The 219865-nt window shown below is 69.8% G+C and carries 237 protein-coding genes, 6 tRNA genes, 1 pseudogene and 1 riboswitch (1 of these 245 running past the window's edge); of the genes and pseudogenes, 133 read left to right on the top strand and 111 right to left on the bottom strand.

Annotated features, from left to right (window positions below; genetic code table 11):
• Positions 1–19 precede the first annotated feature (19 nt).
• The 3 genes from ACFRFH_RS11240 to ACFRFH_RS11250 all read left to right on the top strand — a co-directional run bounded on the left by ACFRFH_RS11240 (position 20) and on the right by ACFRFH_RS11250 (position 1491).
• Positions 20–385 carry an ArsR/SmtB family transcription factor gene (locus tag ACFRFH_RS11240; protein ID WP_382463089.1) on the top strand — a complete coding sequence of 122 codons (366 nt, stop codon included), beginning with the start codon at positions 20–22 and terminating at the stop codon, positions 383–385.
• Complete coding sequence (locus ACFRFH_RS11245) at positions 382–828, top strand: SRPBCC domain-containing protein (protein ID WP_382463090.1); 447 nt, start codon at positions 382–384, stop codon at positions 826–828. Before ACFRFH_RS11240 ends, ACFRFH_RS11245 begins: the two co-directional genes overlap by 4 nt.
• A gap of 99 nt (positions 829–927) precedes the next feature.
• A complete protein-coding gene (locus ACFRFH_RS11250) occupies positions 928–1491 on the top strand; it encodes a dihydrofolate reductase family protein (protein ID WP_382463091.1) in 564 nt (187 codons plus the stop codon).
• 45 nt (positions 1492–1536) lie between these two features.
• On the opposite strand, the gene ACFRFH_RS11255 is transcribed toward ACFRFH_RS11250, so the two are convergent.
• A complete protein-coding gene (locus ACFRFH_RS11255) occupies positions 1537–1815 on the bottom strand; it encodes a hypothetical protein (RefSeq protein ID WP_382463092.1) in 279 nt (92 codons plus the stop codon).
• Positions 1816–2032: 217 nt separating this feature from the next.
• On the opposite strand from ACFRFH_RS11255, the gene ACFRFH_RS11260 reads away from it, so the two are divergent.
• Positions 2033–2779, top strand: a complete 747-nt coding sequence (locus tag ACFRFH_RS11260) for a HEAT repeat domain-containing protein (protein ID WP_382463093.1) — start codon at positions 2033–2035, stop codon at positions 2777–2779.
• 38 nt (positions 2780–2817) lie between these two features.
• On the opposite strand, the gene ACFRFH_RS11265 is transcribed toward ACFRFH_RS11260, so the two are convergent.
• Positions 2818–3228: a VOC family protein gene (locus ACFRFH_RS11265; RefSeq protein WP_382463094.1), complete on the bottom strand. Its 411-nt coding sequence runs from the start codon at positions 3226–3228 to the stop codon at positions 2818–2820.
• A gap of 115 nt (positions 3229–3343) precedes the next feature.
• Positions 3344–4285 carry an alpha/beta fold hydrolase gene (locus tag ACFRFH_RS11270; RefSeq protein ID WP_382463095.1) on the bottom strand — a complete coding sequence of 314 codons (942 nt, stop codon included), beginning with the start codon at positions 4283–4285 and terminating at the stop codon, positions 3344–3346.
• Positions 4286–4446: 161 nt separating this feature from the next.
• On the opposite strand from ACFRFH_RS11270, the gene ACFRFH_RS11275 reads away from it, so the two are divergent.
• Positions 4447–5733: an MFS transporter gene (locus ACFRFH_RS11275; RefSeq protein ID WP_382463096.1), complete on the top strand. Its 1287-nt coding sequence runs from the start codon at positions 4447–4449 to the stop codon at positions 5731–5733.
• Between the two features lie 42 nt (positions 5734–5775).
• Here ACFRFH_RS11275 and ACFRFH_RS11280 read toward each other — a convergent pair whose 3' ends face one another.
• Together ACFRFH_RS11280 and ACFRFH_RS11285 are read right to left on the bottom strand one after the other, a co-directional pair.
• Entirely contained in the window at positions 5776–6363 is a 588-nt protein-coding gene (locus tag ACFRFH_RS11280; protein WP_382463097.1) for a TetR/AcrR family transcriptional regulator, read from the bottom strand.
• Between the two features lie 62 nt (positions 6364–6425).
• Positions 6426–8429 carry an MDR family MFS transporter gene (locus ACFRFH_RS11285; protein WP_382463399.1) on the bottom strand — a complete coding sequence of 668 codons (2004 nt, stop codon included), beginning with the start codon at positions 8427–8429 and terminating at the stop codon, positions 6426–6428.
• Between the two features lie 228 nt (positions 8430–8657).
• Here ACFRFH_RS11285 and ACFRFH_RS11290 point away from each other — a divergent pair, with 228 nt between their 5' ends.
• The gene (locus tag ACFRFH_RS11290; protein ID WP_382463098.1) at positions 8658–9389 is read left to right on the top strand and encodes a flavodoxin family protein; all 732 of its coding nucleotides are present in this window, start codon (positions 8658–8660) and stop codon (positions 9387–9389) included.
• Between the two features lie 10 nt (positions 9390–9399).
• Here the strand turns inward: ACFRFH_RS11290 and ACFRFH_RS11295 are convergent, their stop codons facing one another.
• Complete coding sequence (locus tag ACFRFH_RS11295) at positions 9400–10635, bottom strand: S8 family serine peptidase (RefSeq protein WP_382463099.1); 1236 nt, start codon at positions 10633–10635, stop codon at positions 9400–9402.
• A 61-nt stretch (positions 10636–10696) separates the two neighbouring features.
• Positions 10697–11206: a hypothetical protein gene (locus ACFRFH_RS11300; RefSeq protein ID WP_382463100.1), complete on the bottom strand. Its 510-nt coding sequence runs from the start codon at positions 11204–11206 to the stop codon at positions 10697–10699.
• 225 nt (positions 11207–11431) lie between these two features.
• On the opposite strand from ACFRFH_RS11300, the gene ACFRFH_RS11305 reads away from it, so the two are divergent.
• Positions 11432–12061, top strand: a complete 630-nt coding sequence (locus ACFRFH_RS11305; RefSeq protein ID WP_382463101.1) for a septum formation family protein — start codon at positions 11432–11434, stop codon at positions 12059–12061.
• Between the two features lie 4 nt (positions 12062–12065).
• Here ACFRFH_RS11305 and ACFRFH_RS11310 read toward each other — a convergent pair whose 3' ends face one another.
• Positions 12066–14447 carry an ATP-binding cassette domain-containing protein gene (locus tag ACFRFH_RS11310; RefSeq protein ID WP_382463102.1) on the bottom strand — a complete coding sequence of 794 codons (2382 nt, stop codon included), beginning with the start codon at positions 14445–14447 and terminating at the stop codon, positions 12066–12068.
• Between the two features lie 175 nt (positions 14448–14622).
• On the opposite strand from ACFRFH_RS11310, the gene ACFRFH_RS11315 reads away from it, so the two are divergent.
• Entirely contained in the window at positions 14623–15261 is a 639-nt protein-coding gene (locus ACFRFH_RS11315; RefSeq protein ID WP_382463103.1) for an HdeD family acid-resistance protein, read from the top strand.
• Here ACFRFH_RS11315 and ACFRFH_RS11320 read toward each other — a convergent pair.
• Positions 15258–17252, bottom strand: coding sequence for a S9 family peptidase (locus ACFRFH_RS11320; protein WP_382463104.1), 1995 nt, complete (start codon positions 17250–17252; stop codon positions 15258–15260). The two genes, ACFRFH_RS11315 and ACFRFH_RS11320, sit on opposite strands and share 4 nt — an antisense overlap.
• The gene (locus ACFRFH_RS11325; protein WP_382463105.1) at positions 17249–18037 is read right to left on the bottom strand and encodes an SDR family oxidoreductase; all 789 of its coding nucleotides are present in this window, start codon (positions 18035–18037) and stop codon (positions 17249–17251) included. Before ACFRFH_RS11325 ends, ACFRFH_RS11320 begins: the two co-directional genes overlap by 4 nt.
• A gap of 123 nt (positions 18038–18160) precedes the next feature.
• Here ACFRFH_RS11325 and ACFRFH_RS11330 point away from each other — a divergent pair, with 123 nt between their 5' ends.
• The 4 genes from ACFRFH_RS11330 to ACFRFH_RS11345 all read left to right on the top strand — a co-directional run bounded on the left by ACFRFH_RS11330 (position 18161) and on the right by ACFRFH_RS11345 (position 20897).
• Entirely contained in the window at positions 18161–18661 is a 501-nt protein-coding gene (locus ACFRFH_RS11330) for an NfeD family protein (RefSeq protein WP_382463106.1), read from the top strand.
• Positions 18658–19662 carry an SPFH domain-containing protein gene (locus tag ACFRFH_RS11335; protein ID WP_382463107.1) on the top strand — a complete coding sequence of 335 codons (1005 nt, stop codon included), beginning with the start codon at positions 18658–18660 and terminating at the stop codon, positions 19660–19662. The genes ACFRFH_RS11330 and ACFRFH_RS11335 overlap by 4 nt, the downstream gene beginning before the upstream one ends.
• The gene (locus ACFRFH_RS11340; RefSeq protein WP_382463108.1) at positions 19659–20408 is read left to right on the top strand and encodes a glycerophosphodiester phosphodiesterase family protein; all 750 of its coding nucleotides are present in this window, start codon (positions 19659–19661) and stop codon (positions 20406–20408) included. Before ACFRFH_RS11335 ends, ACFRFH_RS11340 begins: the two co-directional genes overlap by 4 nt.
• A gap of 117 nt (positions 20409–20525) precedes the next feature.
• The gene (locus tag ACFRFH_RS11345; protein WP_382457413.1) at positions 20526–20897 is read left to right on the top strand and encodes an RNA polymerase-binding protein RbpA; all 372 of its coding nucleotides are present in this window, start codon (positions 20526–20528) and stop codon (positions 20895–20897) included.
• A gap of 24 nt (positions 20898–20921) precedes the next feature.
• On the opposite strand, the gene lnt is transcribed toward ACFRFH_RS11345, so the two are convergent.
• The 10 genes from lnt to ACFRFH_RS11395 all read right to left on the bottom strand — a co-directional run bounded on the left by lnt (position 20922) and on the right by ACFRFH_RS11395 (position 31308).
• Entirely contained in the window at positions 20922–22523 is a 1602-nt protein-coding gene (gene lnt, locus ACFRFH_RS11350; protein WP_382463109.1) for an apolipoprotein N-acyltransferase, read from the bottom strand.
• A gap of 76 nt (positions 22524–22599) precedes the next feature.
• Positions 22600–25035 carry a DEAD/DEAH box helicase gene (locus ACFRFH_RS11355; protein ID WP_382463110.1) on the bottom strand — a complete coding sequence of 812 codons (2436 nt, stop codon included), beginning with the start codon at positions 25033–25035 and terminating at the stop codon, positions 22600–22602.
• Between the two features lie 9 nt (positions 25036–25044).
• Positions 25045–25797 carry a twin-arginine translocase subunit TatC gene (tatC, locus tag ACFRFH_RS11360; protein WP_382463400.1) on the bottom strand — a complete coding sequence of 251 codons (753 nt, stop codon included), beginning with the start codon at positions 25795–25797 and terminating at the stop codon, positions 25045–25047.
• Positions 25798–25840: 43 nt separating this feature from the next.
• On the bottom strand, positions 25841–26098 hold the full coding sequence (gene tatA / locus ACFRFH_RS11365) for a Sec-independent protein translocase subunit TatA (protein ID WP_382463111.1): 258 nt from the start codon (positions 26096–26098) through the stop codon (positions 25841–25843).
• Between the two features lie 3 nt (positions 26099–26101).
• The gene (locus tag ACFRFH_RS11370) at positions 26102–26452 is read right to left on the bottom strand and encodes a hypothetical protein (protein WP_382463112.1); all 351 of its coding nucleotides are present in this window, start codon (positions 26450–26452) and stop codon (positions 26102–26104) included.
• A gap of 9 nt (positions 26453–26461) precedes the next feature.
• Entirely contained in the window at positions 26462–27436 is a 975-nt protein-coding gene (locus ACFRFH_RS11375; protein ID WP_382463113.1) for a helix-turn-helix transcriptional regulator, read from the bottom strand.
• Complete coding sequence (locus ACFRFH_RS11380) at positions 27429–28478, bottom strand: helix-turn-helix transcriptional regulator (RefSeq protein WP_382463114.1); 1050 nt, start codon at positions 28476–28478, stop codon at positions 27429–27431. The genes ACFRFH_RS11375 and ACFRFH_RS11380 overlap by 8 nt, the downstream gene beginning before the upstream one ends.
• A gap of 20 nt (positions 28479–28498) precedes the next feature.
• Entirely contained in the window at positions 28499–29449 is a 951-nt protein-coding gene (locus ACFRFH_RS11385) for a peptidylprolyl isomerase (protein WP_382463115.1), read from the bottom strand.
• 84 nt (positions 29450–29533) lie between these two features.
• Positions 29534–30568, bottom strand: a complete 1035-nt coding sequence (locus ACFRFH_RS11390; RefSeq protein ID WP_382463116.1) for a tRNA (adenine-N1)-methyltransferase — start codon at positions 30566–30568, stop codon at positions 29534–29536.
• Positions 30565–31308 carry an HAD family hydrolase gene (locus ACFRFH_RS11395; RefSeq protein ID WP_382463117.1) on the bottom strand — a complete coding sequence of 248 codons (744 nt, stop codon included), beginning with the start codon at positions 31306–31308 and terminating at the stop codon, positions 30565–30567. Before ACFRFH_RS11395 ends, ACFRFH_RS11390 begins: the two co-directional genes overlap by 4 nt.
• Positions 31309–31398: 90 nt before the next feature.
• On the opposite strand from ACFRFH_RS11395, the gene ACFRFH_RS11400 reads away from it, so the two are divergent.
• Positions 31399–32349 (top strand): proteasome assembly chaperone family protein, encoded by a 951-nt coding sequence (locus tag ACFRFH_RS11400; RefSeq protein WP_382463118.1) that lies wholly within the window; start codon positions 31399–31401, stop codon positions 32347–32349.
• 54 nt (positions 32350–32403) lie between these two features.
• Here the strand turns inward: ACFRFH_RS11400 and ACFRFH_RS11405 are convergent, their stop codons facing one another.
• Positions 32404–33267: an undecaprenyl-diphosphate phosphatase gene (locus ACFRFH_RS11405; RefSeq protein WP_382463119.1), complete on the bottom strand. Its 864-nt coding sequence runs from the start codon at positions 33265–33267 to the stop codon at positions 32404–32406.
• 10 nt (positions 33268–33277) lie between these two features.
• The gene (locus tag ACFRFH_RS11410; RefSeq protein WP_382463120.1) at positions 33278–34594 is read right to left on the bottom strand and encodes a M20/M25/M40 family metallo-hydrolase; all 1317 of its coding nucleotides are present in this window, start codon (positions 34592–34594) and stop codon (positions 33278–33280) included.
• Positions 34595–34719: 125 nt separating this feature from the next.
• On the opposite strand from ACFRFH_RS11410, the gene ACFRFH_RS11415 reads away from it, so the two are divergent.
• The 4 genes from ACFRFH_RS11415 to ACFRFH_RS11430 all read left to right on the top strand — a co-directional run bounded on the left by ACFRFH_RS11415 (position 34720) and on the right by ACFRFH_RS11430 (position 37969).
• Positions 34720–34807 (top strand) — tRNA-Leu (locus ACFRFH_RS11415).
• A gap of 76 nt (positions 34808–34883) precedes the next feature.
• Positions 34884–35852 (top strand): cation diffusion facilitator family transporter, encoded by a 969-nt coding sequence (locus ACFRFH_RS11420; RefSeq protein WP_382463121.1) that lies wholly within the window; start codon positions 34884–34886, stop codon positions 35850–35852.
• A gap of 39 nt (positions 35853–35891) precedes the next feature.
• Entirely contained in the window at positions 35892–36872 is a 981-nt protein-coding gene (locus tag ACFRFH_RS11425) for a helix-turn-helix transcriptional regulator (protein ID WP_382463122.1), read from the top strand.
• Positions 36869–37969, top strand: coding sequence for a VIT1/CCC1 transporter family protein (locus tag ACFRFH_RS11430; RefSeq protein WP_382463123.1), 1101 nt, complete (start codon positions 36869–36871; stop codon positions 37967–37969). The genes ACFRFH_RS11425 and ACFRFH_RS11430 overlap by 4 nt, the downstream gene beginning before the upstream one ends.
• A 64-nt stretch (positions 37970–38033) precedes the next feature.
• Here ACFRFH_RS11430 and ACFRFH_RS11435 read toward each other — a convergent pair whose 3' ends face one another.
• The 3 genes from ACFRFH_RS11435 to ACFRFH_RS11445 are packed head-to-tail and all read right to left on the bottom strand — an operon-like array spanning position 38034 to position 39575.
• Positions 38034–38516, bottom strand: a complete 483-nt coding sequence (locus ACFRFH_RS11435; RefSeq protein WP_382463124.1) for a DUF1707 domain-containing protein — start codon at positions 38514–38516, stop codon at positions 38034–38036.
• 24 nt (positions 38517–38540) lie between these two features.
• Positions 38541–38906 carry a winged helix-turn-helix transcriptional regulator gene (locus tag ACFRFH_RS11440; RefSeq protein WP_382463125.1) on the bottom strand — a complete coding sequence of 122 codons (366 nt, stop codon included), beginning with the start codon at positions 38904–38906 and terminating at the stop codon, positions 38541–38543.
• A gap of 12 nt (positions 38907–38918) precedes the next feature.
• Entirely contained in the window at positions 38919–39575 is a 657-nt protein-coding gene (locus tag ACFRFH_RS11445; RefSeq protein ID WP_382463126.1) for an FMN-dependent NADH-azoreductase, read from the bottom strand.
• A 156-nt stretch (positions 39576–39731) separates the two neighbouring features.
• Here ACFRFH_RS11445 and ACFRFH_RS11450 point away from each other — a divergent pair, with 156 nt between their 5' ends.
• The 5 genes from ACFRFH_RS11450 to ACFRFH_RS11470 all read left to right on the top strand — a co-directional run bounded on the left by ACFRFH_RS11450 (position 39732) and on the right by ACFRFH_RS11470 (position 46815).
• Complete coding sequence (locus ACFRFH_RS11450; protein ID WP_382463127.1) at positions 39732–40022, top strand: DUF6504 family protein; 291 nt, start codon at positions 39732–39734, stop codon at positions 40020–40022.
• An 82-nt stretch (positions 40023–40104) separates the two neighbouring features.
• On the top strand, positions 40105–40950 hold the full coding sequence (locus ACFRFH_RS11455) for a DUF3097 domain-containing protein (RefSeq protein ID WP_382463401.1): 846 nt from the start codon (positions 40105–40107) through the stop codon (positions 40948–40950).
• A gap of 76 nt (positions 40951–41026) precedes the next feature.
• Positions 41027–41722, top strand: a complete 696-nt coding sequence (locus tag ACFRFH_RS11460) for a hypothetical protein (RefSeq protein ID WP_382463128.1) — start codon at positions 41027–41029, stop codon at positions 41720–41722.
• A 2-nt stretch (positions 41723–41724) separates the two neighbouring features.
• Positions 41725–43317, top strand: a complete 1593-nt coding sequence (locus ACFRFH_RS11465; protein WP_382463129.1) for a DNA polymerase Y family protein — start codon at positions 41725–41727, stop codon at positions 43315–43317.
• A 105-nt stretch (positions 43318–43422) separates the two neighbouring features.
• Positions 43423–46815 carry an error-prone DNA polymerase gene (locus tag ACFRFH_RS11470; protein ID WP_382463130.1) on the top strand — a complete coding sequence of 1131 codons (3393 nt, stop codon included), beginning with the start codon at positions 43423–43425 and terminating at the stop codon, positions 46813–46815.
• Positions 46816–46884: 69 nt separating this feature from the next.
• Here the strand turns inward: ACFRFH_RS11470 and ACFRFH_RS11475 are convergent, their stop codons facing one another.
• Both ACFRFH_RS11475 and ACFRFH_RS11480 read right to left on the bottom strand, forming a co-directional pair.
• Positions 46885–47436: a YceI family protein gene (locus tag ACFRFH_RS11475; protein WP_370053132.1), complete on the bottom strand. Its 552-nt coding sequence runs from the start codon at positions 47434–47436 to the stop codon at positions 46885–46887.
• 104 nt (positions 47437–47540) lie between these two features.
• Positions 47541–48710: a glycoside hydrolase family 3 N-terminal domain-containing protein gene (locus ACFRFH_RS11480; RefSeq protein WP_382463131.1), complete on the bottom strand. Its 1170-nt coding sequence runs from the start codon at positions 48708–48710 to the stop codon at positions 47541–47543.
• A 44-nt stretch (positions 48711–48754) separates the two neighbouring features.
• On the opposite strand from ACFRFH_RS11480, the gene ACFRFH_RS11485 reads away from it, so the two are divergent.
• The gene (locus ACFRFH_RS11485) at positions 48755–49591 is read left to right on the top strand and encodes a UbiA family prenyltransferase (RefSeq protein WP_382463132.1); all 837 of its coding nucleotides are present in this window, start codon (positions 48755–48757) and stop codon (positions 49589–49591) included.
• On the opposite strand, the gene ACFRFH_RS11490 is transcribed toward ACFRFH_RS11485, so the two are convergent.
• Positions 49578–51002, bottom strand: a complete 1425-nt coding sequence (locus ACFRFH_RS11490) for an MFS transporter (RefSeq protein WP_382463133.1) — start codon at positions 51000–51002, stop codon at positions 49578–49580. The genes ACFRFH_RS11485 and ACFRFH_RS11490 overlap by 14 nt on opposite strands.
• Before the next feature lie 64 nt (positions 51003–51066).
• On the opposite strand from ACFRFH_RS11490, the gene ACFRFH_RS11495 reads away from it, so the two are divergent.
• Positions 51067–51693 (top strand): hypothetical protein, encoded by a 627-nt coding sequence (locus ACFRFH_RS11495; protein WP_382463134.1) that lies wholly within the window; start codon positions 51067–51069, stop codon positions 51691–51693.
• Positions 51690–51896 (top strand): DUF6186 family protein, encoded by a 207-nt coding sequence (locus ACFRFH_RS11500; protein ID WP_382463135.1) that lies wholly within the window; start codon positions 51690–51692, stop codon positions 51894–51896. The genes ACFRFH_RS11495 and ACFRFH_RS11500 overlap by 4 nt, the downstream gene beginning before the upstream one ends.
• A gap of 16 nt (positions 51897–51912) precedes the next feature.
• Here ACFRFH_RS11500 and ACFRFH_RS11505 read toward each other — a convergent pair whose 3' ends face one another.
• Entirely contained in the window at positions 51913–53229 is a 1317-nt protein-coding gene (locus ACFRFH_RS11505; RefSeq protein ID WP_382463136.1) for an LCP family protein, read from the bottom strand.
• A gap of 160 nt (positions 53230–53389) precedes the next feature.
• Here ACFRFH_RS11505 and ACFRFH_RS11510 point away from each other — a divergent pair, with 160 nt between their 5' ends.
• From ACFRFH_RS11510 to ACFRFH_RS11545, 8 genes are all read left to right on the top strand, one after another.
• Positions 53390–54658, top strand: coding sequence for a hypothetical protein (locus tag ACFRFH_RS11510; protein WP_382463137.1), 1269 nt, complete (start codon positions 53390–53392; stop codon positions 54656–54658).
• 274 nt (positions 54659–54932) lie between these two features.
• Positions 54933–55562 carry a hypothetical protein gene (locus ACFRFH_RS11515; protein ID WP_382463138.1) on the top strand — a complete coding sequence of 210 codons (630 nt, stop codon included), beginning with the start codon at positions 54933–54935 and terminating at the stop codon, positions 55560–55562.
• A gap of 4 nt (positions 55563–55566) precedes the next feature.
• Positions 55567–56154, top strand: coding sequence for a hypothetical protein (locus tag ACFRFH_RS11520; RefSeq protein WP_382463139.1), 588 nt, complete (start codon positions 55567–55569; stop codon positions 56152–56154).
• Positions 56151–56780: a hypothetical protein gene (locus ACFRFH_RS11525; protein ID WP_382463140.1), complete on the top strand. Its 630-nt coding sequence runs from the start codon at positions 56151–56153 to the stop codon at positions 56778–56780. Before ACFRFH_RS11520 ends, ACFRFH_RS11525 begins: the two co-directional genes overlap by 4 nt.
• Entirely contained in the window at positions 56777–57355 is a 579-nt protein-coding gene (locus ACFRFH_RS11530; protein WP_382463141.1) for a hypothetical protein, read from the top strand. Before ACFRFH_RS11525 ends, ACFRFH_RS11530 begins: the two co-directional genes overlap by 4 nt.
• Positions 57356–57384: 29 nt before the next feature.
• Positions 57385–58845: a hypothetical protein gene (locus tag ACFRFH_RS11535; RefSeq protein WP_382463142.1), complete on the top strand. Its 1461-nt coding sequence runs from the start codon at positions 57385–57387 to the stop codon at positions 58843–58845.
• Positions 58842–59528 carry a hypothetical protein gene (locus ACFRFH_RS11540; RefSeq protein ID WP_382463143.1) on the top strand — a complete coding sequence of 229 codons (687 nt, stop codon included), beginning with the start codon at positions 58842–58844 and terminating at the stop codon, positions 59526–59528. The genes ACFRFH_RS11535 and ACFRFH_RS11540 overlap by 4 nt, the downstream gene beginning before the upstream one ends.
• Positions 59509–60078 carry a signal peptidase I gene (locus tag ACFRFH_RS11545; RefSeq protein WP_382463144.1) on the top strand — a complete coding sequence of 190 codons (570 nt, stop codon included), beginning with the start codon at positions 59509–59511 and terminating at the stop codon, positions 60076–60078. Before ACFRFH_RS11540 ends, ACFRFH_RS11545 begins: the two co-directional genes overlap by 20 nt.
• 46 nt (positions 60079–60124) lie before the next feature.
• Here the strand turns inward: ACFRFH_RS11545 and ACFRFH_RS11550 are convergent, their stop codons facing one another.
• The 13 genes from ACFRFH_RS11550 to rplU all read right to left on the bottom strand — a co-directional run bounded on the left by ACFRFH_RS11550 (position 60125) and on the right by rplU (position 69929).
• Positions 60125–61006: a LamG domain-containing protein gene (locus tag ACFRFH_RS11550; protein ID WP_382463145.1), complete on the bottom strand. Its 882-nt coding sequence runs from the start codon at positions 61004–61006 to the stop codon at positions 60125–60127.
• Positions 61003–61935, bottom strand: coding sequence for a signal peptidase I (locus ACFRFH_RS11555; protein ID WP_382463146.1), 933 nt, complete (start codon positions 61933–61935; stop codon positions 61003–61005). The genes ACFRFH_RS11550 and ACFRFH_RS11555 overlap by 4 nt, the downstream gene beginning before the upstream one ends.
• Positions 61936–62012: 77 nt before the next feature.
• Positions 62013–62657, bottom strand: a complete 645-nt coding sequence (locus tag ACFRFH_RS11560) for a hypothetical protein (protein ID WP_382463147.1) — start codon at positions 62655–62657, stop codon at positions 62013–62015.
• 143 nt (positions 62658–62800) lie between these two features.
• Positions 62801–62873, bottom strand: a tRNA-Ala gene (locus ACFRFH_RS11565).
• Positions 62874–62983: 110 nt separating this feature from the next.
• The gene (gene rsfS / locus ACFRFH_RS11570) at positions 62984–63358 is read right to left on the bottom strand and encodes a ribosome silencing factor (protein ID WP_382463148.1); all 375 of its coding nucleotides are present in this window, start codon (positions 63356–63358) and stop codon (positions 62984–62986) included.
• 49 nt (positions 63359–63407) lie between these two features.
• The gene (locus ACFRFH_RS11575) at positions 63408–64478 is read right to left on the bottom strand and encodes a hypothetical protein (protein WP_382463149.1); all 1071 of its coding nucleotides are present in this window, start codon (positions 64476–64478) and stop codon (positions 63408–63410) included.
• 143 nt (positions 64479–64621) lie between these two features.
• A complete protein-coding gene (nadD, locus tag ACFRFH_RS11580) occupies positions 64622–65224 on the bottom strand; it encodes a nicotinate-nucleotide adenylyltransferase (protein WP_382463150.1) in 603 nt (200 codons plus the stop codon).
• Positions 65225–65244: 20 nt separating this feature from the next.
• Positions 65245–65484 (bottom strand): hypothetical protein, encoded by a 240-nt coding sequence (locus ACFRFH_RS11585; protein WP_382463151.1) that lies wholly within the window; start codon positions 65482–65484, stop codon positions 65245–65247.
• 71 nt (positions 65485–65555) lie between these two features.
• Complete coding sequence (locus ACFRFH_RS11590; protein WP_382463152.1) at positions 65556–66824, bottom strand: glutamate-5-semialdehyde dehydrogenase; 1269 nt, start codon at positions 66822–66824, stop codon at positions 65556–65558.
• Positions 66825–66833: 9 nt separating this feature from the next.
• Positions 66834–67682, bottom strand: a complete 849-nt coding sequence (proB, locus tag ACFRFH_RS11595) for a glutamate 5-kinase (protein ID WP_382463153.1) — start codon at positions 67680–67682, stop codon at positions 66834–66836.
• Entirely contained in the window at positions 67682–69250 is a 1569-nt protein-coding gene (obgE, locus tag ACFRFH_RS11600; RefSeq protein ID WP_382463154.1) for a GTPase ObgE, read from the bottom strand. The genes proB and obgE overlap by 1 nt, the downstream gene beginning before the upstream one ends.
• A gap of 81 nt (positions 69251–69331) precedes the next feature.
• Entirely contained in the window at positions 69332–69589 is a 258-nt protein-coding gene (rpmA, locus tag ACFRFH_RS11605) for a 50S ribosomal protein L27 (RefSeq protein ID WP_369963520.1), read from the bottom strand.
• 31 nt (positions 69590–69620) lie between these two features.
• Entirely contained in the window at positions 69621–69929 is a 309-nt protein-coding gene (rplU, locus tag ACFRFH_RS11610; RefSeq protein ID WP_382463155.1) for a 50S ribosomal protein L21, read from the bottom strand.
• 257 nt (positions 69930–70186) lie between these two features.
• Here rplU and ACFRFH_RS11615 point away from each other — a divergent pair, with 257 nt between their 5' ends.
• A complete protein-coding gene (locus ACFRFH_RS11615; RefSeq protein WP_382463156.1) occupies positions 70187–70462 on the top strand; it encodes a DUF4031 domain-containing protein in 276 nt (91 codons plus the stop codon).
• A 46-nt stretch (positions 70463–70508) separates the two neighbouring features.
• Here ACFRFH_RS11615 and ACFRFH_RS11620 read toward each other — a convergent pair whose 3' ends face one another.
• On the bottom strand, positions 70509–72950 hold the full coding sequence (locus ACFRFH_RS11620; RefSeq protein WP_382463157.1) for an Rne/Rng family ribonuclease: 2442 nt from the start codon (positions 72948–72950) through the stop codon (positions 70509–70511).
• 405 nt (positions 72951–73355) lie between these two features.
• Here ACFRFH_RS11620 and ACFRFH_RS11625 point away from each other — a divergent pair, with 405 nt between their 5' ends.
• Entirely contained in the window at positions 73356–74000 is a 645-nt protein-coding gene (locus ACFRFH_RS11625; RefSeq protein ID WP_382463158.1) for a vitamin K epoxide reductase family protein, read from the top strand.
• A 66-nt stretch (positions 74001–74066) separates the two neighbouring features.
• On the opposite strand, the gene ndk is transcribed toward ACFRFH_RS11625, so the two are convergent.
• The 5 genes from ndk to ACFRFH_RS11650 form a co-directional block, all read right to left on the bottom strand.
• A complete protein-coding gene (gene ndk / locus ACFRFH_RS11630; protein WP_370053072.1) occupies positions 74067–74489 on the bottom strand; it encodes a nucleoside-diphosphate kinase in 423 nt (140 codons plus the stop codon).
• Positions 74486–74872, bottom strand: coding sequence for a DUF4233 domain-containing protein (locus ACFRFH_RS11635; protein ID WP_382463159.1), 387 nt, complete (start codon positions 74870–74872; stop codon positions 74486–74488). The genes ndk and ACFRFH_RS11635 overlap by 4 nt, the downstream gene beginning before the upstream one ends.
• Positions 74869–76236, bottom strand: a complete 1368-nt coding sequence (locus tag ACFRFH_RS11640) for a bifunctional folylpolyglutamate synthase/dihydrofolate synthase (protein ID WP_382463160.1) — start codon at positions 76234–76236, stop codon at positions 74869–74871. The genes ACFRFH_RS11635 and ACFRFH_RS11640 overlap by 4 nt, the downstream gene beginning before the upstream one ends.
• On the bottom strand, positions 76233–79634 hold the full coding sequence (gene ileS / locus ACFRFH_RS11645) for an isoleucine--tRNA ligase (protein ID WP_382463161.1): 3402 nt from the start codon (positions 79632–79634) through the stop codon (positions 76233–76235). The genes ACFRFH_RS11640 and ileS overlap by 4 nt, the downstream gene beginning before the upstream one ends.
• 218 nt (positions 79635–79852) lie before the next feature.
• Positions 79853–80503, bottom strand: coding sequence for a TetR/AcrR family transcriptional regulator (locus ACFRFH_RS11650; protein WP_382463162.1), 651 nt, complete (start codon positions 80501–80503; stop codon positions 79853–79855).
• A 46-nt stretch (positions 80504–80549) separates the two neighbouring features.
• On the opposite strand from ACFRFH_RS11650, the gene ACFRFH_RS11655 reads away from it, so the two are divergent.
• The 5 genes from ACFRFH_RS11655 to ACFRFH_RS11675 all read left to right on the top strand — a co-directional run bounded on the left by ACFRFH_RS11655 (position 80550) and on the right by ACFRFH_RS11675 (position 85935).
• On the top strand, positions 80550–81920 hold the full coding sequence (locus ACFRFH_RS11655; protein ID WP_382463163.1) for an MFS transporter: 1371 nt from the start codon (positions 80550–80552) through the stop codon (positions 81918–81920).
• 140 nt (positions 81921–82060) lie between these two features.
• Entirely contained in the window at positions 82061–84685 is a 2625-nt protein-coding gene (gene valS / locus ACFRFH_RS11660; RefSeq protein WP_382463164.1) for a valine--tRNA ligase, read from the top strand.
• Entirely contained in the window at positions 84682–85128 is a 447-nt protein-coding gene (locus ACFRFH_RS11665; RefSeq protein WP_382463165.1) for a GNAT family N-acetyltransferase, read from the top strand. The genes valS and ACFRFH_RS11665 overlap by 4 nt, the downstream gene beginning before the upstream one ends.
• 70 nt (positions 85129–85198) lie before the next feature.
• On the top strand, positions 85199–85669 hold the full coding sequence (locus ACFRFH_RS11670; protein ID WP_382463166.1) for a GNAT family N-acetyltransferase: 471 nt from the start codon (positions 85199–85201) through the stop codon (positions 85667–85669).
• The gene (locus ACFRFH_RS11675) at positions 85669–85935 is read left to right on the top strand and encodes a hypothetical protein (protein ID WP_345839219.1); all 267 of its coding nucleotides are present in this window, start codon (positions 85669–85671) and stop codon (positions 85933–85935) included. Before ACFRFH_RS11670 ends, ACFRFH_RS11675 begins: the two co-directional genes overlap by 1 nt.
• Positions 85936–85964: 29 nt before the next feature.
• Here ACFRFH_RS11675 and ACFRFH_RS11680 read toward each other — a convergent pair whose 3' ends face one another.
• The 4 genes from ACFRFH_RS11680 to ACFRFH_RS11695 form a co-directional block, all read right to left on the bottom strand.
• Positions 85965–86150 carry a hypothetical protein gene (locus ACFRFH_RS11680; RefSeq protein WP_382463167.1) on the bottom strand — a complete coding sequence of 62 codons (186 nt, stop codon included), beginning with the start codon at positions 86148–86150 and terminating at the stop codon, positions 85965–85967.
• Positions 86147–87430, bottom strand: coding sequence for an MFS transporter (locus ACFRFH_RS11685; RefSeq protein ID WP_382463168.1), 1284 nt, complete (start codon positions 87428–87430; stop codon positions 86147–86149). The genes ACFRFH_RS11680 and ACFRFH_RS11685 overlap by 4 nt, the downstream gene beginning before the upstream one ends.
• Positions 87427–88083 (bottom strand): ArsR/SmtB family transcription factor, encoded by a 657-nt coding sequence (locus ACFRFH_RS11690; protein ID WP_382463169.1) that lies wholly within the window; start codon positions 88081–88083, stop codon positions 87427–87429. Before ACFRFH_RS11690 ends, ACFRFH_RS11685 begins: the two co-directional genes overlap by 4 nt.
• A gap of 112 nt (positions 88084–88195) precedes the next feature.
• Positions 88196–89002 (bottom strand): methyltransferase domain-containing protein, encoded by an 807-nt coding sequence (locus ACFRFH_RS11695; RefSeq protein ID WP_382463170.1) that lies wholly within the window; start codon positions 89000–89002, stop codon positions 88196–88198.
• A gap of 76 nt (positions 89003–89078) precedes the next feature.
• Here ACFRFH_RS11695 and ACFRFH_RS11700 point away from each other — a divergent pair, with 76 nt between their 5' ends.
• Positions 89079–91136: a M3 family metallopeptidase gene (locus tag ACFRFH_RS11700; RefSeq protein ID WP_382463171.1), complete on the top strand. Its 2058-nt coding sequence runs from the start codon at positions 89079–89081 to the stop codon at positions 91134–91136.
• 129 nt (positions 91137–91265) lie between these two features.
• Positions 91266–92573 carry an ion channel protein gene (locus ACFRFH_RS11705; RefSeq protein ID WP_382463172.1) on the top strand — a complete coding sequence of 436 codons (1308 nt, stop codon included), beginning with the start codon at positions 91266–91268 and terminating at the stop codon, positions 92571–92573.
• On the opposite strand, the gene clpX is transcribed toward ACFRFH_RS11705, so the two are convergent.
• The 6 genes from clpX to ACFRFH_RS11735 form a co-directional block, all read right to left on the bottom strand.
• Complete coding sequence (gene clpX / locus ACFRFH_RS11710; protein WP_345839226.1) at positions 92530–93804, bottom strand: ATP-dependent Clp protease ATP-binding subunit ClpX; 1275 nt, start codon at positions 93802–93804, stop codon at positions 92530–92532. The two genes, ACFRFH_RS11705 and clpX, sit on opposite strands and share 44 nt — an antisense overlap.
• 183 nt (positions 93805–93987) lie before the next feature.
• On the bottom strand, positions 93988–94647 hold the full coding sequence (locus ACFRFH_RS11715; RefSeq protein ID WP_370053042.1) for an ATP-dependent Clp protease proteolytic subunit: 660 nt from the start codon (positions 94645–94647) through the stop codon (positions 93988–93990).
• A gap of 29 nt (positions 94648–94676) precedes the next feature.
• Positions 94677–95270, bottom strand: coding sequence for an ATP-dependent Clp protease proteolytic subunit (locus tag ACFRFH_RS11720; RefSeq protein WP_382463173.1), 594 nt, complete (start codon positions 95268–95270; stop codon positions 94677–94679).
• A 113-nt stretch (positions 95271–95383) separates the two neighbouring features.
• Positions 95384–95869, bottom strand: coding sequence for a tetratricopeptide repeat protein (locus ACFRFH_RS11725; RefSeq protein ID WP_382463174.1), 486 nt, complete (start codon positions 95867–95869; stop codon positions 95384–95386).
• Between the two features lie 136 nt (positions 95870–96005).
• Positions 96006–97394, bottom strand: a complete 1389-nt coding sequence (tig, locus tag ACFRFH_RS11730) for a trigger factor (RefSeq protein ID WP_382463175.1) — start codon at positions 97392–97394, stop codon at positions 96006–96008.
• A gap of 60 nt (positions 97395–97454) precedes the next feature.
• Positions 97455–97529: transfer RNA gene (locus ACFRFH_RS11735), tRNA-Pro, on the bottom strand.
• 100 nt (positions 97530–97629) lie between these two features.
• Between ACFRFH_RS11735 and ACFRFH_RS11740 the strand changes: the two genes are divergently transcribed.
• Positions 97630–97700 (top strand) — tRNA-Gly (locus tag ACFRFH_RS11740).
• A gap of 81 nt (positions 97701–97781) precedes the next feature.
• Here ACFRFH_RS11740 and ACFRFH_RS11745 read toward each other — a convergent pair.
• The 6 genes from ACFRFH_RS11745 to ACFRFH_RS11770 form a co-directional block, all read right to left on the bottom strand.
• The gene (locus ACFRFH_RS11745) at positions 97782–98438 is read right to left on the bottom strand and encodes a response regulator (RefSeq protein ID WP_382463176.1); all 657 of its coding nucleotides are present in this window, start codon (positions 98436–98438) and stop codon (positions 97782–97784) included.
• Between the two features lie 85 nt (positions 98439–98523).
• A complete protein-coding gene (locus tag ACFRFH_RS11750) occupies positions 98524–99948 on the bottom strand; it encodes a sensor histidine kinase (RefSeq protein WP_382463177.1) in 1425 nt (474 codons plus the stop codon).
• 150 nt (positions 99949–100098) lie between these two features.
• Positions 100099–101544, bottom strand: coding sequence for an amidohydrolase (locus ACFRFH_RS11755; RefSeq protein ID WP_382463178.1), 1446 nt, complete (start codon positions 101542–101544; stop codon positions 100099–100101).
• Entirely contained in the window at positions 101541–102179 is a 639-nt protein-coding gene (locus ACFRFH_RS11760) for an FMN-binding negative transcriptional regulator (RefSeq protein ID WP_382463179.1), read from the bottom strand. Before ACFRFH_RS11760 ends, ACFRFH_RS11755 begins: the two co-directional genes overlap by 4 nt.
• A gap of 10 nt (positions 102180–102189) precedes the next feature.
• The gene (locus ACFRFH_RS11765) at positions 102190–103164 is read right to left on the bottom strand and encodes an Fpg/Nei family DNA glycosylase (RefSeq protein WP_382463180.1); all 975 of its coding nucleotides are present in this window, start codon (positions 103162–103164) and stop codon (positions 102190–102192) included.
• On the bottom strand, positions 103164–103652 hold the full coding sequence (locus ACFRFH_RS11770) for a ribose-5-phosphate isomerase (protein ID WP_382463181.1): 489 nt from the start codon (positions 103650–103652) through the stop codon (positions 103164–103166). Before ACFRFH_RS11770 ends, ACFRFH_RS11765 begins: the two co-directional genes overlap by 1 nt.
• A gap of 104 nt (positions 103653–103756) precedes the next feature.
• On the opposite strand from ACFRFH_RS11770, the gene pepN reads away from it, so the two are divergent.
• The gene (gene pepN, locus ACFRFH_RS11775; protein ID WP_382463182.1) at positions 103757–106303 is read left to right on the top strand and encodes an aminopeptidase N; all 2547 of its coding nucleotides are present in this window, start codon (positions 103757–103759) and stop codon (positions 106301–106303) included.
• A 60-nt stretch (positions 106304–106363) separates the two neighbouring features.
• Here the strand turns inward: pepN and ACFRFH_RS11780 are convergent, their stop codons facing one another.
• Complete coding sequence (locus ACFRFH_RS11780; RefSeq protein WP_382463183.1) at positions 106364–106789, bottom strand: hypothetical protein; 426 nt, start codon at positions 106787–106789, stop codon at positions 106364–106366.
• Positions 106774–107802, bottom strand: a complete 1029-nt coding sequence (locus tag ACFRFH_RS11785; RefSeq protein ID WP_382463184.1) for a hypothetical protein — start codon at positions 107800–107802, stop codon at positions 106774–106776. Before ACFRFH_RS11785 ends, ACFRFH_RS11780 begins: the two co-directional genes overlap by 16 nt.
• Positions 107803–107992: 190 nt before the next feature.
• On the opposite strand from ACFRFH_RS11785, the gene ACFRFH_RS11790 reads away from it, so the two are divergent.
• From ACFRFH_RS11790 to ACFRFH_RS11820, 7 genes are read left to right on the top strand one after another with little or no spacing between them, the layout of a single operon-like run.
• Entirely contained in the window at positions 107993–108904 is a 912-nt protein-coding gene (locus ACFRFH_RS11790) for an ATP-binding cassette domain-containing protein (RefSeq protein ID WP_382463185.1), read from the top strand.
• Positions 108901–109749: an ABC transporter permease subunit gene (locus ACFRFH_RS11795; protein ID WP_382463186.1), complete on the top strand. Its 849-nt coding sequence runs from the start codon at positions 108901–108903 to the stop codon at positions 109747–109749. The genes ACFRFH_RS11790 and ACFRFH_RS11795 overlap by 4 nt, the downstream gene beginning before the upstream one ends.
• A gap of 8 nt (positions 109750–109757) precedes the next feature.
• Positions 109758–111098, top strand: a complete 1341-nt coding sequence (locus ACFRFH_RS11800; RefSeq protein WP_382463187.1) for a sensor histidine kinase — start codon at positions 109758–109760, stop codon at positions 111096–111098.
• The gene (locus tag ACFRFH_RS11805; RefSeq protein WP_382463188.1) at positions 111095–111775 is read left to right on the top strand and encodes a response regulator; all 681 of its coding nucleotides are present in this window, start codon (positions 111095–111097) and stop codon (positions 111773–111775) included. The genes ACFRFH_RS11800 and ACFRFH_RS11805 overlap by 4 nt, the downstream gene beginning before the upstream one ends.
• Positions 111776–111830: 55 nt before the next feature.
• On the top strand, positions 111831–113087 hold the full coding sequence (locus ACFRFH_RS11810; protein WP_382463189.1) for a mechanosensitive ion channel domain-containing protein: 1257 nt from the start codon (positions 111831–111833) through the stop codon (positions 113085–113087).
• Position 113088: 1 nt separating this feature from the next.
• Positions 113089–113496, top strand: coding sequence for a globin (locus ACFRFH_RS11815; RefSeq protein ID WP_382463190.1), 408 nt, complete (start codon positions 113089–113091; stop codon positions 113494–113496).
• A gap of 46 nt (positions 113497–113542) precedes the next feature.
• Positions 113543–115192 (top strand): FAD-binding dehydrogenase, encoded by a 1650-nt coding sequence (locus ACFRFH_RS11820; protein WP_382463191.1) that lies wholly within the window; start codon positions 113543–113545, stop codon positions 115190–115192.
• 92 nt (positions 115193–115284) lie between these two features.
• Here the strand turns inward: ACFRFH_RS11820 and ACFRFH_RS11825 are convergent, their stop codons facing one another.
• Entirely contained in the window at positions 115285–116043 is a 759-nt protein-coding gene (locus ACFRFH_RS11825; RefSeq protein ID WP_382463192.1) for a hypothetical protein, read from the bottom strand.
• A 39-nt stretch (positions 116044–116082) separates the two neighbouring features.
• Here ACFRFH_RS11825 and ACFRFH_RS11830 point away from each other — a divergent pair, with 39 nt between their 5' ends.
• Complete coding sequence (locus ACFRFH_RS11830) at positions 116083–116967, top strand: acyl-CoA thioesterase (protein WP_382463193.1); 885 nt, start codon at positions 116083–116085, stop codon at positions 116965–116967.
• 22 nt (positions 116968–116989) lie between these two features.
• On the opposite strand, the gene ACFRFH_RS11835 is transcribed toward ACFRFH_RS11830, so the two are convergent.
• Both ACFRFH_RS11835 and ACFRFH_RS11840 read right to left on the bottom strand, forming a co-directional pair.
• Positions 116990–117679, bottom strand: coding sequence for an anti-sigma factor family protein (locus ACFRFH_RS11835; RefSeq protein ID WP_382463194.1), 690 nt, complete (start codon positions 117677–117679; stop codon positions 116990–116992).
• On the bottom strand, positions 117676–118191 hold the full coding sequence (locus tag ACFRFH_RS11840) for a sigma-70 family RNA polymerase sigma factor (protein ID WP_370053003.1): 516 nt from the start codon (positions 118189–118191) through the stop codon (positions 117676–117678). The genes ACFRFH_RS11835 and ACFRFH_RS11840 overlap by 4 nt, the downstream gene beginning before the upstream one ends.
• Before the next feature lie 124 nt (positions 118192–118315).
• On the opposite strand from ACFRFH_RS11840, the gene ACFRFH_RS11845 reads away from it, so the two are divergent.
• A complete protein-coding gene (locus ACFRFH_RS11845; protein WP_382463195.1) occupies positions 118316–118753 on the top strand; it encodes a Rieske (2Fe-2S) protein in 438 nt (145 codons plus the stop codon).
• A gap of 114 nt (positions 118754–118867) precedes the next feature.
• Here the strand turns inward: ACFRFH_RS11845 and ACFRFH_RS11850 are convergent, their stop codons facing one another.
• The 5 genes from ACFRFH_RS11850 to msrA all read right to left on the bottom strand — a co-directional run bounded on the left by ACFRFH_RS11850 (position 118868) and on the right by msrA (position 122731).
• Positions 118868–119335, bottom strand: coding sequence for an acyl-CoA thioesterase (locus tag ACFRFH_RS11850; RefSeq protein WP_382463196.1), 468 nt, complete (start codon positions 119333–119335; stop codon positions 118868–118870).
• A 7-nt stretch (positions 119336–119342) separates the two neighbouring features.
• On the bottom strand, positions 119343–121025 hold the full coding sequence (gene ettA, locus ACFRFH_RS11855; protein WP_382463197.1) for an energy-dependent translational throttle protein EttA: 1683 nt from the start codon (positions 121023–121025) through the stop codon (positions 119343–119345).
• Between the two features lie 64 nt (positions 121026–121089).
• Positions 121090–121596, bottom strand: a complete 507-nt coding sequence (locus ACFRFH_RS11860) for a DUF6993 domain-containing protein (RefSeq protein ID WP_382463198.1) — start codon at positions 121594–121596, stop codon at positions 121090–121092.
• A gap of 76 nt (positions 121597–121672) precedes the next feature.
• Positions 121673–122065, bottom strand: a complete 393-nt coding sequence (locus ACFRFH_RS11865; RefSeq protein WP_382463199.1) for a single-stranded DNA-binding protein — start codon at positions 122063–122065, stop codon at positions 121673–121675.
• A 138-nt stretch (positions 122066–122203) separates the two neighbouring features.
• Positions 122204–122731: a peptide-methionine (S)-S-oxide reductase MsrA gene (gene msrA, locus ACFRFH_RS11870; protein ID WP_382463200.1), complete on the bottom strand. Its 528-nt coding sequence runs from the start codon at positions 122729–122731 to the stop codon at positions 122204–122206.
• Positions 122732–122862: 131 nt separating this feature from the next.
• Between msrA and ACFRFH_RS11875 the strand changes: the two genes are divergently transcribed.
• Positions 122863–123672: a hypothetical protein gene (locus ACFRFH_RS11875; protein WP_382463201.1), complete on the top strand. Its 810-nt coding sequence runs from the start codon at positions 122863–122865 to the stop codon at positions 123670–123672.
• Between the two features lie 220 nt (positions 123673–123892).
• Here the strand turns inward: ACFRFH_RS11875 and nadE are convergent, their stop codons facing one another.
• Positions 123893–124735 carry an ammonia-dependent NAD(+) synthetase gene (nadE, locus tag ACFRFH_RS11880; RefSeq protein WP_382463202.1) on the bottom strand — a complete coding sequence of 281 codons (843 nt, stop codon included), beginning with the start codon at positions 124733–124735 and terminating at the stop codon, positions 123893–123895.
• Positions 124736–124811: 76 nt separating this feature from the next.
• Here nadE and ACFRFH_RS11885 point away from each other — a divergent pair, with 76 nt between their 5' ends.
• The gene (locus tag ACFRFH_RS11885; RefSeq protein ID WP_382463203.1) at positions 124812–126029 is read left to right on the top strand and encodes a cation:proton antiporter; all 1218 of its coding nucleotides are present in this window, start codon (positions 124812–124814) and stop codon (positions 126027–126029) included.
• 7 nt (positions 126030–126036) lie between these two features.
• Here the strand turns inward: ACFRFH_RS11885 and ACFRFH_RS11890 are convergent, their stop codons facing one another.
• A complete protein-coding gene (locus ACFRFH_RS11890) occupies positions 126037–126891 on the bottom strand; it encodes a LysR substrate-binding domain-containing protein (protein ID WP_382463204.1) in 855 nt (284 codons plus the stop codon).
• Positions 126892–127086: 195 nt separating this feature from the next.
• Here ACFRFH_RS11890 and ACFRFH_RS11895 point away from each other — a divergent pair, with 195 nt between their 5' ends.
• Entirely contained in the window at positions 127087–128391 is a 1305-nt protein-coding gene (locus ACFRFH_RS11895; protein WP_382463402.1) for an MFS transporter, read from the top strand.
• An 81-nt stretch (positions 128392–128472) separates the two neighbouring features.
• Here ACFRFH_RS11895 and ACFRFH_RS11900 read toward each other — a convergent pair whose 3' ends face one another.
• Positions 128473–128754, bottom strand: a complete 282-nt coding sequence (locus tag ACFRFH_RS11900) for a helix-turn-helix domain-containing protein (protein ID WP_382463205.1) — start codon at positions 128752–128754, stop codon at positions 128473–128475.
• A gap of 142 nt (positions 128755–128896) precedes the next feature.
• On the opposite strand from ACFRFH_RS11900, the gene ACFRFH_RS11905 reads away from it, so the two are divergent.
• The 60 genes and pseudogenes from ACFRFH_RS11905 to ACFRFH_RS12200 all read left to right on the top strand — a co-directional run bounded on the left by ACFRFH_RS11905 (position 128897) and on the right by ACFRFH_RS12200 (position 164782).
• Positions 128897–129091, top strand: coding sequence for a helix-turn-helix domain-containing protein (locus tag ACFRFH_RS11905; protein ID WP_382463206.1), 195 nt, complete (start codon positions 128897–128899; stop codon positions 129089–129091).
• Between the two features lie 63 nt (positions 129092–129154).
• The gene (locus ACFRFH_RS11910) at positions 129155–129361 is read left to right on the top strand and encodes a hypothetical protein (protein ID WP_382463207.1); all 207 of its coding nucleotides are present in this window, start codon (positions 129155–129157) and stop codon (positions 129359–129361) included.
• A 109-nt stretch (positions 129362–129470) separates the two neighbouring features.
• Positions 129471–129752: a hypothetical protein gene (locus tag ACFRFH_RS11915; protein ID WP_382463208.1), complete on the top strand. Its 282-nt coding sequence runs from the start codon at positions 129471–129473 to the stop codon at positions 129750–129752.
• 2 nt (positions 129753–129754) lie between these two features.
• On the top strand, positions 129755–129889 hold the full coding sequence (locus ACFRFH_RS11920; RefSeq protein ID WP_382463209.1) for a hypothetical protein: 135 nt from the start codon (positions 129755–129757) through the stop codon (positions 129887–129889).
• Entirely contained in the window at positions 129889–130167 is a 279-nt protein-coding gene (locus ACFRFH_RS11925; RefSeq protein WP_382463210.1) for a hypothetical protein, read from the top strand. The genes ACFRFH_RS11920 and ACFRFH_RS11925 overlap by 1 nt, the downstream gene beginning before the upstream one ends.
• The gene (locus ACFRFH_RS11930; RefSeq protein ID WP_382463211.1) at positions 130154–130432 is read left to right on the top strand and encodes a hypothetical protein; all 279 of its coding nucleotides are present in this window, start codon (positions 130154–130156) and stop codon (positions 130430–130432) included. The genes ACFRFH_RS11925 and ACFRFH_RS11930 overlap by 14 nt, the downstream gene beginning before the upstream one ends.
• Positions 130432–130854 carry a RusA family crossover junction endodeoxyribonuclease gene (locus ACFRFH_RS11935; protein ID WP_382463212.1) on the top strand — a complete coding sequence of 141 codons (423 nt, stop codon included), beginning with the start codon at positions 130432–130434 and terminating at the stop codon, positions 130852–130854. The genes ACFRFH_RS11930 and ACFRFH_RS11935 overlap by 1 nt, the downstream gene beginning before the upstream one ends.
• A complete protein-coding gene (locus tag ACFRFH_RS11940; protein WP_382463213.1) occupies positions 130854–131060 on the top strand; it encodes a hypothetical protein in 207 nt (68 codons plus the stop codon). The genes ACFRFH_RS11935 and ACFRFH_RS11940 overlap by 1 nt, the downstream gene beginning before the upstream one ends.
• A 56-nt stretch (positions 131061–131116) precedes the next feature.
• Positions 131117–131320 carry a hypothetical protein gene (locus ACFRFH_RS11945; RefSeq protein WP_382463214.1) on the top strand — a complete coding sequence of 68 codons (204 nt, stop codon included), beginning with the start codon at positions 131117–131119 and terminating at the stop codon, positions 131318–131320.
• Complete coding sequence (locus tag ACFRFH_RS11950; protein ID WP_382463215.1) at positions 131317–131688, top strand: hypothetical protein; 372 nt, start codon at positions 131317–131319, stop codon at positions 131686–131688. The genes ACFRFH_RS11945 and ACFRFH_RS11950 overlap by 4 nt, the downstream gene beginning before the upstream one ends.
• 17 nt (positions 131689–131705) lie before the next feature.
• Positions 131706–131927 (top strand): hypothetical protein, encoded by a 222-nt coding sequence (locus ACFRFH_RS11955; protein ID WP_382463216.1) that lies wholly within the window; start codon positions 131706–131708, stop codon positions 131925–131927.
• Positions 131924–132940, top strand: a complete 1017-nt coding sequence (locus tag ACFRFH_RS11960; protein WP_382463217.1) for a YqaJ viral recombinase family protein — start codon at positions 131924–131926, stop codon at positions 132938–132940. The genes ACFRFH_RS11955 and ACFRFH_RS11960 overlap by 4 nt, the downstream gene beginning before the upstream one ends.
• Before the next feature lie 103 nt (positions 132941–133043).
• On the top strand, positions 133044–133808 hold the full coding sequence (locus ACFRFH_RS11965) for a hypothetical protein (protein WP_382463218.1): 765 nt from the start codon (positions 133044–133046) through the stop codon (positions 133806–133808).
• The gene (locus ACFRFH_RS11970) at positions 133805–134239 is read left to right on the top strand and encodes a hypothetical protein (RefSeq protein ID WP_382463219.1); all 435 of its coding nucleotides are present in this window, start codon (positions 133805–133807) and stop codon (positions 134237–134239) included. Before ACFRFH_RS11965 ends, ACFRFH_RS11970 begins: the two co-directional genes overlap by 4 nt.
• The gene (locus ACFRFH_RS11975; RefSeq protein WP_382463220.1) at positions 134239–135051 is read left to right on the top strand and encodes an ERF family protein; all 813 of its coding nucleotides are present in this window, start codon (positions 134239–134241) and stop codon (positions 135049–135051) included. Before ACFRFH_RS11970 ends, ACFRFH_RS11975 begins: the two co-directional genes overlap by 1 nt.
• Positions 135052–135110: 59 nt before the next feature.
• Positions 135111–135344: a hypothetical protein gene (locus ACFRFH_RS11980; RefSeq protein WP_382463221.1), complete on the top strand. Its 234-nt coding sequence runs from the start codon at positions 135111–135113 to the stop codon at positions 135342–135344.
• Positions 135344–135820 carry a hypothetical protein gene (locus ACFRFH_RS11985; protein WP_382463222.1) on the top strand — a complete coding sequence of 159 codons (477 nt, stop codon included), beginning with the start codon at positions 135344–135346 and terminating at the stop codon, positions 135818–135820. Before ACFRFH_RS11980 ends, ACFRFH_RS11985 begins: the two co-directional genes overlap by 1 nt.
• An 8-nt stretch (positions 135821–135828) precedes the next feature.
• Positions 135829–136083: pseudogene (locus ACFRFH_RS11990) on the top strand (WhiB family transcriptional regulator); the annotation flags it as partial.
• 167 nt (positions 136084–136250) lie between these two features.
• Positions 136251–136943, top strand: coding sequence for a hypothetical protein (locus tag ACFRFH_RS11995; RefSeq protein ID WP_382463223.1), 693 nt, complete (start codon positions 136251–136253; stop codon positions 136941–136943).
• 394 nt (positions 136944–137337) lie between these two features.
• Positions 137338–137595 carry a hypothetical protein gene (locus ACFRFH_RS12000; RefSeq protein WP_382463224.1) on the top strand — a complete coding sequence of 86 codons (258 nt, stop codon included), beginning with the start codon at positions 137338–137340 and terminating at the stop codon, positions 137593–137595.
• Positions 137592–138365 (top strand): hypothetical protein, encoded by a 774-nt coding sequence (locus tag ACFRFH_RS12005; protein WP_382463225.1) that lies wholly within the window; start codon positions 137592–137594, stop codon positions 138363–138365. The genes ACFRFH_RS12000 and ACFRFH_RS12005 overlap by 4 nt, the downstream gene beginning before the upstream one ends.
• On the top strand, positions 138362–138874 hold the full coding sequence (locus ACFRFH_RS12010; RefSeq protein WP_382463226.1) for a DNA N-6-adenine-methyltransferase: 513 nt from the start codon (positions 138362–138364) through the stop codon (positions 138872–138874). The genes ACFRFH_RS12005 and ACFRFH_RS12010 overlap by 4 nt, the downstream gene beginning before the upstream one ends.
• Positions 138871–139002 (top strand): hypothetical protein, encoded by a 132-nt coding sequence (locus ACFRFH_RS12015; RefSeq protein ID WP_382463227.1) that lies wholly within the window; start codon positions 138871–138873, stop codon positions 139000–139002. Before ACFRFH_RS12010 ends, ACFRFH_RS12015 begins: the two co-directional genes overlap by 4 nt.
• Positions 138999–140324 carry a replicative DNA helicase gene (locus ACFRFH_RS12020; protein ID WP_382463228.1) on the top strand — a complete coding sequence of 442 codons (1326 nt, stop codon included), beginning with the start codon at positions 138999–139001 and terminating at the stop codon, positions 140322–140324. The genes ACFRFH_RS12015 and ACFRFH_RS12020 overlap by 4 nt, the downstream gene beginning before the upstream one ends.
• A gap of 35 nt (positions 140325–140359) precedes the next feature.
• Positions 140360–140548 (top strand): hypothetical protein, encoded by a 189-nt coding sequence (locus ACFRFH_RS12025; protein WP_382463229.1) that lies wholly within the window; start codon positions 140360–140362, stop codon positions 140546–140548.
• Complete coding sequence (locus tag ACFRFH_RS12030; RefSeq protein ID WP_382463230.1) at positions 140548–140760, top strand: hypothetical protein; 213 nt, start codon at positions 140548–140550, stop codon at positions 140758–140760. The genes ACFRFH_RS12025 and ACFRFH_RS12030 overlap by 1 nt, the downstream gene beginning before the upstream one ends.
• 4 nt (positions 140761–140764) lie before the next feature.
• A complete protein-coding gene (locus ACFRFH_RS12035; protein ID WP_382463231.1) occupies positions 140765–141403 on the top strand; it encodes a hypothetical protein in 639 nt (212 codons plus the stop codon).
• Positions 141400–141612, top strand: a complete 213-nt coding sequence (locus tag ACFRFH_RS12040) for a hypothetical protein (RefSeq protein WP_382463232.1) — start codon at positions 141400–141402, stop codon at positions 141610–141612. The genes ACFRFH_RS12035 and ACFRFH_RS12040 overlap by 4 nt, the downstream gene beginning before the upstream one ends.
• Positions 141609–141770, top strand: a complete 162-nt coding sequence (locus ACFRFH_RS12045) for a hypothetical protein (protein ID WP_382463233.1) — start codon at positions 141609–141611, stop codon at positions 141768–141770. Before ACFRFH_RS12040 ends, ACFRFH_RS12045 begins: the two co-directional genes overlap by 4 nt.
• Before the next feature lie 16 nt (positions 141771–141786).
• On the top strand, positions 141787–142005 hold the full coding sequence (locus ACFRFH_RS12050) for a hypothetical protein (RefSeq protein WP_382463234.1): 219 nt from the start codon (positions 141787–141789) through the stop codon (positions 142003–142005).
• A 267-nt stretch (positions 142006–142272) separates the two neighbouring features.
• On the top strand, positions 142273–142560 hold the full coding sequence (locus ACFRFH_RS12055; protein WP_382463235.1) for a hypothetical protein: 288 nt from the start codon (positions 142273–142275) through the stop codon (positions 142558–142560).
• A complete protein-coding gene (locus ACFRFH_RS12060) occupies positions 142557–143165 on the top strand; it encodes a hypothetical protein (RefSeq protein WP_382463236.1) in 609 nt (202 codons plus the stop codon). The genes ACFRFH_RS12055 and ACFRFH_RS12060 overlap by 4 nt, the downstream gene beginning before the upstream one ends.
• Complete coding sequence (locus tag ACFRFH_RS12065) at positions 143162–143416, top strand: hypothetical protein (RefSeq protein ID WP_382463237.1); 255 nt, start codon at positions 143162–143164, stop codon at positions 143414–143416. Before ACFRFH_RS12060 ends, ACFRFH_RS12065 begins: the two co-directional genes overlap by 4 nt.
• A complete protein-coding gene (locus tag ACFRFH_RS12070) occupies positions 143413–143601 on the top strand; it encodes a hypothetical protein (RefSeq protein WP_382463238.1) in 189 nt (62 codons plus the stop codon). The genes ACFRFH_RS12065 and ACFRFH_RS12070 overlap by 4 nt, the downstream gene beginning before the upstream one ends.
• A 65-nt stretch (positions 143602–143666) precedes the next feature.
• The gene (locus ACFRFH_RS12075) at positions 143667–143993 is read left to right on the top strand and encodes a hypothetical protein (protein WP_382463239.1); all 327 of its coding nucleotides are present in this window, start codon (positions 143667–143669) and stop codon (positions 143991–143993) included.
• Between the two features lie 739 nt (positions 143994–144732).
• Positions 144733–145098 (top strand): hypothetical protein, encoded by a 366-nt coding sequence (locus ACFRFH_RS12080; protein WP_382463240.1) that lies wholly within the window; start codon positions 144733–144735, stop codon positions 145096–145098.
• An 85-nt stretch (positions 145099–145183) separates the two neighbouring features.
• Positions 145184–146581: a hypothetical protein gene (locus ACFRFH_RS12085; protein WP_382463241.1), complete on the top strand. Its 1398-nt coding sequence runs from the start codon at positions 145184–145186 to the stop codon at positions 146579–146581.
• 8 nt (positions 146582–146589) lie between these two features.
• Positions 146590–146739: a hypothetical protein gene (locus ACFRFH_RS12090; protein WP_382463242.1), complete on the top strand. Its 150-nt coding sequence runs from the start codon at positions 146590–146592 to the stop codon at positions 146737–146739.
• Positions 146736–147941 (top strand): phage portal protein, encoded by a 1206-nt coding sequence (locus ACFRFH_RS12095; protein ID WP_382463243.1) that lies wholly within the window; start codon positions 146736–146738, stop codon positions 147939–147941. The genes ACFRFH_RS12090 and ACFRFH_RS12095 overlap by 4 nt, the downstream gene beginning before the upstream one ends.
• A complete protein-coding gene (locus ACFRFH_RS12100; protein ID WP_382463244.1) occupies positions 147938–148723 on the top strand; it encodes an HK97 family phage prohead protease in 786 nt (261 codons plus the stop codon). Before ACFRFH_RS12095 ends, ACFRFH_RS12100 begins: the two co-directional genes overlap by 4 nt.
• A gap of 131 nt (positions 148724–148854) precedes the next feature.
• A complete protein-coding gene (locus ACFRFH_RS12105) occupies positions 148855–150297 on the top strand; it encodes a phage major capsid protein (RefSeq protein WP_382463245.1) in 1443 nt (480 codons plus the stop codon).
• A gap of 62 nt (positions 150298–150359) precedes the next feature.
• Positions 150360–150560 carry a hypothetical protein gene (locus ACFRFH_RS12110; protein WP_382463246.1) on the top strand — a complete coding sequence of 67 codons (201 nt, stop codon included), beginning with the start codon at positions 150360–150362 and terminating at the stop codon, positions 150558–150560.
• 2 nt (positions 150561–150562) lie between these two features.
• Entirely contained in the window at positions 150563–151135 is a 573-nt protein-coding gene (locus ACFRFH_RS12115; RefSeq protein WP_382463247.1) for a hypothetical protein, read from the top strand.
• Complete coding sequence (locus tag ACFRFH_RS12120; RefSeq protein ID WP_382463248.1) at positions 151132–151590, top strand: hypothetical protein; 459 nt, start codon at positions 151132–151134, stop codon at positions 151588–151590. The genes ACFRFH_RS12115 and ACFRFH_RS12120 overlap by 4 nt, the downstream gene beginning before the upstream one ends.
• Before the next feature lie 10 nt (positions 151591–151600).
• On the top strand, positions 151601–151783 hold the full coding sequence (locus ACFRFH_RS12125; RefSeq protein ID WP_382463249.1) for a hypothetical protein: 183 nt from the start codon (positions 151601–151603) through the stop codon (positions 151781–151783).
• Complete coding sequence (locus ACFRFH_RS12130; RefSeq protein WP_382463250.1) at positions 151780–152802, top strand: phage tail tube protein; 1023 nt, start codon at positions 151780–151782, stop codon at positions 152800–152802. The genes ACFRFH_RS12125 and ACFRFH_RS12130 overlap by 4 nt, the downstream gene beginning before the upstream one ends.
• Positions 152803–153351 (top strand): hypothetical protein, encoded by a 549-nt coding sequence (locus ACFRFH_RS12135; protein WP_382463251.1) that lies wholly within the window; start codon positions 152803–152805, stop codon positions 153349–153351. It begins immediately after the preceding gene.
• Positions 153351–153710 (top strand): hypothetical protein, encoded by a 360-nt coding sequence (locus tag ACFRFH_RS12140; protein WP_382463252.1) that lies wholly within the window; start codon positions 153351–153353, stop codon positions 153708–153710. Before ACFRFH_RS12135 ends, ACFRFH_RS12140 begins: the two co-directional genes overlap by 1 nt.
• A gap of 152 nt (positions 153711–153862) precedes the next feature.
• Complete coding sequence (locus tag ACFRFH_RS12145) at positions 153863–155605, top strand: hypothetical protein (protein ID WP_382463253.1); 1743 nt, start codon at positions 153863–153865, stop codon at positions 155603–155605.
• The gene (locus ACFRFH_RS12150; RefSeq protein ID WP_382463254.1) at positions 155602–156447 is read left to right on the top strand and encodes a hypothetical protein; all 846 of its coding nucleotides are present in this window, start codon (positions 155602–155604) and stop codon (positions 156445–156447) included. Before ACFRFH_RS12145 ends, ACFRFH_RS12150 begins: the two co-directional genes overlap by 4 nt.
• 9 nt (positions 156448–156456) lie before the next feature.
• Positions 156457–157602 (top strand): hypothetical protein, encoded by a 1146-nt coding sequence (locus tag ACFRFH_RS12155; protein WP_382463255.1) that lies wholly within the window; start codon positions 156457–156459, stop codon positions 157600–157602.
• Positions 157603–157613: 11 nt separating this feature from the next.
• Positions 157614–158420, top strand: a complete 807-nt coding sequence (locus ACFRFH_RS12160; protein ID WP_382463256.1) for a hypothetical protein — start codon at positions 157614–157616, stop codon at positions 158418–158420.
• The gene (locus tag ACFRFH_RS12165; RefSeq protein WP_382463257.1) at positions 158417–159448 is read left to right on the top strand and encodes a hypothetical protein; all 1032 of its coding nucleotides are present in this window, start codon (positions 158417–158419) and stop codon (positions 159446–159448) included. The genes ACFRFH_RS12160 and ACFRFH_RS12165 overlap by 4 nt, the downstream gene beginning before the upstream one ends.
• Positions 159448–160371 (top strand): glycoside hydrolase family 25 protein, encoded by a 924-nt coding sequence (locus tag ACFRFH_RS12170; protein WP_382463258.1) that lies wholly within the window; start codon positions 159448–159450, stop codon positions 160369–160371. Before ACFRFH_RS12165 ends, ACFRFH_RS12170 begins: the two co-directional genes overlap by 1 nt.
• The gene (locus ACFRFH_RS12175; protein ID WP_382463259.1) at positions 160372–160788 is read left to right on the top strand and encodes a hypothetical protein; all 417 of its coding nucleotides are present in this window, start codon (positions 160372–160374) and stop codon (positions 160786–160788) included.
• Positions 160781–161056: a hypothetical protein gene (locus ACFRFH_RS12180; protein ID WP_382463260.1), complete on the top strand. Its 276-nt coding sequence runs from the start codon at positions 160781–160783 to the stop codon at positions 161054–161056. Before ACFRFH_RS12175 ends, ACFRFH_RS12180 begins: the two co-directional genes overlap by 8 nt.
• Positions 161057–161120: 64 nt before the next feature.
• A complete protein-coding gene (locus ACFRFH_RS12185) occupies positions 161121–161945 on the top strand; it encodes a hypothetical protein (RefSeq protein ID WP_382463261.1) in 825 nt (274 codons plus the stop codon).
• Positions 161942–163138, top strand: a complete 1197-nt coding sequence (locus ACFRFH_RS12190) for a right-handed parallel beta-helix repeat-containing protein (protein WP_382463262.1) — start codon at positions 161942–161944, stop codon at positions 163136–163138. Before ACFRFH_RS12185 ends, ACFRFH_RS12190 begins: the two co-directional genes overlap by 4 nt.
• 61 nt (positions 163139–163199) lie before the next feature.
• Complete coding sequence (locus ACFRFH_RS12195) at positions 163200–164255, top strand: hypothetical protein (RefSeq protein ID WP_382463263.1); 1056 nt, start codon at positions 163200–163202, stop codon at positions 164253–164255.
• Positions 164255–164782: a hypothetical protein gene (locus ACFRFH_RS12200; RefSeq protein WP_382463264.1), complete on the top strand. Its 528-nt coding sequence runs from the start codon at positions 164255–164257 to the stop codon at positions 164780–164782. The genes ACFRFH_RS12195 and ACFRFH_RS12200 overlap by 1 nt, the downstream gene beginning before the upstream one ends.
• On the opposite strand, the gene ACFRFH_RS12205 is transcribed toward ACFRFH_RS12200, so the two are convergent.
• The 5 genes from ACFRFH_RS12205 to ACFRFH_RS12225 form a co-directional block, all read right to left on the bottom strand.
• On the bottom strand, positions 164730–165953 hold the full coding sequence (locus ACFRFH_RS12205) for an acyltransferase family protein (RefSeq protein WP_382463265.1): 1224 nt from the start codon (positions 165951–165953) through the stop codon (positions 164730–164732). The two genes, ACFRFH_RS12200 and ACFRFH_RS12205, sit on opposite strands and share 53 nt — an antisense overlap.
• Entirely contained in the window at positions 165950–166219 is a 270-nt protein-coding gene (locus ACFRFH_RS12210) for a hypothetical protein (protein ID WP_382463266.1), read from the bottom strand. Before ACFRFH_RS12210 ends, ACFRFH_RS12205 begins: the two co-directional genes overlap by 4 nt.
• Before the next feature lie 20 nt (positions 166220–166239).
• Positions 166240–166315: transfer RNA gene (locus ACFRFH_RS12215), tRNA-Arg, on the bottom strand.
• A gap of 14 nt (positions 166316–166329) precedes the next feature.
• Complete coding sequence (locus tag ACFRFH_RS12220) at positions 166330–167220, bottom strand: tyrosine-type recombinase/integrase (RefSeq protein WP_382463267.1); 891 nt, start codon at positions 167218–167220, stop codon at positions 166330–166332.
• A gap of 282 nt (positions 167221–167502) precedes the next feature.
• Entirely contained in the window at positions 167503–167805 is a 303-nt protein-coding gene (locus ACFRFH_RS12225) for a thioredoxin (RefSeq protein WP_382463268.1), read from the bottom strand.
• Between the two features lie 96 nt (positions 167806–167901).
• Between ACFRFH_RS12225 and ACFRFH_RS12230 the strand changes: the two genes are divergently transcribed.
• From ACFRFH_RS12230 to ACFRFH_RS12240, 3 genes are all read left to right on the top strand, one after another.
• Complete coding sequence (locus tag ACFRFH_RS12230; protein WP_382463269.1) at positions 167902–168750, top strand: SGNH/GDSL hydrolase family protein; 849 nt, start codon at positions 167902–167904, stop codon at positions 168748–168750.
• Positions 168751–168760: 10 nt separating this feature from the next.
• Positions 168761–169384, top strand: a complete 624-nt coding sequence (gene orn, locus ACFRFH_RS12235; RefSeq protein ID WP_382463270.1) for an oligoribonuclease — start codon at positions 168761–168763, stop codon at positions 169382–169384.
• A gap of 63 nt (positions 169385–169447) precedes the next feature.
• Positions 169448–169523 (top strand) — tRNA-His (locus ACFRFH_RS12240).
• 41 nt (positions 169524–169564) lie between these two features.
• Here ACFRFH_RS12240 and ACFRFH_RS12245 read toward each other — a convergent pair.
• On the bottom strand, positions 169565–170140 hold the full coding sequence (locus ACFRFH_RS12245) for an ArsR/SmtB family transcription factor (RefSeq protein ID WP_382463271.1): 576 nt from the start codon (positions 170138–170140) through the stop codon (positions 169565–169567).
• Positions 170141–170216: 76 nt separating this feature from the next.
• Between ACFRFH_RS12245 and ACFRFH_RS12250 the strand changes: the two genes are divergently transcribed.
• The 5 genes from ACFRFH_RS12250 to ACFRFH_RS12270 all read left to right on the top strand — a co-directional run bounded on the left by ACFRFH_RS12250 (position 170217) and on the right by ACFRFH_RS12270 (position 176555).
• On the top strand, positions 170217–171491 hold the full coding sequence (locus ACFRFH_RS12250; protein ID WP_382463272.1) for an MFS transporter: 1275 nt from the start codon (positions 170217–170219) through the stop codon (positions 171489–171491).
• Positions 171492–171882: 391 nt separating this feature from the next.
• On the top strand, positions 171883–172674 hold the full coding sequence (locus ACFRFH_RS12255; RefSeq protein WP_382463273.1) for a hypothetical protein: 792 nt from the start codon (positions 171883–171885) through the stop codon (positions 172672–172674).
• A gap of 59 nt (positions 172675–172733) precedes the next feature.
• Positions 172734–173813, top strand: a complete 1080-nt coding sequence (locus ACFRFH_RS12260) for a hypothetical protein (protein WP_382463274.1) — start codon at positions 172734–172736, stop codon at positions 173811–173813.
• Positions 173814–173815: 2 nt separating this feature from the next.
• Complete coding sequence (locus tag ACFRFH_RS12265) at positions 173816–174169, top strand: metallopeptidase family protein (RefSeq protein ID WP_382463275.1); 354 nt, start codon at positions 173816–173818, stop codon at positions 174167–174169.
• 166 nt (positions 174170–174335) lie between these two features.
• Complete coding sequence (locus tag ACFRFH_RS12270; protein WP_382463276.1) at positions 174336–176555, top strand: hypothetical protein; 2220 nt, start codon at positions 174336–174338, stop codon at positions 176553–176555.
• Between the two features lie 81 nt (positions 176556–176636).
• On the opposite strand, the gene ACFRFH_RS12275 is transcribed toward ACFRFH_RS12270, so the two are convergent.
• From ACFRFH_RS12275 to ACFRFH_RS12305, 7 genes are all read right to left on the bottom strand, one after another.
• Entirely contained in the window at positions 176637–176903 is a 267-nt protein-coding gene (locus tag ACFRFH_RS12275) for a hypothetical protein (RefSeq protein WP_382463277.1), read from the bottom strand.
• Entirely contained in the window at positions 176900–177559 is a 660-nt protein-coding gene (locus ACFRFH_RS12280) for an ATP-binding protein (protein WP_382463278.1), read from the bottom strand. Before ACFRFH_RS12280 ends, ACFRFH_RS12275 begins: the two co-directional genes overlap by 4 nt.
• Entirely contained in the window at positions 177543–178322 is a 780-nt protein-coding gene (locus tag ACFRFH_RS12285; RefSeq protein ID WP_382463279.1) for an energy-coupling factor transporter transmembrane component T family protein, read from the bottom strand. Before ACFRFH_RS12285 ends, ACFRFH_RS12280 begins: the two co-directional genes overlap by 17 nt.
• Positions 178319–179854: an ABC transporter ATP-binding protein gene (locus ACFRFH_RS12290; protein WP_382463280.1), complete on the bottom strand. Its 1536-nt coding sequence runs from the start codon at positions 179852–179854 to the stop codon at positions 178319–178321. Before ACFRFH_RS12290 ends, ACFRFH_RS12285 begins: the two co-directional genes overlap by 4 nt.
• Before the next feature lie 20 nt (positions 179855–179874).
• Entirely contained in the window at positions 179875–180495 is a 621-nt protein-coding gene (locus tag ACFRFH_RS12295; protein WP_382463281.1) for an ECF transporter S component, read from the bottom strand.
• A 32-nt stretch (positions 180496–180527) separates the two neighbouring features.
• A riboswitch (TPP riboswitch) is annotated at positions 180528–180639 on the bottom strand.
• A 36-nt stretch (positions 180640–180675) separates the two neighbouring features.
• A complete protein-coding gene (locus ACFRFH_RS12300) occupies positions 180676–181005 on the bottom strand; it encodes a GerW family sporulation protein (protein WP_370052963.1) in 330 nt (109 codons plus the stop codon).
• Positions 181006–181075: 70 nt separating this feature from the next.
• Positions 181076–182350 (bottom strand): DNA polymerase IV, encoded by a 1275-nt coding sequence (locus tag ACFRFH_RS12305; RefSeq protein WP_382463282.1) that lies wholly within the window; start codon positions 182348–182350, stop codon positions 181076–181078.
• 58 nt (positions 182351–182408) lie between these two features.
• Between ACFRFH_RS12305 and ACFRFH_RS12310 the strand changes: the two genes are divergently transcribed.
• Entirely contained in the window at positions 182409–183413 is a 1005-nt protein-coding gene (locus ACFRFH_RS12310) for an aldo/keto reductase family protein (protein ID WP_382463283.1), read from the top strand.
• Positions 183414–183431: 18 nt separating this feature from the next.
• Here the strand turns inward: ACFRFH_RS12310 and ACFRFH_RS12315 are convergent, their stop codons facing one another.
• From ACFRFH_RS12315 to ACFRFH_RS12335, 5 genes are all read right to left on the bottom strand, one after another.
• Entirely contained in the window at positions 183432–184058 is a 627-nt protein-coding gene (locus ACFRFH_RS12315) for a hypothetical protein (protein ID WP_382463284.1), read from the bottom strand.
• A gap of 53 nt (positions 184059–184111) precedes the next feature.
• The gene (locus ACFRFH_RS12320) at positions 184112–184648 is read right to left on the bottom strand and encodes a DUF1697 domain-containing protein (protein WP_382463285.1); all 537 of its coding nucleotides are present in this window, start codon (positions 184646–184648) and stop codon (positions 184112–184114) included.
• A 3-nt stretch (positions 184649–184651) separates the two neighbouring features.
• Positions 184652–184894 (bottom strand): hypothetical protein, encoded by a 243-nt coding sequence (locus ACFRFH_RS12325; RefSeq protein WP_382463286.1) that lies wholly within the window; start codon positions 184892–184894, stop codon positions 184652–184654.
• A gap of 86 nt (positions 184895–184980) precedes the next feature.
• Positions 184981–185742, bottom strand: a complete 762-nt coding sequence (locus ACFRFH_RS12330; RefSeq protein ID WP_382463287.1) for a YidC/Oxa1 family membrane protein insertase — start codon at positions 185740–185742, stop codon at positions 184981–184983.
• A gap of 69 nt (positions 185743–185811) precedes the next feature.
• Positions 185812–186135, bottom strand: coding sequence for a DUF6412 domain-containing protein (locus tag ACFRFH_RS12335; protein WP_382463288.1), 324 nt, complete (start codon positions 186133–186135; stop codon positions 185812–185814).
• Positions 186136–186221: 86 nt separating this feature from the next.
• Between ACFRFH_RS12335 and ACFRFH_RS12340 the strand changes: the two genes are divergently transcribed.
• A complete protein-coding gene (locus ACFRFH_RS12340; protein ID WP_382463289.1) occupies positions 186222–186887 on the top strand; it encodes an SDR family oxidoreductase in 666 nt (221 codons plus the stop codon).
• Positions 186888–186897: 10 nt separating this feature from the next.
• The gene (locus ACFRFH_RS12345; protein ID WP_382463290.1) at positions 186898–188601 is read left to right on the top strand and encodes a long-chain-fatty-acid--CoA ligase; all 1704 of its coding nucleotides are present in this window, start codon (positions 186898–186900) and stop codon (positions 188599–188601) included.
• Between the two features lie 4 nt (positions 188602–188605).
• On the opposite strand, the gene ACFRFH_RS12350 is transcribed toward ACFRFH_RS12345, so the two are convergent.
• From ACFRFH_RS12350 to ACFRFH_RS12370, 5 genes are all read right to left on the bottom strand, one after another.
• Positions 188606–189040, bottom strand: coding sequence for a PaaI family thioesterase (locus ACFRFH_RS12350; RefSeq protein WP_382463403.1), 435 nt, complete (start codon positions 189038–189040; stop codon positions 188606–188608).
• A 53-nt stretch (positions 189041–189093) separates the two neighbouring features.
• Positions 189094–190851, bottom strand: a complete 1758-nt coding sequence (locus ACFRFH_RS12355; protein ID WP_382463291.1) for an APC family permease — start codon at positions 190849–190851, stop codon at positions 189094–189096.
• A 122-nt stretch (positions 190852–190973) separates the two neighbouring features.
• Complete coding sequence (locus ACFRFH_RS12360; RefSeq protein ID WP_382463292.1) at positions 190974–191894, bottom strand: oxygenase MpaB family protein; 921 nt, start codon at positions 191892–191894, stop codon at positions 190974–190976.
• Positions 191891–192451: a YbaK/EbsC family protein gene (locus tag ACFRFH_RS12365; protein ID WP_382463293.1), complete on the bottom strand. Its 561-nt coding sequence runs from the start codon at positions 192449–192451 to the stop codon at positions 191891–191893. The genes ACFRFH_RS12360 and ACFRFH_RS12365 overlap by 4 nt, the downstream gene beginning before the upstream one ends.
• A 44-nt stretch (positions 192452–192495) precedes the next feature.
• Positions 192496–192792 carry a hypothetical protein gene (locus ACFRFH_RS12370; RefSeq protein WP_382463294.1) on the bottom strand — a complete coding sequence of 99 codons (297 nt, stop codon included), beginning with the start codon at positions 192790–192792 and terminating at the stop codon, positions 192496–192498.
• Between ACFRFH_RS12370 and ACFRFH_RS12375 the strand changes: the two genes are divergently transcribed.
• Entirely contained in the window at positions 192779–193336 is a 558-nt protein-coding gene (locus tag ACFRFH_RS12375) for a hypothetical protein (protein WP_382463295.1), read from the top strand. The two genes, ACFRFH_RS12370 and ACFRFH_RS12375, sit on opposite strands and share 14 nt — an antisense overlap.
• A gap of 98 nt (positions 193337–193434) precedes the next feature.
• Here the strand turns inward: ACFRFH_RS12375 and gatB are convergent, their stop codons facing one another.
• From gatB to ACFRFH_RS12410, 7 genes are all read right to left on the bottom strand, one after another.
• Entirely contained in the window at positions 193435–194934 is a 1500-nt protein-coding gene (gene gatB / locus ACFRFH_RS12380; RefSeq protein WP_382463296.1) for an Asp-tRNA(Asn)/Glu-tRNA(Gln) amidotransferase subunit GatB, read from the bottom strand.
• The gene (gatA, locus tag ACFRFH_RS12385) at positions 194934–196481 is read right to left on the bottom strand and encodes an Asp-tRNA(Asn)/Glu-tRNA(Gln) amidotransferase subunit GatA (protein WP_382463297.1); all 1548 of its coding nucleotides are present in this window, start codon (positions 196479–196481) and stop codon (positions 194934–194936) included. The genes gatB and gatA overlap by 1 nt, the downstream gene beginning before the upstream one ends.
• Before the next feature lie 2 nt (positions 196482–196483).
• On the bottom strand, positions 196484–196780 hold the full coding sequence (gene gatC, locus ACFRFH_RS12390; protein ID WP_382463298.1) for an Asp-tRNA(Asn)/Glu-tRNA(Gln) amidotransferase subunit GatC: 297 nt from the start codon (positions 196778–196780) through the stop codon (positions 196484–196486).
• Between the two features lie 103 nt (positions 196781–196883).
• Positions 196884–198128, bottom strand: a complete 1245-nt coding sequence (locus ACFRFH_RS12395) for an alpha/beta hydrolase (RefSeq protein WP_382463299.1) — start codon at positions 198126–198128, stop codon at positions 196884–196886.
• A gap of 223 nt (positions 198129–198351) precedes the next feature.
• The gene (gene ligA / locus ACFRFH_RS12400; RefSeq protein ID WP_382463300.1) at positions 198352–200598 is read right to left on the bottom strand and encodes an NAD-dependent DNA ligase LigA; all 2247 of its coding nucleotides are present in this window, start codon (positions 200596–200598) and stop codon (positions 198352–198354) included.
• 302 nt (positions 200599–200900) lie between these two features.
• Entirely contained in the window at positions 200901–201995 is a 1095-nt protein-coding gene (mnmA, locus tag ACFRFH_RS12405) for a tRNA 2-thiouridine(34) synthase MnmA (RefSeq protein WP_382463301.1), read from the bottom strand.
• A 9-nt stretch (positions 201996–202004) separates the two neighbouring features.
• Positions 202005–203228, bottom strand: a complete 1224-nt coding sequence (locus ACFRFH_RS12410) for a cysteine desulfurase family protein (RefSeq protein ID WP_382463302.1) — start codon at positions 203226–203228, stop codon at positions 202005–202007.
• A 47-nt stretch (positions 203229–203275) separates the two neighbouring features.
• Between ACFRFH_RS12410 and glgX the strand changes: the two genes are divergently transcribed.
• Both glgX and ybaK read left to right on the top strand, forming a co-directional pair.
• Positions 203276–205408: a glycogen debranching protein GlgX gene (gene glgX, locus ACFRFH_RS12415; protein ID WP_382463303.1), complete on the top strand. Its 2133-nt coding sequence runs from the start codon at positions 203276–203278 to the stop codon at positions 205406–205408.
• The gene (gene ybaK / locus ACFRFH_RS12420; protein WP_382463304.1) at positions 205408–205902 is read left to right on the top strand and encodes a Cys-tRNA(Pro) deacylase; all 495 of its coding nucleotides are present in this window, start codon (positions 205408–205410) and stop codon (positions 205900–205902) included. The genes glgX and ybaK overlap by 1 nt, the downstream gene beginning before the upstream one ends.
• Positions 205903–205956: 54 nt before the next feature.
• On the opposite strand, the gene glgP is transcribed toward ybaK, so the two are convergent.
• Positions 205957–208524, bottom strand: coding sequence for an alpha-glucan family phosphorylase (glgP, locus tag ACFRFH_RS12425; protein ID WP_382463404.1), 2568 nt, complete (start codon positions 208522–208524; stop codon positions 205957–205959).
• An 82-nt stretch (positions 208525–208606) separates the two neighbouring features.
• Between glgP and ACFRFH_RS12430 the strand changes: the two genes are divergently transcribed.
• Both ACFRFH_RS12430 and glgB read left to right on the top strand, forming a co-directional pair.
• Complete coding sequence (locus tag ACFRFH_RS12430) at positions 208607–210703, top strand: alpha-1,4-glucan--maltose-1-phosphate maltosyltransferase (protein ID WP_382463305.1); 2097 nt, start codon at positions 208607–208609, stop codon at positions 210701–210703.
• On the top strand, positions 210700–212910 hold the full coding sequence (gene glgB / locus ACFRFH_RS12435; RefSeq protein WP_382463306.1) for a 1,4-alpha-glucan branching protein GlgB: 2211 nt from the start codon (positions 210700–210702) through the stop codon (positions 212908–212910). The genes ACFRFH_RS12430 and glgB overlap by 4 nt, the downstream gene beginning before the upstream one ends.
• 18 nt (positions 212911–212928) lie before the next feature.
• On the opposite strand, the gene ACFRFH_RS12440 is transcribed toward glgB, so the two are convergent.
• The 3 genes from ACFRFH_RS12440 to ACFRFH_RS12450 form a co-directional block, all read right to left on the bottom strand.
• The gene (locus ACFRFH_RS12440; RefSeq protein ID WP_382463307.1) at positions 212929–213714 is read right to left on the bottom strand and encodes an SDR family oxidoreductase; all 786 of its coding nucleotides are present in this window, start codon (positions 213712–213714) and stop codon (positions 212929–212931) included.
• 66 nt (positions 213715–213780) lie between these two features.
• Complete coding sequence (locus tag ACFRFH_RS12445; protein WP_382463308.1) at positions 213781–214746, bottom strand: tetratricopeptide repeat protein; 966 nt, start codon at positions 214744–214746, stop codon at positions 213781–213783.
• 39 nt (positions 214747–214785) lie between these two features.
• Complete coding sequence (locus tag ACFRFH_RS12450) at positions 214786–216675, bottom strand: hypothetical protein (protein WP_382463309.1); 1890 nt, start codon at positions 216673–216675, stop codon at positions 214786–214788.
• Positions 216676–216858: 183 nt separating this feature from the next.
• Between ACFRFH_RS12450 and ACFRFH_RS12455 the strand changes: the two genes are divergently transcribed.
• On the top strand, positions 216859–219865 hold the 5' portion of the coding sequence (locus tag ACFRFH_RS12455; RefSeq protein WP_382463310.1) for a hypothetical protein. 287 nt of this gene lie beyond the right edge of the window; 3007 of the gene's 3294 nt are visible here — the first part of the coding sequence; it begins with the start codon at positions 216859–216861; its stop codon lies off the right edge, out of view.

Consider the following 219865-nt stretch of genomic DNA (forward strand, 5'->3'; position numbering starts at 1 on the left):
CGTCGATGGGGAGGTGGCCATGACCACGGCGATCGATGATCCGCTGAGCCGGACGTTCGCGGCCCTGGCGGACCCGACGCGGCGGGCGATCCTCGCGCGGCTCGCGGAGGGCTCGGCGAACGTCGGCGACCTCGCGGCGCCGTTCGAGATGAGCTTCGCCGCGGTCTCCAAGCACCTCCGGGTGCTGGAGGGCGCCGGCCTCGTCACCCGCGGCCGTGAGGCCCAGTACCGTCCAGCCATGCTGGACGCCCGCCCGCTGCTCGCCGCCTCGGCGTGGATCGAGGACTACCAGCGCTTCTGGGAGGCCGGCTTCGACGCGCTCGACGACCTCCTCGCCGCCACGCACGCCGCCGAACAGGCCGACGAGCAGAAGGACGCCGAGTGACCGGGATCACCGAGGACGGGATCGAGATCGACCGGGAGTTCGCGGCGCCGCCGGCCGCCGTGTTCGCCGCCTGGACGACGCCCGAGTCGTTCGCCCGCTGGTTCGGCGGCCGCGAGGTGCAGGTCCCGCTCGACGGGCTCGACTACCGCGCGGAGGTGGGCAGAGCCTGGTCGGCGATGATGGTTCTGCCGGACGGCGCCACCATCGACTGGGCGGGGGAGTTCGTGGAGGTCGACCCGCCGTCGCGCCTGGTGATGACGCTCACCGACCGTCCCGCTGCCGCCGAGCGCGCCGTCCTGACGGTCGAGCTGACGCCGTCCGCTGTGGGGACGCGCCTGCGCATGACCCAGCAGACGCCCGGATTCTCGGACGAGCAACGGCAGGGGACGATCGCCGGCTGGATGACGTTCCTCGACGTCCTCGGGGAGCTCGCGGAAGGCTGATCGACTCACTTTCTCGGTATTGAACTATCCGGTTCAGAACTGCTAGGTTGAATACAGCAGCCATCCTGCTGTCCACCTGTACCGAGAGGACTGATACTCATGCGCGACCTCATCATCTCCGCTTTCGTCTCCGCCGACGGCGTCGCCGAGGCTCCGGGAGGTGACGCGAGCTATCGCAACGCCGGCTGGACCTTCAACGGCGTCGAGTTCGACCCCGCCGCCTACGAGCTGAAGGGCCGCGAGCAGGGGGAGGCGACCGCCGTCCTGCTCGGCCGGAAGAGCTACGAGCTCTTCGCCCCGGTCTGGCCGTCGATGGAGGAGTTCGCCGGCTACAACGCGATGCCGCGCTACGTCGTCTCCACGACACTCGAGCGCGACGACGACCGCTGGCCCGCCACCATCCTGCGTACGCTCGACGACGTGTCCGCGCTGAAGGCGAGCGAGGGCGGCCCCATCATCGTCCACGGCAGCACGGCGCTCGGACACGCCCTGGCCGACGCGGGACTCGTCGACCGTTATCACCTGCTCGTCTTCCCGGTCCTCCTGGGCGAGGGCGAGCGGTTGTTCAGCGGCTCGGAGCACGGCATCGAGAAGCTGACCGTGGTGGAGGGGGAGACGTACGGGAACGGGGTGCAGAAGGTCGTGTACGAGGTGGTGCGGTAGCGGGGGAGGGGAACCCCGCGATGCGGAGTTCCCGTTGGCTTCACGTCACCTCTGATGGACGGACTGCTGGTAGCACGCGACGTCGTACTGCGACCGGGCGGAGTAGTGCTGCCCTCCGACGCCGCCGTTGGCGCTGTTGATGCCGGGCTCGTTGAACGGGGAGCCCGGGCTGTTCGCGGCATGCCCGGGAGTGAAGGGCTCCACGGACTGGCACGACTGGCTGGGCGGCCCGGGAGGGCCCGGAGGGTTGTTCGCGAGGGCCGGTGCGGCGGCCGTCAGGGTGAACAGGACGGCCAGCCCAACGGCCGCGGCGATTCTCTTCATTTCAGGCTCCTTCGTCTCGACGGAACCGCTGAGGTCCGGAGCGGTCCGTATACGACAAGGGTGTGCTTGCGGGGGCCGTTGGAGAGTGTCGGATTCGCCGGAAGGATCGTCGGCGGTAGCTTGGTCATCGACTTCCGCCATGAACAACACTTCCTCAGAGCCCCACCAAATTCGTCGACAGGAGCCCACAGATGACGACGGATCGTGAGCTGATGGGATGGTGACCTTCGATGAGGTCTTCGCTCTGGCCGTTGAGATAGGGGAGTCGTCGGACTTTCTGCCCCAGGCGGGGGATGATCTGGAGGCGATCTACGCACGTCTCGTGAACAAGCGGGAGTGGATCCAGGCCTACCAGTCCGCGGCGGCGCCGCTCTTCAGTGCGTTGAGCGCGGAGGGAATCCGAATCCGTCGCATGGCCGATATTCGGTTCCTGGATATCCCAGAAGCGATCCCGGTACTGATCCGCTGGCTCCCGCGCGTCACGCAGGAGGATCTCAAGAGAGACATCATCAGCACCCTTGGGGATCGACGCTATTTTCCGCAGTCGAAGCAAGCGTTGATCGACGAGTTCTACCGGATCGACCCCAAGGACGACCCCGGAGACAACTCAGTGCGGTTTCTCATTTCGAACGTGCTGGCGCGAAATGCCAAGGCCGCCGATATCGAGTTGATGATGACTCTGGCCGAAGACCCCCGTAACGGCAGTGCACGGACGTCCCCGATTCAGGCGTTGGGACGATACAAGGCAAAACGTGCTCTGACGGTGCCGTTACTGATGGTTTTGCTGGATGACGACAGAGACTACGTCTGGGCGTACGCCGCGGTCGCTTTGGGGCTTCTGCGCGTTTCGGAGGCAAGGGACAAGATCGCCGAGCGTCTCAAGGCGGAGGATCATCCGGATTGGATCATCGATCTGAAGAAGGCGCTGAAGCGTATCGATGAGGCGGCCTCAAAGGAAGTCTGATGGATATGCCGTGGGAGCGCCCGATGTATTCGTACGGCTCAGCCCCGGTACTCGGAGAGTTCGATCAGGTGCCCGTCCGGATCGCGGAAGAAGCAGCGGACCTCCGGGCCGTTCTCGATCGGCGGGGTCAGGAAGGTGGCGCCGCGCGCGCGGAGCAGCTCGTAGGCCGCAGGGCAGTCCGCCACGCGGAACGTCATCGCATGGCTGACCCGGTCCGGGTCATCCGGCGAGGAGAACGTCACGTCCGGCTTGTCGGGCGTCGGGCCACCGCCGGTCACCAGCAACAGCCAGGTGCCGGCCAGCCGTGCGACGACGCTCGTGCCGCCGTACTCACGGACGATCTCAGCGCCGACGACGTCGCGGTAGAAATCACGGGAGACGTCGGCGTCGTTGACGACCAGGATGTGCGTGAGTTCGGCGTCACCGGGGAAGTCGTCTGTGGCTGCCATGTTGGAAGAGTACACGGGCGAAAGATCTTCGAGCTGACATAATGTGCATTATCAGCGATAAACCGATGGGTCATTACGGGAGCTGTTGTGCCGGACGAAACGGCCCACCCGACAATCAGTCACCTGCGGTGAGGAATCCGCGTAGCTTGATCGACCATTGCTCGAACGCGTTCAGGTGTGCGTCATGCGATGCTCCCGTGAGGTCGACGCGGGTGACGTTCCTGCCGCGAGCGACAAACTCGGCTTTCTGTTCCTCGCTGAACATGCCACCGTCGGCGTAGACCACCAGCGTGGGCTGGGTGATGCTCTCCCACTCGCTCCAACGCGGCACGGCCACCTCGGCGATGGCTCGTACCATCACGTCGGCGTCGAACCGTGGGTAGAAGCCTTCCTTGCGCTCCTCCAGATCAGCCATCCACGCCTGCGCCAGCGGACCGTCACCGAGCGCCTCGCCCGCCTCGTCCCGACTGGCGAACGGGACCTTCCAAGCCCGAAAGTAGTCACCGAGCGCGGCGTGGTCTTCCGGGGAGCCGCTGCCCGCGTCGCCTTCGAGCAGCACGAGGCGGCGGACCAGCTTCGGGTGAGCGGCCGCGACCAGCATCGCTGTGTGGGCACCCATCGATTGGCCGACGAGGTCCACCTGCAGCGACCCTTCCACCTCGATCACGCGTACGACGTCGCTCACGAACGCCGCTCGCGATGTGTCGGCTGGGATGCGCGTGCTGAAGCCGTGGCCGCGCTGGTCGATCAGGATGACTTTTCGCGAGGCGAGCGCGCGGGCGGTCGCGACGAACTCGCGGCTGCTGCCGGCCAGCCCGTGCAGGACCACGATTGCAGGTTCAGCCCCATCGAAGACCGAATACGAGATCGTCGTCGCGTCGTCGATCTCTACCGTACGCCGCGCCTCAGTCACCCGGCCACGCTTCCTCGACGGAATGCCGGCACGCGAAAGCCGCTCCCCCGCCTTCGATGCTCCGCGAGCCAGCGGTGGACGCCGAACAACCCCCGCACTCGCGCGATGGCTTGGGGATGCGGCCGTGGCGATGAAGTTGAGCACGTAACATACTAATGAATCAACGCTATCACATCGATGTGATCTGACAGATAGACAAGAAGCGAATGGGCCGAAGCTCTCTGCCCGGAAGCGCCAGGGTGCAGTTCACCCAGGCTCGTGGCCGAGGCTGAGGCGCGCATCCGGCGCTTCGCTAGGCTGGCCGTGTGGACGACGACGCCGACACTCCAGCCCGTGTCGTCTCTCCCCCGCCCGAAATCCTCCGCCGCCCGGCGTTCGCCCTGTTCTGGAGCGCCAGCACCGTCCGTGCGTTCGGAAGCGCGATCTCCGGGGTCGCCTTCAACGTTCTCGTCGTCTCCGTGCTGCACGCGTCGGCCGTGCAGATCAGCATTCTCAGCGCGCTCAGCGTCGTCCCGTACCTGTTCCTCGGGCTGATCGTCGGCGCCCTGATGGATCGCTGGCGTCGTCAACGCACGCTCGTCCTCACGAGCATCGGGCGCGCGCTTGCATTGGCGACCATCCCCGTCCTGATCCTCACCGGCACGCTCAGCTTCTGGTCGGTCGCCATCGTCACGGTCGTGCTGGGCGTCCTCGTCCTGTTCGCGGATTCGGCCGCCCAGCCGCTGCTCCCCCGGCTCGTCCCCCGAGATTCCCTCATCCTCGCGAACGCCCGGCTCGGGCAGAGCGAGACGGTGGCGGGCACAGCAGGCCCGGCGCTCGGCGGGGCGCTGCTGACGCTGCTCGGGGCACCGCTGCTCTTCGCGTTCGACGCGATCCTCACCGCGGTCTCGGCCGTCCTGCAGGCGCGCATCCGCGTCGACGAACCGCGGCCGGGTCCGCGTGAGCCCGGCCGTCACATCGGCCACGACATCGCCGACGGGATGCGGTACACCTACCGTCACCGGACGCTGCGGCCGCTGGCCCTGTCGATCCACACCTGGTTCCTCGGCAACAGCATCGTGACCACGGTGTTCGCGGTCTTCGTCCTCCGCGAACTCCGGCTCGAGCCCTGGGAGTACGGGCTCGCCTTAGCGTTCGGCGGTGTCGGCGGATTCCTGGGCGCGCTCATCGCGCCACGGGTCGGCGCCCGGCTCGGCGCCGGCCGCGCGATCTTCGTCGCCAGAGCCCTGGTGGTCGTGCCGTGGCTCTCCCTCGCCGTCGTGCCGGTCGACTCCGCCGGCGCCGGCATCGTGCTCGTCGCCGCGGCGCAGTTCGTCTACTGCCTGTCGATGGGCGTCGAGGACCCGAACGACACTGGATACCGACAGTCCGTCGCACCCGACGCCATTCAGGGGCGGATGAACTCGACCATCCGGACGGTCAACCGGGTCGTCTTCTTCGTCGGCGCGCTCCTCGCCGGACTCCTGGCGACGCTGCTCGGTTACCGCCTGACCATCGGTATCGGCGCCGCGGTCTTCGTCGTCGCAGCGCTGATCGTCGTCGGCTCTCCGCTGTTCACGGCGAAGCTCGGAGACCACCCCAGAGGGACGTGAGCGCGAAGCGCGTCGCCCACTCCCCCGCGGCCATCACGTCGGCTACGCCTCGTCGCAGCGGAGGGCGAGGATCAGCCGCACCGTCGCCTTCAGCTGAGCGGTGATCGGCTCATCGGAGGCATTGTCGTCGTGCAGAACCTTGCTGAGCGCGGCCATCACGAGGATGACGGCGAGCTCCGCCTCGGACCTGTCGCGTGCGCGGCGAGCGGCGAGGTCGACGTACATCTCGCGCACCTCGACCATGATCCGGGTCGCGGTCGTCAGCAGCTCGGGGCGCCGGTGCAGGAGCTGCTTCATGCGGACCAGGCTGGGGCCGTGCTCCGAACCGCTGCCGATGACGTCGCACAGGGCCATGACGAGGCTGCCGGAGTGCGACAGGAACGCCTGCTCCACGTCCGGGTGGATGGTGGGGCCCTGGAATTCGAGGGCCGCTGCCGCCTTGGACGGGTAATAGTTGAAGAAGGTGCGGCCGGAGACGTCTGCCTGGTGGCAGATCTGCTCGACCGTCGTCGCGTCCAGCCCCTGCGAGTCGATGAGGCGGAAGGCCGCTTCGTGGATGGCGGTGCGGGTCTGGAGCTTCTTGCGCTCCCGGAGGCCGACGGCCTCGGGGTGGATGTCGATTGCGGTCATGATCTGATGCTTCCGACCGAGCGGAGTGGGCGGCGTCACGAGTGCACCGCCCACTCCCCCGATCAGGTCTGCGGCACCGCCCGGATGCTCCCGGTCAGGGTCGCGCCGCCCTCGTCGACCTGCTGCTGCAGCGCGGACGTCTTCCGCAGCGGCGGAACCTTGAAGAACAGGCTGAGGACGAAGGCGAGCAGGATCACTCCGAGGCCGATCGAGTAGACCAGGACCACGGAATCGTTGAACCCGACCATGAACGCCTTACTCAGGCGCGGGTCGGCGCCATTGAGGAACGAGGTGTCGCTCGTCGAGTTGTTGGCATTGGTGTCGGCCTTCTTCATCCTGTCGGCGAGCGTCGGGGTGAGCTTGTCGACGTAGTGGCCGCGCTGGCTCGCGTTCGCCCAGTTCACCTCGACCGTCCCGTTGACGACCGTGGCGTGGGCCGCCTTCGCGACCGCTGCGAGTGCTTTGGCCTCCGCCTGAGGCGTCGCCGCGGCGACCTGCTGGGCGATGATCGGCGCCGCAGCCTCCGCGGGCAGGTGCCCGGCAGCGACCTGTGCGTCGACAGCGGCGGTGACCTTCTGGGTCACGGTGGCGTCGGCGCCGGCCTTCGCCTTCGCCACGGCTGCGTCGAGCTGGTCCTGGACTCCCTTCTCGAGCGGGGTGACGAGCGGCGTCCAGAGCTGCTTCATGATCGCCTTGTTGTGGGGCGCGGTCGCGACCTCCGGCGTCAGTGCGGCGTCCAGCGCGGAGCTCAGGGTCTTCTGGTCGGCCGTCGCCGTGATGATGTTGCCCGGCAGGGCGGCGAAGAGCACCGAGAGCAGCACGGCGACACCCAGGGTTCCACCGATCTGGCGGAAGAAGGTGGACGCACCCGTGGCGACGCCCATCTGGTTCGGCGCGACCGCGTTCTGGCTCGCCAGGGTGAGCGTCTGCATCATCTGACCGAGGCCGAGACCGATGAGGAACATCGCGATCATCAGGAACCAGAGCGGCTTGTCGATGGTGAGGAAGGTCAGCACGAAGAAGCCGCCCGCCGTGAACAGCGTTCCGGTGACGGGGAAGATCCGGTACTTGCCTGTGCGGGCGATGATCTGACCCGACGCGATGGACGCGATCATCAGGCCTGCCATCATCGGCAGCGTGGCGAAGCCGGAGGCTGTCGGGCTCAGCCCGAAGACGATCTGCAGGTACAGCGGGAGGGTCAGCATGGCGCCGAACATCCCGAAGCCGACGAGCACACCGAGGACGGTCGCCATCGAGAACACCCGCGAACGGAACAGGCGCAGCGGGATGATCGCGTCGTCCTTCATGGCACGCTCGATCAGGATGAACGAGATCAGGCCGACCGCGGCGATCACGTAGGCGCTGATGGAGGCGACGGAGGTCCAGCCCCAGTCACGCCCCTGCTCTGCGACCAGCAGCACCGGCACGAGCGTCACGATGACCGCCGTCGCGCCCCACCAGTCGATGCGCGGCTTGGCGGCCTTGTGGAACTTCGGCAGGTGCAGGAAGGCGAGCACCATGAGGAGCGCGACGATTCCGATCGGGACGTTGATGAGGAACACCCAGCGCCATCCGGTGACGAAGAGGATCTGGTTCGCTCCGGCGAACAGGCCGCCGATGAGCGGGCCGATGACCGAGGAGATGCCGAAGACGGCCAGGAAGTAGCCCTGGTACTTGGCGCGCTCACGCGGAGCGAGGATGTCGCCCATGATCGCCAGCGGGAGGGACATCAGCGCACCGGCGCCGATCCCCTGGAACGCGCGGAAGGCGGCCAGCATCATCATCGACGTCGAGAACGCCGAGAGCAGCGAGCCGAGCAGGAACACGACGATTCCGAAGATGTAGAGCGGGCGGCGGCCGAAGATGTCGGACAGCTTGCCGTAGATCGGGACAGCGATCGTGGAGGTGATCAGGTACGCCGTGGTGACCCACGCCTGGTCGTTGAGTCCGTGGAGGTCGTCACCGATGGTGCGGATCGCCGTTCCGACGATCGTCTGGTCGAGCGACGACAGGAACATGCCGGCCATGAGGCCGTAGATGACGAGAAGAATCTGCCGGTGCGACATGATCGGCTTCGATTCGTGCGGCGCGGGAGCCGCGGATTGCACCCTCACGGGCGCAGTGGTTGTAGACAAGACGGGTTCCTTTTGGCGAATTGTTTTTTGCAGGCAGTGCAACAATACACGAATGCACATCTGCGTTTGCTGCAAATGCTCACAAATCGTGAAGAAAGCTCCTCCACGGCGTGATCGGACCGCTGGACAGCTCGGCGGACGCTCTCTACCGTGAGACCCATGAGCTCACGGGACACCGACTACAGCGATCTGAAAGCGCTCTTCATCAACACGACCCTCACCCGCTCCCCCGGCCGCAGCCACACCCAGTCGCTGATCGACGTGAGCGCGTCGATCATGGCCGACCAGGGGGTGCAGGTCGATCAGTTCCGCGCCGTCGACCACCCGATCGCCACCGGCGTCTACCCCGACATGCGCGAGTACGGCTGGGAGGTGGACGCCTGGCCCGACCTGTTCCCGCGGGTGCTCGCCGCCGACATCCTCGTGATCGCCGGCCCGATCTGGCTCGGCGACAACAGCAGTGAGACCAAGAAGATCATCGAGCGGCTCTACGCGCACTCGGGAGAGCTCAACGAGAAGGGCCAGTGGCTCTACTACGGCCGGACGGGCGGCTGCCTCATCACCGGCAACGAGGACGGCATCAAGCACTGCGCGTCCAACGTGCTCTACAGCCTCCAGCACATCGGCTACTCGATCCCTCCGCAGGCGGACGCCGGCTGGATCGGCGAGGCCGGGCCCGGCCCCAGCTACGGGGACGACGCGGGCGACGGCCGGCGCGTGGGGTTCGACAACGACTTCACGAACCGGAACACGACCTTCCTCACCTGGAACCTGCTCCACCTGGCCCGGCTGCTGAAGGACGCCGGCGGCTTCCCGGACTACGGCAACCAGCGCAAGGAGTGGGACGCGGGGACGCGATTCGACTTCCCGAACCCCGAATACCGGTCCTGAGGTTCGCCCATCACGGGGTGGCGTTGAGCGCCGCCCGGATGTCGATGTCGCGGGCGGATGCAGGCGAGCCGGACCCGGTGACCGGCGTTCCGGTCTTCGCGAGCAGTTCGACCAGTTGGTCGACCGTCGGGCCGTAGGAGAACTTCTCGCGGAGCACGGCGAAGGCGCCCGCCACCTGCGGCGCGGCGAACGACGTCCCCATCGCGTAGAACGTGCCCGCGCTCTTATACGGGAGCAGCACGCCGTCGCGCTTCAGGTAGTCGCCTTCACCGACCGGAGCGTAGAGGCGCGTACTCGCGGCATGGTTCGAATAGCTGGCCCGCACATGCGGCTCGAGCGTCTTGGTGGCGCCGACCGTTATCACGTTCTTCCCGCAGTTCCAGGCGCCCAGCGAGTCGAGACCGTCGTTGCCGGCCGACATGATGACCGGTATCCCCTTGGCCTTGAGCCGCCCCGCCGCATCGTCGATGGCGCGCCCGATGGTGGAGCAGGTGCCCCCTGCCCCGATCGGGTTTCCCGCGACCGACATGGTCACGGCGGCGATCTTTCCGCGATAGGTGGACTGGGTCGTCGCCACGCTGTCGATCCAGTTGAGCGCATTCACGATGGACTCCCCCGACCAGCCGTGCGCGTCGTTCACGCCCGTGGTCGTGCCGCCGCCGATCTTCACCTCGACCACCTTCGCGCCGGTCGCCGCGCCCGCCGTGGAGACCTGGGTGTAGGAGCCGTCCGCGTTGAGCTCCCACCGCACGCCCGGCTGACCCACGACAGCCCCGGCTGTCGCCGTTCCGTGAACGTCGTGGCAGGGGTTGCCCTCCGCATTCACGCACCGCGACGACGGCGCCGCCTTGCCGTCAAGGCTGCTGTAGAACGACGGGCCCGCGTAGAGGAACGAATCGTCGATCACGTTCGTCACCTCGCAGAGGTTCGGCCACGCCGTCTTGTCGGCGGCGAGCCCGAAACAGAGCTCCACCGCCACCTTCGAGTACCCTCTCGCGTCCTTCATGAGCGAGTTGCCCCCGGTGAACGCCCCATCGAGGTCGAACACGAGCTGGCCCGACCCGTCGAACCGGGCGCCCGACGCATCCGTGTACGCCCCGGACGCGTCGGCGCCCAGGTTCATGGCGATGTTCGACCGTGTCCACTGGTCGTTCTCGGGGGCGGCGACGGCGGCGACGCCGCTGCTCAGCACGATCGGGGCGACGACCGCCGCTCCGATGACCCCTCGGGTGATTGATTTCCGCATCGATGTTTCCTCACTGGCGCGCGCGATTGTCGGATCGCAGCCAGCATATCGCACATCAATGTCACAAGGGAGGCAGCGTGAACGCGAATCGGTCCTCGGCGGAGTAGCGGTACTCGTCGTCGCAGCGGTAGCCGCGCAGCCACGGCACGCCGTCGACCACGCGCAGGTAGAAGCCCTTCGGGAATTCGACGTCGGCACTCAGCGGCGCAGCGGCCACCTTGATCGACCCGGTCGGCGAGCGCCCGGCCGACAGCACCGAATCGGGCGCGTTCGGCTGCGACCGCATCGCCAGCCGGAGGTACGGGCCGGTGTCGGGCGGGCACAGCGACAGTCCCTGCTGCTGCGCCGCCGCGTACACCTCCGGGAGGGTGCCGCCGTCGCCGAGGCCCAGCTCGCCCACGCTGCGCTCGACGATGGTCAGCTCCACCGGCTCCCGCACGTCGAAGGCCTCGTGATCGAGCAGCGTCTCGGCGTGCGCGTTCAGAAGGACACCGTGCGACTGCAGGGCGGCGCGCAGCTCCGTGCGGGTGGCTCCGCCGACGCTCAGCTGGATCGGTTCGGGATTTTCCACCGGTCCAGGCTATCCGCCCGCGTCACGACCGCGCCGCGTGCGGGTCTCCAACGTATGACGACCCTCGACACCCGCTCACCCGACACCGCGAGCAGCTGCCCGCGGTGTCAGGGGCGCACCGCCTACCCGTCCATCGTCACCGTCGACCGGAGCCCGCGGTTCACGCTGGTGTGCGCGTTCTGCGGCACTGCCCGCGATCTCAACGGCCGAACATAGGATGAGGCGGTGAGAGACCGCCGATCGCCTGGGGACCCCGACGGCCTGTCGCGCCGCGGCTGGATCGTGCTCGTGGCCGCGACCGCCGGCGCCGCGGTCGTCCTGCTGTCCGTGGCCGCCTTCGCCAACGGCCTCCCCGCCGGCCATGCCCGGGCCGACCTGACGGCAGCGACCCCGTCCGGTCCCCCGCATCCGCTGGATCCCGCTCCCACGCCGCTCGGGCTGCCTCCGCGCCCCACCCATACGCCGCCGGTCGCGACCGTTCCCGAGCAACCGGTCGGCAGCATCGCCACCGGATCGTGCCTCCAGGTCTTCCCGTCGCCGTGGGCGAACACGTACCCCGTGATCGACTGCGCGTCGCCGCACATCGCCCAGGTGATCTCGCAGGGCGCGCTCCCCCAGGCCGCCGGCGCACCGTTCCCGGGCGTGCAGGCGCTCAACACCCAGGTCGGCGACCTCTGCACCGCCCCCGGCATCCTGGACTGGAACTGGGTCGCGGTCTGGAACGAGGACGTCCAGGTGGAGCTGCGCTACCCGAACAGCGCGACCCAGTGGGAGACCGGCGACCGCGCCTACAAGTGCTTCGTCGACACCTTCTCGCGCCACGAGCTCACCGGGACCGCCGTGGCGGCGCACTAGGACGTCAGGCCCTGACGTACTCCGCCAGGTGCTGTCCGGTCAGCGTCGAGCGCGTGGCGATCAGGTCCGCCGGCGTCCCCTCGAACACGACGCGGCCGCCGTCGTGGCCGGCACCGGGGCCGAGGTCCACGATCCAGTCCGCGTGCGCCATCACGGCCTGGTGGTGCTCGATGACGATCACCGACTTGCCGGAGTCGACCAGCCGGTCCAGGAGGCCGAGGAGCTGCTCGACGTCGGCCAGGTGCAGGCCGGTGGTCGGCTCGTCCAGCACGTAGACGCCGCCCTTCTCAGCCATGTGGGTGGCGAGCTTGAGACGCTGGCGCTCGCCGCCGGACAGCGTGGTCAGCGGCTGGCCGATGGTCAGGTAGCCGAGGCCGACGTCCGCCAGCCGTTGCAGGATGGCGTGGGCGGCCGGGATGCGCGCCTCGCCGCTCGCGAAGAAGGTCTCGGCGTCCTCCACCGACAACGCGAGCACCTCGCTGATGTCCAGGCCGCCGAACCGGTACTCCAGCACCGAGGCGTCGAAGCGCTTGCCTTCGCAGACCTCGCACACGGTCGAGACCCCGGCCATCACGCCGAGGTCGGTGTAGATGACGCCGGCGCCGTTGCAGTTCGGGCACGCGCCTTCGGAGTTCGCGCTGAACAGCGCCGGCTTGACGCCGTTGGCCTTCGCGAACGCCTTGCGGATCGGCTCCAGCAAGCCGGTGTACGTGGCCGGGTTGCTGCGCCGCGAGCCGCGGATGCCGGCCTGGTCGACGGAGACGACGCCTTCGCGCGGCGACACCGAGCCGTGGATGAGCGAGCTCTTGCCGGAGCCGGCCACGCCGGTGACCACGACCAGCACGCCGAGCGGGATGTCGACGTCCACGTCTTGCAGGTTGTGCGACGTCGCGCCGCGCACCTCCAGCAGCCCGGACGGCGTGCGCACCGACTCCTTGACCCGCGCGCGGTCGTCCAGGTGCCTCCCGGTGAGCGTGCCGCTCCCGCGCAGGCCCTCGATGGTCCCCTCGTAGACGATCTCTCCCCCGGCCGTGCCCGCGCGCGGCCCGAGGTCGACGACATGGTCGGCGATGACGATCATCTCCGGCTTGTGCTCGACCACCAGCACCGTGTTGCCCTTGTCGCGCAGCTGCACGAGCAGTTCGTTCATCCGGCGCATGTCGTGCGGGTGGAGGCCGACCGACGGCTCGTCGAAGACGTAGGTGATGTCGGTGAGCGACGACCCCAGGTGGCGGATCATCTTGGTGCGCTGCGCCTCCCCGCCCGACAGTGTGCCGGACGGCCGGTCGAGCGACAGGTAGCCGAGGCCGATGTCCACGAACGAGTCGAGCGTGCCCTGCAGGCTCGCCAGCAGCGGCGCCACCGACGGCTCCTCCAGCCCCCGCACCCACTCCGCCAGGTCGCTGAGCTGCATCGCACACACGTCGGCGATGCTGACGCCGCGGACCAGCGACGACCGCGCGCCCGCGTTGAGCCGCGTCCCCGCGCACTCCGGGCAGGGCGCGAAGGTGACTGCGCGCTCGACGAACGCCCGGATATGCGGCTGCATGGCCTCGATGTCCTTCGACAGCATCGACTTCTGGACGCGCGGCACGAGGCCCTCGTAGGTGAGGTTGATCCCGTTGATCTTGACCTTCACCGGCTCCTTGTAGAGGAAGTCGTGCAGCTCGGTCTCCGAGTAGTCCCGGATCGGCTTGGCCGCGTCGAAGAAGCCGGACTCGCTGAACATCCGCACCGACCAGCCGTCCGCGGTGTAGCCGGGCACGGTGATCGCGCCGCCCGACAGCGACTTCGACTCGTCGTAGAGCTGGGTGCGGTCGATCTCGGAGGCGGTGCCCATCCCCTCGCAGCGCGGACACATGCCGCCGGTCTGCTCGAAGCTGCGCTTCACCGTCCCCTTGCCCTCGATGGAGATGGCGCCGGAGCCGCGCACGGTCGGGATGTTGAACGAGAAGGCCTGCGGAGAGCCGATGTGCGGCTGCCCGAGCCGGCTGAACAGGATGCGCAGCATGGCGTTGGCGTCGGTGACCGTGCCGACGGTGGAGCGCGCGTTGGCGCCCATCCGCTCCTGATCGACGAGGATCGCCGTGGTGAGCCCTTCCAGCACATCCACGTCCGGCCGCGCGAGCGACGGCATGAAGCCCTGCACGAACGCGCTGTAGGTCTCGTTGATGAGGCGCTGCGACTCGGCGGCGATGGTCCCGAACACCAGCGAGCTCTTGCCGGAGCCGGACACCCCGGTGAACACGGTCAGCCGGCGCTTCGGGAGCTCGACGCTGACGTCCTTGAGGTTGTTCTCACGCGCGCCGCGGACCCGGATGACGTCGTGGCTGTCCGCCCGCTCCTGTCCGCCCTCGGCCGTGGTCGCGCTGGTCGCCGTGGTCATCGCTGATCTCCGTCCGTTCGGTGTCAATCCGATCTAACCAGGTGACCGCGGCCCGCTCCCCTCCCCCGCGACCGCAGCGTCGCGAGAATGGGTCTGATATGCACAGGAGATTTTCAGTATTCTGCGCGTAAGCGGCCATCCGACAACGTGGCCGAACGACTGAAAGGTGCGTGCGATGTCCTCCACCGATCCTCTCGACTCCGCCGTCCGCGACCTCTCGCTGGACGCCTCGGAGATGACCCGTTCGGCCATCAACGCGATCCGGGCCGTGATGGGCGTCAGCGGCGCCGTCGCGGTCATCCTCGGCGTCGTGCTGCTGTTCTGGCCCGCCAAGACCATCGCCGTGCTGGCGGTGTTCCTCGGCATCTACTTCCTCATCGCCGGCATCATGCGCCTCGGCGTCGGGATCTTCGCCCGGGGCATCGGCGGCGGCATCCGCACGCTCAACATCATCCTCGGCGTGCTGCTGGTGTTCGTCGGCATCGTGACCCTGAAGAACGTGTCGACCGCCGCGACCGTGCTGGTGATCTTCGCCCTCGCCTTCATCGGCGTCGGCTGGATCATCGAGGGCATCATGGCGTTGGTGGAGGCCGGGCGCGCCCGCTCCGCCGGATGGGCGATCGCCTACGGCATCCTCAGCATCGTCGCGGGACTCGTGGTGCTGTTCCTGCCCGCGTCGTCGGCTGTCTTCCTGATCCTGTTCGCCGCGATCGCACTGATCGTGCTCGGCATCATCGGGATCGTTCGGGCGTTCACGTTCGGCCGCGAGGTGCTGAAGACGTCCGCAGCTCCCGCTGCGCCCGCCGCCGCCTAGCGTCGCGCCTTCACCGGCAGGTGCCGGTCCCACCAGTCCAGGATGATCTCGAACCGCTCGCGACGGTGCCGCGGGCGGCCGCTGCGGCTCAGCTCGTGGTCCTCGCCGGGGAAGATCACGAGCTCGGCCTCGACGCCGCCGCGCTTCAGCGCCGCGTAGTACCGCTCGGCCTGGCCGAGCGGGCAGCGCAGGTCGCTGGACGAGTGCAGCACCAGGGTGGGCGTCCGTACTCGGTCGACCACGGCCTGCGGGCTCTGCGCCGCGATCCCGACCGGATCGGTGCCGGTGTACTCGTCGCTGAAGAAGCTGCCGATGTCGCTGGTGCCGATGAACGCGGCGGGGTCGAGGTAGCCGCGCTCCACGATCGCGCCCGCGAACCGGTGGTCGTGCGCGATCGTCCACGCGGTCAGGTAGCCGCCGTAGGAGCCGCCCATCACGCCGACGCGCTCGGCGTCGAGGCCGGGGGTCTCCGCGATCGCGCCGTCCAGGAAGTCCAGGACGTCCGCCAGGTCGACGGTGCCCATCCGTTGCCGGATGACGCGGCCGTGGTCCTGGCCGTAGCCGGCCGAGCCGCGCGGGTTGCACATCACTACGGCGTAGCCAGCTGACGCGTAGACCTGCGCCTCGTCGAAGAGCGCCGCGGTGTAGGCCGCGAACGGGCCGCCGTGGATGTTCAGGAGCACAGGATGGGGTCCTGCGCCCTCCGGCGCCACGACCCAGCCGTGGATCGGATAGCCGTCGCGGCCCGTCACCGTGAGCTCGCGCGGGGCGATCACGCCCGCCGAGCGCAGGGCGCGGGAGAAGTCGGTGAGCCGCCGGAGGCCGTCGTCGTCGATCACGGCGACGTCGCCCGCGGTTCCGGCGTCGGAGACGCTCGCCACGATCGTCCCGCCCGCCGCGCCGGCGCCGCTCACCACGGTGAGGTCGTCGGTGAGCCTGCGTGCAGTGCCGTCGGCCTCCACCTCGGTCAGGACGAGCGCGCCCCGGCGGCGGTCGCACACCAGCACGCTGTCGTCGCGGAAGGCGACGATGTCCGACTCGGTGAGGTCGACCGTCTCCGGATCGGTCAGCAGGCGCGGAGCCGCCCCCGGGTGGTCGATCACGTACAGCGCGGTGTTCTTGGCCACGAAGTCCCGGCCGCCCTGGCCCACGTCCTGCGCGCTGAAGTAGAGCGCGCCGTTGAGGCCGTAGGCGACGGCGACGACCGAGAAGCTGCCGTGCTCCCCCGTGGCGTCGGAGGGCTCCCTGCCGCCGTCGACGGGCACCAGGAAGACGTTCGAGCGGAGGTCGTCGTCGCGGGTGTCGTGCCGGGACGAGACGAACGCGAGGGTCGCTCCGTCCGGCGAGAACGCGATCGTCGAGTCGTCCCAGTCCCCGCCGGTCAGCGCGCGCGGTGTCGCCACCGCCGGCGCCGGACGGGTCGAGCCGTCGGCCTCCGCGATCGGGGCCACCGGAGGCTCGGCCCAGACGTCGGGGACCGACACGAGGTAGACGTGCGAGCGCCGGTCGGTGATGTAGCCGAGTCCATTGGCCTGATATTTCAGCGTGTCGATCCGGCGGGCCCGCTCCCCGTTGGGCTCGATGCCCTCCACCGTGCCGTAGCGCCCCTGCTCCGGATCGCGGCTCACGAACGCGAGCGAGCGGCCGTCCGGAGCCCAGGCGAACTCGCTCACGCCGAGCTTGCGGTCGGTGGCGACCACCGGCTCGCCGCCTGCCGCGTCGACCACCATGAGCTGCGACGGCGACTTCGGGCCGCCGCGCAGGAACGCGATCAGACGCCCGTCCGGCGAGAACTGCGGAGCGCTGTCCCGGAAGCCGCGCGTGAGTCGTCGCGGCGCCGCATGCCCGGACAGCGGGATGTTCCAGAGCTGCCCGATCGTCGCGTCCGCGGCGAGCGAGGGATGCGTGACCGAGACGACCGCGCGGCCGCCTGCCGGGTGGACGGTGGGACGCGAGACTCCGGTCAGGAGCTCGAGGTCGGCGGGCCTCATTCGCTGATCGGCTCGAAGCTGGAGACGTCGCCGACGAGACGGGTGTGGTCGGCCGGCACCGGGTCGACCACGGCCGACGCGACCTCCGCAGCGAACTCGCCGACGTTGTAGAGGCGGCCGGCGGCCTCCTTGCGGGCGTCGATCGCGCCCGGGTTCAGCCGGTTGAGCAGCGTCGCGGTGATGGTGCCCTCGATCATGTCGCCGGAGACCACGACGAACTCGACGCCCTTCGCGTCGAGCTCCGGGAGCAGCGCCCGCAGCGCGTCCTCGCCCGCCCGCTTGCTCAGTGCGACGGCCTCGTACTCGGGCATGGTCGGCGTCGAGCGGATGAAGTGCGCCTGGTGGCTGGTGACGAACACGACGCGCGAGCCGGCGGCCATCAGCGGCAGCGCCGAGGTCAGGACGTTGACCTGCGCGTCGCGGTTGAGCTGCATGGCGTAGTCCTCGGCCATCCCGGATTCCATGCCGCCGGAGGCGTTGAGGACGAGGATGTCGAGGCCACCCCATTCGGCGTCGATCGCCCGGAACAGCGCGCCGACCGAGGTCGGGTCGGTGAGGTCGGCGCCGACCGTGATCGCGGTGCCGCCCTGCTCGCGGATCGCGTCGGCCAGCTTGACCGCGCGCGCCTCCTTGTTGCGGTAGTTGATCGCGACCGCGGCGCCGGCGTCGGCCAGATACTGCACGGTGTCGGCGCCGATGCCGCGCGACGAACCGGTGACGAGGGCGCGTTTGCCGGTGAGGCTGCCCTGATCGAGCGGGCTGGCGGACGCGGAAGCGTTGGACACGGGTACTCCTAGAGCGTTGGACGACACGGCTTTCTGAGACTACCAAGTGCGTTCCGTCCGGTGGGCCGCGGGAATGCTAGCGTTCTAGCAAGTACATAGTGATGTGTAGGGAGGGGGCCGCTCATGGACATCACGTCCTTCGCCTGGATCGCCTGGCTCGTGCTCATCCTCGTGTTCGTGATCATCGAGATGCTGACGCTCGACTTCGTCTTCCTCATGATCGCGATCGGCAGCTTCGGAGGGCTGATCGCCGGGTTCTTCGGTGCGCCGTGGTGGCTGCAGCTCATCATCGCTGCCGTGATCTCGGTGGTCCTGGTGTTCTTCATCCGGACGCCGTTGCTGCACAGGCTGAAGCGCGGCGGCGACCCCACCAAGAGCAACGTGGACGCGCTGATCGGCATGAACGGCGTCGTCGTCTCGACCGTCTCGCGCACCGCGGGCCTGGTCAAGCTGTCCGTCGGGGAGACCTGGACCGCGCGGCTCTCGCCCGCCCAGTCCGGCCCCGCCGAACTGGTGCCCGGCGAGCATGTCATCGTCCTGAGCATCGAGGGCGCGACGGCCGTCGTCGCCCCGTCACCGGTGTCGGCGGGAGCCGGCGACCTCACCGAGAGGAGCCTGACGTGACCGAAGTCACCCAGCTCGTCGTGACCATCGTCGTCTCGATCATCATCCTGGTGATCGCGATCTTCGTGCTGGTCACGCTGTTCCGCGCCATCCGGATCATTCCGCAGGCGCGGGCCGGGGTGGTGGAGCGGCTGGGCCGGTACCACAAGACGCTCACCCCCGGCCTCAATGTCGTCGTCCCCTTCATCGACAAGGTGCGCCCGCTCATCGACCTCCGCGAGCAGGTCGTCTCCTTCCCGCCGCAGCCGGTCATCACCGAGGACAACCTGGTCGTCTCGATCGACACGGTCGTCTACTTCCAGGTCACCGACGCCCGCGCTGCGACGTACGAGATCGCCAACTACCTCGGCGCCGTCGAGCAGCTCACCACGACCACCCTGCGTAACGTGGTCGGCGGCCTGAACCTCGAGGCCGCCCTGACCAGCCGCGACAACATCAACGGCCAGCTCCGCCTGGTGCTCGACGAGGCCACAGGCAAGTGGGGCATCCGAGTATCCCGCGTCGAGCTGAAGGCGATCGACCCGCCCGTGTCCATCCAGGACTCGATGGAGAAGCAGATGCGCGCCGAGCGCGACCGTCGTGCGCTGATCCTGACGGCCGAGGGCACGAAGCAATCCGAGATCCTCAACGCGGAAGGCATGCGGCAGGCCTCGATCCTCAAGGCGGAGGGCGACGCGAAGGCGGCCGTGCTGCGCGCAGAGGGCGAGGCGAAGGCGATCACCACCGTCTTCAGCGCCATTCACGCGGGCAACCCGGACAACCTGCTGCTCGCCTACCAGTACCTGCAGACGCTGCCGAAGCTGGCCGAGGGCTCCGCGAACAAGCTCTGGATCATCCCGAGCGAGCTCACGGAGGCGCTGAAGGGCATCGGCCAGGCGCTCGGGCCGAAGGGCGCGCCCGCGGCCGGGCTCGACATGGTCCCGGCCGGCACGCAGGCCGCGCCGTCCGCGGAGGCGGCTGCCGCTACAGCCCCGACTCCCCCGTCCGCTCCCCCGGCGTGACGTTCCTCGACGGGCCGCGGCCGCGAATCATCGCGCACCGCGGCCTGGCGTCGGAGGCGCCGGAGAACACCCTGCTCGCGTTCCTGAAGGCGCTGAGCGCCGGTGCGACGCACCTGGAGACCGACGTGCACGCGTCGGCGGACGGGGAGGCGGTGATCAGCCACGACCCCGACCTGTCCCGGGTGGCCGGCCGGGACGTGCGTGTCGAGCAGCTCACTCTGGCCGAGCTGCGGCGCATCCCGCTCGGCCACGGCCAGTCGTTCTCCCCGCTGGCCGAGGCGCTGGACGCCTTCCCGGAGGCGCGCTTCAACATCGACATCAAGGACGAGCGCGCCGCGGCCCCGGCCGCCGCCGCGATCGTGAAGACGCGCGCGGCCGACCGGGTCCTCCTCACGAGCTTCTCGGCGGCGCGTCGGAGGGCCGCCACCTCCGCGCTCCCCGACGTCGCGGTGTCGCCCTCCGTCTCGGAGTTCGTGCCGGCGCTGATCGGCTCGAAACTCGGGGTGCGCCCCCTCACCCGGCGTGCGCTGCGCGGGTTCGCCGCCGTGCAGATCCCGGAGCGCCGCGGCCCGGTGCGCCTGGTCACCGCCCGCACGGTGCGCGCCATCCAGGCCGTGGGAGCCGAGGTGCATGTCTGGACGGTCGACGATGTCGCCGACATGACGCGGCTGCTCGACCTGGGAGTCGACGGAATCGTCACCAACCGCTGCGACCTCATGAAAGCCCTGGTCAGCGCTCGGAAGTGAGCCGCAGACCCTTTAGTGACGCTGTGAGCCCACTGAGAGAAGGGCGCACCCGGAAAGAGAATCCCCAGCTTGCTGGTTTATAAATGGTGACGATTCGCGCGAAGAGGAGACCACACGATGGCTGATCGCAGTTTGCGCGGAATGAGGCTTGGCGCCCAGAGCTTACAGAGCGAAGAAGGCGTCGTCTACTCTCCGCGTTCCCGTTACACCTACCTGTGCCCCGACTGCGGCCTGGAGACCGATATGGTCTTCTCCGCCGAGGCCGAACCTCCCAAGGGATGGGAGTGCAAGCACTGCGGCCACGAGGCCCGCTTGCTGGTCGACGACAAGCCCGTCGAGATCGACCACTCGGACGTCAAGACGCCGCGCAGCCACTGGGACATGCTCCTGGAGCGCCGCACCCGGGCCGAGCTCGAAGAGCTCCTCGAGGAGCGGCTCCAGTACCTGCGCGCACGCCGCGGGACGGCCGAGCACAAGTACTCCGCCTGACCGTCGCACCACGTCAAGCCGCTCTCACCGTTCTGGTGGGAGCGGCTTTCTCGTGAGCGGCGCCGGCAGTCTGCGGCACAGTGCGGCCGCCAGCAGGCCGAAGAGCCCGAGACCCGCGACGAGGAACTCGATGCCGCGGCTGAGCAGCGTGGACGGCGTCGTCGTGGTGCCGAGCGGCACGTCCGCGACCATGTGGCCGGGCCGGAACGGCGGGATCATGGTGATCGTCCTCCCGTCCGGCGCGATGATCTGGCTGCTGCCGACGGTCGAGATGTTCACCAGGGCCCGCCCGGACTCGATCGCGCGCAGCCGGGCGATCGCCAGCTGCTGCTCGTTCTCGTCGGTCTTGCCGAAGTCCGCGTTGTTGGTCTGCGCCAGGATGACCTGGGCGTCGTCGCTCATCATGTCGGTGAGGAGCTGGTCGTCCACGATGTCGAAGCAGATCGAAATGCCGGCGCGCACTCCCCCGACGTCGAAGACGTTGTCGCGCGTTCCCGGCGTGTAGTCGCGGCCGATCAGGTCGATGAGCGACGGCGCGAACGGCCGCCAGAACGACCGGTCGGGCACGTACTCGCCGAACGGCACGGGGTGCTTCTTGTCGTAGTAGTCGACGGCGCCCTTGCCGGCCTCCCACTGCAGCGACGTGTTGAAGTACTTGCCGTCGCGGTAGGTGATCGTCCCGACGATGAAGGGCGCGCCGAACTTGCGGCTCAGCGCGTCGAGGACGGAGGCCGAGCCCGGGTCGCGCGTCGGGTCGGGCTGGGCGGCGCCCTCCGGCCAGACCACCATGTCGAGCTTCTTGGCGCCGGTCGACTGGGATGCCGGGATCTTCAGCGTCTCGGTGATCTGGGTGTCCAGCACCGCGCCCTCCGGGGCGTTGTCGAAGTAGCCGGCGGGTCCATTGCCCTGCACGGCGGCGATCCGGGTGGTGCCGTGCGTCGTCGCCGGCCACGACGGCACGGCCAGCACCACGGCGATCGCGCCGAGCGCCACGGCGCCGCGCAACAGCGCGCGGACATCGACGGCGAAGAACAGCTCGAGGAGGAGCGCCACCAGCCACACCATCACGAAGCTCAGCCCCGAGATGCCGAGCCAGGCGACCAGCGGGGCGTACGGGCTGAGCGACTGCGACTCCGCCACCCGGCCCCAGGAGAATCCGCCGTACGGCCAGTTGCCGGTCACGTACTCCCGCAGCACCCAGAGCCCGGCGACGATCACGGGCACCATCCCCAGCCGGCCGGCGATGCCGGGCCACGCCTTCGGCACCCAGCGGTAGGCCAGCGTGAGGAGGACGCCGCCCGCGCCCCAGAACAGCGCCTCCAGCGTCGAGAGCGCGACCCACGGCACGGGGCCGAGATAGAGCGACGTCCAGGAGACGTGCACCAGATAGAACGCCTCGCCGGCGAGCCAGCCGACCAGGAACGCATTTCCGGACGTCCGCCCGCGCTGCGCGAGCAGCACCATCCCGATGCCGACGAAGGTCAGCGGCCACAGGTTCTGACCGGGGAAGCCGGCGGCGAGGACGGGCCCCGCTCCGATCGCGACGAGGATCGCGAGCCAGAGCGGCAGCGGCGCCGGCGGCAGCGCAGCGCGCCGCGATCGGCGGGCGCGCGGCGTTCGGGTCACGAAGGGAGAGCTTAAAGCATCGCGCTCTGCGTCCCGCACAGCCACAGGACCCGGGTTCTCAGGCAACGCGTCTCCCTCAGGCAACGGCGGAGTACGCGACGATCCCGCGGCGGATCGACTCCAGCGCCTGCCGAGCCGTGCGGCCGACGTTGCCCTGCGCGACCAGCGAGAGCTGGTCGAGGAGGTCGATCGTCTGCTTCGCCCAGCGGACGAAGTCGCCGGCGGCCATGTCGGCCTCGCGCAGCACGACGTCCAGCGCCGCCCCGCGCGCCCACTGGTGCATCGCCAGCGCCAGCGCCGTGGAGACGGGCTCGCTGCCCGGGAGGCGGTTGTCGCGCTCCAGGTCGTCCAGCCGGGCCCAGAGGTCGGTCGTGCGCTCCAGGGCCGGGCGGAAGGCGCCGCGCGGGAGGTTGCGGTCGTGGGCGAGCCCGTCGTCGCGGCGCGGCTCAAAGACGAGTGCGCACGCCATCGCGGCCAGGCCCGCGGCGTCGAGCTCCTTCCAGTAGCCGCGGCGCAGGCACTCGGCGACGAGCAGGTCCCGCTCGCCGTAGATGCGCTTGAGGGTGCGGCCGTGCACGGTCAGTTCCGTCTCGCCGTCCTCCGTCGTCAAGTAGCCGAGCTCCAGGAGCACGTCGGAGACCCGGTCGAAGACCTTCGCGACGGCACCGGTGCGGGACTGGATCTGGGCGCTCAGCCGGTCGGTGTCGCGCTTGAGCTTCCACCAGCGCTCCGACCAGCGGCCGTGCTGCTCGCGATCGGGGCAGCGGTGACAGGGGTGCTCCCGCATCCGCTTCCGCAGCGCGGCGAGCTGACGCTGGCGCCGCTCGCGGTCGGCCTTAGAGGCGTTCTCGATGCGCTGGCCCTTCTTCTCCAGGTCGCTGAGCTCGCGGCGGATGCGCGAGTACTCGCGGAAGTCGCCGAGGTGGCACTCCATCGCCTTCTCGTACCCGGCGAGGGACTCCTCCTGTTGACGCACCTTGCGGGCGAGGTCGACCACCGCGCGGTCGGCCTGGAACTGCGCGAACGACGACTCCAGGATCTCGCGCGTGCGCACCCGCCCGAACTGGTCGATGAGATTGACGGCCATGTTGTAGGTGGGCCGGAAGCTCGAGTTGAGCGGATAGCTGCGCCGGGAGGCCAGCGACGCGACCGACTGCGGGTCGAGGCCGTCCTCCCACTGGATGACGGAGTGTCCCTCGACGTCGATGCCGCGGCGCCCCGCACGGCCGGTGAGCTGGGTGTACTCCCCCGGCGTGATCGGCACGCGCGCCTCGCCGTTGAACTTCTCCAGCTTCTCCAGCACCACGGTGCGGGCGGGCATGTTGATGCCCAGCGCGAGCGTCTCCGTCGCGAAGACCACCTTGACGAGCTTGCGGCGGAAGAGCTCCTCCACCACCTCTTTGAAGGCGGGCAGCATGCCGGCGTGGTGGGCCGCGACGCCGCGCTCCAGGCCCTCCAGCCATTCCCAGTAGCCGAGCACCGCCAGGTCCTCGTCCAGCAGGGTGCGGCAGCGCTCCTCGACGATGGCGCGGATCTCGTCGCGCTCGCGCTGCTCGGTGAGCCGCACGCCCTCGCGCAGGGTCTGGCGGACGGCGGCGTCGCAGCCGTTGCGGCTGAAGATGAAGAAGATCGCGGGCAGGAGGTTGTGCTCGTTCAGCATCCGGACGAAGTCGGCCCGGTTCATCCGGAACGTGTCCGGGCGGCCGCCGCGCGAGTGGTACCGCCCGACATCGCGCATCTGCCGGCTGGAGAGCGTCCGGCCGCCGTAGCGCGCCATCTGCACGAGCTCGGGGTTCACCCGGTTGGTCGAGGCGAGCCCGGACGAGTCGAACAGGTCGATCAGCTTGGAGCGCATCAGGATGTGCTGCTCCAGCGGCACCGGGCGCTCCTCGGAGACCACGACGTCGGTGTCGCCGCGCACCGCCTGCAGCCAGTCGCCGAACTCCTCGGCGTTGGAGACCGTGGCGCTGAGCGAGACCATCCGCACCGCCTGCGGCAGGTGGATGATGACCTCCTCCCAGACGGCCCCGCGGAACCGGTCGGCCAGATAATGCACCTCGTCCATCACCACGTAGGCCAGATCGCTGAGGAGGTCGGAGTCCGCGTACAGCATGTTGCGGAGCACCTCGGTGGTCATCACCACGATGCGGGCGTGCGAGTTGATGTTGGTGTCGCCGGTCAGCAGGCCGACGGACTCCGGGCCGTAGGCCTCGACGAACTCCTGGAACTTCTGGTTGCTCAGCGCCTTCATCGGCGTGGTGTAGAACACCTTCGCGTTGGCCTCGCGCATGGCGAGGAACACGGCGAACTCGGCGACGATGGTCTTGCCCGCACCGGTCGGCGCGGCCACGAGCACGCTGCTGCCGTTCTCCAGGCTCGCGCACGCCTCGCGCTGGAACGGGTCGAGGTCGAAGCGCAACCCGGCCCGGAACGTCTCCAGCACGGGCTGTTGCGCCCGTTGCCGCGAGGCGGCGAAGCGTTCGGCCGGGGAGAGCTGCTGCTGGTCGGTCACGCGACCAGCCTATGCCGCGAGCTCGGCCTCCAGCCGCATCGCCGCCTTGGCCGCGCGGCGGTCGTGCAGCCAGGCGACCCCGTAGGCGCCGAAGTAGAGCAGCACCATCGGAACCGCCAGCAGGAACATCGAGAGCACGTCGGCCGCGGGCGTCGCGATGGCGGTGAAGAGCGCGATCATGATGATCGCCCAGCGCCAGGACCCGATGATCGACTTAGCGCTCAGCACGCCGACGAAGTTGAGCAGCACCAGGAACACCGGCAGCACGAAGGCGACGCCGACCGCGAGGACGAGCTTGGTCACGAAGTCGATGTAGGTCTTGGCGTCGATGATCGCCGCGTCCTGCTCGGGCGCGAAGCTGGTCAGGAGGCTGACCATGTGCGGCACGAGCAGCCAGCCGGCCACGCCTCCCGCGATGAACAGCGGCACCGCGGTGAAGAAGAAGCCGAACGCGTACTTGAGCTCTTTGCGCGTCAGTGCGGGCACGAAGAACGCCCAGATCTGCCACAGCCAGACCGGGCTGGAGATGATGATGCCGATGGTGACCGCCATCTGCATCTTCAGGTCGAAGGCTCCGGTGATGCTGCCGTAGTTCAGGAGCGCCTCGCGGCCCTGCTGCTTCGCGATCTCCGTGATCGGAGCGCGCAGCGCGTCCATCACGGGACCGGCGAGGATCCAGCCCGCTACCGCGCCGACCAGGAGGCCGAGCGCAGCGCGGAACAGACGTTTACGAAGCTCGACGAAATGCTCGGCCAGCGACATCCGGCCTTCGCGGTTCTTGCCTCGCTTGGTGGAGGCCACGCAGCTACTGCTTCGGCTTGGACTCGGTCGAGTCGTTGGTGGTCGGCGCAGCGGGCGCAGAGGTGGTGGGAGCGGCGGTCGACGCGTCGGTGTTCGCGCTGTCGTCCTTGCCGTCCTTCTTCATCTCGTCGACCTCGCCCTTGAAGATGCGCATGGACTGACCGATGCTCTTCGCGAGGGCGGGAAGCTTGGGCGCACCGAAGAGAAGGAGGATGACCGCGAGAATGATGAGCAAGTGCCATCCGGTGAGGCCGCCGAGCATGATTTACGTCCTTCTGTTCAGGTACGAGTAGCGGAACGGGTCCGCTCTCACGAGTATTTTACCGCGCATGACTCGACGATCTCTGCGAGCTTGCCGTGCGACCTGACGATCGGCCACCGCCTGCTCGCGTTCGGCGCGGAGCACGTCCGCATCGGCGAAGACCGCGCTGTGAAACTCAGCGTACCGCATGTCAGCCGAGCGTTGGCTGAGGATGTCCGCCTTCTCGATCAGCGCGCTCGCCTCGCGCCCTGCGGCCATCGCCTTGCGGAACAGCCACCAGCCGAAGAACGCGAGCATGCCGAGCAGGCCGAGCACCAGCACGACCCAGATCACGACCCACGACCACCACGGCATGCTCGGAGCCTAACGGTAGCGGTCGGCGCCCGCACGCGCCCAGTCCGCGACGAGCCGGCGGGCCTCGGGAGGGTCGAGCACCGTGAGCACCCCGGCGAGGCCGGCCACCAGGCGCTTGAGGCCGTGGAAGTGGGCGACGCGAACGCTCGTGCGAATCACGCCGTCGCGCTCCTCGCGCGGCGCGCCCTCCGGGATGTAGTCCTCGATGAGCGGGATCGCGGACGCGGACACCTCGACGGTGACGAGCTGGTCCTCCGGCGTGCCCTCGAACAGCGTCTCCGGCAGCTTGAGGTCGCCCGGCCGGTAGGTGATCGGCTCCTGGGTCGTCATCAGGCCGTCGATGCGGTCGAGGCGGAAGGTGCGGATCGCCGTGCGCAGGTGGTCCCAGCCGCGCAGGTACCAGTCCTGGTCGGCGGACTCGACGCGCAGCGGGTCGACGCGGCGGCGCTCCCGCTCCCCGCGCGAGTTGAGGTAGTCGAACTCGAGCTGCGTGCCGGCGATGACGGCCTCGCGGATGGTCGCGAGCGCCTCGTCCGACTCGGAGCGCGCGACGGCGACCTGGCTCGGAGCGGCGGACGCGCCGCGGGCCAGCTTGGCCATCAGCGAGCCGATCACGTCGCGGTCGGCGTTCTCGGGCAGCGCGGTGAGGTACTGGAGGCCGGCGATCAGCGCGGCGGCCTCCCGCGCGGAGAACCGCGGCGAGTCGTCGATCGCGACCTGGTGGGTGAGGACGATGCGGTCGTTCTCCTCGAAGTCGTCCCAGGAGATGTCGAACAGGTCGCCCGGCTGGTACGCGTTCGTCTCGCCGGGGATGCCGGAGACGGCGATGAGGCGCACGGCGTCGCGCATGCTCTCCTCGTCCACGCCGAAATGCTCCGCCGCCTCGGCGACGGTGACCCGGTCGCGGTCCATCAGGTACGGGACCAGCGCGAGCAGGAACGCCAGCTTGTCCTGCGCCTGCATCGGGCGCCTGCGCTCAGCCACGGGCCGCCCCCTCCCCCGCGTCTGCGGCGCTCTCGTGCGCCTCGGCGACCGTCACCAGCCGCTCGACCACCTTGTCGCGCAGCTCCTCCGGGGCCAGCACCAGCACCTCGGGACCGAAGGCCGCGAGCTGGTCGGCGAGGATGTTGATGTCGGAGAAGTTCACCGTGAGCCGGAAGGCCGCGCCCTCGTGCCGGGCCGGGACGGCGTCGCCGTAGCGCTTGCGCAGCCGGGTCGCGGCGTCGGTGCCCGCGGTCACCTCGATCTCGGCGACGTTCGCCGCCCAGATCCGCTCCAGGTCCTCCAGCGCCCGCTCGGCGAAGTCGTCGCCCTCCGGCGTGAACGTGCGGTTCGTGACCTTGACCGGCCCGACCATGCGCGAGAGCAGGAAGGTGCGCGAGCCGCCGGCCTCCTGGTCGATGCCCTGCAGGTGCCAGCGGCCCTGGTGCTGCACGAGCGCGAGCGGAGCGATCGTGCGCACGCGCGACGCGCTCTCACCGGGCTTGAGGTACGGGAACTGGACGATCGCGTTGCGCTCCAGCGCCTGGCTCAGCGGCTCGAAGGCGCTCTCGCGCGCCCGCAGCCGCGGGGCGTAGCCGACGACCGGCTCGTCGGCCTCCACGCCGAGCGAGCGCAGCTTCATCAGGGCGCGGCGCGACTCCCCCGACAGCGAGCCCTCGCGCCACACCGTGGCGGCGAGCCCGAGCAGGGTGATCTCCATCGGGGAGAACACCACGTCGGCCGGGAGGTCGTATGCGCCTTTGGGGATGCGGTAGCGCAGTAGCTGGTTGTTGCCGGCGGCCTCCGGCGACTCGACCGTCTCCAGAGGGACGCCGAGCTCGCGGATGTCGTCCTTGTCGCGCTCGAACTGGCGCTCCAGGCTGCTGTTGTCGCCGTGCACCTCGTAGCGCTGGCGGTAGCCCTGGACGGTCGAGAGGATCTCGTTCTTCGTCAGGCCGTTCTCGGTCGCGAGCAGCGCCAGCACGAGGCTGAAAAGACGCTCCTCGACCGGGACGCGCGCGGGCGAAGACGAGGATCGGGGCACCCGACCATCCTAGTCGGGACTCAGCGGACTCCGAGGATGTCGACGACCCAGGCCTGTGCGTCGAAGTTGTTGTCCTTCGGCGTCTCGATCACGAGCTGCGAGCCGACCTTCTGGCCCACGAGCTTTCCGAGCATCGACTGCGGCAGCGCAGACACGTTGTCGTTGTTCTGGATCTGCAGCTGACCGGTCGACATGTTGACCAGGCCGGGACCGCCGTTGCTCCAGCTCTTGGTGGTGACCGACTTCGAGTCCCAGCCGACCGCCGTGTACTGCAGCGTGACGATGCTGTCCTTCTTGACCGTGGCGCCGTCCCCGGCCTTCAGGACCTCGCTGCGCACCGTGGTGGGGGCGCCGCCGGACGACGGGATGGTGACTCCGGGCTGCCCGGTCGGCGCAAGCACGACCGTCGGGAATCCCGACACGGACGGTCGCACGGCGCCGTTGGCAGCGGAGAGCGAGGTGTTGATCACATCGAAGACGAAGATCTGCGTCGTACCCGAGCCGGACGCGTCCGATCCGTTGTCCTTGGGCGACACCGCCACCGAGACACGCGATCCGACGGTCGTGCACTGCAGTCCACGGGCGATCGCACCGGTGACGCCGCTTCCCGAGGTGTTCATCGGGAGCACGACCGAACTGCTCCCGTAGCCGGTCCCGGCGACCTGGCCGCTCTGGCCGTCGAGCTGGGTGTAGCCGAGCTCCACCAGCTGACCGGTGTGGACCATCGTGCCGGACCCCTGGGTGAGCACCGTGCGCTCGGACGTGGCCGCGTCGACCGGTGTCGGAACGGTGACCTTCGGCTTCTGGCCGATCTTCCCGCTCGCCGTCACCAGATCCGACGCCTGCCCGCTCTTGAGTGCGGAGCCGCAGTCGGTGTTGGGGTCGGACGAGCATCCGGTCAGCGCCGCGGCGGCGATGCCGAGGGCGAGGAGGGCGACGGACGATCTTCCGAGTGCGGTAGCTCTGCGCACGGGTCCTCTTTCGATGCGAGCATTCTCGATGCGAGCGGTGGGGGGTTGTCGTCTCAGGCGGCGCGCCTGACGACCTCAACCATGCTAGTCGACGTGCGGGTCGCGCTCGTCACCTGGCGCGTCGGCGGCCGGGGCGTCCACGCCGTCGCGCGCGAGCGTCGCGCTGGCCTCGGCCTCCCGCATCCGCTTGCGCAGGCTCTTCGGGCTGGACTGCCGCTCGCCCAGGGCTCCCGGCGTCCAGGCCTCGACGTCGGCGTCGTCGTAGTCGCTCTTCGACGGGCGGCGCTTGAGCTCGGGGAGGACGGTGTCCGGCGCCAGGCGGCGTGCGGTGATCAGGAAGCCGGTGTGCGCGATCATCCGGTGGTCCGGCCGCACGGCGAGGCCCTCGACGTGCCAGCCGCGGACCATCGTCTCGCTCGACTGCGGGTGCGTGTAGTGGCCGGTGGCCCTGATCGCCTCGGCGACCCGGGAGAGCTGCGTGACGGTCGCGACGTAGCAGAGCACCACGCCGCCGGGCTTGAGCGCGGCGGTGACGGCGTCCAGGGTCTCCCACGGTGCGAGCATGTCGAGCACGACGCGGTCGACGCTCGCGGGCTCGACGGCGGCGGTCAGCTCCTCCTGGAGGTCGCCGACGGTGACGGTCCAGTTCTCGGGGTCGCTGCCGAGGAACGTCGCCGCGTTGGCGCGCGCGACGTCGGCGAACTCGTCGCGGCGCTCGAACGAGAGCAGGCGGCCCTGCGGGCCGATCGCGCGCAGCAGCCAGAGCGACAGGGCGCCGGAACCGACGCCGGCCTCCACGACCGTCGCGCCCGGGAAGATGTCGGCCAGCGCGAGGATCTGCGCGGCGTCCTTCGGGTAGATGATCGCCGCACCGCGGGGCATCGACATGACGAAGTCGGTGAGCAGCGGGCGCAGCGCCAGGTGCTCGACCCCGGCGTTGTTGACGACCACCGAGCCGTCGGGCAGCCCGATGATGGTGTCGTGCGCGAGCACGCCGCGGTGGCTGTGGAACTGCTTGCCGGGCTCCAGCGTGATCGTGTTCATGCGGCCCTTCGGGCCGGTCAGCTGGACGCGGTCGCCCACCCGGAACGGGCCGGAATTCCGTCGCTCTTCGGTCATCGTGCGTCCTCCTGAGTAGAAGCGTTCGGCTGATCAAAAGCGTCCGGCTGGTCGATTGCGGCTGCGCGCCGCCCTGCGGCCACGGCCGCGATGTCCTCGGCCGTGCGGCCCTCCAGCGTGTCCCACAGCGTGTGCTCGTCCGACTCCGGCAGCGGCACGATGTGCGGAACGCCGATCGTCGCGGCGCCGGAGGCCACGGCGGAGGACAGCCCGACCAGGGAGTCCTCGATCGCGACCGCGTCGCCCGGCTCGACGCCCAGCAGCTCGGCGGCACGCAGGTACGGCGCCGGGTGCGGCTTGGGGTCGGTGACCTCGTCGCCGCTGACGATGATGTCGAAGGCGTCGAACGGGATGGCCGCGACGATCTGCTCCGCCATGCTGCGCACCGACATGGTGACCAGCGCGGTGCGCACACCCTGCTCGCGCAGCGACCGGAGCAGCTCCCGCGCGCCGGGGCGCCACGGGACGCCTTGCTCGGCGAGCCGGCTGCGCACCCGCTCGGTCAGCCAGTGCACGATCTCGTCCGGCTCCAGCTCCACACCGCGCGAACGCAGGATCTCGGCCGAGTTCCACAGCCCGAGGCCCACCAGCAGCAACCCGTCGTCGTGCGTCCAGGTGCCACCGAACGAGCCGACGAGCTCCTGCTCGGAGGCCATCCAGTACGGCTCGGTGTCGACGAGTGTGCCGTCCATGTCCCAGAAGACAGCGGCCGGCAGCGGGTGGGTGGTCAGATCGGTCACGACCGGCAAGTCTATCGCGACGGGGTCGGGGCCTATCCTGGTGAGAACGGCGGCCGACCGGCACGCCGACGAGAGGACGAGTAAGCCACCGTGACTGACGCGAAGAACATCCTCGGCGGGCGCATCCTCGTGGTGGCCTTCGAAGGATGGAACGACGCAGGCGAAGCGGCCAGCGGCGCCGTGAAGACGCTCAAGGAGCAGCTCGACGTCGTCCCGATCGCCGAGGTGGACCCGGAGCTCTACTTCGACTTCCAGTTCAACCGTCCTGTGGTCACCGACGACGACGGGCGTCGGCGCCTCGTCTGGCCGTCCGCGGTCGTGATGGGCCCTGCCCGGCCCGGCCGGGTCGGCGACGCGCTCGCCGGCGACGCCGAGCTCGATGTGACCGGCGACAACTCCGGCAACATCTTCCTGCTGCTCGGCACCGAGCCGTCGCGGAGCTGGAAGAGCTTCACCGCCGAGATCATGGATGCGGCGCTCGCCGAGGACATCGGCGTGATCGTCTTCCTCGGCGCGATGCTCGCAGACGTGCCGCACACCCGCCCGATCTCGGTCTTCGCCACCAGCGAGTCGGCCGCCGTGCGCGCCGAGCTGGGGATCGAGCGGTCCACCTACGAGGGGCCGGTCGGCATCCTCAGTGCGCTTTCCGAGGGCGCGGAGGACGTCGGCATCCCGACCATCTCGATCTGGGCGTCGGTGCCGCACTACGTGCACAACGCGCCCAGTCCGAAGGCCGTGCTGGCGCTCATCGACAAGCTCGAGGAGCTGGTGGACGTGACCATCCCGCGCGGGTCGCTGGTCGAGGAGGCCGCCGCCTGGGAGGCCGGGATCGACGCGCTCGCCTCCGACGACGAGGAGATGGCCGCCTACATCCAGCAGCTCGAGCAGGCGCGCGACACCGTCGACTCCCCCGAGGCAAGCGGCGAGGCCATCGCGCAGGAGTTCGAGCGCTACCTCCGCCGCCGCGGCGACGGCAGGGATGGACGAGACGGCCGCGACGGCCGCGACGGCAAGGCCGGCGACGACCCGCGCCGGGGCTGATTCCCGCGCGAATTCACCCGGCCGTCCGGGCTTCCCGGGCGTGTCGGAACGCCGTCAGTCGGCCAGCGCGCCCGTCCCGAGCAGGACCATCAGCAGCCCGCCGAGCGCGATCCGGTAGATCACGAACGGCAGGAAGCTGCGCCGTGAGATGTAGCCCATGAAGAAGGCGATCACGACGAGCCCGACGGCGAACGCGACGACCGTCGCGGCCGCCGTCTCCACGGGACCGAAGACCTCCGCGGTGCAGGTGCCCGCGGCCTCCAGCGCCGCGGTGCACGGCTCCTTGAACGCCTTGTAGAGCTGGTACAGGCCGCTGCCGAAGACCGCGGGGATGGCCAGCAGGAACGAGTACCGCGCGGCCGCACGGCGCTGGTAGCCCATGAACAGCCCGGCCGTGATCGTGCCGCCCGAGCGCGAGACGCCGGGGATGAGGGCGAGCGCCTGGGCGAAACCGAAGATGATGCCGTTGCCCCAGGTGAGCTCGCGCAGACGGCGGGTCTTCGCGCCCACCCAGTCCGCGATCCCGAGCAGGATGCCGAACACGATGAGCGTCGTGGCCACGATCCAGAGCGACCGGAAGGTGGTCTCGATCGCGTCCTGGAAGAGCAGTCCGAGCACGACGATCGGGACGCTGCCGAGGATGACCAGCCAGCCCATCCTGGCGTCCGGGTCGTTGCGCGGGATTCGGCCGAGGAGGGCCTGGAACCAGTGGGTGACGATGCGGGCGATGTCGCGCCAGAAGTACAGCAGCACGGCGGCCTCGGTGCCGAGCTGGATGATCGCGGTGAAGCGGGCGCCGGGGTCTGCGCCGGTCCCCAGCAGCGTCCCGACGATGCGGATGTGGGCGCTGGAGGAGATCGGCAGGAACTCGGTGAGTCCCTGGACGACCCCCAGGATCAGGGCGTTGAGGAATTCCACGAAGGCTCTTTCAGTAGCTGCGCAGGAGGTCGCGCAGGACGGACCTGCCGAACACTAGTGCGTCCAGCGGGACCCGCTCGTCGACCCCGTGGAACATCCCGGGGAAGTCGAGGTCGCTGGGCAGCCGCAGCGGCGCGAAGCCGTAGCCGGTGATCCCGAGCAGGCTGAGCGCCTTGTTGTCCGTGCCGCCGGAGAGCAGGTACGGCAGCACAGGGGCCCCGGGATCGTGCCGCTCCAGGGTGCCGGTGATGGCGTCGACCAGCTCGCCGCCGAACTCCGCCTCCAGGCCGATGTCGCGGTGCATGACCTGGATCTCCACGTCGTCGCCGATCAGCTCGCGCACCTCGGCGAGCACGCGGTCCTCGTCGCCGGGCAGCGTGCGGATGTCGATGAGCGCCTCCGCCGTGTCGGGGATGACGTTGTGCTTGTAGCCGGCGTCCAGCAGCGTCGGGTTGCTGGTGGCGCGCAGGGTCGCGAGGATGAAGCCCGCTGCGGTGCCGGTGCGCAGCACCACCTCGTCGGGGCCGACCTGCTCCGGGTCGACGTCGAGCAGGCGGCCGAGCTCGGCGATCAGCCGGGACGTGGTGTCGGTGAGCTGGATCGGCCACTCGCGCTTGCCGATGGCGAGGACGGCCTCGGCGAGCCGGGTGATCGCGTTCTCGCTGATCAGCCGGGAGCCGTGCGCGGCGCGGCCGCGGGCGATCAGCTTGATCCAGACCAGGGACTTCTCCCCCGTCTGCAGCAGGTAGGCGCGCTTGCCGCCGAGGTCGACCGAGTAGCCGCCGACCTCGCTGATGGCCTCCGTCGCGCCGGCGAAGAGCTGCGGCTGGGTGTCCACGAGGAAGTGCGAGCCGCGTCGGCCGCCGTCCTCCTCGTCGGCGAAGAACGCGAGCACCAGGTCGCGCTCCGGCTGCTCCCCCGCTGCAAGGATGTCGCCGACCGCGGTCAGGATCATCGCGTCCATGTTCTTCATGTCGACCGCGCCGCGGCCCCAGAGCAGGCCGTCCTTGACGACGCCGCCGAACGGGTCCACCGACCAGTTGCGCGGGTCGGCGGGGACGACGTCGAGGTGGCCGTGCACCACGAGGGCGGGCTTGGCGGAGTTCCGCCCCTGCACCCGGGCGACCACGCTGGTGCGGCCGGGGTCGGACTCGAAGAGCTGCGGGGTCAGGCCCATCGCGCTCAGCCGCGCCTCCACGTACTCGGCCGCCTCGGTCTCGCCGTTGGACCGGCCCTCGCCGTAGTTGGTGGTGTCGAAGCGGATCAGGTCGCGCGCGATGATCGCGGTCTCGTCCAGCCCGGTCGCGGTGTCGGTGGAGTCGGTCATCCCCCCACGCTACCGGGCGGCCCCGCCCGCCACGCCCGGGGTGCGCGACGATGTCAGAGCGGAAGTCGGTTTCGTGCTAATGTCTTTCTTCGGCAGCCGGAAGCTTCGGCGGCCGGAAAACACCCGTCCGGGTGGCGGAAATGGCAGACGCGCTAGCTTGAGGTGCTAGTGCCCGTATAGGGCGTGGGGGTTCAAGTCCCCCCTCGGACACCACATCACGAAGGCCCCGATCGAGAGATCGGGGCCTTCGTCGTTCCCCGGCCTGCCGCAGGGGCCTAGGGTGGCGTGCATGGCGTCCGGGAAGCAGTCGAAGCAGAGCCTGCTCACGGTCCTCGTCGCTCTCGGCGCGAACATCGTCGTCGCGCTCGCGAAGACCGTCGCCGCCGTGATCACCGGGTCCGCCTCGATGGTCGCGGAGGCGGCGCACTCCTGGGCGGACTCCGGGAACGAGGTCTTCCTCCTGCAGGCCGAGCGCCGCGCGGCGCGGCCCAGCGACGAGCTCCACCCCAGCGGCTACGGGCGGGAGGCGTACGTCTGGTCGCTCTTCGCCGCCGTCGGGCTGTTCACCGCGGGGGCCGTCGTGTCCATCCTGCACGGGCTGTCGCAGCTCGGCACTGGGGAGCCCGACTCGAACTACCTCATCAACTACATCGTGCTCGCCATCGCCTTCGTCTTCGAGAGCGTCTCGTTCCTCCAGTCCTTCCGGCAGGCCAGGTCGAAGGCGGCCGAACGCGACACCGGGACCTTGGAGCACGTCCTCAGCACCTCGAACCCGACGCTGCGCGCGGTCTTCGCGGAGGATGCCGCCGCACTGATCGGGCTGGTGATCGCCTTCTTCGGGGTGCTGCTGCACGAACTCACCGGGAACGCGGTGTACGACGCGGCCGGCTCGATCCTGGTCGGCATCCTCCTGGCGGTCGTCGCTTTCGTGCTGATCGACCGCAACCGCCGCTTCCTGCTCGGCGAGCCCGCCCCGGACCGGGTGCAGCAGGCGGCCCTGGCCACGCTGCTCCAGCATCCCGAGGTCGACAGGGTCACCTACCTGCACCTGGAGTACGTGGGGCCGGAGCGGGTGTTCCTGGTCGCGGCCGTCGACCTGGTGGGCGACGACAAGGAGTCCGATGTCGCCGACGACCTGTATGCGGTCGCGGAGGCGCTGGAGCGCAACGAGCACGTCGCGGAGGCCGTGCTGACGCTGTCCCGGCGCGGGGCCCCGTCGCTCGTGCCGCGCGAGGCCGACACAGACGAGCTCCGATAGCGGACACATTCCGACCGGTTCTCGCGGCACACTGGGTGCATGGCCAGCACCGGTTCGCGCACCCTCCAGCTCCTGTCGCTCCTGCAGACCCACAGGTACTGGCCGGGCCACGAGCTCGCCGACCGGCTGGAGGTGTCGCCGCGCACGCTCCGGCGCGACGTGGAGCGGCTGCGCGACCTCGGCTATCCGGTCGACGCCACGCGCGGGGTCGCCGGCGGCTATCAGCTCGCCGCCGGCGCGTCGCTGCCGCCGCTGGTGGTGGACGACGAGGAGGCGGTGGCGCTCGCGGTCGGCCTGCGCACCGCCGCGCAGAGCGGCGTCGCCGGGGTCGCGGACGCGTCGGTCCGCGCGCTCGCCAAGGTGGTGCAGGTGATGCCGCCGCGCCTGCGCCGCCGGGTGGACGCCCTCCGCGTCGCCACGCTCGCCTCCGAGCTGCGGCCCGGCCCGGTGGTCGACGCCGAGCTGCTGACCGTCGTCGCGCAGGCCTGCCGTGACGAGGAGCGGCTGGTCTTCTCCTACGTGCGGCGAGACGGGGATGCGTCGGAGCGCACAGTCGAGCCGCACCGGCTGGTCTCGGTCGGGCGGCGCTGGTACCTCGTCGCCTACGACCTCGGCCGGTTCGACTGGCGCAGCTTCCGGCTCGACCGGATGACGCAGCCGCGGCCGACCGGTGCGCGCTTCCGGCCGCGCACCCTGCCGGCCACCGACGCCGCCGAGTACGTGCGGGAGTCGCTCGCCGGGGCGGTTGAGTCCCTCGTCGTGGACGCCGTGGTCGCCGCTCCGCTCGCCGACGTGGAGAAGGCCATCGGGCGCTGGGCGGAGGCCGAACCGGAGGCACCTGCGGCTGACGGCACGGCGCGCACCCGTGTGCGGATCACCGCGGACTCCCCCGAGTGGGCGCTGTTCGGCCTCGCCGCGGTCGCCGCGCCGTTCACGATCGACGGGCCTCCCGAAGTCCGCGAGCTGGCCGCCGTCTGGGGCGACCGGTTCGCGGCCGCCGGTAGACTCGTCACCCGATGAGCACCCCCGAGCCCTCCCCCGTCCCGCGCACCCCGACGCACGCCGACATCAAGCGCTGGCGCCAGTACCTGGCCGACGAGCGCGCGGAGGCCGCCGTCTACCGCGACCTCGCCGGCCGCAGGGAGGGCGAGGAGCGGGAGATCCTGCTCGCCCTCGCGGATGCCGAGCGCCGCCACGAGCAGCATTGGCTCGACCTCCTCGGCGACCAGGTCGGCCGCCCGCTGCGCGGCGAGATCCGCACGAGGATGCTCGGCCTGCTTGCGCGCCGTTTCGGCTCCGTGTTCGTGCTCGCCCTCGCACAGCGGGCGGAGGCGCGCTCGCCGTACGCGGACGACGCCGACGCCACGCCCCAGATGGCGGCGGACGAGCAGGTGCACGAGGAGGTCGTGCGCGCGCTCGCCGCCCGAGGCAGGCAGCGGCTCTCCGGGACGTTCCGCGCGGCCGTGTTCGGCGCCAACGACGGCCTGGTCAGCAACCTTGCGCTCGTCCTCGGCGTGGCCGCGAGCGGCGTCCCGAGCCATGTCGTGCTGCTGACCGGTGTCTCCGGCCTCCTCGCCGGCGCGCTGTCGATGGGCGCAGGTGAGTATGTGTCCGTGCGGTCGCAGCGCGAGCTCCTCGAGGCCTCCAGCCCGAACCCGGCGACCAGCTCGGCGCTGTCCCACCTCGACGTCGACGCGAACGAACTGACGCTCGTCTACCGCGCACGCGGAATGGACCAGGCGGAGGCGCAGGAGCACGCCCACGACGTGCTGACGACGCTCGGCGCCTACACGTCGCCCGTCGCGGTGCCCGGCGCCGTGGAGGAGCACCACGAGGCCATCGGCAACGGCTGGAGCGCCGCCATCTCGAGCTTCTGCTTCTTCGCCTCCGGCGCGCTCATCCCGATCCTGCCGTTCATCTTCGGGCTGACCGGCACGGCCGCGATCGTGGTCGCCGCCGTGCTCGTCGGGCTCGTGCTGCTCGGAACGGGCGCGATCGTCGGGCTGTTGTCGGGAGCGTCGCCGCTGAAGCGCGCGCTGCGGCAGCTCGCGATCGGGTACGGCGCGGCGGGCGCGACGTACCTCCTGGGGCTGCTGTTCGGCGCCACTGTCGGCTGAGGCCCCGCACATTCGTGCCGAATGTGGTGAATGGCGGCGTCAGAGTCGACATTCGTGACGAATGTCAGCGCCTCCGGCCGTCGACGCCGTACACGAGCGCGCCGGCGAGCGGGATGAGCAGGAACCACAGCCAGCTGTACGCGTAGCCCCAGGCCATCCCGGTCAGGAAGAACAGGATGACCGCGACGAACGGCATGATCGAGACGACGAGCAGCCCCCAGCGGGTGACCGGCCGGCCCTGCTCGCCGGGCGCCGGCGGGTAGCCCCACGGGCTCGGACCCGGTTGCGACGCCTGCCACGCGGCGTCGGCCGGGGCGGTCGGTGCGTCGCCGACGCCATCCAGGTGCAGCACACCGGGGAGGTCGGAGAACAACGGCTGGAGGTCGCCGCGCGTGACCGCCGACCGCGCGGCGGCGACACGCGACTGCAGCTCGGCCTCGCTCAGCCTCCCCTGCGTGGCGTGCGACTGCAGCGCGGCGACGGCGCGCTCCCGTTCGTCGTGGCTGAGGCGCAACGACGCGTTCGACGGCTCCCCGAAGTCTGTCATGCGGTCAGTATGCCAGGCGGACGCTCACTGTGGACGCCTACTGGTCTCCTCATGCAACCGCCTGCTTTCGGCGACGTCGTCCATATTCGCGTCCGCCCACGCTTTCATCGCCTCCACGATCGGAAGGAGCGAGGCACCGCGCTCGGTCAAGCCGTAGTCGCTTCGAGGGGGAACGCTGGGAGTCACGGTCCGCCGCACGAGCCCATCCCTCTCGAGAGCCCTCAGCGTGGCGGTCAGCATCTTCTGGCTGGCCCCGATCCGTCGACGCAGCTCGCTGTGCCGCAGATCTGTGCCGGACAACGCGAGCAGAACCAGCGTCACCCATTTGCTACTGATCGCGACCAGGAGTTGCCGTGCCGAGCAGTCGGCGCGCAGCGGAGAGTCATCCACGGCTTCTCCCGTTCATGCGTTCAGCGGCGCCAAGTGAGCACCGAAATCCGGGACCAACGCGTGAAGTCTTCGTTCGGCGGCGCGACGAGTCTCCTCGGGGTCCTGGTTGAGCACGGTTGGCGCGAACCGCACATGGTCGGCATCCGTGACACCGACGAACCGGAGCCAATCCTCGAAGAACGGCACCGAGAAGTCGGAGCCGAACGCCGCCGGGACTCCCGGGGCGAAGACTCCCGATGTGTGGATCGCCACGGCCTTCTTGCCGGCCAGGAGGCCCGAATACCCGATCTCGGGGTCGAATCCGAAGCTCCAGCCCGGCTGCGTGACGATGTCGATCCACTGTTTGAGAACGTACGGGACGCCGGCATTCCACATCGGAATGTTGAAGACATATCCGTCCGCGTTCGCGAACTGTTCGAACACCGCTCGCGCGTCGGCCCACGCCGCTCTCTGCTCCTCCGTCTGTTCGCTGCCCGTGAAGGTCGCCATCTTCGCGTGAGCGGCGGCCGTTCCGAACTCCGGAAGCGCGCCCCGCTCGAAGAGATTGAGGGTGGTGACCTCGACGGCCGGCGCGTGCTCGGCAAGTGCACGCAGGAACGTTTCGGCCAATGCCAGCGACCGACTCTGGGCGTCGCGCGGGCTGGCGTTGACATGGAGTATTGACGGCATATTCTTCCTTTTCGTATTTCAGTGATCTCCATGTTTGCAGCACCTCGATGAAAAGGGAACAAGGCACCTTTTTGTGCCCACGGAGCGGCGCGTGTGTCCCAGGACAGGTTTACACTTGTATTCGAACATACGTTCGATCGAGAGGAACCCGCGCTCATGACCGACATCGACGAGGCGGTGGCCGTGTGGACCACCGAGGACGGCATCCCGACCCGCCTGGTCTGGCGCGCCACCCGGTACCGGGTGAGCGACACCCCCACGGTGTGGGCCGAGATCTGCGCGTGGTGGCGCCCCTTCGGCGAACACCGGTACGGCGTCGGAGCGCTGCCGCGGGAGATCGGCGGCTGGCGCTTCCAGGCGACCAGCGACGGCGGGGTGGCGCATGTGTTCGACGTGCGGCACGACGCGGACGACCGGAGCTGGCGGCTGGTGCGCATCTTCGACTGAGGCGGGCGAGCCGCGCATCCCACCCGCACCCGGGGAGCCTCCCCCACCCCGCCCTGCCGATCCCTTACCCTCTCTCAACGTGATGGACGACGACCGCTACGGCTCCGATGTGCTGGCCTCCGACTGGAAGAACGCCGGCCGCACGGCGCTGCCGACCGTGGAGGCCGTGCGCGACCTCGTGGTCGAGGAGGCCGGCACCGGGTTCTGTGGTGCGATCGTGCGGCTGGAGGCGCAGACCGTCGAGCTGGAGGACTACTTCGGGGCGAAACGCGTCTTCCCGATCATTTCCTCCTTCCTGATCGACGGGGAGCCCGTGAAGCTCGTCGCACCGAGCCGCGCCCCGGCCGGTCGCGGGCGCACAGCCTCCGGGTCCTTCGCGGTCGGCGAGCAGAAGGCGCGCGTCGCCCGCGCCAGCCGCATCTTCGTGGAGGGCCGCCACGACGCCGAGCTGGTGGAGCGCGTCTGGGGCGACGACCTCCGGGTGGAGGGCGTCGTCGTGGAGTACCTGGAGGGCGTGGACGACCTGGACGCGATCGTGCGCGAGTTCGCGCCGGACCGCGGCCGCCGCGTCGGGGTGCTGGTCGACCACCTGGTCCCCGGGTCCAAGGAGAGCCGGATCGCCGAGAAGGTCGCCCGCGGCCCGTTCGGCGCGCATGTGCTCGTGGTCGGCCACCCCTACATCGACATCTGGCAGGCCGTGAAACCCGCGCGGGTCGGGCTGGAGGCCTGGCCGGCCATCCCGCGCTCCATCGAATGGAAGCACGGCATCTGCGCGGCGCTCGGGCTGCCGCACGAGACGCAGGCGGACATCGCCCGGGCGTGGAAGCTCATCCTCGGCCGGGTGCGGACGTTCGCCGACCTGGAGCCGGAGCTGCTCGGACGGGTGGAGCGGCTGATCGACTTCGTGACGGAGCCGGTCTCCCGCTAGACGGCGAATCCCGCCGCGCACTTCAGCGCACCAGAATACATTTGCGGTATTCGAACATGTGTTCGAAAATAGAGGTATGTCCCTTGCTGTGGCACCCGCCTTCCCCGACCCGGTCGCCGACCGGGCGCAGGTGCACGAGCTGCAGTCGCGCATCCGGCAGATGCAGGCGACGAAGCTCGACGCGCGGACGCTGGAGACGCACCCCGCGCTCGCCGCGCTGCTGCCCGGCGGGGCGCTCAAGGCCGGCGCCGCCTACACGGTTCACGGCTCCACCACGCTCCTGATGGCGATGCTCGCCGGGCCGAGCGCCGCGGGCGCCTGGTGCGGGGTGGTCGGGATGCCCGACTTCGGGGCGGAGGCCGCCGGGCGGTTCGGCATCGACCTGGAGCGGCTCGTGCTGGTGCCGCATCCCGGGCCGCAGTGGCTGACCGTGACCGCCGCGATGGCCGACGTGCTCGGTGTGATCGCCGTCGCTCCCCCGGAGCGGCCGAAGAGCGGCGACGTCGCCCGGCTGACCGCGCGGCTGCGGCAGCGGGAGGCCACCCTCGTCGTCGCCGGGGACTGGCCGCAGGCGGAGGCGGCGCTCTCCGTCGTCCGCAGCGGCTGGGACGGCCTGGGCGCGGGCGCCGGCTACCTCTCCGCCCGGCGGGTGACCGTGGAGGCCGCACCGCGCGGCGGGGCGGGACCACGGCGCAGGGCCGAGTTGTGGCTGCCCGCGGTGGACGAGACGTTCCGGGCCTCCGCGCCCACGCGCCTGGAGGCGGTGAGCTAGGCATGTCACCCACGATGCGGCAGGTCACCCGCGCGATCGTGCTCTGGTGCCCCGACTGGCCGGTCATCGCCGCCCGGCAGCGGCTCGAGCTGCCCGCGGACGTACCGCTGGCGCTGGTCGAGAAGGGGATGGTGTTCGCCTGCTCCTCCCACGCCCGCGCCGACGGCGTCACCCGCGGGCTGCGGGTCAGGGAGGCGCAGTCGCGCTGCCCGCAGCTGGAGATCGTCCTCTACGACCCGGTGCTGGACGCGCGCGCCTTCGAGCCGGTGCTGACCGCCATCGAGGAGATCACGCCGGGCGTCCAGGCGGTGCGGCCGGGCACCTGCGTGCTGCGGGCGCGCGGCCCCGCGCGCTACTACGGCGGCGAGGAGGCCGCGGCCGCGGAGCTGCTGCGCTGCCTGGAGGGACTGGAGGACGAGCTCGGTCTCCAGCTCGGCGATGTGCGGATCGGGATCGCCGACGGGCCGTTCGCCGCCGAGCAGGCCGCCCGCTCGACGGGGGTCGCGCAGACCGCGCCCCGCGTCCGCATCATCCCTCCCGGCGGCTCCCCCGCCTTCCTCGCCCCGCTGCCGGTCGCCCAGCTCGGCCTCACCGAGCTCACCCCGCTGCTGCGCCGGCTGGGCCTGCGCACCCTCGGCGACCTGGCGCGGCTGGACCGGCTGGACGTCCGGGAGCGGTTCGGTGAGCGCGGCGAGCACGCCCACGACCTCGCCAGCGGGATGGACGGCGCCGCCGTGGTGCCGCGCACCCCGCCGAAGGTCCTGGACAGGGCGATCGAGTTCGAGCCTCCCCTCGACCGGGTCGACCAGGTGACGTTCGCGTTCCGCGGCACGGCCGAGCAGTTCGTGGCCGGGCTCACCAAGGCGGGGCTGGTCTGCACGTCGCTGCGCATCGAGGTCACCGACGAGCGCGGCCGGGTGAGCGAGCGGAGCTGGCAGCACCCCCGGCTGTTCTCGGCCTCCGACGTGGTCGACCGGGTGCGCTGGCAGCTGCAGGGCTCCGGTTCCATCGACTCCGGGCTCGCCTCGCCGATCGCCAAGGTCGCCGTCGCGCCGGAGGCCGTGGACGACATCGGCCACCACGAGGACGGCCTGTGGGGCGGCGGCGCGGACGAGCGCATCCACCACGGCCTCACCCGCGTGCAGGGCATGCTCGGCCACGACGCCGTCGTCACCGCGACGATCGGCGGCGGCCGGGCGCTGTCCGACCGGCAGGTGCTGGTGCCGTGGGGCGACCGGCCGGTGGGCGTCGCCCGCTCCGACCGGCCGTGGCCGGGGTCGCTGCCGGCACCGGCGCCCTCCACGGTGTTCGAGGTGCCGCGGCCGGTGGCGGTGCTGAACGCGTCGGGCGAGACGGTGGAGGTCACCGACCGCGGCGACGTCACCGCACCGATCGTCAGCTTCTCCCCCACCGGGGCCGCCAGGGACGCCCGGCCGGTGGACTCCTGGGCCGGCCCGTGGCCGGTGCGCGAGCGCTGGTGGGACGCGACCCTGGCGCGCGCCATGCACCGCTTCCAGCTCGTCGACGCCGACGGGACGGCCTGGCTGCTCTCCCTCACCGGCACGGCCTGGTTCGCCGAGGCCCGCTATGACTAGCGCGCGCCTCCCCCTCCGCCCACATCCAGGGGACGCAACACGCCGCCATCCGCGGCGGGTGACGGCGTGTTGCGTCCCCTCGATGCGCGAGAGGGGGCGCCGCTGATGGGGTGGAACAACCCGCCGATCCCGTGGGCCGAGTTCGAGCGGCGGCTGAGCGGGCGGCGCACGAGCGAGCAGGAGCAGCCGGAGCGGCCCTCCTCCCGCAAGCGGCAGAAGTACGTCGCGCAGCCGATGTCCGACGAGCCCGACGCCGGGCACGTCCCCTACGCTGAGCTGCACGCGCACAGCACGTTCAGCTTCCTCGACGGCGCCAGCGCGCCCGAGGAGCTGCTGGAGGAGGCCACCCGGCTCCGCCTGCACGGCCTCGCCCTCACCGACCACGACGGCCTGTACGGCGTCGTCCGCCTCGCCGAGGCCGCCGAGGCCTACGACCGCGTCAAGACCGTGTTCGGCGCCGAGCTGTCGCTCTCGCTCAGCCGTCCGCAGAACGGCGAGGCCGACCCGGAGGGCAGCCACCTCGTCCTGCTCGCCCGGCAGCAGTCCGGCTACCACCGGCTGGCCGCCGCGATCACCGCGGGCCAGCTCGCCGGCGAGGAGAAGGGCCGGCCGGTGTACGACCTCCCGGGCCTCGCCGAGCAGTCCGGCGGCGAGTGGATGGTGCTCACCGGCTGCCGCAAGGGCGACGTGCGCCTCGCGCTGGCCGAGCACGGCGAACGCGCCGCCGAGCGGGAGGTCGCCCGCCTCGCCGAGCTGTTCGGCCACGACAACGTCCTGGTGGAGCTGATCGACCAGGGCGCGCCCCGCGACACCACCGACAACGACCTGCTCGCCCGGATCGCCGGCCGGCTCGGCCTCCCGGTCGTCGCCACCAACAACGTCCACTACGCCACGCCCGCCCAGTACCCGCTCGCGACGGCGGTCTCTGCGGTGCGCGCCCGGCGCAGCCTGGACGAGATGGACGGCTGGCTGCCGGCCTCCGCCGCCGCCCACCTGCGCAGCGGCCGGGAGATGGCCGCCAGGTTCGCCCGCTACCCCGGCGCCGTCGAGCGCACGGCGGACATCGCCGACGACCTGGCGTTCCGGCTGCGCAGCGCCCGGCCGCGGCTGCCGAAGCAGGAGGTCCCGGAGGGCCACACCCCGATGAGCTGGCTGCGCGAGCTCACCTGGCGCGGCGCCGCAGAGCGCTACCCGGACCTCGACCGCGACCCGGCCAAGCGGGAGCGGATCGAGCGCGAGCTCGACGTGATCGAGGCGAAGGACTTCCCCGGCTACTTCCTCATCGTCCACGACATCGTCCGGTTCGCCCGCGAGCGCGGAATCCTCTGCCAGGGCCGCGGCTCGGCGGCGAACTCGGCGGTCGTCTACCTGCTCGGGATCACCGCGGTCGACTCGATCAAGTACGACCTGCCGTTCGAGCGCTTCCTCTCCTCCATGCGCGAGGAGGAGCCGGACATCGACGTCGACTTCGACTCCGACCGGCGCGAGGAGGTCATCCAGTACGTCTACGCCAAGTACGGCAGGCGCAACGCCGCCCAGGTCGCCAACGTCATCACCTACCGGCCCAAGAACGCCGTGCGCGACATGGCGAAGGCGCTCGGCCACTCCACCGGGCAGCAGGACGCCTGGAGCAAGCAGATCGACTCGTGGAGCAAGGTGACCACGACCGATGAGCACGACATCCCGGAGGCCGTGGTCGACCTGGCCCAGCAGGTGCTGAAGTTCCCTCGGCATCTCGGCATCCACTCCGGCGGCATGGTGCTCACCGACCGGCCCGTCGGCGAGGTCTGCCCGATCGAGCACGCCCGCATGGAGAACCGCACCGTGCTGCAGTGGGACAAGGACGACTGCGCGTGGATGGGCCTGGTCAAGTTCGACCTGCTCGGGCTCGGGATGCTCTCCGCGCTCGACTACTCGATGCGCACCATCGAGGCATCGCTCGGCGAGGCGTGGACGCTGGACAGCATCCCGAAGGAGGAGGCGGGGGTCTACGACATGCTGTGCCGCGCCGACTCGATCGGGGTGTTCCAGGTGGAGAGCCGCGCGCAGATCGGCACGCTGCCGCGCCTGCAGCCGCGCAGCTTCTACGACCTCGTGATCGAGATCGCGCTGATCCGGCCCGGCCCCATCCAGGGCGGCGCCGTGCACCCGTACATCCGCCGCAAGCTCGGCAAGGAGGAGGTCACCTACCTGCACCCCGCCCTCGAACCGGTGCTGAAGCGGACGCTGGGCGTGCCGCTGTTCCAGGAGCAGCTCATGCAGATGGCGGTCGCGATCGGCGACTGCACCGCGGAGGACGCCGACCTGCTGCGGCGGGCGATGGGCTCCAAGCGCGGCATCGAGAAGATCGGCGCGCTGCGGGCGAAGCTCTACGAGGGGATGGCGCACAACGGCATCGTCGGAGACGACGCCGACGCGATCTACGAGAAGATCGAGGCGTTCGCCAACTTCGGCTTCGCCGAGAGCCACGCGATCAGCTTCGCCCTGCTGGTGTACGTCAGCTCGTGGATGAAGCTGCACTACCCCGGCGCGTTCCTCGCGGCGCTGCTGCGCGCGCAGCCGATGGGGTTCTACTCGCCGCGCACGCTCACGGCCGACGCCCGGCGGCACGGCGTGGTGGTGCGCCGGCCGGACATCCAGCTCTCCGGGGTGTTCCCGCTGCTGGAGGCGATCGACCCCACGCGGCAGGGACCGACCGGCGCCGACCCGTGCCTGGAGCACGACCAGCCGCCGGTCGGCGCCTTCGACCGCGCCGTGCCGCTCGACTTCGCCGTGCACCGCCGCGACGCCGGGCACGCGGTGCGGCTGGGCCTGGCCGGGGTGACCTCCATCGGCGAGACCCTCGCGGGGCGGATCGTGGCCGAGCGCGAGGCCTCAGGACCGTACCGCGACCTGAGCGACCTCTCCCGCCGGGTCGGGCTGACGGTGACGCAGCTGGAGGCGCTCGCCGCGGCCGGCGCGTTCGAGGGGTTCGGGCTGTCCCCGCGGCAGGCGATCTGGGAGGCCGGCAACGCCGCCCAGGAGCGCCCGGAGTTCCTGGCGGGCACCGCGATCACGGTCCAGCCGCCGCTGCTGCCGATGCTCTCCCCCGCCGAGCAGCTCGCGAGCGACCTGTGGGCCACCGGGATCTCCACCGACGACCACCCGATCCGCTTCCTGCGCCCCGGGCTGGCGGCGCGCGGCGTGCGGGCGGCGGACACCCTGGCCGTCGCCGAGTCGGGGCGCCGCATCGAGGTGGGCGGCGTGGTCACCCACCGGCAGCGGCCGGCGACGGCGGCGGGCGTGACCTTCCTCAACCTGGAGGATGAGACCGGCCTGGTGAACGTGATCTGCCCGGTCGGGGTGTGGAACCGCTACCGCCGGGTGGCCAGGCAGGCGCCCGCGATGATCGTGCGCGGCATCCTGGAGCGCAGCGAGGAGGGCGTGGTCAACGTGATCGCCGACCGCCTGGAACCCCTGGACACCCCCACCCGCACCACCTCCCGCGACTTCCGTTAACGCCGAAGGGCACGTCGTTGTCACTTCCACGGGGAAAAAGTGACAACAACGTGCCCTTCGGAGAGGGGGTCAGGCCTGGGCGAGCACAGCCTGGAGCTCGAGGGTGATGGTGACGTCGTCACCGAGCAGCATGCCGCCGGTCTCGAGAGCGGCGTTGTAGGTGAGGCCGAAGTCCTCACGGTTGACCTTGGTCTTCGCGGTCGCGCCGGCCTTGTAGTTGCCGTACGGGTCCTGGCCGAAGCCGCCGAAGTCGAACTCGAAGGTGACCGGCTTGGTCACGCCCTTGATCGTGAGGTCGCCGTCGACCAGGAACTCGCCGTCCTCGTGGCGCACGCCGGTGGAGACGAAGTCGATGGTCGGGAACTCCTCGGCGAGGAAGAAGTCGCCGGTGCGCAGGTGCGCGTCGCGGTCGGAGTTCTTGGTGTTGATGGAGGCCACCGACGCCTTCGCGGAGACGGTCGACTCCAGCGGGTTCTCGGCGGTGACGAAGGTGGCGTCGAAGTTCTCGAAGACGCCCTTGACCTTGCTGATCATGAGGTGACGGATGCTGAAGCCCACCTCGCTGTGCACGGGGTCGATGGTCCAGGTGCCGGCCTTGTATCCGGGGATGTCGATGCTCATTCGGTTTCTCCTTGCTCGATGCTTGCGCTGTCGGACGCTGTCAAAGTCCATGCAACCGCATGCACAGTACCCCTATTCCGGAATTCCGAAAAAAAGTTGACACGTCATCTTTGCGGCGCGAGCGACCGCCGCAGCACGAGCAGCGCGCGGGCATCCCTGTCCACCGTCGCGAGCGGGATGCGCCCCTCGTGCACAGCGGCGACGACCGCGTCGATCAGGGCGTCCGGGTCCTCCGCCCCCTGGATCATCAGCACCATCGTGTTGCCCGCCGCGAGGGCGGCGACCGCATTCGCGCCCGCGTCCTGGTACTGCGACAGGCCGGTGTCCTGCAGCATCCGGAGGTCGTCGGTGATGCTCACGCCGTGGAAACCCAGCTCGTCGGTCAGGATGCGGTGCCAGGCGGGCGACAGGGAGGCCGGCGCCGTGTCCACCCCGCTGTAGGTGAGGTGGCCGAACATCACCACCTCCGCGCCCGCCGCGATGCCCGCGCGGAACGTGGGCGCGTCCTGCGCCGCCCAGCGGGCATGGTCGACGGCGGCGGTCGGGACGGTGTGGTGCGAGTCGGCGTCCGTCTCGCCGTGGCCGGGGAAGTGCTTGAGCGTGCTGAGCACGGTCCCGCGCTCCCCCGCCACCGACGCCGCCACCCGCGCAGCGGCGGAGGCCGGATCGGTCCCGAGGATGCGGTCGGCGATGAACGAGTGCGGATCGGCCGTGACGTCGGCGATGGTCCCGAAGTTGAGGTTCACGCCGGCCTGCTTCAGGAGTGCGGCGCGCTGCGCGAACGCCTGCTGGGTCGCCGCCGGCGGGAGCGCGCGCAGCGCCTTCGCGCCGGGCTGGCCGTCCCACGGCAGCCGGGTGACGTCGCCGCCCTCCTCGTCGATGCCGACCAGCGGGGGCAGTCCGGGGTCCGAGGTGCGAGTCGCCGCGGTCTCGGCCGCCAGCGCCTGAGGTGTGGCGGGAATGTTGTCCGGCATCAGGATGACGCCGCCGAGTCCGTAGCGGTCCACGAACTCGCGCAGCGCGGCCGGGTCGGTGCCCGGCGCGTGCAGCATGAACAGGCTCGCCGCCTTCTGGCGGAGGGTCAGGTTCCGCAGGCGCTCGTCGGCGTAGCCCTGGACCGGGTCGGGCGCCGACGACGGACGGGCGGACGGGCTGGGCGTGATCTCCCGAGGGTGCGCCGAACCGCTGGCCGCGCACCCGCTCAGTGTCGTCACGAGCAGCGTCGTCGCGAGCACCAGGAGGGCGGCGGCCGTCGTCCCTCGGGCGCGGCGCATCACCCGATGGTAACCCGCTGCCCTGGACGGCCTACGATGACGGGATGGCGTCCAAGCCGATCTCGCTGCTGCTCGCCAGCCACCCCGGGCCCACCGCGGTGGTGACGGTGGTCGCGGCCGGCCTCGGTATCGGCCTCGGCTACCCGCCCGGCCGGCTCGCCGTCCTGGTGCTCGCCATCCTGCTCGGCCAGCTCTCGATCGGCTGGTCCAACGACTGGCTCGACGCCGCCAGGGACAGGGAGGTCGCGCGGACGGACAAGCCGGCAGCCCGCGGCGACGTCCCGCTCGCCCTGGTGCGCGCGTCCGCGTTCATCGCGCTCGTCCTCTCCCTGGCCGTCACCGCGTTCCTCGGCGTCGGAGCGCTGATCGCGCACGCGGTCGCGATCGCGGGCGGCTGGGCGTACAACCTCGGGCTCAAGTCGACCGCCGCCTCCTTCGTCCCGTTCGCAGTGAGCTTCGGCCTCCTGCCAGCGATCGCGACGCTCGGTCAGGAGCACCCGGCGTGGCCCGCGCCGTGGGTCCTCGCGGCCGGCGCGCTGCTCGGCGTCGCGGCGCACGTCACCAACGTGCTGCCCGACCTCGCCGACGACGCCCGCACCGGCATCCGCGGCCTGCCGCACCGACTCGGCGCGCGGGCCAGCGGTCTGCTCGCGTTCGGCTGCCTCGCCGTCGCGACCGTGCTGATCACGTTCGGGCCGGGACTGCCGGTGCGCCCGCTGCTCCTGGTCGGCCTCGTGATCGGGTTGGCGGCGGTGGTCGCGGGCGTCGTGCTGCTGCTGCGGAGCAGCCCGACCCGGCTGCTCATGCAGCTCATCATGACCTGCGCGGTGGTCGACGTGGCGATGCTGGCCCTGGCCGGCCAGTCGATCACTTCGGGCTAGATCCCTTCGGAACAGCGGGAGGCTTCTCCACCGCGGTCGCGATCGGCGCGGCCGCCGGCTCGTGGTTGCGGATGCCGATGGCCGACACCACGCCGCCGACGATGAGCAGGCCAGCCGTCGCGAGCATCGCCCGATGCATCCCGTCCACGTCCAGCTTTCCGCCGATCACGAAGCCGGCCATCGCGACCGCCAGGAGGCCGGCGATGCGGGCGACGGCGTTGTTGACCGCGGAGCCGATGCCCGCCTGGCCCGGGTGGATGGAGCCGAGGATCGCACTGGTCAGCGGCGCGACCGTCATCGCCAGCCCGACGCCGAACAGGATCACCGCGGGCAGCAGCTCGAACCAGTAGTTGACCTCCGGGCCGACCATCAGCAGCCAGAGGAAGCCGGCGGACGCGACGATCGGGCCTGCCGCCATGAAGAACCGGGGTCCGTACTTCCCGGCCAGGCCGCCGAAGTAGCTGGACAGCAGCAGCATGCAGAGCGTGGACGGGATGAACACGAAGCCCGCGACGAACGCCGAGAACCCGACCACCTGCTGCAGGAACAGCGTCACCATGAGCGGCCCGAAGGACAGCGCGCCGTAGACGAACGCCGTGGCCAGGTTGCCCACCCAGAAGTTGTGCACCGAGAACAGGCCCAGCGGGAGCATCGGCTGCTTCACCCGCGTCTCGACGATGAAGAAGGCGATGAGCGACAGCACGCCGACCACGAACGGGATCCAGACCCGCGGGCTCCCCCAGCCGTACGTGCCCTGCTCGATGAGCGCGAACACCGTCCCGGCCAGACCGACCGACCCGAGCACGGCGCCGATGATGTCGACCCGGCCGCCCATCCCCTTGTCGGTGTCGCCGAGCGTCCACATGAGCACGAGCGTCACCGCGATCGGGACCACGTTGATGACGAACACCCAGCGCCAGGACAGCGCGTCCACGAAGAACCCGCCGACCACCGGGCCCGCGATCATGGCGATGCCGGTCCACGCCGTCCAGCGCCCGATCGCCTTGGCCTGGGCCGGTCCCTCGAACCGGGAGATGATGATAGCCAGCGACGACGGCACCAGCAGCGCCCCGGCGACACCCTGGAGGGCTCGCGACAGCACCAGGAACACCCCGCTCGGCGCGAACGCGCACAGCAGCGACGTGATCCCGAACCCGATCAGCCCGACGTACAGGATGCGCTTGCGGCCGAACACGTCGGAGAGCGAGCCGGCGATCAGGATCAGCGAGCCGAGCGTCACCAGGTAGGCGTCGACCACCCACTGCTGCAGCGGCAGTCCGCCGCCGAGCTCGCGGTCGATCGCGGGCAGCGCAACATTGATGACGGCGCCGTCGAGGAACGCGACGAAGCTGGCCAGGATCGCGATCAGCAGGACGCGCAACTGCAGGGACGTCATCTTCTCGGTGGCCATATGCTCATTCAACGTCCCGGTGTGCTGATCGCGCAAGCACGCGAGCCTGGCGTACCGTTTCCCCGTGTCAGAGCTGTCGCACTCCGAGCGATCCTCCGGCCGGCGCCGACCGACCCCGACCGCGATCATGCAGGCCGGCTGGATCGGCGTGCTGATCATCACGGCCGTCTTCCACGCCGTGCGCGGGGCGCCGGTGGATGCCGCGATCTACGCCTCCGGAGCCGCGGTGCTCACGCTCGACGCGCTCGGCTGGCTGCGCGTCCCGCTCCGGATGCCCGCCGGGCGCGACACCGTCTCCCGACGCGTCCTCGCCGGGACGCTGATCGCGGTCGCCTCGCTCACCCTCGGCTTCACCCCGCTCTACAGCCCCGCGGACACGGCGATCGTCGTCGGGCTCGGCGTGCTGCTGCTGCCGATGGCCTGGGCCGACAGCTCCCGGGCGGAGGCCGGTCCGCCCGGGTCGGCCGTGCGCCGCGCGGCGATCCTGTGGTCGATCGTCCTCGTCGCCGGCTGCGTGTGGGAGATCGGCGTGTACTTCCTCGGCCGCGACCTCACCGGCAGCGAGAACGCCTACCCCGCGCTCTCGGACCTGCTCGACCCGCTGCTGGCCTGGCCGCCGGCGCGCGTGCTGCTGGTCGCGTGCTGGCTGCTCGGCGGGTACGCGCTGCTGCGGCGCGGGAGGCCTGCATGAGATGGGTCACCATCGCCGGCTTCGTGCTGTGCGGCCTCCTGATCGTGGCGCTCGTCATCCAGTCCCAGCGCCGCCCTGAGCGGATCGCGCCGCTCAGCAGCCTCCTCGACCGCGTGATGGCCGACCGTGCGGCGCGGGTCACCATCCTGCTGTTCTGGTGGTGGATCGGCTGGCACTTCCTGGTCACGCCGCCGACGGCCTGACCAGCCGGCGGCCCGACTAGTTGTTGCCCTTCGTGCAGGTCTGCTGCGCGGCCGTCTGACCGGTGACGGTGGAGGGCAGCTCGACCGAGCCGGAGGAGTTCGTCGGCACGGGCGTCCCGGTGCCGGTCGGTGCGGCGGGCGCAGCTGGCGCGGCCGGGGTGTCCGTCGCGGTGGGCGTCGGAGTCGCGGTCGCGCTGGGGTCCTCCGCTGCGCGCCCGGTCGTGCCGGTGAGCGCCACCGGCTGGTCGTTGACCAGCGCGTTGTTCACCGCAGTGGAGGCCTCCTCGTCCGGGATGACGCGGTTGATGTTGTCCGGGTCGGTCACCGCGGGGTACTGCAGGAAGACCATGTTCTGCAGGCCGGTGTCTTTGAGCGCGAGCGCGATCTCCACCAGCGTCGTCGGGTTGGTGAGCGTCTGGGACGGCGTGACGTTCTGCACGGCGGCCTTGGCGAGCGCGTAGAGCTGCACCGGGTTGCCGAGCACTCCCCCGCTGACGATCTTGCGCGCGAGCGCGGAGAGGAAGACCTGCTGGTTGGAGATGCGGCCGAGGTCGCTGCCGTCGCCGACGCCGTGCCTGCTGCGCAGGAACGACAGCGCCTGGTCCCCCACGAGCGTGCTCTCCCCCGCCGGGAGGTCGAGCGGCGGGTTGGTGTAGTCGTCCTTCACCTTCGACGCGAGGCAGACCGTCACGCCGCCGACCGCGGTGGACATCGAGCTCACGCCGTCGAAGTTGATGACGGCCGCGAACGGGATCGTCACCCCGGTGAGCTTCTCGACAGTCAGCACGACGCAGGCGAGCCCGCCGCGCGACAGCGACGTGTTGAACTGCGCGTAGGACGACCCGCTCACCGTGTCCTTGCCGTCCGGCGTCGGGCAGGTCGGGATGCTCACCATGAGGTCGCGCGGGAAGCTGATCACCATCATGCTCTTGTGGTCCTGCGCGATGTGCAGCAGCATCGTGACGTCGTTGTTGCCCTCACCCGTGCTCGCGTCCTGCTCCGCGGCGGAGTTGTAGACGCCGCCGAGACCCGTGCGGCTGTCGGTACCCGCCAGCAGCAGGTTGACGCCGCCGGGGATGGCCCCCACGTTCGGGATGTCCTGCGGGACGGGCGTGTGCCCGGGCAGCGTGACGAGGGTGACGCCGTGCTTGACCGAGCGCGCGACATCCCACACCGCGTACGCGGCCAGCGAGAAGCTGCTGACCACGACCACCGCGACGACGCCGGCGAGCAGCTTGAGGACGGACGCGACCAGCCTGCGGCGCGGCAGCCTCCCGTGCCGCACCGGCGCGGGCCCGCGCGCACGCTGCTGACGGCGAGGCAGGTCGGTCATGCGGAATATCCCCCGTGCGGTTCGAAGAACGGAACTGGGTGAATCCTAAGCGATGGCCGCTTTCGGGTGGGGCGGGGGCACGCGGGTACACCGCGGGAATGACGCTGATTACGCACCGCGACGGACGACGTCGGCCGGGCGCGTGGGGTGGACTGGCGGGATGGTCCCACCGCGTCACCGGCTCGTACTGCTCTTTGTCATCGCCGTTCTCGCATCGCTCCTCGCCGGATGTGCACCGCGCCAGGAGCCGCCGAGGGACCTGACCGAGGCGGCGGCCACGGTCGCGCGGGAGGTGCGGGGGCAGCCGGGCGTCGAGTCCGCGCGGTCGAGCGTCACGGGCGGATACAGCGGGGGCGCGTGGATCGTCACCATCCATGTGCGGCTGCGGGCGGCGGGCGACCTGACCACCGCCGCGGCCACGGCGGCCGCGACCCTCGACGCCACGCGATTCCGTGGCTCAGAGGAGGTGACGCTCGAGGTCGTGGTGCCGGACGGTCCCGGCCTGGCGCCCGTGACGATCACCGACGCACGTTCCCAGCGGGGCACGGCGCGGCTCCCGGCGGCGCTCGAGGCCGCAGACGCCCTACGCCGGGCCCCTGTCGTCGGACGGGTCGACATCGCGTCGGCCGCCCTGTCCGTCGGGTTGGCCGCGGGACCGACTCCGCTCGTGAGCGCGGCGGAGGCACTCCGCGGCATCGCGGGCTTCGGGACCGGAAGTCTCGCGTGGGTCACCGTAGACCTCCCGCCTCACGCGACCTCCCCCTCAGGCTCGGTGGAAATCGCCGCCGACGGCCCCTCCATCGACCTGCTCGCGGCGTTGGATCAGCTCGAAGCGCGGCCGGAGGTGTCCCGGATGGTTCACCACGAGCAGCGCGGAGACGAGCGTCCCCGGCTCGACGTCGAAACCAGCGTCCCGGAATCCGTCGCGCGGCTGCTGACCTCCGTCACCGACGCCGCCGACCGCCTGCCTCGCCAGCGGACCGCGTTCTCCGCCCGCGTCGCGGTGGGCGCGAGCGCGGTCAGCGGGTTCGTGGGTCTCCCGCAGACCGGCGAGGATCCGCCGCCCCCGGCGAGCGAGGCCGCCCCGATCCTGGCGACCTACGAGGCCGAGCTCCGGACCTTCCTCCTGCAGACCGCGAAGACCGACGCGGCCGCCTGCACCATCGCGGGCGGCCGGCGCGTGCAGTGCGAGACGCTCCTGGCGCTCTGGCACGACCCGGCGGCGACGGAGGAGTCGGTCGAAGCGAGTTACGCGGCCATCACCGCGGCCTGGCAGCGTGCCGGGCTCGTCGGGGAGGGCCGCGCACTCGGCACCGAGCTGTGGGGGCGCGGCCCGCACTTCCGTGGTCCGGCCGGCGTCGACAGCGCGCGCATCCGCGGAACCACCGACGGCATCCGCGTCACGGTCGAGTCCCCCACCCTGAGGTGAAGGCGGACGCCTCGCCCCACCGGCGGATGTGAGCCGTGCATGAGCCGCGAGGGGGCCCGCGACACGCCCGGGCGCAGCGAGGGTGAAAGCCCAGACGATTCCGGCGCCTCCCGCCGCGATCGCGGCCCGTCCAGTCCCCGAAGAATCCCGGATTTCCGCGCCTGAGCACCGGAATCACGCGGTGCTACGGTCACGTCCCTGACGACCGAGAGGCCGTCCGAGACACCAAGGGAGAGCAATGACGCAGCAAGCCGCCGCGCCCGAGAAGCGCGGAATGTCCAGGAGAACCAAGGCGGTGATCGGCCTCGGCGCCGTCGTCGCCATCGCGGCCGGGGTCACCGCCGCCGCCTTCACCGATTTCGCGAACCTGAACCTCGGGGCGAACGGGATCGGCGCCGATCAGTACAACATCCAGGTGGTCGACACCGACCCCTTCACCGGTGCGCAGATCCCGGGCTCGTGGCAGGAGGCGAACACCCCGGCCGGGGCGCCGATCGAGCTCATCGGAGCGAACACCATCTTCCCGGGAAGCGCGCCCATCTCGGTCGACATCCCCGTCCGGAACGCCTCCGCGACGCTGAACTCGACCCTCTCGCTGGGGCTCGTGCAGCTTCCGGACGCCGGCGCGAACGTCACCGACCCGAACTACCTCTCCAGCCTGAGGTTCTCGGTCTCGATGCCGGCGACCTCCCTCGGGGCGACGCCGATCAGCGTCACCGACCAGACGTTCGCGCAGCTCAGCTCGCTGACGCTCAACGACCTCGCCGCCGGCGAGGCGTCCGACGTCACGATCTCGGTGCGGCTGCTCACCCAGGCGGAGTCGGGGGCCGGCTTCACCGACAACAGCCTGAACGGCATGAAGGCGTTCATCCAGGCGCAGTTCAACGGTACGTCGACTCCCTGATCCGATGACCTCGAGCCCTTTGCGCACGCGTCGGCGGTGGCGTCGGCCGGCACTGTCCCTCGCGGGAGTCTGCGTCGCCTCGGCGATCGCCGTCACCGCCGCCAGCACAGTGAACTGGTCCGACGTCGTCGTCGCCCTGGACGGTCGCGACAACACCTTCGACCTGCAGGTCGCGGGCAGTGACGTGCCCGGCTGGCAGCCGGCCCCGGCCGAATGGCAGCAGGGCCGTCCTGACCCGGTCGTGGTCGCCCTGCCGGCGACGGTGCTGGAGCCCGGCACTTCGGTGCAGGCCCGCGTCGCCGTGCGCAACAGCAGCCCGAGGCTGGCCGGATCGATCAGGGTCCACCTGATCGATCCGGCCACCCAGAACCCCCTGTTCCCCGAGCTGCGCTTCACCATCTCCGAAGGAGGCCATGTGTACGCGGCCGCAGTACCGCCCGCCGGCGCGGCGGACATCCCGCTCACCGGGGCCACCGCGCCCGGCGCCGACCGGGTGCTCGACGTCGAGGTCACCCTGCCGGCCGACGCGCCGGCGTCGGTGAACGGCGCGACGACCCCCGTCCAGCTCATGTTCACGGGGGCGAGCCTGTGAGCGGGCGGCGGGTCCACCCCGCGCGCACGCGACCCCGGCGCGGCGCGCTGGCCGCGACCGGCCTCCTGGGCCTCAGCGTCGTCCTCGGCGCCTCGGCGATCGGCACCACCTCCGCCGCGTTCACCGATCAGTCGGTCCCCCAGCTCGGGACGAACGGGGCCATCGGCGGCGGCTACAACATCGCCTTCCTCGATCCGGGAGGGGCCGTCCAGGAGGGCAACCCCACCCCGTTCGCGCTCGACAGCTCCGGAAGCGGGACCATCACGCTCACGTCGGCCGCGACGGTGGACATGCGGGTCGTTACGACGACCCCGGCCACCGGCCCCGTCCGCATCACGCTCTACAACGCGTACCCCGGCAGCAGGCCGAGCGACGCGGGCGGAACCGGTCCCGGCGCCGACCCGTACGATTACGCGCTCTACACGATCACGGTCGACGGGACGGCCGTGGCGACCGCGTCCACCGCTGCCGCGATCAACACGTCCCCGCCGTTCGTCACCGGGTGGACCCAGTCCGTGCCCAAGACCATCGAGGTGCAGGTGTCCCTGCCGCACGCGAACGCGAACCCCTACATCTTCAACCGGACCCTCGTGCTCGGTGTCCGGTTCGACGGGAGCACCTCGTGAGGCGCGCCGTCATCGTCGCCGCCGTCGCGCTGCTCAGCGTGGGCAGCGCGCTGCCGGCCGCCGCCGCCCCGGCCGCCGGGCAACCAGGGGCCACACAACTCGTGACCGTGCAGATGCCGGGGCCGGGCCACCAGAGCGAGTGGTCGGCCACCGTGCAGAACCCCTCGTCCTCCGCGTCGGCGGTCTCCCTCGCGGTGCTGGACGTCACCGGCGGCGCCTCCCGGATCGACGACGCGCTCCAGGTCAGTGTGCGGGTGGACGGCGTCACCGTCATCCCGCAGACCCCGCTGCGCCGGCTGATCGGCGGCGCTCCACTCTCGCTCGGAACCGTCCCGGGCGGAGGCGCGAAGACCGTCTCCGGCGACGTCGTCCTGTCCTCGGCCGCGGGGAACGAGTACCAGGGGCTGAGCGCTCAGTTCACGCTCCGGCTCAGTTCGCTGGAGGCGGCCCCTGCCCCGCTCCCGCCGCTCGCCGATACCGGGCTCACGGTCATCGGCGTCGGCGTCCCGCTCGCCCTCATCGTCGCGGGCGTCCTGCTCCGACTCCGCCGTCGAAAGGCCGGTGAACAGGTATGAAACGCCCATCGTTGCAGTGGAGGCGTCCGGTGCGGGCACGCACAGGAGCCCGCGTCACCGGCCTCGTCGGCCTCGTCGCGGTCACGCTCGCCGCGCTCGTCGTCGTGCCGCCCACGTCCGCCGCCTACCGGGACACCGCCCAGGCGGAGACCTCGGCCGTCCAGTCGCCGCTGATCACCCAGGCGACGCGGCTGACGCCGACGAACACGTACCTCGCCAACACCGCGACCGCGCTGCAGAGCGACGGCACGCTCTGGGTGTGGGGCTTCCGCGGAAACGGCCTCTCCGGCACCGGAACGCTCACCGTCCCGTCCGCGGCGGCGCCGACGCCCGTGATCCTCCCGAACACCGGCTACACCGGCGCGAACCGCCGCTACATCGTGCGGGTCGCCGGGACGAGTCTCGACGACTACTACCCCACCGACATCAACTACACCGGGCTGGCCGCCCTGTCCGACGACGGCGTGGTCTACACCTGGGGCGGCAGCAGCACGAACAACGTGATGGGACGCCCGAGCTCGCCGATCCCGTACACGCAGCCGGGGCCGGTCTCCATCCCCGGCACCGTCGTGGACCTGCGCTCGTCCTCCGGCGTCTTCATGGCGCTGACCAGTACAGGAGACCTCTACACCTGGGGATACGCGCAGGCGCGCGGGATCACCGGCCAGGGCACGCCGACCGCCTCCTCGCCGACGCCGTCGCTGATCATGTCCGGCGTGCACAGCATCGGCGCCGGGATGTGGAACGGCTGGGCGATCCGCGGCGACTTCAACGCCAGCGACTCGACCACCGGCGTGTTCTGGTGGGGCTGGGCGAACGCGGGATCGTCGTACGCGTCCGACCCGTCCGGAGACAACCTGGGCGTGAACCGGAACGCCCCGTTCCGGTCGACGACCCTGTCGCCGTTCGCGCAGGCCGGGTGCGACACCGTCGGCGTCGTCATGGGCTCGGCCGGCGACACCTGCACGATCACGTCGCTCACCGGACACTACTTCGGGAACCAGCTCGTCTTCGACGGCGGTCACCTGGTGACCTGGGGCGACGCGAACAACCAAGGCACCGGCCGCGCGTACGTCTCCGGTCCCGTCAGCGCCCAGCCGATAGCGCTGACGCTGCCGAACAACGACACCGTCGCGGCGGTCGCACCCAGCCAGGACTACGTCCAGGTGCTCGGCGCATCCGGCCAGGTCTACGTCTACGGCCGCTATTCGTTCGGCCGGGGACCGGACCCGACCCTCGGGACGCCGTCGACCACCAACCTCGTCACCCCGGCTCAGATCGTCCCGCTCGGCAGCACCGTCACAGCGATCGGCGCGTTCGGCTACTCCGGGACCGCGTTGAACGCCGACGGCTCCTACGTCAACTGGGGCGGCGGGACCGCAGGCGGGAACAACAACACGTACTCGTCGATCATCAACAGCTGGGCGACGAACAACACCCCGACGAACGCCGTCCAGGGGCTGACGACCATGATTCCGCCGGGGGCGTGATGAAGCACCGGAAGACAACGAAGAGACGGATCGCCCTGGCCACCGTCGCCGCCGGCACACTCGTGGTGACCGCCACGCTGATCACGGCCGGACAGACCATGAGCGCCTTCACTGACTCCGCCGGGCTCGACGTCGGCCCGGACGGCATCGGCTCCGCGCCGTTCGACATCGTCTCCATCCTCCCGGGCGAGCAGGTCGCCGAAGCGCATCCTGGACAGGGCGTGACGGTGCCGATCGCCGGCGACGACAGTTTCGTCCCGGGCCGAACGGTCACAGTGAACCTCGGGGTGGCGAACAACAGCGCCGACCTCGCCGCCGCCGTGACGGTCGCCGTCAAGCCGTCGGACGCGGCCGGCTACGGCCAAGCGGGCAGCAGTCCCAACATCACCGGGTTCCTGCTCGTCACCGTCGTGGACACGACGACCGGGCAACTCCTCGTCGGCGGAAGCGCGACGGACCCCACCCAGGGTGTCCCGGTCGCGAACGCAGCGGGCGTGATTGGCCGGCTCGCGCCCCGCGGAGCGCCCGCGCTGAGCGACGGAAGCGCCTGGGTGGCCGGGAACGCCGGCAGCCGGCACGACCTCGCCATCAGCCTCTACTACGTGGACACCCCGGCCACCGTCGCGTACAACTTCGGTGCGACCGCCTTGGAGGTGGAGTTCGATGGCGCGTCGACGCCGTGAGCGCCCCCGCCGCTCCCTCTGGCAGTGGCTCGGCTCGGCCCTGCTCACGTTCTCGGCCGTCCTCGGTGCGATCGCGATCGTGACCGTCGCCGTCTGCGCGGTGCTCGGCCTGCGCCCGGTCGTCGTGATCTCCGGCTCGATGGAGCCCACCCTGCCGGTCGGGTCGTTGATCTTCTACCGCACGGTCCCCGCGACCCAGGTCGTGACGGGCGACATCGTGACGGTCCCGCGACAGGACGGCGGCACGGGCCTCATCACGCACCGGGTCAAGGAGGTCGCCACGAAGGGCGGCGTGACCACGCTGCGCCTGAAAGGCGACGCCAACGCGAGCGAGGACCCGCTGCCGTACGTGGTCTCGTCGGTGGGCAGCTTCGTCGGCGTCGTCCCGGTGGCCGGCACGATCGCGCTCGCCGCCCGGACTCCGCTGGGCATCGCGGCGGTCGCGACCTACGTGGCGGCGCTGGTCGCGGTCATCGTGTTCGGGCGGCGCCAGAAGGCGCCATCGCGGCGCCGCGGCGCACGCCGGGCGCCGCCGGTCGCGGCGGAGTGAGTTCGCGTCATGCCGCCACGACATTCGTGGCGCAGCGCGGCACGACTCAGGTGCCCGCGCTGTAGTGGGCCGTGACCTGAGCCTGAGTGAACACGGTGGAGTAGGCGGCCCCGAACCGCATGGTGCCGTTGAAGAAGTACGAGGGTGTCGGTGTGGCCCAGCCGGTGAGGTTGTCGTAGCCGAATCTCCAGTAGCCGAAGTAGGACCAGGAGGTCGTGACCGTCGTGTCGGAGGCGACGAGGCTGCCGTTGAGGTAGAGCTTCATCCCTGTCGCGGGTGAGAACGTGGCGACAGCGTGGTACCAGGTGCTCGTGCTGAGCACCGTCGGCGCCGTGATGGTGTGCTTGACATCACTGGAGTCGAGAGCACCGAAGACGAGGCGGCGGTTGTTGTCGATGAACAGCTGCCGGTCGGTCGTGAGTGGGAACGAGGCGAGGTTGCTGTCGCCGAAGCCGATCAGCTTCCCTCCCGTCGCCAGGGTGATGAACCAGACCTCGAGCGTGTACTGCGCCGGTGCGAGCCGTGACGTCGCGGTGGTGATATAGCTGGCGGTCGCGCGCGGCTGCCAGGCGGTGCCCGGGTCGCGCGGGCACGCGTCGGATGCCGTCAGGGCCGTGGTGGTCATCGGCCCGCGATAGGTCCCCGCGTTCGCGGTGCCGGAGATGTCGGTCGCGGTGGCGGACCCAGCCGCTTCGGTGAGCGGGAGCGCGACCAGCGGGCCGAGGGTGGGGTCGCTGACCGCCGCCCGGCAGGTGAAGTAGGGGGCCGTCCCGGCGGTGTTCGCGGTGTTGGCCACCTGCGCGAGGAAGCCGCCCGACGTGGACGGCACGATTCCGAACGCGATGACGAGCGCGACGATCGCCGCAAGCCCCACGGCGGCCGGCCAGCTGAACGAGAGGCGGCGGATGACGCGCGTGCTGAGCGTCATACTGTCGCCTCCCCCAGCCTCGGCACCCCCAGCGACTTCTCCCCCTCCGGCCTCTCCTGCTCCGGCCTCTCCTGCTCCGGCTTCGCCTCCTCGGCCTGCTCCTCCCCCGGCAGCCCGACGATCAGGCACCAGAGGAGCGGTGCTGCGCAGACGATGCCGACGATGATCCAGCCGAGGAGGCTGAAGGTGGGCGTGGCGGCGAGGTGGTAGTAGCCGTCGTCGGCGAGGCGGGGTACGTGGACGGACCCGACCTGCCCGCTGACCAGGTCGACGCCGGTGCCGCCGACGGCCTGCACATGGCTGGGGAGAAGGCCGGTAGACACGAGCGTCGCGTTCGCCCCGCGGTGGGTGGACTGGGTGGCGAGGACCATCACGCCGACGAACGGGCGGACGATCGCGGCGGTGACGGCGAACACCAGGCTCGCCCCGATGACGCGCAACGGCGCCCGCCAGCGTGCGGTGGCGAACCACTCGGTGAGCGCCCACACGAGCAGCCCGCCGACGAAGAAGTAGGGCAGAGAGCGGATGAGCCAGCCCCAGCCGGGGAGGATCGCGGCTGCACGTCCCACGAGGTCGCGCGCGGTGAGCTGCCACGGGTCGGTCGCGCCGTTGATGTCGCCGCGGGTGATGAGCTTCCCGGCGGGAGTGATGTCCCTCACGCGGTGTGTGTAGGTCTCGTCCGGGGAGGTCGGCGGGTGGAAGGTGATGACGTCACCGACGCGAACGGCGGAGGCCGAGACGGGGGTCGTGATGACGAGCGTGCCGACAGGGGCGGTCCGGCCCATCGAAGGAGACTCGACGATGAACCAGCGCCACCCCGTGCTCCAGAACGCGGCGAGGATTGCGATAGCGACCGCGATCAGGACACCGGCCAGGCCGGCGACGACGATCGCTGCGAGCCGCGCGAGGGTGCGGGTGGGTGCGTTCATGGTGGTGACGGCGGTGCAGCGCGACGGGGGCAGCGCGCTGCACCGCCTGACCCTTCGGGTAGGGGTGGGAACGGAACTCAGCTGGCGAATGCCCAGGTCAGCGGCAACGACGCCTGCAGGCCCTGGTAGGTGTTGTCCGCCGTCGAGGCGAGCGTCACGGCGAACGTGAACGGCACCGTCGTGCCCGGCGCCACCGGCGTCGCCAGTGCGAACGGCGCGTGCCCGGCGAGGGCGGCCACGGTGCCGGAGTAGACCGTGGTCGCACCGGAGGTGATGACCACGGTCAGCTTCGCGCACAGGTCGGTGGCGGTGCCGTTCGCGGCGCCGTTCGCGGACTGGGTGCACGTCGCGCCCGGGGTCAGCGTGAAGGTGTTCGCCGGCACCGTACCGGTGTTCGTGATCGTGATGTTCGTCGAGACCGCGGTCCCGGGCACCATGGCCAGGTTGCCGCCGAACTTGTTGATGGTGGAGCACGTCGCGGCGTTGGTCGACACCGAGCCGCCGTTCGTGCTCAGGCAGGTGATGGTGCCGGTGGAGTCCTTCTCCTGCATGACGAGCGCGCCGGTGCCGGCCGTGTTCGTGGTGTTGGTGATGCTCGCCACGAACCCGGACAGGGTCCCGGTGAGGCTGAGCGCGAGCAGCACGGTTCCCACCGCTCCTGCGATGAGAGCCAGCGGCGTCAGCCGGCGACGCTTCCGGCTGCTCGGGTCGGTGATGGTCATGGTCGTTCCTTTACGGGTGTCGGCGACGGCGGGGTGGAGCTTCACCCAAGAGATCGCCTGACAGCGTGAGAATGACGCGGCGCGGCCGAAGAAACCAAAAAACCGGCTTCCGCGTGATCACGCGGAAGCCGGTCTTCCCAAAGTGGATCTGAGGGGACTCGAACCCCTGACCCCCTGCATGCCATGCAGGTGCGCTACCAGCTGCGCCACAGACCCGTATTCAGTTCTTTCGCGTTGACCGGGCTCCCCCGGGCAACTCATCAAGCGTACTACACGCGGGCTGCGCAACGTAAATCGGTCGTGCAGCCCGGGCGTGTGCGCTCCTGCTACTCCGCGCTGTGCACGGACAGCTCGAGCGGGAGGACCGGGCAGTCCTTCCAGAGTCGCTCGAGGGCGTAGTACATGCGGTCCTCCTCGTGGAAGACGTGCACCACCAGGTCGCCGAAGTCGAGCAGGATCCAGCGGCCCTCGGACTTGCCCTCGCGACGCAGCGTGCGGACGCCCGCGTCGTTGAGGCGGTCCTCCACCTCGCCGGCGATCGCGATCACGTTGCGCTCGACCGAGCCGGAGACCAGCAGGAAGGCGTCCGTCAGCGGCAGCGGGCCGGAGACGTCGAGCGCCACCAGATCGACGCCGCCCTTCGAGTCGGCGGCCTCGGCCGCGAGCTGGAGGATTTCCCGGGCGTGCGGGGTTGCGGTCACAGAGAGTCCTTCGGGAGAGTGCGGGTCGAGAAGAGGCGTTCGCGGGTCATCAGAAGACGTGGAGCACGTACGCCGCGATCAGCAGGCCGATCACGCCGACGGCGAGAACACCCGCGGTCACCATGAGAACGACGGGGAGGGCGTTGCCGCGCTTCCGCGGCGGGGCGATCACCCCGCGCGTCGACGTGTGCGTGCTGATCGCGCGCGACGCGCGCACCGGCGCGACCTCGGAGGTGTTGAACTCGTTCTCCTCGCTGTCCAGCAGCCGGTCGATGTCCGAGGAGTCGATGCGGTCGTGCGCACCGGTCGCCCCCAGCGTGCGCGGGAGGTCGATCGAACCGGTGACGAGGATCTCCCCGGTGCTGGTCAACGGGCCGGTCGCGTCCGCCTGGGGCAGCGACGGGAGGATGAGCGCGTTGGTCGTGGTGGCCGCCGTCGAGTGGCCGACGTTGCGGGAGGTGATCGGCTCGGAGCCGTCCTCCAGCTCGGCCGCCGTCGACCAGTGACCGGTCGGCGGGGTGAACGGACGGCGCTCCTGGGCGGAGACGTCCTCCGCCTCGGCGGGCACGGCGGCGGAAGCAGCCTGCGAGCCGAAGCCGGTGAACACAGATGCAGGAGAGGACGTCACCGCGGTGTCGGCCTGCTGCGTCGCAGCAACAGGGGCCGCCTCGTCGGTGAACGTCACGGGAATGATCGGCTCGGCGATGGCCGGCGAGTGGCTCGCCTGGTTCGCCGCCTGCGCCTGGAGCATCGCCCGCAGCTCGCGGCGGGTGAGCGTGCGCTCGCCGGTCGGGTCGGACTCGTCGTCCGACGCCGCGGACGCAGCGGTGGTGAACTCCTGCGAGGTGGCGCGGACCGGGGCCGACGCGGACCCGGGCAGCACGGACATCGGCTGCGTGACCGGCTCGGGCTTGGACGGGTCCGGCGCCTGCCGGAACAGGTCGAACGACGCCGCGTCGGCGCTGGGGTCGGCGGCCGGACGCTGTGGGGCGCTGAACAGGAGGTTGTCGAAGCTGCCGCCGGAGGAGACGCCGGGCTCGGCGAACGCCGAGGCGGGGATGGCGGGAGCCTGCTCCTCATCCGCGGTCTGAGCGTCGGACGCACCGGGGGTCGACGACATCTCGGGGATCTCCCCCGCCGGGGTCGCCTCGGAGGTGCCCGCACGGCGCGACGCTTGACGTGCCGCTGTACGCTCACTCTCTCTGGCCTGTCGCCGTGTCTGCGGCGGCTGGCTCGCTTCCGCTGGCTGTTCAGGCCATGACGTCATTCCACGCTCCGATACAAGTGATGTTTGGAGATGTACTGGACCACCCCGTCGGGGACGAGGTACCAGACGGGGAATCCCCTGCTCACCCGGCTCCGGCAGTCGGTGGACGAGATCGCCAGGGCCGGAACTTCCAACAAGCTTACGTCCTGTTTCGGCAATCCAGAAATATTGAGGTCGTGTCCCGGGCGACTCACAGCAACGAAGTGCGCGAGCTTCCACAGCTCGTCGAAATCGCGCCAGCTCAGGATCTGTGCGATCGCGTCCGCGCCGGTGATGAAGAAGAACTCCGCGTCCGGTCGCTCCTTGCGCAGATCGCGGAGGGTGTCGATCGTGTAGGTGGGCCCGACGCGGTCGACGTCGACCCGGCTGACGGTGAACCGCGGGTTGGAGGCCGTCGCGATCACCGTCATCAGATAGCGGTGCTCGGCGGTCGTGACCTCGCCCTTCTGCCACGGTTGGCCGGTGGGCACGAAGACGACCTCGTCGAGGTCGAACGACTGCGCGACCTCGCTCGCGGCGACCAGGTGGCCGTGGTGGATCGGATCGAACGTGCCGCCCATCACGCCGATGCGTGGACGACTCTTCTCGGTCAGCTCCATGTGTGGGGGTCGGTGAGGTCTCAGTGCCCCTGGGTCGGGTGACCGGTGCCGTGGTGGGTGGCGCCGGGGGCTGCGGCGTGCGACGCGGCGTCGGGCGCCGAGCGGTGCGCGTGGCGGTTGGCCACGTCGCGGAAGCTGAACATGACACCGAGCAGGCACAGGAAGGTGACGATCGCGATCGTGCCGTAGGCCCAGGTGGGAATGGGCAGCGCGACGTGGGTCTCCGCGGCCGCGGCGATGATGGTCGTCAACTGGGACATCGGTGGTGTTCCTTTCGGGCGCTGTGGTGAAGGCGCGGTGGCGCGAGGCCGTTCCTCAGTCTAGCGGTCGTTCAGCCGCGGATCTGGCCGGACCCGCGCACGATCCACTTCGTGCTCGTCAGCTCCGGCAGCCCCATCGGGCCGCGCGCGTGCAGCTTCTGCGTGGAGATGCCGACCTCCGCTCCGAAGCCGAACTCGCCGCCGTCGGTGAACCGGGTGGAGGCGTTGACCATGACGACCGCCGAGTCGACCTCAGCGAGGAAGCGGTCGGCGTTGCCGAGGTCGTTGGTGACGATCGCCTCGGTGTGCTGCGTGGAGTAGCGGCGGATGTGCGCGATCGCGGCGTCGAGGTCGTCCACGACGCGCACCGAGATGTCCAGGCTCATGTGCTCCGTCGCGTAGTCCTCGTCGGTGACGGGGACGCCGCCCGGCGCGTACGGCAGCGCGGTCTCGTCGGCGTGGATCGTGACGCCGGCCTCCGCGAGGGCGCCGAGCACGGCAGGCAGCAGGCGCTCCGCGGCGTTCCGGTGCACCAGCAGGGTCTCCACCGCGTTGCAGACACTGGGACGCTGGACCTTGGCGTTGCGGACGATGTCCACCGCCCAGTCCTCGCGCGCGCTCTCGTCGAGCACGATGTGGACGACGCCGGCGCCGGTCTCGATCACCGGGACGCTCGACTGGGTGACGACGGCCTGGATGAGGTCGGCACTCCCCCGCGGGATCAGCACGTCGACCAGGCCGCGGGCGCGCATCAGCTCGTTCGCGCCGTCGCGGCCGAACGCGTCGATGGTCTGCGCGGCGTCGGCGGGGAGGCCGGCGCTCGCGAGCGCGTCGCGGACCACCTCCACGAGCACAGCGTTCGTGTTCAGCGCCGCGGTGCCGCCGCGCAGGACGACGGCGTTGCCGCTCTTGATCGCGAGCGACGCGATGTCGATGGTGACGTTCGGCCTGGCCTCGTAGATCGCGCCGACCACACCGAACGGCACGCGGGTCTGGGCGATCTTCACGCCGTTCGGGAGGTCGCTGCCGCGCACCACCTGGCCGACCGGGTCGGTGAGCCCGACGACCTCCAGCACCGCGTCGGCGAGGCTCTGGAGCCGGGCCGGGGTCAAGGTGAGCCGGTCGAGCAGGCCGGCGGAGAGCCCGTTCTCACGACCGTTGGCGAGGTCGAGCTCGTTGGCGGCCAGGATGGCCTGCCCGGCCGCGACGACGCCGTCGGCGATCGCGCGCAGCGCCGCGTTCTTCTGCTCGGTCGTCGCGGTCGCCAGCGGCAGCGACGCGGCCTTGGCCGCACTCAGACGGTCTGCGAGCGAGGTGGAGGCGGCGACGGTCGAGGACATGCCCCAAGTCTAAGCGGTGGCGGGCTGCGCGGCCTCGGAGTCGGGGGCCGGCGCAGAGGCCGCCACGGCGTCGGAACTCGGCGCCGGCGCGAACCAGGTGCCGACGGTCTCGCCGCGCAGCGCCTCGGCCACCAGGGTCGTCGCCGTGAGGATGACGGCCGTCCCGCGCTCTGCGGCCTGACGCGCGGCCGACACCTTGGTCAGCGCTCCCCCGGTGCCGACCCCGGACAGGCCGGTGGAGCCGATCTCGACGCCCTCGAGCTCGTCCTGCCAGCCGACGTGCCCGATGCGCTCGGCGCCCGGCTCCTGCGGCGGCTTGGTGTAGAGCGCGTCGACGTCCGAGAGCAGCACGAGGAGGTCGGCCTCCACCAGCAGCGCCACCAGCGCGGCGAGCCGGTCGTTGTCGCCGAACCGGATCTCATGCGTGGCCACGGTGTCGTTCTCGTTGACGATGGGCAGGATGCGCAGGTCGAGCAGCCGCTCCATCGCGCGCTTGGCGTTGCTGCGGTGGGTCGGGTTCTCCATGTCCCCCGCGGTGAGCAGCACCTGCCCCGCCACGATCTCGTAGCGGTCCAGGCTGTCCTGGTACCGGTAGATGAGCACGTTCTGGCCGACGGCGGCCGCCGCCTGCTGGGTGGCCAGGTCGGTGGGCCGGCCGTCCAGCGCGAGGTACGGCAGTCCGGTGGCGATCGCGCCCGAGGACACCAGGATGACCTGCGAGCCGCGGCCGTGGGCCTCGGCGAGGGCGTCGACGAGCGGGACGATCTGCCCCGCGTTGTCGCCGCTGATCGACGACGAGCCGACCTTGACGACGATCCGTCGTGCGGTGGGGACCTGGGCGCGCTCGTCGATCGTCATTACCTGCCCGTCCCGCCTTCCGCCTCACCCCGGGAGCCGGAGTCCTGGCCGTCGTAGTCGTCGTAGTCGTCGTCCTGCCAGAGGCCGGCCTCCTTCTCGCGGAGGAGCTCGGCGCGGGCCTCGGCCTTGCCGTCCATCCGCTCGAAGTACTCCTCGCGGCGCTGGTTGCGGGTGGGGCGCGCGCTCGCGTCGATGCGCACGTCCGTGCCACGCGGCGAGGCGATCAGCTCGGCCGTCGAGGTCAACGTGGGCTCCCAGTCGAACACCACGCCGTTGTTCCGGCCGATCACGACCGTGGAGCCGGCGACGGCGCCCGCGGTGAACAGCCGGTCCTCGACGCCCAGCTTGGCGAGCCGGTCGGCCAGGTAGCCGACGGCCTCGTCGTTGGCGAAGTCGGTCTGGGCGACCCAGCGCTCCGGCTTCGCGCCGAGGATGCGGTACACGGGGCCGTCCGAGCCGCCCTCGACCTTGACGGTGAAGCCGGAGTCGTCCACGGCCTTCGGGCGGATGACGATCCGGGGGCGGATCTCCGCTTCGGCGGCCTCGGCGGCGCGGGCCTCCTCGACCTGCTCGGCCAGCGCGAACGACAGCGCGCGCAGACCCTCGTGGCTGACGCTGGAGATCTCGAACACGCGGTAGCCGCGCGCCTCCAGGTCCGGACGGACGAAGTCGGCCAGCTCCCGGCCCTCCGGGACGTCGATCTTGTTGAGCGCGATGAGCTGCGGGCGCTCCAGGAGCGGCACCTGGCCCTCGGGCACGGGATAGGCGCCGAGCTCGCCGAGGATGACCTCCAGGTCGCTCAGCGGGTCGCGGCCGGGCTCGAGCGTGGCGCAGTCGAGGACGTGCAGCAGGGCGGAGCAGCGCTCGACGTGGCGCAGGAACTCCAGGCCGAGGCCACGGCCCTCGCTCGCGCCCTCGATGAGGCCGGGGACGTCGGCGACGGTGTAGCGCACGTCGCCGGCCTGCACGACGCCCAGGTTCGGGTGCAGCGTGGTGAACGGGTAGTCCGCGATCTTCGGCTTGGCCGCCGACAGCGCGGCGATCAGGCTGGACTTGCCCGCGGACGGGTAGCCGACGAGCGCGACGTCGGCGACCGTCTTCAGCTCCAGGAGGACGTCGCCCTCCCAGCCGGGCGTGCCGAGCAGCGCGAACCCGGGCGCCTTGCGCTTGGTGGTGGCCAGCGCGGCGTTGCCGAGTCCGCCGAGACCGCCGGCGGCGACGACGAAGCGCATGCCAGGCTCGGTGAGGTCGACGAGTTCCTCGCCGTCGGGCGACTTGACCACGGTGCCGACCGGGACGGGCAGCTCCAGCTCGACGCCGGTGTAGCCGCTGCGGTGGTCGCCCATCCCGAAGCCGCCGTTGTCGCTGGAGCGGTGCGGTGCGCGGTGGTAGCCGAGCAGGGTGGTGACCTGGGGGTCGGCCACGAGCACGATGTCGCCGCCGTTGCCGCCGTTGCCGCCGTCGGGGCCGGCGAGCGGCTTGAACTTCTCGCGGCGGACCGAGACACACCCGTTTCCGCCGTTGCCCGCGCGCAGATGCAATGTCACGCGGTCCACGAACGTGGCCATGGGTGCTCCTCTAGATCGGTGAAACGACGGATGGGCGGGCCGAAGCCCGCCCATCCGTGAAGTGCTGTCGTGGGGTGAGGCTCAGGCCTCGACGGCCACGATGTTGACGACCTTGCGGCCGCCCTTGGTGCCGAACTCGACCGCGCCGGCCTCCAGGGCGAACAGCGTGTCGTCGCCACCGCGGCCGACGTTGGCGCCCGGGTGGAAGTGCGTGCCGCGCTGGCGGACCAGGATCTCGCCGGCGTTGACGGTCTGGCCGCCGAAGCGCTTCACGCCGAGGCGCTGCGCGTTCGAGTCACGACCGTTGCGAGTGGAACTCGCGCCCTTTTTGTGTGCCATGTCTTCTTCTCCTCGAGAGGTTCTCTGTCGGCTACTTGATGCCGGTGATCTTGACGCGCGTGAGCTCCTGACGGTGGCCCTGGCGCTTCTTGTAGCCGGTCTTGTTCTTGAACTTCTGGATGACGATCTTCGGGCCGCGCAGGTCGTCGAGGACCTCGGCGGTCACCTTCACCTTGGCGAGGGACTTCGCGTCGGAGGTGATCTTGTCACCGTCGACGAGCAGGACAGCGGCCAACTCGACGTTGCCGTCCTTGTCGGCCTTGATGCGGTCCATCGTCACGATGGTGCCGACCTCGACCTTCTCCTGCCGGCCACCGGCGCGCACAACTGCGTAAACCACTTTCACGTACCTTTTCGTCGGGGATCAGTTCCCGGCGTGGCCGTGGACCTGTCCTGCTCTTGTTTGTTCAGGGAGTTACTGGCGAGCACATCCCCGTCGATGGCGGCGGGTGGCTCTCAGAAAACCGTGGAGGTGTACCGGGCTACCGGCACACACCAACGGTCAACTTTACCCGACGCCACACGACCCGTCAATTCAGCGAGGGGGCGTCGAGACCGACCGGAACCCTGGACGGGACCGGTTCCTACAATCATTGTATGACGGTCCTGATCGATCCCCCGGCATGGCCCGCCCACGGCATGTTGTGGTCGCATCTGGTCAGCGACTCGTCGCTGGACGAGCTGCACGCGTTCGCCGCCGCGGCGGAGATCCCGGCGCGCGCGTTCGACCTCGACCACTACGACGTGCCGGACCGCCGCTACGACGAGCTCGTGGCGGCGGGAGCGGTGGCGGTCGGCGGCAAGGAGCTGGTCGCCCGGCTCATCGCCAGCGGCCTGCGCGTGCGGGCGCGCGACCGCGTGCGCCGTCACTGACCGGGTCGGCGACGGCGCACGGGAGGCGGATCAGTCCTCGGGCTTGTCAGTCTTCGTGCTTGTCCCCGGCGATCTGGCCGCCGGTGATGACGGCCGTGCTCGCGCGGCGGCCGCGGCTGCGACCCTGGCCCTGCGCCTTCGGGTGCGGGAGGGAGTCCAGCACGGAGTCGAGCAGCAGCTCGGTCTCCACCGCCCGCGCGACCGGCGCGTGCGCGGCCGGAGCGGTCGGCTCGGGAAGCTCGATCATCGGGAAGTCCAGGTGCGGGTGCTCGTCGCCCTGCGCCGCTGCGGGAGGCTCCGCTGCGGAAGTCTGGGCGACCGGGGCCTCGGCCTGACGCTGCTCGTCGCGCGGGCCCTTGCCCTTGCGGCGGCGCTTCTTGGGCGCGGCGTCCGTGGCGGGCGCCTCGGCGGCGGGCGCGGCCTCGGCCGCCGGGGCGGCCTCCCCCTCCGGGTGCGGCTGGCCCTCCGGGTGCGGCTGGCCCTCGGCGTGCGGGTGGATGGTCGAGGCCGCGATCTGGGCGAGCGCGTTCTTGGCGTCGTCCGTGATCGCGTGCGTTCCGGTGGTGTGCTGCACGCTGGGCTGCTGCTGACCGCCGCCGTTGCCGTTCCCGTTGCCGCCGCGGCCGCGACGGCGCTCGCTCTGCGGCTGCTGCTGCTGCGGCTGGCGGTGCTTCACGACCGGGTCGTGGTGCACGATGACACCGCGGCCGGCGCAGACCTCGCAGGCCTCGCTGAAGGTCTCCAGCAGGCCGAGGCCGAGCTTCTTGCGCGTCATCTGGACGAGACCGAGCGACGTGACCTCCGCCACCTGGTGCTTGGTCCGGTCGCGGCTCAGGCACTCGATGAGGCGGCGCAGCACCAGGTCGCGGTTCGACTCCAGCACCATGTCGATGAAGTCGACGACGATGATGCCGCCGATGTCGCGCAGCCGGAGCTGGCGGACGATCTCCTCCGCGGCCTCCAGGTTGTTCTTGGTGACCGTCTCCTCCAGGTTGCCGCCGGAGCCGACGAACTTGCCGGTGTTGACGTCGACCACGGTCATGGCCTCCGTGCGGTCGATGACCAGCGAGCCGCCGGAGGGCAGCCAGACCTTGCGCTCGAGCGCCTTCTCGATCTGCTCGGTGATGCGGTGCTCGTCGAACGCGTCGCGGTCGCCGGCGTACTCCTCCACACGGTCGATCAGGTCGGGCGCGACCTGGCGCAGGTAGCTCTCGATCGTCTGGCGCGCGTCATCGCCGGCGATGACCAGCTTCTGGAAGTCCTCGTTGAAGACGTCGCGGATGATCTTGATGAGCAGGTCGGGCTCGCTGTGCAGGAGCGCGGGCGCCTGCTGCGTCTCGACCTGGCGGCTGATGTCCGCCCACTGCGCCGTCAGGCGGGTGACGTCGAGCGTGAGCTGCTCCTCGGTGGCGCCCTCGGCGGCCGTGCGCACGATGACGCCGGCGCTCTCGGGGAGCACCTCCTTGAGGATCTTCTTCAGGCGCGAGCGCTCGGTGTCCGGCAGCTTGCGGCTGATCCCGTTCATGGAGCCGTTCGGCACGTACACGAGGTAGCGGCCGGGCAGCGAGATCTGGCTGGTCAGGCGCGCGCCCTTGTGGCCGACCGGGTCCTTGGTGACCTGGACCAGCACGCGGTCGCCCGCCTTGAGGGCGAGCTCGATGCGACGCGGCTGGTTGCCGGTCTCCACGGCGTCCCAGTCGACCTCGCCGGAGTACAGCACGGCGTTGCGGCCGCGGCCGATGTCGACGAAGGCCGCCTCCATGCTCGGCAGCACGTTCTGCACGCGGCCGAGATAGACGTTGCCGATGAGGGAGGCCTCCTGCGACCGGGCGACGTAGTGCTCGACCAGGACCTTGTCCTCGAGCACGCCGATCTGGATGCGGCCGCCCTTCGAGCGGACGACCATCTGCCGGTCGACGGACTCGCGGCGCGCCAGGAACTCCGCCTCGGTGATGACCGGGCGGCGGCGTCCGGCGTCGCGGCCGTCGCGGCGGCGCTGCTTCTTCGCCTCCAGGCGGGTCGAGCCCTTGACCTTCTGCGGCTCGGTGATGAGCTCCGGCTCGCGCGGGGTGCGGACCTTGACGACGGTGTTCGCCGGGTCGTTCGCCTCGGTGCGGCCGTTCTCGCCCGCGCGGCGGCGCGAGCGGCGGCGCATGGTGCCGGTCGCCTCCTCGTCCGGGAGCGGGGGCAGCGGCAGGACGTCAGGGGCCTGGAACAGCAGCGTTGTCGGCGGCAGGCCGGGGATGACGGGGCCTGCCGCCTCCGGCTCATCGCCGTGGCGCTCGGGCAGGGCGGGGGGCTCGACGCCGTCGGCGGCGAGCGTCGCGACGTCGACCACGGACTCCGCCGCGGGCACGGCCGCTGTCGTCGCCTCGGTCGCGGCGGACTCGTCGGCAGTGTCGACCTGCTCCGCGACGACCTCCTGCTCGGCGATCTCGCTCTCACCGGCGAACACCGGCGTTTCGGCGGTCCCGGCAGGACGCGTCACGCGTCTGCTGCCGAAGATACCACGGCGCCTGCGCCCTCCCGTTCCCTGATCGTTGCTGTTCGTGCTGTCGATATTCTCGTTTTCCACCATCGCTGGTGCACTCCTCGACCGGTGGCGGCAACCCGCTCGCCGGGTACTCTCCGTCGGAGGCGCCGCGGCGCCTGCCGTAATCCTGGCTCGGAATGCCGGTGCTCGTGGCACCTGCGTCCGGCTCTCCGTTGTCTTGTGCCGGCCTGCATGGCCGGCCTTTCATTCGGGCGCACCTGGCGCCCTCAAGCCTTCTGTTCGCGTCGGCCGGCATGCTGCCGGGACGACGTATCCAATGATTATCGCATGTCGAGGGCCGTGGACCGGCGCAACCCGCGTTCACAGAACGGGCGCGCCGCGTCATGCCATAATCCGACTGTGCCTGCCTCGAAGACCGCGACCGCCGACCAGACGACCGATCCCGCTCCCGCGGAGTACCGCCGCCCGACCGCGCTCGCGATCTTCCTGATCGTCGCAGGGGCCATCGGCTTCTGGGCCGCGTTCATGCTGACGGAGGACAAGTTCCACCTGCTCGAGAACGCGAACGCCCAGCTCTCCTGCAACTTCAACGTGCTCGTCGGCTGCAGCAAGAACCTGAACTCGTGGCAGGGTTCGCTCCTCGGCTTCCCGAACCCGCTGCTCGGCCTCGCCGGCTGGACGGCGACCATCGCGGTCGGCGTCGGCCTGTTCGCCGCGGGGCGCTTCGCCCGCTGGTACTGGATCGCCTTCAACGTCGGCGTCGTGCTCGCCCTGGTGCTGGTGATCTTCCTCATCACCGAGTCGCTGACCGTCCTCAACGTGCTCTGCCCGTGGTGCATGGTCACCTGGACGGTCACCATCCCGACCTTCTGGGCGGTGACGCTCTACAACCTCAAGGAGGGGCACATCCCCGTGCCCGAGCGTGCACGCCGGTTCTTCGGCACGCTCTACAGCTGGGTGCCGCTCATCACGATCGTCAGCTACGCGATCGTGGCGGTGCTGGCGCAGATCCAGCTCGACTGGATCCACCGCGCGTTCGTCTGATCCGCCGGGACATGCAGAACGGCTCCCGACCATGAGGTCGGGAGCCGTTTCTCGTTCGGAGCGTGCTCAGTCGAACCAGAGCGCGAGCTCGCGCTGCGCCGACTCGGGCGAGTCGGAGCCGTGCACCAGGTTCTGCTGCACCTTCAGGCCCCAGTCGCGGGCCAGGTCGCCGCGGATCGTGCCCGGCAGCGCGGTGGTCGGGTCGGTCGCGCCGGCGAGCGAGCGGAAGCCCTCGATCACGCGGTTGCCCGCGACGCGCAGGGCGACGACGGGCCCGGACTCCATGAACTCGACGAGCGGCTCGTAGAAGGGCTTGCCCTCGTGCTCGGCGTAGTGCTTCGCGAGCAGCTCGCGGTCGGCCTGCAGCATGCGCAGGTCGACGAGCGAGTAGCCCTTGGCCTCGATGCGGCGCAGGATCTCGCCCGTGAGGTTGCGGGCGACTCCGTCGGGCTTGACGAGGACGAGGGTCTCTTCGACGGCGGTGGTCATCTGGTCTCCGTTCGGTTGTTCCGGTCGGTGTTGTTCCGGTCGATGCGGGAGGCGACGATCATGCAGTAGGTCCACATGGCCGTGAAGATCGCCCCCACGATGAAGAAAGCAGGCTGGAGGAAACCGGCGGCGACAACGAGCAGCTGGACGATCCAGCCGAGGACGACGCCGATGCGGTTCCGCATCAGCCCGATGGCCGCGATCATCAGCACGACGACGAGCGCTCCCCCACCGAGCGCGGCCCAGGCCGGCAGGGCGTTCAGCCCGAAGAGCACGAGCGCGCCGAGGAAGACCACGATCAGCTCGAAGCCGAGCACGATCGAGCCGAGGCTCTCGCGCAGGGAGCGCTGCCGGCGTGCGCGCGGCTGCTTGGCGTCGCTCACGCGGTCGCGTCCTTCCAGCCCTGCTCGTCGGCGTACGCCATCGCGGCGCCGACCAGCACGATGGACCCGGTGACGACCACGGCGCGGCGCGGCTCCTCGCCCGCCCACTCGCGGGCGGCCTCCAGTGCGTCGAGGCCGTCGCTGTAGACGATCGTCGCCTCGTCCCCGGCCTCGTCGCGCACGATGTCGCCGAGGTCGTCGGCGGGCAGGGCGCGGTCGGACGCGGGCTCCGTGACGAAGAACTGCGACGCGACCGGGGCGAGGGCGCGGATGACGCCGCGGGCGTCCTTGTCGCCCAGGCTGCCGACCACGAAGGCCAGCTCGTCGAAGTCGAAGTACCGGCGCAGGGCGTCGGCGAGAGTCGCGGCGCCCGCCGGGTTGTGGGCGGCGTCGACCAGGATGGTCGGCTCGACCCCGATGAGCTGGAGACGGCCGGGCGAGGTCGAGGTGGCGAAGCCCTCCTCCACCAGGTCGGACTTCAGCGGCTGGGTGCCGCGGCCGAGGAAGGTCTCGACCGCCGCGACCGCCACCGCGGCGTTCTGCGCCTGGTGGTCGCCGTACATCGGGAGGAAGACGTCCTCGTAGGTGGCCGCACGGCCGCGCACGGTGACGAGCTGGCCGCCGACGGCGACCTGCGTGCTCACCACGTCGAAGGCCTGCGGCTGGGCCGCGAGAGTCGACTCGGTGAGCCGGGCGGCCTCCTCCAGCTCGGTCATGGCCTCCGGGGCCTGCGCCGAGGTCACGACGTCGGCGGACGGCTTGATGATGCCCGACTTCGTGCGCGCGATCTCGCGCACAGTGCCGCCGAGCTGCTTGGTGTGGTCGAGCGAGATGGGCGTGAAGACCGCCACCTGGCCGTCGCCGACGTTGGTGGAGTCCCACTCGCCGCCCATGCCGACCTCGATCACGGCGACGTCGACCGGGGCGTCGGCGAAGGCGGCGAACGCCAGGGCGGTGAGCGCCTCGAAGAAGGTCAGCGGCGCCTTGCCCTGCTCCTGCAGCTCGGCGTCGACGATCTCCAGGTACGGACGGACGTCCTCCCAGTTGCTCACCAGGGCCTCGTCGGAGATCGGCACGCCGTCGATCATGATCCGCTCGTTGAAGCGCACCAAGTGCGGGCTGGTCAGCAGGCCGGTGCGCAGGCCGTAGGCGCGCAGGATGCTCTCGGCGATCCGGCTGGTCGAGGTCTTCCCGTTCGTCCCGGTGATGTGGATGATCGGGTAGGCCCGCTGCGGGTCGCCCAGCAGCTCCACGGCACGGCGGGTGGCGTCGAGGCGCCGCTCGGGGGCGCCCTCGCCGACGCGGGCGAGGAGGGCCTGGTAGACGGCCTCGGCGTCTTCGCGCAGCTCGTCGTCGTCGGTCATCGGGTCACCTCGACCTTCGTCACGCCGACCGTGAAGCGGCCCGCGTTCGCGTACAGTCCTGCGGCGAAGTCCTTGCTGAAGTCGTCGCGGCCGTCGGCGGAGCGCTCGCCCGCCGAGACGAACTCGAACTCCAGCGCCAGGGTCTCGGCCGCGATGTCGACGGCTTCGCCCGCGAGCGCGATGGCCGCCACGTCGTCGTCGTGCTCGAACGCGACGCTCAGCTCGATCCGGTCGCTCACGTCGAACCCGGCCGCCTTGCGGGTGTCCTGCACGGCGCGGATGACGTCGCGGGCCAGGCCCTCGGCCTCCAGCTCCGGCGTCGTGGCCGTGTCGAGCAGGACGAAGCCGCCGCCGGGCAGCAGCGCCAGCGCCGAGGTGGCCTCGTCGTCGGCCTGAGCGGTCTCCAGGACCAGCTCGTACTCGCCCTCGACCAGCTCCACGCCGCCCACGGTAACGACTCCGTCGTGCTCCGACCAGTCGCCGGCGCGCGCGGCCTGGATGACCTGCTGCACCTGCTTGCCGAGCCGCGGTCCGGCGGCGCGGGCGTTCACGGTCAGCCTGCTGGTGATGCCGTAGGCGTCCGCGCTGTCGTCGGCCAGCTCCACCAGCTCCACTGCCTTGACGTTGAGCTCGTCGCGGAGGATGCCCTCGAACGGTCGCAGGGCGTCCGCGCCGGCCGCGACCACGGTCAGCGACGCGAGCGGCAGTCGCACGCGGCGGCCGGACTGCTTGCGCAGCGAGAGCACGGTCGAGCTGATCGCACGGATGCGGTCCATCGCGTCGACGAGCGCGTCGTCGGCCGGGAACTCGTCCGCCTCCGGCCAGTCGGTCAGGTGCACGCTGCGGCCGCCGGTGAGGCCCTTCCAGATGCGCTCGCTGACCAGTGGGAGCAGCGGGGCGGCGACCCGGGTCAGGGTCTCCAGCACCGTGTAGAGGGTGTCGAACGCCTCGGCGCCCGAGCCGTCCTCGGCCACGCCGGTCCAGAACCGGTCGCGCGAACGGCGCACGTACCAGTTGGTGAGCACGTCGGCGAAGTCGCGCAGCTTGGCCGAGGCGAGCGTCGAGTCGAGGCCCTCCAGGTCGGCGGTCACGGCCTCCACCAGGTCGCGGGTCTTGGCGAGCAGGTAGCGGTCGAGCACGTCGGTGGACGCCGTCGATCGCGTCGCCTCGTAGCCCGCCGCGTTGGCGTAGAGCGAGAAGAAGTACCAGGTGCTCCAGAGCGGCAGCAGGACCTGGCGGACGCCCTCGCGGATGCCCTCCTCGGTGACGATGAGGTTGCCGCCGCGCAGCACGGGGCTCGACATCAGGAACCAGCGCATCGCGTCGGAGCCGTCGCGGTCGAAGACCTCGTTGACGTCCGGGTAGTTGCGCAGCGACTTGGACATCTTCTGGCCGTCGCTGCCGAGCACGATGCCGTGCGAGATCACGTTCGTGAACGCGGGGCGGTCGAACAGGGCGGTGCCCAGCGTGTGCAGCAGGTAGAACCAGCCGCGGGTCTGCCCGATGTACTCCACGATGAAGTCGGCCGGGTTGTGGCTGTCGAACCAGTCGTGGTTCTCGAACGGGTAGTGCACCTGCGCGAACGGCATCGAGCCGGAGTCGAACCAGACGTCGAGCACGTCCGGGATGCGGCGCATGGTCGAGCGTCCGGACGGGTCGTCCGGGTTCGGCCGGGTCAGCTCGTCGATGAACGGGCGGTGCAGGTCGGGCTCGCCCGCGGCGTTGACCGGCAGCCGGCCGAAGTCGCGCTCCAGCTCCTCCAGCGAGCCGTACACGTCGACGCGCGGGAACTCCGGGTCGTCGCTCTTCCAGACCGGGATCGGCGAGCCGAAGTAACGGTTGCGCGAGACGGACCAGTCGCGGGCGCCGGCGAGCCACTTGCCGAACTGGCCGTCCTTGACGTTCTCGGGCACCCAGTTGATGCCCTGGTTGAGCTCGACCATCCGGTCGCGGAACTCGGTGACGCGCACGAACCAGCTCGACACCGCCTTGTAGATCAGCGGGTTGCGGCAGCGCCAGCAGTGCGGGTACGAGTGCTCGTAGCTCGCCTGGCGCAGCAGCCGGCCGTCCTCGCGCAGCAGCGTGGTGAGCGGCTTGTTCGCCTCGAAGACCTGGAGGCCGGCGACGTCCTGCACGTCGGCGAGGAACCGCGCGCCGTCGTCCACCGAGATGATCACGGGGATGCCGGCGGCCTCGCAGACGCGCTGGTCGTCCTCGCCGTAAGCGGGGGCCTGGTGGACGATGCCGGTGCCGTCCTCGGTGGTGACGTAGTCGTCGACGAGGATCTGCCAGGCGTTCTGCGTGCCGAACTTCTCGGTGTCGGCGTAGTAGTCCCAGAGCCGGTCGTAGGTGACGCCCTCCAGCTCGCGGCCGCGGACCGTACGGCTGACCGCCTCGCGCGCGGCCTCCGGGGAGCCGTAGCCGAGGTCCTTCGCGTAGTTGCCGACGAGGTCGACCGCCAGCAGGTACTCGCCGCTCAGCGAGTCCTCCTCCCGCAGCCCGGCGCTGTGCCGGCCGCTCGCGCGTCCGTGCACATCCGCCGCGCCGTTGGGGCCGGCGGGGACGACGGCGTACTCGATGTCCGGCCCGACGACGAGCGCCAGGTTCGTCGGCAGGGTCCACGGCGTCGTCGTCCAGGCCAGGGCACGCACGCCCGTGAGACCGAGGGCCTCCGCCTTGGCGCCGGTCAGCGGGAAGGTCACGGTGACCGTCTGATCCTGGCGCATCTTGTAGACGTCGTCGTCCATGCGCAGCTCGTGGTTGGACAGCGGGGTCTGGTCGCGCCAGCAGTAGGGCAGGACGCGGTGGCCCTCGTAGGCGAGCCCCTTCTCGTGGAGCTGCTTGAACGCCCAGATCACGGACTCCATGTAGGGGGTGTCGAGCGTCTTGTAGTCGTTGTCGAAGTCGACCCAGCGCGCCTGGCGGGTGACGTACTCCTGCCACTCGCGGGTGTAGCGCAGCACGGAGTCCTTCGCAGCCTGGTTGAAGGCGGCGAGGCCCATCTCCTCGATCTGGCTCTTGTCGGTGATGCCGAGCTGCCGCTCCGCCTCCAGCTCGGCCGGGAGTCCGTGCGTGTCCCAACCGAACCGGCGCTCGACCTTCTTGCCGCGCATCGTCTGGAAGCGCGGGAAGACGTCCTTGGCGTAGCCGGTCAGCAGGTGGCCGTAGTGCGGGAGGCCGTTGGCGAACGGCGGGCCGTCGTAGAAGACCCACTCCGGCGCGCCCTCGCGGTTCTCCACCGAGGCGCGGAAGGTGCCGTCCTCCGCCCAGAAGGCGAGGACGTCGGTCTCGATCTCCGGGAAGACCGGGGACGGCGTGACGTCCTGGGGACGGCGCTGTGCAGCGTCGGGTCCCGTGGGCTCGGGCGCACCGTCCGGTGCGGACTTGGGGTACGGCATCTCTCTCCTGGCAGTCGTGATCTGCACGAGGACGCCGGGCGCTCGCACGCCCGTCGCGGTACCACCCCGCTTGCCCCCTCCGCCTGCGGCGCCGGATGAAGCCTCTCGTTCCGCGGCTGTGACGGGCCTGCCCCGTTCGGTTCTACTGAGCGGGCGAGGGCCCGCCGTTCTTCCGAAGACTCGCCGGTGATAGCCGGGTCGACGTCGTTCGCACCATTCTATCCGGTCGCGAGCGCCGCCGCGAAGCCCGCGCAGACCGGCTCGACGGCGTCGCGCACCACCGGGGTCAGCGGGCCGCGGCCCACACCGGCGCGCGCCCAGACGCCCGCGGCGGCGACCGCCGCGCCGACGACCGCCGTGGCCGCCGCCCGTGGCAGCAGGCCGTCCGCGTCGTCGCCCGACCTCCGGGCGATCGCGACCGCCACCTGGCGCACGACCGAGAGGAAGCGCGGGAGGGCGGACGCCTGCAACTCGGCGTCGGTGCCCATCAGCTCCACCTGGGTCACCGCGAGCGGCAGCCGCTCCGGGCCGAAGCCGTCGGCCAGGCGCAGGACCGCGGCGAGCACGGCCGCCATCGGCTCCACATCGTCGCCCGCCGCGGCGAGCATGGCGGGGAACGCGGCCAGCGACTCGTCCACCTCCAGCCAGAGCAGGTCGCTCTTGGCGGAGAAGTAGTTGAAGAAGGTCGCGCGGCTCACCCCGGCGCGCCTCGCGATGTCGTCGACGGTCGTCCCGGCGTAGGTCTGCTCCAGGAACAGCTCGCCCGCCGCCTCGGCCAGCATGCCGCGCGAAGAGGCGCGGGGCCGGCCGGATCCGGGGGCGCCCTGGCCGTCGGAATGCCGCGGTGTCACGATGCGTTGTCTCCTCACGCCTAATATTGGACCCGGTTCAAATACCCCCGTCAGAAGGACACCAGTGACCTCCACCCCCACGCTCGCCGTCAGCGAGACCGATCGCCCGGGCATCACGCCGGGCACCGCTCGCCGCGTCGCCATCGCATCGTTCGTCGGGACCTCCCTCGAATCGTACGACTTCTACCTCTACGCGTACTTCGCCGCCTTCTTCGTCGGCCCGCTGTTCTTCGCCCCGCTCGGCGCTTTCGGACAGGTCCTCACCGCCTTCCTGGCGATCGCGGCCGGCTTCGTGATCCGCCCCGTCGGCGCCGTGATCCTCGGCCACCTGGGCGACCGCATCGGCCGCCGGCCCGTGCTCCTGATGACGATCCTGCTGATGGGAATCTCCACCGGCCTCGTCGGCCTCCTGCCGACCTATGCGGCCGCAGGCTGGTTCGGCGGCGTGGCCCTCATCGCCCTGCGCCTCGTGCAGGGACTGTCGCTCGGCGGCGAGTGGGGCGGCTCCATCCTGCTGGCGACCGAGTACGCCAACCCGAAGCGCCGCGGCTTCTACGCCGCGCTCCCCCAGCTCGGCTCCCCGGTCGGCTCGATCCTCAGCGCCGTGGTCTTCATCGTGCTGACGCTGACCATGTCGCCGGCCGACATCGCCTCGTGGGGCTGGCGCATCCCGTTCCTCACGGCGTTCCCGCTGCTGCTGGTCTCGCTCTACCTGCGCTGGTCGATCGACGAGACCCCGGTGTTCCGCAAGCTCGTGGAGACCGGCCGGCGTGACCGCTTCCCGGTCCTCGACGTCTTCACCAAGGCCCCCGTCGCGTTCGTCATCGCGATCGGCGCGGCCGTGCTCGGCATCGGCTCGTACTCGCTGATGAACACCTACATGGTCGACTACGGCACCGCCGTGCTCGGGTTCAAGTTCCAGGACCTGCTTGTGGCGACCACGATCGGCGGGCTGCTCCAGCTTGTCACGATCCCGCTGTTCGGCCTGTGGGCCGCGAAGATCGGCTCGGCGCGCGTCGTCGCCATCGGCGCGATCGGCACGCTCATCGTCGCGTTCCCGATGTACTTCCTGCTGCAGAGCGCGTCGTTCGGCGTGCTCGTGGGCAGCATGATCATCGGCGGCATCCTGCCCACCCTGTCGTGGGCCGGCCTCGGTGGCCTGATGTCGGACCTGTTCCCCGGCCCGATCCGCTACAGCGCGCTCTCGGTCGCCTACAGCGTGGCCGCGCTGGTCACCTCGTTCGTTCCCGCGCTGACCTTCGTCTTCGGCCAGGCCGTCCACAACGCGTGGTGGCACCCCGGAATCGTGCTCGCGGTCATGTCGGTCATCACGCTGGTCGCCGCCTGGGCGGCCGCCCGCCGCCGGCCCATCGTCGACGAGGGCACCACCGACGCCCAGACCGTCGAAGCCGTCGAGGCCTCCGCGGCAGCCTGACCCTCGAGGGGCACGTCGTTGTCACTTTTAGGGGGCGAAAGTGACAACGACGTGCGCCTCGGGGGGGGGCGGGTACCGATGTTGGGTGCCGCCAAGTAGGCACCCCTGACGCGGTGCCGCACATATCGAATCGGAGAGCCATGACCGCCGCGAACCCCGTGCCCGACAAGCCAGCACTCGAGGGCCTGGAAGCCGCCTGGGGCGCCAGATGGCAGCAGGACGGCACCTTCGAGTTCGATCGGGACGGCGCCATCGCTGCCGGCCGCGACGCGATCTACTCGATCGACACCCCGCCGCCCACGGCCTCCGGCTCGCTCCACATCGGCCATGTGTTCAGCTACACGCACACCGACATCGTGGCGCGCTACCAGCGCATGCGCGGCAAGCGCGTCTTCTACCCGATGGGCTGGGACGACAACGGCCTGCCCACCGAGCGGCGCGTCCAGAACTACTACGGCGTGCGCTGCGACCCGTCGCTCCCCTACGAGGCGGACTTCGTGCCGCCGTTCGAGGGCGGCGACAACAAGAGCTCCAAGGCGGCCGACCAGAAGCCGATCTCGCGCCGCAACTTCATCGAGCTGTGCGAACGGCTGACCGTGGAGGACGAGAAGCAGTTCGAGGCGCTCTGGCGCACGCTCGGCCTCTCCGTCGACTGGGCGCAGACCTACCGGACCATCGGCCGGGAGGCGCTGCACACCTCGCAGCTCGCCTTCGTCCGCAACGTGGCCCGCGGCGAGGCCTACCAGGCGCTCGCTCCGACGCTGTGGGACATCACCTTCCGCACCGCGGTCGCCCAGGCCGAGCTGGAGGACCGCGAGCAGCCGAGCGCGTACCACCGTGTCGGCTTCCACGGCGCCGACGGTCCCATCTACATCGAGACCACCCGGCCCGAGCTGCTGCCCGCCTGCGTGGCGCTCGTGGCGCACCCGGACGACGAGCGCTACCAGCCGCTGTTCGGCACGACGGTGCGCACCCCCGTGTTCGGCGTCGACGTGCCCGTGGTCGCCCACCACCTGGCCCAGCCCGACAAGGGCACCGGCATCGCCATGATCTGCACCTTCGGCGACATCACCGACGTGACCTGGTGGCGCGAGCTCGACCTCCCGAACCGCGCGATCATCGGCTTCGACGGCCGCATCCAGACCGAGCCGCCCGCGGCGATCGAGAGCCACGAGGGCCGCGAGGCGTACGCGCAGCTCGCCGGCAAGACCGTGTTCTCGGCCAAGCAGGCCGTCGTGGAGCTGCTGCGCGCCTCCGGCGACCTGGTCGGCGAGCCGAAGCCCATCCAGCACCCGGTCAAGTTCTTCGAGAAGGGCGACAAGCCGCTCGAGATCGTCTCGACCCGCCAGTGGTACGTCAAGAACGGCGCCCGCGACGAGAAGCTGCGCGAGCGCCTGATCGAGCTCGGCCGCAGCCTCGACTGGCACCCCGACTTCATGCGTGTCCGCTACGAGAACTGGGTCAACGGCCTCACCGGCGACTGGCTCATCTCGCGCCAGCGCTTCTTCGGCGTCCCGATCCCGGTCTGGTATCCGCTCGACGGCGTGGGCAACCCGCTGTTCGACCAGCCGATCCTGCCGGCGGAGGACAGCCTCCCCGTCGACCCGTCCTCCGACGCGGCGCCCGGGTTCCAGGAGTCGCAGCGCGGCCAGGCCGGCGGCTTCGTCGGCGAGCACGACGTGATGGACACCTGGATGACCTCCTCGCTCACCCCGCAGCTCGCGGGCGGCTGGGTGGACGACCCGGAGCTCTTCCAGACGGTCTACCCGTTCGACCTGCGCCCGCAGGGCCAGGACATCATCCGCACCTGGCTGTTCTCGACGGTGCTCCGCTCGCAGCTCGAGCACGGCGTCGCGCCCTGGTCCAACGCCGCGATCTCCGGGTTCATCGTGGACCCCGACCGCAAGAAGATGTCGAAGTCCAAGGGCAACGTCGTCACGCCGGCCGACATCCTGGAGAAGCACGGCTCGGACGCGGTGCGCTACTGGGCGGCGTCGTCGCGCCTCGGCACCGACGCGTCCTTCGACCCGCAGAACCCGACCCAGATCAAGATCGGCCGCCGCCTGGCGATCAAGCTGCTCAACGCGGCGAAGTTCATCCACGGCTTCGACGCCCCGACCTCGCTCGACCTCGCCCAGGTGACCGCGCCGCTCGACCGCAGCATGCTGCAGCAGCTCGCCGACGTGGTGACCGACGCCACCACCGCGCTCGAGAACTACGACCACGCCCGCGCCCTGGAGACGGCCGAGACGTTCTTCTGGACGTTCTGCGACGACTACCTGGAGCTGGTCAAGGAGCGCGCGTACGGCGAGCACAACGCCGGTCAGGTCTCCGCGGTGGTGGCCCTCCGCACGGCGCTGTCCGCGTTCCTGCGCCTGTTCGCGCCGGTGTTGCCGTTCGCGTCCGAGGAGGCGTGGAGCTGGTCGGAGGCCGGGTCCGTGCACCTCGCGCCCTGGCCGCAGGCCGCAGAGGTCGCCGGGGCCGGAGATAACGGGGACTGGGCCGACGCCCGCGCCGTCCTCACCGTCGTCGGCCGCGCCCTCACCGGCATCCGCGGCGCCAAGACCGCCGCCAAGGCCTCCCAGCGCACCCCCGTCGACTCGGCCGTCATCGGCGCCCCGGCCGGCGAGCTGGCGGCCATCGAGTCGGCCTCCGCCGACCTCGCTTCGGTGGGCAGAATCGCAGAACTGCGTTTCGTAGCCGCCGACACGCTCGAAGTGACCGATATCCTCCTTGCGCAGACGCTGAGCGAGGAGGAACGATGACGGCTGACGTTCGGCGCGTGGAGGACAACGAGTTCTTCACCTGGCTCGACCTCTACGCCGGGTACGGCGAGTTCTACGAGACGCCCGTGACAGACGAGAAGGCCCTCCTCGTGTGGAGCTGGATCACCGACCCCGAGCACAGCCTCGAGGCCTACTTCGCGGTCGACGCCGAGGGCACCCCGATCGGCCTGGCGCATGTGCGCGAGTTCGCCCGCCCGCTCGACGGCAGCACGGGTCTCTACCTCGACGACCTGTTCGTCCTCCCGGACGCGCGCGGCGAAGGTGCGGGCACCGCACTCCTCGAGAAGCTCCGCGGCCTGGCCCAGGAGCGCGGCCTCTCGGTCGTGCGCTGGATCACCGCGAAGGACAACCAGACGGCCCGCCGCCTCTACGATCGGATGGCGGAGAAGACGAAGTGGGTCACCTACGACCTCGTTCCCTGAACGGGTCCGCGATAGGGTCGATACGACTCCCGGACTCTCGAGCCGGGGAGCAAGGCGAACGGAGGGGCTGATGTCGACGGTAGTTCGGCCGGTCAAGGATGGCGACTTCTTCGCCTGGTTGGACCTGTACGCGAAATACGCGGAGTTCTACGACACCGAGCTGACCGACCAGAGGGCGCTCGTCCTGTGGTCCTGGCTCAGCGACCCCGACCACGAGGAGCAGGGCTTCGTCGCCGTGGACGGCGACCGCATCGTCGGCCTCGCCAACGTGCGCGAGTTCGCCCGGCCGCTGGAAGGCGACCGCGGGCTCTTCCTCGACGACCTCTACGTGCTGGAGGACGAGCGCAGCAAGGGCGTCGGCCACCAGCTCATCGCGGCCGTCCGCGCCCTCGCGGAGGAGCGCCGCCTCGGCGTCGTGCAGTGGATCACCGCGACCGACAACGCCGACGCCCAGCGCGTCTACGACTCCGTCGCGAGCAGGACCGCGTGGGTCACCTACGAGATCGACCTCGCCGCCGCCCAGAACGCCGAGACCGCCTGATGCAGCTCGGAACCCGCTGGGCCGTGGGCGAGACCCCGCCGGCGAACCTCCCGGAGGTCGTGACCTACGCCGTCTCCACCGTCGAGGAGGAGCTGGCCGCGACCGACATCGAGACCGCGGGCTGGCGCTGGACGCTGACCTGGCTGGAGGGCAACCCGGTCGTCGAGCTCGACGACGGCACGATCATCCGCTACAACGCGCACGAGGACTCGGCCACGATCACGCAGGTGGTCGAGACCGAGCCCTCGGACTACGACGAGGCGTAGCGGGCCGGCGGGTCAGTGTTGTCAGCGGGTCAGCGCGGGAGCTGCGGCAGCGTGCGCGCGGCCCGGTCGCGGGTCTGCTCGACGGTCGCGACGAGCTCGGCGTGACGGTTGTGGTGGGCCGGCTGGCGCATCCCCCACGCGGTGAGGGCGCGACCGAGCCGGAGTGCTGCGCGGTGGCTGAACGGCCGGTGCACGGGCAGGGCGATGGCGGTCATGATGCGGGTCCTTCCGGGATGAACTGAACTTCTGGGGATGGGGTCTCAGCTGCCTGGCCGTAGCGGCCGGCGCTGAGCAGGAGGCGGGTGGCGATCAGGGCGAGCACCACCACGACGACGCCGCCGATGAGGAACGGCAGGCGGAGGTCGATGCGGGCGACGAAGCCGCCGAGCACCGTGGCGATCGGGGTCAGTCCCCAGCCGATGGTGCGGATGATCCCCATCGCGCGGCCGAGGATGGCGCCCGGCACGATCGCCTGCCGCAGCGCGCCCCACGGGACGTTCCACACCGCGACGCCGAAGGCGCCGAGCGCGTAGGCGAGGATGCCGGCCACCACGTTGCCGGTGAGCCCGACGCCGAGGAGGCCGATGCCGCCGAGCAGCATGGCGACGTACATCACGCGGCCACGGCCGAACCGGGCCACGAACCCGCTGGCGCTCAACGCGCCGACGAGCGCGCCGGCGCCGACCACCGCGGTCACGACGCCGACCAGCGACGGCGGCAGCGCGTACGTCTTCAGCAGCAGCAGGACGACGCTGCCCTGCGCGAACGCCAGCGCGGACGCGGTGATCGAGGTCAGCACGATCATCTTCCGCAGGAAGCGGTCGTCCCAGAGGAAGCGGACGACCGCGCCCATCCGCGGACGAGGGGCCGCAGCCGCGCCCTCCTCGCCGAGCATGTGCGCGCGCGCCGCCGCCGCCGGGATGGTGAGGACGAGCAGCACGGAGATGAGGAAGCCGGCGCCGGTCAGCCAGAGCGGCAGCGCGATCGCGGCGACGAACAGGAAGCCGGCGATCGGCGTCGCGATGAAGTTCTCCACGACGATCTCGGCGGACTGCAGCCGCCCGTTCGCGCGGTCGAGCTGGCTGCGGGACACCATGCTCGGCGTGACCGTGGTGGTCGCGGTGTCGAACACCGTCTCACCGACCCCGAAGGCCAGGACGCAGGCGTACAGGCTCCAGATGGTCAGCGCGTCCGTGGCGATGAGCAGCGCCACGACTGCGGCCACGGCGAATCGGATGGCGTTGGCGACGGCCATCGCCGCCCGGCGGTCCACGCGGTCGAGCAGCATCCCGGCCGGGATGCCGAACAGCAGCCAGGGCAGGAAGGTCACCGCGGTCAGCCCGGCGATGAGCGCGGGGTCGTGGGTCAGCGTGGTGGCGATCAGCGGGACGGCGGTGCGGCCGATGCCGTCGGCGAGGTTGCTCGCGATGGCGGCGCTCCAGAGGCGGCCGAAGCCGGCGCCGAGGCTGGTCTTCGCCATCGTCGGCGCGGTCATGGCCGGTCCTCCGTTGTGCTCTCCGAACGGTGCTCCTGCTCGACCAGCGGGAACGCGTTGAACTGCGCCTGGATGCGCTTACGCTCGCCGGCCGGCTCGGTCTTCCACTTCTCCTTGAGGCGGTTGAGCAGCTTGTAGTACTCGGTGCCGAACTCGGCGAGCTGCTCGCGGGTGACCTCCAGGTGCGACGTCGACAGGGCGGCGGCCTCCACCCACTCCGTGCCGAAGGTGTCGATTCCGCGGCGGAGGTAGGTGTTGAGCCGGCGCTCGTTGTTCTGCGCCCAGCTCAGCGAGATCTGCTCGGTGACCTCGCGGCCGGCCGGCGTCTCCAGGGTCTCCGGGCCGCCGATGGTGACGCCGCCGGGCGCCATCCGCCACCAGCGCTCGCGGCCGCTGCCGCGCTCGGCGTCCTCCACGAGGATGCCGTGCTTGGCGAGCTGCCGCAGGTGGTAGCTGGTGGCCCCGCTGGACTCCCCCAGCCGCTCCGCCAGCATGGAGGCCGTGGCCGGGCCGAAGTCGGACAGCTCGTTCATGATCTCGACGCGCAGCGGGTGCGCGAGGGCGCGCAGGGCGGGCATGCCGAGGGACTCGAAGTGCGGCTCGTACTCGTCGGCCGCGTTCGGGTTCTGAGCCGTGGGGTCATCGGTGGACATGAGATCAGAGTAGCGATGCAAAGACTTCTTTGCAAGCACTTCTTTGCAATTATTCGTTTGCAACTATTCGTTTGCAATTGCCTCTTTGCAAGGGGTTTTGCAGGTGCCTCACTCAGCCGCGCGCGATGATCTCCCCATGCGGCATCCCGTACCATCCGGACGCGTCGGCGGCCCACTCCAGCCAGGCCAGGGAGACCGCCTCGAGCGTCTCCGCGTCCGCCTCGCCCGCCTCCCGCGCCTGCACGCCCCAGTCGGACGCCGTCACCCGCTCGCTCCAGAGCCCGCCCCACCAGCGCCGCTCCTCGTCGGACGCGAAGCACCACACCGAAGCGGAGCTCGTCACGTCCGCGAAGCCGGCGTCGAGCGCCCAGCTCCGCAGGAACCGGCCGGCGTCGGGCTCGCCACCGTTGCCGCGCTGCACGGCCCGGGTGATCCGCATCCACTCGGCCAGGCCGGGGAGCAGCGGCGCCCACATGGTGCCGCCCCAGTCCACGTCGCGCGCGACGACGAAGCCGCCCGGGCGCACGAGCCGGCGGAACTCGCGCAGCGCCGCCACCGGGTCCGACAGATGCTGGAGCACCTGATGCGCGTGCACCACGTCGAAGGAACCGTCCGGGAAGTCGAGCTGATACGCGTCACCGCCCGCGAACGACACGCCCGCCGCGCCGCGCCGGCTCGCGGCCTCGGTGGCGTGCTCCACGATCGCGGCACTCCGGTCGACGCCGATCACCGTGCCGGGCGCCACGCGCGCCGCGATGTCGAACGTGAGCGTGCCGGGTCCGCTGCCGACGTCGAGGACAGTCATCCCCGGGCGGAGCAGGCCGGCGAAATACGCGCCCGAATTGGCCAGATTCCGCCACTCGTGGGACCGCAGGACGCTCTCGTGATGACCGTGCAGATAGCGATCGACGACCTTCATGGGGCCATCCTAGGTTCGTCCCGTGCCGCCGACGCGGCGCGCTCGGTGAACATTTCGGTGCATCTAGGCTGAGGGCATGGCCGACTCCTCGAACCCCTTCCTCTCCCCCAGTCCGCTCCCCTACCAGCTCCCGCCGTTCGCCGACATCCGGGACGAGCACTACCGCCCCGCCTTCGAGCAGGGCTTCGCGGAGCAGCTGGCCGAGGTCGAGGCGATCGCGTCCTCCCCGGACGAGCCGACCTTCGAGAACACGATGCTCGCGCTGGAGCGCTCCGGGCAGGTGCTGCAGCGCGTCGCCGAGGTGTTCTTCAACAAGAGCTCGTCCGACAGCACCGACTTCACCAACGCGCTGGAGGAGGAGATCGCTCCCCTGCTCTCCGCGCACCAGGACGCCATCCGGCTGAACCCCGCGCTCTACGCGCGCCTCCAGTCGCTGCACGAGCGGCGCCACGACCTCGGGCTGGACCCGGAGGGCGTGTACCTGATCGAGCGCTACTTCACCGAGTTCACCCTCGCCGGCGCCGGGCTCGACGACGAGCAGAAGGAACGGCTGCGGGACGACAACCAGCGCCTCTCCACGCTGACGACGCGCTTCGAGAAGAACCTGCTCGCCGACACCAACGAGCTCGCCGTGGTGTTCGACTCGGCCGAGGAGCTGGCGGGCCTCGGCGAGGGCGAGCTCTCGGCCGCGGCGGAGGCCGCTCGCGAGCGCGGACTCGACGGCAAGTACGTCGTCAGCCTCGTGCTGCCGACCGGCCACCCGTGGCTCGCAAGCCTCACCGACCGACGCTCGCGCGAGCGGATCATGGCGGCCTCCCGCTCCCGCGGCATCCGCGGCGGCGAGCACGACAACCGCGACCTGGTGCTGGAGATCACCCGGCTGCGCGCCGAGCGGGCCCGCCTGCTCGGCTTCGACACGCACGCCGCGTTCGTCACGGCAGACGAGACGGCGCGGACCCCGCAGGCCGTCGCCGACATGCTCGGCCGACTCGCGCCTCCCGCCGCCCGCAACGCGCGTGCCGAGCAGGCCGACCTCCAGCAGCAGGCTGTGTTCGCCGGACAGCTTGGTGACGGCGAGACCGTCGAGAGCTGGGACTGGTCGAAGCTCACGGACACGGTCCGGCAAGCGAAGTACGACGTCGACTTCTCGGCCATGCGGCCGTACTTCGAAGCGGAGCGCGTCCTCCACGACGGCGTCTTCCACGCGGCGACGAAGCTCTACGGCATCACCTTCGAGGAGCGGCCGGACCTGGTCGGCTACCACCCGGACGCGCGCGTCTTCGAGGTGCGCAACGAGGACGGCTCCGGGCTCGGCCTCTACCTCCTCGACCTCTACACCCGCGACTCCAAGCGCGGCGGCGCGTGGATGAACCCGCTGATCTCGCAGTCCGAGCTGCTCGGCTACCCGACCGTCGTGGTCAACAACCTCAACGTGCCGAAGCCGGCCGCCGGCGAGCCGACCCTGCTCACCTACGACGAGACCAACACCCTGTTCCACGAGTTCGGCCACGCCCTCCACGGCCTGTTCGCTCGCGTGACCTACCCCAAGTTCGCCGGCACCAACGTCTTCCGCGACTTCGTCGAGTTCCCGAGCCAGGTGAACGAGATGTGGATGCTGTGGCCCGAGATCGTCTCCAACTACGCGGTGCACCACGAGACCGGCGAGCGGATGCCGCAGGAGCTCATCGACAAGCTGCACGCATCCGAGTCGTTCAACGAGGGCTTCGCGACGAGCGAGTACCTGGCCGCCGCCCTGCTCGACCAGGCCTGGCACGCCATCACCGCCGACGACACGGTGACCGACGTCGGCGCGTTCGAGGCGGCGGCGCTCGCGGCGGTCGGACTCGACAACCCGGCCGTGCCGCCGCGCTACGCGAGCACCTACTTCGCGCACACGTTCTCCGGCGGCTACGACGCGGGCTACTACTCCTACATCTGGAGCGAGGTGCTCGACGCCGACACGGTGGAGTGGTTCAAGGAGAACGGCGGCCTCACCCGAGAGAACGGCGACCGGTTCCGTGGCCGCCTGCTCGGTGTCGGCGGCTCGAAGGACCCGCTGGAGGCGTACCGCGACTTCCGCGGGCGCGACGCCGTTATCGAGCCGCTGCTGAAGCGCCGCGGCCTCGACGGCTGAGCCGCCGGGCCACGATCTGCACCTAGCCCCCTTCCCGCGCGGCCCTCTAGCCTGAGCGCAACGCGAGCCTGAGCGCAACGCGAGCCTGAGCGCAGCGCGAGCCTCAGCGCAGCGCGAGAAGGGGGCAGCATGACCTCGACGGCACCGGAACCGGAGATGCCCGCGCCTTCCGTGCGGTCGCTGCTCCTGCTGTCCATCCCCGCCGTCGTCATCGGCGTGGTCAGCGCGCTCACACTGTGGGCGGTCGACGAGCTGGCCGCCGTCATCGACGACGGTGTCTGGACCTCGCTCCCCCACGCGCTCGGCATCGACCCGTCGTCCGGATGGTGGATCTTCCTGATCCTCACCGTCACCGGCATCGCGGTCGGGCTCACTGTCTGGCTCGTCCCCGGCCACGCCGGGCCGGATTCCGCGACGACCGATCTGGTCTCCACACCGCTGAAGGTCGGCGCCGTGCCGTCGCTCGCGCTGGCGGCGGTTCTCGGGCTGGCCGGCGGCGTGAGCCTCGGGCCGGAGAACCCGATCATCGCCATCAACGTCAGCCTCCTGGTCGCGCTGGTCGGTCGGCTGTGGAAGGCCGTCCCCGCGCGCGTCGTCATGCTGATGGCCGCCGCGGGGACGATCGGAGCGCTGTTCGGCACCCCGGTGGCCGCGGCCCTGGTCTTCACCGGCGTCGTCGCCGCGGTGAAGGGCGGCGGCGCGCTGTGGGACAAGCTGTTCCTGCCGCTCGTGTCGGCTGCTGCCGGCTCGCTGACCATGACGCTGCTCGCCCATCCGCACTTCGGGATCCCGATGCCGTCGTACACCCAGATCACCGGGTGGGATGTGCTTTCGGCGCTGATCATCGGGGTGCTGTCCACCGCGGTCGGCCTGCTCGGCGCGGTGCTGTTCCCGTGGGTCCACCGAGCGTTCCACGCGCTGCGGCATCCGCTGCTGATCACGCTGGCCGGCGGCGTGGTCCTCGGCCTGCTCGGCGCCCTCGGCGGCCCGATCACCCTGTTCAAGGGCCTGGAGCAGATGGGCACGCTCGTCGTGAACCGCGCCGACTATCCGACAGGGCAGCTCGTGCTGATCATCGCGGTCAAGCTGGCCGCGCTGCTCGTGGCGGCCAGCGCCGGGTTCCGCGGCGGCCGTGTGTTCCCCGCCGTGTTCATCGGGGCCGCCATCGGGACCCTCGCCGTCGCCCTGGTGCCCGCCGTCCCGCTCCCCGTCGCGGTCGCCGCGGGGGTCTTCGGGATCACGCTCGCGGTCACCCGGGACGGCTGGATCGCCATCTTCATCGGCGTCGCCGTCACTCAGAACCTGCTCGTGCTGCCCATGCTGTCGCTCGCCGTGCTTCCGGCGTGGCTGATGGTGACGAAGGCGCCCGAGTTCCTGATCAAGCCGGCGACGCTTACGCCGACTTCTCCTCGCGCCGCGGGCGGTGCGGGACGATAGTCGGAGCGGCGTTCTCGAGCACGGCCTCCCTGGTGACGACGACCCGCGCGACCTCGGAGCTGGACGGCACCTCGAACATGATCGGGCCGAGCACCTCCTCCATGATCGCGCGGAGGCCGCGGGCGCCGGTCTTGCGGAGCACCGCGAGGTCGGCGATGGCCTCCAGGGCGGAGTGCTCGAACTCGAGCTGCACGCCGTCGAGCTCGAACATGCGCTGATACTGGCGAACGAGCGCGTTCTTCGGCACGGTCAGGATCTGCATGAGCGCGTCCTGGTCGAGCGGCGTCACCGTGGTCACGACCGGGAGGCGGCCGATGAACTCGGGGATGAGGCCGAACTTGTGCAGGTCCTCCGGCAGCACCTCGGAGAAGAGATTGATGTCGTCGCCCTTGGAGTGCAGCGGGGCGCCGAAGCCGATGCCCTTCTTGCCTGCACGCGAGGAGATGATGTCCTCCAGCCCGGCGAAGGCGCCGGCCACGATGAACAGCACGTTCGTCGTGTCGATCTGGATGAACTCCTGGTGCGGGTGCTTGCGACCGCCCTGCGGCGGGACGGAGGCGACGGTGCCCTCGAGGATCTTCAGCAGCGCCTGCTGCACGCCTTCGCCGGAGACGTCGCGCGTGATCGACGGGTTCTCGGCTTTGCGGGCGATCTTGTCGACCTCGTCGATGTAGATGATGCCGGTCTCGGCGCGCTTGACGTCGTAGTCGGCGGCCTGGATGAGCTTGAGCAGGATGTTCTCGACGTCCTCGCCGACGTAGCCGGCCTCCGTCAGCGCGGTGGCGTCGGCGACCGCGAACGGCACGTTGAGCCGGCGGGCGAGCGTCTGGGCCAGGTAGGTCTTGCCGCAGCCGGTGGGGCCGATCAGCAGGATGTTCGACTTGGCGATCTCGACGTCGTCCATCGCGTCGGCCGAGGTGAGGGTCTGCTTGGCCCGCACCCGCTTGTAGTGGTTGTAGACGGCGACGGCCAGGGCGCGCTTCGCCTGCTCCTGGCCGATGACGTACTCCTCGAGGAAGCCGAAGATCTCCTTCGGTTTCGGGAGGTCGAACTCACCGGAGGCCTCTTCGCCCGCCTCGGCGAGCCGCTCCTCGATGATCTCGTTGCAGAGCTCGACGCACTCGTCGCAGATGTACACGCCAGGACCGGCGATCAGCTGCTGTACCTGCTTCTGGCTCTTGCCACAGAAGGAACACTTGAGCAGATCGGCGCTCTCCCCGATGCGTGCCATCCGTCTCCCCCTCCTTCTTCGGGTGTCTCCGTCGAGCCTAACCCGAGACGGGGACATTGGGGCGCACCGGAGACGATTCGACACGCGGGGCCCTTATGCCAGGAGCAGACACGCACGAGGCACGAGGCTCGAAACGCGAAACGCCCCCGTCCGGTGCGGACGGGGGCGTTCGGCGACGCAGAGCTACTTGACGAGCGCCGGCAGCGTCTTGCGGCTGGTCAGCACCTGGTCGATCAGGCCGTACTCCAGGGCCTCGTCAGCCGAGAGGATCTTGTCGCGGTCGATGTCCTTGTTGACCTGCGCGACCGAGCGGTTGGAGTGCTTGGCGAGCGTCTCCTCCAGCCAGGTGCGCATGCGCATGATCTCGTTGGCCTGGATCTCGATGTCGGACGCCTGCCCCTGACCGGCCTCGCCGACGGCGGGCTGGTGGATGAGGATGCGCGCGTTCGGCAGCGCCAGGCGCTTGCCCGGGGTGCCGGCGGCGGTCAGCACGGCCGCGGCGGAGGCCGCCTGGCCGAGCACCACGGTCTGGATCTGCGGGCGGATGTACTGCATCGTGTCGTAGATCGCGGTCATGGCCGTGAACGAGCCGCCGGGCGAGTTGATGTACATGACGATGTCGCGGTCCGGGTCCTGGCTCTCGAGCACGAGGAGCTGGGCCATGATGTCGTCGGCCGACGCGTCGTCGACCTGCACACCGAGGAAGATGATGCGGTCCTCGAAGAGCTTCGCGTACGGGTCCTGCCGCTTGTAGCCGTAGGCCGTGCGCTCCTCGAACGACGGGAGGATGTAGCGGGCGCCGGGCGCCTGGAGGGCCGACCCGCCGAGCATGGGGGTGTTCATAGTGTTGTCCTTGTCCTTCCGGCGGGCCGCTACTTGGATTCCTGGTCGGTGCCGCCGCCGCCCGAGACGTCCAGTGCGGACTCCCGGATGTGGTCGACGAAGCCGTAGTCCAGGGCCTCCTGGGCGCTGAACCAGCGGTCGCGGTCGCCGTCGGCGTTGATCTGCTCCGTCGACTTGCCGGTCGCGGCGGCCGTGATCTCGGCCAGGCGCTTCTTCATGTCGAGGATGAGCTGGGCCTGCGTCTGGATGTCGCTGGCCGTGCCGCCGAAGCCGCCGTGCGGCTGGTGCAGCAGCACGCGGGCGTTCGGCGTGATGTACCGCTTGCCCTTGGTGCCGGCCGTCAGCAGCAGCTGACCCATCGACGCGGCCATGCCGATGCCGACCGTGACGATGTCGTTCGGGACGAACTGCATCGTGTCGTAGATGGCCATGCCCGCGGTGATCGAGCCGCCGGGAGAGTTGATGTAGAGGTAGATGTCGCGCTTCGGGTCCTCTGCAGCAAGGAGCAGCAGCTTCGCGGCGATCTCGTTGGCGTTGTCGTCGCGCACCTCGGAACCGAGCCAGATGATGCGGTCCTTCAGCAGTCTGTCGAAAACATTGGGCTGGATACCCACGTCGGCCATGTTCGCTCCGTTCACTTTGTCGCTTGGCATCGAATCTATCGGAGCGCTGGGCGCTTTTCGGCGCTGTTCGCCCTGGGCAGAGCGGGTGTCGCGCCGGTGGTGTGCGCGGCGGGTCAGTCGTCGTCCAGCGCCGCGGCGTAGGCCTCCACCGCGCGGCCGTACCGCGGCAGGTGCGGGACGAGCGCACGCAGCGACTCGCGGAGCGCGTCGGCCGGGAGGCCGTCGTCGAACAGGGCCAGCGCGGCGAAGGCGTGGGCGGCGTCGGCCAGCGGATGCTCCGGCTCGGCCTCCAGGAGGTCGCGCAGCAGCGCCAGCGCCTCGCCGGGCCGGCCGAGGTTGCGGAGCGTGCTCGCGAGCTGCACGATCGCCTGCCCGCGCTCCGGCTCGACCAGCCCGTTCGCGAGGGCCGCCCGGTAGAACGGCTCGGCCTCCGCCTCTCGGCCGGCGAAGTCGCGTGCTCCCGCCGCCTCGAACAGGGCGACCGGGTCGCCGGACGGCCGCTCGGCGACGAGCGCGTCGATCGCCGCGACCGTGCTGTCCTCCCCCAGGGCGTCGGCCGTCGCCCACACCGCGTCCACCCGCTGCCGCCAGTCGTCCATCTCGCCCCACCCTCCACGATGCGCCACACAGGGGACGCGACTCGCCGTCATCCATCGTGCCAGACGGCGTGTCGCGTCCCCTAGACGCACGAAGGCCGGGCGCCCCGCGGGGTGCCCGGCCTCGTGATGGAAGGTGTTACTCGGCCTTCTTCTTGGCGGCGCGCTTCTTCGGCTTCTCCTCGGCGGCCGGCTCCTCAGCCGGGGCCTCGGCAGCGACGTCCTCGTCCGCGGCGTCCTCGTCCTCGTCGGAGGGGAGGGCGACGAACTCGGTGAGGTCGACCTTCTTGCCGTTGGAGTCGACGACCTCGGTCTTGCCGAGGATGATCGCGAGCGCCTTGTTGCGGGCGACCTCGCCGACCATCGACGGGATCTGGCCGTTCTCGCTGAGGATCTTGACGAACTCGTTCGGGTCCATGCCGTACTGGGCGGCACCCTGAACGAGGTATTGGGTGAGCTCGTCCTGGCTGACCTTGACGTCCTCCGCCTGCGCGACCTCGTCGAGGAGGATCTGCGTGCGGAAGGTCTTCTCGCTCGACTCGGTGACCTCGGCGCGGTGCTCGTCGTCCTCGAGGCGGTTCTCCTGCTCGAGGTGGCGGTGCACCTCGTCCTCGACCAGCGAGGCGGGAACCGGGATCTCGACCAGCTCGAGCAGCTTGTCGACCAGCTGGTCGCGCGCGGCGGTGCCCTGGCCGAACGACTTGGCGCGCTCGACCTGGCCGCGGAGGCTGGTGCGCAGCTCGCCGATGGTGTCGAACTCGCTGGCGATCTGCGCGAAGTCGTCGTCGGCCTCCGGGAGCTCGCGCTCCTTGACGGCGTTGATGGTGACGGTGATCTGCGCGTTCTCGCCCTCGTGGTCGCCGCCCATGAGCGGGGCCTCGAAGGTGGTGGTCTCGCCGGCCGTCAGCGTGTCGAGCGCCTCGTCGATGCCGTCGATGAGCTCGCCGGAGCCGATCTCGTAGGAGATGTTGGCGGCGGTGTCGACCTCCTCGCCGCCGATGACAGCGGTGAGGTCGATCTGGGCGAAGTCGCCGGACTTGGCCGGGCGGTCGACCGTGACGAGCGTGCCGAAGCGGCTGCGCAGACGGTCCAGCTCCTCCTCGACGTCGTCGACGGACACCTCGGCGGCGTCGACGGTGAGGGTGATGTCGCCGAAGTCGGGAAGGGTGACCTCCGGACGGGTGTCGACCTCGATGGTGAGCAGAAGGTCACCCGAGAAGTCGCTCTCGCTGGGCCACTCGGTGATGTCGGCCTGCGGACGTCCGAGTGGACGGACGTCGTTCTCCTCCACCGCCTGGCGGTAGAAGGTGTCGAGGCCTTCGTTGACCGCGTGCTCGAGCACGGCGGCCTTGCCGACCCGCTGGTCGATGATGGGCGGCGGCACCTTGCCCTTACGGAAACCGGGGATGCTCACCTGCTCCGCGATGTGCTCGTAGGCGTGCTTGATGGACGGCTGCAGTTCCTCCGGCGTCACCGAGATGATGAGCTTGGTACGCGTGGGGCTGAGCTTCTCGACCGTGGTCTTCACGATGTCTGGGTTCTCCTGAATGTTCGAACGATGGTCTACTCGCAAGGAACGAGGTCCTCGTCGGGGCGACAGGATTCGAACCTGCGACCTCCCGCTCCCAAAGCGGGCGCTCTAGCCAAGCTGAGCTACGCCCCGGCTTCAAGCGGTGCGAAAGACCGTGCGCCAGTCTACTGCACGCGGGCATCCCCCCGCGTGTACTACGATGGTCGACGGCCGTCCGCAGAGGACGGCCTTCGGGGATGTAGCTCAATGGTAGAGCCTCAGTCTTCCAAACTGATTACGCGGGTTCGATTCCCGTCATCCCCTCGTTTACGAACGCCGAAGGGCACGTAAACGCCCCTAAACCGCGGTTTTAGGGGCGTTTACGTGCCCTTCGATCGTTGTGGGTCACCGCTGGAGGTACGCCAGCACCGCCAGCACGCGGCGGTGGTCGTCGCCCGAGTCCTCCAGTCCCAGCTTCTGGAAGATCGACGTCACGTTCTTCTCCACCGCGCCCACGCCGATGACCAGCCGCGCCGCGATCGCCGCGTTGGTGCGGCCCTCGGCCATCAGCGTCAGCACGTCGCGCTCCCGCGGTGTCAAGGCGCCCAGCGGGTCGGTGCGCCGCACGAGCAGTTCGCGGACCACCTCCGGGTCGAGGACGGTACCGCCCGCGGCGATGCGGGTGACGGCGTCGCGCAGCTCGTCGAGGGAGGCGATGCGGTCCTTCAGGAGGTAGCCGGTGCCGCCGCGGCCGCTGGCCAGGAGTTCCTGGGCGTAGGTGCCCTCCACGTACTGACTGAGCAGAAGGACTCCCACGGTGGGGAACGACTCACGCAGCGCGAGCGCGGCGCGGACGCCCTCGTCGCGGAACGTCGGAGGCATCCGGACGTCCAGTACCGCCACGTCGGGCGCCAGCGACGGGAGGGCGGCGAGCAGCGAGTCCGCGTCGCCGAACGCGCCGACGGTCTCGAAGCCGGCCTCGTCGAAGAGGCGGACCAGGCCTTCGCGGAGGAGGACGGAGTCGTCCGCGACGACGAGGCGGAGGGGGCCGGGTTCACGCACCCCTCCACCATAGGGCCCGACAATTCGTGCCGAATGTCGCGAATGCGGCCGCGAATCGCGACATTCGGCACGAATGTGGGGGCGGTTACGTCAACGGGAGGCGGGCGCCGATCGCGGTCGGGCCGCCGGCGGGGCTGTCGACCACGAGCTCTCCGCCGAGGCCGTGCACCCGTTCGGCCAGCCCGCTCAGCCCGTGCCCGGGCACGATCGTGGCGCCGCCGTGGCCGTCGTCGGTCAGCGCGACCGACAGCCACGGCCGACCGGACGTGTCGAGGGTGCGTTCCAGCACCAGCCGGCCGGCGGTCGCGCCGGAGTGCTTGGCGAGGTTGGCCGACAGCTCCGCCAGCACGTAGTAGGCGTTGCGCTCGACCTCCGGGCTGAACCGCTCCCCCGGGCTCAGCGCCGACTCCACGGTCAGCGGAACGGTGCTGCGCGCGGCCAGCGAGTCGACGGCCGCGCCGAGGCCGCGGTCCTGGAGGATCGGCGGGGCGAAACCGCGGGACAGTGCGCGCAGTTCTTCGAGGGTGTCTCCGGCCTGCTTCCGTGCCTCCGCCAGCAGCTGCGCTGCGGCCTCCGGGTCGTCGGACAGCTTGCGCTCGGCGGCCGCGATGTCCATCTGCAGCCGGATGAGCCGCTGCTGCGGGCCGTCGTGGAGGTCGCGCTCCAGGCGGCGCAGCGACTGGTCCTCGGCGGCGACGGCGGCGCCGCGCTGGGCGGACAGGTCCGCGACCTCGCGCTGCAGGGCCTCCGACGGCCAGGCGCCGAGCAGGCCGCGGGCCACGGCGTGGTGCAGGAGGGTGAGTCCGCGGGTGACGAACGGCAGGGTCGCGGCGAACAGGATCCCGGCGATCAGGTACAGGATGCGGTCCCCGGCGACCGGATCGAACGTCGAGTGGATGCCGAACACCGCGTCCACAATCACCCGGGACAGGAAGAACTCGCGGTTCCCGTGCGGGAGGAAGCCGAGCCAGAGCCAGCCGGTCAGGCCGCCCAGCGCGACGGACGTCCACGCGATGGTGACGCTCCAGCTGATGACGCTGACGATCGGGTTGACGATCATCCCGTGCAGCAGGTACAGCCAGTAGTGGCCGTTCGCCCACGGGCCGAAGAGGAAGCGCCAGAATGTGCGCGGCTTGTCGGCGGGCTCCCACACCGGGCGCGGGATGGCCGGCCTCCCGGCCCAGTCGAGGCGGGTCAGCTCGACGACACCGAACGCGCGCGCCGTGTAGAAGGTCGCGACGACGATGAAGAAGCCGACGTAGATGACGATGGTGCCGATGCCCGTCCAGAACAGCGAGTACAGCACGGAGAAGGCGACGATCGCGATGGGCATCGTGAGCAGCAGGAAGCCGAGCTCGCGCGGGACCCCGCGCCACAACGACCCGTAGCCGGTGCGGCCGGCGGCGGTCGGGGTGGCGGAGGAGGCGGTCACGGCATCCAGACTGGCAGACGCGGTGGCCGCGCCGGGGACGTCGCCCGCGGGCAGAGGGACGGTGCTCTGTTCGTTCATGCCTCAAGCCTCGCGAAACGATGCACGCGGCCCCATCCCGCGACCCTCCCGAATCTCACGGGGGTTATCCCCCGGGAAGCAGCCGCCGAGGGGCACGTTAACGCCCCTAAAACGCACTTTTAGGGGCGTTTACGTGCCCTTCGGCGGGGGTTAGAGCGTGGTGTGGGTGAGGCGGCCGGCGAGGAGGGTGGCGGCGACCCGCATCGAGCGCAGCTCGTCGGGGGTCGCCGCGAGCGGGTCGGCCTCCACGAGGGCGAGGTCGGCGGCCTCGCCGACGGCGACGCGCGTCCGGGTCGACGCGGCGAGGGCGGCCTCCACCGGGATGCGCTGCTCGGGATGCCACGGCTCCCGGCCGTCCCGCGTGCGGCCGACCGCCGAAGCGATGGCCGCCCACGGGTCGAGGGGCGCAACCGGGGCGTCGGAGCCGAAGGCGAGGCGTGCGCCGGACGCGAGCAGCGCCGCCAGCGGGAACGCGTCGGCGGTCCTCCCGGCCCAGAGCCGGTCGGCGACGTCGCGGTCGTCCATCGCGTGCTCGGGCTGGACGCTGGCGATGACACCCAGCGCGGCGAAGCGCGGGATGTCGGCCGGGTCGATGAGCTGCGCGTGCTCGATGCGACCTCCCGCGCCCAGCGCCTCGAAGGCGTCGAGCGCCAGCCGGTTGGCCTTGTCGCCGATCGCGTGCACGGCCGGTTCGATCCCGTTCCCGGCCGCGAACCGCAGGTCGGCCAGCAGCTCGGCGGGCGTCAGGTTGGCGACGCCGTGGCCGCCGTCCGGGTACGGGTGGCGACAGAGCGCGGTGCGGGTGTTCAGCGAGCCGTCCGAGATGACCTTGAACGGGCCCATCGTGAGGAGGCCGTCCGTGTCCTCCACCGGCGCGCCGGTGCGCAGTCCGAAGGCGGCCGCGTCGGCCACACGGTCGCGGTAGACGCCGAACTCGACGCGAAGGAAGCGCGCGCCCGAGGCGATGCGGCGGGTCCAGACCTCCAGGTTCCAGCCGTACTCCAGGTCCACGATCCCGACCACACCGCGCTCGGCGGCAGCCTGCGCAGCCTCCGCCGACCAGCGGTCCAGCGTCGCCTCGTCGGTCGGCGTCAGCCGGCTCGTCAGGGCGAAGCTCGCATCCTCCCGCAGCAACGCACCCTCCGCGCCCGGCGCGTACCGCTCGAACGCGGCGGTGTTCAGCCACGAGCAGTGCAGGTCCCCCGCGATCAGCACGACAGGGCGGTCCCCCGCCGCGGCATCCAGGAGCTCGCGGGTCGGGACATCGGGCCACAGCGCGTCGTGGAAGCCGAAGCCGACCAGAACGTCCGCGCCGGGGTCCGCCTCGGCACGCGAGCGGACGAAGGCGGCCGCCTCGGCAGCCGATGACGCGCGCGACAGGTCCAGGCGCCTCGCGGTCTGCGCCCACTGGGTGAAGTGGACGTGCTGGTCCCACAGCCCAGGGATGAGCCAGCGCCCGTCGAGCCGGATGCGCTCCACGCCGCGCTCACTGGCAGCCCCGGCCGGGGCGATCGACGCGATCCGGCCGTCGCGGACGGTCACATCGACCGGGTCGCCCGACCCGGGCAGCCGCCCGCCGGCCAGGACGAGCGTCATCGCGCCGCGCGGCGGCGGTCGTGCACGAGCTGCATCTCGCGCAGCAGCGCCGGGCTCGCGTACGGCGAACCGCCGCCGAGCTCGGTCATGATCGAGTCCACGATGTGGTCGGGACGGTTCTGGCTCATCTTCTGTTTGGCGACGATCTTCGTCGGCGTCAGGCGCACGCCGACCGTTCCGGAGGAGATGCGCTCGGCGTAGCGTTCGTCCTCCAGCGTCCCGCGCATCTGCCGCGGCTCCGGCAGCTCGCGCTCGAAGTGGTCGACCAGCTTCTCCAGCACCTGGAGGTTCTCCTCCGGGCTCAGCAGTTCGGGCACGCCGGAGAGATGGACGGCCACGAAGTTCCAGGTCGGCACGGCTGGGTCGGCGTCGTACCAGGACGACGAGATGTAGCCGTGCGGACCCTGGAAGATCACCAGCAGCTCGTGCTCGCCCAGCTCGTGGAGCTGCTCGTCGGGCCGGCCGACGTGGCTGACGATGCTGAGCTCCTCGCGGGTGTCGTCGAGGATGACCGGGTAGTGCGAGGCGACCAGCCCGCTGGAGGCGTTGCTCACGAACGTGCCCCAGGGGTTCTCGCGGATGATCCGCTCGATCTCGGCCCGGTCGGTCAGGGTGAAACTGGGGTTCTGACGCACGCAGCGCTCCTTACTTCTGATCCTTCGGGCACCAGTACAGTTTGCGGCCGCCCAGCTCCTCCAGCACGATGTGCGTCCCGCAGATCCGGCACGGCAGGCCCTCGCGCTTGTAGACCCAGTGCCGGTCTTCGCGCTTGGCCATCGCCTTGCGGTACGACTCCTCGTCGAGGTCGTCCATGGTCATCATCTGGCCGGTCTCGACGCCGATCTTGAGCAGGTGCACCCAGTCGCGCCACAGCTCCCGGACGGTGTCCTCCGGGACGAGCTTGCCTGGCGTGTGCGGGTTCTGCCGCGCCCGGAAGAGCAGCTCGGCGCGGTAGACGTTGCCGATGCCGCTCACGACGCTCTGGTCCATGAGCAGCAGTGCGATAGCGGTCGGCTTCGTGCGGACCTTCGCGACGAAGGCCTCCTCGGCCTCCGGGCCGTCGTCCACCTGCGGGTCGGGTCCGAGCTTCGCGATCACCGCGTCCACCTCGGCGGGGTCGAGCACCTCGCACGCGGTCGGGCCGCGGAGGTCCGCCACCGCGGTGTCCGTGAGCAGGCGCACTCGAACCTGGCCGATGGGCTCCGGCGGGAAGACGTCGATGTCGGCCTCCACCTTCTCCGACTCCGACATGCGCAGCCGGGTGCGGCGGGGAGCGCCGATGGAGTGCAGGGAGTTCTCGCCGGCCTCGTCCAGCACCGTGCCCGTCTGATTGGTTTGGCCCATCCGCCCGTTGGCGCTCGCGATGGTCGGGTCGATGCTGATGTCGCCGGCGAAGTCCCAGGCGCCGTAGATGCCGAGGTGGATGCGCAGCCAGAGCTCGTTGTCGAACTCCAGGAACATCTGCTTGCCGACCGCCTTCGCGGCGATCAGCGTGTGCCCGTCGATGCGCTGCGCATCCTCGGCGAAGCGGCCCTGCGGGGAGGACACCGCGACCCGGTGGCCGACGAAGTTGACCGCGAACTGCTTCGCGATGCGGTGGACGGAGTGGCCCTCGGGCATCAGCGGTCCACGTTCTTGCCCGCGATGTCGCCGGTGGCCTCGTATTCCGCGAGCTGCGCGATGCGGCGGACGTGGCGCTCCTCCAGCGAGAACGGCGTGGCGATGAACAGGTCGATGAAGCGGGTGGCCTCCTCGACGGTGTGCTGCCGGGCGCCGATCGAGATGACGTTGGCGTCGTTGTGCTGGCGGGCGAGCTCGGCGGTGCTCTCGTTCCAGACCAGGGCTGCACGCACGCCGAGCACCTTGTTGGCCGCGATCTGCTCGCCGTTGCCCGAGCCGCCGAAGACCACGCCGAGCGCCTCGACGCCGGCCTGCTGGTCGCGGACGACGCCCGTGGCCGCGTTGATGCAGAAAGCGGGGTAGTCGTCGATCGGGTCGTACTCGGCCGGACCGTGGTCGACCACCTCGTGCCCGGCCTCCGTCAGGTGCGCCTGGAGGTGCTGGCTGAACTCGAGACCGGCGTGATCGGTGGCGATGTGGATGCGCATGGGGACAGTCTAGGGAAGGCCGCCGACGCTCCTGGGCGCACCTCACTAAGGTGGATGCGGTGGACACGATCCACACCCATCCCGCTTTTTCCAAGGAGTCAGCGTTGCCCGGAGAAAACCTCACCCGCATCGAAGCCCAGGAGCGCGCGTCGCTCGTCCGCACCAGCAGCTACGACGTCATACTCGATCTGACCACCGGCCCGGAGACCTTCCGCAGCACGACGACCGTGCGCTTCTCCGCGACCGAGGGCGCCTCGACCTTCATCGACGCGATCACCCGCGCCGTCCACTCGGTCGTGCTGAACGGTGTCGAGCTCGACCCGGCTGTGGTCTCGGACGGCGTGCGCATCCAGCTCGACGGCCTGCAGGCGGAGAACACCCTCGTCGTCGACGCCGACGCGATCTACACCAACACCGGTGAGGGCCTGCACCGCTTCGTCGACCCGGTCGACGGCGAGGTGTACCTCTACTCCCAGTTCGAGGTGCCGGACTCCCGCCGCATGTTCGCGGTCTTCGAGCAGCCCGACCTGAAGGCCGAGTTCACGTTCACCGTGACCGCCCCCGCGCACTGGTCGGTTGTCAGCAACTCCCCCACCCCGGAGCCCGTCGCGGCCGGAGAGGGCGCCAAGACCTGGTCCTTCCCCGCTACGCCGGTCATCTCCTCGTACATCACCGCGCTGATCGCCGGCCCGTACGAGTCCGTGCACAGCGAGCTCACCAGCCGTGACGGCCGCACCATCGCGCTCGGCGTGTACGCGCGCCAGAGCCTCGCCGGCTACCTGGACGCCGACTACATCTTCGAGAAGACCCGCGAAGGCTTCGCGTTCTACGAGGAGAAGTTCGACTACGCGTACCCGTTCGAGAAGTACGACCAGCTCTTCGTCCCCGAGTTCAACGCGGGCGCGATGGAGAACGCCGGAGCGGTGACCTTCACCGAGACCTACGTGTTCCGCTCCAAGGTGACCGACGCGATCAAGGAGCGCCGGGTCGTCACGATCCTGCACGAGCTGGCGCACATGTGGTTCGGCGACCTCGTGACGATGAAGTGGTGGAACGACCTCTGGCTGAACGAGTCGTTCGCCGAGTACGCCTCCACTCTCGCCACGGCCGAGGCCACCGAGTGGACCGAGGCCTGGACGACCTTCGCCGCGATGGAGAAGAGCTGGGCGTACCGCCAGGACCAGCTGCCCTCCACGCACCCGATCGTCGCGACCATCAACGACCTGGAGGACGTGCAGGTCAACTTCGACGGCATCACCTACGCCAAGGGCGCCTCGGTGCTCAAGCAGCTCGTCGCCTGGGTCGGCCAGGAGGACTTCCTCGCCGGCGTCGCGCAGTACTTCAAGAAGCACGCTCACGGCAACACCGAGCTGACCGACCTCCTGGTCGAGCTGGAGGCCACCAGCGGCCGCGACCTGACCGAGTGGTCGAAGCTGTGGCTGGAGACCGCGGGCGTCAACACCCTCCGCCCGGAGCTGTCCGTCGACCCCGACGGCACGATCACGGCGTTCGCCGTGTTGCAGACCGCCGCGGCCGACTACCCGACCATCCGCCCGCACCGCCTCGCGGTCGGCTTCTACGATCTGGTGGGGGGCCGCCTGGTCCGCACCTCGCGCGTCGAGCTGGACGTCGACGGCGAGCGGACCGAGGTCGCCGAGCTGGTCGGCCAGAAGCGCCCCGCGCTCATCCTCCTCAACGACGACGACCTCGCCTACGCGAAGATCCGCCTCGACGAGGACTCGCACCGCGTCGCGCTCGAGCACCTGTCCTCGATCGAGAGCCCGCTCGCGCGCTCGCTGGTCTGGGGCGCGGTCTGGGACGCCACCCGCGACGCCGAGACCCCGGCGAGCGACTACGTGCGCCTCGTGCTCGGCAACATCGCGTCGGAGACCGAGTCCACCACGCTGCGCACCACCCTCACGCAGCTCGTGCTCGCCGCCGGCAGCTACGTCGCGCCCGAGCACCAGCAGCAGACCGGCGAGGAGGCCGCGGCCGCCCTCTGGGAGCTCGCCCAGCAGGCGGAGGCCGGCAGCGACGCCCAGTTCCAGTTCGTCAAGTTCTTCGCGGCGCTGGCCTCCACCCCGGAGCAGCTCGCGAGCGTCGCCGCTCTGCGCGACGGAACGGTGACCCTCCCGGGTCTGACCGTGGACACCGACCTGGCCTGGGAGCTCCTCATCGCGCTCGTCGCCGGCGGGGTCGCGGGCGACGCGGAGGTGGACGCCGCACTCGCGGAGGACAACACCGCCAACGGCGCGCAGTTCGCCGCCCAGGCGCGCGCGACCATCCCGACGCTCGCGGGCAAGCAGGCAGCGTGGGACTCGGTGTTCGGCTCGGACGCGCTGCCCAACACGATCGTGCGCTTCACGGGCCTCGGCTTCCAGCGCGCGGCCGACAAGGCTGTGCTGGCGTCCTTCGTGGCGCCGTACTTCGCCGCGCTGCAGGACGTCTGGGCGTCGCGCACGTACAAGATCGCGGAGTACCTCGTCGCGGGCATGTACCCGGCGCCGCTCGCCAACGCCGCGCTGCGCGACGCGACGCGCGCGTGGCTCGACGCGAACCAGGAGCCTGCCGCGCTGCGCCGGCTCGTGGTGGAGAACCTGGCGGGCGTCGAGCGGGCGCTCGCTGCGCAGGCGCGGGACGCGCAGGCGTAACGGTCCGCTGGCACGGAAACGGGGAGCTCGGCTGATGCCGGGCTCCCCGTTTCGTTGCCGTCAGTCCGGTGAAGGCGTCGCCGCGCCGTCGACGATGGTCACGACCCACCTCCACTCGTCATCCGTGATGGAGGGGTCGAGGAACTCAACGACAAAACGGTCCGAGCGGAATCCTGACCTAGCCAACTTGTAGGTCTCCAGCTGCGCCTTGGGGTAGCTGCTGAAGCGCATGATCCGCACTCGCTCCGACTCGGCCGCCTTCTCGCAGCCCCAGCGACTGGGACACACCGTGTCGGTCACATCGACGGGCAGCTCCAGTGCTGGCAGGAGATAGACGTCGGAGCCGAACCCGTCCCGCGGGTCGAGCGATCCCCGCGGGTCGAAGAACGAGCAGGACGTCAAGGCCAGTGCGCACACGATTCCCAGGCCCGTGGCCGTTGTCGTTCGCTTCAGATTACGCCCGACCATCCTCACACCCAGTTGCATTGCTGGTGATTCCACAGCCAGTTCGGGTTCGACGGACGCGCCGTCTCGAAGTCCCACCAGACCCCAGACAGCCACACGGCATAGCCGAACTGGGCGTGGCACTTGTACTGCTGCTCCAGGGTCGCGCTCACCGGGGTCGGCGGGAAGTTGCGCCACTCCGTCCAGCCCTGGTTCTTCACGATCTCGATGCCGACGATCCCCTGGGTGTAGACGGCGGCGCCCCACGCCGAGAGATGGGTCGACCACACGCTCGCACCCCAAAATGTGCCTTTTCGGTTCATCCAGTAGCCGGCGAGCAGCCCCCCACCGACCTCGGGGTCTGCCACCACCGGGTACGACGTCGACGCATCGTGCTCGACCACCTGGGTCAGCACTCCGCCGTCGACCTCGAAGTGCGTCGGCACGTCCGCGCCGTCCGCATCCTTCGCCCAGGCGGGAAGGACACCGCCCTGGAAGCCCCCATCCGCGTCCCGGATGACGATCATGCCGCCGTCGAGCTGCTCCAAGTAGCCGCCTATGGGAAGCGCGATCGTGTAGTCGAAGCGCGTCGGAGCGGAGGCGCCATCGATGACGGTGGTGATCTGGACGCTGCCGTCGTCCTTGACGACCGGCACCGTCGTCGTGCCGTTGCGGTTGTCGTACGAGACGATCCCGTCCGCCTCCACCGTGGCGTGCCGGGCCTGGTCGGCGAACGGCAGTCCGATCGAGATCTCGATGCCGATGTGCTCGACGGCGAGCGAGAGATCGTCGCGGGGGTCCGTCGGAATCGCCACGTCCGTCGCGCCGACATGCTCGTCGATCGCGAACTCGCCGCTCTCCGTCGTCTCGACCTCCGCGACGCGGCTGAGCACGTCAGAGCTGTCGGCCGGTGAGGTCCCTGCTCTCTCGCTCACCGCAGCGAGGGCGTCCATGACGTCGCTGACCTCCTCGTCGGCGTGCGCGGGCGAGCAGAGTCCCAGGGTCAGCGCGCCCGTCGCGGCAGCGGCGATGGCGAGTTTTGTGCGTTGTCTCATCGTGGTCCAATCGGTCGACTACGTTGTCGCCGACCAACCTAAGTGCATGCATTTTGATAAATCAACCCATCGCACGTCTTGCATTTCACATACATTCCCGACGCCTCATGCCACCGCCCTATCCCCCCGACACGCAGGTGGTACTCAGGTTCGATGACGGCACCCCCTCCGCGGCCCTACTCTCGGAGCCATGATCCAACTCGAACACCTCACCAAGAGGTTCGGCAGCAAGACCGCTGTCGACGACATCTCGGCGACCATCCAGCCGGGCAAGGTCACCGGATTCCTCGGGCCGAACGGCGCGGGCAAGTCGACCACCATGCGCATGATCATGGGACTCGACCGGCCGACCCACGGCATCGCGACCATCAACGGCAAGCGGTACGCCGAGCTGCGGTCGCCGCTCGGCGAGGTCGGCGCGCTGCTGGACGCCAAGGCCGTGCACACCGGCCGCACCGCCTACAACCACCTGCTGGCGATGGCCGCCACGCACGGCATCTCCAAGCGCCGCGTGCACGAGGTCATCGGCCTCACCGGCCTGGAGTCGGTCGCGGGCAAGCGCGTCGGCGGGTTCTCGCTCGGCATGGGTCAGCGGCTCGGGATCGCCGCCGCCATGCTCGGCGACCCGGCGACGCTCATCCTGGACGAGCCGGTCAACGGGCTCGACCCGGAGGGCGTGCTCTGGGTGCGCCAGTTCGCCCGGCACCTCGCCGGCCAGGGCCGCACGGTCTTCCTCTCCTCGCACCTGATGAGCGAGATGTCGCAGACCGCCGACCACATCATCGTGCTCGGCCGCGGCCGCGTCCTCGCCGACGCCCCGGTCGACCAGATCCTCGCCGGCGCCACGCGCAGCGCGGTCCGGGTCCGCACGCCCGAGGTCGAGCGGCTCGCCAACGCCATCCAAGGCGGCGACGTCACGATCACCGGCGTGGAGGCCCAGCTCATCGAGGTCACCGGACTCAGCGCCGCGCAGATCGGCGACGCGGCAGCCGGAGCGGGCATCGCCCTCCACGAACTCACCCCGCTCAGCGCCTCCCTCGAGGAGGCGTACCTCGAACTCACGCAGGACGAGGTCGAATACCACTCGGAGGTCACCTCATGAGCACCGCAACCGCAACCGCACCCGCCGCCGGGTACGTCCACGCCGAGGTCGGCCGGCTGAGCTTCGTGCGCGTGCTGCGCTCGGAGTGGATCAAGCTCCGCTCGCTGCGGTCGACGTTCTGGACGCTCGTCGGCGTGCTCGTGCTCATCGTGGGGCTCGCCGCGCTGCTCTCCGCCGTGGTGCCGGATGCCTCCACGCTCGGGGCACGCGCCCCCGAGACGGCGCTCGCGAACTTCACGACGCGGGCGGCGACGGCCGGCCTGACGTTCGCGCCGCTCGTCGTCGCGGTGCTCGGCGTGCTCGCCATCAGCGGCGAGTTCTCGACCGGGATGATCCGCTCGTCCTTCGCCGCCGTTCCGCACCGGTTCCCGGTGTTCGGGGCGAAGGCGATCATGCTCTTCCTCGTGTCGTTCGTCGTCGGCCTGGTGAGCTTCGCGGCCTCCTGGTCGATCGCCGTGCCGCTGCTGACGGCCAAGGGCTACAAGGGCACCCTGTTCTCCGACACCACGATGTGGTCGATCCTCGGCGCCGCGACCTACCTCGGGCTCGTCGCCGTCTTCGCCCTCGGCGTCGGCGCCATCCTCAAGGCCAGCGCGGGCGGCATCGCGACGTCGCTCGGCGTGCTGTTCCTGCTGCCGATCATCTCGGAGCTCCTGCAGGCGCTGCTGCCCAAGCAGACCTGGATCGCCGACTGGTCGCACTACCTGCTCAGCGCGTCGGGGGCCGGGATGGCCGGGCTGGCGAACGGCACGCAGGAGCCCTGGCAGAACATCCTCACCGTCGTGATCTGGACCGCCGTCTCCTTCGTCGTGGGAGCGATCCTGCTGCAGCGACGGGACGCGTGACAACACCGGTGACCGCAGCCGACGCCGCCCCGGCCGACCTCGAACTCCCGAGGCCGCCCGGGGCGGTGCGACGCTACTTCGGTGCGCACCCGCTGGTGGTGGACGCGATCGTCGCCGGCGTCTACCTGGTGCCGTCGCTCGCCGAGGGCATCGTGCACCTGGTTCGGAACCCGAGCCTGGCCTCGGCGATCCAGCTCCTGCTCGTGGTCGTCGCCGGTGCTGCACTGTTCGCGCGGCGGCTGCACCCGCGGGCGGTGTTCGGGATCGCGATCGTCGTCCTCGTCGTCAGCGTGTTCCTCGGCCGCAACCTCGACTTCGTGCCCGCGGTGTTCGCGCTCTACGCGCTCGCGGTCTACCGCACCGTGCGCTCGGCGTGGATCGGCTACGGCATCACGGCGGTCGCGACCGTCGTCTCGCTGGCCATCGCGACCCTCGTGTCCGAGGTGCCGGAATTCGCCCCGCTGTCGACGGAAGCCGTGCCCTCCGGCTTCGCCGCGCTCGCGTTCTGCATCGTGGCGGTGCTGATCGGCAGCAACGTCGGCAACCGGCGGCGGTATCTGACCGCGCTCATCGACCGCGCCCGCCAGCTCGCCAGGGAGCGCGACCAGCAGGCGGAGATCGCCACGGCGGCCGAGCGCAGCCGGGTGGCGCGGGAGATGCACGACATCGTCTCGCACAGCCTGACCGTGATGATCGCCCTCGCCGACGGCTCCGCCGGCCTCGTCGGCACGGCGCCGGAGCGCTCCGCCGAGACGATGCGGCTGGTCGCGGAGACCGGCCGCGGCGCCCTCGGCGACATGCGCCGCCTGCTCGGGGTGCTGCGCGCGACCGACAAGGAGGCTGCCGAGGAGGCCGCCGCGCACGCCCCGCAGCCCGGGCTCGCCGACCTGCGCGAACTGGTCGAACGGTTCCGGGCGGCCGGCCTCCCGGTGCGGATCACCGTCTCCGGCACGCCGACCACCGACGTCGGGCAGCAGCTCACGGTCTTCCGGGTCGTTCAGGAGGCGCTCACCAACACCCTCCGCCACGCGGCGCTCGCGACGACGGTCGCCGTGACGATCGAGTTCGGCGAGCGGGTGACCCGCATCACCGTGGAGGACGACGCCACCGTGCACACCGGGTCGGTGCAGGGCTCGGGCAGCGGGCTGCTCGGACTGCGCGAGCGCGTCGCGCTCTACGGTGGGACGCTGGAGGCCGGACCGCGTCGCGGCGGCGGCTGGCGGCTCGTCGCGGAGTTCACGACGGTGCCGTCGTCCGCCGAGGCGGCCGCCACTGAACCGACCTCCACTAAACAGACCCCGGCCACCGAACCGACTCCCTCCACTGATCGCCCCAGGAGACCCGAATGACCGACCCCGGCCACCCGCAGCCCCTCCGCGTCCTGCTCGTCGACGACCAGGCGCTCGTCCGGCTGGGCTTCCGGATGGTGCTGGAGACCGAGCCCGGCCTCCAGGTGGTCGGCGAGGCGGCCGACGGCGTCGAGGCGGTGCGGCTCGCCGTCGAGACCCGGCCCGACGTCATCCTGATGGACGTGCGGATGCCGAACCTGGACGGCATCGAGGCGACCAGGCGCATCGTCGCGGCCAACCCGGACGCGCGGATCATCATCCTCACCACCTTCGACCTGGACGAGTACGCCTTCGGCGGCCTGCGCGCCGGCGCGAGCGGCTTCCTGCTCAAGGACGCGCGGCCGGCCGAGCTCACCGCGGCCATCCGCGCCGTCGCCGCGGGCGACGCCGCGGTCACCGGCCGCGTGACCCGCTCCATGCTGGAGCTGTTCGCCGACCGGCTGCCCGCGAGCGGCGCCGTGACGACCACCGACCCGACCGCGGTGCTCACCCCGCGCGAGCGCGAGATCCTGCTGGCGATGGCCGACGGCCTGACCAACGGCGAGATCGGAGCGAAGTTCTTCCTCACCGAGTCGACGGTCAAGACCCACGTCGGCCGCGTCCTCGCCAAGCTGCAGCTGCGCGACCGGGTGCACGCGGTCATCTTCGCCTACGAGAACGGGCTCGTGGAGACCTGAGGCGCGCCCCGCGATCCAGACGACACCAAGGGACCTCTCGATAGGATTCCGTGCGATGAGCATTCTGAAAGCGAACTTCTGGACCTCCCTCGGCGACTGGGCCGTCAGCACCGGATGGACCCTGGTCAACGTCGTCTGCATCATCGCCGGCGCCGTCCTGGTGAGCTGGCTGCTGCGCGTGATCATCCGCCGCGTGGTGAAGCAGATCGTCTCCGGCGTCAAGAAGGGGCAGAGCGTCACCGACACGCAGGCTCTCGTGGCCTCGCCGCTCGCCGCGGTGCGGGTGGTGCAGCGCACCAGGACGCTGGGCTCCGTGCTGAGCAACATCGTCAACGTGACGATCGGGATCATCGCGATCGTGCTGATCTTCGGGGTCGTCGCGCCCGGCGCGGCCAGTTCGCTCGCCCTCCTCACCGCCGCGATCGGCGCCGGCCTCGGTTTCGGCGCGCAGAACATCGTCAAGGACGTCCTCAACGGCCTGTTCATGGTCATGGAGGACCAGCTCGGCGTCGGCGACGTGGTGGACCTGGGCCCCGCGACGGGCGTCGTGGAGGGGGTCGGCATCCGGATCACCCAGGTGCGCGACGTCAACGGCGTGCTCTGGTTCGTCCGCAACGGCGAGATCCTGCGCGTCGGCAACATGTCGCAGGGCTGGTCCCGTGTGATCGTGGACCTCGCGGTGCCGTACGACGCCGACATCGAGACGGTGGAGGCGAAGATGATGGAGGCCGCGACCGCGCTGGCGACGAGCCCCAAGTGGCGCTCGCGCATCCTCGACAAGCCGGAGCTGTGGGGACTCGAGTCGATCTCCGCCGAGGCGATCGTGATCCGGATCGTGCTCAAGACCCGCACGACCGCCAAGGACGACGTCTCCCGCGAGCTGCGACTCCGCCTCAAGCAGGCCACCGACGAGCTCGGCGTCACGCTGCCCTCGCTCTCCGCCGTGGTGCTGTCCGGCTTCGACGGCGCGGGCAGCGTCGGCGGCGCCAAGCCGCCGCGCACCCGGCCGACGCCCGTCGTCCCTGACCGGCCGCTCACCGGACGCAAGGCGCGGGCTGCGGCGAAGCGCACCGCGACCCGCGCACCGGATCCCGGAGCCATCCGCATCCGCCCGGCGATCGAGACGAAGCCCGGCACGACGGTGAAGCCGGCCTCGACCCCTGCGAAGGCCGCCCCGGCCACGAAGCCCTCCGCCGCCGCGAAGCCGCCCGTGACGGACGACGCCGGCGCGACCCCACCCAAGGCGACCCCCAAGCCCCGCACCACGAAACCGCCCGCGGCCGACCAGCCTCCCGCGGAAGAAGCCGAGTGACATGACCACCATCCCCGTCGGCCCTCCCCAGGGGCCGTCCTTCTTCGAGCAGCTCGGCGGGCACGCCACGTTCGTGCGCCTCGTGGACGCGTTCTACCGCGGTGTCGCGGGCGACCCGGTGCTCCGGCCGATGTACCCCGAGGAGGACCTCGGCCCGGCCAAGGAGCGGCTCACCCTCTTCCTGGAGCAGTACTGGGGCGGCCCGACCACGTACAGCGAGCAGCGCGGCCACCCGCGGCTGCGGATGCGGCACAACCCGTTCCGGGTCAACCCGGACGCGCGCGACCGCTGGCTGGCACACATGCGCGTGGCGGTGGACGAGCTCGCGCTGCCTCCACTGCTGGACGAGACGCTCTGGAACTACCTGGAGCGCGCCGCGTTCGCTATGGTCAACACATTCGAGGAATAGCCCGCTCCTCGCCCTCACCCTCACGCCGTGCCGAAGGAGACACGCCATGACGTCAGAACCCGACTGCCTCGTCGTGGGAGCCGGACTCGCCGGGCTGGTCGCCGCGTGCGAGTTGCTGGACGCCGGGAAGACCGTGACGATCCTCGACCAGGAGCCGGCGGCCTCCCTCGGCGGGCAGGCGTTCTGGTCGTTCGGCGGGCTGTTCCTCATCGACTCCCCTGAGCAGCGCCGGATGGGCGTCGACGACTCGCTCGCCCTCGCCCGGCAGGACTGGTTGGGCAGCGCCGGCTTCGACCGCGCGGAGGACCACTGGCCGAAGCGCTGGGCCGAGGCGTACCTCCAGTTCGCCGCGGGCGAGAAGCGCGCCTGGCTGCACGAGAAGGGCGTCCGGTTCTTCCCCGTCGTGGGCTGGGCCGAGCGCGGCGACGGCACAGCGGGAGGCCACGGCAACTCGGTGCCGCGCTTCCACATCACCTGGGGCACCGGTCCCGGCGTCATCGCGCCGTTCGTGCGCCAGGTGCAGGCCGCGGCGGCGACCGGGCAAGCCCGCCTCCTGCACCGCCACCGCGTGGACGAGATGATCGTGGAGGACGGCCGTGTGGCCGGAGTCCGCGGCGCCATCCTCAAGCCGGACGCCGCCGCGCGCGGTGCGGCCAGCAACCGGGAGCGGATCGCGGACTTCGAGCTGCGCGCGCCCGCGGTCGTCGTCGCCAGCGGCGGGATCGGCGGCAACCACGATCTGGTCCGCGCCGCGTGGCCGGAGCGGCTCGGCACTCCCCCGGACTTCATGCTCTCCGGGGTGCCCGCGCACGTCGACGGGCGGATGCTCGGCATCGCCGAGGCGGCGGGAGCGCACCTCATCAACGGCGACCGGATGTGGCACTACACCGAGGGCATCCAGAACTGGGACCCCATCTGGCAGCGGCACGGCATCCGCATCCTGCCCGGGCCGTCGTCGCTCTGGCTGGACGCGCACGGCGACCGGCTGCCCGCCCCGCTGTTCCCGGGGTTCGACACGCTCGGGACGCTGGAGCACCTCCGCAAGGCGGGCTCGGACTACTCCTGGTTCATCCTCACCCAGAAGATCATCGAGAAGGAGTTCGCGCTCTCCGGCAGCGAGCAGAACCCCGACCTGACCGGCAAGGACGTCGGGCTGCTGGCCAAGCGCGTCGGCCCGGGAGCGCCGGGGCCGGTGGAGGCGTTCAAGGAGAAGGGCGCCGACTTCGTCGTGGCGGACACCCTGGACGAGCTGCTCACCGGGATGCAGCGGCTGTCGGAGGTCCCGCTCGACACCGAGCTGGTCACCCGGCATGTGCGCGAACGCGATCGGCAGCTCGACAACCCGTTCGGCAAGGACCTCCAGCTCGCGGCGGTCCGCGGCGCCAGGGCCTACCGCGGCGACAAGCTCATCCGGGTGGCGTCGCCGCACAAGCTCACCGACCCGAAGGCCGGGCCGATGATCGCGGTGAAGCTGCACATCCTCACCCGCAAGAGCCTCGGCGGCATCGAGACGGACCTCGACGGCCGCGTGCTCGGCGCCGACGGCGCGCCAGTGCCCGGACTCTACGCGGCGGGCGAGGCGAGCGGTTTCGGCGGCGGCGGCGTGCACGGCTACCGGGCGCTGGAGGGCACCTTCCTCGGAGGGTGCCTGTTCTCCGGCCGGCAGGCCGGACGGGCAATAGCACGCGCCATCTAACCCACCACCCCCGCGACACTCTGCAGCCGAGGGGCACGTCGTTGTCACTTCGCGGGCAGAAAAGCGACAACGACGTGCCCCTCGGCGATGGCTCAGCCGCGCAGGCTCCAGGACTGACGGCGGATGAGGGTGTGTCCGCGTCGCGTGGTCAGGCGCGTCCAGGGGCCGGTCTCCAGGATCGAGACCGGCTCGCCCGCGGCCAGGAAGCCGAGGCTCTCCGCCGCGAACGCCGCGCCCGCCGGAACGTACTCCAACTGGTCGATGGGACGACCCCACACCTCGGCGCGCACGCGCTGGACGAGCTGCTCGCCCGTCCCCGTCGGCACGGCCTCCGCGACCTCGGCGATGCCGGCGGCCGCCGTCGCCTGCAGAAGCTCGTACGACGTCTCGCCGACCGGACGCCAGCCGCCGCGCGGCGGGGAGATCCCCGCCCACGTCACGGACGGCGCCTCCATCGGCAGCCGGACCTCCAGCGGCGCGCTCTCGACGGCGCCGTCGACCGCTCCGGACTCGTCACCGTCGCGCCCCTCCTCCTCGACCGACCCGGTCTCGGAGGCGGCCGCCGCGGCTTCCGCGGCCTCGCGCACGCGCGCGAGCCGGTCGAGCAGCGACCGGATCGGCACCACGACGTCGAACTCGACGTCGTGCCCGGTCAGGAAGGTGCGCAGCCCGAGCACGGTCGGCGTCTGGTCGAGCAGCCCCCTCGGATAGAGGATGGCGGTGTACACGGCGAGCACGCCCGATCCTGCGATCAGGCGCACCGACCCTTCCTCGACGCGGGCGGCGCGCGACAGATATGTCTGCAGGTCGGCGGCGGCGAGGGTGTCCTGGAGGGAAAACGACTGGCTCATCTGACCTCTAAGCTACTAGAGACCCCGGACGGAGACACTGTGACAGAGCCCCTGGAATCGCTGCTCACCGCACTCGACCTCACCGACACCGGTGCCCGCACCAGCGAGGACATCTTCACCGGCCCGTCCCAGTGGATGCCGCTGGGCCGCGTGTTCGGGGGCCAGGTGCTCGCGCAGTCCATCGTCGCGGCGACGCGCACGGTGTCCGACGACCGCAGCATCCACTCGATGCACGGGTACTTCCTGCGGCCGGGAGATGTCAACTACCCGATCACCTTCTCGGTCGACCGCATCCACGACGGGCGCTCGTTCTCCACCCGGCGCACCCAGGCGTACCAGAACGGGCTGCCGATCCTGTCGATGATCGCGTCGTTCCAGGACGAGGACGAAGGCCTCGAGCACCAGGTCGCGATGCCGCAAGACCTGCCCGACCCGGAGACGCTGCCGAACTCGGCGGCGACGCTGGAGGAGGTCGAGCACCCGGTCGCGCAGTACTGGGCGAGCCAGCGCCCCTTCGACATGCGGCATGTGCCGTCGCCCATCTACCTGTCGGTGGAGGGCGCGCACGTCGCCCACCAGGCGGTCTGGTTCCGCTCGATCGGCGACCTCCCGGACGACCCGGCGCTGCACCGCGCCGCGCTCGCGTACGCCAGCGACTACACGATCATGGAGTCGGTCATGCGCCGGCACGGCGTCGCCTGGGCGACCCGCGGCCTCAAGGCGGCGAGCCTGGACCACGCGATGTGGTGGCACCGGCCGGCCCGCGTTGACGAGTGGCTGCTGTACACGCAGGAGTCGCCGAGCGCGAGCGGAGGCCGCGGGCTCGCCCTCGGCCGGATCTTCAGCCGCGACGGGCGCCTCGTGGCGAGCGTCGCGCAGGAGGCGACCATCCGGGTCCCGGACGCGGCGAAGCTGCGCGACTGAGCCCTGTGCCTGCCGTCGGGCGCTAGCCGAACGTGCTGCGCAGCAGCACCGTCCCGTTGGCCGCCGAGCGGATGTCGATGGCGGAGATGTCGGACAGCGGAACGCTCGTCGTCGCGGCGGGCTCGACCACGGTCCCCTCCGCGGCCGTCCAGGTCGAGATCTGCGTCTGGTGGCCGGACTTGTCGGTGACGACCATCGCGTACGTCCAGGTGCGGCCGCCGTCGCCGCCGACCTTCGCGTAGGCGCAGCGCGAGTCGATCCGTGTACCCCACGGCTCGGAGGTGAGGTGGAGGTCGGCGGACAGCGCGCTCGGCTCCACCTGCTCCATCGCGACGCTCGTGCCGGCGGGCGAGCCGGGCTCCAGCGCAGGCACGGCGATCGCGATGGCCCCCACGAGCACGGCCGCCGCCGCAGCGGCGAGACCGCCCACCAGCCAACGCGACCGCCGCCTGCGCCGCCGGGCGGCGTCCAGCAGCGTCGGGAGGACCTCCGCGCCGAGCCCGGCGTCCTGCGGCGCCTCCTCGTCGAGCAGGGCGAACGCCTGCTCCCGGGGCACCCGGCCGAGCAGCCCGGGCATTCCGGCCAGCTCGGCGACCGCCGCCGAGCAGCGCCCGCACTCGCGCAGGTGCTCCTCGAACTCCTTGCGCTCGGCCGGAGCGAGGGCGCCGAGGACGTACGCGGCGTCCCAGGTGGCGAACTCGTCGTGATTCATCGCTCCGTCACCCCTCTCTCCTGAAGCGCGAGCCGCATGGCCCGCAGGCCGTAGTGCAGCCGCGACTTGACCGTGCCTTCCGGGATCTCCAGCTCCCGGGAGATCTCGGCGATGGATCTGCCGCCGTAGTACGCGTGGACGATCACCGCACGGTGCTCGTCCGAGAGCTCGGCCAGCGCGTCGGAGACGAGCCACGCGTCCAGGACGGCGTCGGCGCCGTCGTCCGGCGACGACGGCCGCTCGGGGAGGGTGTCGGTGCCGAACTCGTGCTGCGAGTGCGCGCTCCGCTTGTCGTCGATGACGATGTTGCGGGCCACGGTGAACAGCCACGCGCGCGCGGACTGCTGGCTCTGATCGAGGACCGTCGGCTTGCGCCAGGCGCGCAGCAGGGTCTCCTGCACGACGTCGTCGGCCATCGCCCTGTCGCCGGTGAGGTGGACGACGTAACGCCAGACCGCCTGCGCGTGCTGGTCGTGCAGCTCCCGCAGCAGGCGTGCGTCCTCATCCGGCATGGTCACCTCCTGCACTAACCACGGAGAGGGTGATGGAAAAGTTCAGAACTCGATGTGTGAACCGAAGCCGATACCCTCCCGTGCCTAACCTAGGAGAAAGCACCGCCGACCGGGAGGATCCACGATGACCGATTCCGTGCCGCTGACGCGCCGCACCCTCGTACAGATCGGCGGCGTGTCCGCAGCAGGCGCGGGGGCGCTGCTGCTGGTGGCATGCACGCCGCAGGGCTCGGGCGCGTCGTCGGGCGACGGATCGGGGAACGGCGGCTCGGCCACCGTCGCTCTGTCGTCCATCCCGGTCGGCGGCGCTGTCTCCGCGCAGCTCGGCTCGAACCCGATTGTCGTCTCGCAGCCCTCTGCCGGCACGGTGGTCGCGTTCAGCGCGGTGTGCACGCACGCGGGCTGCACGGTGGCGCCGCAGGGCAAGGAGTTCGACTGCCCGTGCCATGGCTCCCGATTCGACGGGACGACGGGCGACGTCATCACCGGACCGGCGAGCACCCCGCTGACGAAGCTGAAGACCGCCGTCGCCGGCGACAAAGTCACCGTCACCCCCTCCTGAGGAGGCTCTCCACCTGTCGAAGGGCACGTAAACGCCCCTAAAACGCGCTTTTAGGGGCGTTTACGTGCCCCTCGGCGAAGGTGGCGGCGGGGAGCGGCGCGGTGGCGGGGTGGGTCAGCGCTTGGTGAACTCGACGGGGGTGTCGAGGTAGGGGGTCCAGGCGGTGCGCTCGCGGTCGTTGATCCGGCGCGGGCGCTGGGTCGCGGCGTCGACCAGCACGATGGTGGTCGCGGCACGCGAGAACATCGTGCGCGGCTCGACGCCCTCGGGCGTCCACACCTCGTAGTTGACCTCCAGGCTCGCGCCGCCGAGCCTGCCGAGCCACAGCTGCACGTCGAGCGGCTGCCGCAGGTACGGGATGGGCGCGACGTACTCGATCTCCTGGCGGGCGATCAGCGTGAGCGTGTCGGCGCCCGGAGTGCCGTCGAGCACGGCCGTGGAGCCGCCCACGGCGTGCTCGTCGGTCGACCAGAACGCCTCGATGCGCGCCTCCTCCAGGAGGCGCAGCATCGCGGCGTTGTTCACATGGGCGTACGCGTCGAGGTCGCTCCAGCGGAGCTTGATCGGGACGTGCAGTCGCATACCGGCGTCAGTCGCGCGTGAGCTTGCGGTACGCGGAGCGGTGCGGCTTGGCGGCGTCCGGGCCGAGGCGCTCGACCTTGTTCTCCTCGTACGCCTCGAAGTTGCCCTCGAACCAGTACCAGTCGGACGGGTTCTCCTCGGTGCCTTCGTAGGCGAGGATGTGCGTCGCGATGCGGTCGAGGAACCACCGGTCGTGGGTGATGACCACAGCACAGCCGGGGAACTCGAGCAGCGCGTTCTCCAGGCTGGAGAGCGTCTCGACGTCGAGGTCGTTGGTCGGCTCGTCGAGCAGCAGGAGGTTGCCGCCCTGCTTGAGCGTCAGCGCCAGGTTGAGGCGGTTGCGCTCACCGCCGGAGAGCACACCCGACTTCTTCTGCTGGTCCGGTCCCTTGAACCCGAAGGTCGAGACGTAGGCGCGCGAGGGGACCTCGGTCTTGCCGACCTGGATGTAATCGAGCCCGTCGGAGACGACCTCCCAGACGTTCTTGTTCGGGTCGATGCCGCCGCGGGTCTGGTCGACGTAGGAGATCTGCACGGTCTCGCCGACCTTCAGGTCGCCGTTGTCGAGGGGCTCCAGCCCGACGATCGTCTTGAACAGGGTCGTCTTGCCGACGCCGTTCGGGCCGATGACGCCGACAATGCCGTTGCGCGGCAGCGTGAAGGTGAGGCCGTCGATGAGGACGCGGTCGCCGAAGCCCTTCTGCAGCTTCTTCGCGTCGATCACGATCTGGCCGAGGCGCGGCCCCGGCGGGATCTGGATCTCCTCGAAGTCGAGCTTCCTGGTGCGCTCGGCCTCGGCCGCCATCTCCTCGTAGCGGGCCAGACGCGCCTTCGACTTGGCCTGGCGACCCTTGGCGTTGCTGCGGACCCAGTCGAGCTCGTCGGACAGGCGCTTGGCCAGCTTCGCGTCCTTCTTGCCCTGGATCGCGAGCCGCTCGCGCTTCTTCTCCAGGTAGGTCGAGTAGTTGCCCTCGTACGGGTAGAGGTGGCCGCGGTCGACCTCGGCGATCCACTCGGCGACGTGGTCGAGGAAGTACCGGTCGTGGGTGACGGCGAGCACGGCGCCGTGGTACTTGGCCAGGTGCTGCTCGAGCCAGAGCACGCTCTCGGCGTCGAGGTGGTTGGTGGGCTCGTCCAGCAACAGGAGGTCGGGTTTCTGCAGCAGCAGCTTGCACAGCGCGACGCGGCGCTTCTCACCACCGGAGAGGGTGTTGACCGGCCAGTCGCTCGGCGGGCAGCGCAGCGCGTCCATCGCCTGCTCGAGCTGGGAGTCGAGGTCCCACGCGTCGGCGGCGTCGATCTGCTCCTGCAGCGTGCCCATCTCGGCGAGCAGCGTGTCGAAGTCGGCGTCGGGGTCGGCCAGCAGACCGGAGATCTCGTTGAACCGGTCGACCTTGCCCTTGATCTCGCCGACGCCCTCCTGCACGTTCTCCAGGACGGTCTTGGTCTCGTCGAGCACCGGCTCCTGCATGAGGATGCCGACCGTGTAGCCGGGAGACAGCTTTGCATCGCCGTTGGACGGGGTGTCGAGGCCGGCCATGATCTTCAGGATGGTCGACTTACCTGCACCGTTCGGGCCGACGACGCCGATCTTCGCTCCCGGCAGGAACGCCATCGTCACGTCGTCGAGGATCACCTTGTCGCCGACGGCCTTGCGGGCCCTGACCATCGAGTAAATGTATTCGGCCACTCTTGTTCCTGAACTCCCTGTCTTGGACTCGCGGGGTCGAAGCCCTGTACGAGGATACCGGGAACTACCAGTCGATCGGCCGGGTCTGGCCGATCAGACAGCCTCCGGTCGCGAGGGTGGGGCTGGTGAGGCTGGTGTAGCCGCCGGAGTCCGGCCCGTACTGGCCGATCACGCAGCCGGCTCCGAATTGCACGGAGAACTGGACGGAGGGCGCCTTGAGCCCGATCGTGGTCGTGTCCGGCGTGAGCTGCATGTCCGACTTGGTGAACCCGGCCGCGACGAGCGCGTCGATGAAGTCGCGCCCCTGCGCGCCGGGCTTGGCCGCGATCGTCGCCTTGTTGACCGTGTCGAAGTACGGCAGGTTCTGCTCCGCGGTGCCCCCGGGGACGAGCGCAGGCGCCGCACTCGCGGTGGGCGTAGGCGTCGGCGTGGCCGAGCCGGAGGCCGTCGTGTGCGGCGCCGGATCGGTCGTCGCCGAGGGATGAGCCCCGGTGCACGCGCTCAACAGCAGCGCCGCCGCGACAGCCACGCCCGCCAGCAGGACGACGGCGGGTCGGGCGGGCGCTCTCATGCCCTCCACCCTAGGGCCCTGCAGCTATGGGATCGCTTTGATGTGCAGGCGCATCCGGCCACCAAATGGGCGCGGCCTACCCGCCCACGCGCGCCGCAGGCAGCACGAGAACGGCCGTGGAGCGCGTGAACTCGCTGCGGCCCCAGGTCAGGTCGTGCCCGATCGCCTCCGCCTCGATCTCCACCGTCACGCCGAGCTGTTCACCCTCCCAATCGCGCACGCACAGCCTCCCGGCCACCACGAGCGGATCGCCGCGCGCGATGCAGGCCGCCGCGCTGATGGCGAGCTCGTCGAACGCCGTGACCGTGAACCAGTTCGATTGACCGTCGGGGACCGACGCCCCCGAGCGCCGTCCGCGCCTGCGGTCGTTCGTCACGAGCCGGAAGCTCGTGATCGGTACGCCCGCCTCCGGTGCGAGATGCCGCGGGCTCGTCGCCACCGTGCCCCGAACCGTCACCGTCTCTGCCATGTCGTCCCCCGTTTCCATTCGCCTCCCGTGAGGCCGTACGTCAACGATGGCCGATCAGCACACGGCACGGCGGCGAGAACGAAAATCCGTGGAGAACGCGCGAGAGCGGTCAGCCTGTGGAGGACGAACCGGCGGACGTCAGGCCGCGACCACGTACGGCGCGTACGACACCCGGATCTTGTTCACCTTGGGCAGCGCGACCGCCAGACAGTAGCCCTGACCAGGGTTCTTGGCGAAGAAGTCCTGGTGGTAGTCCTCGGCGCGGGAGAACGGTCCGAGCGGCTCGATCGTGGTCACGATGCCGCCCTCCCAGTACTCGGACGCCCGCTCGCGCGCGGCCTCGAACAGCGCCCGCTGCTCGTCGCCGTCGAAGAACATCGCCGACCGGTACTGCGTGCCGACATCCGCGCCCTGCTTGTTCAGCTGCCGCGGGTCGTGCAACGTGAAGAAGACGTCGAGGATCACCTCGGCCGGGATGACCTCCGGGTCGAAGGTCACGGCGACGGCCTCGGCGTGCCCGGTCGTGCCGGTGCACACCTCCTCGTAGCTCGGGTCGGCGGTGGTGCCCCCGGTGTAGCCGGACACCACGTCCTGCACCCCGCGGAGCACGCGGTAGACGGCGTCGAGGCACCAGAAGCACCCGCCGGCGAGGACGAAAGTCTGCATCGGTCCATCCCTTCGATCGGTCCGGCCTCCATTCTGCTACGCCCACGCCGCTCCACGAGCTTGACGGCGGGATGCGCGACACAGCGCCGCCGCTCCACGGACCGAACGGTCCGCCCCGTTACCATCGCGGCATGCAGTGGTGGAATGACTTCGTCGATTGGCTCAACTCGTCGGACGCGCAGCCCGTGGTCTTCAATGCCGCGGTCCTCGCGATCGCCGTCATCGTCTCCGGACTGCTCGCCGCGTGGATCGCGCGCGGCGCCCTCCGTGGACTCCTCTCGCGCACCGACCGTCAGCAGAAGGCCAGCGCGATCGCCGCGCTCGTCGACGCGGCGACCGAGGCGTCCGTCTGGAACTCGCTGACCCCGGCCGAGCAGGTGCTCTCCGACCGCGCGGTGGGACAGGCCGACATCCTCGTGCGGCTCCTGCCGATCAAGGGCTCGGGCATCGCCGCGAACTGGGCGGGCCACCAGCTCGCCGAGATGAAGCGCGCGTCCGCGACGTTCGGCTACCAGCTCGACCCGGCCGTGGCGGAGTTCCGCGACCGGCTCATCGAATGGCAGAACAAGCCGGGACGTGCGCGCCGCATCTTCCAGGGCGACCTGGAGCGCTGGCGCTTCGAGAGCGCGGACCCGAACAACACCGTGATGGTCCAGCAGGACGCGTGGGTCGCGCAGCAGCACCACGAGCAGTACACGGCGCCGGCAGCGACCGAGGAGACGGTCCCGACCGCGACCTACGCTGCTCCCGCTGCCGCCGCCCCGGTGGCCAGCGCTCCGGTGGCCAGCACCCCCGCCGCGCACACCGACCCCTCGTTCACGTCCGCCAACTACCCCACCGCGGGCGGCGCCAACGACGAGGTCCCGCTCCCGGTGTCCGCGTTCGCGGCGTCCGGCGACGAGAACGACGCCACTCCGCGCTTCGGCCAGCCCGTCGGCTGACGCTGCCAACGGAGGACTCCGTCCTCCCGCCGCGGCGTGCCGTCAGCTACCGGAGGACATCCCGGCCACCCGGCCCCGGATCTCCTCCGCTGCCAACCCCCGCCGCAACCCCGCAGCCAACGGAGGACGCGCGCCCCGAGCCAGGCCGAAACTCCTCCGCTAGCCCACCCCCGGCACCACGTCGCCCCGGATGTCCTCCGTTACCGACGCCGGGCGTCGTTCAGCGGCTGTAGTCCCCGCGAGTCATCCACCAATCGTCGAACTTGCTAGCGGGCACCCGGCGCTTGTGCTCGGTCGCCAGGTAGCGCGTCTCGATCGCCGCCGCGACATCGTCCGCGACCTCCCGGCCCTCCAGGAAGTCGTCGATGTCGCTGTACTGGATGCCGAGGTTGGCCTCGTCGGTCTGGCCGGGCTCGTGGTCGAGGAGGTCGGCCGTCGGCGCCTTCTCGTAGAGGCGCGCCGGCGCCTGAAGGTGCTCCAGCAGCGCGCGGCCCTGGCGCTTGGTGAGGCCGCTGAGCGGCAGCACGTCGGCGCCGCCGTCGCCGTACTTGGTGAAGAAGCCGGTCACGGCCTCCGCCGCGTGGTCGGTGCCGACCACCAGCAGGCGCCGCTGGCCGGCGATGGCGTACTGCGCCACCATCCGAACGCGCGCCTTCACGTTGCCCTTGTTGAAGTCGGTCATCGCTTCGCCGACGGCGTCGCCGAACTCGGCGTACACCCCGTCCACGCCGCGCTGGATGTTGAACTCGATGGTGCGCTGCGGCCGGATGAAGCTCAGCGCGAGCTGCGCGTCGTCCTCGTCGTGCTGCACACCGTACGGCAGGCGCACCGCGATGAACTCGGCCTCGACGCCCTCGGCGGCGAGCCGTTCGACCGCGAGCTGGCAGAGCCGTCCGGCGAGGGAGGAGTCCTGCCCTCCGCTGATCCCGAGCACGAACCCGGAGGCCCCTGTCGCCCTCAGGTAGCGCGCGAGGAAGTCGACGCGTTCGGCGACCTCCTCTGCGGCGTCGACGCTCGGCGTCACGTTCAGCTCGTCGATGATCCTGGCCTGGAGTTCACGCATGCTGCCACGATACTGGGCGCGGATTTCGTCCGTGTGAACTCCCCGCACGCGGGGCGGCCGCTCTAGCATCGGCCGCATGAACCCGCTCGTCGGAACGATCGTCCTCGTGCCGCTGCTGGCCGTCGTCGCCGCCCTCGTCGCCTCGGTGGTGGGGAGGGTGGCGAAGATCCCGCTCGTGGTTTTCGAGATCCTGCTCGGCATCCTGGCCGGCCCGAGCGTGCTGGGCTGGGTGCCGGCCTCGGACGCGCTGCACGCGGTCGGACAGTTCGGCCTGGCCTTCCTGTTCTTCATGGCGGGCAACGAGATCGACTTCCACGCGATCCGCGGCCGGCCGCTGCGCCGCGCCTCCCTCGGCTGGGTGATCTCGCTGGCTGTCGGCGTGCTGCTCGGCGTGCTGCTCGCGCCGAACCCGATCGCCGGCGTCTACGTCGGGATCGCGCTGTGCTCCACCGCGCTCGGCACGCTCATGCCGATGCTGCGCGACGCCGGCGAGCTGCGCACTCCGTTCGGCCTCGCCGTCACGGCCGTCGGCGCGGTCGGCGAGTTCGGGCCGCTGCTGGCCATCTCCCTGTTCCTCTCCGGGCGCAGGCCGCTCGCCGCGGCGCTGGTGTTGATCGCGTTCGCGGTGATCGCGGCCGGGGCGGTGTGGTTCGCGGCGCGGGGAGGCCACGAACGGTTCCACGCGCTCGTGCGCGCCACCCTGCACACCAGCGGGCAGTTCGCCGTCCGCGTCGTGGTGCTGGCCATCGCCGCGCTGGTCGGGCTGAGTCTCGCGCTCGGCCTGGACATGCTGCTCGGCGCGTTCGCCGCCGGCGTCGTCGTGCGCGTCCTGCTCTCCGGCGCGGCCGAGGAGGACGCGAAGCTCATCGAGACCAAGCTGGAGGCCGTGGCGTTCGGCGTGCTCGTCCCGGTGTTCTTCATCGAGACCGGGATCACGTTCGACCTGCGCGGGCTCCTCGCCGATCCGCACGCGCTGCTCCTGCTGCCGATCTTCCTGGTGCTGCTGCTGGTCGTGCGCGGGCTCCCCGGCTCGCTCGCGGCCCCGCGCGGCTCGACGTTCGCCGACCGGGCGTCGCTCACGCTGTTCAGCGCGACCGGGCTGCCGATCATCGTCGCCGTGACGAACATCGGACTGAAGGACCACGACCTGACCTCCGGGACCGCGACCGCGCTGGTCGGCGCCGGGATGCTGTCGGTGCTGATCTTCCCGGTCGTCGCGCTGCTGCTGCGGCAACGCTCGGCGGACGGCGGAGTGCGGCCTCCCGATCCGGATCGCATCCCGGTCGTGGGCTGAGACCGGATCACGGCACGCGCGTGACCGCTCGGGCGAGGATGGCCGTGGTGAGCGCCTCCACCGGTTCGCGCGCGGCGGACGGGTTGGAGAGCAGCGTGAAGTCCACATGGCCGAGCTCCGGGAGGGAGAACCGGTTGCTGACCTTGATGAGGTCGGTGGGGATGAGCGAGCGCGGGAACACCGCGACCCCGAGGCCCGCGCGCACGGCGGCGAGGACGCCGTTGACCTCGCGCGTGTTGCAGGTGATGCGCCAGGTGCGGCCGGCGGCCTCCAGCGCCTCAATCGTGATCTGACGGCTGAGGCTCGGCCCCTGGTAGGCGATCAGCGGGACCGGCTGGTCGGGTTCCAGCGCCGTCTTCTCCTGCCCGATCCAGACCAGCTCGTCGGTCGCGACCACGGTGCCGTCGGTCGTGCCGGGGTTCTGCTTGATGAAGATGAGGTCGAGCTGGCCCGCCTTCAGCCGCCGGTGCAACGGCGCGGACTGGTCGACGGTGAGCTCCAGGTTGACCTGCGGGTTCTGCTGCCGGAAGTGCCGGAGGATGCGTGGCAGGGTCGTGATCGCGAGGTCGTCCGCCGCGCCGAACCGGAGCCTCCCGCGCATCGCCGACCCGCTGAAGTAGCTGTCTGCCTCGGCGTGGGCGGCGAGGATCGTGCGGGCGAACCCGGCCATCGCGTCACCGTTGTCGGTCAGGCGCACCTCCCGGGTGTCGCGCGAGACGAGCTGGCGCTTGGCGGCCTGCTCCAGCCTCCTGACGTGCTGGCTGACGGTCGGCTGGCTGATGCCCAGCCGCTGGGCCGCGCGCGTGAACGAGCGCGTGTCGACGACCGCGAGGAACGTGCGCAGCAGGACGGGGTCGAACATCGGTGCTCCGTTCAGCGGTAGCGGTTTCCGAACTACTATTCGGAAACCCAATGGGAGTTATAGGTTCAATTCGCTGAAAGAATAGCGCCGATTCCGTAGCGTGGGAGGAGAACTCGAACAGACCATACGGAACCAGGAACGCAGGAACGACTCGTGGCGAACTCCACAGCAGCGGCAGCCCCGCCCACCGGCCCCATGCAGACCCTCAGCGCACGCCCGCCGTGGCGCGAGACCTTCATCTCGCTGCGGGTGACCAACTACCGCCGCTTCGCCGCAGGCAACCTCGTCGCGAACACCGCCGTCTGGATGCAGCGCATCGCGATGGACTGGCTGGTGCTCCAGCTCTCCGGCAGCGTCGCGGCGGTCGGCGTCACCGTGTTCATGCAGTTCACGCCGATGCTGCTGTTCGGGCTGTGGGGCGGCGTCATCGCCGACCGGTACTCGAAGCAGCGCCTCCTGATCTGCACGCAGTCGGCGGCGGCCGCGCTGGCCGCGCTGCTCGCGACCCTCACACTCACGAACGCCGTGCAGGTCTGGCACGTCTACGCGATCTCGTTCGTGCTCGGCCTCGTGACCGTCGTGGACAACCCGGCGCGCCAGGTCTTCGTCAACGAGCTGGTCGGCCCGAAATACCTGCGCAACGCGATCAGCCTCAACTCCTCGATCTTCCAGCTCGGCGGCCTCATCGGCCCCGCGCTCGGCGGCATCCTGATCACCGCGGTGGGCGGAGGCTGGTCGTTCGTGATCAACTCGGCCGCCTGCCTGGCCGTGGTCGGCGCGCTGTTCAGCCTCCGCACGAAGGAGCTGCACCACTCCCCCGCGGCTCCGCGCGGCAAAGGCCAGCTCGCCGAGGGGATGCGGTACGTGCGACGCAAGCCGGTCATCTTCTGGACCGTGGTGATGGTCGCGGTGCTGGCGGTCTTCGCGTTCAACATGCCGGTGTTCCTGGCCGCCTACGCCAACGACGTGTACGACGTCGGGGCGCGCGGCTACGGGATGTTCAACGCGCTCGTGGCCGCCGGCGCGCTGGCCGGGGCGCTGGCCTCCACCCGCCGCACGTCGGTGCGCCTCTCGATGATGGTCGGCACGGCCGCGGCCCTCGGCGTCGTGCAGGCCCTCGCTGGACTTGCGCCCTCCCAGATCGCGTTCAGCGTGCTCCTCGTCGGAATCGGCGTCGGCAACCTGCTCTTCATCACGGCGGCGAACTCGCTGGTGCAGATGTCGTCGAACGTCCAGATCCGCGGCCGGGTGATCTCGCTGTACATCCTGGTGCTGCTCGGCGGCCAGGCGATCGGCGGCCCGCTGATGGGCTGGGTGGTGGAGTCCGTCGGGCCGCACATCGCGATGGTCATCTCCGGGCTGGTGCCGGCGGCCGCCGCTGTCGTGGTCGCGTTGATGATCGCGCGGCACGCCAGCCTCCGGCTGCGGTTCGGGCTGCGCGGACGGCGGCCGGTGATCGCGATCGTGAACCGGGCGGGGAAGGCGGGCGCGACTCTCTGACCCGCTGGACGGGGAGCCCGGGAGGCCTGCGGTATCGTGGAGGCCGCGCCCCCGTAGCTCAGCGGATAGAGCAGGAGCCTTCTAATCTGGGATTCGCATGTTCGCGTCCTCGGGGATCTTGCCGGTGGCAAGCCAGTCGGCGTCGTGCTGGGTCATCAGGGCGAGCTGCTTGAGGTAGAAGCCCTTTGGCATGGAGCGTCCGTTGACCCAGTTACCGATGGTGTTGGAGTGGACTCCTAGACGTTCTGCGACGTCTTCCTTCTTGAGTCCAGCATCGCGGATGGCCTTCTGAATCCGGTCGGCCATCGTGAACACATACCGGGGGTCGGGGCCTCCCGTGTAGTGGTTCGTCTGAATGCTCATACCCACATGATGCCTGGACGCACAAACTTGTGCAAGAGCATTTGTGAGGGATTCCACAAACGTTGTCGGGACCCTCTATATGGAATCCCCATTTTTGTGGATTCCATTGTGTAACGCAGCAACTTGTGCGAACCTGTCGCTTGTGGAACCCACAAATAACGAGCTGATCGGGACCAACGAAGCGTCCAAGATCCTCAACATCGACCGCACCGGCGTCATCCGCCGCGTTGCCGCTGGCGAGCTCGTACCGGTGCAGAAACTGCCCGGTACTCGCGGAGCCTACATCTTCAATCGCTCCGACGTGGAAGAACTCGCGAAAGCCACGTCGGCCGCGTAACCAACGCATGGCGGTGCGGGGCCCGAAACCCCTGCGACCGCCTTGACTGAAAGGGCAGTCGTCATGGAACGCATCATCTTCGACACTGACGGGATCGAGCCGGTCGCCGTGATCGAGGTCGGAGACGTGGTGGAAGCCGCGAAAAACACCGAGACGATCACGGCTCCCCTGGTCGCTTACAACGGCCTCCTCTACATCGGGCAGTCCGGTCGGAGCCTCGACTACTACCAGCGGAACGGTTTCCGTCTGCGTCTGGTGGCCCGGTCGTGATCGTGATGCACGACGACACCACCACCCCAACTCACGCGCACTGCCTTGCAGTGCTCGCAGCGATCATCCGCCTCCATGACGGCGGCCTGGAACTGGAGGGCACAGCCTGATGGAACTCACTGAAGCGCAGCAGAAGGCGATGGACGACCTGGACAATGCGCCCGAGTACGTGAAGATCGCGCTGAAGGAAGCCGCCGGCATCACGGAGGCCGCGAGGGTGCCCGAGTCGACGATCGCGAGGCTGGACGCCGTTGTCGCCGGGCTCATGCACCCGAAGGTCGCCCTGTGGCTCGTGAAGCACGGCTTCCTCCCGCCGATCGCCGGGGTGGAGATCGCCACACTCGACATCAAGATTCACGCGGCAATCGCCCGTGCGGGCGCGGATTCGTGAAGGTGGCGACTCTCGTGTTCGGACGTAATGGGTCGTGGTTCTTCGCGGAAGAGCATGTGCTGTTCAACCGGACGATGCGTCGGCTCGACGCGATCGCCGCTGAGGAGGACGTGCTGCCGGAGGAGGTGCCGTGCTGATGGAACAGACCGACTCCGATGTGGAGATCATCGAAGCGCTCGACTTCGAACCTGACGTGGCGTGCGAGTGGAAGACCGCCTCAGGCGAGAACGCCGACTGGTACGCGATCTGCCGCGACTGCAAGGGCGTCTACTCGATCTGCGAGTCTCACCGCGTTCGGTGGGCGGCGGCGATCCAGACCCAGGGTGCATTCCTCGGGTGCAGCCAGCGGCACATCATGCAAGTCGAAGACGGCTTCGAGTTCCTACCGGTGAGGCCGGCTCATGGCCACCACTGAGACGGTCGAGGACGTCGCCCTGGCGCCGGGGGACGAGGTGGATGTCCCGTGCGAGATCCGGTCGCCGCGGACGTGTAAGAAGCCCGCGCTGTGGTGGTTCGTCTGCCGGGTCTGCTCGGTGCCGACGTCGCTGTGCGAGACGCACAAGAAGAACGCGTACAAGCTCGTGGCGCTTGCCGGGTATGTGCCTCTGTGTGAGCGGTGCACGAACACGGGTGAGGCGGTCGATGAGGTCTGGCGTGTGATCCCGATCGGAGCCCTGTGATGGCTGTGCAGGTGGCGTCGTTCACGGTGAATGGGAAGCCGGTCCCGCAGGGGTCGAAGACGGTGTTCATGGTGAAGGGCAAGCCGGTGCTGGCGGATGCCAACTCGAAGGAGCTGAAGCCGTGGCGCCAGAAGGTGGCGCAGGTGGCGCTGCACGCGGCGTCGCATGTGAGCGCGCGGGAGGTGCCGGTGGCTGTGCACGCGGTGTTCACGTTCGAGCGGCCGAAGACGGTGAAGCGGGAGTACCCGACCGTCAAGCCGGACCTGGACAAGCTGATCCGTTCCGTGTTCGACGCGATCACGGACGCGGGGTTGTGGGCGGACGACTGCCAGGTGGTGGACATGCGTGTGACGAAGCAGTACGGGGAACGGCCTGGCGTGCAGGTGCGCGTCGGGGAAATCAGAGAAGGAGAGCAGGGCTGATGGGTCACAGAGAGCGCAAGGCGCGGAAGCGCGCCGGGATCAAGTTCAGCAAGCCGGCGAAGGTCGGCACCCCGCTCGAGCTCCGTGCGATCAACACGGTGACGAAGAAGGTCGACGAGGTGCTGATGACGGTCCCTTCAGGTCGCGGGAAGAAGCGGATCAAGCGGCACCAGGACGTGATCGCGGGGTTCACACGATGGGGATGAAGTTATCGGTCGCGTCGAACGTGGCGGACTCGCGGACGGGTCGCCGGCATGGCCGGGTGAAGAAGGTTCTGGTGGAGAAGGAGCCGATCTTCATTCGTGGCGTGAAGGTCGGTGAGCAGGTGATCTCGGAACGGTTCGTCGTGGAGTGGTCGGACGGGGAGAAGACGGAGCACGAGTACGGCGAGTTGTCGGCTCGGTACACGAGCCAGTCGAAGGACTGGAAACCGGAGACATACGGACGAAGGGAAGAGGAACAGTGACGGTCAACATCAGCGGGCAGCTGCCGGCGGAGGCGCAGAACGGCATGGTCGCGATCGAGGAGGACTGGCTGGGCGATCGCACGCCGGACCCGATCGTCGCGGTCGTGATCATCGAGCGCGCCGGGTTCAAGTTCGATGACGCGAAGCAGGAGCGTCGCGCGACGATGAAGTTCACCCACATCGAGCCGATGGACGGCGAAGCCGCGGGTGATGCTCGTGTCCTACTGGAGAACGCGTGCAGCGCTCGCGGCGGTGAGCCGTACCGGCGGCCGGAGCCGGACGCAGAGCTCGACATCCCGGAGGACGAGACGCCGGAGGATCTGACGCCGGCTCTGGGTTCTCCGTTCGATTCGGGTGATGCAGCGTGAAGGCCAAGAAGTTGCGTGTGCCTGCTCGGGTCGCGTCAGAGCGTCGTCAGATCGAGGCACGGTACAACCTGTCGGCGCGTGAGTGGTTCCCGTACCTGCGTCAGCGCCTCCTCGCCTCCCGGCCCGTGATCGAGTCGTTCGTCGTGAACGACTATGCGACCGGGACCGAGCGCACCGTGTTCGTGTACGGGAAGCCGACGTTCCGGAACGTGCTGCAGAAGGACGGGTCGATCGTATGACCGACATTCTTCTCCCGGGTGCGCTGGCCGAGCTCGAGTCACGCGCGGGTGCGTCCGACGCGGATCGGCCGGCGTGGCTGGCCGAGCGTCGGCTGGGTATAAGTGCCACGGAGATCCGCGACCTGTACCTGAAGAAGATCAGCTTCCAGAAGCTGATCGACCAGAAGCTGGGTCGCATCCCGGAGGGCTCGGATCGTCGCGGGAAGGCTGCGGCGTGGGGGCATGAGCGGGAACCGGAGATCGCGGTTGAGGTGCTTGCCCGCTACAACATGGTCCCGGAGTCGAGGGTTATCCACGCGGCGGATGATCCGCGGAAGTTGGCGTCTCCGGATGGCGTGGGCTTGAACTTCGATGAGCAGGTGCAGATCGCGGAGATCAAGACGCACGGGCTGACGGTGAATATCGAGCCTGGGTCGAAGGAGTTCGACGCGAAGGGCTACTTCCTGCAGATGGTGTGGCAGATGCGTGTGCTGGGCGCGAGGCGGTGCCTGTATGCGATCGAGCAGCGTCTCGTGGCTGGCAGCTGGTATGAGCCGGGTGCGCAGCAGTTCTTCTGGGTCGAATGGGACGAGAAGGCTCAGCAGCTCGCGGCGGAACTGGATGCGCTGGCTGATCGGTTCCTGGCGGCGTTGGATGCGGCGGCTGGTGAGGACTGGAGTCCGGAGCCGGTCGATGAGGAGTTGGACACGCACGCCGTGAACTATCTGCGTGCACTGGAGTTGGAGCGTGAGGCGAAGGCGTTGAAGGCGCCGGCGTGGGCGGCGATGCTCGCGGCCGGGAAGTCGCAGACGTCGGCGCTGGCCCGGGTCACGTACTCCCCGGCCGTGTCGACGGTGGAGACGGTCCCGGACGTCCAGGCGGCTGTTGCCGCTGACCCATCCTTGGCGGCGCACCTGGATGCTGCTCAGGAGCGCTGGGAGGCGCACCAGGCGAAGTTCACGAAGGAAGTCCCTGTGGAGGGACGGCCGCGGCTCACTGTGACCGCGGTGAAGCAGAGAGAGGAAACGGACTGATGTTTGTTCCACGAGGTGGGGATATCGGTAAGGAGATCGAGACGCGGGAGCTGGAGCCGGTGAAGGAGCCGTTGACGGTTCCGCAGCCTGAGGAGGTGCCGGCATGAGCGAGTTCGATGGGATGGATCTCTCGTCGAAGGATGACGTGTACGGCACTCGTTCGTTCCGCGTCGACAAGCTGGGCCGGCTGACGGGTGTGACGTTCAGCACGAGCGTGTGGCGTCCGGGCGTGAACACGGCAGTCTGCCTGTCGGAGAGCCGGGTCTTCGAGGTCCGCGGCAATCCGAAGCTGTACGAGGCGTTGACGGGGATGACCCCGGGTGAAGCGCTTGCGTTGCAGCGGAAGCGTGAGAGGGATCACGGTCAGCGTCCGGAAGGCGTCGTCGGGGTGATCTACAACCAACTGGCCTACGGCGTGAATGCGAACTACTACCCTCCGGTGATCCTCGGCTCTGGCGGCGGCATGTATGTGCCCGACCCGGACTCATTGTCGGACATCGACAAGAAGCGGCTGAGCGAAGTTCCGCACCCGATCGATCACTGTCAGCACGGGTTCTACGGCTACTACGAGGGCTCGAACGACTACGGGCCGAAGATGCACGGCGGCGGTTACGTCAACGGTGTGATCCAGGCGTCGGGTGCGACGACTCTGGGGACGCGTGGGTTCCGTACGTCGATGGCGGAGATCGTGGCCATCCACCTGCCGGCTGATGCGGTGGTTCCGGTGCATCTGCTGGTGCGCAGGAACTACCCGGATGTGCCGGTGTTCTCGACGTTCGAGTCGATGGTGTCGGAGTTCCCGCCGTCGTCGGGTGAGGCGAAGGTGGGTCCGGATGCGGATCCTGAGTTCTGGGACCGGCCCGTATGAGTGCGCTGGAGTGGGTGCTGGTCGTGTACTGGTGGGCCGCGATCATCTTCGGTGGTGTGGGTGCGCTCTGGTACTACCGGACAAAGCCGCGCACGGAGGAGGAAATCAGACGGTCGTTCCGTCGCGCGGTCTGGCGAGCGACGACGATGCGGTGGGTGTGCATCGTCGGGGCGATCCTGGCTGTTGAGATCGCCCTGGTCACGCGTGACTACTGGTTGCTGGCGTACGTGCTCGCTGCGGTGTCCTGGTATTGGTCGACGTTCTCGTGGGTGCGTTCCGCGGCCAGCTGGCGTGACCACCGGCTGATGATGCTCGACATGGACCGGAAGCTTGAGTCGCTGAAGCAGACGATCCGCTTCGCCAACGGCGGCATAACGATCAACGGTGGCGGGACGATCAACAACATCAAGATCACGGGTGGTGGTTCCTGATGGCCGCCCACGAGAACCTCGCTGCTGCTCTGGCAGCGTTCCAGACCGAACTGCCGACGATCAAGAAGGACAACCAGGCGAAGGTCGAGACGCGCAACGGCGGCGAGTACAAGTACCAGTACGCGGATCTGGCGGACATCAGCCCGAGGGTGCTGCCTCTGCTGGGGAAGCATGGTCTGTCGTGGACGACGAAGCCGACGTTCACGGTGAACGGCTTCGTCCTCGCCTACCGGTTGAAGCATGAGTCTGGTGAGTCGGTGAAGGGTGAGTATCCGCTGCCGGATCCGTCGACTCCTCCGCAGCAGCTCGGTAGCGCGATCACGTATGCACGCCGGTATGCGTTGTGTGCGGTGACGGGTGTTGCGCCTGGTGGGGATGACGATGATGCGGCGTCGGCTCCAGCTGCACCGCGTCAGTCTCGGCCGGCTGCGAAGTCGAAGCCCGCACCTGCTGCTCCGTCGGTGCCTGTGGCGACGGTGGATTGGGCGGCGCAGATCATTGATGCGACGTCGGAGGAGCAGCTGCGTCAGGTGCACAAGTTGGTGGAGGATGCGGGTGAGTTGGGGCGCATGTTCGATCCGCAGTATGCGGAGCACCTGTCGGCGCTGATGATTGTGCATCGTCTACCGATGCCGCCGGCTGATGTGAAGGTGGGGCAGGTGATCGCGGCGGTTCGCCACGCGATCCTGGTCGATTCCTCTCCTGAGCCGGAATCGGATGATGCGCCGATGGCTCTGGGTGATCCGGTGACGGAGTGGGAGACTGCCGAGCCGGGTTCGGGTGTGCGGTTCGAGGAGACTCCGGAGCCATGAGCGGCCGGCCTGCCGAGTTGGGGATCCCGTATCACCGAACTGGAAACTCGGCGGAGTACATGCACGAGTACCGCCTGCGTGCACTGTCAGACGCCGATCTGCTGAAGCGTCGTGACGCTGCGCAGAAGCGTGTGGACGACCTGACTGGTGAGATTGATCGTCGCGCCGGCATGACGTGCTGCTGGTGCGGTCGGACGATCGTGCAGGGCATGGCTCGGGTGATCGCACGCGACGCGGTGTGGCATCCGGACTGCTGGGATGGGTGCCTTCGCGCAGAGGGGGTGATGACCTGATGGCTGCCGAGTTGGAGCCGTGGCTGTTGTCGGTGCTGCGGGATGTGGGGCTCGATCACCCGGACCCGGATGTGCCTCTGCATGTGAAGTTGGTGAACACGTTGCACCGTCTGGGGCCTGCTGCGACGCATGGGCAGCGGGTGGTGGCGATGCGGTGGGACTTCAATTGGGAGTTGGAGGAGGCCGGCCGGGTGTTCGCGAAGAAGAAGGCGCTGTACGAGAAGGCGTTCGCGAAGCGGAAGGTTCGTGAGTTGGCGGAGCCGAAGATGTCGGTTGCGAAGGCGGAGGCGATCGCTGAGGCGGATGACGAGATCTTCTCGCTGAAGTTGGAGTATCTGCTGGCGGAGCAGCGTGAGCGTGCGATGCGGAAGTTCCTCGACACCCTGGACGCGGCGCTCGACAATCACCGGACGGATCGGGCGGATCAGCGTGCTGGGGATCGTGCGCATGCGGGTGGTTGGGACGGTGCAGCATGAGCGATCGGATGGCGGAGTTGCTGTTGCGGGCGATCCTCCCGGATTCGCGTGAGGAGACAGCGCAGGAGTGGCGTGGACGTGCTCTGTGCGCGGAGACAGACCCGGAAGTGTTCTTCCCGAACAAGGGCGGGAGCACGCGCACGGCGAAGGCGCTCTGTGCGAAGTGCGAGGTCCGGGAGCGGTGCTTGCAGTGGGCTCTGGACAATGACGAGCGCACAGGGATCTGGGGTGGCCTGTCGCCGCGGGAGCGGTTCAAGTTGAGGCCGCATCCGTCGCGGGCTCGGTTCACGCATGGGTCGGTTTACGGCTATGTCAACAAGGGTTGCCGGGATGAGCGGTGTCCGGGGAATCCGGAGACGGGCCTGACGTGCGCGGAGGCGATGCGCATGCGGAGCAAGGAGAAGTGGGCAGCGACTAAGCAGGCGCGGTCGTGAGCCGGCCGAGGCTGTTGGATCTGTTCTGCTGTGCGGGTGGTGCAGGGATGGGCTACCACCGGGCCGGCTTCGATGTCGTCGGTGTCGACATCGACCCACAACCGAACTACCCGTTCGAGTTCCACCAGGGCGACGCGCTCGAGTACCTGCGTCACCATCGGCATGTGTTCGACGCCGTTCACGCTTCACCGCCGTGCCAGTTGTACTCGACCACCGCGAACGCACATGATGCGAGCGGACACCCTGACCTCGTAGAGCCCACGCGGGGCGCGATCTTGGAGGCCGGGCTTCCGTACGTCATCGAAAACGTTGAGGGCGCTCCGCTGGTCGACCCGCTCCTGCTCTGCGGGACGATGTTCGGGCTGCGGGCCCCGGACGTGGACGACGTGCCGCTCGCGTTGCGCCGGCACCGGCTCTTCGAATCGAACGTTTGGCTCATGGGCGCCGGCGGGTGCGCGCACGACAACACCCAGGTCGCGGGCTCATACACCGGAGGGCGGCACCGCACGCCGGAGCACCGCGACAACCCGGCGCGCCGCGGCGGCTACACGCCCGCGAAGAGCGTCCGCGCTGCGTTGCTCGGCATCGACTGGAAGATGACCGAGCACGAACTCGCCCAGGCGATCCCGCCGGCGTACACGGAGTTCATCGGCGCCCAGCTTATTGAGGCGTTGGCGGTGGCGCTATGAGCACGGATATCCCGGAGAGGGTGTGCGCGATCGTCAGGGCTCGTTCTGGCGGTGTCTGTGAGGTGTGTGGGATGCGTGCTGCGACGCAGATGCATCATCGCCGGCACAGGAGCCAGGGTGTGCTGCATACGCCGTCGAACCTGTTGGATGTGTGCGGGTCGGGGAATCACTCGGGCGATCACGGCAGGGCGCATACGGAGGAAGGGTACGACAACGGCTGGTCGGTTCGGTCGGGTGAGGATCCTCGGCAGACGCCGGTTGTGCATGCTCTGTTCGGTCGTGTCCTGTTGACGGATGACGGTGCCTGGGAGCCGGTTTCGGACCCTAAGGCAGACGAGTACACGGACGGCTGGGTTCTGCCGATTTCGGGTGCAACGAAAGTTGCGGAGATCTGGTGAGCCGTAGGGATCTGGTGGGTTCGGCGCAGATGTTGCGTCGTCTGGTGCGTGCGTATGCTCGCCGGTTCGAGTCTGAGGGTGATGAGCCGGAGTTCGCTTCCCTGTTCGGGCTGCATGCGGAGATTGAGGCGGCTCTGGTGGTGATGGCTGATGTGTTGCGGTCGAGGGATCAGTCGTGGGCTGTGATCGGCAAGTCGGTGGGGATGACGGGTGAGGGTGCCCGGAAGCGTTGGAATCGGAAGGAGAGCGCGTGAGCGTGAAGGTGTCTTCGTGGGTGTGGCATGACGAGGCCACATCGGGGATCAACGGCAACGAGATGATCCTGCTGTTGGCGTTGGCGGATGTCGCTGACGACAATGGTCGGTGCCGGTTCGTGGCCGAGGAGGAAGGGCTGACGTATGACGCTTTGGCGGTGAAGGCTCGGGTGGATCGGCGGACGATTGAGCGGCTGATTCCGAGGCTGCGTGAGCGTGGTCTGGTGTCTCATGTGCGGGGGTCGAAGGTGCGTCCGAATGAGTTCGCGATCCTGGTTCCGTGGGCTCAAACGTCCACCGACAAAGTGTCGGGGAACGGTTCGGATTCCCCGACAGCGGGAACAACATTCCCCGACAGCGGCGACATTGGTACCTCCCTTAAACGTATAGACGTAATTCGTGACGATAAGCCTCGACGTGGTTCGAGGATCACGGAGGGATGGAAGCCGTCTGAAGGGTTGATCCGATGGGCTCGGCAGCATTGCCCGAGTGTGGGTCCGGTCGAGTCCGCGAACTTCGTCGACTACTGGTTGGCTCGTCCGGGTCAGGGCGGTCTGAAGTTGGATTGGGATGCGACGTGGCGGACGTGGATGCGTCGCGCTCACCAGTCGAATGTGGAGCGGGGTTGGGTTCCGTCGTCGCAGCCGGAGTTGGTGGCTGTGCCGTCATGGGTGGCGCAGTTGCGGATCCCGGCTGACGAGTACCTCGAGCGGCGGGACGAGGTCGATTGGGTGGCGGAGATGGAACGCCGAGCACGGGAGGCGTCGTGAGCGAGCCGATGGTGTTTCCGATGTTCGGTCACCCGATCGCGCGTACGGACAGCGACGAGCGGTTTACACCGAAGTGGGTCTTCGATGCTCTAGGCGAGAACTTCGATCTTGATCCGGCGAGCCCTGTCGACGCCGTGACGCATGTGCCTGCCCGTGCGGTGTTCACGCGAGATGACGACGGGCTGATGCAGCCCTGGCACGGATTCGTCTGGGTGAATCCGCCATTCTCCAATTCGACACCGTGGGCTGAGCGGTTCCTATCGCACCGGGATGGGATCTGGCTGGGCCCGTTCGCGAATGCGAAGTGGCTGAACCGCATGCTGCGTGAGGCGGACGGGATCTGGCTGATGCGTGATTTCGCGTTCGAACACCCCACGCATGCAGGGAAACGCTCGAGCATGCCGCTGGCGATGTTTGCACTCGGGAGTCGTGGACGCGACGCGCTTATCCGTGCGTCCAGGGCTGTTCCCGATGCTGGCGTTCTCGTCGATCGCGTGGAGGCGTCGTGAGCGAGCCGATGGAGATCGAGTTGGACGACCGCACGATTCTGGCGTGGCCGTGTGAGAAGCACCAGGCCTACTTCGAGCAGGGTCTCATCGTGCTCACCTGCAAGCACTGCAAGCTGGAGCGGGCGTGACCGAAGAACGAGTGCCACCGAGCGATGTGCCAGCCGAGCAGTCCGTGCTCGGTGGGCTGATGCTGTCCCCGGCGTCGGTCTGGGATGTGGTCGGTGTGGTGACTGGGCAGGACTTCTACAGCCCGAAGCATGAGGTCATCTTCGACGCGATCATGCAACTGCACGCGGCGAATCAGCCGTGCGATGTGATCAGTGTGTCCGACCACCTGACGAAGACCGGACAGCTAGGGAAAGCCGGCGGCGCCGAATACCTCCACAGTCTGACGGACTCCCTGCCGACCGCCGCGGCGTTGACGTATTACGCCGGCATCGTCGCTGAACGTGCTGTGCTGCGGCGTCTGGTCGAGGCCGGCACGCGGGTGGTGCAGTGGGGGTTCGGCGTTGAGGGTGACGCTGACGCGATCGTGGAGCGGGCTCGTGCGGAGATTGACGGTGTGGGCCGGTTGACGCGTTCGAAGGTGGAGAACGTGGCGGCGTCGTTCGGTCGGGTGATGCGTGACCTGGATGAGCCGCCGAAGGCTGTCCCGACGCCGTGGCACAACCTGGATTCGCTGATCGTGGGTCTGCTGCCCGGGAAGCTGTACGTGATCGGTGCCCGCCCGGGTGACGGGAAGACGATCATGGGCCTGCAGTTCGCGCGGGCGATGGCGGCACGCGGGAATGTGGCGTTCTCGTCGTTGGAGATGGTCGAGGACGAGCTGACGCAACGGCTGATCGCGTCGATGGCGGACGTGGATTTGGGTGACCTGAATCGGCACCAGTTGACACAGGCACAGTGGGAGGCTGTGGCGACGGTGAAGGGTCGGATCACGCCGATGCCGTTGTTCGTGGATGACCGGCCGGGGTTGACGATCACGCAGGTGAAGGCGTGGGCACGGTCGGTGTCGCGGAAGGGCCCCCTGGGTGGTGTGGTTGTCGACTACCTACAGCTGGTGAACGGCACAGGCCCGCGGCAGTCCCGCTATGAAACCGTGTCCGAGGTCGCGCGGGAGCTGAAGAACATGTCGAAGGAGTTGGCGTGCCCGGTGGTGGCGTTGTCGCAGTTGACGCGTGGTGACACTGGCCCTGGTAAGGGGAAGCGTGAACCGATCCTGTCGGACCTGAAGGAGTCCGGCGAGATCGAGCAGGCGGCGGATGTGGTGGCTCTGCTGCACCGTCCGCTGGATGACGGTAGCCCCCCGAAGCCGTCGAACGAGTTGAAGGTGATCGTGGCGAAGAACCGTTCGGGGCGGACGGGTGTGTGCTATCTGCGCTGGGAGGCACGGTTCGCGCGGGTGACGGTGAAGCCGGTAGTGCCGGTGTACGAGGAAAGGGAGAACTGATGGCATATGTGAATGGGCATGCGCCCGCTGAAGTGATGGCAGGTCTGTACAAGATCCGCGCGCAGCTGTCGGAGCAGATCTACGAAGCGAACACCGAGATATCGGCATACGTGGACGGTGACGATTCGAAGCAGCTCGCGGAGCGCATCGCGGACTGGCTGATGAGCTCGAACTACCTCAGCGAGGCCTTCTTCGACAGCGTGCCGGACACGGAGGAGGGCTGATGTTCCGCTTCCTGATGGCGTTCGTGCAGGCAGCATCGGCGATCCTCGAGCGCGGGGCTGCGAAGTGGGTCGAGGATGCGAAGTCGTATCCGCAGCGTGAGTTCTACCGCGGCTACGAACAGGGCATCCGTGACGCGCAGAATTGGCCGGCGTACGCGCGCACTTACGTCGACGGCAAAGAGAGCCGCCGTCAGCAGTACCCGAACGAATGAGCGCATGGACGATGACGAAGCGCTGCTGATGCTCAACGAGCGTCGAGCGGCCAGAGCACTCGAGAAAGCACCGGAGCTGATCGGTTACATCCGCTCTCTGGTTATCCCGGGTGGCGGTGTCCAGGATGGGACACCGCGTGCGCCGAAGTCTGATCCGCCGTTGCCGTTCCGTGCGGACGCGATGGACGACTCGGACAGGCTGTTCCGCATCCTACTGTGGTGGTCGGACAGGTGGCTGGGTCAGATGCAGGTGAAGCCGATCCCGTCTGAGTTCCACGGGTGGCGGATCGACGGTGACACTTGGGGTTTCCCGGCGAATGTGACGCCGGCTGGTGCGCAGTCGTTGACCTATGTGGCGTCACGGTGGCTGATCCGCCAGCATCCGTCGATCCTGAGTCTGCCGCAGGCTGGAACGTATTTCGACCGGGTGTCGGAGGAGGTTGGGCGGTTGCGCGGCTCCTATCCGATGGCGCCGCGGCCGCCGCGTCGTGCTCTGCGTCGGGAATGCTCGGTGTGTGGTGAGCATGAGGTGGTGGCTCGGATTCCGCAGGATGTGCGGGACACGGAGGTGTTCTGCATGAATTGCGGGTTCGAGATCGAGTACGAGTCGTATGCGGGACTGGTGGAGGGATGGCTGAAATGAAGGAAATGCAGGACAAGTACGTTGCCGCCACGCGGAGTGACGACTCGGCTGAGTGGTTCGCGGAGTCGATCACCGAATTGGTCAAAGACTGGAGGATAGATCTGGAGACGCTCACGATCCAGCCCTGGCCTGAAGAGACAGACGGGACGAGGTTTGCGTGGCACCTGTCATTCAGAGGCGAACGACGAGCGAGGATGGCCCTGAAATGACGAGCTATGACGATGCGAAGCAGGAGTGGCAGAAGTCGTTCAGGTCTGAGTTCGAGATGTACCCCGACATGCAGGACGAAACGCTATTCGCGCTTGAATACATCGCGCGATCGCTCGACAAGGTGCTCACGAACTCGCGATTCGCAGGCCGTGAATGATCGCCTATACCTGACGGTGCCGGAGGCAGCGAAACGGGTAAAGCGCAGCGCACGAACGATCGAGCGCTGGATCGAATCAGGTGACCTGGAAGTGGTGGTGTGGTGGTCGAACGTCCGCTACATCCACATTGACGACCTCCTGCGGGTCTACCGGTCGAGATTCACGGCCGGAACGCACCGCATGAGCCCGCAGCAGATCGGTGCACGTCTGGCGAAGAAATACCGACGTGGTTGACATCCAATGTCAGAACGTTCCGCTATGATCTTGCTAGGCAAGCGCGCACCCTCCGACCGGGTGCGCGTTCTGCGTTTAAGGACCATCCGGCACCCTTAGCCGGATTCAAGCCGCGCGACCTGCGGTGCCTTTCGGGAGGCGAAACGGTCGGCTCCGGTGGGGTGTGTCGTGCGGTCGATCCGTTCCGTGAAGGGCACCCATCATGCAGTTCTCCGCTAGGTGCAACCTGCGCACCCCACCAGTGACCTTCGCACCCGGGAGGTTCGCATGCTCGACACCATCCCGGACATCGAACTGCTCATCGAGCTCGTCGACATGGAGGATCTGCGCTGCGGTGACGTGAATCACCCGCGCGGGATCTCGTTCCACACCGCTGAAGCGTCCGCCGAGTTCCTCATCGTCGCACCGTGCTGCGGCGATCGTGGGCTGTTGTGCCGCACACGCTCGTACTACCTGAAGTACCAGGCGGCGACGATCCACTGCATGCGCTGTGACGCGCGCTGGGCTCCAGACCGGTATCAGTTCATTCCACTGCCGGGGGTGCTTCCGATATGACCGACGACCTTCGTCTCGCACAATTCGGCCAGTTCACACCGGAAGGCACACTCCAGCCCGGCTACGGCGACCACTACGTCTTCTTCGTCGGCCGTGACGACGTGCACAGCATCCTGCTCTGGCTGCTCACCCATGAGACTCTCGCGCTCAGGCTGAACATGTTCGGCTACGACGACGAGGAACTCAACGACGCCATCGTGGACCTGATCGGCCGGCCGTCGATCTTCGTCCAGGGCACCCTGGACAGGTCACAAGCCTCCGGTGTGCACGAGCGGAAGATCCTGCTGGCGAATCAGGCCGAACCGGACTGGTCCGCATCGTTCGTTGTCGGCCAGTCGACCACGCACCAGATCAGCCACACCAAGGGCGGTGTGCTGTCCGGCCTCGGCATCGGGTTCGAAGGATCCACGAACTGGTCAGCATCCGGTGAAGGCACCGGGGTGTCACTGAAAGCCGACGTCGCGAACCCTGCAGGGTTCAAGGCGCAGAACAACACCCTGCTGCTGTCGACGAACCCGGTCTACTTGTCGAGGTTCAGCGCACGCCTCGACGCGGAGCACAAGATCGCGTTGCAGCAGCAGCGCGACCGCGAGGCACGAACATGACGCTGGCACCCGCACCGTCCCACCCGGTCGAGGATGTGCGGATCATCGAACATGCCGACCAGTGCGACGACCACTGCGGCGCGCAAGCGTACGTCCGCGTCTACATATACGTGGACCGCGACAAAGACCAGCTGCGCGGTGTGCTGCACTTCTGCGCCCACCATTGGCGCGACCACGCCGACAAGCTGTACACGATGGCCCTCGACGGCAGCTGCGGCATCCTCGACGAACGACACTGGCTCACATCATGAGCACCCGCGACTACGCGGCCATGTTCCCGCACCCGTGGATGTGGCCGCTCGTCGACCTCGGCATCATCATCCTCAACATGCTCGCACGCGCTGCACGACGCCAGGCGGCGAGACGTGACGCACGCTTCGGTGTGCATGTGAATCACACGGTCTGTCGTCATGGGAGAGCGGTCAATGTCAAGTGAGTTCGACCGCTACTGGAAGTTGCTGACGCGAACGTCCACCACCACCACCACCGAAAGGCACCACCATGAACACCTACACGATCACCTACGGCGACTCCGGGAAGCAGGCCGTCGTCGCGAAGTACTTCCAGCACGACTACGCGGGCGGCTGGATCGCGTTCAAGGACGATGACAACAAGGTCGTCCTGGAGGTCAACGACCGACTGGTCAAGAGCATCGCACGCAACGCTGGCGACTCCACGGTGCGCGCGGCGATCGCTGAGCAGATCAGGAACCACTGCACGCCGTCGCAGGAGGCGTACCAGAAGGGCGGCGACTCGCTCATCGCTGCCGTTGCCGACTGGGTGGAGAATCCGCCTGACTGGGTAACCACAGGCGCGAAGGTGTGGTGAGTGGCACGGCGCAGCGGTAGGCAGTGGCGTCGTAACCGCGACATCATCCGAGCCAACGCGGAACGATGCTGGCGCTGCGGCCGACCACTCGACCCAACCGTCACATGGGCTGAACGCAGAATCCGACCAGGCTTCGTCACAATCGGCCACCTGATCGCGATCGAAGACGGCGGCACAGACAACCTCGACAACCTGGGTGCCGAATGCATCCCCTGCAACATGGGCGACGGCGCGGCCAGGACAAACAGGAAACGACGCGGCGAACCCACCACCCGCACCTGGAGCAACCCGCTCTGGTAATTGTGACCCACCCGCGCAGGCATCCACCCCAGCCGATTCCGCAAGCACACGCAGCACGCACACACCTGGTCACCTGACCTACCCTGCACAACACAGCGCATGAGCCAAGACGCTCAACGCTCAGGTGCAGACACCCAGGGTTTCAAGCACCTACCGTGCCGACACCCACCCCCACCCCACACCTGCCAGGCATAGACAGTGCCACACGGTGGCACCATGCACCACCTGCCTAGCCAGTGGAAAGAAACAACAAGAGCGATGTCGCATCGCCGCGCCGGCACGCATGCAGCGACGCCGCAGTACCTGACAAGCCAGGTACTGCGAAAACGCACCAGTTTTTTCCATCCGCCAGATGCGGACGACCGCGCCCGAAACCATTTTTCTCCCCCCGTTGGGTTTGGCCCGGGGTCGCGCGTGTGCGCGCGAGAAGGGTTGTGCGATGGACATCGTGGAGGCCACGGAGACGGCGTTGGCGGCGGCGACGCATCTGACGCCGATGGATGACGGTGCGGTGGAGTCGTTGCGGGCTCTGGCTCGGAAGATTCAGGCGTGGGACGTGATTGTGGCGTTCGCTCTGGAGGATGCGGCGGAGAAGGGTGGTCGGCCGGCTGTGCCGCAGCACGACAACGTGTCGTTGTCGGCGTATTCGAGCTTGTCGGAGCAGTTGGGGTTGACGCCGATGGGTCGTAAGAAGTTGGAACTGCGGGAGGCGAAGCAGGGTGGCAAGCTCAACGCGGTCCGCTCGGTCGCGGAGCAGCGTCAGAAGTCGACGGCCCGTCGCACGAGGTCCGCGCCTCGGGTGTGAGACTCCTCGGGTTTTCACTCCGCCGCTTCGGCGGCTGACTCCGACGACTTCGCGCGGGTTCGAAGCGATCCAGTTCGCGGAGGATGTGCTCGAGGTTGAGCTGTTCCCGTGGCAGAAGTGGCTGCTGATCCACGCGCTGGAGCTGAACCTGGATGGGACGTTCCGGTTCCGCACGGTGGTGCTGCTGGTCGCTCGCCAGAACGGGAAGTCGCTGCTGCTGCAGATACTGGCGTTGTTCCGTATGTTCGTGGATGGTGCGCCGCTGGTCATCGGGACGGCGCAGAACCTCGACATCGCTGAAGAGGTGTGGCAGGGCGCCGTCGACATCGCGGAGGGTGTGCAGGATCTCGCGGCGGAGATCGAGCACATCGACCGGACGAACGGGAAGAAGGCACTGCGGCTCACATCTGGGTCGCGGTACAAGGTGCAGGCGGCGACGCGCCGCGGCGGCCGTGGTCTGACCGGTGACCTGGTGCTGCTGGATGAGCTCCGGGAACACCAGTCGTGGGATGCCTGGTCGGCCGTGACGAAGACGACACGCACCCGCTCGCAGGCTCAGATTTGGGCGGCGTCGAACGCGGGCGATGAGCAGTCGGTCGTTCTGGATGATCTGCGGAAGAAAGCACACCTGCCGATCGGTGACCCGGACGGCATCAACGGCGACGACGCCCGGTTGAACGAGCTCGACGGTGCCGACGACGAAGCGATGTCGATCGGGATCTTCGAATGGTCAGCCGAACCGGGCTGTGACATTTGGGATCGGGACGGGTGGGCGCAGGCGAACCCGTCGATGGGGTGGATCCCGTCGATGGAACGTTCGATCGCCGCGGATGCCGGCACTGATCCGGATCCGGTGTTCCGCACTGAGGTGCTGTGCCAGTGGGTTGATTCCATGCAGGAGGGTGCGTTCCCTCCGGGCGTGTGGGAAGCGAACCGGGTGAGCGAGTCGATTCGGATCACCGGCCGGCCTGTTGTCGCCTTGGATGTGCGAACCGGCGTACGGCAGTCGTTCGCGATTGCCGCGGTCGGTGCTGGCAGGAAGACGGATGTGCTTGAGCTCGTGCAGTACGAGTCGGGTATCGGGCAGAAGTGGGCGGCGGAGCACATCGTCGATGCGACGGTGAAGATCCTGAAGAAGCACAACCTGGACGAGCTCGTGATCGACAAGTACGGCGAGAACGCTCACCTGGTGCAGAAGTTCGAGGACGCCGATATCACCGTGGTCGCGCTCGACCTGATGGACATGCGCAACGGGTGCACCGCGATCACGGATGCGCTGGTGAACGGGACGCTGAAGCATCACGGCGATGACCCGTTGACGATCGCGGTGCTCGGCGCCGGCAAACGGAAATCGAACGAGCAGTTCGTGTGGTCGCAGTCCCAGTCCTCGACGGACATTTCCCCGCTGCGCGCGGCGACGGCCGCGTTCCAGGTGCATGTTGGCGAGCCCGGTGATTACGACCTGATGGATTCCTTCGGTTAGGGGTGCTCATGCGCTGGTGGATCACAACCCTGGGTGAGCTCGCCGGCATCGCATTGATCACCGCGGGTGTCTGGCTGATCGCCCCGCCGGCCGCGTTCATCGTCGCCGGCGGCGCACTGGTCGGCATCTGTGTGATGCAGGGACAGGAGAGACGATGAGCCTGTTCGTGCGTCGGGGTCTCGGTGACACCCCCTACAACCTGATCCCGTCACGTCAGCCGGAGCGCACTGGTGCGGTGCAGGTGTCCGCGGACACGGCGTTGCGTGCTTCGGCGGTGTGGGCGGCGGTCCGTCTCCGCGCTGACGTGCTGTCGACGCTGCCCGTTCATGTTCTCCGCAAGGTCGGTGACATGGACGTGGAAGTCCCTGCACCCCCGGTGATCCTGAACCCGGGTGGCGATGAAGTCGGCATGAACGAGTTCCTGTATTCGACGCAGGTCGACCTGGACCGGATCGGCAACACTTACGGGATCATCAGCGAGCTCGACGCGCTCGGCAAACCGCGCCGCGTCGACCTGGTGGACGCGAACACCGTCGTGGTCCTGATCGACAAGACGACTGGTGACTACACGTACCGGATCGGCGGCAAGCCGTATACGAAGGATCAGGTCTGGCACGAACGCCAGTTCACCGTCTCCGGCATGGTCATGGGCCTGTCCCCGATCATGTACGCGGCGTGGACGATTGGCCAGTATCAGTCGGCTGTCGACTTCGGCCTCGACTGGTTCGCGAATGGCGGGACCGTCCCTGGCGGCATCCTGAAGAACTCGGCCCGCACCCTCGGTGCTGGTGTCGCGGAAGCGGCGAAGCGGAAGTTCAAGGAGTCGGTCCGCGGCCGTGACCTGTTCGTCACCGGTAACGACTGGGAATACTCCACCGTCAACGTGGCGCAGAACGAATCCCAGTTCCTCGACACGCAGAAGCTCACCTCGACCGACATCGCCCGATTCTTCGGCGTCCCGGCCGACATGATCGACGTCGCCCCGGTCGGTAAACAGGCGCTGACGTACGCGAACGTCACACAGCGGAACCTGCAGTTCCTGATCATGAACCTCGGGCCTGCGCTGGTGCGCCGGGAGGTGGCGCTGTCGAAGTGGCTGCCGGCGCCGCGGTTCGTGAAGTTCGACACCGACCACCTGCTGCGGATGGACCCGGACACCCGGAACGACATGCTGCTCGCGCAGGTCGCCGGCATGATCCGCACGCCGTCCGAGGTGCGCGCGAAGGACAACCTGCCGCCGTTCACGCCGGCGCAGATCGAGGAGTTCAAGCAGCTGGGCATCTCGCACCGGCCTGCGCCGCCCGACCCGCAGCCGGTCGGCGCGAATGTTCCCGGTGCTGACGAAGGAGCAATCCAATGACGATCACGATTGATTCGCGCGCGGCGGCGGCGCAGGCCGGTGCGCTCACGACATTCCACGGCGACGCACGCCAGCAGGAGTTCAGGTCGGAGATCCGCGCCAGCCGCTCGGTCCAGGGCGACAAGGAGTTCCTGGTCCTCGACGGCTACGCGTCCACGGTGGAGCAGGGCTACACCATGTACGACATCTTCGGCCCGTACACGGAGGTCATCGACCGCGGCGCGTTCGACCTGACCCTCGCGTCGAACCCGGACGTGAACTTCCTGGTCAACCACACCGGCATGTCGATGGCTCGCACGCTCGCCGGCACTCTCGAACTCAGCGCGGACGATCACGGACTCCGCTCGATCGCCAGCCTGAACCCGCAGCGGAACGATGTGCACGACCTCGAACTCGCCCTGCGGGACGGTGCCTTCGACCAGATGTCGTTCGCGTTCCGCATCGAGGCCGGTGACTGGTCGCCGGACTTCATGACGTTCCGCATTCGACAGGTGAACCTGGACCGCGGTGACGTGTCGGCGGTGAACTACGGCGCGAACCCGAACACGTCGATCAGCGCACGCGCGAAGCAGGCGCTGGACGCGATCGACCACCTGGAGGGTGAGCCGCTGCGCATCGCAGCCGCACGCGCAACCGCACGCCTGGCTGACCAGGAGCGCTCCGTCGAGCCTGTCGTGAACCTCGACCCGCTGAGCGTGGGCGACCGCACCACCGTCGAGGTCGCCCACAAGGGCCCGAACATCCGCACCCTGCGGTCACTGCTTGCTCTCGACGAGCGCTGAAATCCCCTGAACCACCCCACCGGTAGGCGGTGGGGTTCTTTGTGCTGCAGAGCCACCTGAACGCCGGATGAGCGCGATGGAAGCCAGATGAGCCGGACGCGTCAGCACGCATCCAACCGAAAGGTCATCTGATGGACATTTCGCGTCTCATCGCGAATGCCGAGGCCAGACTGACCGCCGCTCGTGCTGCGTACGACCAGTACCACACCGAGCAGCGGAACCTTCTGGACGAGGCGACGGGCGACTCGCTCGACGAGGCCGCCCAGTCGCGCTTCGACTCCCTCATGGAGCAGAAGCGCAACGCATCCACCGAGGTCGACTCGGCCTCGGCCGCTCTCGACCAGCTGCGCGCGCAGCAAACCGACGACGAGCGCCTGCAGCGTGCAGCCGAAGTGTCGCAGCCGAACGCCGAGCGCAACGCCCCCGGCGTCGTCACTCGTGAGCCGCGCACGTACAACGAAGGCAACCGCTGGGAGCGGTCGTTCTTCCGCGACATGTACGGCGCCGAGTACGTGCAGGACTACGGTGCGCGCGAGCGCATCAACAAGCACCGCATCGAGTGCGAGCGTGACGGCAAGCTCGCCGGTTTCGACCGTGAGCAGCGCGCTGGCACCACTGGTGGTTTCCAGGGCCTCGTCCCCCCGCAGTACCTGGTGGACGAAGCTGCACTCGTGGCCCGTGCGGGTCGCCCGACTGCGAACGTGGTCCGGCACCTGCCGCTGCCTGCAGAGGGCATGTCTCTGATCATCCCGAAGGGCACCACCGGTGTCACGGAGGCGATTCAGGCGACTGAGAACGCGTCGGTGTCGAACACCGACCAGGTGTGGTCGAACGTCACCGTCCCGGTGGTCACGATCGCTGGTCAGCAGGACGTGTCGCGTCAGTCGCTGGAGCGTGCGACCGGCATCGACTCGCTGATCTACTCGGACCTCGCGGCGGCGTACAACGTGGCGCTGGATGTTCAGGTGCTCTCGGGCACCGGTTCGTCCGGTCAGGCGCTGGGCATCCTGCAGACGGGGGGCGTCAACCAGGCGACCGCGTTCGGTGCGGCTGCCACGCCCGCGACGTTCTACTCGAAGCTCGCCGGCCAGCTCAACGCGGTGGAAACCACTCGCATGATGGCCCCGGACCTGATCATCATGCACCCGCGCCGGTGGAACTGGCTCGTCGCGCAGCTCGACTCGTCCAACCGTCCGCTGGTCGTGCCGAACGCATCCGGCCCGAACAACGCGCTGGGTGTGTACGACGTGCCGCAGGACACCCCGTCTGCGATCCCGGTCGGTCACATCCTGGGCCTGCCGGTCATCACCGACGCATCGATCCCCGGCTCGGTCGGTACCGGCCCTGAGGACCAGGTCATCGTCGCTCGCTGGGAGGACCTCCTGCTCTGGGAGAACGGGGACGGTGCGCCGTTCCAGCTCCGTTTCGAGCAGACCCTCGGCAACCAGCTGACGGTGAAGCTCGTCGCGTACAACTACGCCGCGTTCACCGCGGGTCGCTTCCCGACTGCTGTCGGCATCGTCGGCGGCAACGCCGGCTCCGCTGGCTTCGGTCTGGTCGCTCCGACGTTCTGATCCACCTGAGGGCCGCACCTTCTCACGAGGGTGCGGCCCTCACCTGATGAAAGGGAAAGCACATGGCAGAGATCGACGACCACGTTGCCGAGAACTACGACTCGATTGTGGCTGACGAGGTGCGGAACGTGTCCTACGAGGACATCGCGAAGCACGCCGAAGAGATGAACGACGCGAACCTCGCGGCGTGGGCTCGCGAGCGGGCCGGTGCGAAGGCACCCAAGAACGCGCGCGCCGCCAAGCAGGAGACCCGTAAGGCCTGAGCATGACGAACGTCGATGGTGGGCTGATTACCCTGGAGTACGCGGCGGAAGGTCTGCACATGCGTGACGCCGGCACCGGCTCGCAGGGCGACCGGGACGCCGACCTGACCACGTTCATCCAAGCCGCAACACCGGTCATCGAGGATCTCATCGGCCCGGTGATCGCGGCGAACAAGACGCTGGCGTTCGACGGCGGCACGTACTCGATCGTGCTGCCTGACAGGGCGAACGCGATCGTGTCGGTCACCGAGGCGGGGAACCTGCTGACGGCCGGCTCCTACTTCTTCGACCCTGTCGGGTCGATTGTCTACGGCGGCAACATGATCTATCCGCGCCTGTTCTACCCGGGCCGGCTGGCGATCGTCATCACGTACAGCGTCGGCTATGGGACGGTGCCGGTCACGATCCAGTTGGCTGCGCGTGAGCTCGTCCGGTTCTGGTGGCAGCAGGGTATGAACGCTCAGCGGCCGGCGTACTCGGATGCGGTGGAGACGGCAGCCCCGATGGGGTTCGCGGTCCCGAAGCGTGTGGTCGAGATGCTGACCCCGTACATGGGGACGGTCGGGTTCGCATGAGCCAGATCGCCTCCGCGGCACCCGCGTTGAAGGATGCGCTGGTGGTGGCGACGAAGAACATGTTCCAGTCGGACCCGCATGTGCTGGTCACGTTCGGGCATCCCGGCAACGCGAGCAACGACGACCTGATCTGCTGGCTCGGGATCCGCACCCAGCAGGTCGAAGGGCCCGTGGGGCCGCTCCGGGCGCGTGACGAGACGGTCGAGATCGACGTGTTCATTTCGTCGGTCGTCGTCGGTGATGACGACCAGGCTGCATCCGACCGTGCGTACTTCCTCCTCGGCCAGATCGAGAACTACACGCGCACCACCGACACCACCCTCGGCGGCAAATGCCTGTGGTGCTTCCTCACCGCCACCTCGTCCAAAGGTGCGACGGAACCCGCGAACCTGCCCAGCGGCCGGCAGATCGACATCATCGCCACATTCACCGCGCGCGTGCGCATCACGAACTAGGAGCCCCCTGGTGAAAGTCAGAAACGTGTCGCCCTTCGGTGACCTCGAGCTCCCGCTGCTGAACCGCATCGTCGAGGCCGGTGAGGTCTTCGAGGTCCCGGATGAGCACGGGGAATCCCTGATCCAGCAGTCCGCGAACTTCCAGAAAGTGCCCGCGAACACCAAGACGAAGGACGGCGGTGAGTCGAAGTGACGACACAGCAGGACGTACTCTTCGGGGTCGGCAAGGAGTCGGTCTTCGGCACGAAGGTGACCGTGGATCACTTCTACGAGATCACCGACGAAACACTCGACTGGGTGCCGACGTTCACCGACACCTCGGGCATGCGCCAGGGCCGCATCGTGAAGGCCGCTGACCGGCGCGTGCTGACCAAGCAGGAGGCCGGAGGCAGCTTCGACCTCGAACTGTACGCAAAGGGCATGGGGTTCCTGTTCGCCGCGGCGCTCGGGACGGGTGTGTCCACGAACATCACAGGTGCCGCGTTCCAGCAGCTCATCAGTTGCACCACGTCGGACTACCTGTCGAGCTACACCCTCCAGGTGGGTGTGCCTCCGCTCGGTGGTGGTGCGCAGACCGTGCAGACGTACTCCGGCTGTGTCTTCGACGGGTTCGACATCAAGTCGGGCAATGCTGGCATCCCGACCGTGAAGTTCACGGTGCAGGGCAAGCAGATGGACACCACGACCTCTCTTGCGACGGCGGCGTACCCGGCCGGGAACTTCCCTTGGTCGTTCGTGCAGGGTTCGATCATGGTTGGTGGCACGCTCACGCTGCCGACGACGACGACTCTCGCGTCCGGTGGCACCTCGGCGGCGGACATCCGTGACTATGCGTTGTCGTGGAAGAACAACCTGGATAAGAACGGGTTCAACTACGGCGGCAGCGGTAGCCGGTCCCGTCCCCCGGCGATGGGTGAACGTGCTGGCACGGGCACGCTGACGGCGGAGTACGACAACACCACGCTGCGGGATGCGTGGCTGAACCAGACCGACCTCGACCTGGTGCTCACGTTCCAGTCGCAGACGGCGATCACCGGCTCGAACTACCCGACGCTGCAGATCGTCATCCCCGACATCCGGCTCAACGGTGAGGTGCCGAAGCCGAACAAGGGCGACGTGATCACGCAGTCGATCCCGTTCGAAGTGCTCGACAACCGGTCGGCGGCGTCCCCGATCTACGTCGCGATCGTGACCGCGGAGACGGCGCTGTAAATGGGCATCAGCCTGGATGCGTCCGACTTCTACCGGGTGAAGGCCGAATTGGATGCGTTCGACCCGGCCCTCACCCGGTCGTTGCGGAAGAACCTGAAGCTGCGCGGCCTGAGCATCACCGAGGCGATCAAGGAGAAGCTGCGCGAGCCCACACCGGAGGGCAACGCATCTGGTCCTGGCCGTGATGCGCTGATCGCCGGCACGCATGTGACCGTCTCGTTCGGTGTGCGCTCAGGCGGGGTGAAGATCGTCACCTCCGGTAGCGGTCTGCCCGCCGGTCACGCGGCACTCCTGAAGGTGTACAACCTGGCGTCGTTCCGTCACCCGGTGTTTGAGTCGGGCCGGCAGAGTGTCACGCGCACGTTCACCAGCAAGGAATCGAAGTCGCAGAAGAAGCAGCGGGTGCGCTCTGGTGAGCTCGCGGCATGGGTCACCGAGTCCGGTAACCCGTTCTTCGACAAGGTGATCGAGAAGGAACTCACCAGGCATCTCCTGCACGACATGGAGGGCGCGCTGGATGAGGCGATCGCCGCGATCGGAGGTCGTTGATGAAGATCAGCATTGAGGGTACTGAGTACCCGTTGCAGGAGTCGATCGGTGGTGCTGCGCTCGGTGACCTACTCGCGTTGAAGAAGCGCGGCATCACCGTCTCCAGTATCCAGGGTGCGTTCAAGGTGGTCGCGGAAGTGCTCGGCTCGAAGGGCACGGGCGCCGACCTGCTGGAGAACGAAGAGTACATCGACAACATCATCGGTGTGATCTTCCTCGCACTTCGCAAGGGCGGCCAGAACATCACCCTGGCCGACGCCGAGAAGGTGCCGGCGTCTGAGGTGTTCCTGGTGCTCGAGGAGTCCGATCTCGACCCAAAAGACGAAGAGGCCGAGCCCCCGCAGACATCGACGACGTAGAGGCGTCGGTGTGGGAGTGGCTTCCCATCATGCAGTCGGTTATCCCGGCATGCGGTTTCACGGTCTTCAACGTGTGGGCGGTCCCCTATGAGTGGTGGCTCGCGTACGTCGACTACACGCAACGCATCATCGCAGCGCGGAAGGGGTGAGTCGTGGCCGAAAAGTCCATGACGTTCAACCTGTTCGGTAAGGATGTCTCTGCGTCGAGGGCGGTTGAAGAGTTCGGGGATAAGGCGCACTCGAGGATCACCGGTCTGGTCGGTGATGTGGCGAAGATGGCTGCTGGATTCTTCGGGATCCAGTCGGTTTTTGAGTTCGGGAAGTCCTCGGTCGAAGCGGCGATGGGTGCGGAGGCTGCGAACGCCCGGCTGGATCAGGCGTTCAAGAATGTCCATTCCTCGATGTCTGCGAACAGCGGCGCCGTCGAGGATCTGAAGTCGAAGATGTCTGATTACGGCTTCACGGGCGAGCAGGTGTCTGACGCGCTCGCGAAGGCGACGACCGGTCTTGGTGATTCGTCCAAGGCGATGAAGATCATGCAGGTATCTGCTGACCTGGCGAAGTTCAAGAACATCGACCTGGCGTCGGCGGTCATGGTCGTGACCAAGGGCATGGAAGGGCAGATGCGGCCGCTTCGGCAGCTCGGCATCGACCTTCCTGTTGTGTCCGGTAACGCGGCGGCCGTCGCGAAGGCGCAGCAGCATCTCGCGGACGCTCAGGCGGCTGTGAACGACATCCTGACGAAGAGCCCGAACGCGGTCAACGCGAACTCGAAAGCGCACGCGTCCTACGAGGCCGCTTTGAAAAAGGTCGCGTCCGCGCAGGATTCCCTGAACCAGCACCAGTCCGCGTCGGGAACAATCCTCGACGCGCTCACCAACAAGCTGAAGGGGCAGGCTGCGACCGCCGCGGACACATACGCCGGCAAGTGGTCGGTGATCTCCGCGAAGTGGGACGAGATCCAGGTGAAGGCCGGGACGGTCCTGCTCCCCGCTCTCGGCGCCGTATCGGACTTCGTTGACAAGCACCTGCTGCCCGACCTCGAGAAGCTCGGCACCTCCAAGGGCCCCGAGAACATGGCGAAGGATCTGGCGAAAGCGCTCGGCTGGAACGGCAGCGACTCGGCCGGCCCGCTCTCCGGCAACGCGTGGGCGAACGGCTGGGATCAGCTGATGGCCAAGTTCGGCAACGGCTGGGACCAGTGGATGCAGAAGTTCGGCAACGGCGCGAAGCAGTACGCCGACGGGCCGTTCAACTACAAGAACTGGGAGCACGGCTGGGACCAGCTGATGGGGAAACTCGGCAACGGGTGGGACCAGCTCATGGGCAAGATGAGCAACGGGCAGAAGGTGTGGGGCAACGGCTGGGACGAGCTGATGGCCAAATTTGGTCACGGCTGGGACCAGATCACCGCGCACTGGAGCCAGGGCATGGGCCAGTCGAACGACATGTTCGCGCATGGCGCGGCTCAGATCGGTGGCGCATTCGCGAACGGGTGGAAAGAGATTGAAGACGGCTGGAGCGGCGTCGTCGGCGCGTTTCAGCATGGATGGCAGCAGATCCAAGACTTCTTCTCGGGCAACCCGATCCACGCGACCGTACAGTATTCGTCGGTCGGTGTGCCTGCTCCTGCGGGCGGTGGTAGCACTCTGCACATGACGCCGATGGCGTTCGGCGGCATCGTTCGCCCGCGACCGGGTGGCACACCCGCGATCCTCGGTGAAGCCGGCTACCCGGAAGCGGTCGTCCCGCTCACCCCGCAGGGCATGAAGGACGCCGGCCTCAGCAGCGGCGGATCCGGACTGTTCCGTGACCTGATCATCAACGAGGTCACCGACTCGATCGGTACGAGCAACGCGGTGCTGCGCCGGCTGAATGCGAGGGGCGGAGTATGACCCTGCAGATCACCCTCGGCAGCCTCGAAATCACCGGCCTGAACGGTCTGGACCCGAACGGGTCACAGTGGTCGGTGGACTCGTTCACCGGTTGGGGAACCGCGAAGCCGACCACGGCGGTCATCCAGAAGCCGCGGCAGGACGGCGGCTGGATCGGCCAGTCGTACGAGGGCTCACGGCACATGGTGATCACAGGGCAACTGTCCTCGCTCACGCAGGATGGCCTCACCGTCTCCCTGGATGCTCTCGCCACGGCGGTCACGTTGGCCGAGTCGACGATGACCGTCGTGGAGGGCGCCCGCACCCGGTACGTGAAAGTGCGCCGCGAGGACGAGATCCTCACCTCGTACATCTCTGACAAGATGGCCACCTGGTCGGTGGCTGTGGTCGCGGAGGATCCACGGAAGTTCAGCGCACCGATCGTGCAGACCAGTGCGCTGCCGTCCACGACGGGCGGTGTGACGATCCCGTACCGGATTCCGTATGTCATCGCGGCGAACGTGGTCACCGGCAGCATCACCCTCGGCAACCCTGGCAACAAGTCGGGCCCGGTGGTGCTGCGCATCGACGGCCCGTGCACGGCGCCGGTGATCACGCACACGAGCTCGACGGGCGCACCGTCCGTGTTCGCGACGAACCTGACCCTGGGCGTGGGCGAGTTTCTGCTGGTCGACATGGACGCACACACCGTGTTGGCCAACGGCCAGTCGTCGCGCATGTCGTCGGTGACCTCCCGCGGGTTCTCCACCTTCGATGTCGGTGTCAACACATGGTCGTTCACGGCGAGCGCGTATGACCCGACAGCGTTGCTGACGGTGACGGCGACCCCCGCGTACCTGTGAGGAGGCGTGATGGCGTTCTCCTGGGTGGCGTGCAAGGCGAAGACGGGTGAGGTCATCACCGAGATGCCGAACCTCGAAATCGACATGGTGCGCCAGTCGATCGGCCGGTATGAGACGTCGACGGCGACTCTGCCGGTGGACACGAAGCATGCACCGAACCAGTGGCCGCGTGCGGTGCTGGAGGGTGCGTCGTTCTTCGTGCTGCTGTGGGAGGCCCCGGACCCGTCCGGCGAAGTCATCTCCGTACCCGTGTGGGGTGCGCTGGTCACCCAGTCCACCCCGGACCAGACCGATGTCGTGCAGATCACCCTGGCCACGTTGGAGAGCTACCTCGACCGGCAGTACATCAACAGCGCGAAGACGTACACGAACGTCGACCAGAACACGATCGCATCCGACCTGATCACCTCGTTCGTCGGCGCTTCGGTCGGTGGGATCCCGATCCGCGTCCAGGTGGTCGGCGGTGCCGGGAAGGTCCGCACGCACGTCTACGCCGACCAGGACGACAAGACGGTGTACTCGGCGTTGCAGGATCTGTCCGGTGAGAACGGCGGACCGGAGTGGTTCATCGGCTGGGAGCACCAGACAAGCCCGGAACGGTACACGCCCGTCTTCTACGTCGGCTCCAGGGTCGGCACTGCGGCGATGGCGGGCATGAGCCCGAACGCAGCGTTCGACATGCCTGGCCCGGTGACAGCGTTCCAACTCACCCGCGACTTCTCGGACGGGAAGGGCGCGAACGTGGTCATGGCGTACTCGTCCGGGCAGGGCAGCGTTCGTCCGCAGTCGCCGCCGCAGACGTTCACCGACCCGGAGCGACCGAAGTTCGAATACCGGTGGACGCCATCCACTTCCATCATCGACGTCGGCACGCTGACCGGTTACGCGGCTGCCGCTGTCGCGCAGATGAAGGCGGGTGCGATCGCGCTCACCATGTCCGCGAACGCGCTCGATAAGGGATGCCCGCAGCTCGGCGTCGACTGGTTCCTCGGTGATGATGTCGCGTTCAACATCGGCGGCATCGTCGGCGGTGTCGACACGGTGCCGTCCGTGCCGGGCGGGTTGAACGGGACCGCCCGGGCGATCGGGTACACGCTCACGCTCGCGGACCCGCCGATTCTGACTCCGGTTCTGGCAGGCGCGGCGATCATCTAGGAGGTGCCCGCATGGGTGTGAACCCGGGAAGCATCGCCAACCAGTTGCCTCCGCAGGAAGACGACCTGATGCGGCAGCTGCGGGATCTGGTGCGGCAGCTGCGGGAGCAGGCGTCGGCACGGACCGGTCAGGCGATGGAGATCGGTGCAGGCGGCATCGTCATCGACAACGGCGGTTCTCTCACGATCGAGGGCGGCGGGTCACTGAACGTGGGTTCGGGTGCGCTCAATTCGGGCGGCTCGATCACAGCCGGGACGACGATCAGCGCAGGCACCACGATCACCGCCGGCACTGATCTGATCGCGGACGGGAACCTGAGTGTTGCCGGTAACGCGTCGGTCACCGGCTCGGTCACCGCGGCCTCGGTCAGCAGTGGTGACGTGGCATCTACCGGCCGTGTCACTTCCGGTGGTTCCCCGCTCACGTCGCTGCCGTCGTACGGCTACACGGTCACGACGTCGTATCGGGCGGCGTGGATCAACGGTGATGGGCAGTTCGGCTACTCACCCTCGACCCGCGCGGTGAAGAAGGACCTGGAAGCGTTTCCCGACAGCCTCGCGGACGCTGCGCTCGCGTTGACCCCGTACCTGGGCCGGTACACCTGGGATGAGGAAACCGACCCGCTGAAGGTGTTCCTGATCGCGGAGGACGTGCAAGCCGCAGGGTTCGGCCCTGACGTGGTGCCTACCGACGAGGCGGGCGCACCGGAAGCCATTAACTATTCACAGTTCGTGGTTCCGCTTCTGGCGCTCGTGAAGCGTCAACAGTCCCAGATCGACGCGCTCACGCAGCGCTTGACGAATGCGGGGATCGCATGAGTGCACGAGTGTGGCCGGCCGATTCGGTCGACACCGACGCGGACGGCGTCGTTGACACTCCGTCGTTCACCGGGCGGTGGCTGCGTCAGACCGCGCTCGCCGCAGCGACCGGTGTCGCGTCCGGTTCGCGTCCGCTCGGCGCCGCGTCGGGTGTGCGCCCTGGCACACCGAACACGATCGTCACGGCCACTTCGACCACCTGGACGGTGACCCCGTTCGGTGGGGTGATCGATGGTGAGTCCTCCGCGATCGCCGGCGCGTACGGGTACGCGTTCGACCAGAACGTCACCGGCTCGGTCACCGCGGCAGGCGGTTCGGCACGCACCGACCGGCTCGACGTGCAGATCTCCGACCACGCCGAGTCGGACGGTACTGGCGCGACGACACCTCCGAACGTCGCGATCATCTACACGGCCGGTGGTCCGGGACTGGCTGCAGCTCCGGCACGGTCGCACGCGCTCGCGCAGATTAACGTTCCCGCGTCCGGTGGTGGCTCCCCGACCGTAACCTGGTCGGCTGACTACACGGTCGGCGCGGGCGGTGTGCGCCCGTTCACCCTGCTGACAGCACTGACCTCGTGGACGCCTGCCGTGGAAGGGCAGCTCGCGTACGCGAACGACACCGACAACCTCTGGATTTACGTGCAGGGCGCACCGACACCTGGCTGGTATCACGTCGCTGGTCGTCCGCTTACCAGCACCTTTTCCGGAGGCACCTTCGGCGGGGTCACCTACGCGGGCTCGGGAACCCATCTGGAAACGCGAGGCGGCTACACGAGCCTTGACGGCCTTGCGACGAGCACCTCGGCGGGCTTCGTCGCTGCCACGACCTACCAGATCGGCACCATCCCGACAGCCTTCGCGCCAGCGGCCACCACGTCGTTCGCGTGCACATCGAATGTGACCGCAGTCGCGAACGTGACGATCTCCTCGGCAGGCGTGGTCACCATCACGCTGAACGTCGGCTTCACGGGTGCGCTGAACCTGTCGCTGGCCGGGTGCACCTGGCGGACGAAGGGGCTCACCTGATGCTGCAGTCCGTCGATGTGTCGTGGCCGCAGCAGAACTACCAGCCGGGCGCCGAGTCCGGCGTGTTCGTCGCGGCAACCTCCGCGGACGGCGGCACCCTGTTCACCCAGTCGACGTTCGCGGGCGACGTGGCCAACGCTCGCGCGGCGGGCAAAGAGGTGGGGTTCTACCACTTCAACGGCCGCACCAACAATGCCAGTCCCGCGGCGCAGGCCGACTACTTCTGGTCGGTCATCCAGCCGTACTACCGGCCCGGTGACGCGCTCGCGCTCGACGTGGAGTCGTCGGAGAGCGGCAAGTACCGCGCATGGACGGTGGCAGAGGCCGCAGAGTTCATCGCACGCCTGACAGTCCTGGCCGGCACCAACCGGATCGGCATCTACGGCAACCGCACCGACATGCGCTCGCCCGGTTGGGGTGCGCTGGAGAAGGCCGGCTGCTGGTTGTGGCTGGCCGCTCCAGGCGGCTACCCGGAGAACACGGCGGTCGGTGAATGGTCGCACTGGACGATCCTCCAGTACTCGTCCGCAGGTGCCATCGACCGTGACGAATCCGAATCCACCTTCGCTCAAATCGCATCCCTGGAGGATGACATGCCAGACATGAACACGTTCCTGAACACGGCCGCCTTCACTGGTGGCCCTACGATCAGCACGGTCCTGCAGCGGGCGTCGATCCTCTATGACGCCATCATGCAGGGCGGCCCTTCGATGAAGGACAACCACGAGTCGCTGCAGCAGTCGATCGCGGAGATCCACGCAGCAGTGAAGGCGAACAGTGCGGCGCCAACGATCGACTACGCGGCGCTGTCGGCAGCGATGGTCAAGGCGCTTCCCGCGCTTCCCACATCGGCACTCACGGAGGCTGATGTCGAGACCGCGCTGAGGACGGTGCTGCAGGCGACAGTCTTCAAGGCGTCGTAAATGCCGTCGCTCGACTTCAGCCACGCGGCGCCGTGGCTGCAGTGGGTGGTCGGCGCGATCGCAGTCCTCGCGTTCATCGGTACCGGGTTCGGGCTGATCAAAGGCATCCCGGCCGGGTGGCGTGTGCTGTCGACGTTCGTGACGACGATGAACTCTCTCGCGGATCTGCCGGACGAGCTCGCGAAGCAACGCCGGTTCCGTTCGAGGACGACTCAGACGTTGGCGGCGCAGGACCGGAAGATCGACACGATCCACCACGAGGTCAACTACAACAACGGCTCGTCGGTGAAGGACGCCCTGGGACGTGTCGAGAAAGAGCAGAAGGCGCAGACCGAGCTTATTGCTGGCCTCACCGAGTCCGTCGCGAAACTCCGCGACGAGATCCACCCTCAAAAGGAAGAAGAAACAGATGACTGACACCACGAAGGCGGCCGAGCCGGTCGTCGCGCCGGACCTGTCGGAGAAGACCGTCGATACTGCGGTGGCCCAGCTCGGGACCGTTGCGGGCCCGTTCATCCCCGCGAAGGTCCGCGCCACCATCTACACGGTCGGCACGCTCGTGACGGTTGGTGCCGTCGCGATCGCACCCGTGATCGGCGGCCACATCGGCAGCGTCATCGACCTCATCGGCTCCGCGGCCGCAGCCCTCACGGGTGCGCTCGCGATCTCGCACATCAGCAAGTAACCGCAGAACCATCTGGGCCCATCCCTGAACGGGGTGGGCCCTTTCGCATGCATGGAGGGGTCCGATGGGAACGCTCGCACTTTTCGGCTATGTCGTCGGCCACTTCGTCCTCGAGCAGAACGACAGCGCCGACCCTGGCGTGCTGCCTGACGAGATCCCGCTGAGCGGTGATCTGACGTTCATCTCCAACACGCCGAAGGTGGCTGTGGTCGGTGCTGTCCCCTCCCCGACGACCGTCTACTTCGACACGTTCAAGGGGGCCTTGGACGCGAATGGGAACGTGATCGACGCGAACGGCAACCCGGGCATCTGGTTGCCGGCGACGAACGACCCGGCAGACAACCCGTCCGGGTTCAACTACACGGTGAAGGCGACGTTCCGGAATGGGACGGCTGTCATCGCGAACGAGACGTACGTGATCAACGTGCCTGTGGCGTCCGCGACGGACTCGACGACGTGGACGGATCTGACGAAGGCTGCGCCGATCGCTTCCTCGGGCGGCATCGCGATCACGCAAGGCCCTCCCGGACCGGCTGTCATCCCGACGATCGGCACGGTCACGCAGGGCAGCGCACCGGGTGTGACGATCAGCAACATCACGACGAACCCTGTGGGCTACTCCCTGAACTTCGTGATCCCGATCCCGCCGATCGTGGACGACACGAACCATGTGCTGGTGTCCGCGCTGCCGAACCTCGACGCGGCACTCCCTCCCGGGATGCTGTTCTTCTCGATGGAGATCAGTGGCACCTACCAGCAGCGGCCGACGACCCGACCTGATCAGGCCTGTTTCTGGATCGGGCCTGACACCCCGCCTGTGGCGTCTCCGGTGAACACGGGCACGGCCGGCATGTACGGCATCGATCACTGGTTCCAGACGGTCTCATGAGCAGGCTGCAGCGCTGGGATCTGATCAACGGGGTTCTGACGCGGCGCGGGCACACGAGCATCATCCCGGGCGTCGTTCAGCACTCGGCCGGGATCCTGCGCCGTGCGGAACTGAGCGCACCAGGCGTCGTCGCGGCTGCCGATGGCATCTTGTACCGTGCCGAGCTCAACGCCGCGGGCATCAACGACGGGCGTCTCTACCGTGCCGAGCTCGACACGCCCGTGCAGGCGACGATCACGTCGGTGCCGCTGTCGTCGTTCCGTCAGTCCGGTGACACGTTCGAGGTGGCGCTGACCCGGCCAGCGACGGACACGATCGTCGACCTGGAAGGTACCACTCAGGTCTTCGCGGACTTCAACGAAGGCTATTACGACGGCATCTACCAGCCGCACATCATCGGGTTCACCAACGGAACGTTGGAGATGAGCCCGAACACCTCCAGCTATGCGTCGGCGGTGAACGCTCAGACGACGGGCACTGTCGCGGAGACGCTCATCCGTCTCGGCCGCGGCGGCGGGACTTACACGAACGGGGCGTACTTCGGTGCGACTCTGCAGGGCACCGCGCAGGGCCACATCTACAACGGCCTTGTCGTGTACTACTGCACGAACGCGATCGTGGAGAACTGCTCGTTCCTCGCGATCCCGGGTGCGTCTTCGGCGCCTCCTGGGGAGACGTTCCCGATCAACAACTACCTGTCGAACAACACCACCATCCGGAACGTGCTGGTTGATGGGCAGGGGGCCTCCGCGACGGGGATCGGGCATAACCAGGCGAACGGGATTCTGGTGCAGAACTCGACCTTCCAGAACATGGGTCACGGTGCGGGCGTCTCGCAGTACGAGTGCACGAATATCACCTACGAGAACTGCACCTTCCAGAACAACCACAGTGCCGGCGCGAACTTCGAGAAGAACAACGCGACGTCGATCACGATGGTCGGCTGCACCTTCCATAACAACGGTCACAACATGATCGTCGACACGGACGGCAGCAGCTCGATCGTGAAGATCTACGACCCCATCTGGGACGGCATGAACTCTGGGGTGCCGTTCAAGGTGTGCGTGCACTCGACGTACGCCTACCCGCCTGTGGCGAACCCTCCCGCGAACAAGCAGCTGCCATCTGACATTCACCTCTACATCGGCGGGGTGGATGTGACGGCGACCAAGCTGCAGGTTACGACCAACTGAACCCCCCCATCCATTTCGGACCCCGCTTCGGCGGGGTCTTCGTCGTTAAGGAACCCGTGCAATGACTCTGCTGAAGCAGGACAACGAGACGGCGACGCTCGGCAGTGCGATCGCCGCGTCCACGAATCCGTCAGGTGATACGCCGTTCAACCAGGTCAACATCAACGGCGCCGCGGTCATCGACAACACGCACGCCGTCCGCGGCACCCAGTCGATCAAGCTGTCCCCGGTGTCCGGGTCGGTTGACTCGTTCCGCTGGACGGGGCTGTCCTCGACCGCATACGCCGCATCGTTCTATCTCTGGGTAGATACGCTCCCCGGCACGGAGACATGGATCTGCAACATCACCGCCAGTGGTGTCCGATCGGGCATGCTCGTCATTTCGAACACGAACAAGCTACGCCTCATCGACACGCGCGGCACGTCGACTCCCGTGTGGACGGCAACGAACACGTTCCCGACGAGCCAGTGGGTGCGATGCGAGTTCTACCAGACCGTGGCGGCGTCCGGCGCGTCGCAGCAGGCGTCATACTTCCTCGGTGACTCCACCACTGCCGTCGACACTTCGACGCTGCTGACGACTGGGCAGACCGGTTCTGCCGCGGTGGATACCGTGGTGTTCGGGAAGTCGGACGGGGGCACATACGCGTCACCGTTCTGGTTCGATTCGATCCAGTTCCAGACGGCCGCGTCCGGGCTGATCGGCGCCTACCCGCAGGTCGCGTCCACCGTGGTGCGACCGACCTCGGACATTTCGAACTCCGGCGGCTGGAGCATCGCCGGCGGTTCCGGGTCGATGTCGATCGCCCTGGCTGACGAGTCGGACACCACGTACGTGCAGTCCCCGGACAACCCGACCGGTGGCTCCGAGGTGGTCAAGTTCGCGCTGCTGCAGACCGGTCTGGTGACGATCAAGGTGCGGCACAACGCGACCAACGCGTCCCCGGTGATCACGCGCACCTACGAGCTCGTGCAGGGTTCGTCCACGATCATCTCGACCCGGTCGGTGGTGCTGCCGACGACGATCACCGACTACTCGTGGACGACGACCTCCGCTGAGGCGGCGAACATCACCGACCGCAGTGACCTGCGGCTGGTCTGGTCGGATACGGTCTGATGGCTGCCGGCCAGCTTCTGCGGGCCGAGCTCAACACTCTGGCGGTCGCGGATGGTCGCCTGTACCGTGCCGAGCTCGACTCGCTCGACATCGCGGACGGTCGCCTCTACCGTGCCGAGCTGGACTCGGTGGTGGTCGCAGCCGGCCGGCTGTTGCGGGCGGAGATCGACTCGACAGCGTTCGCGGATGGTCGCCTGTATCGTGCCGAGCTGGATTCGGTGAATGCGCCGGTGAACGCTGGAGGCATCGTCAATCACATCGAACCGTGGTCGACGGTGACGTTGCAGGGTACCGGCGGTAACTCGCCTCCGACGACGCAGACGTGGGTGCAGACTTCGGGGCCAGCGGTCACGCTGTCCGGCTCCGGTGATTCACGCACCTACACGGCGCCCTCGGTGATCGGCGGTGTGACGCTGATCTTCGTGTACACGGTGGATGGCCAGTCCGCGGAGACATCGCATGTCATCGACGGTCCTACAGAGACGGATCTGAAGGCGTTGGTGCGTCGCCCGGTTCAACCTCACTGATTTGTCCCCCTCTCACTGCTCTCGGGCGGTGAGAGGGGGACTTTTCTGCGTTCATGACCATCTGCCCGACATGACGGGACAGGCGGATGCTGGGCGCTTCGACGACCCGGTAGAACCCTTCCGCGGCGGCGAGGATCACCGGGATGAGGACGGCGAGCACGGCCAGCCACCACCAGTTGTCGAGGCGTGTGGCGAGCGCTGCTGCGACGATGATCGGCTCATGGGTGAGGTACAGGCTGAAGGATCGTTTCCCCGCCCACTGGGTGAACCGGGATTCGAGCACATGCTCGACGGGTGCCGATGCGAACGCTAACGTGACGACGGTGGCGACTCCGAGGAGGGACAGCGCGTACGCTGCCGCCTGCTGGATCCCGTAGATCCCGTTGGGTGCGATGACGGTAGGTGTGACGATGGCGAGCAGTGCGGGCGCCAGCCACCATGCGGATAGGTGGAACCGGTGCCGTTGCTGGGCGAGCAGCATCCCGATGACGAACACGGGCAGGTACTGGAGGAGCCCTGCGGTGAGCCATGCGGCGGGGAGGGCGTGCACGACGGCGGGGAACCGTGCGGTCACGGACACGGCGATCATCAGCAGGCCGGCGGGAATCCACCATCGTTCGACGCGTAGCCACCGCAGGATGATGAACATGACGGGGATGAATAGCGAGTACCAGACTTCCCAGGTCAGCGACCACAGGGGGCTGTCGAGGTTGCTGGTTGTGAGGATGAGCACGAGGTCGCGACCGAACGAGCTCACGGTGGGCGTGTGATGCGTCTGCAACCACGTCGATCCGACATTTGGGTTGCGGACGACGATCAGCGCGAGGATGAGCGCGAACACGAGCGCACCCCAGACGGGCACGTACAACCGGATGATCCGCCGCGGGTAGTAGGCGGCGACGCTGCGACCGGTGGGTGCGTGTCTGAGGAAAGGGAGCGTGAGCACGAACCCGGAGAGCACGAAGAACACGAGCACAGCTTCGTGGCCGGCGAAAAGGAGCCGCAACGGTGTCGCGTACAGCCACCATGCGGGACTCCCGACTGCGGGGTTGGTGTGGGCGATGTAGAGGGCGGAGATCGCGGGGAGGATCAGCAGCCCGTGGTATCCGACGACGGTGAGCGCGGCGACACCTCGGAGCCCGTCGAGGGACGCGTACCGGTGCTCGCTCATTGGTTGTTCGCCGCCCAGATGAGGATGCTGATCAGTGCGAGCAGCATGCACGGTGTCCACAGGACGAGGGCGATGATCGATGACACCTTCGATTCGCCTTTGCGGTAGACGCCGAAGCCGCCGAGGGTGACACCGAGGACGGTGCCGAGCGCGGCGACGACGTAGGCGCCGGTGATCATCCCGGTGAGGATGACGATGGGTGGCAGCACGATCGCGAGGAATCCGACGAGGTTGCCTCGTCGTCGTGCTGGGGTTGTTTCGCTCATGGGTGGCTCCAGGTGGGGCCTGGTCCCCTCGACAGGATTCGAACCTGCGACCGGCCGATTAGAAGTCGGCTGCTCTATCCGCTGAGCTACGAGGGGGCCAGACAAGGTTACTATGCGGCTGAGTCCGTTCGACGGCGACCGGATCTGGTGGGCATGGCGACGGTGGGTTGCAGGTCGAAACCTGCGCGCATCTCATCCATGTCGACGAGCCGGTAGATCGCAGTGGTGTCTAGGGACTCGTGGCGGGCGTTCTGCTGGACGACGAACGGGTCGACGCCAGCACGGGACTGCAGGGTGATCATGGAGGCTCGGAGGTCGTGAGGGCGGTGCCCTTGGATGCCAGCTCGTTTGATCGCGTTGCCGATGATGGTGGAGACACTGTTGGAGAGGATGTGCCCTTCTCCGGCCGCGTAGAGGTGGTTCGCACGCCAGTTGGGGAACCAGTAACCGTCACGCGGCATCGTCTCCGCGAGCGTCCACATCTCTTCGGACAGGGGCAGATACTTCGTCTTGGCTCCCTTGCCGAAGATGCGGATCGTGCGCTCGTTCCAGTCGATGTCGTTGCCGTGGACCTTCGCGATCTCGTGGACACGCATCCCGAGGTAGTAGTGCAGGGCGACCATCATGCGTGTGCGACGGTACGCACCTGTCTCCAGGGTGCGTTCGATCTCCTCGATCGTGAACGGGTGCGGTGTGCGCTTGCGGGCTTTCACCCGTGGGAGGCGGGCGCCGGGGTTGTCCTCCCGGAACCCTTCGTCCTGCAGCCAGGTGAAGAGGGTGTGCAGCGCTGACTTGTAGTGTTGCCTGGTGGTGTTGGACCATTCCGGCGTGCCGAGGAACGCGATCAGCTCTGGTCGTGTCACGGTGAGCACGTTGCCGACGTTGGCCTCGACGTAGAGGTAGAAGCGGCGGCGTTCGTGGATGGTGTTGGGTGTGAGATCCTCGGCGCGCATGAACGCGAGCCATGCGGTGAGTGGTGAGGGTGGTTGCTCTTCCTTCATTCTGGTGTTCCCCCTGTGAATCAGTTGCGAGGATGCAAGATTAGGCCCCCCGCGCAGGGGGGTAGAACGTCCCTTTTTGGGGATTGACTGTGCATCGATTTCACGGCTATGGACGGGCTGTCAGATAGCTATGGATGCTCGGTGATTGCGTCTTTAGTGCGGCAGCCTGCTACCTGGTGTGCGGATTCCAGCGCATATGCGGGAAAAACGGGATGACGTTCGAAAATGCGACTTCATAATCTCTTGGTCGCAGGTTCGATTCCTGCCGGGGGCACCCTACGTTCACAAGGCCCGCGCCGCCGCCACCAGCACCTGGTTCAACGTCGGCACGCCCTCCGCCCGGAACACCTCGGCGCCATCCACACCCAGCACGATCACCGTCGGCGTCGAGCGGATGCCGTCCGACTCCGCACGCACAGGCTCGCGCGCAACATCCCGCTCCGTCACACGGAGCCCCGGCACGAGGCGCACCGCCTCGGCGAGCACCGCGCGCGTCTGCATGCACGGCTCGCAGAACGCCGACGTGTACAGAGTGAGGCCGACCTCCCGGGTGACGGGACGGTCAACGGCGGGTGTCGCATCCACGACGACCAGTGTACGTCGGGCGAATTCCCGGCGACCATCCCGCGACAGCGCCCGGCGCGTCACCCACGCGTCACCCCGGCGGCCGACAATCGGGGCGTGAGCAGGACCACCTACACGCGTTACGTGGCCCTCGGCGACTCGATCACCGAGGGGCTCTGCGATCCCGCGCCCGCGCGGCCGGGAGCCTGGCTCGGCTGGGCGGACCGCCTCGCCGGCATCCTCGACGGCGACGCGCGGCTCTCCGGCGGGACCGTGGAGTTCGCCAACCTCGCCGTCCGCGGCAGGCGCATCGCCGACGTGGTCGGCGAACAGGTGCCGGGAGCGCTGGCCCTGCGGCCCGACCTGGTGTCGGTGCTGGTCGGCGCCAACGACCTGATGAGCCCCACCGCCGACCCGGACGCGCTCGCCGAGCGACTCTCCGACGGGGTGCGGATGCTGCGCGCACACGGGACGACCGTGCTGCTGGCGAACCTCTTCGACCCGCAGTTCGCGTTCTTCCTGAAGCCGTTCCGCGGGCGCGCCGCGGTGTTCAACGCGAACATCTGGAGCATCGCCCGCGACCACCACGCCGTCGTGCTCGACGTATGGGGCGTGCGCGAGTTCCGCGACCCGGGGATGTGGGGCGCCGACCGCGTCCACCTCAGCTCGCGCGGACACCGGCTGCTGGCGGCGCACGCCGCGCACGCGCTGGGCGTCCCCTACGCGGAGACGACCTCCGCCGACAGCGGCGACGCGCCGGTGGGAGCGGCGGAGGGCCCACCCACCCCGCCGGAGGACCTCCCGCTGCGCACCTGGCTGCGCGTGCACGCCATCCCGTGGGCGGCCAGGCGGCTGCGCGGCATCTCCTCCGGCGACGGGCTCAGCCCCAAGCTCCCCGAGGCGCTGCCCGTGCGCGGCCAGGCCCTGGTCGCCGGCCAGCCGCGGATGGTCGGAGGCCAGCACTAGACTTGCGGGCATGGCTGCCTCAAGTGATCGACTGGTCTGGATCGACTGCGAAATGACCGGACTCGACCTCGAGGTCGACGAGCTCGTCGAGATCGCCGTTGTCATCACCGACTTCGAGCTGAACGTGCTCGACCCGGGGCTCAGCATCGTCATCAAGCCCGACGCGTCCGCGCTCGCCAACATGAACGACTTCGTGCGCACCATGCACACCACCTCCGGCCTCATCGAGGAGATCCCCGAAGGCAAGAGCCTCGCGGAGGCCGAGTACGAGGTGCTGGAGTACGTCCTCAAGTACGCGCCGACGGCACGCACGGCCCCGCTCGCAGGCAACACGATCGGGACCGACCGGATGTTCCTCGCCAAATACATGCCGCGCCTCGACACGCACCTGCACTACCGCAACGTCGACGTCTCCTCCATCAAGGAACTGGCCCGGCGCTGGTACCCGCGCATCTACTTCAACGCCCCCGAGAAGAACGGCGGCCACCGTGCGCTCGCCGACATCCTCGAGTCGATCCGCGAGCTCGACTACTACCGCGCAGCGGCCTTCGTGGGCGAGCCGGGACCCACCACCGAGCAGACCCAGGAGGCCGCCGCGGGCGTGGTGGAAAAATGGGCCGCCAGGATGTACTAGAATCGATGAGTTGCCTCGCGCGGAAGGGCCATCGCAGATGACCCGGAACGCACGCGGAACATGGTGGGTATAGCTCAGCTGGTAGAGCGCCTGGTTGTGGTCCAGGAGGTCGCGGGTTCAAGCCCCGTTACTCACCCCAACACGAAGAGCACGTCATCTCGATGACGTGCTCTTCGCTTTTCACTCGGCACTCCGGTGCACCACGAAGATGCCGCCGTGCGCCGGGAGGTGGCTGCGCTCGTGGTCCGTCTCGACGTACGCGTCGATGACGGCCACGATCCGGCGGTCGAGCTCGGCGACGTCCTCCGGCGACAGGTGCAGCGAGAAGCGCGCGAAGGTCGCGATGGAGGCCGGGCCGGCCTCCGCGAGCTCCTGCTGGAAGGCCTCCACCGGCGCCACGGTCCGGCCGGTGTCCTGCTCGTCCAGCGCCATCGACAGCCACCAGCTGCGCCCCGTCGAACGGTACGGCTTCTCGAGCGCGCCGCTGCCCCCCGACCGCACCGGCGCCGGCTCCAGGAAGCCCGCGGCCACCAGCTGACGGACGTGGTAGTAGACCGTGCCGGCGTCCTCCCCCAGCCGATCGGCGAGCTGCTTGTTGGTCAGCTCGCGGTCGCCGCACAGGCGCAGGATGCGCACCCGCAGCGGATGCGACAGCGCCTTGATCTCCGCGACCGAGGCCGGGCGACGCTTGGCGTCCGGGTCGGCGGACGGGCCGGGCACGCTGCGCGCGGCCTCCTCGGGCGTCTGGTCGGACATACCCCAGAGGATACCCGCCCGATTGAGTTTCTTGACATCGATTGAATTTTCTCAATCGACGTGTCAGGCTGGGCCCGTGACCTCGGAACGCGCGGCATCCGCACCCCTCGGCTCCCGCTACTGGAAGCTCTGGACCTCGTCGGCGCTCTCCAACCTCGCCGACGGCGTGATGAAGGTCGCGCTGCCGCTGGTCGCCATCCGCTACACCGACTCTCCCGCGCTCATCGCCGGCCTCACCTTCGCCTTCACCCTGCCGTGGCTGGTCTTCGCCCTCCTTGCGGGCGCGCTCGCCGACCGGTACGACCGGCGCAGGCTGATGCTGATGGCCAACATCGCGCGGGCGGCGTTCCTCGCCTTCCTCACGATCGCGGCCGTCGCCGGCGCCGGGTCGATCTGGCTGCTCTACGCCGCGGCGGTGTGCATCGGCGTCGCCGAGACCGTCTACGACACGTCGTCGCAGTCGATCCTCCCGCAGCTCGTGAGCAAGGCCTCCCTCTCCCGGGCGAACGGGCGGCTGTACGCGGCCGAGCTCACCACGAACGAGTTCGTCGGGCCGCCGCTCGGCGGTTTCCTGGTCGCGGCCGGCATCGGACTCGCCTTCGGGACGCCGGTGCTGCTCTGGGTCGCTGCTATCGGGATGCTGCTGCTCGTCCGCGGTCGCTTCACGACCGACCATCCGCGCACCACCACCATCCGTGCCGACATCGCGGAGGGGCTGCGGTTCCTGCGCGGGAGCACACTGCTGCGCACGCTCGCGGTCATGGTGGGCGGCTTCAACTTCGCCAGCAGCGCCGTGTTCACGGTGTTCGTGCTGTACGCGGTCGGCCCCTCCTCCGCGATGAAGCTGACCGACCCCGGGTACGGCCTGCTGCTGACCGCCTCGGCGCTCGGCAGCGTCGCCGGGACGTTCCTCGCCGAGCCCGCCGAACGGCTGCTCGGGCGCTCGAAAGCGCTCACCCTCACGGTGCTCGGCTCGCTGCTCACGGTCGCAACGCCGGCGTTCACCACGAACCCGTACATCATCGGGGCCGGATTCCTCCTCGGCGGCGTGACCGTCTCGATCTGGAACGTCATCACGGTGTCGCTCCGGCAGCGCGTGACGCCGCAGCGGCTGCTCGGCCGGCTGAACTCGGCGTACCGCCTGCTGGCGTGGGGAACGATGCCGCTCGGCGCCGCCGCAGCGGGCGTGATCGCCCAGTTCTTCGGCATCCCGGCGGTGTTCCTCAGCATGGGCGTCGTCGCGCTCGCGATGCTGATCGGGATGATCTGGGTCACCGACGCGCGCATGACGGCGGCCGAGACGGAGGCCGAGAAGGCCGACGAGCGCGACCACGCGACCTTCGGCGGCTGACCCGCCGACCGGCGCACACCGCGCTGCCAGGTTGGGCCGCCGTCAGGCCCGCGGAACGGCGCCGCGAGAGCGCGTGCACACGACTTTGCCAGCGTTCATGCCTCAGTCGTCCAGAGTAGGCGTCTAGCGTGGTCGAACGACAGCAGTGAATGCCGTCTGTGCTGCGCCGTGCGTCCAACCCCCGAAACCCCGGACGCGCCCCCGAAAACCTGGTGCGGCACACCCGCGCCGTACGTCGCGCCTCGGGGCCAGCCGGTCCAGTGGCGCTTCCGTGCGTCCCGGCGCGGTTGCCAGCCCGTCCGAGCGCTCTCCCCCGGGAGCGCTCTCAGCCGTGCGCCTCCCGAACAGGGATGCTGCGCGGCTCGGCGGGGAAGCCCGACCCAGGAAGTTTATGCTCAGCACTCTCAGCCACGCCGTCCGCTCATCCAACCTCTCCTTCGGGCGCGTCCTCACCGGCGCCGCCGCGATCATCATGTCGGCCAGCATCGTCGCCCCGATGATCGCGCAGCAGCAGGAGAGCGAACGCGCCACCCGCGAACTGTCCCAGTCCACCGGCATCCACCACGACCAGCTCGGCGTCTACGACACGCTCTGGCGCGACCGCCTCGAGGGCATCGCCCAGCAGAGCCTGACCAAGGCCCAGTCGACCGTGCAGGCGAACGCCGCCAAGACGGACACCACTGCCGCGAAGACCGCGATCGCCGGCCTCGACAACTACAAGAAGCTCGACGACACGAAGCTCCGCGCGCAGATCGACACCACCGACGCCGCCACCACGGCGCTCGCCGCCGCCGGTGTCGCCGCCGACCAGAAGGCCGCAGCCGCCGCAGCCGCAGCGGCTGCCGCAGCCGCCGCCATCCAGGCGAACGCCAACACGCCCGGCGGCGCACGCACCGCCGCCCAGTCCATCATGTCCAGCACCTACGGCTGGGGCTCCGACCAGTTCCAGTGCCTCGACAGCCTGTGGTCCAAGGAGTCCGGCTGGAACTACCAGGCCTCCAACAGCGGCAGCGGCGCGACCGGCATCCCGCAGGCGCTGCCCGGCAGCAAGATGGCCACCTTCGGCAGCGACTGGGCGAGCAACGCGACCACCCAGATCAAGTGGGGACTTTCCTACATCAAGGGCTCGTACGGCACCCCGTGCTCCGCGTGGAGCCACTCGGAGGCCATGAACTGGTACTGAGCCGGTTCGACATCCCCACGACATGAGGGGACGGCGGCCGCGCCGGTAGACTCGCCCAGGTGAGCACCGGCCCGGCCCCCGTCCCCTCCGTCGTCCCCGAGGTCCGCGGAGCGCACCTCGTCGGCAGCGTCAACCTGCCGGACGCCGGCGCCGTGTTCGGCGCCGTGAGCGCGCACCTCGGCGACCGGCTCCGCCGCATCCCCGACGGCGAGGTGGGCGAGCGGTTCTACTGGATCCAGTTCCAGACAAAGCGGTTCGACACCGTGGCCGGGCTGTCCCGCATCCCGGTCGAGCCGTACTACCTGCGCGGGATCTTCGACGGCCGGCCGTTCCAGCTCGACGCGGGCGTCGCGGCCGGCGACCTGGTCTTCCCCGACCTCGGGTATGCGGAGGCCGCACTGGCCTCCTATGCGGAGTTCGCGCGGCTGCGCGAAGCCGGCACGATCGCGCCGCACATCCGGTTCCAGGTGTCTCTGCCGACGCCGGCCGCGGTGATCGGCGCTTTCGTCGTGCCGGGCGACCGGGCCGCACTCGAGCCGGCGTACGAGCGGGCACTCCTCGGCGAGCTGACGCGCATCCTCGACGGCATCCCGCACGAGGACCTCGCGATCCAGTGGGACACCGCGGTCGAGTTCGCGCTCCTGGAGGGGCGCATCGAGCCGTGGTTCGCCGAGCCGGGCACGGCCGGGGTGCTCACCGGAGTCGTGGAGCGTTCGGTGCGGCAGGCCGCCGCGGTGCCGGATGACGTGGAGGTCGGCTACCACCTCTGCTACGGCGATGTCGAGGAGCAGCACTTCGTGCAGCCCGCGGACGCCGGGAACCTGGCGGCGGTCATCGGCGGCATCCTCGCCGACGCGCCGCGGCCGATCACGTTCTTCCACCTCCCGGTGCCGATCGAACGCGACGACCCGGAGTACTTCGCGCCCCTCGCCGCTCTCGACCTGCCGGAGTCGACCGAGCTGTACCTCGGCCTCCTGCACCACGAGGACGGCGTGGAGGGCGCGCGGCGCCGTGCCGCGGCGGCAGCGACGGCTCGGCCACGGTTCGGGGTGGCGACCGAGTGCGGCTTCGGCCGCGGACCCTCCGAGCGGACGGCCGGTCTCCTCGACCTGCACGCCGCCGTCGCCGAGGCCTGGTGACCATGCCACTGCACCTGGACCCCGACGCGTTCGAGGAGCTCGTCACCGACGAGCTCGACCGGCTCCCGGACGAGATGGTCGACGGGCTGGACAACGTCGTGTTCGTGGTCGAGGACCGCCCGGAGGACGGCTCGCTCGACCTGCTCGGCCTCTACGACGGCGTCGCCCTCACCGAACGGGACGCCTACGGCTTCGGCGAGATGCCCGACCGCATCATCCTCTACCGCGAGCCCTTGCTGTCGATCTGCGAGAGCGAGGACGAGCTCCGCGACGAGATCCATGTGACGCTCGTGCACGAGATCGCGCACTACTACGGCATCGACGACGACCGCCTGCACGACCTCGGCTGGGCCTGAGTCCACGACCGGAGCCGCCACCGGGCTAAGGCGCGGGTGAATCCTTCGGAATCCCGCGCAGTCGGAGTCCGAGTACTCCTGAATACCGCCCTCACCTCGTTGCTATAAACCCCTCACGCGACTCGTCTCTTGTGAGGCGCGCCAGGCAACGAATGAAAGGGTGGCAATGCCCACATCCGCGAACACCGTGAAACGCGCGGTTCGCCCCGGACTGATCCTCGCGACGGTCGTCGGAGTCCTGGTGTCGCTCGCCGCGACCTCCGGGCCGGCAGGCCCCGCGACGGCCGCGGGCGCCCTCGACTGCTCCGGCACGTCCATCTACGGCCTCGTGCCCGGCACCCTCGGGGCTCCGGACGTCGCGGACCTGCTGCGCATCGACGACACGTCCGTCGGCGGCGCTCAGCTGAACGCCACGGTCGCGTCCTCGAGCACGTTCAACGGGACGAACCCGAACGGGCTCGGCCTCACCGTCGGCGGCACCGGAGCGTTCATGGCCTCCGACAACGGCACGGTGATCCAGGGCTACGACGCCGCCACGGGCAACTGGACCGCGTACCAGGGCAAGACCGCCCCCGGCAGCGGCGTCACGGTCGGCGCGGTCGACCCGATCACGGGGATCTACTACTTCGGCGACGTCGGCACCAACGGCATCACCGGCCAGCTCTGGGGTTTCGACACGAAGACCGATCAGATGGTCAGCCCGTCGCCGCTGGTGACCTTCCCCGCAGTGGCGGGGCAGAACAACGGCGACATCGCCTTCGACGGCGGCGGAAACCTCTACCTCGTCTTCTCGTCCGCCACCGACGGCTCGCTCGAAGCGATCAGCGGCCCGCTCCCGCGGACGGCCGCGCAAGCCGCGACGCTGACACCGGCGACCCTGAGCACGTTCACCGTCCCCGGCGGCGCCGCCGTCAACGGCATCGCCTTCGACGGCAACGGGACGCTCTACCTGAGCCAGGGCAGCACCAACGGCATCTTCTCGATCGACCCGGGCACCGGCTCCTCCGACGGCAACCTGACACCGCTGCCCGCCTCCCAGACCGGTCCGTCCGGCACCGGCCTCGTCGACCTGGCGAGCTGCGCGTTCCCCCCGGCCGTCGGCGCCCAGAAGAACATCGCCTCCCGCGTGAACGCCACGGACCAGTTCGCGCTGAGCGTCACCGGCCCGACGGTCGGCCTCCCCGCCACGGCGGTGACGGTGGGCACGGCGACCGGACTGCAGCAGACGACGGACGGGCGCGTCCTCCAGGCCGGCCCCGCCCTCGCCCGCTTCGGCGACACCTACACCGCCACGGAGACGGCCGCGGGCACGACGGACCTGAACCAGTACTTCTCGACGTACAGCTGCGTGGACTCGGTGAACCCGGGGAACCCGCAGTTCCCGATCACCGGAACCGGGACCACCGTGTCCTTCGCGCTGGCGACGTACGCGGGTGAGTCGCCCTCGGTGGTCTGCACCTTCACGAACACGGCACGCGCGGCGTCGCTGGCCCTGACGAAGACGGTGAGCCCGGCGACGGTCGCGAAGGTCGGCGACACCGTGGAGTACACCTACACGGTGACCAACACCGGCAACACGCTCCTGACCGGCATCGGCGTCACCGAGACGGCCTTCACCGGCACCGGGACCGCCCCGACGCCGAACTGCCCGACCACCACTCTGGCGTCCGGGGCGAGCGAGCAGTGCACCGCCTCCTACGCCGCGACCGCGGCCGACATCGATGCGGGCACCATCTCGAACACCGCCGTGGCGGGCGGCCAGGACGCGGTGGCGGGAGCAGTGACCAGTCCGGCGGCGACTGCGGATGTGACCGCCCAGCAGTCGCCGAGCCTGACCCTCGAGAAGAAGGCGGACCCGACCAGCATCACCGGCGCCGGGCAGCCGATCACCTACTCGTTCGTGGTGACGAACAGCGGGAACGTGACCCTGACCGCGGTCGGCATCACCGAGCAGAGCTTCTCCGGCAGCGGAGGCCCGCTGACGGTGACCTGCCCGGCGAACACCACGCTGGCCGCGGGGGCCTCGCTGACCTGCACGGCTGACTACGAGTCGACGGATGCCGACTACGCCGCCGGCAGCATCACCAACACGGCGGTGGCCGACGCGACCGACCCCACCGGCGCGGGCGTCCAGTCGGCGGAGTCCACTGCGGTGGTCGACGCCATCCGCGTGCCTGTCGAGAACCCGCCTGCGGCGAACCCACCGGCGGCGAACCCGCCCGCCGCGAACCCGCCCGCCGCGAACCCGCCCGCGGCGAACCCTCCGCTGGCCGACACCGGCAGCGAGGTGCTGTCGTGGCTCGCGCCGCTGGCCGGGCTCCTCGCGCTCATCGGCACGGGACTCGCGGTGATGGTGCGACGCAGGACGGCTCGCAACCAGGGCTGAGCGGATGACCGCCTGACCGGCTGAGAGACCGACGCACGATGCCCCGGGAGTCACCGACTCCCGGGGCATCGTGCCGAGCCGCTAGAGCGACTCCTCGTCCTTGTCGGCCTCGACCGGGTCGCTGTCGGGAGCGTCGAAGTGGTACGAGACGTGACGCTCGCCGTTGACGCTGCGCTCCTCGCCCGCGACGTACCAGAACAGCGACTCGAGGCCCTCGACCGCGGCGACCGCCCCGATCCGGTCGTCCACCTTGCCGCCGACCAGGTAGCGCCGCTCGGCCGTCCCGACGAGGGGGCCGTCCGCGTATTCGACGATGTACTCACGGTCGGAGGGGGATGTCTCGCTCATGGCTCCACCGTAGACCCCGAGGGATGCCGGGGTGCAGAACCGATCGGCCAGTCGGTGACGTCCAGCACGAGGTCGGCCCGCTCGCGTGGGTCCTCGCGGGCCAGGTACTCCTCGAACTCGGACTGCCACTGATCCCAGTGCGACGCGAACGTCGCGCCGTCGCGGTCGAGCGCGCGCGTCTTGCGGAGGGCGTCGTCGGCGTCCAGCCAGATCGCGAGGTGCGCCCAGCGGACGTTGGCCGCGGCGAGCGTGCCGCAGCCCTCCACGACGACCGGCGCGGTGCCCGCGATGTCGTGCCATTCGGCCGGGCGTTCGCCCGCCCAGTCCCACTGCCGCCAGCGCCCGTGCCCGGCGAGGGCGAGCGGCTCGAGGAGGTCGCCGGCCAGCGCGCCGCTCGCGGCGAGGAGGCCGTCCCAGCCGGGGTAGAGGTCGTCCATCCTGACGAGGCGCGGCGTGTCGGCGCCGGGCCAGTGCCGCACGAGCAGGTCGGCGAGCGAGCTCTTCCCTGCACCGCTCGGGCCGTCGATCAGGACGACGGGGGCCGCCTCTCCCCCGGTCGCCGCCATCGCGTCGGCGACCGCGCCGAGCAGCTCGCACAGCTGCGGCAGCTCCCGCAGCTCCGCCGGCTCGGGCGGTTGGTCAGGAGCCCAGGACATTCCAGCTCCCCACTGCGATCGCCACCGCCGCTGCCGTGCCGGCCACCAGGAGGGCGACCACCAGCGCCACCCAGTCCCGCCCGCGGAACACCGACGGGCGTGCCCAGGTGCGGGCGACCTGCGCGCCGAAGCCGCGGGCCTCCATCGCCGTCGCGAGCTTGGACCCGCGGCGGATCGAGAGCACGAAAAGCGAGAACGACTGGCCGAGGAAGCGCCGCAGCGCCCCGGTCTCCGCCACCCCGCGCGCCCGCCGTGCGAGCGTGAGCGCGCGCCAGTCGTCCACGAAGAGCCCCACCAGCCGGAGGCCGGCGAGCCCGCCGAGCACGAAGCGCGCCGGCAGCTTGAGCAGCTGCGCCAGGCCGTCGGCGAGGTCGGTCGGGTCGATGGTCACGAACAGCAGCACGGCGGGCAGCCCGATCGCGAGCACGCGCAGGAACGTCGCGAGGCCGAGCTGGAGGGAGCCGTCGCTGACCTCGATCGCCCACCAGTGCAGATAGACGGTCCCGGCGGTCCGGCCGTAGAGCACGGTGGTGAGTCCGGCGAGCGGCGCCGCGATCAGGATCGGCGAGGTCCTGGCGAGCAGGACGCGCACCGGGATCGCGGCGAAGCAGAGCAGGACGAGCTCCAGCCCGAGGGCCACGCCCGCCGACACCGGGTCGATGGAGACCAGCAGCACGGCGGTGACGATGAGCGCGGCGCCCAGCTTGGACACCGGGTTGAGGGTGGCGAGCGGGCCGCTGCGGACGGGTTCGGCGATGGTCACGCGACCGCCTCCCGCCTGGCGTCGAGCCGCAGCCCGTCGGCGCCGATGGCCGCGGCGAACTCGTAGTCGTGGGTGGCGGCGACGACGGCGTGGCCCTCCTCGCGCAGCCCGGCGATCAGCTCGACGAGCCGGCGCCAGGTGTTCGCGTCCTGGCCGTAGGTCGGCTCGTCCAGGACGAGGAGGCGCGGGCGGGTCGCGAGCGCGGTCGCGACCGACAGGCGGCGCTTCTGGCCGCCCGAGAGTGTGAACGGGTTCGCCTCAGCGAGCGCGGAGAGCGCGAGCGCCTCCAGCAGCTGCTCGACGCGCGCCGCGATCTCGCTCTGCGCGAGCCCGAGCGCGCGCGGTCCGGCGGCGAGCTCGTCGCGCACGGTGGAGGCGATGAACTGGTGCTCGGGGTTCTGGAAGACGGTGCCGATGCGGGTCAGGAGCTCGCGCGAGCGCCAGGCACCGGGATCGGAGGCCGCTCCGGTCGCCAGCGCGGGCGCGGCGGTGAGGGCTCCGCCCAGGGCCGGCATCAGACCGCCCAGCGTGAGCGCCAGCGTCGACTTGCCGACCCCGCTCGGGCCGGTGAGCGCGAGCGCGGAGCCCTCGGCGATCGCGATGTCGGCGCGGAACGGGAGGGCGTGCGCCAGCAGGTCGCCGCCGCGCTCAGCGCGCTTCCGCGCGCGACGACCGGCGAACAGCGGCGACCGGCCGACGGCGAGCGAGGCGGCCTCCAGCAGCGGCGCCCCGGGGGTGACCTGGCGAGCGGCGGGCACGGGCTCGTCGGGCAGCCAGACGCCGGCCTCCCGAAGCCGTCCCGCCGTGTCGGCGAGCACCGTCTCCGGCGCTCCGTCGGCGAGCACGCCGCCCGCGGCGTCGAGCACGATGACCCGGTCCACCAGGTCCCGCCAGACGGCGACCCGGTGCTCCACGACGATCAGGGTCGCGCCGGTCCGCTCCAGCACCGCGGATACCGCGTCCCTGACCTCCCGCGCGCCGTCCGGGTCGAGGTTCGCGGTCGGCTCGTCCAGCAGGAGCAGGCCGGGACGCATCGCGAGCAGGCCCGCCAGCGCGAGCCGCTGCTTCTGGCCGCCGGACAGCTGCGCGGTCGAGCGGTCCAGCGGGAGGTCGAGCCCGACGGCCTCCAGCGACCAGCGCACGCGCGCCCAGAGCTCGTCGCGCGGGACGCCGAGGTTCTCGCAGGCGAACGCCACGTCGTCGCCGACGCGGGCGAGGATCACCTGCGCGTCCGGGTCCTGCAGCAGCAGCCCGGAGGCGCCGCGCGCCTCGGCGGGATGCCGGCCGCCGACGCGGAGGTCGCCCTCCGCCTCGCCGTCGTCGTCGCCGCCCAGCACGCCGGCGAGCCCGGCGAGCAGGGTCGACTTGCCCGCGCCGGACGCGCCGAGCAGCAGCACCCGCTCCCCCGGCTCGATGGCCAGGCTCAGCCCGCGGACCGCCCAGGCCTGGCGGCCGGCGTGCCGCCAGCCCCAGTCGCCGACGTGGACGGCGACCGGGGCCGGCGGAGAGCCGGCCGGACTCAGCTGCGGCATGACAGACTCCCGGCCGTCGCCTAGACCCGCCCCGTGACCTCGCGGCCCGCGGCGAACCGATTGAGCGCCCCGGTGCGGGCGATGGCCTTGACCAGCAGCCACGAGCCGAGACCGGCCACGACGATGCCGGAGACGGTGGTCGTGATCGTGTAGACGATCGCGAACTCCGGCTTGGAGCCGGGGTACGAGTAGATCAGGTCGAGGATGGACTCGGCGAGGCCGGTGCCTGCACCCGCGATCAGCGCGGTCACCAGGTTCCAGCGGGCGTAGAGGAACAGCGCGAAGACGATCTCCGCACCGAGGCCCTGCACCACACCGGACAGCAGCGTGGCGAAGCCCCACTGCGTGCCGATCAGCATCGAGACGACGGCCGCCACGACCTCGCCGTACAGGGCGGCGCCGGGCTTGCGGACGATGAGCGCGACGAGCACGCCGGCGAACAGCCACGGGCCGTTCAGGATGCCCTGGAAGCCGGGGAGGACGGCGGTCACCGGCCCCGAGATCGGGTTGTAGGCCTGACCCCAGACCCAGAAGACGACGCCGGCGGCGACGGCGACGACGCTGGCGACGACGATGTCGACGACCCGCCAGCGGAGGATGCGCTTGGACGGCGCGGAGACGGACGAAATTGTTGCGTGCACTGTTCGTGCCCCTTCTGTTCAGAAATGAGGGCACGGGATTGTGAGATGCCTCCCTGCGCTGGCATGACCCAGATCAGGTTCGACGGTCGAAACTTGGAGAAGCTTCCTCTCAGCCCGGCTCACCGGACTCCCGTGTTCAGGAGTTCAGTGTAGACCGCCGGGCGGCAGTGCGCGTGCGCGTTACCGCTTGAGCGCGCGGATGACCCGCGCCCAGGCGTGGCCGGCCACCCACACGAACGGGATGGCGACCGCGAGCAGCGTGATCAGGTTCGGCCGGAACCGCACGCCGGTCTCGTCGCTGATGTACGCGCCGAACGGGACGGCGGCGCCGCCGCCTCCCGCACCTCCCGGCGCCGAGTCGTCGCCCGGGCCTTCACCCGCGCCGAAGCCGAACTGCACCGCGGCGACGGGGACGATCGTGGTGCCGTCGACGACGATCGGCTCGCCGTAGACCGACTTGATTCCGGAGGAGCTCATCGTCTCGGCGAGCTTGAGGGAGAGGTTCGTCATGGGTTCACCGTACCCGGCGGCTCCCGGCGTGACCAGGGCGGTTCTGCCCGGGCCGGCGAGGGTCAGGGCGTTAGTCGCTCAGCCAGCGCGGGTTGCGGCCGTCGCGCTCGGCCTGCTCGGCGTCGCGCGACCTCCGCACCAGCGAGGCGGGCCCGATGGCGCCGCGCCCGAAGCGGGCGCTCACCGCGTCGAGCGTGCGCTCGGCCTCCCGCCACTCCTCGTCCGGGTCCCAGAGCGCGAGCGCGTCGCCGCCGGCGTCGGCGAGCTGCTCGGCCCGCACGCCGATCAGCCGGATCGGGGTGTCCTTCAGGCGGAGGTCGAGGGTCTCGAAGACGTCCCAGGCCTCCTCGAACAGCCGCCGCCCGACGTTGGTCGGCTCGGCGAGGGTGCGCGACCGGGTGATGGTGCGGAAGTCGGAGAAGCGCACTTTGAGGGCGATGGTGCGGCCGACCATCCCGTGCTTGCGCAGGCGCTCGCCGACCCGCCCGGAGAGCCGCAGCAGCTCGCGGCGCAGGGTGTCGGCGTCCTCCACGTCGACCGAGAAGGTGTTCTCGTGGCCGATGCTCTTCTCGCGGGATGCCGTGACGATCCGGCGCGGGTCGCGGCCGTTGGCGAGCTCGTGCAGCTTGTGCGCCGTGGCGTCCCCGACGGCCCGCTGCAGGACGGTCAGCGGTGCGTCGGCGAGGTCGGCGACGGTCCGCATACCCATTCGCTCCAGAGAGGACTGGGTGCTGGCGCCGACGCCCCAGAGCGCGCCGACCGGGAGCGGACGGAGGTACGCCACGGTGTCGGCCGGCGGGATGACGAGCATGCCGTCCGGCTTGGCGTGACCGGAGGCGAGTTTGGCCATGAATTTCGTGCCGGCGACGCCGACCGAGCAGGTGAGGCCGGTCTCCTCCTTGACGCGCGAGCGGATGAGCTCGGCGATGCGCCGGGGTGATCCCAGCAGCCGGCGCGCTCCGGCGACGTCGAGGAATGCCTCGTCGATGCTGAGCGGTTCGACCAGCGGCGTCACCTCGTGGAAGATGTCCATCACCTTGCCGGAGTACTCGGTGTACTTCTCGTAGTGCGGCGGCAGGATGATCGCGGTCGGGCACAGCCGCAGCGCCTGGGAGACCGGCATGGCGCTGCGCACGCCGAACCGACGCGCCTCGTACGTCGCGCTCGTGACGACGCCGCGGCCGCCGGCGTGGCCGACGATCGCGGGCTTGCCGCGGGCGTCCGGACGGTCGAGGAGTTCGACGGAGGCGAAGAAGGCGTCCATGTCGACGTGCAGGATCGTGGCGTCGGCATCGTCGACGTCGGCGGTCGTCACCCGCCGGTCGCTGCCGTCTGTCTTGCCCACAGGGCCATCCTCCCATCCGGCCACGACATCGGGTCTGCGGCGGCGCTAGCGTTGAGGCATGGAATTCAGATACCTCGGCAACTCCGGTCTCAAGATCTCGGAGATCATCTACGGCAACTGGCTCACCCACGCCTCCCAGGTCGAGAACGAGACGGCGACGCAGTGCGTGCACGCCGCGCTCGACGCGGGAATCAGCACCTTCGACACCGCCGACGCGTACGCGAACACCGCAGCGGAGCAGGTGCTCGGCGACGCTCTGAAGGGCCAGCGCCGGCAGTCGCTGGAGATCTTCACCAAGGTCTACTGGCCGACCGGCCCGAAGGGCCACAACGACACCGGGCTCTCGCGCAAGCACATCCTGGAGTCCATCGACGGCTCGCTCACCCGGCTCTGCACCGACTACGTCGACCTCTACCAGGCGCACCGCTTCGACTACGAGACGCCGCTCGAGGAGACGATGCAGGCCTTCGCGGACATCGTCCGGCAGGGCAAGGCGCTCTACATCGGCGTGAGCGAGTGGACGGCGGACCAGCTCCGCGCCGGGCACGCGCTGGCGAAGGAGCTCGGCTTCCAGCTCATCTCGAACCAGCCGCAGTACTCGATGCTCTGGCGCGTGATCGAGAAGCAGGTCGTCCCGACCTCCGCCGAGCTCGGCGTCTCGCAGATCGTCTGGTCTCCCGTCGCCCAAGGCGTGCTGACCGGCAAGTACCTGCCGGGCGCGCCACTTCCCGAGGGCAGCCGCGCGGCCGACGACAAGGGCGGCGCGAACGCGATCAAGGGCTTCCTGCGCGACGACGTGCTCACCTCCGTGCAGCGGCTGAAGCCGATCGCCGACGAGCTCGGTGCGACGATGGCGCAGCTCGCGGTCGCGTGGGTGCTGCAGAACCCGAACGTGTCCGGCGCGATCGTCGGCGCGTCCCGGCCGGAGCAGGTGGCCTCCAACGTGAAGGCCGCGGGCGTCCGGCTCAGCGGCGACGTGCTCGCCCGCATCGACGAGGCGGTCGGGGACGTCGCCGTGACCGACCCGGCGGAGACCACCTCCCCGCCGCAGCGAGTGGCCTAACTCAGACGAGCGCGGCTCTCACACGAGCGCGGCGACCAGCGGGCGGAACCAGTCGCGGAACGCCTGCGAGTCGTCGCGCAGCGAGGTGCTGACGACGACCGTGTGCGGGCCGACGATCCACGCGCCGCGCTCGGCGAGCGGGAGCACGTCGATGTCCAGGCGGAAGTAGCCGGCCTGGCGCCGGAGGTCGTGCTCCCGCTCGTGGACGACGTCCACGATGTCGGCGGCGCGGGTGGCGTGGTGCTCGATGCTCGCCCGGGCGTACTCGGCGCGGCGCTCGCGCGCCCAGCGCGCGGCCGCCTCGTGCTGGGCGAGCACGATGTCCTGCAGCTCGATCGCGCGGTCGAGCGCGGCGAAGTGCGGAGGCTGCAGCAGCTGGGTGATCGGGCGGTTCTCGCGGTCGGCCGCCCGCTCGAAGAGAGCGTGCCACTGGGTCTCCAGCACGTCCTTCGCCGCCAGGGTCGTGGCGGGGCCGCTACGCTCCGCCGACCCGTGCAGGGCGGGGACGACGGCCGGCGACACCCGCGGGAGGGCGGGCTCCCTGCTGTTGTCGAGGCCCACGATGTCGCGCAGGGCGAGCGCGATCAGCAGGTCCCAGGGACAGTCCTCGGTGACCTGCCATCGAAGGGTGCCCTCGACGAACATGCCGTCATTGTAAGAGCAGCCGGTGACCGCCAGCAGTGCATCGGTTTCCGCGTTCAGCCGCGCCGGTCGAGCTCGGCAATCAGGCGCAGGACAGTGCGCTGGTTGCGTCCCGTCGCCACCGGCCCGAGGGCGCGCCAGAACGCGGCGGGCACGACCGATTTGGAGACGCCGAGCGGGCTCCACTGGTAGATCGCGCGGTCCCCCAGCCGGACCAGCTCGGGGGCGAGGTCGCCGTCGTCCGGCGCGCTCACGCCGGCGGGCACGTCGTGATCGAGGAAGGTCACGACGAGACGGGAGTCGTCGTCAGCGATCTCCACCAGCGGGTTGTCCGCCGCGATCCGGCGGAAGCGGTCCTCCGGCAGCAGGACCACTCCGGCGGCCACGCCCGACGACTCGGCCAGCGCCGCGCTGACCGCCTCGGCCTGCGCGGCGGTGGGGTCGCCCGGCCCGCGGAAGACGACGTTGCCGCTCTGCAGCAGGGTGACCACGTCCTCGAAGCCGGCCGCCTCGAACGCGGCCGCCAGGTCGGCCTTCGCGACACGCGCGTTGCCGCCGACATTAATGCCGCGGATCAGCCCGACCCCGAGCACCGCTCAGGCCTCCGCGGGCTCAGCGGCCACCAGCAGCACAGCCGGGATGATCGCGGTCTCGTACGGCCCGTCTCCGTCGCGGCGGAGCTGCGGCTCGCTGAACGCGACGACCCAGCCGGTGAAACCGTCGTTCGGCAGCGAGATGGAGCGGATGCTGCGGTCAGCGCGGGCGATGATCACCCCGGTGGGCTCCCCCGGCCAGTCGTCGGGCGACGGCGGCTCCTGCTCGAGGACGTACACCTGCACGCCGACGCCCAAGGCCGGCGTCGCCGCTCGGGGGTCGCGGGGTGGGCGGGGACGATCACGCTTCCACATGGCTCAAGCATCCCATCTCAGTGCGAAGTCGACGGCTCGGCCCTCCCGCGCGCCGGGTCGAGCAGGCGACGCAGGGCGGCACGCTCGACGACGGTCCAGGCCGTCGTGGTCAGAATGTACACGGCGGCGGCGAGCGGCACGAACGCCGCGAAGACCACGGTGACGTACGGCAGGAACGACAGCGCCCGCACGACACCGGTCGGCGCGGGAGTGCCGTCCGGCTGCGGCAGCGCGAGCACGCGGCGCGACACCGTGGTCACGGCGGCGATGAGCACCAGCACGCCCGCGTAGACCAGGAAGGCGGGCCAGACCGGGCCGGCGCCGGCGAGGCCGACGAAGCTGGTGCCGAGCGGCGCGCCGAGCACATGGGTGTCGAGCAGGGCGTTGGCGTGACCGGCGATGGTGGCGTGCGTGAACAGCGCGTAGACCAGCGAGATGACGGGGAGCTGCGCGAGCAGCGGCAGCATCCCGGCGAACGGGGAGGTGCGCTCGGCCTGGTAGAGCTCCATCGTCTTGCGGGCGAGCAGCTCCCGGTCCTTGCTGTGCTTGCGCTGCAGCTCGGCGAGGGCCGGGGCGAGCCGGCGCCGGGTGTACTCGGCGCGCACCTGGCTGACGCCGACGGGGAGGAGGAGGGTGCGCACGATCATCGTCAGGACGACGATCGCGACGATGCCGGCCGCTGCGCCCGCGACGGGCTCCACGGCGGCCGAGAGGGCGGCGACGAAGCCGTAGGCCGCGTCGAGGATGGCCGCGATCGGCGGCCACGAGAAGAAGTCCATGGGTGGTATCCCTGCTGTCAGAACGAACGAAGACGTCGTCTGGCCGCGCAGGGGCGGGAAAGCGCCCTGCTACGCGACCGGCAGGAGGATGCCGGGGGCTCGCGGGCGCGGACGGCCATCGGCGTCCGGGTCGGCCTGGCTCTGCAGCAGCCAGCCGGCGGCGGGCTGCAGCGGGTTCGACCAGACGGCGCGCACGCGCAGGGAGGCCGCCAGCGCGGCGACCGAGCGCACGACCGCCGTCGCGGCGACCGCGACGAGACCGATCGCGCCGGCCAGGCCGGCGAGGGCGACGAGTCCGGAGAGGCCTCCCGGCCACGCCGCGGAGTGCCACAGCACCGACAGGCCGGAGCCCGGCGCGAAGAAGCGCGCCACGAACTCCAGCAGACCGGTCATGTGCACGACCGTAACGCATCCTCCCGCCGGGCCGCGCGCACGTTCGCCATGAGCGGAGCGGCCCAGAACAGGAGCAAGATGGAGGCATGAGTCGAATCGCGATCGTCGGAGCCCACGGAAAAGTCGCCCAGCAGCTCATGCGGGTGCTCTACGACAGGGGGGACGAGTTCGTCGGCCTCGTCCGCAGCGAGGAGCACGCCGAGGACGTCTACCGCCTCGGCGGCGAGGGCCACGTCCTCGACATCGAGCAGGCCGACTCCGGCGCCATCGCGATGACGATCGTCGGCTGCGACGCGGTCGTGTTCACGGCGGGCGCCGGGGCGGGCTCCGGCGTCGCCCGCAAGCGCACGGTCGACTACGCCGGCTCGGTGAAGTCCGCCGAGGCCGCCGCCTCCGCCGGCATCCGCCGGTTCGTGCAGGTGAGCGCCTGGGGCGTCGACGGCCCGGTGGCGGAGGACGCCGACCCGCAGTGGCGCGCCTACGTGGAGGCCAAGCGCGACGCCGACGCCGACCTGCGCGCCTCCGGGCTGGACTGGACCATCCTGCGGCCGGGCGGGCTGACCTTCGACGAGGGCACGGGCGCGGTGCAGCTCGGCGAGAGCGTGCCGCGCGGCACCATCGCCCGCGAGGACGTCGCCCGGCTGATCGCTGTCTGCCTGCACGATCCCGCTACGATCGGCCGCACCTGGGAGGTCGTCTCCGGCGATGTCCCGATCGAGGAGGCCGTGCGCACGCTGACGGCGGCCCCCTAGGCTCTTCTCTGTGAGTGGTTACAGCGATCGCCCCTGGGTCTCCGCCTACGCTCCGGGTGTCCCCGCCGACATCGAGCTGCCGGAGGGCTCCCTCGCCCACCTGATCGACGCGTCGGTGGCGAACTACGGCAAGCACGTCGCCCTGGAGTTCTTCGGCGCGACGACGACCTACGCCGAGCTCGGCGATCAGATCGCCCGTGCCGCCGAGGGTCTGCGCAAGCGCGGCGTCCGCAAGGGCGACCGGGTCGCGCTGGTGCTGCCGAACTGCCCGCAGCACGTCGTCGCGTTCTACGCGGCGCTGCGGCTCGGCGCCGTCGTGGTGGAGCACAACCCGCTCTACACGCCGCGCGAGCTGCGGCACCAGTTCGAGGACCACGGCGCGACCGTCGCGATCGTCTGGGACAAGGTCGTGGCGACGGTGCAGGATCTCCCGGCCGACCTCGGCGTGACGACCATCGTGTCGGTGGACATGACCCGCGGGATGCCCGCGAGCAAGCGATTCGCCCTCCGCCTCCCCGTTCCCGCCGCCCGCAAGGCCCGCGAGCAGCTGACCGCGAAGGTCTCCGGCGCCGTCGCCTGGGAGTCGCTGGTGTCGTCCCGGCGGCTGAAGGCCTCCGTGCCGCGGCCGGAGCGCGACGACCTGGCGCTCATCCAGTACACCAGCGGCACCACCGGGCGCCCCAAGGGCGTCATGCTCAGCCATCTCAACCTCGCGGTCAACGCGGCGCAGGCGCGCGCGTGGGTGCCCGCGATCGAGCGCGGCACCTCGGTGGTCTACGCGGTCCTCCCGTTGTTCCACGCGTACGGGCTCACGCTCTGCCTGACCTTCGCCATGAGCATGGGGTCGCGGCTGGTGCTCTTCCCGAAGTTCGACCCCGACCTCGTGCTGGACGTCGTGAAGAAGCGGCCGGCGACCTTCCTGCCCGCCGTGCCGCCGATCTACGAGCGGCTGGTGCAGGCGGCCGAGAAGCGGAAGGTGTCGCTCTCCGGCATCGACATCGCGATCTCCGGCGCGATGAGCCTCCCGCAGACCATCGTCGACCTCTGGGAGTCGAAGACCGGCGGCTACCTGGTGGAGGGCTACGGCCTCTCCGAGTGCTCCCCGGTGCTGATGGCGAACCCGGTCGGCGCGACCCGCAAGGCCGGCACGGTCGGCCTCCCGCTGCCCGGCACCGAGCTGCGCGTCGCCGACCCGGAGGACCCGGCCGTCGACCGCGGGGTCGGCGAGGAGGGCGAGCTGCTCGCCCGCGGGCCGCAGGTGTTCTCCGGCTACTGGCGCAACGCCGACGAGACGGCCAAGGCGCTCACCGCGGACGGCTGGTTCCGCACCGGCGACATCGTGACGATGGACGAGGACGGCTTCGTGCGGATCGTCGACCGGATCAAGGAGCTCATCGTCACCGGCGGCTTCAACGTCTCCCCGACGGAGGTGGAGGACGCGCTGCGCACCTTCGAGGGAGTCGCGGACGTCGCCGTCGTCGGCCTCCCGCACCGCCGCGGCGGCGAGGACGTCGTCGCCGCCGTGGTCATGGAGCCGGGCGCGTCGTTCGACGAGGAGGCCATCCGCGCCTACGGCCGCGACTGCCTAACCGCCTACAAGGTGCCGAAGCACGTCGTGCAGGTGGACGAGCTTCCGCGCAGCATCGTCGGCAAGGTCATCCGCAGGAAGGTGCGCGACCAGCTCGTGGCGCAGCAGGAGGCCGCGGGGTCCTGAGCAGCTACCCGATGGGAAACACCAGCAGCGACCCCGTCGCCGTCGCGACCGTCTTGCCGCTCCCGTCCGTCACCACACCATCCGCGAACGCCACCCGGTTGCCCGGCTTGGTCACCGTCGCGCTGCAGGTGAGCGGGCCGCTGCCGGCGAACACCGGCCGCAGGTAGTTCACCTTGATCTCGATCGACGTGTAGCCCTGGCCCTGCGCCAGCGTCGACTGCACCGCGCAGCCGATCGCCGAGTCCAGCAGGGTGCACACCAGTCCGCCGTGCACCGTCCCGATCGGGTTGTAGTGCGACTCGTCGGGCTCGCAGACGAACACCGCCCGCCCGGTCTCGGCCTCCGTCAGCGTCATCCCCATCAGGTTCGCGATGGGCGGCGGCGGCAGCTCCCCCGCGATCATCTTGTGCAGGTACTCGAGGCCGCTCACCGTCGGCATGACGGCGACGCCCGGCGCCGGGTCCTCCCAGTGGACGGTTCGGCTGCGTTCGCTCACTCACTCCCCTTCCGCGGGAGGTCGGGGTCGGCCGGCGGGAGGTCCGCCGGCTCGTCGACCGCTTCGAGCGTATCCGCGTTGACCGGGGTCTGTCCTTCGGGGAGGTTGGAGAAGTCGGGCGCGATCACGGTCGCCGGCAGGCGCGATGCCACCGAGCCGAACACCGAGTCCGCGCCGACCACATCGGGGGCGAGCACGATGTCGTCGCTCCGGCGCGGCAGGGTGCGGCCCTTGAAGTAGTCGGGCCGGATGATCCGCCAGACGATCATCAGCACGACGCCGATCAGGATGCCGCCGATGCCGACGACGGCCTCCGCGCCGATGCCGAAGATGGTCACGTTCTTGCCCTTGTCGTCCGTCAGCCAGTCCGGGGCGGCGAACTGCACCACCCCGTAGATGAACACCGCGACGAGCATCAGGCCGCCGAGCAGCGGGAACAGCCCGCGCATGATCGCGTGCCGGAAGCTCGTGAACAGTGTGCGGCGGTAGTACCAGACGCAGGCGAACCCGGTGAGGCCGTAGTAGAACGCGATCATCAGGCCGAGCGAGCCGATCAGCGCTGTCAGCAGCGTGACGCTGATCGCGGTGAACAGCAGGTAGAAGGCCGCGGAGGCGATCCCCATGCCGACCGTCGACCAGGTGGGGGTCAGGAACTTCGGGTGGATCTTCGCGAACTTCTCGGGGATGGCCTTGTACACCGCCATCGAGAGGGTCGTACGCGCCGTCGGCAGGATCGTGGTCTGGGTGGAGGCCGATGCCGAGGTCAGGATCGAGAAGCCGAGCAACGTCAGCAGGATGGAGCCGAGCGGACCGCTGCCGAACAGCGTCGGGCCGATCGCCGAGAACACATCGGACGAGTTGGCCGGGTTGGCGAGGCCGATGCCCTTGTCGCCGACGCCGGCGAAGGCCACGGTGGCGACGGTGACGATCGCGTAGGTGGCGAGCAGGAGCAGGGTGCTGATGACGGCCGCGCGGCCCGGGGTCTTCTCGGGGTTCTTTGTCTCCTCGTTGATCGACACCGCGGTGTCCCAGCCCCAGTAGATGAAGATCGCGGTCAGCAGCGCGGGGGCGATGGTCTGACCGAAGTCGAGCGTGAACGGGTTGAACCACGACCACTGCGGGATCAGCGAGTACGGCTCGGCGTTGCCGGTGTAGACCTTCACCAGCGCGAAGGCCGCGAAGAAGATCAGGATGACGATCTCGAAGCCGAGCAGGACGTACTGCACGCGCGCCGACACCTCGATGCCGCGATAGCAGATCCAGGTCATCAGGGCGATCCAGATCAACCCGGCGATCGTCACGGCAACGTTGTTGTTGGCGAGCGCCGCGACGCCGGGGAGGCCGAAGCCGCCGATGAACGTGTACGAGTAACTGCCGGCGATCTGCGCCAGGTTGGACATCACGATCACGTCGGCGATGACGATGCCCCAGCCGCCCATCCAGCCGGTGATCGGGCCGAAGGCGCGCGCCGCCCAGGTGAAGGTCGTGCCGCAGTCCGGCTCCGCCTTGTTGAGCTCCTGGTACGCGACGGCGATCAGGTACATCGGGACGAACGCCAGCAGCACGATGCCGGGTGCCTTGACACCGGCGGCTAGCGTGCCGCCGACGACGATGAAGCCGAGGCTGGCAGCGAGGCTGTAGGCGGGGGCGGTGGAGGCGACGCCCACCACGACGCTCGACACCAAGCCGAGCGCGCCCCCCTTGAGACCCTTGTTACCGGCCTCGTCGGGCGCGGTTGGACGGGTGGATGTCATTGCAACACCTCCGGTGACTCGGGTCCGCTCCACGATGAGCGGGCCACCGGCCACAGAATAGCGGCGAACCGGCGCGAACAGGTTGCAGGTTCTCACAGACGCGCCGTGGGCCCTCGGCGGCTTCAGGCCTCCGTCGTCGCCGCGAGCCTCGCCAGGCGCCGCCGCGCGGCCAGCTCCGCCTGCGTCTGCGGCCCCAGCAGCACCTGCGCGCCGCCGAGCACGACCGCCGTCGCACGCCGGACGGGCAGCCGATCGGCGACCGGCAGCCCGAGAAGCGCGCGGTGCCGCGGCTCCAGTGTGGAGACCCCGGCGCGGAACAGGACCCGGTACGACGGCCGCAGCGTCCAGCGCAGCGGCGGCCGCCGGATGAAGCGCACGATCTCCTCCACCTCCGGGCCGCCCCGGAGCTCGCCCGCGTCGGTGGCCGCGTCGATCCTGGCGCGCAGGTCGGCGGCCGTGCGCGGCGGGTCGCCCACGCCCATCAGCTCGGCCGCGGTCGCCCACTCGTTCACGTACCCGTCCGCTCCGCCCGGGATCGGCGATCCCCAGCGCTCGTGCGCGGTGAGGAACGCGTCGGTGAAGGCCAGGTGCACCCACTCGGCCAGGTCGGGGTCGTTCGCGGTGTACGGGCGGGTGACGCCGTGGCCGTCGACGTAGCTGCCGTGGACGCGTTCGTGCAGTGTCTTCACCAGCTCCGAACCGGCGACGGCCTGGCCGCGGCTGCCGAAGGTGACCGTGTGGATCCATTGGATCGTGCCCGCCAGCCGCCCCAGCGGGTCCTCGCGGTACCGGGAGTGGTCACGCACGCCCGCCAGCGCGCCGGGATGCAGCGCCTGCAGCAGGAGGGCGCGAACGCCCGCGACGAGGGTCGGCATCCCGCCGTGCACCGTCCAGGCGGCGCCGCCGGCCGGGAAGAAGCCCGCGTCCTCGCCGTCCTCCAGCCGCAGCACCCAGCCCGGGACGCGGTCTGAGCGGCCGGAGAGCGTCTCGATCAGGTGCGACCGCACCGGGCCGAGGAGACGGTCGACGCCGGCTCCGGTCATCGCGGTGCGAACTCCTGACCGAGCCCGTCGATCACCTGCGCGGACGGGAGGTCGCCCAGCAGCCGCCCGGGAAGCAGGATCTTGGACCGGCGGACGCCCGAGCCGATGATGACCACGACGCCATCCGCGACCACCCGGGAGTCCACCAGCAGCGGCCACTCCGGCGGCAGCCCGATCGGGGTGATCCCGCCGTACTCCATCCCGGTCAACTCGACGGCACGCTCCATCGGCAGGAAGGACGCCTTGCGGACGTCGAGAAGGCGCTTCACGGTGCTGTTGACGTCGGCGCGGGTGGTGGCCAGCACGACGCAGGCGGCGATCCGCTCCACGCCCTCGCGCTTGCCGCCGACGACGACGCAGTTGGCGAGCGTGTCGGCGCTGAGGCCGAACTGCTCCTGCGTGGCCGCGGTGTCGGAGATGTCCGGGTCGATCTCGACCACGCCCACCTCATCGAGCCAGCCGAGGCCGGCGAGCGTCGCGAGGGTGGCCGGGGCCAGCAGGTCGGTGCGGGAGGAGGCCGGTGCGGTGGTCAGCCCGCCGAGTGTGAAGACGCCCATGCGCCTACGGTAGCGCGCGCCGCACATTCGTGCCGAATGTGGGTTTAGGCGCCCGCATTCGACACATTCGTGCCGAATCGCGTGTTCGCGGGCGCCGGTAATCGCGACATTCGTGCGGAATCGCGCCGCGGCAGCAGCGACCCGGCGAGGCTCCCGGCCTCGGTGTCGAGGGCGAGCAGGGTGAGCCCGCCCGCGAGCGCGAGCACAGGCGCGAGCGCCGCCGCCGTGGCGGCGGCGGCGCTCGCGACCCGCTCGATCAGGTCGTGCGCTCGGGGGGCGCCGCCTACTGCTAGGCCGGAGCGGACCGGATGGTCTACCCTGCTTTCTATGAATACGCTCACGAAAGCGTGGCGGGGACACCCCAGGGGCATCATCGCTGCTGCGGCGGCTGTCGTCGCGCTCGTCCTGCTCATCGTGACGGTGACGTATTCCGCGGCGCGCGCCGCCGAGGCGGACGCGCACGCCGCCTCCGTCAGCGCCGCGCAGCAGGCGGCGGTGGCCGACTCGCTCCGCCACGATCAGGGCGACTACCGCGACGCGCTCGGCGCGCGGCTCACGGCCGAGCAGCAGGCGCTGGCCGACCAGGCAGCCGCGGAGGCCGCGGCTGCGCAGGCCGCTGCCCAGCAGGCAGCAGCGCAGGCCAGCGGCGCGGCACCCGCCGGCCCCGGAACGACCGGCGATCAGTCGACGGCCGATCAGTCGAGCGGCGGCCAGTCGGCCGACTCGGCCCCCGCCGACACCCCGCCGACCGACGACGCCCTCGCCCAGTGCCCGCCGCCGAATGTCGCCCATGTGGACGGCGACGGGAACCTCCTGTACTGCGAGCCGTCCTGGCAGTGCGCGCAGCGCGACGACGACGGCACCTGCACCGCCTGGATGCTCTGAGCGCATCCCACGCGCGCACCGACTGCCGAGGGGCACGTTGTTGTCACTTAGGCGGGTCGTAAGTGACAACTATGTGCCCCTCGTGGGGCGGCAGGCGCTTACTGCGAGGCGCGCTCCAGCACCAGCTCGCGGACGCGGGCGGCGTCCGCCTGGCCCTTCATCGCCTTCATGACGGCGCCGATGACCGCGCCGGCGGCCTGCACCTTGCCGTCGCGGATCTTCTCCAGCACGTCGGGCTGCGCCGCGAGCGCCTCGTCGATGGCCGCGATCAGCGCGCCGTCGTCGGAGACGACCGCGAGCCCGCGGGCGTCCACGACCTCCTGCGGAGCGCCCTCGCCTGCGACGACACCCTCCAGCACCTGGCGGGCCAGGCGGTCGGTGAGGGTGCCCTCCTCGACCAGGGCCGCGAGTTCGGCGACGTGCTTCGGGCTGACCAGCGTACCGGCCGGGACGCCCTGCGCGTTCGCGAGGCGGGCGATCTCGCCGGTCCACCACTTGCGGGCCGCGGCCGGGGTCGCGCCGGCGGCGATGGTCGCCTCCAGCTCGTCCAGCAGCTCGGCGTTGTCGACGTCCTGGAACTCCAGGGCGGTGAAGCCCCACTCGGCGGTCAGGCGCTTGCGGCGGGCGGCCGGCGCCTCCGGGAGCGTGCCGCGCAGCTCCTCGACCCACTCTCGGCTCGGCGCGACGGGCACCAGGTCGGGCTCCGGGAAGTACCGGTAGTCGTCGGCGTCCGACTTCGGACGGCCGGCGGAGGTGGTGCCGGTGTCCTCGTGCCAGTGCCTGGTCTCCTGCGTGATCGTGCCGCCGGCGTCGAGGATCGCCGCCTGGCGCTGGATCTCGTAGCGGACCGCGCGCTCGATCGAGCGCAGCGAGTTCACGTTCTTGGTCTCGGTGCGGGTGCCGAGCGTCGAGGAGCCGCGGCGGCGGAGCGACACGTTCGCGTCGCAGCGGACGTTGCCCTCCTCCATGCGCGCGTTCGAGACGCCGAGCGCCTTCACCAGGTCGCGGATGGCGCGCACGTAGGTGCGGCCGACCTCCGGGGCGTCAGCCTCCGCGCCCTCGATCATCTTGGTGACGATCTCCACGAGCGGGACACCGCCGCGGTTGAAGTCGACCAGCGAGTAGTCGGCGCCCTGGATGCGGCCGGTGGCGCCGCCGACGTGCGTCAGCTTGCCGGCGTCCTCCTCCATGTGCGCGCGCTCGATCTGGATGGTCAGCTCGCGGCCGCCCTCCAGCTCGATCGTGACCTCGCCGTCGTGGGCGATCGGCTCGTCGTACTGGGAGGTCTGGAAGTCCTTCGCCAGATCGGGGTAGAAGTAGTTCTTCCGCGCGAACCGGCTCGACTCGGCGATGTCGCAGCCGAGCGCCAGGCCGAGGCGGATGCTCGACTCGATCGCCTTCTCGTTGACCTGCGGGAGGCCGCCGGGCAGGCCCAGGCAGGTCGGGCAGGTGTTCGTGTTCGCGCCGGAGCCGAACTCGTTCGCGCAGCCGCAGAACATCTTGGTCGCGGTGTTCAGTTCGACGTGCACCTCGAAGCCGAGCACCGGCTCGAACAGCTCGAGGGCCTTGTCGTAATCCATCAGTTCGGCCGTGGCCATCAGACCGCTCCCTCTTCGCTCGCGAACATCTCGGTGGCGCTCAGGTCGGGCGCCTGGCTCAGCAGGCTGCCGCCCCACTGGTCCTCCAGGAGCCGCTCGAGCGCGGCACCGATCGTGTACAGCCGGGCGTCGGCGCGGGCCGGCGTCATGAGCTGCATGCCAACCGGGAGGCCGTCCTCCGGCGCCAGCCCGATCGGGAGGCCCATGCCGGGCACGCCCGCGAGGTTCGCCGGGATGGTGGTGATGTCGTTGAGGTACATCGCCATCGGGTCGGCCAGCTTCTCGCCGAACTTGAACGCCGTGGTCGGCGCGCTCGGGCTGACCAGCACGTCCACCTTCTCGAACGCGGCGGAGAAGTCGTGCTGGATGAGCGTGCGGACCTTCTGGGCCGAGCCGTAGTAGGCGTCGTAGTAGCCGGCGCTCAGCGCGTAGGTGCCGAGGATGATGCGGCGCTTGACCTCGGTGCCGAAGCCGGCGTCGCGGGTCGCGGCCATCACGCGCTCGACGGTGACGGGGCCGTCCTCCGGGTTCACCCGCAGGCCGAAGCGCACCGAGTCGAAGCGGGCCAGGTTGCTGGACGCTTCGGCCGGTAGGATCAGGTAGTAGGCGGCGACCGCGTACTCGAAGCTCGGGGCGTCGACCTCCACGATCTCGGCGCCCGCGCCCTCCAGAAGCGCCAGCGCCTCCACGAAGCGCTGCGTGACGCCGGCCTGGAAGCCCTCGCCGTTCAGCTCGCGGACGACGCCGACGCGTACGCCCTTCAGGGCGCCGTCGCGCAGGCCCGCTCGGGCGGCATCGGCCATCGACGGCCAGGTGTCGGTCAGTGAGGTCGAGTCGAATTTGTCGTGGCCCGCGATCACGTCGTGCAGCAGACCGGCGTCGAGCACGCTGCGGGAGACCGGGCCGACCTGGTCGAGCGAGCTGGCCAGCGCGATCGCGCCGTACCGGCTGACGCCGCCGTAGGTCGGCTTGACGCCCACCGAGCCGGTGACGGCGGCGGGCTGGCGGATCGACCCGCCGGTGTCGGAGCCGAGCGCGAAGGGCGCCTCGAATGCGGCGACGGCCGCGGCCGAGCCACCTCCGGAGCCGCCGGGGATGCGCTCCAGGTCCCACGGGTTGCGGGTGGGGCCGTACGCGGAGTGCTCGGTGGAGGAGCCCATCGCGAACTCGTCCATGTTGGTCTTGCCGAGCGGCACCAGGTCGGCCTCGCGCAGCTTGCGGACGACGGTCGCGTCGTAGGGCGGGATCCAGCCCTCGAGGATGCGCGAGCCGGAGGTCGACGGCATGTCGTGGGTGGCGAGCACGTCCTTGATCGCGACGGGGACGCCGGCCAGCGGGCCGAGCGGGTCGCCCGCGGCCCGGCGGCCGTCGATCTCGGCGGCGGTACGGACGGCGTTCTCGCCCGCGACGTGCAGGAACGCGTGCACGTCGGCGTCGACCGACTCGATGCGGTCGAGGTGGGCACGGGTGGCCTCCACCGAGGAGACCTCGCGCGTGGCGAGCAGGTCGGCGAGGGTCGCGGCGGAGAGCCTGGTCAGATCCGTCATGCTTACTCCTCGTCCAGGATGGTGGCGACCTTGAAGCGGTCGCCCTCGCGCTCGGGGGCGCCGGAGAGCGCCTGTTCGACGGTCAGCGACGGGCGCACCACGTCGGACCGGAACACGTTGGTGAGCGGGAGCGGGTGGCTCGTCGCGGGGACGTCGGGACCTGCGACCTCCTGCACCTTGGCGACCGCCTCGACGATCTGGCCGAGCTCGCTCGTGAGGCTCTCGATCTCTTCCGGGCTGAGGTCGATCCTGGCGAGGCTCGCCAGGTGCGCGACCTGTTCTGCGCTGATTTCGGACATGCGTCTCCGTCGTGGTGTCTGAGTGGGCTGAGTCAATTCTAGGGTGACCACGCCTGCCCGCGCCCGCCTCCGGAACGCCCGGAGGACGACCTCCGCCACGGGGCTAGCTGAGGACGCGGCCGCCCTGGTCGATGCCGATCAGCGCGAGGTTGCGCATGCACTCGGTCCCCGCGGTGAAGTACTCGTTGTGGCCGCTCGAACCGGAGAGGCTCTTGCGGGTGATCGGGTCGGTCGCGCCGCCGACCCCCATCTTCTTCGCACCGTAGGAGGGCGCCCCCGGGTCGCTGCCGAAGAACGCGCTGTTGACGATCGGGTCCATCGACGCCTTGCCGACGTACACGTTGCCGCCGCGGACGCCGAGCTGGTGCACCGACTGGGCGTCGGAGCCCGGCGACCCCATCAGCGCGAGCGCGTCCACGGTGACGGTGCCCTTCTCGAGCGCGAGCAGCGCAGCGGTCGAGCCGTACGAGTGGGCGAGCACGCTCACGTACGGCGGGTCGGTCTGGCGCAGCGACTGGAGGCCGATCAGCGTGCGCTCCAGGCTGTCGGCGCCCTGCTTGGCGAGGTCCATGCCGCCGATGTTCGTCAGCACGGGGGTCTGGTAGCCGATCCACGCCACGACCGCGACGCCGGGGGCCGCGCTATGCGATCGGGAGCCGAGGAAGCGTTTGAGGAAGCCGGTCTCCTGCGAGTAGAGGTCCTGGGCGACGCCGGCCCAGCTCACCACCTGCTCCCCCACCGCCATGTACATGCCGGGCACGAGCACGCTCACGTAGCGCGCCGTGCGGAGGTCGCCGACGACGATCGCGGCCCTGGCGTCCGCCGACGTGTCGAGCGCGACCAGGGTGCGTCTGACGCCGTCCTTCTTCTTCAGCGCCGTCTCGACGTTGCCGAGCGTCGTGAGCTGGCGCTTGAGGGTGACCCGCTCGGTCGTGCCGCGCTCGGTGCGCAGGTCGGACTTCGCGGAGGCGATGGTGCGGTCCAGGTCGAGCACGTTCGCCTTGCCGCGGATGTCGTACGGGACGCCCTCCAGGTTGCCGATCACATGCGGCGCGAACTTCACGAGCTCGGCCTGCCGGGCGGGGTCGAGGAGCTTCCACAGTTGGCTGACGTCCTTCGCCGCCGGCGGGCTGGTCAGCAGCCGGTTCAGGTCGGAGACGTGTGCGCCGAGGAACCCGGGCAGCGCGGCGGGGTCGACCGCGCGGATCGAGTCGAAGACGGCCGCGGCGCTCGGGCCGGAGATCCCGGCTCCCGCCGGGCCGGAGCTGGCCGGCGCGTCGCCGATGGCCGCCGGCGCGGGCTGCGCGAGCGCTTCCACCTGCGCCGCCTGCGCAGTGTCGGCAGGCATGAAGAAGGCCCCGGTCAGTCCTGTGACGACCGAGGTGACGATGGAAGCTGTTGCAAAGCCGACCAGCACTCCGTCCGGGTCCCTCCGAGAGCGAGCGAGCTAAGCCCTTGCGTGCACCGGGCGAGCGCACACCACGACTCTAGCCGCATCCGGGGGGTGGACGGATGGACGTTCTACCCCCGATTCAGGGGGATAACTTGTGGTCTGTCCACAAAGTGACGGACTAGTTCTCCAGCCCGGAGGGGCCCTTCTCGACAAGGATCGCGAACTGGGCGGCGTCGATGACGCGCACCCCCAGTTCTTCCGCCTTGGCGAGCTTAGACCCCGCACCGGGACCCGCGGCGACGAAGTCGGTCTTCTTGGACACGCTGGAGGCCGCTTTCCCGCCCGCGGAGATGATCGCCTCCTGTGCGCCCTCGCGCGTGAAGCCCTCCAGCGAGCCCGTGGCGACGACGGTCAGTCCCGCGAGGACGCCGCCCGCGTCGGCCTGCGCGCCGGGCCCGGCGTGACCCGGAGTGGCGAACTGCACGCCGTCGGCCGCCCAGCGCTCGATGATCTCGCGGTGCCAGTCGACCTCGAACCAGGCGAGCACCGCGTCGGCGATGATGCCGCCGACGCCGTCGACCGCGGCGAGCTCCTCCCGGGAGGCGCCGCGGATGGCGTCGAGCGAGCCGAAGTGGTCGGCCAGCGCGCGGGCGGCGACCGGGCCGACGTGCCGGATGTTGAGCGACACGAGGATGCGCCAGAGCGGCTTCGTGCGGGCGGCGGCGAGGTTCGCGAGCAGCTCCAGCGCGTTCTTGGAGGGAACGTACAACTCGTCGCCGTCGAACTCCGCGGCATCGGGGTGGAACGGTCCGTCCTTCTTCTGGCGACGACGGCGGAACGGTGTGTCCACCTTCTCAGCGCCGGAATCCGTCAGCTTCGGCAGCCCGGTCTCCGAGTCGCGGACGACCACCTCGATCGGGAACAGCTCCCGCACGGTCAGCCCGAACAGCCCGGCCTCGGTCGGCAACGGCGCCGTCTCCGGGAAGCGCGGCTGGGTGAGCGCCGCGGCCGCGACCTCCCCCAGCGCCTCGATGTCGAGCCCGCCACGCGAGCCGATGTGCTCCACGCGGCCGCGCACCTGCGCGGGGCAGAACTCGGAGTTGGGGCAGCGGAGGTCGATGTCGCCCTCCTTGGCCGGCGCCAGCTTGGTGCCGCACTCCGGGCAGTTCTCCGGCATCACGAAGGCGCGCTCGGTGCCGTCGCGCAGCTCGACCACCGGGCCGAGGACCTCCGGGATGACGTCGCCGGCCTTGCGCAGGACGACCGTGTCGCCGATGAGCACGCCCTTCGCCTTCACGACGTCCTGATTGTGCAGCGTCGCCTGGCGCACCTCGGAGCCGGCGACGCGCACCTTCTCCATCACCGCGAACGGCGTCGCCCGGCCGGTGCGGCCGACGCTGACGACGATGTCGAGCAGCTTGGTGTTGACCTGCTCCGGCGGGTACTTGTAGGCGATCGCCCAGCGGGGAGCCCGGGAGGTCGCGCCCAGCTCGTCGTGCAGCGCCAGCTCGTCCACCTTGATGACGATGCCGTCGATCTCGTGCTCGACGCTGCCGCGGTGCTCGCCGAAGTAACGGATGAACTCATCCACCTCGGCGACCGTGCCGAGGACGCGGTAGTGGCTGGAGGTCGGCAGACCCCAGGAGCCGAGCAGCTCGTAGACCTGCGACTGGGCGTCGACCGGCGGGTTCCGCCACGCGCCGATGCCGTGCACGAGCATGTGCAGGCGGCGCAGCCGGTCGCGCATGAGCGCGAGCTGGGCGGCGTTCTTGCCCTCGGCCTTCTGGCGCAGCGAGCCGCTGGCGGCGTTGCGGGCGTTCGCGAAGACGCGCTCGCCGGCCTCCTGCTGGTGGGCGTTCAGCTCGTCGAACTGGGCGACGGGGAAGAACACCTCGCCGCGCACCTCCACCAGCGACGGGAACGGGCCGTCGCCGGCGAGCCGCTGCGGGATGGCCGGGATCAGCCGGATGTTCTCGGTGACGTCCTCCCCCACGACGCCGTCGCCGCGGGTGGCCGCCGAGACCAGCACGCCGTTCTCGTAGCGGAGGTTGATCGCGAGGCCGTCGATCTTGAGCTCGCAGAGGTAGTCGACCCGGCGGCCGGCGTCGCGCTCCACCTTGGCGGCCCACGCCTCGAACTCCTCCAGTGAGAACACGTTGTCGAGGCTGAGCATCCGCTCAGCGTGCTCCACGGGCGCGAACAGCGTCGTCTGGGCGCGGCCGCCGACGGTCTGGGTGGGGCTGTCCTGGCTCTGCAGCTCGGGGTGCAGGCGCTCCAGCTCTTCGAGGCGCCGCAGCATGCGGTCGTACTCCTCGTCGCTGACGAGCACGGTGTCGCGCTCGTAGTACGCGTCGCGCAGCTCGAGGATGCGGGTGGTCAGGTCCTGGGCCTCCGCGCGCGCGTGCGCGTCCTGCTCGTCAGTCACCCCGCAAGCATATTCACCCCCACCGACGCCGCCGCAGCCAACGGAGGACATCCACCCCGACTCCCGCCCGAATGCCGGCTACCGGAGGACATCCACCCCCACCCGGCCCCAATCTCCTCCGTTACCGACATAACCGCCGTCGCCAACGGAGGACATCCGGCCCCCGCAGCCCCCAATCTCCTCCGTTACCGACACCCACCGCCGTCGGCAACGGAGGACATTCGGTGTCGGCAGTGCCCGATCTCCTCCGTTACCTGCCGACACGCCGAGCGCGCGGGCGGATGTCCTCCGTTGCCGACGGGTCAGGCGGCGGAGACGGTGCGGTCGATCGTGGTCTGGCCGAGGACGCGGGTGCCGACGTAGACGACGGCGGTCTGGCCGGGGGCGACGCCGTTCAAGGGCTCGTCAGGGCGGACGACGAGCTCGCCGTCGCGCACCTGGGCCACGGCAGGCACCGGGTCCGCGTGTGCGCGGATCTGCACGTCGCACGCGAATGCCGTCTCCGGCGCGAGCGGAGCCTCCCCGGCCCAGGTGTAGCGCGAGCCGGCGATCTCGGCGATGTCGAGCGCCTCCTTCGGGCCGACGACCACCGTGTTGTCCTTCGGCCGGACCTCCAGCACGAAGCGCGGGCGGCCGTCCGGCGACGGGTAGCCGATGTTGAGGCCCTTGCGCTGGCCGACGGTGTAGGCGTGCGCGCCCTCGTGCGAGCCGAGCCGGTTGCCCTCGCGGTCCAGGATGTCGCCCTCCGCCGCGCCGACGTGCTCGGCCAGCCAGCCGCGGGTGTCGCCGTCGGGGATGAAGCAGATGTCGTGCGAGTCCGGCTTGTTGGCGACACTCAGGCCGCGCTCGGCCGCCTCTGCGCGCACCTCCGCCTTGGAGGGGGTCGCGCCGAGCGGGAACATCGCGTGCGCGAGCTGGTCGGCCGTGAGGACGCCGAGCACGTACGACTGGTCCTTGGCCCACGCGCTCGCGCGGTGCAGCTCGCGGTTGCCGTCGGCATCGGTCAGGATGCTCGCGTAATGGCCCGTGCACACGGCGTCGAAGCCGAGGTCGAGCGCCTTCTCCAGCAGCGCGGCGAACTTGATGCGCTCGTTGCAGCGCATGCACGGGTTGGGGGTGCGGCCGGCCGAGTACTCGGCGATGAAGTCGTCGACCACGTCGAGCTTGAACCGCTCGGAGAAGTCCCAGACGTAATACGGGATGCCGATGATGTTCGCGGCGCGCTGGGCGTCCATCGAGTCTTCGATGGTGCAGCAGCCGCGGCTGCCGGTGCGCAGCGTTCCGGGCATCCGGCTGAGCGCGAGGTGCACCCCGACGACGTCGTGCCCGGCCTCCACGGCGCGCGCAGCGGCCACGGCGGAATCGACGCCGCCACTCATCGCTGCCAGAACTCGCACCCGAGGAGTCTACGCCGTGGCGCCTGAGCGGCTCCCGGGCGTGCGCTCGGCCAGGCCGGCGCGGGCGGCCTGGGCGTACGCGGCCGGGAGCGCCGCGAGCAGCGCATCCACATCCGCCTCGTCGGAGCTGCGGCCGAGCGTGAAGCGCAGCGCGCTGCGCGCCTCCTGCTCGCTGCGCCCCATCGCCAGCAGCACATGCGACGGCTCGGGGATGCCCGCCGTGCAGGCCGCACCCGTGGAGACCGAGAGCCCGGCGAGGTCCAGCAGGAACAGCAACGAGTCGCCCTGCGCGCCGGGAAAGACGAAGTGGGCGTTCGAAGCCACCCGGTCGCCGCCCGACGGCTCAGCGCCGCTCGCGGGCTCTGGGCCGCTCAGCACCGCCGCGGGAACGGCCTCCCGCACCCCGCGGATCAGCCGGTCGCGCAGCCCGGCGAGCCTGCGGGCCTCCTCGACCCGCTCGGCCTCCGCGGCGAGCGCCGCCGCCGCGAAGGCGACGGCCGCTGCGACGTCCTGGGTCCCGGAGCGCACCTGGCGCTGCTGCCCGCCGCCGTGGATGAGCGGGACCACGGCGGAGCGCCGCCCGAGGACGAGCGCGCCGATCCCGACCGGTCCACCGATCTTGTGCGCGGAGACGCTGAGGGCGTCGACGCCCAGGTCGGCGAAGGAGATCGGCAGATGGCCGTACGCCGCGACCGCGTCCACATGGACGGGGACCCCGGCGTCGCGCGCGAGTGCCGCCAGCGCCGCGACCGGCTGGATGGTCCCCACCTCGTTGTTCACGGCGAGGAAGGTCAGCAGCGCGACATCGGACGACGACACCAGCGCAGACTCGACGACGGCCGGGAGTACCCGCCCCTCCGGGTCGAGCGGCAGCCATTGCGCCCGCGCCCCCTCCGCGCGCTCCAGCCACTCCACCGCGTCGACCGTCGCGTGGTGCTCCCCGCCCGGCGCCAGGATGCGCGGATGCGCAGCGCCGGCGTTCCGGGCCCAGTACAGCCCCTTGATCGCGAGGTTGATCGCCTCCGTGCCCCCGGAGGTGAAGACCACTTCGATCGGGTCGCAGCCCAGCGTCGACGCGACCGCCTCGCGGGCCTCCTCCAGCATCCGCTTGGCCTGTTGGCCCTGGCTGTGGATGCTCGACGGGTTGCCGACGAGCCCCAGGGCGTCCGTGAAGGCGGCGATCGCCTCCGGGCGCATGGGGGTGGTTGCGGCGTGGTCGAGGTAGACGGGCACCGAGGCCTCCTCCGGGTGCGGCGCGGTGTGGTCCTACTCTAGAACGCATGACGTCCGCCGATCCTCTGCGCAACCTGGGTGTACGAATCGGTCCGCACGGCGGTGAGCTGCGGGTGTACTCCGAGCACGCCGACGCGATGGAGCTGCTGCTGTTCCACCGCGACGACCCGGACTGGCGGACCAAGACCGTGCAGATGGTCAAGGACGCCAACAACGTCTGGATGGGCCGCTCCCGGAGTCTGCAGGTCGGCAGCCTGTACGCGATCAACGTCTCCGGTCCCTCCGGTCCGCAGAACATGTTCAACCCGGAGACGCTGCTGATGGACCCGTACGCCAAGGGTCTGACCCGCGTCGGCGCGGAGGAGTGGCGCTCGACCGTGGTCTCCGACGGCTTCGACTGGGGGGACTCCCGCAAGCCGGGCATCCCGCTGGATCACACCGTGGTCTACGAGGCCCACGTCCGCGGCATCAGCCGGCAGAACCCGGACGTGCCGGAGGACCTTCGCGGCACCTACGCCGGGCTCGCCCACGAGTCCACCATCGGCTACCTGAAGCACCTCGGCGTCACCGCAGTGGAGCTGCTCCCGGTGCACGCGTTCACCTCCGAGCAGCGCCTCATCCGCGAGGGCCTGACCAACTACTGGGGCTACAACTCGCTCAACTTCTTCAGCCCGCACGCCCCGTACGCCACTCGTGCCGCCCAGGCAGCCGGCCCGGAGGCCGTGCTGGTGGAGTTCAAGGGGATGGTGAAGCTGCTGCACGAGGCGGGCATCGAGGTGATTCTCGACGTGGTCTACAACCACACCGCCGAGGAGGGCATCGGCGGCCCGCGCACCAGCCTGCGCGGCATCGACAACGCCACCTACTACCGGCAGGACGCGAACGGCGTCTACATCGACGTCACCGGCTGCGGCAACACGGTGGACTTCGGGCATCCGGTCCCGCAGCGCCTGGTGCTCGACTCGCTGCGCTACTGGGCGCAGGAGGTGCAGATCGACGGCTTCCGGTTCGACCTCGCCGTCACCCTGGGCCGCGGGGAGGACGCCTCCTACAGCCGCGACCACCCGCTCATCAACGAGATGCTGAGCGACCCGGCGCTCGCCGACGTCAAGCTCATCGCCGAGCCGTGGGATGTCGGCATCGGCGGCTGGCAGACCGGGAACTTCCCCGGCCGCCCGGACCGTAAGGATGGCACTGAGACCACCGACGGCACCTGCGGCAGGGACGGCTGGTCCGAGTGGAACGACCGCTACCGCGACCGGGTCCGCAACTTCTGGCTGGCCGACATCGCCGAGGCGCGGCGCAACGGCCAGGCCCCGATCGGCATCGGCGGCTTCGCCACCCGGCTGGCGGGCTCCTCCAACACGTTCTCGCCCGAGCGCGGCCCGCTGGCCTCCATCAACTTCGTCACCGCGCACGACGGCTTCACCATGGCCGACCTCACCGCGTACAACGTCAAGCACAATCTCGGCAACGGCGAGGACAACCGCGACGGCACCGACAACAACCGCTCGTTCAACCACGGCGCGGAGGGTCCGACGCTGGATGAGCGCGTCCTGCTCGACCGGCACAAGGCGATGCGCAACCTGATGGGCACGCTGCTGCTCTCCGCCGGGGTGCCGATGATCACGGCGGGCGACGAGTTCGGTCGCAGCCAGCGCGGCAACAACAACGCCTACTGCCAGGACAGCGAGCTCACCTGGATGAGCTGGCTGCGCACCCGGGAGCAGCGGGAGATACTCGACACCACCCGCCGCCTGCTGGAGCTGCGCCGCGAGAACCCGGCGCTGCGCCCGAGCCGGTTCGCCGTCTACGGCGAGACCACCCCGAACGCCAGCCACATGGACTGGTTCGACGCCACCGGCGCGCTCATGGACGACGAGGACTGGAACTCCCCCGAGAACCGCACCCTGCAGTACCTGGCGGCCTCCACGCCCGACAAGGAGCAGTTCAACCGCGTGCTCCTCATCGTGCACGGCGTGGAGGACGACGTGGAGGTCTCCCTCCCGGTCGCGCCGGGCGTGGAGTCGTACCAGCTGCTCTGGGACAGCGCGACCGAGGTGCCGATCCTGGAGGACGGGGTCGAGGTCCCGCCGGGCAGCACGCGCCTGGTCGGCGGCACCTCGATGCAGCTCTACCGGGCGAACGGTCCGCGCGTCGAGATGACGGCAGGGGCCTGATGTCGAAGCGCCCGGCCTCGGCCGGTACGCCCGCCACGGTTGCGCTCGCAGCCGCGGCGATCCCCTTCGCCGTGCACGCCTACGAGCACGATCCGGCCGCGCCCTCCTTCGGCCTGGAGGCCGCCGACGCGCTGGGAGTGGAGCCGGACCGGGTGTTCAAGACCCTGCTGGCCGACACCGAGCTCGGGCTCGTCGTCGGCGTCGTGCCGGTGACCGCGATGCTCGACCTCAAGGCGCTCGCCGCCGCGGTCGGCGCGAAGCGCGCGGTGATGGCCGACCCCGCCGTCGCCGAGCGGCGGACCGGCTATGTCGTCGGCGGCATCTCCCCCATCGGCCAGAAGACAAGGCACGTCACGGTCGTGGACGAAACCGCGCAGCTCTTCGACACGGTGTTCGTCTCGGGAGGCCGCCGCGGCCTCGACCTCGAGCTCGCGCCAGACGCTCTCGTCGCCGCCACGGGCGCCAGTTACGCGCCGATCGCGCGAACGAACTGACAGGACACGCCGCCTCGGCTCGGGCCGAGACGGCGTGTCCTGTCAGGGAGATCGTCAGGCGGCCGCGACCAGGCCGAGCTCGGCCGCGGACAGCAGGAGGTCGTTGACCGGCACGACGCGGACGGTGTAACCGAACGAGCCGGCCCAGGTCAGGGTCACGCCGCCGGAGAACTCGTGCGCGACCGACGGGTCGGCGCCGGGGATGTCGCGGTCGAGCGTCAGCCGCTCGTAGTGCACGCCGGTCAGGTCGTCGCCGTCGTAGCTGCGGCCGTAGACCAGCTGCACCTCCACGTCCTCCGGGCTCAGGCCGTTCAGGTGCACGAGGGCGCGCACCCGGAGCTGGTCGCCCACCTGCGGCACATCGTCGAGGCCGCCCGCGTCGACGTGGGCCACGTTCACGCCGGGCCACGCCGATCGCACGCGATTTTTCCAGTCGGCGAGCTCGCGGGCGTCGCGGTAGTCGTCGGCGCTCAGCCGCTTCTCGTTGGCGGCGGCCGGGATGTAGAGCCGCTCCACGTACTCGCGCACCATCCGCTCGGCGCTCAGCGGGGAGGACAGCGTCGCGAGCGTGTGCCGGATCTGGCCGACCCAGGTCTCCGGCACGCCGTCGCCGTCGCGGTCGTAGAACCGCGGCGCGATCAGGTGCTCGATCAGGTCGTACATCGCCTCGGCCTCCAGCGCGTCGCGCTCGGCGCCGTCGCCCGCGGCGTCGGCGGACGGGATCGCCCAGCCGTTCTCGCCGTCGTAGAACTCGTTCCACCAGCCGTCCAGGATGGACAGGTTGAGCCCGCCGTTCAGCGCCGCCTTCATGCCCGAGGTGCCGCAGGCCTCCAGCGGCCGCAGGGGGTTGTTCAGCCAGACGTCCGTGCCCGGGTAGAGCAGCTGGGCCATGCCGATGTCGTAGTCCGGCAGGAACACCATCCGCGAGCGGATCTCCGGCTCCGAGGCGAACTGCACCAGCTTCTGGATGAGCCGCTTGCCTTCGTCGTCGGCCGGATGCGACTTGCCCGCGATCACGAACTGCACCGGGCGCTCCGGGTGCAGCAGGATGTTCCGCAGCCGCTCCGGGTCGTGCAGCATCAGGGTCAGCCGCTTGTAGGTCGGCACGCGCCGGGCGAAGCCGATGGTGAGCACGTTCGGGTCGAGGAGGTCGCTGATCCAGACCGGCGCGATCCCGCCCGGGTTCTGCGCCTCCCAGGCCGCGGCGACGCGGTGCCTGGCGTCCTTGACCAGCTGCTCGCGCATCCGGGTGCGCACGCTCCACAGGTCGAGGTCGCTCACCGCGCCGCGGTTCCCCCAGTCGGCGTGCGTGGTGTCGTCGGTGCCGAGCCGCTCCATCGCGAGGGAGCGCAGCATCGGGTCGGTCCAGGTCGGCGCGTGGACGCCGTTGGTCACCGAGTCGATCGGCACCTCCGGGCTGTCGAACCCGGGGAACAGTCCGCCGAACATCTGCCGGCTGACCTCGCCGTGCAGACGGGAGACCCCGTTGGCGTGCTGGCCGAGGCGGAGGCCCATGACGGCCATGTTGAACACGGCCTCGGAGCCGCCCGGGTAGTCCTCCGCGCCGAGCGCGAGCACCTGGGCCGGCTCGACCCCCGGCAGCAGCGCCGTGGAGAAGTAGCGCTCGACCAGCGGCCGGTCGAACCGGTCGATGCCGGCGGGGACGGGCGTGTGCGTGGTGAACACCGTGCCGGCGCGCACCACCTGAAGGGCCTGGTCGAACGTCAGCCCCTCGCCGATCAGGTCCGAGATGCGCTCCAGGCCGAGGAAGCCGGCGTGCCCTTCGTTGGTGTGGAACACCTCGGCCTCCGGCGCGCCGGTGAGCCCGGTCCACGCCTTCACGGCGCGCACGCCGCCGATGCCGAGCAGCAGCTCCTGCAGCAGCCGGTGCTCGCCGCCTCCGCCGTAGAGCCGGTCGGTCACCGAGCGCAGGCTCTCGTCGTTCTCGGGGATGTCGGTGTCCAGCAGCAGCAGGGTCACCCGTCCGACCGCCGCCTGCCAGACCCGGGCGCGCAGCTCGCCGGCCGGCAGGGCGAGCGTGATCTGCACCGGCGCTCCGTCCGGGTCGCGCAGGACGCTCAGCGGGAGCCCGTCCGGGTCGAGCGCCGGGTAGCTCTCGACCTGCCAGCCGTCCGGCGTGATCGCCTGCGCGAAGTAGCCGGAGCGGTAGAACAGGCCGACCGCGACCAGCGGGGCGCCGAGGTCGCTCGCGGCCTTGAGGTGGTCGCCGGCGAGGATGCCGAGGCCGCCGGAGTACTGCGGCAGCGTGGAGGCGATGCCGAACTCCGGCGAGAAGTAGGCGATGGTCGCCGGCGCCGAGCCGTCGAGCGACTGGTACCAGCGCGGGTCGCGGATGTAAGCGCGCAGCTCATCGCGGACGTGGTTCGCCCAGTCGACGTAGCCGGGGTCGGCGGCGAGCTCGGCGAGCCTCGCCGGTTCGACCGAGCCGAGCAGCGCGATGGGATCGTGCTCCACCTCCTGCCAGAGCTCCGGAGAGATGCGGGCGAACAGCTCCTTGGTCGGCTCATGCCAGGACCAGCGGAGGTTGCCTGCGATCTCCTCCAGTGCGGAGAGGGTCTCGGGGAGGACTGCGCGGACGGTGAATCTACGGATGGCCTTCACTCGCACGAGCATAGACGCGCCTCGTGACGGGAGTGTTAATGCGGGCTCATGACGAAAGAGCGAATGAGTGTACGGTCGGCATGTGGCAAAGAGCGCAGCGACCAAATCATCAGCCGCCGCAGCACCGGAGGCGCCGGCAGCCGTCGAGCCGGCACCCGTACAGACGGCACCCGAGTACGAGCCCTTGCTCCCCCGGCTCCCGATCCTGGGGCTTTCGCCCCAGGTGGACGAGGGCCACTGGGCCGCGTCCGCGTTCAGCGGCGAGGTCGTCCCGTTCCGGGCCACCGCCTTCCGCGAGGGGCACGACCGGATCGGCGTCGACCTGATCCTGCTCGACCCGTCGGGCAACCAGCTGGAGCACCACATGCGGCCGCTCGCCCCCGGCACCGACCGGTGGGGCGTCGAGGTCCAGCTCGAGGAGGAGGGCCTCTGGCGCTACCGCGTCCAGGCCTACGCCGACGAGTACGCCACCTGGCGGCACAACGCCGAGGTGAAGGTGCCGGCCGGCGTCGACGTCGAGCTGATGCTGACCACCGGACGCGACCTGCTGGAGGAGGCCGCGACCGACAAGCGCCGCAGCACCGCGGAGCGCCGCCACCTGTCCGAGGCCGCCCGGGTCGTCGGCGACACCGACCGCGGCGTGGACGAGCGCTTCCAGGCGGCGGTGGACGACCGGATCCGCCGCATCCTCACCGAGCGACCCGTCGTCGCCCTGCCGTCGCTGTCGCCGACGCGCGCCATCCTGGTGGAGCGCACCCGCGCGGGAGTCGGCAGCTGGTACGAGTTCTTCCCGCGCTCGGAGGGCGCCAAGCGCGCCGCCGACGGCAGCTGGCAGTCCGGCACGTTCCGTACCGCCGCCAAGCGCCTCCCCGAGGTCGCGGCCATGGGCTTCGACGTGGTCTACCTGCCGCCCATCCACCCGATCGGCCGCACCTTCCGCAAGGGGCCGAACAACTCGCTCGACGCCGGGCCGAACGACCCCGGCTCGCCCTGGGCCATCGGCGGACCGGACGGCGGCCACGACGCCATCCACCCCGACCTCGGCACCGAGAAGGACTTCGCCTTCTTCCTCGGCAAGGCGAAGCAGGCCGGGCTGGAGATCGCCCTCGACCTCGCCCTGCAGGCCTCCCCCGACCATCCGTGGGTCACGTCGCATCCGGAGTGGTTCACCACGCTCCCGGACGGGACGATCGCGTACGCGGAGAACCCGCCGAAGAAGTACCAGGACATCTACCCGATCAACTTCGACAACGACTACGACGGCCTCCGCTTCGAGGTGCTGCGGATCGTGCGGTACTGGATGTCGCTCGGCGTGCGGATCTTCCGCGTCGACAACCCGCACACCAAGCCGCTGCACTTCTGGGAGTGGCTCATCCACACGGTCAACGAAACCGATCCGGACGTGGTGTTCCTGGCCGAGGCGTTCACCCGGCCCGCGCTGCTGCACACGCTCGCGAAGGCCGGATTCCAGCAGTCGTACACCTACTTCACCTGGCGCAATACGAAGGAGGAGCTGGAGGAGTTCCTGACCGGGCTCGCGACGGAGACGGCCGACTTCCTGCGGCCGAACCTGTTCGTGAACACCCCGGACATCCTCACCGAGTATCTCCAGTTCGGCGGTCCCGCCGCCTTCAAGATCCGGGCGGCCCTCGCCGCAACGGCGGCTCCCACCTGGGGCGTCTACTCCGGCTTCGAGCTGTACGAGAACGTCGCCCGGCCGGGAGCCGAGGAGTACATCGACAACGAGAAGTACGAGTACCGGCCGCGGGACTACGCGCGGGCCGTCGCGCTCGGCCGCTCGCTCGCGCCCTACCTGACCATGCTCAATCGCGCGCGGAGCGAGCACCCGGCGCTGCGCCAGCTCCGCAACCTGCAGGTGCACCGCAGCGAGGACGAGTCGATCCTCGTCTACTCGAAGTACCTGGCCGGCGAGTTCACCCGCAGCGGCAAGCCCGACGCGGTGCTCGTCGTCGCCAACGTCGACCCGCACTCGGTGCGCGAGACCATGATCCACCTCGACGTCACGGCGTTCGGCATCCAGCCGGGCGCGCAGTTCGAGGTGCGCGACCTGGTCACCGGCCAGCGCTGGACCTGGGGCTCGGACGCCTACGTGCGCCTCGACGCGTTCACCGAGCCCGTGCACATCCTGACCGTCAAGCCGTTGGAGGCCGCACGATGACCCCGATCCCCGAGGGCGCCGCCGCCGTCGATCTGCCCGCCATCGACGACAACATCCTGCGGGCCGTCGCCGCCGGCAGCTATCACGACCCGCACTCCGTGCTCGGTCAGCACCAGGTCGCCGCGCCCGGCGTCGAGGACCCGATCACGGTGATCCGCGCGCTCCGGCCGCTCGCCGATGCCGTGTTCGCCATCCTGCCGACCGGCGCGCACATCGAGCTCGCCCACCTCGGCCACGGGATCTGGCAGGGCGTCGACATCGTCGGTCCCGGCGCCTACGAGCTGGAGGCGCGCTACGACGGCGGCAGCACCTGGACCACCGACGACCCGTACCGGTTCCTGCCCACGATCGGCGAGCTCGACCTCCACCTCATCCGGGAGGGCAGGCACGAGCAGCTCTGGACGGCGCTCGGCGCGCACGTCCGCGACCTCGGCGGCGTCACCGGCACCTCCTTCACGGTCTGGGCGCCGCACGCCCGCGCGGTCCGCGTCGTCGGCGACTTCAACGCCTGGGACGGCACCCTGCACGCGATGCGCAACATGGGCGTCTCCGGCGTGTGGGAGCTGTTCGTGCCCGGGCTCGGCGAGGGGTCCATCTACAAGTTCGACCTGCTCGGCTCGAACGGCGAATGGGTCCGCAAGATCGACCCGATGGCGCAGTCCGCGGAGATCCCGCCCAACACGGCGTCGGTGGTCACGGTCAGCCGGCACGAGTGGGCGGACGGCGAGTGGATGACGCGCCGCGCCGCCACCGACCCGCACGCCGGGCCGATGAGCGTCTACGAGCTCCACTTCGGCAGCTGGCGGCCCGGCCTCGGCTACCGGGAGGCCGCCGACCAGCTCATCGACTACGTCGGCGGGCTGGGCTACAGCCACGTCGAGTTCCTGCCGCTCGCCGAACACCCGTTCGGCGGCTCGTGGGGCTACCAGGTCACCGGGTACTACGCCGCGACCAGCCGGTTCGGCTCGCCCGACGACCTCAAGTACCTGATCGACCGTCTGCACCAGGCCGGGATCGGCGTCATCCTCGACTGGGTGCCCGGCCATTTCCCGAAAGACGACTGGGCGCTCGCCCGGTTCGACGGCCAGGCCCTCTACGAGCACTCCGACCCGCGCCGCGGCGAGCACAAGGACTGGGGCACCTACATCTTCGACTACGGAAACTCGCAGGTGCGCAACTTCCTGGTCGCGAACGCGCTGTTCTGGCTGGAGGAGTTCCACATCGACGGCCTCCGGGTGGACGCCGTCGCCTCGATGCTCTACCTCGACTACTCGCGCAACGAGGGCGAGTGGGAGCCGAACATCCACGGCGGCCGCGAGAACCTGGAGGCGATCGGCTTCCTGCAGGAGGTCACGGCGACCGCCTACAAGCGCAACCCCGGCACGGTGATGATCGCCGAGGAGTCCACGAGCTACGCCGGCGTGACCGCGCCGACATCCTCGGGCGGACTCGGTTTCGGGCTCAAATGGAACATGGGCTGGATGCACGACGCGCTCCAGTACATCCAGGAGAACCCGATGTGGCGCAGCTACCACCACAGCGAGATCACGTTCTCGTTCGTCTACGCCTGGAGCGAGAACTTCCTGCTGCCGATCAGCCACGACGAGGTCGTGCACGGCAAGGGCTCGCTGATCGGCAAGATGCCGGGCGACCACTGGCAGCAGCTCGCGAACGTGCGCGTGTTCCTGTCCTTCATGTGGGCGCATCCCGGCAAGCAGCTGCTGTTCATGGGCCAGGAGTTCGGCCAGTACTCCGAGTGGAGCGAGGAGCGCGGCCTCGACTGGTGGATGCTCGACCAGCCCAGCCACCGCGGGCTCTGGAACCTCGTCGCCCAGCTCAACGCCGTCTACCGCGACAACCCGCAGTTCTGGGCGCTCGACAACGACCCGGGCGGCTTCGAATGGCTGGACGGGTCGGATGCGGCGGGCAACGTCCTGGCGTTCCTGCGCAAGGACCGCGACGGCTCGCCGATCGCGGTGCTGCTGAACTTCTCCGGGGCGCCGCACGCCGACTACCGGGTCGGGCTGCCGTTCGCCGGCGAGTGGGAGGAGCTCCTCAACACGGACGCCGAGGACTTCGGCGGCTCGGGAGTGGGCAACTTCGGCGGTGTCACCGCGCATGACGAGCCGTGGATGGGCCGCCCGGCCTCCGCGGTGCTGACGCTGCCGCCGCTGGGAGCGCTCTACCTGCGGCCGCGCCGCCCCTGACCCTCAGAAGGATTGGGCTCAGGCGGATTCGCTCAACCACGTCGCGAAGGCGACGCCGTCGACCGCGTGCTCCGGCGCGAGGTGACGGCCAGCGCGCCAGGCCGAACCGAGCGGGCCGCCGAGGCGGACCGACAGGATCGGCCGGCGCGTGCCGGTGGCGTCCTTCCACTGCCGGGCCAACGCTCGCGCGCTCTCGACCCGCGGGCCGCCCACCGTGCGCGTCGACCCCGGCGTGCCTGCGCCCTCGGCCGCGTCCACCAGGACACGCGCGACGTCCGTCACCGCGATGGGCTGGAACCGCGTCCCGGAGGGCGCCGTCAGCGTCCCGAACCGGCGGCCGCGCTCGAAGACCGACGTGACGAAGTCGTGGAACTGCGTCGCGCGCACGATCCTGACCTCCAGCGGCGACTCGAGGTAGGTGCTCTCCTGCACCAGCTTCGACCGGTAGTACGGGTAGCGCGCGCCGTCGATGCCCGCGATGGACAGCAGCACCGCCCGGCCGACGCCGAAGCGGGCGGCGGTGTGCAGGAGGTTGCGGGAGCCGTGCGCGAACACGTACGACGCGCGGCGCCCGCCGGCGTTGCTCGCGTCGATGAGCACGTCGACGCCGTTCACCGCCTCCTCGAGCCCGTCGCCCGTCACGAGGTCCGCCGTCACGTAGGCGGCGCCGTCGACGTAGGCCGGCGCATCGTCGTCCGGCGTGCGCCGGGCCGCGACAACGACCTGGTGGCCGCGCGCGACGGCCTCAGCGGTGACGGCGCGACCGGCGAGACCGGTCCCACCGACGACGAGCACACGGGACATGCGCGAGCCTTCCGGGCGAGGAGGATGTCAGCCGCCCTGCGCCTGGCCCGGGTAAGTGGGTTCGCGTCAGTAGAGCAGCGACGCCAGCCTAGCCCTGGCCTTGCCGACGCGGGGGTCCTCCACGCCGACGATCTCGAAGTACTCGAGGATGCGGGCGCGCACGGCCTCCTTGCCCTCGGCGTCGAGCGTCGGGAACAGGGTCAGCAGCCGGTCGAAGGCGTCGTCGACGTGGCCGCCGGAGAGGTCGAGGTCGGCCACGGCGAGCTGCGCGTCGCTGTCGCCTGGCGCGGCGGCCGCGGTGTTGCGGATCTCGTCCAGCGTGCGGCCGGCCAGGCGCGACAGCAGGCTCACCTGGGCGAGCCCGGCGATGGCCATCTGGTCGCGCGGGTCCTGCGCGATCGCGGTCTTGTACGCGGTGATGGCCGCGGGATAGTCGCCGCGGTCGATCGCGTCGTACGCCTCGGCGTGCAACGGGGGCAGCGGCGGCTCCGGAGCGGGCTCGTCGGTCTCGGCCTCGGGGGTCTCCCCCGCTGCCGCATCGACCTGCGCGACACCCGTCACGCCGTTCTGCGCGGCCAGCTCCAGGAGCTGGGCGATCACGTCGCGCACCTGCTCCTCCGGCAGAGCTCCGCTGAAGAGCTGCACCGGCCGGCCCGACACGATGCCGGCCACGGCCGGCGCCGACTGCGCCTGGAACGCCTGCACGAGCTGCGGGTTCGCGTCGACATCGACCTGCACGAGCACGATCCGCCCCGCGAGGTCGTTCGTGACGCGGTCGAGGACGGTTGCGAGCGCGCGGTCCGGGTCGGCCCACGCGGCCGTGAGCGCGACCACGACGGGGATGCGCATCGACAGGTCGATGAAGTCGTTGAAGTTCGCGTCCGTGCCCTGGAAGAACAGGCTGGGCAGCTCGATCGGCTCGCCCTGCGCCGCGCCGCCTGCATCGCCCTGGCCCGGCTGCGGCCGGTTCACCAGGCTGCTCAGGTCCACGGCGCCGCGGAGATTGGTCGGATTCGGGGGAAGCTGACTCATGGAGTCAAGCCTACTGCGCGGCCCCGGACGGGATGCGGGTCACTGCACCTCGCGCGCGGACACCAGCCCCTGGGCGAAGCCGAGCAAGCGCACCTTCTCGTTCGAGCCCGCCGGGGGCACGTAGAACGCGAGCTGGTAGCCGTACACCGACTCGATGCCGGTGTTGGACTGCGCGACGCCGCTCAGCGCCGCCGTCGTCGCGCCCGCGATGACCTGGGCGCCCGCCTCCGTCACCCGGTGCAGCTGCACCTCCTCCGGGTTGACCCAGACGATGGCGCCGGAGTCGTTGGTCGCCATCGAGATGACCGGGCCGGCGCCGGCGCGGCCCGCGAACGTGAGCGTGGAGGTCTGGCCGAACTGCTGGGCGAGCCTGGCCTGCTCCTGCGCCTTCCAGGAGGCGCCGACCTGCGCCACAAGCTTGTCGTCCGTGAGGTCGAAGCTGGAGTACCACTTGCTCTTGTCGCCGTTCAGCAGGATGTCGCCGTAGGCGGCCGCCACCTGGTCGGGCTGGACCTTGAGCAGCTTGGAGTCCGGGGGCACCACCGCGGCGCCGATGCTCGCCGGCGCCAGGTTCGGCACCTTCACGTTCGGCTCGAGCGCGATGGCGTACTCCACCATGTAGTTGTCGCGCGGCGTCTGCTGCACGAGGGCGAGCGCGAGCGGCGCCTGCGCCTTTCCTGTGGCGTCGTTCGGCATCTTCACGACGGCCGTGACCGTGCGCGGCCAGCTGTCGGTCGCCTGCGGGAGCGAGAGCTCGAGCGGTCCGGCCGGGATGGCGGGCAGCGCCGGCTGGTCGGCCTTCTTGACGCGGATCGCATAGTTGGCGTCGCGGAGCTGGAGGGCGGGGCCGATGAAGCGCAGCTTGGCCAGGTTCGGGTCGTTCTTGGCGTCCGCGTTGGCCGCCGCGACCGAGATCCGCTTGATGATGCGCTCCAGCTGCGGAGCCGTCACGGCGGGGACCGGGGAGTTGGCGTTGCCGTTCGGCGCGCTCGACGTCGCGGTCGGCGTCGGCGTGGGCGTCGGCGTGTCGGCGAACGCGGCGCCCGCTCCGGTGCCGGTCAGGGCGAGGACGCCCGCGAGGAGGGCGGGCGCCATCACGCGCGTGCGGCGGGTCGACCGGCGTCCACGCGGGGTCGCCTCGATGGACGCGGTCGGCTTGTACTTGGGGGCTTTGGGAAGCTTCGGCATCTTGGGTCCGCTCTTGCGTCGTGGCCCGCGCGCCCTGCGGTGGGTGTAGAGCCCCCACAGGTAGAGCGCGATGCCGATCACCAGGAGCACGAGGCCGCCGATGATGAGCGGGAACGCCCACGGCGTGCTGGTGTCGACGGGCCAGGTCAGGACGATCTTGTTCGGGGCAGGGGTGGTCCCGTCGCCGGCGACGATGACGCTGACGCCGGACGGGACGTTCATCTTGGTGACCTGGGCGTCCTGGCCGTCGAACTCGTCGAGCCAGAGGTCGGAGCCGGCCGGGTCGGGGCCGGGGGTGGCCGCCTGCGTCGTGGCCGCGCCGGTGGGGGCGGGCGTCGGCGTGGCCGTCGGGGCCGGGGTGGCGGTTGCGGCGCCGGTCGAGCCGGTCGCTCCGGTCGAGCCGGACTTCGGGGTCACGGTCTTCACCGTCACCGCGCTGTCACCCGCGCGGTAGCTGATGGTCGCGTACTTCTGGTCGGACAGCCACGCCTTCACGTCGGCGGTGCGGCCGTAGGCCACCATCTGCGACTTGGCGTTCTTCGAGCCGGAGATGGACAGCGTCTGCTGCCCGGGATGGGCGTTCAACACCGCGCTGTCGATCACGACGTAGCGGGTGTCGGCGGGGACGGTCGCGGCAGCGGTCACCTGCGACGGCGGTGCGAAGATCGTGCGCTGGGCGATGCCGGCGACGATCATGACGGCAGCGACCACGAACGCGACGATGGCCAATACGAAACGCAAACAGAACTCCTCAGTGCCGGACGGGGGACGGGCACAGTCACACAACGATAATGGAGCACCCTGAGAGGCATCTAACCGTTGTCTGCACGGTCACGCAGTCCCCCATGCGGGTACGCGCCTCGAAATGTAAGATCGATGCGGCGCGCGCGCGGCTCGCTCTCTCGATCCAACAGGAGTTACACGGTGGCCACCGACGAATCCAACTTCACCCAGGCCTTTCGCGGATACGACAAGGACGAAGTCGACCAGGCCATCCAGGACCTCCGCCGCGAGCTGATCAAATCCAACACCCAGTCGGCCGACCAGTCCAAGGAGCTCAAGCGCCTCCAGCTGCGCATCGACGAGCTCAACGCGGAGATCGAGGAGGTCGGCAGCCCCACCTACTCCGGCCTCGGCACCAAGCTGGAGAACACCCTCCGCGTCGCAGAGGAGCAGTCCACCCGGCTCATCGCGCAGGCCGACATCGACGCAGAGAAGCTGCGCGCCGGCGTCACCGCCGACATCGACAAGATCAAGAGGACGGCGGCCCAGCAGGCCGAGCGCGTCCTCGCCGACGCGCAGGCCCGCGCGACGACCGCCCTCGAGGACGCCCAGATCGAGTCGTCCGAGTTGCTGGCGCGCACCCGGGCCGACAAGGAGACCCTGCTCAACGACGCGATCCGGGAGGCCGCAGCCATTCGCGGCGCCGTCGCCACCGAGGCCGCTGAGCTGCGCGCGACGAGCAAGCGCGAGGCCGCCGCCCTCCGTGCAGAGGCCGATCGCGAGGCCGCGGAGCTGAAGGCCGTCGCCCTCCGCGAGGCCGAGGCCGCACGGACGGAGGCCGCCGAGCTCGACCGCACCATCGCCGCCCGCCGCGGCGAGCTGGAGAACGCGCTCGCGGCCGACCGCGCGGCGTTCGAGCGCGAGACGGCGCAGACCCGCCTCGAGCTCGACAAGCGCGTCGCCGAGACCGCCGACCGTCTGGCCGCCGAGCAGGCCGAGGCGCGCGGCGCCGTCGCAGCCGAGGTCGCCCAGGCCCGCGCCGAGCTCGCGGACGAGGTCGAGCAGCAGCGCGCGACCCTCGCCGCCCACGCCGCGCAGACCCGCGCCGACCTCGACCACGAGGACACCACGAAGCGTCAGGCGCTCGCCGCCGACGTCGAGCAGACCACGACCTCCCTGGCCGCCGAGGTCGAGCAGACCAGGAGCTCCCTCGCCGCCGAGGTCGAGCAGACCAAGGCCCGCCTGACCGACGAGGTCACCACGACCACCTCCGCCCTCGCGGACGAGGTCGCCCGCACGAAGACGGAGCTCGCCGACGAGGTGTCGCGCACGAAGGCCGCGCTCGTCGACGAGGTCACCAGCACGAAGGCCGCGCTGCAGACCGAGGTCACCACCACGCGCTCGGCGCTCGAGACCGACGTGACCACCGCCCGCTCGGCGCTGGCCGAGGAGGTCGAGCGCACCCAGAAGGAGCTCGCCGACGAGGTCACCCAGACCCGCACGACCCTCGAGCGCGAGACCACGGAGACCCGCAGCGGCCTCGAAGCCGACCGCACGGCGACCGCCGCCCAGCTCACCGCCGACCGGGAGCGTGTCGCGAACCAGCTCGCGGCCGAGGAGGAGACCACCCGCGCCCGCGTCACGGCTCTCCGTGAGCGCACCGCCGCCGAGCTGGCAACGGAGGTCGCCGACACCCGTGCCGACCTCGCAGCCGAGGTCGAGACCACTCGGGCCGACGTCGCCAAGGAGATCGACGCGGCGCGCTCCACCCTCTCGAAGGACGTCGAGACCACCAAGGCCTCCCTCGCCAAGGAGGTCACGAGCACGCGCTCCGCTCTGAAGAAGGAGGTCGCGAGCACCAAGTCCGCCCTCGCCAAGGAGGTCGAGTCCACCAAGGCCGCCCTCGCGGCCGAGGTGGAGACCACGCAGGCCGCGCTCGCGGCAGAGGTGGAGACCGCGCGCGCCGAGCTGGCCGAGGAGGTCGAGACCACCAAGGCCGCCCTCGCGGCCGAGGTGGAGACCACGAAGGCCGCGCTCGCGGAAGAAGTCGAGACCACCACGTCCGCCCTCGCCGAGGAGGTCGAGACCACCAAGGCCGCGCTGGCCGAGGAAGTGGCGACCACCCAGGCCGCCCTGGCCGACGAGGTCGAGACCACCCGTTCGGAGCTGGCCGCCGACGCCGAGCGCCAGCGCCGCGAGCTGGAGGCCGAAGCCACCGACCTGCGCGCCGAGCTGGCCGCGGAGGTCGGCGAGGCCCGCACCGCCCTGGCCGAGGAGCTCGCCACCGAGCGCAGCGCCCTCACCGCCGAGGTGACCTCCACCCGCGCCCAGCTCGCCGCGGACGTCGACCAGACCGCCGCCCGGCTCGCCGCAGAGAAGGAGCAGACCCTCTCCCGGCTCGAGACCCAGGTCGTCACCACCAAGGCCGCGCTGGCCGCCGAGGTCGAGCAGACCAAGACCGCACTGGCCGCCGAGGTCGAGCAGACCAAATCCGCACTGGAGACCGAGGTCACGACCACGACCTCCAACCTCGCCGCCGAGGTGGAGCAGACCACGTCCGCTCTCGAGACCGAGGTGACCACCACGAAGTCCGCCCTCGCGGCCGAGGTCGAGCAGACGAAGTCCGCCCTGGCCGCCGAGGTCGAGGAGACCCGCTCCCGGCTCGCCGACGAGACCGAGCAGACCCGCAGCACGCTCGCCGCCGACGTGAAGCGCACGACCGCCGATCTGGCCGACCAGCGTGCCCGCACGGCCCAGGAACTGAAGAACGACCGCGCGCAGCAGCGCCTCGAGCTGGAGCGCGAGGCCGACCAGACCCGGGTGACCCTGGCCGAGGAGACCGAGCGCGCCCGCGTCACGATCGACGCCGAGACTGCGAAGGCCCGCGCCGAGGTCGCGCGCGAGGCCGCGGAGGCGAGCACCGCGCTCGACGCCGAGCTCGCCGAGCGTCAGGCCGCCTACGACCAGGAGGCCGCGACCGCCCGCGCCGACCTCGAGGCGGAGCTGACCGCCCTTCGCACTTCCACTCTGGGCGAACTGGACAAGCGCACCCGCGAGATCGAGCAGGCGCGCATCGACCTCGACGTCGAGCTCCGCGCCCGCCGCGACGAGGCCGAGAAGGAGTACCTGGGCCGGCACCAGGAGGCCGTCGCCCAGACGCAGAAGTACCTGGACGAGGCCAACGTCCAGCTCGCCGACGCCGTCAAGC

The sequence above is a fragment of the Leifsonia sp. NPDC056824 genome (assembly GCF_042789575.1).
Classification (GTDB): domain Bacteria; phylum Actinomycetota; class Actinomycetes; order Actinomycetales; family Microbacteriaceae; genus Leifsonia.

What these genes read in the sequence shown, in the direction of transcription:
- ACFRFH_RS11240 (WP_382463089.1), top strand. Translation starts at nt 20, where the DNA reads ATGACCACGGCGATCGATGATCCGCTGAGCCGGACGTTCGCGGCCCTG.
- ACFRFH_RS11250 (WP_382463091.1), top strand. Translation starts at nt 928, where the DNA reads ATGCGCGACCTCATCATCTCCGCTTTCGTCTCCGCCGACGGCGTCGCC.
- ACFRFH_RS11255 (WP_382463092.1), bottom strand. Translation starts at nt 1,815, where the DNA reads ATGAAGAGAATCGCCGCGGCCGTTGGGCTGGCCGTCCTGTTCACCCTG.
- ACFRFH_RS11260 (WP_382463093.1), top strand. Translation starts at nt 2,033, where the DNA reads ATGGTGACCTTCGATGAGGTCTTCGCTCTGGCCGTTGAGATAGGGGAG.
- ACFRFH_RS11265 (WP_382463094.1), bottom strand. Translation starts at nt 3,228, where the DNA reads ATGGCAGCCACAGACGACTTCCCCGGTGACGCCGAACTCACGCACATC.
- ACFRFH_RS11280 (WP_382463097.1), bottom strand. Translation starts at nt 6,363, where the DNA reads ATGACCGCAATCGACATCCACCCCGAGGCCGTCGGCCTCCGGGAGCGC.
- ACFRFH_RS11285 (WP_382463399.1), bottom strand. Translation starts at nt 8,429, where the DNA reads ATGTCGCACCGGCAGATTCTTCTCGTCATCTACGGCCTCATGGCCGGC.
- ACFRFH_RS11290 (WP_382463098.1), top strand. Translation starts at nt 8,658, where the DNA reads ATGAGCTCACGGGACACCGACTACAGCGATCTGAAAGCGCTCTTCATC.
- ACFRFH_RS11295 (WP_382463099.1), bottom strand. Translation starts at nt 10,635, where the DNA reads ATGCGGAAATCAATCACCCGAGGGGTCATCGGAGCGGCGGTCGTCGCC.
- ACFRFH_RS11310 (WP_382463102.1), bottom strand. Translation starts at nt 14,447, where the DNA reads ATGACCACGGCGACCAGCGCGACCACGGCCGAGGGCGGACAGGAGCGG.
- ACFRFH_RS11315 (WP_382463103.1), top strand. Translation starts at nt 14,623, where the DNA reads ATGTCCTCCACCGATCCTCTCGACTCCGCCGTCCGCGACCTCTCGCTG.
- ACFRFH_RS11320 (WP_382463104.1), bottom strand. Translation starts at nt 17,252, where the DNA reads ATGAGGCCCGCCGACCTCGAGCTCCTGACCGGAGTCTCGCGTCCCACC.
- ACFRFH_RS11330 (WP_382463106.1), top strand. Translation starts at nt 18,161, where the DNA reads ATGGACATCACGTCCTTCGCCTGGATCGCCTGGCTCGTGCTCATCCTC.
- ACFRFH_RS11345 (WP_382457413.1), top strand. Translation starts at nt 20,526, where the DNA reads ATGGCTGATCGCAGTTTGCGCGGAATGAGGCTTGGCGCCCAGAGCTTA.
- tatC (WP_382463400.1), bottom strand. Translation starts at nt 25,797, where the DNA reads ATGTCGCTGGCCGAGCATTTCGTCGAGCTTCGTAAACGTCTGTTCCGC.
- tatA (WP_382463111.1), bottom strand. Translation starts at nt 26,098, where the DNA reads ATGCTCGGCGGCCTCACCGGATGGCACTTGCTCATCATTCTCGCGGTC.
- ACFRFH_RS11370 (WP_382463112.1), bottom strand. Translation starts at nt 26,452, where the DNA reads ATGCCGTGGTGGTCGTGGGTCGTGATCTGGGTCGTGCTGGTGCTCGGC.
- ACFRFH_RS11390 (WP_382463116.1), bottom strand. Translation starts at nt 30,568, where the DNA reads ATGACCGAAGAGCGACGGAATTCCGGCCCGTTCCGGGTGGGCGACCGC.
- ACFRFH_RS11410 (WP_382463120.1), bottom strand. Translation starts at nt 34,594, where the DNA reads ATGACCGACTCCACCGACACCGCGACCGGGCTGGACGAGACCGCGATC.
- ACFRFH_RS11420 (WP_382463121.1), top strand. Translation starts at nt 34,884, where the DNA reads ATGGCGTCCGGGAAGCAGTCGAAGCAGAGCCTGCTCACGGTCCTCGTC.
- ACFRFH_RS11425 (WP_382463122.1), top strand. Translation starts at nt 35,892, where the DNA reads ATGGCCAGCACCGGTTCGCGCACCCTCCAGCTCCTGTCGCTCCTGCAG.
- ACFRFH_RS11430 (WP_382463123.1), top strand. Translation starts at nt 36,869, where the DNA reads ATGAGCACCCCCGAGCCCTCCCCCGTCCCGCGCACCCCGACGCACGCC.
- ACFRFH_RS11435 (WP_382463124.1), bottom strand. Translation starts at nt 38,516, where the DNA reads ATGACAGACTTCGGGGAGCCGTCGAACGCGTCGTTGCGCCTCAGCCAC.
- ACFRFH_RS11445 (WP_382463126.1), bottom strand. Translation starts at nt 39,575, where the DNA reads ATGCCGTCAATACTCCATGTCAACGCCAGCCCGCGCGACGCCCAGAGT.
- ACFRFH_RS11450 (WP_382463127.1), top strand. Translation starts at nt 39,732, where the DNA reads ATGACCGACATCGACGAGGCGGTGGCCGTGTGGACCACCGAGGACGGC.
- ACFRFH_RS11455 (WP_382463401.1), top strand. Translation starts at nt 40,105, where the DNA reads ATGGACGACGACCGCTACGGCTCCGATGTGCTGGCCTCCGACTGGAAG.
- ACFRFH_RS11460 (WP_382463128.1), top strand. Translation starts at nt 41,027, where the DNA reads ATGTCCCTTGCTGTGGCACCCGCCTTCCCCGACCCGGTCGCCGACCGG.
- ACFRFH_RS11465 (WP_382463129.1), top strand. Translation starts at nt 41,725, where the DNA reads ATGTCACCCACGATGCGGCAGGTCACCCGCGCGATCGTGCTCTGGTGC.
- ACFRFH_RS11470 (WP_382463130.1), top strand. Translation starts at nt 43,423, where the DNA reads ATGGGGTGGAACAACCCGCCGATCCCGTGGGCCGAGTTCGAGCGGCGG.
- ACFRFH_RS11475 (WP_370053132.1), bottom strand. Translation starts at nt 47,436, where the DNA reads ATGAGCATCGACATCCCCGGATACAAGGCCGGCACCTGGACCATCGAC.
- ACFRFH_RS11480 (WP_382463131.1), bottom strand. Translation starts at nt 48,710, where the DNA reads ATGCGCCGCGCCCGAGGGACGACGGCCGCCGCCCTCCTGGTGCTCGCG.
- ACFRFH_RS11485 (WP_382463132.1), top strand. Translation starts at nt 48,755, where the DNA reads ATGGCGTCCAAGCCGATCTCGCTGCTGCTCGCCAGCCACCCCGGGCCC.
- ACFRFH_RS11490 (WP_382463133.1), bottom strand. Translation starts at nt 51,002, where the DNA reads ATGGCCACCGAGAAGATGACGTCCCTGCAGTTGCGCGTCCTGCTGATC.
- ACFRFH_RS11500 (WP_382463135.1), top strand. Translation starts at nt 51,690, where the DNA reads ATGAGATGGGTCACCATCGCCGGCTTCGTGCTGTGCGGCCTCCTGATC.
- ACFRFH_RS11505 (WP_382463136.1), bottom strand. Translation starts at nt 53,229, where the DNA reads ATGACCGACCTGCCTCGCCGTCAGCAGCGTGCGCGCGGGCCCGCGCCG.
- ACFRFH_RS11510 (WP_382463137.1), top strand. Translation starts at nt 53,390, where the DNA reads ATGGTCCCACCGCGTCACCGGCTCGTACTGCTCTTTGTCATCGCCGTT.
- ACFRFH_RS11515 (WP_382463138.1), top strand. Translation starts at nt 54,933, where the DNA reads ATGTCCAGGAGAACCAAGGCGGTGATCGGCCTCGGCGCCGTCGTCGCC.
- ACFRFH_RS11520 (WP_382463139.1), top strand. Translation starts at nt 55,567, where the DNA reads ATGACCTCGAGCCCTTTGCGCACGCGTCGGCGGTGGCGTCGGCCGGCA.
- ACFRFH_RS11545 (WP_382463144.1), top strand. Translation starts at nt 59,509, where the DNA reads ATGGCGCGTCGACGCCGTGAGCGCCCCCGCCGCTCCCTCTGGCAGTGG.
- ACFRFH_RS11550 (WP_382463145.1), bottom strand. Translation starts at nt 61,006, where the DNA reads ATGACGCTCAGCACGCGCGTCATCCGCCGCCTCTCGTTCAGCTGGCCG.
- ACFRFH_RS11555 (WP_382463146.1), bottom strand. Translation starts at nt 61,935, where the DNA reads ATGAACGCACCCACCCGCACCCTCGCGCGGCTCGCAGCGATCGTCGTC.
- ACFRFH_RS11560 (WP_382463147.1), bottom strand. Translation starts at nt 62,657, where the DNA reads ATGACCATCACCGACCCGAGCAGCCGGAAGCGTCGCCGGCTGACGCCG.
- ACFRFH_RS11575 (WP_382463149.1), bottom strand. Translation starts at nt 64,478, where the DNA reads ATGTCGTCGACCCCCGGTGCGTCCGACGCTCAGACCGCGGATGAGGAG.
- nadD (WP_382463150.1), bottom strand. Translation starts at nt 65,224, where the DNA reads ATGGAGCTGACCGAGAAGAGTCGTCCACGCATCGGCGTGATGGGCGGC.
- ACFRFH_RS11585 (WP_382463151.1), bottom strand. Translation starts at nt 65,484, where the DNA reads ATGTCCCAGTTGACGACCATCATCGCCGCGGCCGCGGAGACCCACGTC.
- ACFRFH_RS11590 (WP_382463152.1), bottom strand. Translation starts at nt 66,824, where the DNA reads ATGTCCTCGACCGTCGCCGCCTCCACCTCGCTCGCAGACCGTCTGAGT.
- proB (WP_382463153.1), bottom strand. Translation starts at nt 67,682, where the DNA reads ATGACGATCGACGAGCGCGCCCAGGTCCCCACCGCACGACGGATCGTC.
- obgE (WP_382463154.1), bottom strand. Translation starts at nt 69,250, where the DNA reads ATGGCCACGTTCGTGGACCGCGTGACATTGCATCTGCGCGCGGGCAAC.
- rpmA (WP_369963520.1), bottom strand. Translation starts at nt 69,589, where the DNA reads ATGGCACACAAAAAGGGCGCGAGTTCCACTCGCAACGGTCGTGACTCG.
- ACFRFH_RS11615 (WP_382463156.1), top strand. Translation starts at nt 70,187, where the DNA reads ATGACGGTCCTGATCGATCCCCCGGCATGGCCCGCCCACGGCATGTTG.
- ndk (WP_370053072.1), bottom strand. Translation starts at nt 74,489, where the DNA reads ATGACCACCGCCGTCGAAGAGACCCTCGTCCTCGTCAAGCCCGACGGA.
- ACFRFH_RS11640 (WP_382463160.1), bottom strand. Translation starts at nt 76,236, where the DNA reads ATGACCGACGACGACGAGCTGCGCGAAGACGCCGAGGCCGTCTACCAG.
- ileS (WP_382463161.1), bottom strand. Translation starts at nt 79,634, where the DNA reads ATGCCGTACCCCAAGTCCGCACCGGACGGTGCGCCCGAGCCCACGGGA.
- valS (WP_382463164.1), top strand. Translation starts at nt 82,061, where the DNA reads ATGACCGCCGCGAACCCCGTGCCCGACAAGCCAGCACTCGAGGGCCTG.
- ACFRFH_RS11665 (WP_382463165.1), top strand. Translation starts at nt 84,682, where the DNA reads ATGACGGCTGACGTTCGGCGCGTGGAGGACAACGAGTTCTTCACCTGG.
- ACFRFH_RS11670 (WP_382463166.1), top strand. Translation starts at nt 85,199, where the DNA reads ATGTCGACGGTAGTTCGGCCGGTCAAGGATGGCGACTTCTTCGCCTGG.
- ACFRFH_RS11675 (WP_345839219.1), top strand. Translation starts at nt 85,669, where the DNA reads ATGCAGCTCGGAACCCGCTGGGCCGTGGGCGAGACCCCGCCGGCGAAC.
- ACFRFH_RS11680 (WP_382463167.1), bottom strand. Translation starts at nt 86,150, where the DNA reads ATGACCGCCATCGCCCTGCCCGTGCACCGGCCGTTCAGCCACCGCGCA.
- ACFRFH_RS11685 (WP_382463168.1), bottom strand. Translation starts at nt 87,430, where the DNA reads ATGACCGCGCCGACGATGGCGAAGACCAGCCTCGGCGCCGGCTTCGGC.
- ACFRFH_RS11690 (WP_382463169.1), bottom strand. Translation starts at nt 88,083, where the DNA reads ATGTCCACCGATGACCCCACGGCTCAGAACCCGAACGCGGCCGACGAG.
- ACFRFH_RS11695 (WP_382463170.1), bottom strand. Translation starts at nt 89,002, where the DNA reads ATGAAGGTCGTCGATCGCTATCTGCACGGTCATCACGAGAGCGTCCTG.
- ACFRFH_RS11700 (WP_382463171.1), top strand. Translation starts at nt 89,079, where the DNA reads ATGGCCGACTCCTCGAACCCCTTCCTCTCCCCCAGTCCGCTCCCCTAC.
- ACFRFH_RS11705 (WP_382463172.1), top strand. Translation starts at nt 91,266, where the DNA reads ATGACCTCGACGGCACCGGAACCGGAGATGCCCGCGCCTTCCGTGCGG.
- clpX (WP_345839226.1), bottom strand. Translation starts at nt 93,804, where the DNA reads ATGGCACGCATCGGGGAGAGCGCCGATCTGCTCAAGTGTTCCTTCTGT.
- ACFRFH_RS11715 (WP_370053042.1), bottom strand. Translation starts at nt 94,647, where the DNA reads ATGAACACCCCCATGCTCGGCGGGTCGGCCCTCCAGGCGCCCGGCGCC.
- ACFRFH_RS11720 (WP_382463173.1), bottom strand. Translation starts at nt 95,270, where the DNA reads ATGGCCGACGTGGGTATCCAGCCCAATGTTTTCGACAGACTGCTGAAG.
- ACFRFH_RS11725 (WP_382463174.1), bottom strand. Translation starts at nt 95,869, where the DNA reads ATGGACGACTGGCGGCAGCGGGTGGACGCGGTGTGGGCGACGGCCGAC.
- ACFRFH_RS11750 (WP_382463177.1), bottom strand. Translation starts at nt 99,948, where the DNA reads ATGAACGAACAGAGCACCGTCCCTCTGCCCGCGGGCGACGTCCCCGGC.
- ACFRFH_RS11755 (WP_382463178.1), bottom strand. Translation starts at nt 101,544, where the DNA reads ATGACGCTCGTCCTGGCCGGCGGGCGGCTGCCCGGGTCGGGCGACCCG.
- ACFRFH_RS11765 (WP_382463180.1), bottom strand. Translation starts at nt 103,164, where the DNA reads ATGCCCGAGGGCCACTCCGTCCACCGCATCGCGAAGCAGTTCGCGGTC.
- ACFRFH_RS11770 (WP_382463181.1), bottom strand. Translation starts at nt 103,652, where the DNA reads ATGCGCATCCACATCGCCACCGATCACGCCGGTCTCGAGTTCAGCCAG.
- ACFRFH_RS11780 (WP_382463183.1), bottom strand. Translation starts at nt 106,789, where the DNA reads ATGCAACTGGGTGTGAGGATGGTCGGGCGTAATCTGAAGCGAACGACA.
- ACFRFH_RS11785 (WP_382463184.1), bottom strand. Translation starts at nt 107,802, where the DNA reads ATGAGACAACGCACAAAACTCGCCATCGCCGCTGCCGCGACGGGCGCG.
- ACFRFH_RS11790 (WP_382463185.1), top strand. Translation starts at nt 107,993, where the DNA reads ATGATCCAACTCGAACACCTCACCAAGAGGTTCGGCAGCAAGACCGCT.
- ACFRFH_RS11795 (WP_382463186.1), top strand. Translation starts at nt 108,901, where the DNA reads ATGAGCACCGCAACCGCAACCGCACCCGCCGCCGGGTACGTCCACGCC.
- ACFRFH_RS11805 (WP_382463188.1), top strand. Translation starts at nt 111,095, where the DNA reads ATGACCGACCCCGGCCACCCGCAGCCCCTCCGCGTCCTGCTCGTCGAC.
- ACFRFH_RS11810 (WP_382463189.1), top strand. Translation starts at nt 111,831, where the DNA reads ATGAGCATTCTGAAAGCGAACTTCTGGACCTCCCTCGGCGACTGGGCC.
- ACFRFH_RS11815 (WP_382463190.1), top strand. Translation starts at nt 113,089, where the DNA reads ATGACCACCATCCCCGTCGGCCCTCCCCAGGGGCCGTCCTTCTTCGAG.
- ACFRFH_RS11820 (WP_382463191.1), top strand. Translation starts at nt 113,543, where the DNA reads ATGACGTCAGAACCCGACTGCCTCGTCGTGGGAGCCGGACTCGCCGGG.
- ACFRFH_RS11825 (WP_382463192.1), bottom strand. Translation starts at nt 116,043, where the DNA reads ATGAGCCAGTCGTTTTCCCTCCAGGACACCCTCGCCGCCGCCGACCTG.
- ACFRFH_RS11835 (WP_382463194.1), bottom strand. Translation starts at nt 117,679, where the DNA reads ATGAATCACGACGAGTTCGCCACCTGGGACGCCGCGTACGTCCTCGGC.
- ACFRFH_RS11840 (WP_370053003.1), bottom strand. Translation starts at nt 118,191, where the DNA reads ATGCCGGATGAGGACGCACGCCTGCTGCGGGAGCTGCACGACCAGCAC.
- ACFRFH_RS11845 (WP_382463195.1), top strand. Translation starts at nt 118,316, where the DNA reads ATGACCGATTCCGTGCCGCTGACGCGCCGCACCCTCGTACAGATCGGC.
- ACFRFH_RS11850 (WP_382463196.1), bottom strand. Translation starts at nt 119,335, where the DNA reads ATGCGACTGCACGTCCCGATCAAGCTCCGCTGGAGCGACCTCGACGCG.
- ACFRFH_RS11860 (WP_382463198.1), bottom strand. Translation starts at nt 121,596, where the DNA reads ATGAGAGCGCCCGCCCGACCCGCCGTCGTCCTGCTGGCGGGCGTGGCT.
- ACFRFH_RS11865 (WP_382463199.1), bottom strand. Translation starts at nt 122,065, where the DNA reads ATGGCAGAGACGGTGACGGTTCGGGGCACGGTGGCGACGAGCCCGCGG.
- msrA (WP_382463200.1), bottom strand. Translation starts at nt 122,731, where the DNA reads ATGCAGACTTTCGTCCTCGCCGGCGGGTGCTTCTGGTGCCTCGACGCC.
- ACFRFH_RS11875 (WP_382463201.1), top strand. Translation starts at nt 122,863, where the DNA reads ATGCAGTGGTGGAATGACTTCGTCGATTGGCTCAACTCGTCGGACGCG.
- nadE (WP_382463202.1), bottom strand. Translation starts at nt 124,735, where the DNA reads ATGCGTGAACTCCAGGCCAGGATCATCGACGAGCTGAACGTGACGCCG.
- ACFRFH_RS11885 (WP_382463203.1), top strand. Translation starts at nt 124,812, where the DNA reads ATGAACCCGCTCGTCGGAACGATCGTCCTCGTGCCGCTGCTGGCCGTC.
- ACFRFH_RS11890 (WP_382463204.1), bottom strand. Translation starts at nt 126,891, where the DNA reads ATGTTCGACCCCGTCCTGCTGCGCACGTTCCTCGCGGTCGTCGACACG.
- ACFRFH_RS11895 (WP_382463402.1), top strand. Translation starts at nt 127,087, where the DNA reads ATGCAGACCCTCAGCGCACGCCCGCCGTGGCGCGAGACCTTCATCTCG.
- ACFRFH_RS11900 (WP_382463205.1), bottom strand. Translation starts at nt 128,754, where the DNA reads ATGAGCATTCAGACGAACCACTACACGGGAGGCCCCGACCCCCGGTAT.
- ACFRFH_RS11910 (WP_382463207.1), top strand. Translation starts at nt 129,155, where the DNA reads ATGGAACGCATCATCTTCGACACTGACGGGATCGAGCCGGTCGCCGTG.
- ACFRFH_RS11915 (WP_382463208.1), top strand. Translation starts at nt 129,471, where the DNA reads ATGGAACTCACTGAAGCGCAGCAGAAGGCGATGGACGACCTGGACAAT.
- ACFRFH_RS11925 (WP_382463210.1), top strand. Translation starts at nt 129,889, where the DNA reads ATGGAACAGACCGACTCCGATGTGGAGATCATCGAAGCGCTCGACTTC.
- ACFRFH_RS11930 (WP_382463211.1), top strand. Translation starts at nt 130,154, where the DNA reads ATGGCCACCACTGAGACGGTCGAGGACGTCGCCCTGGCGCCGGGGGAC.
- ACFRFH_RS11935 (WP_382463212.1), top strand. Translation starts at nt 130,432, where the DNA reads ATGGCTGTGCAGGTGGCGTCGTTCACGGTGAATGGGAAGCCGGTCCCG.
- ACFRFH_RS11940 (WP_382463213.1), top strand. Translation starts at nt 130,854, where the DNA reads ATGGGTCACAGAGAGCGCAAGGCGCGGAAGCGCGCCGGGATCAAGTTC.
- ACFRFH_RS11960 (WP_382463217.1), top strand. Translation starts at nt 131,924, where the DNA reads ATGACCGACATTCTTCTCCCGGGTGCGCTGGCCGAGCTCGAGTCACGC.
- ACFRFH_RS11965 (WP_382463218.1), top strand. Translation starts at nt 133,044, where the DNA reads ATGAGCGAGTTCGATGGGATGGATCTCTCGTCGAAGGATGACGTGTAC.
- ACFRFH_RS11970 (WP_382463219.1), top strand. Translation starts at nt 133,805, where the DNA reads ATGAGTGCGCTGGAGTGGGTGCTGGTCGTGTACTGGTGGGCCGCGATC.
- ACFRFH_RS11975 (WP_382463220.1), top strand. Translation starts at nt 134,239, where the DNA reads ATGGCCGCCCACGAGAACCTCGCTGCTGCTCTGGCAGCGTTCCAGACC.
- ACFRFH_RS11980 (WP_382463221.1), top strand. Translation starts at nt 135,111, where the DNA reads ATGCACGAGTACCGCCTGCGTGCACTGTCAGACGCCGATCTGCTGAAG.
- ACFRFH_RS11985 (WP_382463222.1), top strand. Translation starts at nt 135,344, where the DNA reads ATGGCTGCCGAGTTGGAGCCGTGGCTGTTGTCGGTGCTGCGGGATGTG.
- ACFRFH_RS12025 (WP_382463229.1), top strand. Translation starts at nt 140,360, where the DNA reads ATGGCAGGTCTGTACAAGATCCGCGCGCAGCTGTCGGAGCAGATCTAC.
- ACFRFH_RS12030 (WP_382463230.1), top strand. Translation starts at nt 140,548, where the DNA reads ATGTTCCGCTTCCTGATGGCGTTCGTGCAGGCAGCATCGGCGATCCTC.
- ACFRFH_RS12035 (WP_382463231.1), top strand. Translation starts at nt 140,765, where the DNA reads ATGGACGATGACGAAGCGCTGCTGATGCTCAACGAGCGTCGAGCGGCC.
- ACFRFH_RS12040 (WP_382463232.1), top strand. Translation starts at nt 141,400, where the DNA reads ATGAAGGAAATGCAGGACAAGTACGTTGCCGCCACGCGGAGTGACGAC.
- ACFRFH_RS12045 (WP_382463233.1), top strand. Translation starts at nt 141,609, where the DNA reads ATGACGAGCTATGACGATGCGAAGCAGGAGTGGCAGAAGTCGTTCAGG.
- ACFRFH_RS12055 (WP_382463235.1), top strand. Translation starts at nt 142,273, where the DNA reads ATGCTCGACACCATCCCGGACATCGAACTGCTCATCGAGCTCGTCGAC.
- ACFRFH_RS12060 (WP_382463236.1), top strand. Translation starts at nt 142,557, where the DNA reads ATGACCGACGACCTTCGTCTCGCACAATTCGGCCAGTTCACACCGGAA.
- ACFRFH_RS12065 (WP_382463237.1), top strand. Translation starts at nt 143,162, where the DNA reads ATGACGCTGGCACCCGCACCGTCCCACCCGGTCGAGGATGTGCGGATC.
- ACFRFH_RS12070 (WP_382463238.1), top strand. Translation starts at nt 143,413, where the DNA reads ATGAGCACCCGCGACTACGCGGCCATGTTCCCGCACCCGTGGATGTGG.
- ACFRFH_RS12075 (WP_382463239.1), top strand. Translation starts at nt 143,667, where the DNA reads ATGAACACCTACACGATCACCTACGGCGACTCCGGGAAGCAGGCCGTC.
- ACFRFH_RS12080 (WP_382463240.1), top strand. Translation starts at nt 144,733, where the DNA reads ATGGACATCGTGGAGGCCACGGAGACGGCGTTGGCGGCGGCGACGCAT.
- ACFRFH_RS12090 (WP_382463242.1), top strand. Translation starts at nt 146,590, where the DNA reads ATGCGCTGGTGGATCACAACCCTGGGTGAGCTCGCCGGCATCGCATTG.
- ACFRFH_RS12095 (WP_382463243.1), top strand. Translation starts at nt 146,736, where the DNA reads ATGAGCCTGTTCGTGCGTCGGGGTCTCGGTGACACCCCCTACAACCTG.
- ACFRFH_RS12100 (WP_382463244.1), top strand. Translation starts at nt 147,938, where the DNA reads ATGACGATCACGATTGATTCGCGCGCGGCGGCGGCGCAGGCCGGTGCG.
- ACFRFH_RS12105 (WP_382463245.1), top strand. Translation starts at nt 148,855, where the DNA reads ATGGACATTTCGCGTCTCATCGCGAATGCCGAGGCCAGACTGACCGCC.
- ACFRFH_RS12110 (WP_382463246.1), top strand. Translation starts at nt 150,360, where the DNA reads ATGGCAGAGATCGACGACCACGTTGCCGAGAACTACGACTCGATTGTG.
- ACFRFH_RS12115 (WP_382463247.1), top strand. Translation starts at nt 150,563, where the DNA reads ATGACGAACGTCGATGGTGGGCTGATTACCCTGGAGTACGCGGCGGAA.
- ACFRFH_RS12120 (WP_382463248.1), top strand. Translation starts at nt 151,132, where the DNA reads ATGAGCCAGATCGCCTCCGCGGCACCCGCGTTGAAGGATGCGCTGGTG.
- ACFRFH_RS12135 (WP_382463251.1), top strand. Translation starts at nt 152,803, where the DNA reads ATGGGCATCAGCCTGGATGCGTCCGACTTCTACCGGGTGAAGGCCGAA.
- ACFRFH_RS12140 (WP_382463252.1), top strand. Translation starts at nt 153,351, where the DNA reads ATGAAGATCAGCATTGAGGGTACTGAGTACCCGTTGCAGGAGTCGATC.
- ACFRFH_RS12150 (WP_382463254.1), top strand. Translation starts at nt 155,602, where the DNA reads ATGACCCTGCAGATCACCCTCGGCAGCCTCGAAATCACCGGCCTGAAC.
- ACFRFH_RS12155 (WP_382463255.1), top strand. Translation starts at nt 156,457, where the DNA reads ATGGCGTTCTCCTGGGTGGCGTGCAAGGCGAAGACGGGTGAGGTCATC.
- ACFRFH_RS12160 (WP_382463256.1), top strand. Translation starts at nt 157,614, where the DNA reads ATGGGTGTGAACCCGGGAAGCATCGCCAACCAGTTGCCTCCGCAGGAA.
- ACFRFH_RS12165 (WP_382463257.1), top strand. Translation starts at nt 158,417, where the DNA reads ATGAGTGCACGAGTGTGGCCGGCCGATTCGGTCGACACCGACGCGGAC.
- ACFRFH_RS12170 (WP_382463258.1), top strand. Translation starts at nt 159,448, where the DNA reads ATGCTGCAGTCCGTCGATGTGTCGTGGCCGCAGCAGAACTACCAGCCG.
- ACFRFH_RS12175 (WP_382463259.1), top strand. Translation starts at nt 160,372, where the DNA reads ATGCCGTCGCTCGACTTCAGCCACGCGGCGCCGTGGCTGCAGTGGGTG.
- ACFRFH_RS12180 (WP_382463260.1), top strand. Translation starts at nt 160,781, where the DNA reads ATGACTGACACCACGAAGGCGGCCGAGCCGGTCGTCGCGCCGGACCTG.
- ACFRFH_RS12185 (WP_382463261.1), top strand. Translation starts at nt 161,121, where the DNA reads ATGGGAACGCTCGCACTTTTCGGCTATGTCGTCGGCCACTTCGTCCTC.
- ACFRFH_RS12190 (WP_382463262.1), top strand. Translation starts at nt 161,942, where the DNA reads ATGAGCAGGCTGCAGCGCTGGGATCTGATCAACGGGGTTCTGACGCGG.
- ACFRFH_RS12195 (WP_382463263.1), top strand. Translation starts at nt 163,200, where the DNA reads ATGACTCTGCTGAAGCAGGACAACGAGACGGCGACGCTCGGCAGTGCG.
- ACFRFH_RS12200 (WP_382463264.1), top strand. Translation starts at nt 164,255, where the DNA reads ATGGCTGCCGGCCAGCTTCTGCGGGCCGAGCTCAACACTCTGGCGGTC.
- ACFRFH_RS12205 (WP_382463265.1), bottom strand. Translation starts at nt 165,953, where the DNA reads ATGAGCGAGCACCGGTACGCGTCCCTCGACGGGCTCCGAGGTGTCGCC.
- ACFRFH_RS12210 (WP_382463266.1), bottom strand. Translation starts at nt 166,219, where the DNA reads ATGAGCGAAACAACCCCAGCACGACGACGAGGCAACCTCGTCGGATTC.
- ACFRFH_RS12220 (WP_382463267.1), bottom strand. Translation starts at nt 167,220, where the DNA reads ATGAAGGAAGAGCAACCACCCTCACCACTCACCGCATGGCTCGCGTTC.
- orn (WP_382463270.1), top strand. Translation starts at nt 168,761, where the DNA reads ATGGCTGCCTCAAGTGATCGACTGGTCTGGATCGACTGCGAAATGACC.
- ACFRFH_RS12245 (WP_382463271.1), bottom strand. Translation starts at nt 170,140, where the DNA reads ATGTCCGACCAGACGCCCGAGGAGGCCGCGCGCAGCGTGCCCGGCCCG.
- ACFRFH_RS12255 (WP_382463273.1), top strand. Translation starts at nt 171,883, where the DNA reads ATGCTCAGCACTCTCAGCCACGCCGTCCGCTCATCCAACCTCTCCTTC.
- ACFRFH_RS12265 (WP_382463275.1), top strand. Translation starts at nt 173,816, where the DNA reads ATGCCACTGCACCTGGACCCCGACGCGTTCGAGGAGCTCGTCACCGAC.
- ACFRFH_RS12270 (WP_382463276.1), top strand. Translation starts at nt 174,336, where the DNA reads ATGCCCACATCCGCGAACACCGTGAAACGCGCGGTTCGCCCCGGACTG.
- ACFRFH_RS12275 (WP_382463277.1), bottom strand. Translation starts at nt 176,903, where the DNA reads ATGAGCGAGACATCCCCCTCCGACCGTGAGTACATCGTCGAATACGCG.
- ACFRFH_RS12280 (WP_382463278.1), bottom strand. Translation starts at nt 177,559, where the DNA reads ATGTCCTGGGCTCCTGACCAACCGCCCGAGCCGGCGGAGCTGCGGGAG.
- ACFRFH_RS12290 (WP_382463280.1), bottom strand. Translation starts at nt 179,854, where the DNA reads ATGCCGCAGCTGAGTCCGGCCGGCTCTCCGCCGGCCCCGGTCGCCGTC.
- ACFRFH_RS12300 (WP_370052963.1), bottom strand. Translation starts at nt 181,005, where the DNA reads ATGACGAACCTCTCCCTCAAGCTCGCCGAGACGATGAGCTCCTCCGGA.
- ACFRFH_RS12310 (WP_382463283.1), top strand. Translation starts at nt 182,409, where the DNA reads ATGGAATTCAGATACCTCGGCAACTCCGGTCTCAAGATCTCGGAGATC.
- ACFRFH_RS12315 (WP_382463284.1), bottom strand. Translation starts at nt 184,058, where the DNA reads ATGTTCGTCGAGGGCACCCTTCGATGGCAGGTCACCGAGGACTGTCCC.
- ACFRFH_RS12330 (WP_382463287.1), bottom strand. Translation starts at nt 185,742, where the DNA reads ATGGACTTCTTCTCGTGGCCGCCGATCGCGGCCATCCTCGACGCGGCC.
- ACFRFH_RS12335 (WP_382463288.1), bottom strand. Translation starts at nt 186,135, where the DNA reads ATGACCGGTCTGCTGGAGTTCGTGGCGCGCTTCTTCGCGCCGGGCTCC.
- ACFRFH_RS12340 (WP_382463289.1), top strand. Translation starts at nt 186,222, where the DNA reads ATGAGTCGAATCGCGATCGTCGGAGCCCACGGAAAAGTCGCCCAGCAG.
- ACFRFH_RS12350 (WP_382463403.1), bottom strand. Translation starts at nt 189,040, where the DNA reads ATGCCGACGGTGAGCGGCCTCGAGTACCTGCACAAGATGATCGCGGGG.
- ACFRFH_RS12355 (WP_382463291.1), bottom strand. Translation starts at nt 190,851, where the DNA reads ATGACATCCACCCGTCCAACCGCGCCCGACGAGGCCGGTAACAAGGGT.
- ACFRFH_RS12360 (WP_382463292.1), bottom strand. Translation starts at nt 191,894, where the DNA reads ATGACCGGAGCCGGCGTCGACCGTCTCCTCGGCCCGGTGCGGTCGCAC.
- ACFRFH_RS12365 (WP_382463293.1), bottom strand. Translation starts at nt 192,451, where the DNA reads ATGGGCGTCTTCACACTCGGCGGGCTGACCACCGCACCGGCCTCCTCC.
- ACFRFH_RS12375 (WP_382463295.1), top strand. Translation starts at nt 192,779, where the DNA reads ATGAATACGCTCACGAAAGCGTGGCGGGGACACCCCAGGGGCATCATC.
- gatB (WP_382463296.1), bottom strand. Translation starts at nt 194,934, where the DNA reads ATGGCCACGGCCGAACTGATGGATTACGACAAGGCCCTCGAGCTGTTC.
- gatA (WP_382463297.1), bottom strand. Translation starts at nt 196,481, where the DNA reads ATGACGGATCTGACCAGGCTCTCCGCCGCGACCCTCGCCGACCTGCTC.
- gatC (WP_382463298.1), bottom strand. Translation starts at nt 196,780, where the DNA reads ATGTCCGAAATCAGCGCAGAACAGGTCGCGCACCTGGCGAGCCTCGCC.
- ACFRFH_RS12395 (WP_382463299.1), bottom strand. Translation starts at nt 198,128, where the DNA reads ATGCCTGCCGACACTGCGCAGGCGGCGCAGGTGGAAGCGCTCGCGCAG.
- glgX (WP_382463303.1), top strand. Translation starts at nt 203,276, where the DNA reads ATGACGTCCGCCGATCCTCTGCGCAACCTGGGTGTACGAATCGGTCCG.
- ybaK (WP_382463304.1), top strand. Translation starts at nt 205,408, where the DNA reads ATGTCGAAGCGCCCGGCCTCGGCCGGTACGCCCGCCACGGTTGCGCTC.
- glgB (WP_382463306.1), top strand. Translation starts at nt 210,700, where the DNA reads ATGACCCCGATCCCCGAGGGCGCCGCCGCCGTCGATCTGCCCGCCATC.
- ACFRFH_RS12440 (WP_382463307.1), bottom strand. Translation starts at nt 213,714, where the DNA reads ATGTCCCGTGTGCTCGTCGTCGGTGGGACCGGTCTCGCCGGTCGCGCC.
- ACFRFH_RS12445 (WP_382463308.1), bottom strand. Translation starts at nt 214,746, where the DNA reads ATGAGTCAGCTTCCCCCGAATCCGACCAATCTCCGCGGCGCCGTGGAC.